The following is a 208252-nucleotide window of genomic DNA, read 5'->3' as shown; positions in this document are numbered from 1 at the left end:
CCCGGGGGGGGGGCCCACAATAAACACCCGCTCCATAACTCCCGCGGGCGGGGGGCCCCCCCCCCCCCCCCCAAACCCCCCCCCCCCCCCCACCCAAGGATCTTGACGGCTGAGGGCGTAGCAGGTGACTGCCGCCGATATGCCGAAATTTCGGGCAGCCTGGAGGCGTCGAGCCCGCTACCGGAGTGCGGACCACCCGGTTCTTCCTGGACATCGCGCCCGAATGGCGGCTCTGGGCGGGCCTGCTCCAGCCGCACGCTGGCGACACAGCCGCTGGCCAGGCGGATCCGCCGATGAACCAGCGCGAGGCGGTACGCGGCGTCCGCCAGCCCTGGTCGACCCGGCCGCACCCCAGTACGTCACCGGACTGAACCGCTGCTGGAACGCGTGCACCCCGATCACGACGGGCTCAATTTCCTTCGCGAGGCGATTATGGGGTCACGTTAAACGACTTAGTCGATTACGTCGATACCGTGACGATGACGATGGAGCGACTGCGGTACCACATCGGGGTGAACATGCCGATGATCCACGACGTACCCGACGACGTCCTTGAATCACTCCTGCGACAAGCGCGTGAGCGGGAGGAGCCACTGCAAATCTTTCTGCTGGCGATCTTCAAACGCCAAGCGGCCTTCAGCGAGAATCACGAGCTGATCGCTGAGATCCAGCAGAAGTTCGCCGCCGGCACCGGTGGCGCCGGGCCGGACGCGCCCGATGCCGCCGACGTTATCCGCGGCGAGCGCCGAAACGACGACGAATCATGATCGTCCCGGACACCTCAGCCATCACAACAGCCGTCGCCTACTCGGACGGTCGCGGCGACAAGGCGCGCATGGTCCTGCTTCAGGACGACAACTGGATCGCGCCGGAGCACTGGCACGTGGAGGTGATCGCCGCTATCCACTCGCTCGTGTTCAGGGACAGGCTCTCGGAAGCCCAGGGCCTTGAGGCGATCGCGTTGACCGTGCGGATGCGCATGGAAACCGTCCCGATTGACTCCCTGATACCGCGCATGTGGCGAATGCGGACGCATATCAGCGCTTATGACGCCGCATACGTGGCACTCGCGGAGCAGCGCGATTCGGCACTGGTCACCGCGGATGCTGAGCTGGCCCGGATAGCGCCGGCGTACTGCCGGGTGGAGGTCGTCTGAGGGTGCGGACGGCGAGGTAGAGGGTCAGGCCGATCGGCGACAAGAAGATGGTGAGGAAGAGGATCGGGGACACCACCAGCGGGTGGAGTCCCCGATCGCGGGCGTCGAGATACATCCAGCGGCCTATGAAGAGGTCGAAGGCGATCAGGTGCGCCCAGACGGCGGTGACCACGCCAGGGCTCGCGAAGAGCGCCCGGACGCCGTCCAGGTCGGGGTTGAGCATCTCGGTGGCGAACGGGCCGAAGTCCGAGCCGATCGCTACCGGCCAGATCGAGAGCGGGGCCAGCACGATCAGGGGCGAGGCGGCGATCCGGCGGGTCCAGCGCCACCGCGGGGCCAGGATCATCAGCGCCCAGAACGGCGCGGCCAGCGCGAACGCCAACCGGAAGAGCAACGCGTTCATCGGGCGCCGGCCGCGAGGCCGAAATCGGCGCGGTCGGTGCGGGTGCGGAGGGCCCAGACCGCACCGGCAAGCGTCGCCAGCAGGCCGAGGCCGGCGACGCCGAGTGTGAGCGAGTCGGGGTGGATCAGGGACTGGCCGCGGAGGGCCTGCCAGGTCACCACCGCGGTCAGCCAGGCGTAACCGAAGGCGGCGACCGCGATCAGCCGCACCCGTACCCCCGAGGGCCTGAGGCGGGACCAGCGGCGGGACAGCAGCGACAGGCCGAGCGCTAACAGTGGGAGCGCCTGGAGGCCGTGCAGGCCGATGAAGTGGCCGGCGCGCAGATCGCCGCCGACAGTGCTCCAGCCGAGCAGCGGCAGGCCGGGGCCGCCGTCCGCGACGCCGACGCTGTGCGCGCCGATCAGGGTGGGCGCGGCGCCGGACTCGAGCGCGTCGAGCTGCGCGGGGGTCGGGCCGGTCATGAAGTAGGCGATGCCCATGCCGGCCAGCGCGATCAGCACGCCGAGCCGGATCGCGAGCGCGGCGGGGCGGTCGGTCAGGCGCTGCCGGATCAGGATCACGGCCAGGCCGAGCGTGGCGACGAAGACAAGCATGATTGTGGCGGCCATGACCGCCCAGACCGCGGTGTCGAACGGCGTAGCCACGTTGAAGTGGCTTTCCGTGCCGCGCACGATCTGGCCGACGATGGCGGCCAGCTCGATCACCAGGCCGGCCGCGATGACGGTGCCGAGCCACCAGCCGGTGCGGGCGCGGCGGCCGTCGAGAAGCGAGATCAGCCAGGCCAGCGTGGTCGCGTAGATGACTGTGGAGGTGGCGAACTTGAACGCCTTGAGCCAGATCGGCGCGCCGACAAGCATGCGGTCGTCGAGCCACAGCCCGGCGAGGCAGGCCGCCGCCAGCAGCGCCATGGCACCGGCGACGACGATCAACGGACGATGCCTCGTCACCGCCCACGGCGTCCGGGTCCACCGCGGCCGGGTCCACCGCGTCAAGGTTTCAGTCATCGCTACCCTCTCGTGATGGATAGCGGCACTCTCCACTATCGGTAAGTAGACTATCCGCCAGACACCGGGAAGATCGCAAGGGGTTCTGGCGGATGCGCGTCGCGGAGTTGAGCAGGCAGACCGGGGTACCGGTGCCGACGATCAAGTACTACCTGCGGGAGGGTCTGCTGCCGGCCGGCGAGCTGACCAGCCCGAACCAGGCGAGCTACGACGACCGGCACGTACGCCGGCTACGGCTCGTGCGGGCCCTGCTTGAGGTCGGCCGACTGCCGATCGCCACGATCCGCGAGGTGCTGCGCGACGTGGACGGACACGCGGACTGGAACATGCACGAGCGCCTGGGCCGGACGCTCTACCCGCTGGCCGGCGTGCACGACACGCCGCCCGGCCCGGAGCTGGCCGCCGCGATCGCGGACATGGACGCCGCGATCGCGCGCTGGGGCTGGCAGGTCGAGCCGGACAGCCCGGGGCGGCGGAAACTGGCCGAAGTGGCGCTCACCTTCCGCGAGCTGGGCGTGGAGTACCTGCTTGACGAGATCGACAGGTACGCCGCGGCCGCCGAGATGATCGCCGAGTCCGACCTGCGCGGCATCGCCACGAAGCGCGCCCCCGACGACGTGGTCACCAGCGCGGTGATCGGCACTGTTGTCGGGGACGCGCTCCAGGCCGCACTGCGGCGGCTCGCCCACGAGCACACCTCGGTGCGGATGTTCGGCCGGCCCGGCTAGCCCTTCAGGCCGGTGTGCGCAAGCCCTTCGATGAACTGGCGCTGGGCGATCACGAAGACGATGAGCACCGGGATCGCGGTCATCGACGCGGCGGAGAGCTGCACGTCCCACATCGGCCCGCCGTACGCGTCGACGAACTGCGTCAGCGCCTGCGGCAGCGTGAACTTCGACGGGGTGGACAGGAAGACGATCGGCTCCAGATACAGGTTCCAGCTGTGCAGGAACGTGAAGATCGCGACCGCGCCGAGTGCCGGCCGGGCCAGCGGCAGCGCGATCCGCAGGAAGATGCCGAAGCGCCCGAGCCCGTCCAGGCGCCCGGCCTCCTCGAGTTCGGCGGGGAGCGCGAGGAAGAACTGCCGCATGATGAACGTGGCCAGCACGCTCGGCGCGCCGAGGATCGGCACCAGGATCAGCGGCCAGTGGGTGTCGATCAGGCCCCAGGCGTTGAACATCTGGAACAGCGGCACGATCGTCACCTCGCTCGGGATGAGCAGGCCGGTCAGCACCACAAGGAACAGGATGTTGGCGCCGGGGAACCGGATCCGGGCGAAGGCGTACCCGCTCAGCGAGGCCACTGCCATCGTCCCCACGGTCACGACAACGGCGATGTACGCGCTGTTGACGTACTGCTGCACGAACGGCTGGAGCGTGAAGACGTCCCGGTAGCCGTCCAGGGACGGCGACCCGGGCACCAGCGCGGGCGGCCAGGCGAAGATCTCGTGCACCGGCTTGAACGACGAGGTGACCATCCACCAGGTCGGGAAGACGAACGGCACGGCCAGCACACAGAGCAGGCCGTAGACGAGCACGCGCACCCTACTGCTCATGGAACACCCACCTCTTGCGCAGCTGCCACTGCACCAGGGTCAGCGCCAGCACGATCAGGAACAGCAGGACGGCAAGCGTGGACCCGTACCCGAAATGGTGGAACTGGAAGGCCTGCTGGTAGAGGTAGTAGACGAGCACAGTTGTCGACGTGCCCGGCCCGCCCTGGGTGAGCACCGCGATCTGCGCGAAGACCTGAAGCGACCCGACCACAGTGATGATCGAGGTGAGCAGGATCGTCGGGCTGATCATCGGTACCGTGATCCGGCGGAACCGGGTCCAGGCCGAGGCGCCGTCCATCCGCGCGGTCTCGTACAGGTCGCCGGGCACGCCCTGCAGCGCGGCCAGGAACAGCACCATGTTGAGCCCGGCGTTCTTCACGGTCTGCACCATGATCACCGAGATCAGCGCGGTGGTGTCGCCGCGCAGCCAGTTCGGCCCATCGGCGCCGGCCGCATCAAGCGCGCCGTTGATGCCACCGTTGTCCTGCAGCAGGAACTGCCAGACGATCGTCCAGGCGACGAGCGACACCACGACCGGCGAGAAGAAGATCGTGCGGAAGACCGCGGTGCCCCGGAGCCGCTGGTTCAGCAGCACGGCAAGCAGCAGCGCCACCGACAGGTTGAGCACCACGAGCCCGGCCGAGAAGAGTGCTGTCGCCCGCAGCACCGGGCCCAGGTTCGCGTCCTCGCCCAGCGCGCGGTAGTTCTCCGCGCCGACGTAGGTGAACGTGCCGGCAAGCACGTTCCACTCGTGCAGGCTGTAGTAGACGACCAGGACCAGCGGCACGAGGACGAACAGCACGCTCCCGGCCAGCTGGGGCGCGACGAAGAGGTACCCCGCGAGGTAGTCCCTTCGCCGCGTCGTCAGGTACGACTTCACTTGCTCAGCAGCGGGTTGATCGCGGTACACACTCCGGACAGGACGCCCCGCACGTCCGCGCCCGGCTGCCACAGCGGGTCGAGCGCGGCCCGGACGGCCTGGCTCAGCTCCGCGTTCCCGGTGTGGCTCGGCTTGACCTCGCCGTTCGCGATGCCGTCGATCACCACGTTCTGCAGCTGTTCCGGCTTGAGCTTCGGGTTCGCTGTGGCGAGCGTGTCCGCGGTGAGCAGTGCGGTGCGCGGCGGCGGGAAGAACCGGGCGAGCTTCGCCCCGTTCGCCGCGTTGGTGAAGTAGGCGAGGAAGTCGGCGGCCGCGTCCGCGTGCTTGCTCTGCTTGAGCACGCCGACACCGCCCTGCCCGATCACCGAGTACTTTCCGGACGGGCCGGACGGCAGCGGCACCAGGTCCCAGGCGAAGTCGTCGGACAGCAGCGACGCCCGGGAGATCTGGCTGATCGTCATGGCGGCCTCGCCGGCGAAGAAGTCAGCGGTCGTGCCGGGGCCGGGCAGCGCGGCGTCCGTGAAGATCGCCTTGTGCAGGAACGTCATCGCGTCGACCATCGGCTGTTGATCGAACCCGCAGGTCTTCCCGTCCTCGCTCCAGGCCTGCGCGCCCCAGCCGGTCCAGACCGTGGCCAGGTTGTCCCAGCCCTTGTAGTCGAAGTCGCGCACGACCAGGCCCGCCTTGCCGGTCCTCGCGTGCACGGCCGCGGCCGCCGCGATCGCCTGCTCCCAGGTCCAGCCGGTGGCGGGGCTCTGCTGACCGGCCGCGGCGAGCAGGTCCTTGTTGATGAAGACCCCGAAGGGCGAGTTCGAGAAGGGGTACGCGTAGGTGGTGCCGTCCGCCTGCCACAGCTTCATCACGGCCGGGTTCAGCCCGGCCGGGTCCTCGAGCGTGTCGTCGAGCGGTACGAGCGCGCCGGCCTCCACGAAGTCAAGCGCCGCGCTCTCCAGCAGCCAGGCCAGGTCCGGCCCCTTCCCGCCGGCCAGCTGGGTGGTGAGCGTGGTGGTGTAGTTCTCGAACGGCAGCGGATCGAAGGTCACCTTCGAGACCGTGCCCGGGTTCGCCGCCACGTAGGACGCGGCGATCTCGTCGAACAGCTTCAGGTGTGCCTCGTTCGCTGACCAGATGGTCATTCGCAGCTCGGCCGGGCCGGACGACGCGCCACCGCCGCCACAGGCGGTGAGTCCGAGCAGCAGCGCCGCGGCTATCGCGCGCAACCTCATAGGGGTGCCCTTTCCCATCGAAACAGATCAATAACCACTGACGTCCGGCCAGTGCAGCTCCACGCCGGCCGCGGTCAGCCGGTCCTGGAAGTCGGCGAGCAGGCCGGGGGTGTTCCGCACGGCCCGGGGTGCCACGCCCCGGGCCAGGCAGAAGTCGGCGAGGAGGCCGGCGACTTCGCCGACGTTCCACTCGACCGGGTGCAGGCGGTACGCACCGTTGGTGATGTGCGTGGTGCCGATGTTCTTCCCGGCGGGAAGCAGGTTCTCCACCCGCCGGGGCAGCAGCGCGCCGAGCGGGATCTCGAACGGGCACGCCGCCACGTCTACGTAGGTGTCGCCGCCGGTCGACGGGTGCAGATCGATCCGGTACATGCCGACGCCGACCGAGTCCGGGTAGCGCACCGCGCCCCGGTCGCCGCGCACCGACAGCGCCAGATCCTGCTCGACCACTGTGTACTCGGCCAGGATCCGCCGCGACTCGCGGATGTAGGGCGCCTGCGCCAGGCCGTCCGCGCTTCCGGTGACGTCGCCGCGCAGGCGCAGGCCGGGCCAGCCGGTGCCGCCGTCCGGGCGGGGCGCGTCGGTCTGCAGCCAGTAGAAGACCGACCGGGACAGCTCACGGGCCCGGCCGAGGTGCACCGCCGGGTCCGGCACGTCGATGATCGGCGACTCGAAGTAGTCGATGATCGGCCAGTTCACCACCGTGATGTCGCTGCCGTAGAAGCCGTCGGTGAAGTGCTTGCGCGCCGCGATCCTGCGGAACGTCCACAGGTTGCTGTCGCCCGGGTTCACCCGCTGGTCGGCGTGCACGGAGAGCGGGTCGTCGTCCGGGTTCGGCGTGAAACCGCGGACGGCCGGCTCAAGCGTGCGCGGGTTGACCATGGTCCAGGAGAGCAGCGGGCCGACCCAGAAGTCCGGGGTGTAGGCGCGCCAGAAGTCGTACCCCGGCGGCTTGTCGATCGTGTGGTCGCCGTCCACGTGGTCGACCGCGAAGCAGACCGAGACCGCCTGCATGTTGCCCGGCTGCGCGGCGGACGGGCCGGACGGTTCGCCGGTGTCGGCCGCGGACTCGAAGCCTGTGACGTATTCCGTGCCGGTGAGCGGCAGCAACTCGCCGGTCTCGGTGGCGTCCAGGATGTAGGGAGCGGTGAGCGTCAGCTCGCGGTCCGGGCCGGAGACCGTCACCGACGTGACCCGGTCGCCGTCAGTGGTCGCGGACACCGGCCGGTAGGGCTGCAGTACGCGCAGCCTGCCGGACCCGAGGTAGGGCGCCAGCATCGCGTCGATCACCGCCACCGCCACCCGCGGCTCGTGGCAGATCGGGCTCACCCAGCCGGAGCCCGGGTTCAGCTCCCGCCACGCCCGCGACCGCTCGGTAAGCGGGTAGTGCCGCCGGTAGTAGTCGCGGATGCCGTCCCGCAGCTGCCGGTAGCTCGCGGTCGCGCCGAACCGCTCGATCCAGCTGTGCTCGTCCGGCGGGACGGCCTGGCTGGTCAGCTGCCCGCCGAGCCATGCGTGCTCCTCGGTCAGGATCACCGATCGCCCGGCCCGCAGCGCGCTCAGCGCCGCGGCCACCCCGCCGAGACCGCCGCCCACCACAAGCACCTCGGACTCCATGTCGGCCACAGCCGTTCCTCTCCTCGTCCTGATCAGTTCCGCGGCGCGGCGAGGGTGACGCCCTCGACCGGCCCGCACGGCAGCAGGCGGCGCGCGTCCGCCCGGGAGACCTCGCCCGCGATCAGCGCGGTCAACACCTCGGTCGCCTGCCTGCCCATCTCCCGCCGCGGGATCCGGTAGCCGGAGAAGTCGATGTCGGTCGGGGCCGGCCGCGTCGGGTCGCCGAGCGCAAGCATCGACAGGTCGCCCGGGATGTCCAGGCCGCGCTCCCGTGCCACGGCCGCGAGCGCCACACCGTCCGCGAACTCCTCGACGAGCACTGCCGTCACACCGGCGGCGACAAGAGCATCAAGAACGTCCGCGGGGGTACGCCCGGAGGCGCGCTCCCTCCGTGGCACGAGGCCGTGGCGGCGCGCCGCGTCCCGGTAGCCCGCGAACCGGTCGGCGAACGATTCCGGGACGCTCCCACCCGTACCCCCGGATGATCCTGCGGGTTCTCCGCCGTCGCCCAGGTAGCACAGCTCGCGGTGCCCGGCCCCGGCGGCACGGTCCACCACGGCCGCGGTCGCGGTCAGGTAGTCCGCGCCCACGTAGGGCACCGGGCCTCCGGCGTCGTCGCGGCGGCCGACCGACACGAACGGCTGCCCCTCCTCGACCAGCCGGGTCAGCTCGTCCCGGTCGAGCGAGCGGCCGAGCAGGATGCAGCCGTCCGCCAGGCGCAGCCGGTTGTCCTCGTGGAAGATGCGGCGGCGGCCGTCGGTGACCGGCGCGCTCGTGAACAGCAGCAGGTCGCAGCCGAGCCGCTCCGCGCACTCCTCGATGCCGAGCAGGAACGGGTGGTAGAAGTCCGCGCTGCCGGCCGGGAAGACCGGTTCGTAGGTGAAGACGCCCAGGATGCGGTTGTGCCGGTCGGCGAGGCGGCGGGCGATCGGATCGGCCACGTAGCCGGTGCTGCGGATTGCGGCAAGCACGCGCTCGCGGGTCTCCGGCGCGATCCGGACGTCGGCGTCGCCGCGGCCGTTCAGCACGAGCGAGACCGTCGCCTGACTCACGCCGGTCATCCGCGCGATGTCCTGCTGCGTGATCCGCTTCCGCGACGCCGTCACTGTCGGTGGTCCCTTCGCCAAGTGCTAATGCGTATTAGGCGGCTAGCGTCGGCCCTCGGCGGCCCTGTCGTCAAGCCCGAGTTTTCGCGCTGATAATTCGTATTAGCTTATTGACGGCAGGGGTCCGGCGGGCCGAAGCTCATCGACCACGTCCATTGGTCACTGAGCGCTCTCAATCACCGGAGGCGAGACCATGCACCGTCGAACACTCCTGCACGGCGCGGCCCTGCTCGGCACGGCCGGCGCGCTCGGCGCCGCGACCCCGGCCCACGCGGCCGGGCCCGGTGGCTTTCCCACCTACCGCTATCTCGGCACGCCGTTCACCAAGTCCGCGCTCGCCTACAACCCGACCAACGAGCTGATCTTCCCGTGCGTCCGCGGCGTCTACGACAAGCTCAGCGCGCCCCGCGGCAGGTACTACCTCTGGTACGCGCCGCACGACGCGCCCGGCGGCATCTGCCTGGCCTACGGCGACGCGCTGTCCGGGCGGTTCACCGAGCACCCGGCGAACCCGATCATCCCGCGCAGCTGGGCGCCGCACTACTCGGTCAGCCACGTGTCCTCGCCGCACGTGCTCTGGCACACCCCCAGCCGGCGCTTCTACCTGTACTTCCACGGCGAGAACACCACGACCCGGCTGGCGACCTCGGCGAACGGGATCGACTACACGTACCAGGGCGTCGTGCTCACCACAGGCATGGTTCCGAACACCACCGAGACGTCGTACGCGCGCGTCTTCGAGCACCCGATCGCGGCGCTCGGCTCCCGGTACGTGATGGTCTTCATGGCGTACCACACGGTCACGCCCGGCGTCCGGAAGATCTTCTGGGGCTGGTCCGCGGACGGCGTGACCTGGCAGTACGACCCGACGCCGCTGGTCTCCCCCACCGCGGACGGCGAGACCGACATCAGCGGCCCGCACCTGCTCACCCGCAACGGCACCGCCTACGTCGTCTACCACGGCGGCTCCGGCCGGATGTACCTCACCGAGGTCGGCCTGGCCTTCGACCGCGAGGTGCACCTGGGCGTCTTCCACACCCCGCTCACCGGCGCGCCGGACGGCGGCCGGTCAGCCGCCCCGGCATTCGGCACCGACGGCGGCGTGTCCTACATGTTCTACGAGGCCGGCCAGCGCTCCTCGTCCACGATCGCGGTGGCCCGGGCGCTCTGATGCGCCACTCCCTGGCGCCGGGTGCCTACGCTCGGCGCCAGGGACGGGTGGCTCGTGATCGCGGTCGAGGGCCGCACCACTTCCGGGTCTCGGTCGGCCGGCAGATCTACGACGGCCCGGACACCGGCGCGTTCAGGCCGTGACCGTGCGGAACGCGCGGACCAGCGCATCGGCCAGGCCGCCGCGCCCGTCCGCAGTCGCACCGTTGATCTCCGCCCAGCCCAGGCGGGCCGAGATCGGCGTGCCCGGGACCAGGGACTCCCAGTCCTCGGCGGCAAGCGCGGTGGAGATCCGGCGGCCCACCTCGGCGGCCTGGGTCATGTCCGCACCCGGCAGCACCACCACGAACTCGTCGCCGCCGTAGCGGGCCACGAAGTCGCCGCGGCGCATCACCCGGTTTATCACGCCTGCCACCCGCTGCAGCACCAGGTCACCGGCGTGGTGGCCGTGAAGCGTGTTGACCGAGGTGAAGCCCATCAGGTCGCACACACCGAGCGCGGCCCGCTCGCCACGGCCGGCCAGGCCTGATACGTACCGCTCCAGGCGCCGGCGGTTGGGCAGGCCGGTCAGCGGGTCGGTGAGCGCCTCCCCGCCGGACTGGGCGGCGGCCCGGCGCATCTCCTCCTGGTCCAGGCGGGCCGCGATACCGTCCACGTAGACCTCGCGGAGCCGGTCACTGCGCTGCGCGGCGAGCCGGAACGCCAGCCGGTCGGCACGGTGCGCGGCCTCGTGGTCGCCGGCCCGCGCATAGCTGATGCTGCGCAGCCGGGCCGGTTCCGCCGCGCCGAGCGTCTCCGGCGCGACGGTGACGGTGCTCAGCTGGGACAGCGCGTCCGCGGTCCGGCCGTCCGCGATGAAGAGGCAGATCTCCCCGAGTTTGCGCAGGTCACGGGCGCGGGCACTATCACCGCCGTAGGCAAGCATCCGGGCCGCGTCGGCCGGGTAGCGTTCGCCGAGCGCGGCGGCCCGGGCGACTGTGTACCCGTAGGCGGCGCGGCTGCTCGGGCGGATCCGGTCCAGATGGCCGGCCTCGTCGATCCTGGTCAGGTCGTCGCTGACGTCGCGGAGCACGCGCAGGCAGCCGTCCGTGTCGCCGGCGTGGTCGAGCGCGATCGCATTCCGCAGCCGGATGCCGGGCGCGGCCAGCACCTCCTCCGGCAGGCCCGCGGTCGTGGCGATCTGCCGGGCCCGCTCTATCGCGCCGAGCGCGTAGCCGTGGAACGCCAGGTACGAGTACGCCATGGCCAGGTCGTGCCAGCCCCACGCGGTGTCCGAGTCCGGATCGGTGACAGCGGTAAGCGCGCGGGAGCTCTGCACCAGGTGCATGACGCAGCGGTCGAGTGCACCCTGGTGGTGGGCGGCGAGCGCGGCGAACGCGTGCAGCTGACCGCGCACGTACGGCTCCGGGAGGTCCGCGACCGCCTCGAACGCGCGGTCCATGGCCGGCCCGTACTCCGCGGTGCGGCCCAGGTTGATGAGCGTGCCGAGCCGCTGGACCAGCGCATCCGTACGCGCATAGGGGTCCTTGGTGTCCTCCGCGACACGCTCCAGCAGCCGGGACGCCTCCGCCGAGCGGTCGGCCTGCTGGAGTCGGCGCGCCTCCCGCAGGCGGTCGGCCTGGTCCGTGACCTGGTCGAGCCAACCCACTCGGCGCCTCCCGCGATGGTGGTGCGGCGCGCCGTGAAGCTCGCCACGATGTGCACGGCGCGCCGTGCGTCCTGCTTTCGGCCCGCCACTCTGTGCGTACCGTAATGATTATGGCGTGACCCACGCTCATGAAAAGCCCCCAGCGGGCACGGAACGGACACGAGCCTCCGCGGCCATCGCCCGGGGGACGTCCCGCCTGGCGGAGGCGGGTGTCCCGTCACCACGTGTCGACGCGGAGATTCTGGCGGCCCACGTGCTCGGCGTGCCGCGCAGCCAGCTGCTGCTCTCGGACGGTTTCACCGACGAGACGCTGCTGCCGTTCGTCAAGGCGATCGAGAAGCGGGCGACCGGCGTACCGGTCCAGCACATCACCGGGAGGGCGCCGTTCCGGCACATCGAACTGTCGGTCGGCCCGGGCGTGTTCATCCCGCGCCCGGAGACCGAGCTGGTGACGGACTGGGGCCTGGCCGCGCTGGCCGGGCACTCCCGGCCGGTCGTCGTCGACCTGTGCAGCGGCTCGGGCGCGATCGCGCTCGCGGTGGCGAACGAGCGGCGGGACGCGACTGTGTACGCGGTGGAGCGCTCGCCGGAGGCACTGACCTGGCTGCGCCGGAACGCGGCGGAGCGGGCGGACGCGGGCGACACGCACATCACTGTCGTCGAGGGCGACATCACCGACGACGCGGTGCTGGCCGAGCTGAACGGCACTGTGGACCTGGTGCTCTGCAACCCGCCCTACGTACCGGCGGGGACGAAGGTGGCGGTCGAGGTCGACCACGATCCGCCGCAGGCCGTGTTCGGCGGCGAGGAGGGCCTTGACCTGGTCCCGGCCGTGATCGCGATGGCCGGGCGACTGCTTACCGGCGGCGGGTCGTTCGCGGTGGAACACGACGAGACGCACGGCGCGGAGGTGCCGGCGCTGCTGCGCGAGGACGGCCGGTTCGCGGTGATCCGCCTCCGGTACGACCTCGCGCAGCGCGCCCGCTACACCACCGCCCACAAGGGCTAGGCCAGGGGAAACTCTTCGCCCAGAAGCGCGCGCAGCCGAGCCAGCGCCCGCATGCTCTGCATCTTCACGACGGAGGCGGAGACACCGAGGATCTCCGCCACCGACTCGACGCTGCGGTCCTCCCAGTGCCGGAGCACCACGATGGCCTGATCCCTGACCGGCAGCGTGGCAAACGCGCCCAGCAGGGCGATGTGCAGCTCCGGCGAGGCCTGGTTCTCCGCCCCGCGCTCCGGGAGGTCCGCGACCACGAGATCGCTGCGCCTCTTCCGCTGGTCGAAGATCACATTCATCAGGACCCGCCGGCTGTACGCCTCCAGGCTCGACGCCCGGCGTACACGTGACCAGGACGCGTACATCTTGGCGAGGGTGATCTGGGTGAGGTCCTGCGCCAGGTGCCAGTCCCGGGTCATCAGGTAGGCGGTGCGCCGCAACCGGGGCGCGGCCGCGGTGGCGAACTCGGTGAAGTCCACGTCCCCGCTCCGGATCCCGGCCGGCGCGGCGTCAAGCACGATCGCCCTCATCGCGGCGCCCCGGTGCAGACCTGGCTGAGCATCTGGTCGACGCCGGGCGCGCCGCCGTAGCGGGTCGCGACCTCGTCCCACCGGCCGGCGTCGGTCAGCCGGATCCGGAACGATTCCGGCATCTGCTCGGGCACCACGCTGCCGACCAGTTCGGGACTGTCCTTCCACAGCTCCGCGAACTTCTGGAACGCGGAGTCGCGCGACTCGAACTCGAACGACTCGACCAGGTCATCCCCGGACAGCCGGCGGTCCAGCTCCTGGAGCTGCGCGTCGGTGATGTCGGTGCGGAGGAACATCGCGAACTCGGTGGACGGGTCCGGCCTCGGGGCACACTGGAGACTGCCCGCCATCGCCAGCGGCAGCATCGCCGCGGGTGGCGACGTGGCCCCGGCCGGCGGCGCGTCCGGGCCGGGCACCAGGTTCACCGCGCCGAGCACCGCCACCAGCGCGACCGCGGCGGCGGACCCGCCCAGCAGTCGTCGCCGCCGGCGGATCCGTGTGCCGTGCGCCATCGCGTCGCGGGTGATGTCGCCAAGCGGCACGGGCTCGTCCGCGACCGCCATCCCGAAGATGTCCCGAAGTTCCTGATCCACGTGTCTGCTCTCCATCGACCGAAGAAACCGTCATGGAGATAGACACCTCAGCTGCCCGGTTCGGTCACCCCTTGCGGGCCAGCTCCGAATCGCCGGCGAGCCGCGCGGTCCGGTCGGCCTGGGTCAGCGCGTCAAGCACGCCGTCCACGTCACCTGCCAGCACCAGGTCCAGGTTGTACGCGGTGAAGCCGATCCGGTGGTCGGTGATCCGGTTCTGCGGGAAGTTGTAGGTGCGGATCCGCTCCGACCGGTCCACCGTGCGCACCTGCGACTTGCGCGCGTCGGACGCCTCCGCCGCGGCCGCCTCCTGGGCGTGCGCGAGCAGCCGGGAGCGCAGGATCCGCATGGCCTGCTCCCGGTTCTGCAGCTGCGACTTCTCGTTCTGGCAGGAGACGACCACGCCTGTCGGCAGGTGGGTGATCCGGACCGCGGAGTCGGTGGTGTTGACCGACTGACCGCCGGGGCCGGACGACCGGAACACGTCGATCCGCAGATCGTTCGCGTCGATCTGCACGTCGACCTCCTCGGCCTCGGGCAGCACGAGCACACCCGCGGCCGAGGTGTGGATGCGGCCCTGCGACTCGGTGACCGGCACGCGCTGCACCCGGTGCACGCCGCCCTCCCACTTGAGCCGGGACCAGACGCCGTTGCCGCCGTCCGGCACGCCCTTGGTCTTGATCGCCACCGAGACGTCCTTGACGCCGCCCATGTCCGAGCTCTGCGCCTCGATGACCTCGGTGACCCAGCCGTGGCGCTCCGCGTACCGCTGGTACATCCGCAGCAGGTCGCCGGCGAACAGCGCGGACTCCTCGCCGCCCTCGCCCGCCTTGATCTCCAGGATCACGTCCTTGGCGTCGTTGGGGTCCCGTGGCATGAGCAGCTCGGCGAGGCGCTCCTCCAGCTCGGGCAGGCGCGTGGACAGCTCCGCCGCCTCGGCCGCGAACGCCGGGTCCTCGGCGACCAGCTCGCGGGCGGCCTCCAGATCCTCGCGAACCTGCTCCAGCTCCGCGTGCGCCTTGTGGATCGGGGAGAGCTCGGCGAACCGCCGGCCGACACGGCGCGCCGTGTTCTGGTCCGCGTGGAGGGCCGGGTCGGCAAGCTGCTTCTCCACGTCCGTGTACTCGTCGAGGAGCGCCAGCAGCCGTTCGTTGCTCATCTCAAGATCTCCAAAAGGAACCGCGTGGGAGGGGCGGAAAAGACGAACGGCGCCCGTCCCCGTCATGATGACGGGAACGAGCGCCGAACGGAAAGCTACTTGGTCTTCGCGGCGGTCTTCTGGACCTTGGCGTACTTCTGCTGGAACTTCGCCACGCGACCCGCGGTGTCGAGTACGCGCTGCTTGCCGGTGTAGAACGGGTGGCAGGCGCTGCAGGTCTCGACGCTGATCTTGCCGTCCTTCGCGGTGCTCCGCGTGGTGAACGTGCTTCCGCAGGAGCACGACACCTCGGTGACGGCGTACTGCGGGTGAATGTCCTTCTTCATGAGCCTCGGTCCTCTCGTGGGTGGTCGCCGGGTCGCTCGACGGGGATCGTCGCGCGGGAACCGGAACCGCTGGCCGATGGTCCAGTCTGCCATGCCTCCGGTGCGGGTTTCGCACCGGGAGACGGTGACCGTTCCGGGTGGTGTAACCGCGTCTCAGGGCAGCACATTCCCGAGCGTGGCGAGGTGCCTGCCTAGTTTCTGGCGCACCTCCGGCGACACGTCGAGGAAGCGTAGCCGCAGGTCGTCGCCGGTGCGCTGGGCCACGGTCGCGGCGATCGGCATGGTGCTGCCACCGATCCGGAGCTCCGCGGTGACGTTCGTCCCCAGACCCAGCGCGTCCAGGCCGGGCGCGGTGCAGTGCATGCCGCCGAGGCTCACGTCGAGCAGCCGGCCGGTGTGCCGCTCGCCGTCCACGATCAGCGTGACCGGCCCGTGGTCGGCGTACCTGGGGAATTCGCGGCGTTCCAGCTTGTCGGTCAGGTCGACCATGTTGTTGATCCGGTCCAGCGTCTCCGCCACGCCCCGGTCCAGGCTCTCCACCATGTGATGCTGCTCGGCCGTGATCTGGCGCAGCTCGATCGTGGCGCTGTTCACGCTGCCGATGCCCTCGGTGACGCCGCCGATCGCGGTGAACATCTCCGCCACGTCCGCCTCAAGCGAGGCGATGGTGCTGGAGATCTGCTCGGTGGACCGCGCGGACGCGGTGGCCAGGTCCTTCACCTCGCCGGCCACGACCGCGAAGCCCTTGCCCATCTCGCCGGCCCGGGCCGCCTCGATCGTCGCGTTGAGCGCCAGCATCCGGGTCTGGTCCGCCACCCCGGCGATCACCTGGGCCATCTCGGCGACGCGGCGCAGGCTTGCGGTGAGCGCGCCGGTGACCCGGTCCGCCTCCGCCGCCTTGGTGACCACGGACTGGGTGACCTGCTCGGCGGAGGCCATCTGCCCGTCGATCCGGCTGGTGGCGCCGCGTACCCGCTCGACCTGCTTGACCACCTCTGCCAACTCCACGGCGATGGTGGCCGAGGTCTCCGAGATCGCCTCCTTCGCCCGCTCCCGCAGCAGCGCCTCGGACCGCTGCTGCTGGGCCATGCCCGCCTGCATCTGCTGCTCGCGCGCGTCCTGGCCGGCCCGCAGGCTCTCCTCCTGGGCCGCGATCTTCTCGCGCGCGGTGCCGAGCGCCCGGCCGATGTCGCCGAACTCGTCCCGCCCGGTGGGCAGCGGGCGCGGCGCGAGGTCACCGGCCGCGATCGCCCGCACGCCGTCGACCATGTGCCGCACGTGGAAGCGGGTGTGCCACCAGAGACCGATGCCCGCGTAGACCGCGAGCAGCACGCCGACCACTGTGATCGCCAGGATGGTGTCCTGCTCGCCCTCGAAGCCGCCGACCCGGGTGGCGATCAGGCCGCCGAGCGCCGCGTCGAGGTCGACCATGACGGCGCGGACTGCCTCACCGAGCGGCGCCGGGTCCGGCGTGGCAGCGGTACCGAGCCCGGCCGTGATCGCGGCGGCGACCTGCTCGGCCGCGGTCGCGACCCGCTCCACCCCGGTGAGCCGCCCGGCGAGCGTGTCGTCCGCGGTGTTCGCAAGCGAGGTCTCCGCACCGACCCGCAGGTTCCCGGCGACAGTGGTCAGCTCGGAGGCGTAGACGGCCTGGGCGGCGACCAGCGCGGTGCCGGTCTCCGCCGACGGCGCGGCGGCCCGGGCGGCGGCCAGCAGCGCGCGCGGCAGCTGCACGACCTCCATGTCCATCAGGTAGAACGAGTCGAGGTCCGGGTCCAGGATCAGGTTCGACTCGTTCGCGACGCCGGTGATGAACGCGGCCATCGCCTCGCCGAACGCGATCCGCCCCGCGCCCGAGGTCGCGTCCCCGGTCGCGGCCTCGGTGAGCGCGTCGCGCACCTCATCGAGCGTGCCGTCCTCGAACAGGCCGGCGTTCGCCTCGATCGCTGTGGTCAGCGCGGCCAGGTCGGGTCGCTCGCCGGCAAGCGTGGCGCCGAACTCCGCGAGCGCGGGCAGCAGCACGTCCGCGCCCTCGCCCTCGCGCTCGGAGAACGAGATCTGGCCCTGGGAGAAGTGGACGAAGCCGTAGACCGCGCTCATGCACGGCACGAGCAGCACCACCATGATGATCGAGAGTCGCACGGTCATCCGGGTGCGATCCCAGATCGCCAGCACCGGGAGCAGCAGCCGTGGGTACATCCGGTTACATCCCCTCGCCGACGTTCCACACCCCGGATCGGCGTTACTGACCCGAAGCTGAGGTTTTCCGCCGCATCGGGCACACCGCCCGCTCGTGCGCGTCCTCGTCCAGGTAGAACGCGGGGCGCTGATCCGCCTCGTGGTAGTAGCGGTGGAAGACCCGGGTCGCCGAACCGGAGATCGGCGGCACGATCCAGCTCCAGTCCGCCGGCACGACCCGGCCGGCGCGCTCCTCGTTGCGCAGGTGCGTGAGGAAGCGCTCCGACTCGGTGTGGTGGTCGGAGATCTTCACACCCGCCAGGTCATAGGAGTGGAGCACGGCCCGGTTCAGCTCGATCAGCGCGCGGTCCCGCCACAGCGTGGCGTCCGACGACATGTCCAGGCCCATCCGCTTCGCCGTCTCCGGCAGCACGTCGAACCGGTCCGGGTCGCCGAAGCTGCGCGCGCCGATCTCGGTGCCCATGTACCAGCCGTTGAACGGCGCCAGCGGGTAGTGCAGGCCGCCGATTGTCAGCCGCATGTTCGAGATGGCCGGGACCGCGTACCAGCGCAGGCCGAGCTCGCCGAACCAGGGCAGGTCGGGGTGGGTGATCGGCACCTGCAGCACGGTGTGCTCGGGCAGCTCGAAGAGCCGTACGCCCTCGTCCGGCGTCTCGATCGCCACCGGCAGCACGTCGTGGTCCGACCCCGCGCCGGACCAGCCGAGCGCGGACATCGCCTCGGTGAACTCGACCATCCGCGGGTCGCCGACCACGCTTCCGTCCGCGCGCCGGTACCCGGCGTACCTGATCAACTGCTCATTCCAGATCCGGGGGTACGGCCGTCCCGGCGTGGCCGGCGGGAAGATCGAGATGACCGGCCGCAGCTGCCCCGGGTTGGTGGCGCCGGTGGCCTGACGCAGGTGCCGCAGAAGCAGCGTGAAGATGTGGTCCGCGGTGGTCGCCGACCGCCGGTCAAGCACCACCAGGCTGCGCCAGTAGAGCCGGCCGATGCACTTGGAGGCGTTGCGCCAGGCCACCTTCGCGCCGTAGGCGACCTCGTCGTGCGTCTGCGTGTAGGTGCCGGTCGCGGCGATCTGCGCGCGCACCACGGCCAGCCGGGGCTCGACCGGGCCGAGGCGCTTCTCCTCGCCGTAGCAGAGGCGCAGGAACTCCTCCGCCTCGATCGCGTCCACCGGGGCGTCCGGGTCCCACGGTGCGGCCGGATTGTCCCGGTAGCCGGGCACGGTCATGTCGCCTCCCGTCAGCGTCGACGTCGAACAAGCGCGACACACCCTCATGTTCAACCACAAAGCCACCCCACGGGCCCAAACCCGAAAAAGCCTCAGGGGGTACGGATGACCCGTACCCCCTGAGGCTTCTGCTTGTGGAGCGTGTTACTCGCCCGGCGTCGACTTCGCGATCTGCATCAGGAACTCGATGTTCGTCCGCGACTCCTTCAGGCGGCCGAGCAGCAGGTCAAGCGCGGCCTGCGACTCCAGCGAGTGGAGCACCTTGCGCAGCTTGTGCGTGATGGCGAGCTCCTCCGGCGCGAGCAGGATCTCTTCCTTACGCGTGCCGGACGGGTGGATGTCGATGGCCGGGAAGGTCCGCTTGTCGGCGATCTTCCGGTCCAGCTTCAGCTCCGCGTTACCAGTGCCCTTGAACTCCTCGAAGATGACCGTGTCCATCATGGACCCGGTCTCCACAAGCGCGGTCGCGAGAATTGTGAGCGAGCCACCGTTCTCGATGTTGCGCGCGGCGCCGAGGAAGCGCTTCGGCGGGTAGAGCGCGGTCGAGTCGATACCACCGGACATGATGCGGCCGGAGGCCGGCGCGGCCAGGTTGTAGGAACGACCCAGACGCGTCACCGAGTCAAGCAGCACGACCACGTCGTGGCCCAGCTCGACCAGGCGCTTGGCCCGCTCGATCGCCAGCTCCGCGACTGTGGTGTGGTCCTGCGGCGGCCGGTCGAACGTGGCCGCGATGACCTCGCCCTTCACCGAGCGCTGCATGTCGGTGACCTCTTCGGGGCGCTCGTCCACCAGAACCACCATCAGGTGGCACTCCGGGTTGTTGTGAGTGATCGCGTTCGCGATCGCCTGGAGCACCATCGTCTTACCGGCCTTCGGCGGCGAGACGATCAGGGCGCGCTGGCCCTTGCCGATCGGCATCACCAGGTCGATGACGCGGGTGGTCAGGATGTGCGGCTCGGTCTCCAGCCGCAGACGCTCCTGCGGGTAGAGCGGCGTGAGCTTGTAGAACTCGGGGCGGCGCTTGGCCTCCTCCGGGTCCATCCCGTTGATCGTGTCCAGCCGGACCAGCGGGTTGTACTTGTCCCGCCGCGCCTCGCCCTCCCGGCTCGCCCGGACCGCACCGGTGATCGCGTCACCGCGGCGCAGGTGGTGCTTCTTCACCTGCGACATCGAGACGTAGACATCGTTCGGCCCGGAGAGGTACCCGGTGGTCCGGACAAACGCGTAGTTGTCGAGCACGTCGATGATGCCGGCCACCGGGACGAGCACGTCGTCGTCGGAGATCGCCGGCTCGTTGCTACCGCGCTCCGGACGCTCGGTGACCTCGCCGCGGTCGTTACGGCCACGGCGGCGGTCCCGGAAACGGCTCCGGCGGCCACGGCGGCCGCTGCCGTCCTCGTCGTCCTCGTCGGCCGGGCCGTTGTCGCGGTCCCGGTCGGCGCCGCGCGGCGCCCGCTCGGAACGGTCGTTCCGGTCCCGGTCGGCACGCTCGCCACGGTCCGCACGCTCGCCGCGCTCGGGCCGGTCGTTGCGCTCGGGCCGGTCGCCACGCTCGGCACGGTCGCCACGCTCGGGCCGGTCGTTACGGTCAGCCCGGTCGGTGCGCTCGGGACGGTCGGCCCGGTCGTTACGGTCGGTGCGCTCGGCCCGGTCACCGCGGTCGGTGCGCTCGGCCCGGTCACCGCGGTCGGTGCGCTCGGCCCGGTCACCGCGGTCGGTGCGCTCGCCGCGCTCGACCCGGTCGGTGCGCTCGGCACGCTCCGGACGCTCGGTGCGCTCAGCACGCTCCGGACGCTCGCCACGGTCGGAACGGTCGCTGCGCTCGCGGCGGCTGCGGCCCTCACGCTGCGGCTCCGGCTGCTCCTCGGTCTCGATGCGAGGCTCCGGGGCACCGGCCGCACGGGAAGCCCGGCGCGGCGCGCGCGTCTCCGCCGGGGCCTCGGCCACCGGGGCGTCGGCGACGGCGGGAGCGGCGGCTGCGGGGGTCTCGCGGATCTCGGCCCGCACCTCCTCGCGCACCGGCGCGGCCGCCGCGGCGACCTCCGCCCGCTGACGGGGGGCGCCACCGCCCGCACCGCCGCTCTGACGCTCGGAGATGGCGGCGGTCAGCTCGCCCTTGCGCATCCGGGCAGTGCCGGAAATGCCGAGCGACGCGGCGAGGCTCTGCAGCTCGGGCAGGAGCATCGCCGAAAGGCCGGTTCCGGAGCGCCGCCGGCGCGTGGTGCCGGCCGCGGCCTCGTCAGCGACCTTTGATGCATCCGACGTGACGTCGGTGGTGTCGCTCAATGGATTCCTTCCCTCGTAAGGCCGGGCTGCCCGGGTGTTTCGTCAGTGGTGGCCGGGCGGCCTCGTTCCCGCCTCGCATATCGCGTCACGGGAGTCTGTGAGCACGGCAGCCGGAGGGCGGTTTCCAATCGGCCGGTTTCGACAGATCGGGATCGCCGCCGACAGCGGCCGTGACATCTGCGGATCGGCATCATGCCTAGGCAGGAGGTGAGACGGGCTGACCGCCGAAAGCTTCGGGGGTGCACCGACCCGCAGGAGATCATCGCTTGCTTCGCGGTCGTGCTAAAGCGCGGTATTGCTTAATCGCGGCTCATACTAAGTCGCGAAGGTGCTAGTCGCGGCTGTGCTACGCCAAGAGCGTAGTCAACTCTTGCGACCTGCGGCAATAGTGTACCGCTCGGCGAGTCCAAGTGTACTACCGGACAGTCCGGCGCCGTCCGTGTCCACCGCAATCGGCGCGGCGGACCAGCCGGCCCCCGCCTCGAAGTCATCGGGGACCTGCGTCAATGCCAGCACGGTGGGTCCGGCGCCGCTGATCACGGCCGCCACCCCGGCCGCCCGCAGCCGTGTCACGAGCGCCGCGCTCTCCGGCATGCCGGGCGCCCGATAGTCCTGGTGCAGGCGGTCCTCGGTGGCGGGAAGCAGCAGCTCAGGGGCGGCGGTCAGCGCGTGGACAAGCAGCGCGGCCCGCCCCGCGTTGCGGGCGGCGTCCACGTGCGGCACCTCGGCCGGCAGCGCGGCGCGTGCGTGCGCGGTCAGCCCGCGCACCTCGGGGACGAAGACGGTCGGATGCACGTCAGCAGCAGGCGTCAACCGCACCGCGTGCGCGCCGTCCTCGCCGGTCCAGGCGATCGTGAACCCGCCGAGCAGGCAGGGCGCCACGTTGTCCGGGTGGCCCTCGATCTCGTTCGCCAGGCGCAGCGCGGCCGCGTCGTCCATCAGCGTGCGGCCGTTCTCCACGAGCGCGCGGGCCACCTCGATGCCGGCCACGATCGCGGCAGATGACGAGCCCAGGCCGCGGGCCTGCGGAATCCGGTTGTCGCACTCGAGCGCGAGGCCGGGCGGGCGGGCGCCGAGCACGTCGAACGCCGCGTACGCGGACCGGGCCACCAGATGATCCGCGCCGGGCGGGAGCTCGCCCGCACCCTGGCCGGACACCGTGACCACGCAGCCGTCCTCGGTGACGCGGCCGGTGACGTGGTCGTAGAGGCCGAGCGCGAGACCTAGCGCGTCGAAACCGGGGCCGAGATTGGCGCTGGTGGCGGGCACGCGCACCGTCACCGGGCCGCTGACAAAGGAGAGAGCCACCCGATCAGCCTAGGAGGTCGGCCCGGTCCCCTCCGCGCGGGCCCGTACCGGTTGCGACCTGCGGATAACCTGCCGACCATGTACTTCTTCGCGGCCGTCACCTCGTTGCCGATGCTCATCGCCTGCGTCGCCGGGCTGGTCCTGGTCCGCGCGCGGGCCCGTGCCCTGCCGCCACGGACCACCCGCCTCGCCACGGCCGGCCTCGCGGCGCTGCTGGCCTCCACCGTCGCCTCGATGGGCTGGCAGGTCGCGCTGCCGTTCCTGATCCGGAAGGACATGTCGCTCTACACGATGGCGGCAGGCGTGCAGTGGGTGCTCACGGCCGGGCTCGCGGTCGCCGGCCTCGGCCTGCTGATCGCGGCCGTGCTGACCCGGTCGGCACCGGCTGCGGGGCCCTACCCCGCCCCGCAGCCGCCGTTCATTGGGTAGCCTCGTCGTCGGCCGGCGGACCCGCCTTGGGTTTCCGCCCGGCCGACCGGAGCGCCTGGCGCAGTGCGAACTCGATCTGCGCGTTGACGCTGCGCAGGTCGTCGGCCGCCCACTTCGCGACCGCGTCGTAGACCTGCGGATCCAGGCGCAACAACAGCTTCTTGCGTTCCGGCATGGACCGGTCCCCCTAGGAGTACAGCGAGCCCGCATTCACCACGGGCTGTGCGGCCCGGTCGCCGCAGAGGACCACAAGCAGATTCGACACCATCTGGGCCTTCCGCTCCTCGTCCAGCTCCACCACGTGCTCGGCCCGCAGGCGCTCCAACGCGTTCGACACCATGCCGACCGCGCCCTCGACGATCTTGAACCGGGCGCCGACGATCGCGCTCGCCTGCTGCCGCGCCAACATCGCCTGGGCGATCTCCGGAGCGTAGGCCAGGTGCGTGGTCCGCGACTCGAGCACCTCCACGCCGGCCCGCTCGAACCGCTCCCGCAGCTCCGCGGTCAGCTCCTCGCTCACCACCGAGCTGTCGCGCAGGCTTGAGCGGCCGCTGTCGTGCGCCTCGTAGGGGTAGCTGGTGGCCAGGTGCCGCACGGCCGTCTCCGCCTGCACGGCCACGTACTGGATGTGGTCGTCCACCGCGAACACCGCGGATGCCGGGTCCACCACCCGCCACACCACGACCGCAGCGATCTCCACCGGGTTGCCGTCCGCATCCGACACCTTGAGCCGGTCGGTCTCGAAGTTGCGCACCCGCAGCGTCACCCGCCGCCGCGCCGTGAACGGCCACGTCCACTGCAGACCCTCGGCCCGGATCACCCCGAGGTAGCGCCCGAAGAACTGCACCACCTGCGCCTCGTTCGGATTCACCACCACGAACCCGGTCGCCGCGATCGTCAGCACCACCGCCAGCACCACCGCCGTGACCCCGACGACCACCTCACCCCCGTCCGCCTCGACCGCCGGACCCGCCACCGCCCCCGCAATCGCCGTCAGCACGACCAACAGCGCTATCACCAAAAACCCGTTGACCCGAAAAACTCCCCGCTCCATAACATCTCCCCCATATCAAAGTGATATCACCAAGCTACCACCCGTCCTCCACCTCAGAAACGCCAGACACCCCCAAGACCACCCTCAGTCACCACTCGCATCGCGAACCCCAAACCCATCGCACCCGCAGGCCCTTGGAAGTTCCCCCTGACCCGCGATCAGCTCGACTACGTCGTGAGACGCGGTCGACCAGAGATGATGGGCGGCATTCAGACACGCCCTTCGTCTGAATGCCGCCCGTCATCGCCGGGAGTGGCGGCGAGCCCGGAGGAGCGAAGCGACGACCATCAAGCAGAGCGAGCCCGGAGGAGCGGAGCGACGACCATAAGTACAACCCAGCCGCAGGCGTAGAGGAGCGTTACGGTGCCGCTGGCGACCATGATGTGGCGGGGGTTGACGTGGTCGACGACCGCGGCGACGCCGAGCTGGCTGATCGAGATGGCGATCGTGGTCAGCATCAGGTCGGTGGCGAAGACGCGGCCGCGCAGCATGTCCGGGACCGCCCCTTGGAGCGCGAAGTTGGAGAGCATCCAGTTGGTGCCGCCGGCGAAGTGCGCGACGAAGACCAGCGCGACCAGCAGCGGAAACCAGGGCACGAACGCGGCTGTCGCATACGCGAGCCCGTAGACGCCCATCGACACCGCCAGGCCGGGCAGCAGCCAGGTGGAGTGGTCGAGCAGCCTGCGGGTGATCAGCGGGCCGGCCAGGACTGCGGCGCCACGCACGGCGAAGAGGATTCCGACGCCTGCCGGGCCGACGCCGTAGGAGGCCACGACCAGCGGGAAGACCGCTATCACGCCGTTGCCGAGGCCGACCGCGGACTTGACCGTGATCAGCGCGCGAAGCCGGGAGCTGCCGCCGATGAAGCGCAGCGCCTCCCGGATCGCTGCGAACGGGTGCGGCGGCGGGCCGTCCGGCGCCGGGGCCTGCAGCGGGCGGCGGATGCGGGAGGTGAGCAGCGAGGCGAGGAGCAGTCCGGCGCCGGCTATCGCGAAGCAGGCGTACGGCCCGGCGAAACCGCTGACCACGCCGCCGACCGAGGCGCCGACCACGACCATGACGCCCCAGGCACCGCCGGCGAGCGCGTTGGCGGCGGGGAGGTCCGCGGCGTCGACCACGTTGGGCAGCGCGGCCTGTGCGGCAGGCGTGTAGAACGACTTGGCGATTGCCACCGCGGCCATCGCGAGAAGCGCCACCCAGGCGGTGTCCGGGCCCTGGATGAGGAAGAGCAGCAGTGACGCGGCGAGCGCGGCCAGGTTCGCGGTGATCATGACGGTGCGCCGGTTGACCCGGTCGACGACTGTGCCGGAGTAGGGCAGCAGCAGCGCGTTGAGGCCGGTGTCGACGGTCATCACAAGCGCGCCGAGCACGCCGCTGCCGGTGAGGTCGGTCAGCTGGACCAGCAGCGGGACCATGATGAACCAGTCCGCGCCGAAGACGACGAGTTCGCTGAGGTAGAGCCGCCGGAAGTCCGGGTTACGGGCCAGCAGTGACAGGGGTGAACTCACGATGGGACCTTACTCAACGATCAAGGCGCCCTCCGGACGTATCCGGAGAGCGCCTTGACCTGTGTCACCTACTCCGTCGGCGGCAGCGGGGACTGCTGGCTGCGCGGCAGGCGGAGCACCTCGAACTGGTCGGTGCCCTCACGAAGCGCACCGGACGGCTGCGGCGCCGGCGCCGGCGTGGGTGCGGGCGTCTCCTCCACCGAGTCGACCGGAGCGGACGACGGCGCCGGAGCGCCGGCCGGGACCGGGGCCGGAACGCCGGCCTCGGACGTCGCCGCCTTGCGTGCCTTCCGGTCCGCGCGACGGTCGCGCCGGCCCTCGACAAGCGTGTAGAGCGTCGGCACCAGCACCAGCGTGAGCAGCGTGGAGCTGATCAGGCCGCCGATCACCACGACCGCGAGCGGCTGCGAGATGAACCCGCCCTCGCCGGTGAGGCCGAGCGCCATCGGGGTCAGCGCGAAGATGGTGGCGATCGCGGTCATCAGGATGGGCCGCAGTCGATGCCGGCCACCCTCGATCACCGCGTCCTGCACGCTGTACCCCTGTTTGCGGTACTGGTTGATCAGGTCCATCAGCACGATCGCGTTCGTGACCACGATGCCGACAAGCATCAACACACCGATCAGCGCGGGTACGCCGAGCGCGGTGTCCGTGACCAGCAGCATCAGGATGGCGCCTGTAGCCGCGAACGGGATCGAGATCAGCAGGATCAGCGGCTGGACGATCGAGCCGAACGTCGCGACCATGATGACGAAGACGATCGCGATGGCGGCCAGGACCGCGAGGCCCAGCTGCCCGAACGCCTCGGCCTGGTCCGCGCTGACGCCACCGATCTCCCAGCTGGCGCCGGCCGGCGGGGTGAGCTCGTCAAGCTTCGTGGTGAGCGCGGTGGTCGCGGCGCCGACGTTGGAGCCGCTTACCGTGCCGGTGACGGTGACGCTGCGGTCGCCGTCGATCCGGGTGATCTCGACCGGCCCCTGGACCTCGGTGACGTCCGCGACGTCGTCGAGCGGCACGATCCCGGTCGCGGTCTGCAGCGGGTACGCCCGCAGCGCGGTCAGGTCGGCCGGCGCGGTGCCGCCAAAGTTGAGCACGACGTTGCGCTCGCCGCCGGTAAGCGTGACCCGGCCGATCGGCGCCGCCCGGAACGCGCCGGAGACAAGCTGCCCGATCTGCGCCTCGGTGAGTCCGCGCGCGGTCGCCGCCGCGCGGTCCACCGCGATGTCGATGCGCGGCACGCTCTCGGCGAGGTCGCTCGTGACGTCCGTGACGTCAGGCGTGGCGGCCATCGCGTCCGACACCTGCTTGGCCGCGGCGGCAAGCGTCTCCGCGTCCGACCCCTTGACCACGACCGCGAGCGAGTTGCCGCTGAAGCCGCTGCTGGAGTCCGCGCCGACGGTGATCTCGCCGGCCGGGTCGCCCAGGTCCTCGAACTTCGTGCGCAGTTCCTCGGTGAACGCCTCGGTGTCGACGTCCTCCTCCAGCGTGACGGAGTAGCTGGCCGAGTTGCCCCCACCGCCACCGCCGCTGAACAGCGCGGCCTGGCCGCCGCCGCCCACCGTGGCCTGATACGACTTGACCTGGTCCGACGAGGAGAGCACCGCCTCGACCCGCTTGGCCTGCGTGTTCGTCGCCTCCAGGCTGCTGCCGATCGGCAGCGTCTGGGAGATGCTCAGCGTGTCCTGGCCGGACTGGTCGATGAAGTTCGTCTTGAGCTGCGTCGCGAGCCCGCCGGTGATGGCGAGCAGCACGAGGCCGATCAGGATCGTGGTCCAGCGCCGGGTGGTGGCGAAGCGGATGACCGGCAGGTAGGTCCGCTGCAGCGGGCTGCGCAGCTCCTTCTCCTCCGCGGCCTTGCGGGCGGTCTCGGCCTCCTCGGCCGTGCCCTTCGGCGGGCGGAGGAACCAGTACGCAAGCACCGGCACGATCGTCAGCGACACGATGAGCGAGGCGACAAGCGCCACAGTCACAGTGATTGCGAACGGCGCGAAGAGCTGCCCGACGAAGCCACCGACAAGCGCGATCGGGGCGAACACCGCGACGGTGGTGAGCGTGGACGCCAGCACCGCGCCGGCGACCTCCTGCACACCTGTGGTGATGGCGTGCAGCTTCTCCTCGCCGTACCCGAGATGGCGCTTGATGTTCTCGAGCACCACGATCGAGTCGTCGACCACCCGGCCGACCGCGATGGTGAGCGCGCCGAGCGTGAGCAGGTTGAGCGAGTAGTCCTGCAGCCACAACGCGATCAGCGCGACGAGCACCGACAGCGGGATGGAGACCGCTGTGACAAGCGTGGAGCGGATGGAGAGGAGGAAGACCAGGATGACGATCACGGCCATGATCAGGCCGAGCGCACCCTCGGTGGCCAGGCTCTCGATCGACTTCTGGACGAACGGGGCCTGGTCGAAGACGACAGTGAGCGTGGCGCCGCTGGCCTGCTCCAGCTCCGCGATCCGGTCGCGGATCTCCTCGGAGATGCGCACCGCGTTGCCGTCCGGCGTGGCGGTGACCGAGATGCCGAGGCTGTCGGCGCCGTCGGTCCGGGTGTAGGACGTGGGCGCGGCCACCGTCTCCGTGACGGTCGCGACGTCGCCGAGGCGGACCGCGCGGCCGCCCGTACCCGTGAGGTAGATGTTCTGGAGGTCTTCAAGCGTGTTGATCGGCGTGCCGACCTGCACGGTGAGCGTGCGGTCGCCCTCGGTGAGCGTGCCGGCCGGGATGGAGACGCCGTTGGCCTGCAGCGCGGTGCCCAGGCCGGCCGGGCTGACGCCTGACGCGCCGAACTTCGCCAGGTCGGGCGTGATGGTGACCATTGTGGTGCGCGCGCCGCTGACCTCGGCGGTCCGCACGCCGTCGATGCCCTGGATCTCGGGGATGACGCTCTCGTTGAGCGCGGCCGCGAGCGCCTGCTCGTCGGCGCCGCCGGACGCGGCAAGCACGATGGCCGGCAGGTCCGCGGTGCTGCCCGCGAAGACTGTCGGCTCCACGTCGTCCGGCAGCTGGGCGCTGATCCGGTTGAGGTTGCTCTCGATCTTCGCCACGGTGGCGGTCAGGTCGGTGCCGAACTCGAACGCGACCTGGACCGTCGCGGTGCCCTCGGACGTCGTCGAGGTGACCTCGTCGAGTCCGGTGATCCCCTGGACGGCGTTCTCGATCGGCTCGGTGACCCGCTGCTCGACGATGTCCGGCGAGGCGCCGGGGTAGGACGCGAAGATGAAGGCAGCGGGGAACTCCAGCGAGGGCAGGAGCTGCTGCTTGAGGGACGGGATGGCGAAGGCCCCGAAACCGGTCACGATGATCGCGATCAGGGCGACAAGCCCCCGGTTCGCGAGACTCAGTCTTGCGAGCAAGGACATGAGCAGACTCTTCTCCTGCTGGGGTAAGTTAGCTCGACACAAATAGTTTGCCTTACGCTAACAAGTACCCCGCAATCGGGGACTTCACGTAGGGGTCGATACGGCGGGAGACGCGTGTGGCGGAGGAAGCCAAGGACCGGCTGATCGCGCGGATCATGGACACCCAGCGCCGCATGCAGTACCTGTTCGCACACGACCGGTCGAACCCGCTCTTCGACGCGCACCTGACCATGCCGCAACTCAAAATTTTACTCATGGTCGCTGCTGGCGGGGGGTCATCCGGTCAGGAACTGCAGCGCTTCATGGGCGTCAGCCTGGCCACCGTCACCGGCATCGTCGACCGGCTCGTCGCGCACGATCTCGTCCACCGACAAGAAGATCCACACGACCGGCGGGTACGCCGTGTGTCGCTCACCACACACGGCCGGGAGACCGTCGACCGGATCATCATGGCCGGCACCGAACGGCAGGCCCGGGTGCTGCGGCGACTGTCCTCCGACGAGCTGGACGTCATACTTCGCGCCACCGAGCTGCTTGTCACGGCCGCCGAGGAGGACGCGGCCGAGGATCAGGCCACGCAAGACGCCGGGAGCCCGCACCAGGCTCCCGGCGTGTGATGCGACATCGCTTGATGTGCCAGCGCTCGATGTGATCGCGCGGTGTGATCGCCTAAGCGAGCTCGAGCGAGCGGGCCGCGGCCAGCACGTCGTTCGGGATCGTGGTCGGGGACGGGGCGGTGGAGATCGCCCACTCCGGGTCCTTCAGGCCGTGGCCGGTGACCGTGCAGACCACTGTGGACCCGGCCGGGACGAGACCGGCCTCGGCCTGCTGCAGCAGACCCGCGACGCTTGCCGCGCTGCCCAGCTCGACGAACACACCCACGGAGCGGGCGAGCAGCCGGTACGCCGTGAGGATCTCCCGGTCGGTGACGGCCGCGATCAGGCCACCTGAGGCGTCCCGCGCGTCGACCGCCTTGGTCCAGCTGGCCGGGTTGCCGATCCGGATCGCGGTGGCGATCGTGGACGGCTCGCGCACCGCCTCGCCGTTGACGATCGGCGCGGCGCCGGACGCCTGGAAGCCGAACATCCGCGGCGTACGCGTGGCGTTGCCCGCGGCCTTGTCCTCCTGGTAGCCCATCCAGTAGGCGGAGATGTTTCCCGCGTTGCCGACCGGCAGGCAGTGGATGTCCGGCGCGTCGCCGAGCGCCTCCACGATCTCGAACGCCGCGGTCTTCTGGCCGTGCAGCCGGTCCGGGTTCACCGAGTTGACAAGCGCCACCGGGTAGTCGAGCGAGAGCTTCGAGGCGAGCGCAAGGCAGTCGTCGAAGTTGCCGGAGACCTGAAGCAGCTTGGCACCGTGCACAAGCGCCTGGCCCAGCTTGCCCAGCGCGATCTTGCCCTGCGGCACAAGCACCGCGCAGGTGATGCCGGCACGGGCCGCGTACGCCGCGGCGGACGCGCTCGTGTTCCCTGTGGACGCGCAGATGATCGCCTTCGCGCCGTCCTCGACCGCGCGGGAGACCGCCATGGTCATGCCCCGGTCCTTGAAGGAGCCGGTCGGGTTCGCGCCCTCGACCTTGAGCCAGACCTCGGCGCCCGTGCGCGTGGAGAGCTCAGGGGCCGGCACCAGGGGCGTGTTCCCCTCGTGCAGGGTGATCACCGGTGTCGACTCGGAGACCGGCAGCCGGTCCCGGTACGCCTCGATCAGGCCACGCCACATGATGCTCTCCTCGTTCGGCATTCGCCCCTAGCCTGCCCTACCTCCCGGCCACCGGTCGAGGACACTCCGCGCGGTACCCACCTGGCGGGACATCCGCGGCCCATCTGGGTGATTGGTGCGGGTCTGAGGTGAACCTCCCCGACTGTGGCACATTCCCGGGATTCGCCGGTCCGCGCGCTCTGGCAGATTTCTCTTCAGCGCCGGGGGCGCCCCGGCGACCTGCGGATGAGCAGTCGTGATCCATTTCCGGCATATCCGGTGAGCATGCGCCTCTGGCACTGTGTGCGCGTTGCTCCACACTTCCGACCCCACACCACATTCTTTGAAGGGAACCTGACATGAGCGAGGACTTCACAGGCGTCGACACCTCCGGCACCGACGTGGACACGTCGGTCGACGAGAACCCGTTCGAGGCCGTCTCGATCAACGACGAGCTGGCGGCCCCGACCGAGTTCGAGACCTCGCTTACCGACACGGACACGGCCGGTAACGAGTACACCTACATCGACACCGACGGTGACGGCGCGGTCGACTACTCCAGCCTGGACACCAACGCGGACGGCATCGCCGAGACCGTGTGGGCGGACACCGACGGCGACGGCATCAACGAGACCGTCGCGACCGACACCGACGGCGACGGCCTGCTTGACCGCGCTGAGCTGGACGAGGACGGCGACGGTGTGGCCGAGGGCGTCGCGCTTGACGCCAACGCGGACGGCCTGGTCGACGTGATCGAGATCGACGAGGACGGCGACGGCGTGGCCGACTACACGATCTCCGACGCCGACCTCAACGGCACGCTGGAGTCGGTCACCTCGGACGTGACAGTCAACCTGGAGGACGGCACCACCTCCGCCCCGGGCAGCGCCACCGCGGACCCGTTCGCCAACGCCTGATGACCACGGGAAAGGGGCAGCGGATCAGATGATCCGCTGCCCCTTTCCGTGTTTTCGGTGACCACCCACGGATCCGAGGCCCGCGGGAGCACGCGGAACCGGGCCACGACGTCAGTGGGAAAATCTGCTTCTAGGCACCGCCCTCGACCCGCAGCACGCTGGCGATACTGCGGACGATGTCCAGGCCGCGGAGTTCCTCGACGGTCGCGGCGAGCGCGGCGTCCGGCGCGGTGTGGGTGACGATCACCAGGCTGGCCTCCGCGCCGTGGCCGGACTGCCGGACCGTGGCGATCGAGACGTCGTGCTTGGCGAACACGCCCGCGACCTGCGCGAGCACGCCCGCGCGGTCGGCCACGTCGAGGCTGACGTGATAGCGCGTGATCGCGTCGCCCATCGGCCGGATGCCGAGGTTGGCGTAGGCGGACTCGCTCGGCGCCCAGGTGCCGGCCAGCCGGTTGCGGGAGACCGCGACCAGGTCACCGAGGACCGCGCTCGCGGTCGGCGTGCCGCCCGCGCCGGCGCCGTAGAACATCAGCTGACCGGCCGCCTCCGCCTCGACGAAGACCGCGTTGTAGGCGCCGCCGACGCTCGCCAGCGGGTGGCTTCGCGGGATCATCGCCGGGTGGACGCGGACGCTCACCGACTCGTTGCCGTCCGCGTCGACGCCGCGCGCCGCGATGCAGAGCAGCTTGATGGTGGCGCCCATGTCGCGGGCGCTCGCCACGTCCGCCGCGGTGACCTCGGTGATGCCCTCGCGGTAGACGTCCGCGGCGGTGACCCGGGTGTGGAACGCGAGCGAGGCCAGGATCGCGGCCTTGGCGCCGGCGTCGAAGCCCTCCACGTCCGCGGTCGGGTCGGCCTCGGCGTACCCGAGCGCGGTCGCCTCCTCGAGCGCCTCGCCGAAGCCGGCGCCTGTGGAGTCCATCGAGCTCAGGATGAAGTTCGTGGTGCCGTTGACGATGCCGGTGACCTTGGTGATCCGGTCCCCGTGCAGCGACTCGCGCAGCGGGCGGAGCAGCGGGATCGCGCCCGCCACCGCGGCCTCGTAGTAGAGGTCGGCGCCGCCCTCCGCGGCCGCGTCGTGAAGCGCGCCGCCGTCCTCGGCCAGCAGTGCCTTGTTCGCAGTGACCACGCTCTTGCCGGCCCGCAGCGCCTCGACAAGCCAGGTGCGTGCGGGCTCGATGCCGCCGACCACCTCGATGACCACGTCCACGTCGTCGCGCTTGATCAGCCCGAGCGCGTCGGTCGTGAAGATCGACGGGTCCACCGGCAGGTCACCGCGGTCGCGGGCGATGCGGCGGACCGCGATGCCGACGATCTCGAGCGGCGCGCCGATCCGGGCCGTGAGGTCCCCGGCCTGAGCGTGCAGCAGCCGGACGACCTCGGCGCCGACCGTGCCGCAACCGAGCAGAGCCACGCGTACAGCTGGTTTAGTCATCCCACATCCAATGCGAGCAGATCAGCTTCCGTCTCCCGCCGCACGATCACGCGAGCCACCCCGTCCCGGACCGCGACCACCGGGGGGCGCGGCACATGGTTGTAGTTGCTGGCCATGCTGCGGCAATACGCGCCCGTGCCCGGAACGGCGACAAGATCTCCGGGCGCGACGTCGGCGGGCAGGAATTCATCCTTCACCACGATGTCCCCGGACTCACAATGCTTTCCCACCACCCGGGCCAGAATCGGCTGTGAGTCACTTCTCCTGTTCGCGACAGTGGCGCTGTAGGAGGCGTCGTAGAGCGCGGTGCGGATGTTGTCGCTCATCCCGCCGTCGACGCTGACGTAGGTCCTCATCTGAAGTTCCTTGACCGTGCCGACCTCGTAGAGCGTGAACATCGCGGGGCCGACGATGGCGCGGCCGGGCTCGATCGAGACGTGCGGCCGGTGCAGCTGCTGCGCGGCGCACTCGTCGTCGACGATCTTGCGCATGCGCTTGGCCAGGTCATCAGGGGTGGAGGGGTCGTCCTGGGTGGTGTAGGCGATGCCGAAGCCGCCGCCCAGGTCCAGCTCCGGAAGGTCCACGCCGCGGGCCTTCTTCACCTCACCGACGAGTTCGAGAACGCGGCGCGCGGCCAGTTCGAAGCCGCTGGTGTCGAAGATCTGCGAGCCGATGTGCGAGTGGAAGCCCCTCAATTCCAGACTTTCCAGATCAAGGACCTTCACGGCGGCACGGTACGCGGCGCCGCCCGCGATGGAGAAGCCGAACTTCTGGTCCTCGTGGGCGGTCGCGATGAACTCGTGCGTGTGCGCCTCGACCCCGGCGGTGACCCGGATCAGAACCTTCTGGGTCCTGCCCCGTCGCGCGGCGATCTCGGCGAGCCGGTCGATCTCGTGCACGGAGTCGACGATGATCCGGCCCACACCGGCGTCCACCGCACGCTCCAGCTCGGTGGCCGACTTGTTGTTGCCGTGGAAGCCGATCTTCTCCGGGTCCATGCCGGCCGCGAGCGCGGTGGCCAGCTCGCCACCGGAGCAGACGTCAAGGAATAGGCCCTCCTCAGCGACGATCCGCACGACCGCCTTGCAGAGGAACGCCTTGCCGGCGTAGTAGACGTCCGCGTCGTGGAACGCGTCACGGAACTCGCGGCAGCGGGCGCGCATGTCGTCCTCGTCAAGGACGAACGCGGGCGTGCCGAAGTCCTCCTTGAGCCGCTCCACGGTCAGGCCCGCGATCTCCAGCACACCGTCCGTGTTGCGGGCGGCGTGGCGCGGCCAGAGCTGCGGGATCAGGGCGTTCACGTCCGCGGGGACGCGCAGCCACTCGGGGGCGCTCATGGGTTACATCCTCTCCGGGGCGGTGACGCCGAGCAGGGACAATCCGTTGGAGATCACCGTTCGGGTGGCATCGTTCAGCCAGAGGCGCGCTCGGTGGGTGTCGTTGATCGCCTCGTCGCCGAGTGGGAGCACCCGGCACTGGTCGTAGAAGCGGTGATAGGACGGGGCCACCTTTTCCTCCAGGTAGCGCGCGACCCGATGCGGTTCGCGCAGCTCGGCCGCGGTGGCCACCACCGCGGGGTACTCGGCCAGCGCCTTGAGCAGCTCGTGCTCCTTCTCGTGGGAGAGCAGCCCGGGCCGGAAATCACCCGCGTCGCCCCGGGTCAGGCCCACGTCGGCGGCGTTGCGGGCGACACCTGCCGTGCGGGCGGCCACGTACTGCACGTACCAGACCGGGTTCTCGTTCTTGGCGCTGGTCCACAGCTCCACGTCGATGTCGATCTGCGAGTCCGAGGAGAAGCGGGCCAGCGCGTACCGGGACGCGTCCACGCCGATCGCGTCGACCAGGTCCTCGAGCGTCACCACAGTGCCCGCGCGCTTCGACATGCGGACCGGGGCGCCGTCGCGGACCAGGTTGACCAGCTGGCCGATCAGGATCTCCAGGTTGGCCTTGGGATCGTCGCCGAAGCAGGCGGACATCGCCTTCATCCGGCCGATGTAGCCGTGGTGGTCCGCGCCCAGCATGATCACGACCTTGTCGAAGCCGCGCTCGCGCTTGTCCAGGTAGTAGGCGCAGTCCGCGGCGAAGTAGGTCCAGTCGCCGTCCGACTTGCGCAGCACCCGGTCCTTGTCGTCGCCGAAGTCGGTGCTGCGCAGCCAGGTCGCGCCGTCCCGCTCGTAGGTGTGACCCTGCGCGGTGAGCCGCTCCAGCGCGTGGTCGAGCGCGCCACGGTCGTGCAGGTCCTTCTCGTTGAAGTACGTGTCGAAGTGCACGCCGAAGTCCGCGAGCGACTGCTTGATCTCGGTGAACATCAGCTCCACGCCGTACCCGCGGAACTGTTCCTGTGGGTTGTCGCTGGTGAGGATGTCCGGGTGTTCCGCAAGGACGGTCTGCGCGATCTCGGTGATGTAGGCGCCGCCGTAGCCGTCCTCCGGCGCGGGCTCGCCCTTCGCGGCCGCGAGCAGCGAACTCGCGAACCTGTCGATCTGCGAGCCGGCGTCGTTGAAGTAGTACTCCGTGCCGACCTCGGCGCCGGCCGCGCGCAGCAGCCGGGACAGCGCGTCGCCGACCGCGGCCCACCTGACGCCGCCGATGTGCACCGGACCTGTCGGATTCGCCGAGACGAACTCCAGGTTGATCTTCTGCTTGGCGAGCGTGTCGCTCGTGCCGTAGTCCGCGCCGGCCTCGACGATCATCCTGGCCAGCTCGCCCGCCGCGGCCGCGTCCAGCCGGATGTTCAGGAAGCCGGGGCCCGCGATCTCCACAGTCTTGATGCCTGGCTGCTGTTCGAGCTCGTCGACAAGCGCCTGGGCCAGCTCGCGCGGCGGCACGCCTGCCTTCTTCGCCACCTGCATCGCGATCGTCGATGCGTAATCGCCGTGCTCCGGGTTGCGCGGGCGCTCGACCGAGATCGACGGCGGAAGAAGCGAGAAGTCGAGGTCCCTGGCCGCGAACACGGCCCGGGCTGCGGCGAGGACGACCTCGGAGAGCTTGGCGGGAGTCACCGAGCCATGCTATCGGGGGTAGACTCGGGAACTTGGTGGCGGCCCGGTTACTCATATATCTGGGACGAGCACCGTCCCCCGAGACCGAGCGACCTGACGAGGCATGATGAGCATCAGCACGCAGGGCGGCCCTGAGCGCCGACCCTCCGTCGTTAAGCCGGCTGCCGGCGCCAAGCCGAACTCCCCCGGGGGTACGCCCAAGGCGGCCACGCCCCGCCCGGGCGGCGGCAAAGGCCCGCGCAAGCCGGTCACCCCGGTGAAGGTCGCACAGCAGACCAGTTGGGGCCCGATCCTGCTCTTCGTGGCGGTCGGCGCGCTCGCGGTCGGCATCATCGGCTACGGCGCGTTCGCAGTCATCAAGGGCAGCGAGTCCTGGCAGGACCAGGCCGCCGGCATCGACGGCATCGCCAACTACCGCGAGTCCGACCCGGACATGCTCAGCGCCAACCACAAGAGCGGGCCGCAGACCTACAAGACCTCCCCGCCGGTCGGCGGCGACCACAACGCCTCCTGGCAGAACTGCATGGGCGACGTCTACGACGCCCCGATCGCCAACGAGCACGCGGTCCACAGCCTGGAGCACGGCGCGATCTGGATCACCTACAAGACCGGCCTCCCCCAGGACCAGATCGACGCGCTCGCCGCCAAGGTCAAGGGCAACGACTTCATGCTGATGAGCCCGATCGACGGCCTCAGCAACAACATCTCCCTGCAGGCCTGGGGCTACCAGCTCAAGCTGGACAGCGCGAGCGACGAGCGCATCGACACGTTCATCAAGGCGCTGCGGCTCAACGCCACCCAGGAGCCGAACGCCCCCTGCTCCTCCGGCGTGACCGCCACCGGCACCACCCCGCGCGAGATCAGCCAGCAGCAGCAGGGCGGCTGACCGTGCCCGACCCGGACCTCCCGGACGAGGCAACCCCGTCCCACGGCCGCCGCTTCGGCACCCTCGTGCTGGCGCTCACGGTCGTGGCCGGCCTCGCCCTCGGCTACGCGGGCGGCCTGCTCACCCCGATCGCCACCAGGCCAGGTGACGACTCGGTCGAGGCCGGCTTCATCCGCGACATGTCCACCCACCACGCACAGGCCGTGGAAATGGCCATGATCATGCACACCAAGGCCCAGGACGACCAGGTCGCCTCGCTCTCCGCCGACATCGCCACCACCCAGCAGGGCCAGATCGGCACGATGAGCGCCTGGCTCCGCACGTGGAAGCTGAGCCCCACCGGCAGCAAGCCGCGCATGGCCTGGATGCCCGACTCCGAGGGCAGCATCACCAACGGCCTCATGCCCGGCATGGCCACCGAAGACCAGCTCACCCAACTGCGCGCCGCCTCGGGCGTGACCGCGGAGAAGCTGTTCCTCGACCTGATGCTCGCCCACCACCTCGGCGGCATCCACATGGCCCAGGCCGCCGTCGAACTCAGCGGCGACAAGGACATCGACTGGCTGGCCGGCACCATGGTCGCCAGCCAGCAGCGCGAACTCCAGGCGATCCAGCTCATCAAGGACGAGCTGCCGCAGGGATAGATTTCTCCCACCGAGAGCGGTCCGGCCACCTGGCCGGGCCGCTCTCCGCGTTTCATCTATATGGTCGATGCCATGGCTGATGCCACCCACCGCCGTCGCCGCTTCGACCCGCGCACCCTGATCCTCGTCATACTTGTCGCCGGCGCCCTCCTCCTCACCACCCACGCCCTCCTCCGCCGCGACGACACCCCCGCCGACCTCCGCGCCACCGCCACCGGCTACCTGGACGCCGTGGTCGCCGGCGACACCACAGCGGCCTGGGACCTGGCCTGCAGCGCGGAACACGGCCGCGGCCCCAGGTCCAGCTGGTCCCCGGTGGCCGCCCGCCCCCTGGCCGCCTACGTCATCACCGCCGTCGACACCCTCAACGACAACCGCAAAACCCCCGCAACCCACCTCGTGACCGCCGCAGTCACCTACCGCGGCGCCCCCGAAGACACCCCGCCGACCGTCCGGCGGATCGAGATCATCAAAGAGAGCGGCGTGTGGAAAGCCTGCCCACAGACACCGCTGTAGTCGCCGGGATACCGATTCGCTGCGGGGTCGGTGGGTTTGCTAGGCTCTAGGAGTCGCTGAGCCCCCGTAGCTCAGGGGATAGAGCGTCGCCCTCCGGAGGCGAAAGCGCAGGTTCGAATCCTGCCGGGGGCACGTACGTTGAGCTGCAAAAACAAGCCCCGTGACCTGGGATTCCAGGCAGCGGGGCTTCGTCGTATGTCCGGCCGTGTACGGCCCTGAGCGACGTTCTACGGCCAAGTGGCGGCAAAGTTCCAGAGCGCCAACCCTGAAGATTCAGCGCTGAAGGGTTGGAGTCCACCGGGATCGCGGCGGTCTCCAACCAATTCAACTATGGGCCTGGGGAAGCTCTAGCTCGAATTCCCCAAGGCAGCCTGCCTCCGGATCTGCACGATTCGGTGGCTGGGCGAGTGGGCTGATTCGGGCTACTTGACCCATACGCGGAAAAAGTAGGTACAGATCGGAGCCGGGCAGGGCGAAAGGCCAGACCTGAGACGCGACAAGCCACACCTGGGAACCGTTACATGCTGACTCGCACCCGAGACTGGGCTCAGATACTCGCGGCCGTAGCGAGCTGACGGCGGCGGAACTCGATCACGCGGCGAAGTTTGGTGAGTCTGCCCCTGTCGAACGGCAACGAGAGCAATTCCTCCAGCCAGATGCCGGCTCGATCCGTGATGTCGGTCAGGACACGCCGGACCGCACGTTCCGGCACTCCCAGGAGTTTTCCCAGCGCGACAAAGTCGGCGGCTCTGAAGTCGCCGCCGCTGCGGCCGCCGATCGACAAGGCCATCGTCTTGTCGCCATAGAGGTAGGACGTCGGCAGGTCATAGGCCGGGGCGATCCGCCATTCGCCGTCGAGTCCTTGCAGTACAGAGAAATTCTTGGCGTGGGCGTCACCGTTGCCCGTCAGATAAGCGAAGGCCAATTGCCGGACCAGGTCACGACCAGCAACAGCACTCGCGTCGCAGAGAGCAGCCAAGCCCATGAAGGTACGGTCAGCACCGACTCGGTACTTGTCGGCGGGCGGGCGGTCGAGCACCTGGCAGCCATCCTCGACAGCGAGCGATCGTGGACGGCCGTCCACGGTAAGACGATCGAACCGGGCGATCAGCAGACCCGGAGCTCCGTCCGCGTCGAAGATCAGCTTGCTGGCTGGCACCTGCAGACCGGATTTACGGGCGGCGTCGAGAAAGAACTTCTCGTTCTCCACAAGATGCGGAAACTCGGCGGGGTTCAGCTTGAGAATATGGCGCTCACCGGCACGGGCGACCGGCAGGCTGATCATCGCAGCGCTCGTCTTGTCCTGGACACCCGGGAGTGCCACCCTCTGCGCACGAATACCCAACTCGACCAGCAGGTCGGCGAACCTGATGTCGTCCGCCTCGTCGACAGCCACCCGAGCGGGCACCTCGGCAGGTTGAGTTCCGGCCGGCACAATCTGCACGTCGCCGACCGCGTCGGCACCGACCGCCAGCAGTAACGACAGTTCGTCGTCCGCTGACGTCTTCACGGCACGGCGGAGTGCCCCCAAACGGCGCCCTTCGGGCAGCAGACCGGTGAAATAGGCAGGAAGCGCACCACCGGATCGAACGACCGGCTCTGGCACTACCGCCAGGGTGGTAGCCACTGGCGGACCGGCAGCCTCAATCCAGGCATCGAGATAGCGGAACTCGATGCCATCCCGGCCGCGGATGAGAGTGCCAGCACGCCGACCGGCCTTGAAAACGTCTGCCTTCTCGACCGAACGAAGTTCTTCGAGGCTGTCGTCCACCGGCGCACTCATCGAGCAGTCCCGTCGCCTGAGGCAATAGCGGTCGAGGCGCCTCGATGAAGCTCCAGATGTAAACCCAGCGTCGACAGCACTGCGATTACCTTGTCCAGCTGCACAGATGGCTTGCCGTGCTCCAGCGCGTACACGAAGCGCTCTGAAACCCCGGCGAGGTCTGCCAGGTCGCCTTGCCCCAGGCCGAGCTGTCGCCGGCGTAGCCTCACCGCGTCGGCGAGAGCGGCACTAGTGTCCGGGTCAGGCATTCAGGAAGCCTCCAGGGCCAGCCGCACGAACGTGCGGTTTGAGCTCGAGGTTACCGCACCTCGGTCTGCAGATCCATTAAAACCGCACGAACGCGCGGCTTTGGGTACCAGCGGTCCCCCGGCCGTTGCACAACCGCCGTAACCGCACGATCGTGCGGTTACGGCGAACTCCAGAATCGAGGCGCCCCACGAAGCGAATAGCCCACCCTTCTCCCCATAGAGAAAGAGCATCGCCCGCCGGAGGCGAAAGCTCAGGTTCGAATCCTGCCGGTGGCACAAGCTTTCGCGCTCCACGTCCGCCGAAGTGCGCGGTCCTGGAGCGCGCATTGTTTCCCTGGGGCCGAGCCCCAGACCCCACGGTCCGGGCGCTCACGTGGGGTGGTTGCACATCGGCGCACCTCATCCCCACTGTTGAATACGCCGGCGTTTCGTCAAGTACCCGGATGTGGCGTGTCTCGTGTCTGATGCCGGTGCAGCCCGCCTCAGAAAGTTCGGGCGGGCTGCTCCTTGCGTGACGGTCAGCGGGTGCCGGTGACGACCCACATGGTGAGGGTGACAAGGAACGTGTTGTCGGCGGCCGCGCGGTGGAGGTCGTCGAGCCAGGGGTCGACGGAGTCGACGTACGGGGAGTCGCCGAGGCCCTTCACCAGCAGGTCGCGGCTGAGCGGCATGATCGAGTAGGACTCGGTGAGGTCGGTGAAGACCAGCGGAATCGATTCGAACCGGATGTCTTTGAGGCCGGCCTGGACCATGCGACGGCGAAGGGTACGGCCGGAAGGGCTGTCGGCGGCGCCGAGGTGACGACGTCAGTCGGTCAGCAGGGCGATTGCGCGATCGTGGAAGTTCTCGGGGGAGCCGTCGTAGAGCAGTGAGGGCCAGTCGGTGTCGATCAGGCACATCCGGCCGCCGGGGCGAAGAACGCGGGCCAGCTCGGCCACGGCGCGGTCCGGATCGTCGAGGTGCTGGAGCACACGCTCGGTGCGTACCCCATCGAAGTGCCCGTCGGGGTAGGGAAGGCTGTAGACATCGCCGACCTGGTACGTGACGGGGGTGCCGTCGTCCAGCTTGGACGCGGCGGTGACCGCATCGGCGGAGTGGTCCAAGGCGACGACGTCCGCGCCGGGCAGCAGGGCGGCCAGTTCGCGGGCCACCTCGCCGTTGCCGCACCCGGCGTCGAGCAGCCGATCGCCGGGACCGACGCCCCACATGCGCAGCCCGGTCTCCCGCACCCGGCGGATGCCGGTGGAGGCTGCGGCGGCGGTCAGATATTCGTGGGCGGCCGCCGTCTGCACGGTGCCGCTGAAGTCCGAGATGTCACTCATGACGTGAATGACGGCCTTGCTCAACCGAGGTTCGATAAAGGTGATCCGAGTCCCTCGTGGACCGCGATCCAGAGCTGTTCGGGCCGGTGTCAGCTTCCTCCAAGAGACCGCGGGCGTCAGCGAACCAGGATCACAAACCGGGAGATACGCTCGACCGCCGTCGCGACCGCTGTTCTCCTGGCCTTCCCGATCACGAGGTCACCCTCCCAGTGGCCTGGGACCTGCCGGTCCTCGGCCTCGACGGGCCGTTCGTCGAGGTAGCGGGGCTCCCGGATCCGCGGTGCCGGCACCGGGCGAGAGCCGGATCGGCGGGCGGTTCGGCCGGTGTGCAGTGCGAACAGCTCCCGGGTCAGGGTGGAGACCAGCTGGGCGTAGACCCATTGGTAAATCGCCCCATATGACACCCGTACAGGCTGATCGTCACGGTAGCCACCCGGCAACCGGCCCGCGATCGACGTCGGTGCCGCCAATCCTCAACAACTCCGTCACGACCGTGCTCAGCGACGGTGACCGGGTACAACTGCGCCCTCGCCCGGCCCGTCGCCGTCTCGTCGGCGGTCACGGCCCGGTACCGGGCGCGGCCACCGTGCCAGGCCACGTCCCGACACACCGCCGACGCATTCCGGCCGATCAGACGGGCAACCTCCTTGTATCCCAGACCCTCGGCCAGACCATGGGATATCTCTTCACGGTTGGCCAAGGTCACATCGCGCGCACAGCGGGCTTCCTGTCCCACCGACCCACTAAGATCAAATGCTACGACCGCCTGAATCTGCCCTCAGATCAGGCTGACTACCGCTCCGGGAGAATAGGTGCCAGACATGGCGGATCATCAGAGCTTGCGATTCGCCACACTTCGCCGCCAATTCGTGCCCGCGGAACTTCTCCATCTTCGGGCACCCATTTAGCTAGTCGCACACTTATCGATTCTCCACCCTTCGGCAGTGGCAAGTTCAGCCGGGAGGCGACATCGACGTGATTTCCAAACTGGCCTAGAATAACAATCCCTTCCGGCCTTAGTTTGGAGCGCGCCCCGCCATTGAAACGCACCCGTTTCATATAATCGTCCTGCTGACCGACGGTAGCCACTACCGCCCTGCTTACGATGCGGCCTTGCGCCCGGCGGAATAACTCATTAATTCTCGACTGCCCACTCTTAGGGGCAAAAATTGCCCTAATGTCATCCGGACTCATTCTGAGAAGCGCATTTTCCGGAAGCTTTTCACCGCGGAAGAGCCACGACACCGCGGCACGACCCGACTTGTTAAGGTATCTTTTGCCATCGCGATTCTTACCGATCGACAATTCCGATTCAGATATCCGCAGAAGCCCCGCACTCCACTCGCCAAGATTGTCGTTACACCATGTCAAGAGACATAGGTGCCCAATGGCCTCGGGCGGGATCATCCACTTCCCAAAATCCTGCGAGAACTTGCAGTCAACGTCCACGTCAGCAATCTTGTAATCCATTTTATCGCCATCGGCAAAGCTGAACTCACGTTGGAAATTGATTTCGACTAGCGTACCAGCATGCGTCTTTTCGGTTTTGTGCAACTGCTCCCAGCGGAAACGGCCGGTATTTTGGCCATCCAGCAGCATGTCAATCGTTCTGCGAAAGACGGTCGCGAATCGGACACCGTGCGGGTCGGCGCTCAGAAGAACTGAGCGTACACTTTCTAGATCACGATCACCTTCCCCATAGAAGGTGTCCAATTCGAAGAGAGGGTCGCTCATAGAGGCAGCGTAGCGCGTTCACGCCATCACTCAATCGAGGGATGGCCGTGCTGCCGATTAGGGCTGCTCGCTCACCTGGGCTGATATGTGCTCACTCTGACGATGCAAGGGCGCGGAGGGATGGATCGGCCGAAGTTGGCCAGCAGGTACTTGTCAGTACGGTTGCTCGCCAGCTCTCTCCCGATTGGCGAGGATCCGGCCTCCATGCAGCTTGCAGTTCAGATGAGCTTCGGTAGCGTCGCCTAATTCGAGCTTCAAAGACAGCGGGTGCCGGCAACCCACCCATTTGCCCTAGGTGGCATCGGATCGTTCGGTCGCGAGCATGGCTGCGATTCTGTCAGCCGCCTCGTTTACCGCTTCATGTTCCCAGACACGTACCACCGACCAGCCTACTGCCTCGAGGGCAGTATTCGCGGCGCGGTCACGCTCCATCGTCCTCCGTAGCTTTGGCGCCCAATACCAGTCATTAACTGTGGGCTGGCGCCCATGAATGGGGCAGACATGCCAAAAGCACCCGTCAACGAAGACTGCTAGCCGCCTCCGGGTAAAGACGATGTCGGGACGCACTCGCACCCCTTCAAAGTCAATACGAAGATCCTTCCGAAACCTATATCCCCGTCTGTGAAGCGCGGCCCGCAGCTGGATCTCCGGCTTCGTATCAGTGCGGCGAATCGCCTGCATATTTCGCGAGCGCCCCTCGTTGATGGGTCGCGGGTGCAGGCCGGCCGCCCGAGCCTTCTCGCGGGCCTCTTCGGACATACTGTCACTCTGTCCCATCAGTTTCGGCAGATTGCTCGGGGCGCACGCAATGCGCGGCCGCGATGGCTATGGACGCGAAGAATAAGGCGACCGCGAGACCTATTCACGATCGGTAAATAACCGGGCGATGAATAGGTCCCACGTTAGCTCAGGAATCTAGCTGACCTTGGAACGCAACTTCGCTTCAGAGAAGGCCGCGTGCCGACTGTGGCTCTCCTGACCGCGGAAGGCTTTCCACTCTCCAAGCTGGTAACTCTTCCGGCCTGCACGCTCCCGTACTTCGATCTCGAAATCCTGTCCAAGGATCTCAATTCGTTCATGCACTTTCTCTACAGTCATGGAGCTACCTAGCATGCCATGAATAAGCTCGGCGGTCATTGGCTTCGCTTGATCTCGGAGCAAGCGGTACACCTCGTCGTGAACTTTCCGCGGCGCAGGAACTTTTTGCACTGATTTGTCTTTATTGAGCGCGCGCACGATAGATGCACCAACGGCGCGAGCTACAGGCGGGGGAAAAGCGTTTCCCACCTGACGATAGCGACTCGTCTTCTTTCCCTCGAAGTCCCAGCGATACTCCTCGCCGTACCATCCTTGGATGCGTGCGACCATTTCGACCGTCAGCTTGGGACCTCTCGGATGATCTTCAATATTCCATTTCCCATCGGGGGCAGCATCCGCAAGACCATGAGCGTCGGTCCAGAGCTCCTGCCAAGCCCGTTTTGCTCGGGTGGGCCCCAAGTCTGCACCCCCATGCTTTTTGCTGCCACCAACAATCGTAGGTGCGATACGATTTGCAGCCTGTCGCCATTTTTCGGCGTATTGCGGATCCCAGCCATTACCGGTAATAAGATCCCCGACTACGTCGCTAACCGTTTTAGACTCCTTGACCTTCTGCGGCCAGGCAAAATGGCTGACGTATTCGGGGCGCAATGCAACTAGAACCATACGGGGACGGAGCTGTGCCACTCCGAAATCGCGAGCCTCTAGCAACTCCCAAAATGCCGTATAACCTAACGCTTCAAATCTGTCCACGACGGCTTGCCGATAGCCCGCAAAACGCGCATCATTCAGGCCTCGTACATTTTCCAAAAGTACGGCCTCGGGTTGAATTCGTCCCGCGGCCTCTACAGCCCAAGCGAAAAGGTCTCGTTCGTCGCTACTGCCGAGCTGCTTTCCCGCTACAGAGAAAGGAGGACATGGAACCCCACCGGCAAGCAAGGCGATGCCTTTATCTTGGAATTCCTCCGGCTTCCACGTCCGATCATCGGCGACGTCTCCCACCTTTACACGATCCGTCATGTCTCGATCAGACAGGCGCTCTAAATTCCTCCGCAGTGTCGCTGCGGCAGTCGGGTCTAGCTCAATAGCAAGCTCGTGCTGGAAGCCTGCGAGGTGCAGGCCTAATGACTGACCGCCTGCGCCAGCACAAATTTCTACGACCCTCAGCTCAGTCACTGCACTCCTCGTGGAGTCTTGGCATGTTGTTTATTAGTCACGTCGCCCTCTCGCGCTGCCCCGCCCCGCGAGGCGTATATTAGACATCGATACGTCACACGCAGGGCTCATCGGGATGAACTCGACACCGCCGGCAGGGCAGAGTTTGCGCTGCAGCATTCTAGCCCATAAGTGCGTACTCTGCGTACAATTAAAACTACTTAGAGCTACCTACATTGGCACGGCGACATCGCCTGAGCTCTTACGCCGCAGAGGTGTCGTGACAGCAGTCATGTCCCTTAGTCGGGACGCCCGAACTCGGCTCGCCTAGCCCTCGCACTACTGACTAATTGCCGCTATGCGCCCTTATATGGGGTGTAGAGCACCGGCGCACTCCACGCCGGAGCAGCGTTCAAGCACGTCATCGCGGCGCTGGTGTACGACTAGGGCTACGAGCGTGTCGCACCACGGCGTCCGTCACGCCCACCGCGCCGCCGACGCTGCGGCCGAGGCGGCTGGTGATATTCGCTCGCCTCAGCGCATCGCCGCCGACCTGAAAATGGTTTAGGGATCAGGTCTCGGTGGGCGTGTTCCAGATGTCGGCGGCTTCGCGGCCGCGGGCGATCGTTGCCGCGCGGACTTGGAGTTCGGCCTGGGTGGCGCGGCTGGCGCGTTCGCGGGCGAGGCTGGCCGCGATGGTGGCGTGGCGGCGGGCGAGGTCGCGGGCGCCGCTGTGGGTGGCGTTCTGTGCGACGGCGCTGCGCTCGCGCCATTCCAGGTCGCGGGCGGCGGCGCGTTCGCGTTGGCCGGCGCCGAGGTCGGCCATGGCGCGGGAGGTGGCGGAGTAGGGGCCGCGCATGACGTCCTCGCCCTCCTCGCGTTCGGAGAAGCGCCAGCGCCGGAGCCGCTGGCGGATGCGCCAGAGCGTGCGGTCCGGATCTTCGCCGCGGATCCAGGCGGCGCCCTGGCCGGGGTGGGTGGTGCCGTCGGGCAGGTAGTTGAGGGCGTAGATCACGTCGCGGACGCACCAGCCGGCCATGAAGTACGGCCGGAGGATCTCGTAGATCAGCTCCCGGTCGATCGGCGCGAGGATCGGGACGTAGACGGAGAGCGAGTCGATGGCGGCCCAGGCCTGTTCGCGGCCGTCGGGGGCGACGCGTGGGTCGAAGGGCAGCGAGCGGCTGGTCTCGCCGTGGCAGCGGCGGCAGCGCCACACCCAGCCGGTGGGGGCGCGGACGAGCTGCTGGTCCTCGGGGGCGGCCTGGCACTGCTGGCAGGGGAAGGACGACGGCCGAAACTCCGTTACGCCACCGCTACTCTCAGTTGACACGGCTCGCCTCCCGCCTGCGTGAATTCATCGAGGCTAGCAGCGCGTGGGCCAGGACGAGCGGGACCACTCCGGCGGGATACACGAACACATCGATGAGATCGAACTGGACGCCGAGGGCGAGCCGGGCCAGCAGCGATCGTTCGGACAGTTCGGCGGGGATGCCGGTGAGCTGCGAAAACTCGACGGCCCAGCAGAAGGCGACCGCGATCGCGCCGGAGCTCCACGGGGACAGGCGCGGCCACAGGAAGACGACCGCGGCGTAGACCATCGAGGCGTAGAGCGCGGTGCCGGAGAACTGCTCGATCGCACCATCGGCGAAGAAGCGAATACTCAGAGCGACGGCCAGGGCGAGAACTGCGGTGAGTACGGCGAGCGACCGGACGAGCATCGCGAGATCGTAGCGATGGTCACGACATCGGCGGCCGGGAAGACTCGGCGGGAATTGGCCCTGCCGGTCGCGGGTGTCACCATGGGTACGGTGACGCCGGCCCGCTGACCGTGTCGCCCCCAGCACGGGCGGATCGGCGCGATGCTGTGGTGGACGGCCAGATCGTGGCAGGTCGCACGGCTGTAACGCGTGGGGGTGAGGGCCGGGGAGGAGCGGGTACGGTGCCTACCGGTACGGTGTGCGCGCGCGGAGGACCGCGCACTGCCACCACACATACACCGATCTCTTGCGACATCCGTTACGGTTCGGGGTTGCAGGTGACGGTCTGGAAAGTGGCGGTCATGGTGGCGTCGGCGTCGTCCCGTCGCCTGGATGTCGGATCTAGTAACAGGTAAGAGGGCGCAAACATGGGAGACATCTCCCCCAAGGTCACGGTCGTCGTCCCGACCTACAACGAACGGGACAACCTTCCGAAGCTGGTCGAGCTGCTCACCGCCCTCGGCCTGCCGAACCTCCACGTTCTGGTCGTGGACGACGATTCCCCGGACGGCACCGGCGAGCTCGCGGACAAGATGGCGCTCGAGACGCCGTGGATCAGCGTGCTGCACCGCACCACCAAGGACGGCCTGGGCCGCGCCTACATCGCCGGCATCAGCCGGGCGCTCGACGAGGGCGCGGACATCGTGATCCAGATGGACGCGGACCTGTCCCACCCGGCGTCCACGATCCCGGTGATGGTGGAGAAACTGGCCACCTCGGACGCGGCGGTCGTCATCGGCTCCCGCTACGTCGAGGGCGGCGCGGTCGCGGGCGAGTGGGGCATGCACCGCAAGGCGCTCTCCGCCTGGGCGAACTTCTACGTGAACACGATTCTCCGCCTCGGCGTGAAGGACGTGACCGCCGGCTTCAAGGCCTGGCGGGCGGAGACGCTGCGCAGCATCGACGTCGGGTCGATCCACAGCAACGGCTACGCGTTCCAGGTCGAGATGAACTACCGGGCGGTCCGCCAGGGCGGCAAGATCGCCGAGGTGCCGATCCGCTTCGAGGAGCGTGCCGACGGCGTCTCCAAGATGAGCCTTGGTGTGCAGGTCGAGTCCGCGCTGATGCCGTGGCGCCTGCGCTTCGGCCGCAAGGTCTGACAAGCGAAGATCAAGACCATCAGGGGGTACGGGCAGCAGCTCGTACCCCCTGAGGTGTCTTATCCGCGAAGCGGCTCCCACCAGGCGCGGTTGTCCCGGTACCAGGCCACCGTCTCGGCCAGGCCCGACGTGAAACTGCGACGCGGCGCGTACCCCAGCTCAGAACTGATCTTGGTGATGTCCACCGAGTAGCGGCGGTCGTGGCCCTTGCGGTCCTCGACGTGCTCCACCGAGTCCCAGCCCTTGCCGCATGCCTCCAGAAGCAGGCCGGTGAGTTCCTTGTTCGTCAGCTCGGTGCCGCCGCCGATGTTGTACACCTCGCCCACCCGGCCGCCGGCGAGCACCAGCGCGATGCCCCGGCAGTGGTCGTCGACGTGCAGCCAGTCGCGCACGTTGCCGCCGTCGCCGTAGAGCGGGACGCTGCGCCCGTCCAGCAGGTTCGTCACGAACAGCGGGATGACCTTCTCCGGGAACTGGTACGGCCCGTAGTTGTTCGAGCAGCGGGTGACGAGCACCGGCAGTCCGTGCGTGCGGTGGTAGGCGAGCGCAAGCAGATCCGACCCGGCCTTCGCGGCCGAGTACGGCGAGTTCGGCGCGAGCGGGAAGTCCTCGCGCCAGGAGCCGGTCTCGATCGAGCCGTAGACCTCGTCCGTGGAGACGTGCACGAATCGTCCCACTCCGTGCCGGACCGCGGCGTCAAGCAGGATCTGCGTGCCGAGCACGTTTGTGCGCACGAACGCCGCGCCGCCGTCGATCGAGCGGTCCACGTGGGTTTCCGCGGCGAAGTGCACGACCGCGTCCGTCTCGGCCATCAGCGCGTCCACGACCCCCGCGTCGCAGATGTCGCCGTGCACGAACCGCAGCCGGTCGCTTCCGGACACCGGGTCGAGGTTGGCCCGGTTTCCCGAGTAGGTGAGCGCGTCGAGCACCGTGACCGTTGCGCCCGCCAGCTCGGGGTACGCGTCCGTGAGCGCCTCACGGACGAAGTGGGAACCGATGAATCCGGCGCCGCCGGTGACCAGAATCCTCATGACGGCGAGCCTACGGTCAACGGCCCCCCGCACCTCCCCCGACCAGCCACTATCCGGGGCGATCAACCGCTTCTAGGCTCGCTACAGTGAGATTTTTACACGATCGGCAGGAGACCCGGTGAAGATCCGCCCGCTCAGCATCGAAGGCGCGTTCGAGATAACGCCGGTGGTGCACGGAGATCCGCGCGGCAGCTTCACCGAGTGGGTCCGGTTCGACAAGCTCGCCGAGGTGGTGGGCCATCCGGTCACCATGATGCAGGGCAACCTGTCCGTCTCCGCGAAGGGCGTGGTGCGCGGCATCCACTACGCGGACGTGCCCCCGGGCCAGGCGAAGTACGTGACCTGCGCGCGCGGCTCCGCGCTTGACGTGGTGGTCGACCTGCGGACCGGGTCGCCGACGTTCGGCCTGTGGGAGGGCGTGGTGCTCGACGACACCTCGCGCCGCGCGGTCTACCTCGCGGAGGGCCTCGGGCACGGGTTCTGCGCTCTCGACGACGACACGATCATGACGTACCTGGTCTCGACCACCTACAACCCGGGCGCGGAGCACGGCATCCACCCGCTTGACCCGGATCTCGCGATCGACTGGCCCACCGACACACCCCTGTTGTCCGGCAAGGACATCGCCGCGCCGTTCCTCGCCGACGCCCGGGGAAACCTTCCCGCTTAAGAGGTCGGGCCGAAACGCTCGGTTCTGACCCGGCGCGGATCGTGGCCGAGTGCGACCAGGATGTCCGCCACCGTCTCCACGAAGCCGGTCGGGCCGCACACGAAGCACGCGGGCTCCAGGTCCGGCGGCCAGCCGTGCGTGTTCACGTCCGCGACGGTGATCCGGTGTGCGTCGTCCCCGTGCCGGGTGTAGATCACCGTGACGTCCAGGCCCTGATCGTCGCGCGCCCGCCGCCGCAGTTCCGAGGCGTAGTACTCGTCGTCCGGCGTGCGGACCGAGTAGATCAGCCGGAACAGTGACCGGTTGCCGGCCGCCCGCCGCGCACGGATCATCGCCATCAGCGGCACCACGCCCGATCCGCCGCCGACGAGCAGCACCGGGTCGGTCTGCTCCGGCCGCCAGACGAACCAGCCGCCGATCGGCCCGCGCAGCTCCACCGCGTCGCCCACGGTCAGCACGTCCACCAGGTACGGCGAGACCTCGCCGTCCGCCACCGACTGCACGGTGATCTCCACCCGGGTGCCGTCTGCAGGCGCGGACATCGAATAGCTGCGCTGCGCCGTGTAGCCGTCGTCCGCGGTGAGCCGCACGTCCACGTGCTGGCCGGCCAGGTGCCCGGGCCAGTCCGGCACGTCGAAGACAAGCGTGCGCGCGGACGCACCCTCCGGCGTGACCGCGACGAGCGTGGCCTCCCGCCAGCTCAGTCGCCCTGATACCGCTGCTCGCGCCACGGGTCTCCGTAACTGTGATAGCCGGCCGCCTCCCAGAAGCCGGGCTCGTCCTCAAGCAGCAGGTCGATGCCGCGCACCCACTTGGCGGACTTCCAGAGGTAGAGGTGCGGGACCAGCAGCCGCACCGGGCCGCCGTGCTCCGGGTGCAGCGGCTCGCCGTCGTAGTCGTAGACCAGCCAGGCCTGCCCGTCGAGCAGGTCCTCAAGCGGCAGGTTCGTGGTGTAGCCGCCGTAGGAGTGGGCCATCGCGTAGTCGGCCGCGCTCTCCACCTCCTCGAAGAGCGTGTCGAGGGAGACGCCCTTCCAGCTGGTGCCGAACTTCGACCATTTCGTCACGCAGTGGATGTCCACGGTCGGCGTCTCGGCCGGGAGCGCACGCAGCTCGTCCCAGGACCAGGTGCGCTTCTCACCGGTCTCGGTGGTGATCGTGAACTCCCACCGCTCCGCGGGAACGCGGGGTGTGGGACCGGCGGTCAGCACCGGGAAGTCGTGCGCCACATACTGACCGGGGGGAAGATTCGGCTCGGCCGCGCGGGACCGCCCGCGAAAACCGGGCGAGAGAGTCGCCATCAGAGGAGTATGCCGCGTGCCACCGCCCTCATGTCACGTGTGTGGCGCACAACGCGTACCCACAGCTGGTCTTGGTCTGTGGTTTCTCCGGTTCACCCAAGGACCCGACCGCCCACGTGAGGCGCGGTCGCCCGAAGAAGTCGGTGTCAGGCAGCCGAAGAACGTGTCTGCCTGACACCGGCTTCTGAGGCCGTGGCGTCGAGCCCGGAGGAGCGAAGCGACGACCACAAGCTCAATCACCTCTTCCGGGTGTACGCCTCGTAGGCGTTGACCACCTCGTCGGTCGGCCCGTCCAGCCGGATCTCGCCGGACTCCAGCCAGATCGCCCGCTCGCAGGTGTCCCGGATCGACCGGTTCGCGTGACTGACCAGGAACACCGTGCCGGCGGCGCCGCGCAACTCTCGCACCCGGTCCTCGCTTCGCTTCTGGAACCGGGCGTCGCCTGTGGTGAGCGCCTCGTCGATGATCAGCACGTCGTGCGTCTTCGCGGCCGCGATCGCGAACCGCAGCCGGGCCGCCATGCCTGACGAGTAGGTCCGCATCGGCAGCGAGATGAAGTCGCCCCGCTCGTTGATCCCGGAGAAGTCCACGATCTCCTGATATTTCGCCCGGGTCTCGGCCGGGCTCATCCCCATCGCCAGGCAGCCGAGCACCACGTTCCGCTCGCCGGTGAGGTCGCGCATCAGCGCCGCGTTGACGCCGAGGAACGACGGCTGGCCCCGGGTGAACACGCGGCCCCGGCGCGGCGGCTGCAGGCCCGCGATCGTGCGCAGCAGCGTCGACTTGCCGGAGCCGTTCGTGCCGATCAGCCCGATCGCCTGCCCCTCGTACGCGGTGAACGTGACGTTCCGGACCGCGTGCACCTCGCGCCGGGGCGGGCGGGCGCGCCGCAGCATCATCCGCCCGAGTGCGGCGATCGGGCTGCCGGCCCCTCCGGCCGGGCCACGGATCTGGTAGACCACGTCCAGGTTCTCGACGATCACTGTCGGCTCACTCACGGCCGTACTCCTCCTCCGCCTGCCAGAAGAACAGGAACCCGCCGACGCCGACGACAAGCGCCCAGAGACCTGCGGAGAGCCACAGGTGGCCGGGCATGCGCGCGTCCGGCAGCGAGCCGATCAGCGCGTACCGCATCAGGTCGATGAACGCGACCATCGGGTTCCACCGCAGCAGCATGGCCAGCGGGCCGGGCGCGCCGTCGATGACGTTGTCAAGGCTGTAGAACACGCCGGAGCCGTACAGCCAGGTGCGCAGCACGAACGGCATCAGCTGTTTCAGGTCCGTGGTGCGCGCGGCCAGCCGGGCGAGGATCATCGCGAGCCCGGCGTTGAACACGGTCTGCAACGCGACCACAGGCGCCACAAGCAGCCAGGACCAGCTGATCGGCTCGCCGGTGACGAGCACGATCGCGGCGAGCACGGCCAGCGCGGCAAGCAGCTGCTGCAACTGCACAAGCGTGAGCGCCAGCGGCAGTGACGCGCGCGGGAAGTGCAGCGCGCGGACCAGGCTCAGGTTGTCCGCGATCGACCTGGTCCCGGCCATCGCGACCTGCTGGGTGAAGTGGAAGACGAACACGCCCGTACACAGGTAGGCGATGAAGTTGCCGACGCCGTGGTCCGTGCCGAGCAGGATGCCGAAGATCAGGTAGTAGACGCCCGCGTTGACGAGCGGCGTGATGACGGTCCAGAACGAGCCGAGCGTGGCGGACGCATAGGACGCGGTGACCTTGGCGCGGGCGAACGTGACGATGAACGCGCGCCGCTCCCAGAGTCGGCGCAGGTACTCCCCGACGCCCGGCCGCTGTCCGCTGAGGTTCAGCCCGTGCTGCCGGGCGAGCTGCACTGCCTCCATAGCCGTCCTTTCTACGGACGGGACGATACCGTCTCGTCCCGTCGGAGGTTAGGGGACGCGCACGACGAGACGCAACCGTCTCGTCCCGGCGTTACACTCCCGGGTATGGAAACGGCCCGGCCCCCCGCCACGAAGCGCCCACCCGCCGGTGCGGCGGTGCTTCGCCCGGACGTGACGGACTCGATCCGCGACGCCGTCTTCGCCGAACTCGCCGCGGCCGGCTACGGGCGGCTGTCGATCGAGGCCGTGGCACGCCGGGCCGGCGTGGGCAAAATGGCGATCTACCGGCGCTGGGGCTCCAAGCTCCCGATGGTGATCGACCTGGTCGGATCCGTCGCGGTGGACGTCTCGGTGCTGCCGGACACCGGCTCGCTGCGGGCCGACCTGGAGACGTTCCTCGGCCTGGCCGCCCGCGCACTGCGCCACCCGCTGGCCAACCAGATCGTGCCGGACCTGCTCGCCGAGGCCGCGCGCACGCCGGAGATCGCGTCGACGCTGCAGGCCGCGTTGCGCACCCATCAGCGGGAGGTGGGCGCGCTTCTCACCGCACGCGCGGTCGCCCGCGGCGAACTGCCCGCCGACGCGGACCCGGACCTGCTCGTGGACCTGACGATCGGGCCGCTCTACTGGCGGCTCGCGGTGGTCCGCACACCGCTGCCGAAGGGCTACCTCACGAAGCTCGTGGCCGCGGTCGTCCCCGGCTAGAAAGCACCATCACAAGCTGATCTTCCCGCTTCCGCGGTGGTCCGGCCCGCATGCTCCCGCGGGCCGCGGTCCCGCGGTGGCCGGGCCGAACGCACCGCTACCCCCGGGGCGTGGGATCTGCGCGCAAGGCAAGCGTGGGGCACTCCGCGACCGCGCGCCGCGCATGCGCCACCAGGTGCGGCGGCAGCGGATCACCCTTCAGGATCGGATAGCCCCACTCGTCAAGTTTCACCTGCTCCGGCAGGAGTTCCGCGCACATCCCCCGGGCCACGCAGGTGATCGGGTTGACGCGCAGGTACTGGCCGGCCTCGGCCTGCGACTCCCTCGCCATGGCTACCTCCAGGCCCCGTCGCGGTCGCGGGCGGCCGGCAGCGGGAGCAGCGGGTCCGCGGTCGCACCCCGGCAGGTCCAGCCGCCCAGATGCGTCTGCAGGTCCTCGGCGAACGCGGCGAGTGCGCTGTTGACAAGCCGCGTCGCGCCGTCCGGGTGGCTGCACGCGCCGCGGCCGTTGACCACCGCGAGCCGCCGGGTGAGGCGCCTGCGGACCGCCGGGTCGCAGCGGCCGTACGCGACCGCCTCCATGTCGTCCGCGATCGCCGGCAGGCCGAAGATGCACGGGCCGCACTGCCCGGCCGACTCCTCCGCCAGGTAGCGGGCCACCCGCGCGGTCTCCACAAGCCCGCAGCCGCCGGCCGGGAGCGCCACGATCGCGCCCGCGCCGAGCGTCACGCCGTACGGGCCGGCCGGGTCGTGCGACAGCGGCAGGCCCTCGTTGTCCGGAAGCGTCACCCAGGTGCCGAAGTAGCCGCCGACAAGCGCGGCGCCGAGCGGCTCGGAGGCACCGCCGGCCAGCTCAAGCACCGCGCCGAGGTGGGTGCCGGGCGCGATCTCGTAGACGCCCGGCCGATGCACCGCGCCGCCGACCGTGACAAGCGTCGAGCCGGGATCGCTGTCCGTGCCGACAGTGCGGAACCACTCCGGGCCGCGCAGCGCGATAAGCGCCAGGTGGGCCAGCGTCTCCACGTTGTCGACAAGCGTGGGACGGCCGCCCACGCCCCGCTCGGACGTACGCGGCGGTGCGAACGTAGGCCGGGCGTCGCCGGTGTTCAGGTACCTGACCAGGGCGGAGGACTCGCTGGCGACGTACCGGCGGGGCAGCCGCGCCACCTCCCAGCGGACCGGGTCGGTGCGGCGGCGGGCGATCTCCCGCTCCAGCCGGTCAGCAAGCCCGGCGCCGCGCTCCACGCAGACGACCACCCGGTCCGCGCCGACCGCATGCGCGGCAAGCACCGCGCCGTCAAGCACCAGGTGCGGCGCGTAGGTGAGCAGCGCCCGGTCCTTGCTGCTGGCCGGCTCCGACTCGCAGCCGTTCGCGACCACCACCGGGGTACGGCCGTGCTCCGCCACCGCGGCAAGCTTCAGCCCGGTCGGGAAGCCGCCGCCGCCCCGCCCGCGCAGGCCGGCCCGTGTCACCGCCTCGATCAGCTGCCGCTGGCCTGGCTCGCCCGCGTACCGGCGCAACGGCAGGTCACCGTAGACGCCGCGATGCTCCTCAAGCGTCCCGGCCGCGCGCAGCAGCCGGGGAGCGGGCCGGGTGGCCCGGTGCTGCGGCCGATCCGCCATGAGCGTCACGTCGGTCCTTCCCTGAGCTTCGGCAGATACGCGATTCAGCGGGTCGGTGCGGAGAACTCGCCGGGCCGCCGGACCGGCTCCGGGGCCGGGCGGGCGGCGGCGACCGGCTTCGTCGCCGGGGCGGGCTTCGGCGGCGCGAAGTCGATCGGCGGCCGGTCCCGCTTGATGATCCGCACGACCACCGCGAACAGCACCGCGGCCACGCACAGCCCGGCGATGACCAGCCCGACCGCCCCGGTCGAGTCGGTGCCCACGCCGATGCCGTGCGCCAGCGCGATCGGCCAGCTCAGGTACGCCAGCCAGTGGATGTTCTTCCAGAGCCGCAGGTTGATCCGGGACCGCAGCAGACTGGTGACGATCAGCGCCAGGATCAGGTCGAACGAGATCGCGCCGAGCCCGAGCCACATCGGCTGGTACTGCGAGACGAACGGGACGACCGCGTCCGCGAACGTGATCGGCACGTAGTCGTCGAGCGCGATCGTCACCACGTGCACAAGCAGCAACACCACTGTCAGCAACGAGATGTTCCGGTGCAGCCCGGCCAGCGCGAACCGGGGCCAGCTCGCCGAGCCGACGCGCAGCGGGCCGAGGATGCCGAGCAGGATCGTGGCGGTCATCAGCAGCAGCGAGACCATGCCGCTGGACCGCGCGGCGAACCAGAGCACCTGCCCGTCCATCTCAGGCCACCGTCGCCGTCTGCGCGTCGCCGGGCCAGCCGGCCGAGGTGGTCACCGCGGCGTCGTGCGCGACCAGGCGGGCCGGCAGCCGGCGGTTCGCGAGCCAGCGCGGGGCGCCCCGGCCGCGGATGATCGACGCGGTGGCGGCCGCGTTCGCGTCCACGCAGTTCCCGGCCGCGACCGACACCGTCTTCCAGACCGGCGCCGGCACGTCCCCGGTGCGCGGGTCCACGATGTGGTGCACCAGCCGGTCGCCGCGCCGCCACCGGCGCTGGGTGACGCTTGAGGTGGCGAGCGCGCCCGAGGTGATCGACACGACCGGGTCGGTGGCGCCGGCCGGCGTGCGGTGGCTGTCGCCCACGCTGATCAGCCAGCCGCCCTCGGGCGCCGGGCCGGCGGTGGCCAGGTCGCCGCCGAGCGAGACGAGCACGCCGCAGCCGAGCGTGGCGATGCGCGCGGCGGCCCGGTCCGCGGCGAACGCCTTGCCGGTCGCGCCCACGTCGAGCAGGATCCGGCGGGGCACCAGCACCCGGCCCGCGTCCGGGTCGAGCTGGATGCGCCACCAGCCCGGGGCCGGGCGCAGCGGCTCGCCCTCGGGGAGTTGGCGCCCGCGGATGGCGGCGTAGTCCCGGTCGTAGCCGAGGTCGATCACGGCCTGGCCCACGGTCGGGTCGACAAGCCCGTTGGTGGCGGACGCGGCCCGCAGCGCGGCCTGGAGGATCTCGGTGAGCAGCGGGCTGATCGAGGCGGCCCGGCCCGCGTACGCGGTGAGCAGGACCAGCTCGGAGTCGGGGCGGAAGCGGCTGCACGCGGCGTCGATGGCGTCCAGCTCCTCGCGCAGCATGCGCTCGGCCTCGGCAAGCGCGGTCTCCTCCGTCACCAGCAGCAGCGCGGTGGTACCCCAGACCGGGAAGGTGACGCGGGACGGCGCCACCCGGAGGCCTGTCACGAGCCACCCGACGTGGCGTCGCTCTCTTGCTGCGGTGCGGGTTCGGGCGCGGCGGGCGGCGGGGACAGCTCGGCCGTACCCTCGTCCTCGTCCTCGTCCTCGGGCTCTTCGGCCGCCTGCTGGGTATCCTCGTCCTCGGTCTTCGGCTTCTCGGAGGCCTTCTCGGAGGCCTTCTCGGAGGCCTTCTCGGAGGCCTTGCCGGCGGGTTTGCCAGCGGATTTGCCGGTGGGCGTCGCGGAGGACCCGGCGGCGGGCTTCTCCGACGACTCGACCGCTGCGGGCTCGGTGGAGCCCTTCTCCTCCGCTGACGCGCTGCTGCTCTGCGCGAAGATCCAGCCGAATGCGATGGAGAGCATCGCCGCGCCGACCGCGGCCGCCTGCGTGACCAGGCGCTGCCGGCGGAGGCCCTGATCGCGGCGGTCGACGTGGCGGGGTTCGGTGTTGTCCATGACTCCCTCTTCGCCCACTCGGATGACGGATACCTCCAGGTACGGACGACGACCACCGAAGGGTTCATTCCGTGCGCCGCCGATCCGGTTTGCGACCCGTCGGCAACCACCCGCAACTCAAAAGGACTGATCCGGGCGGCCGCACCGCCGATTGCCAAGCTGCGGGACGGAAAAGCCGCACCGCCAGCCACCCGAGGGGAGCCACCAGTGATCAACTACGTGCGCGTCATGATCCGCGAGCGCATCAAGTCGGACCGCGGCGCCAGCGCCGTGGAGTACGGCCTGCTGGCGGCCCTCATCGCGGTCGTCATCATCGGCGGGGTGACCCTGGTCGGCAGCAACCTGAGCGCCACCTTCACCAAGGTCAGCACCAAGGTCTCGCCCTCGCCGTAAGGCACGGACGCTCATCTCGCATCGGCGGTCCGCGCCGTCACCCAAGCAGACCGCCTCACCCGATCATGAGCGAAGGAGTACCACAGATGACGCTCCGCCCGTGCGTGCCTCCGCTCCCGCCTTCGGCCTCCCCCCGGCCGAAGCGGGTGCGGAGGCCGGACGGCGGGGCTGCGGCGGTCGAGTTCGCGATCATCCTTCCGCTGCTGCTCGCCATCGTGTTCGGCATCATCGACTTCGGCCGGATGATGGCCAACCAGATCACCCTGAACGAGGCCGCGCGTGAAGGCGCCCGGGCCGCCGCGTTCAACCAGCCGGTCCAGGCGCAGGTCGACCGGATCGGCCCCGGCATCACCGTGTCGTTCTCGCCCTCCCCCACCGCGTGCCCCGCGACCGCGGACCCCAGCGTCAACGTGGTCGTGACGGTCTACCAGTCGTGGTCACCGATCACCCCGCTCGGCCCGATCCTGAAGCTGATCAGCAACGACAGCTCGGGGGCCAACGGGTTCACGCAGCGGGCGAAGGGGGTCATGCAGTGTTCCGGCTGAACCGATTGTTTCCGAAAAATCGGGATAAAGGAGCGGTGACCACGCTCGTAGCGGTGCTGCTCACCACGGGCGTGCTGCTCGGCATGGGCGCGCTCGTCATCGACGTCGGCCGGATCTACGGCGAGCGCGAGGAGTTGCTCTCCGGCGCGGACGCCGCCGCCTGGGCCGTGGCCAACCAGTGCTCGGTCGCGGCCATCGCCTGCACCGCCTACGCGGCCAGCGCGCAGAGCTACGCCGCCCTGAACGCGTCCGACGCCACGGTCACGGTGTCGCGCATCTGCGGCTTCAACCCAAAGGCCTCGGCCGCCGCGAACACCGCCCAGGCCTGCCCGGCCGTGAACGGCGGTCTCACCCAGTGCCTCGGCACCCGCCCCACAGACCTCACGCTCGGCTGGGTCGAGGTGTGGACCAGCACCAAGAACCCGGACGGCTCCACGCTGCTGCCGCCGGTCTTCGCGCGCGCACTTGCCGGCGGCACGTCCAACAACGGCACAGCGGTCGGCGCCTGCTCGCGCGTGCGCTGGACGCCGATCAACCTGACGAACATCAACGTGGTCACGCTCGCGGTGGCGGCCTGCGCCTGGAACACGTCCGCGCCGGTCGGGCTGCAGTTCCGCGGCAGCGTGGCCTACACCGGCTGCGGCACCGCGGCGGGTGGCGGCGGCTCGATGGGCGGTTTCTCCACCTTCGGCCTGCTGAGCGGCCTGCTGACCTGCACGACCACGCTCAACCTGCCGATCTACAAGACCGCATTGTCGCTGCTCAACGGCTGCGGCACGGTGATCACCAACTCGGTCGGCGCCACGCTCACCATGCCGGTCTACAACGACATCGACCCGGTGCTCGGTTTCCGGCTGGTCGGATTCACCCAGTTCAAGCTGGCCAACTACTGCATCGCGGGCGTCGGCAACGGCGTACCGGCCGGATCGGGCCTGACCTGCACCGCGCTCGGCGGCCAGACCTGGATCTACGGCAGTTTCAGTCGGTCCATTCCCGGTAGCTATGGGGTTACGAACCTCAAGCGCGACGGCTAGCCACCGAAGGACAGAACGTGAAGACACGGATGCTGGCGGTGATGACCGCCCTCGTACTGGCGGCCTTCGGCGGGTTCGCGGTGGTCGCCTACGTACGCGGCGCCGAGGACCGGGCGCTGGCCCAGAGCGACCCGGTGTGGGTGCTGGTCAGCACCGGCACCATCGCGGCCGGCACCACCGGCGCGCAGATCCGGGAGAGGGGCCTGGTCCAGCGGGTCGCCATGCCGGCCGGGACGGTGCCGCAGGGCGCGCTGAGCGATCTGACCGCCGACCAGGACCAGCTCGCGGTCACCGGCGAGGTCGGCGCGAGCCAGCTGCTGCTCACCGGCATGTTCGGCGCGCGGACTGACCTGACCGGCGGCCTGCCGGTGCCGGACGGGAAGCTGGCGATCAGCGTCCAGGTCTCGGCCGCGGCGCAGGTCGCGGGCTATGTCCGGCCCGGTGCCACGGTCACGATCTTCGACACCTACGACGGTGGCGACGGGCGGGTCACCCGCGTGCTGCTCCCCCGGGTCGACGTGATCGGCGTGGGCGAGCGCGGCAGCGCGGGCGCCACAGTGACCGCGGTGCAGCAGGACGGCGCCCAGGCCGCGCCGAACTCGACGATGCTGCTCACCGTCGCGGTCGACCAGGACCAGGCCGAGCGTCTGGTGCACGCCTCGCAGACCGGATCGCTCTACCTGGCGCTGCTCGACGAGTCCGCGAAGGTCTCGATCGGCGACGGCGTCAGTGACAACACCCTCTTCGACTGAACCCGTGCTGCGCGAAAGGAGCGAGGCGACATGAGCATCAACCTGATCCACACGCTGTACCTCGAGGCGAATTCCTCGTTCCGGAGCGTCCCGGCGGACGACTACGTGACGAACGGCATCAAGCTTGTCGAGTCGTTCCCGGAGCTCGGCGCGGAGCTGGGCAAGCGGGCCGACATCAAGGTCGTCATCTTCGGCGCCGGCGTGGACCTGGGCGCGGTGCTCGAGTTCGCCGCGTACCACCGGGTGCACCGGCCGTCCGTCGGCGTGGTGCTCGTACGCGACGTCATCGACCTGGACACGCTTCAGGAGGCGCTGCGGGCCGGCGTCCGCGAGGTGGTCCCGGTCCGTGACCCGGCCGCGCTGACCTCGGCCTGCCAGCGGACGGCCGACCTGTCGAACGCGATCACCACGATCACGCCGTCGGTCGCCACCGTGCGCGAGCCCACCAATGCCAAGATCGTGACGGTGTTCGCCGGCAAGGGCGGCTGCGGCAAGAGCGTGGTCGCCACGAACCTGGCCGTGGCGCTGGCCGCGAACGGCGCCCGCCGGGTCTGCCTGATCGACCTGGACCTGCAGTTCGGCGACGTCGGCATCATGCTGCAGATGGCGCCGGAGCGGAGCATCGCGGACGCGATCCCGATGGTCGGCCGGCTCGACACGGACGGTGTGCGCTCGCTGCTCACCCACTACCGGGCCGGCGTGGACACGCTGCTGGCACCGACCACGCCGGCCGAGGGCGACCAGGTCACCCGCGAGGTGATCACGGAGCTGCTGGCGGTGGCCCGGACGATGTTCGACTACATCGTGGTCGACACGCCGTCGTTCTTCAGCTACCAGGTGCTCTCCGCGCTCGACGTGACCGACTGGTACATCCCGATCGTGGTCCCGGACCTGCCCACGCTGAAGAGCGTCCGGCTCACGCTCGACATGTTCGACATGCTGCAGTACCCGCGGGAGAAGGTCCGGACGCTGCTGAACCGCTCGGACTCCCAGGTGGGCCTGAGCCACGGCGACGTCGAGCAGGCGATCGGCACCGCGATCGACATCCGGATGCCGTCCTCCCGCGACGTACCGGTAAGCGTGAACAAGGGCATGCCGCTCGTCATCGACCACCCCGTCCACCCGGTGAGCATCGCCATCCGCAACCTGGCCGACCTGATCGCCGGCGTCGCCCCGGTGGAGGCGGCGCCCGTCACCCGCCGCCGCCGCGGCCTTCTCACGCGTAAGGGCTGATCAGCATGGGTCTCGCAGACATCATTCAGGCGCGTCAGCAGGGCATCTCCGGCGTCATCCGCAACATCGAGGGCACCGGCACGCAGGAGCGCTCGGTGGGCGAGCGCGCGCGGGCCGTCGGCCGGCAGGTCTCCGACCCGGTCAACGAGGTCCGTGCGCGGATCCAGCGCGAGCTGGGCGAGATCCTCGGCCCGAAGCTCTACAACGAGATCGACCAGGCGGACGACCTGGAGCAGCAGGTCCGGCAGACAATCGCGGAGCTGCTGGCCCGCGAGGAGACGCCGCTGACCGGTGCCGACCGGGTACGGATCACCCAGGACGCGGTGGACGAGATCCTCGGGCACGGCCCGCTGGAGGCGCTGCTTCGCGACCCGTCCGTCTCCGAGATCATGGTCAACGGCCCCCGCCGCGTGTACGTCGAGCGCGCCGGCCGACTCCAGCCCGCGGACACGCACTTCACCGACGAGACGCACCTGCGCCGGATCATCGACCGGATCGTGTCCCGGGTCGGCCGGCACGTGGACGAGGCCAGCCCGATGGTGGACGCGCGGCTCGCGGACGGCAGCCGGGTCAACGCCATCGTCTCCCCGCTCGCGCTTGACGGCTCCTCGCTGACCATCCGCAAGTTCGCCGCGGAGACGCTCACCGTGCAGGACCTGATCCGCTTCGGCACGCTCACCAAGCAGACCGCGGACGTGCTCCAGGCCTGCGTGGAGGCGCGCCTGAACGTGGTGGTCAGCGGCGGCACCGGCTCCGGCAAGACCACCACGCTCAACGTCCTGTCCGGTTTCATCCCGGACGACGAGCGGATCGTCACCGTGGAGGACGCGGCCGAACTTCAACTGCGCCAGGACCACGTGGTACGCCTGGAGTCGCGCCCGTCCAACTCCGAGGGACGCGGCGCGGTCTCCACCCGTGACCTGGTCCGCAACGCGCTGCGCATGCGCCCGGACCGGATCGTCGTCGGCGAGGTCCGGGACGGCGCCGCGCTCGACATGCTGCAGGCGATGAACACCGGCCACGACGGCTCGCTCACCACGCTTCACGCGAACACGCCGCGGGACGCGCTCTCCCGGCTGGAGACGCTTGTCCTGATGGCCGGCATGGACCTGCCGATCCGCGCCATCCGGGACCAGGTCGCGGCCGCGGTGGACCTGATCATCCAGGTCGCCCGGCTCAAGGACGGCAGCCGCCGGATCACGCACATCACCGAGGTCGTCGGCATGGAATCGGACATCGTGACGCTTCAGGACCTCTTCGTCTTCGATTACCACGCGGGCGTGGACGCGGACGGTCGTTTCCGCGGGACGCTCAACTCCACGGGTCTGCGGCCGACGTTTACGGAGAGGTTCGAGACGCACGGTGTGCAGCTGCACCCGGAGATGTTCGGAGGAGTCATTCGATGAGGCGTGCGGCCACCCTGACCGTCGCCGCGCTGGGGTTGTCGCTCGTTCTGGGCGCGGCGCCGGCGCATGCGGAACCGTCCACCGCCCCGGTCACGCTGAGCATCTCGCGGACCGCGGTGGCCCCCGGCGAGGTCTCGTTCCGGCTGACCGCGGACGGGCTCTCCGGCAGCCTGGACGCGTCCCGGCTGCGCGTGCTCGTCGGCGGCCGGGCCCTGCCGGTGACGCTTGACGGGCGCCGGGTGCGCGCGGAGGTCCCGGCCGAGCTGGCCGGCACGGACGCGACAGTGCAGGTCGTGCTCGCGGTGCCGGGCGACGGCGACTTCGCGATGGCGGCCGAGCGGGTGTCGTTCGCGGGGGCGCGGACACCCGCGGCTCCGTCCACGGGAACCTCGCCTTCCGTGGAGGCGGGCACCACCCGGACGCCGGGCACCGAAACCCCGGAGAGCACGCCGGCCTCGGAGAGCACGCCGACCTCCGAGAGCACGACGCCGGCGGCGGTGGCCACCTCCACCGTGACTCCCGCCGCGTCTCCCTCGGAGAAGACCGCGAGTGCGCCCGCGGTCGTACCCTCGGCTGCGGTTGATTCTGATTTTGACTCTGCCGGCGGTGCGGCCTGGCCGGGCCGGAACCTGCTGATCGCGGCGGGCGTGGCGTTGGCCGCGGCGGCCGGGATCGCGATCTGGCTGCTGTTCACGTCCGGCGGGCAACGCAACGAGTACCAGCGCCGGCTGGACTCGCTTCGGCAGTTCACCGACGTGCGCGGCAGCGTCCCGGACGAGGGGCGGTTCACCGCGCAGACCCGGCTGGTGCTGAGCATCCTGCGCCGGCTCGACGCGCGGCTCGGCGTGAAGCAGCGGGCCGCGATCGAGCTGTCGCTTGAGCGGGCCGGCGTCTCGCTCGACCCGGCGGAATGGCTGCTGGTCCGGATCACGATCACCGTGGTCTCGGCCGTGGCGCTCGGCGCGCTGTTCGGCTCGTGGTACGGCCTGCTGGCCGGCGCGCTGGCCGGCTGGGTCGGCCCCGGACAGTGGCTGTCGTTCCGGGCCGGCCGGCGCAGTCGCGCGTTCACCGACCAGCTGCCGGACTCGCTGCGGCTGATGGTCGGCGCGCTGCGCTCCGGCTTCACGCTGAACCAGGCGATCGACGCGGTGGTCCGCGAGGGCCAGGCGCCGGTCAGCACGGAACTCGGCCGCGCGCTGTCCGAGACCCGGCTTGGCGACGACCTGGAGAACGCGCTGGACCGGGTCGGCGAGCGCAACAACAACCCGGACGTGGGCTGGATCGTGATGGCGATCCGGATCCAGCGTGAGGTCGGCGGCAACCTCTCCGAGGTGCTGGAGACCGCTGTGCACACCATGCGGGAGCGGGCGAAGCTCGGCCGGCACGTGCGCGCGCTCTCCGCCGAGGGCCGGCTCTCCGGGATCATCCTGTTCGCGATGCCGTTCGTCATCGCGCTTGTGCTCATGGTGCTGCGGCCCGAGTACGTCCGCCCGCTCTACACCGAGCCCACCGGGCTCGTCATGATCGCCGTCGCGGCGGTCCTGCTCACCGTCGGCGCGCTCTGGCTGCGCCGCCTCGTCGAGGTGAAGGTCTGATGTTGCTGCTCGTCGCCGGTCTGTGCGCGCTCACCGCGAGCGCGGTCACCGTCGCGCTCGCCGCCGTGCCCACGCGGGAGACCGCGGGCGGCAACATGGTGCGTTCCCTGCAGGCGTTCGACCGGGCCCGGGCCCAGGCCGGCTCGCACCGCGCGGAGCCGGGCGCCCGCCGTTCCCGGGTTCCGGCGTGGCTGCGCGCGGCCGGCGACCGGATGGAGCACCTGGGCCGGGTGCTGACGCCCGGCAACGGCGTGCACCGGCTGGAGCGCCAGCTCGACTTCGCCGGCAACCCGGCGAACCTGTCGGTCGAGCAGGTGCTGCGCGGCAAGGGCATCGGCCTTGTCACCGGCGTCCTCACCTGGCTTGTCATCGGCTGGCTGCTGGACGGCGTGCAGGGCGCGCTGCTCGGTGCCGGGTTCGGCGCGGCCGCCGGCTTCTACGCGTCCGACCTGATCGTGCGCAACCGGGCCGCCGCCCGGCAGCTGGAGCTGAGCCGCAGCCTGCCCGACGTGCTTGACACGCTGGTGATCAGCGTCGAGGCGGGTCTCGGCTTCGACGCCGCGCTGGCGCAGGTGGCCCGGCACGGCAAGGGCCCGGTGGTGCGTGAGCTGTTCCGGGTGCTGCAGGAGATGCAGATCGGCAAGTCGCGGACCGAGGCGCTGCGCGCGATGGCGGACCGGACCACGGTGCTTGAGCTGAAGGGCTTCGTCTCCGCGATCATCCACTCCGGCGAGCTTGGCGTGCCGATCGCCGCGGTCCTGCGCGAGCAGGCCGGGGAGATGCGCACCAAGCGTCGTCAGCGCGCCGAGGAGCAGGCCCAGAAGGTGCCCGTGAAGATCCTCTTCCCGGTGCTGTTCTGCATCTTCCCGGCGATGTTCGTGGTCGTGCTCGGACCCGGCATCCTGTCGATGCTCAAGACGTTCTGAACCATCCGTGGGTGTCCGGAAGGTCACCTATCGGACGATCGAAGTTGCCACGCCGACGCGCGGCTACGAATACTCGGTGTATGCGAGCCGACACCTTGGGAGATCATTTTCTCCTGACCGGCGACGTCGTGCCCGGAGCCTCGGGTGCGCCGTTCGCCGACGCTCCCGGTCCGGCGTTCGCCACCCGGAGCGGGAGCACCGCGGAGATCCAGCGGCTGGCCGCCGAGGTCTTCGCGGCGCCGCGCCTGATCACCACGATCGGGGGCGGCGATCCGGCCAGGTGCCGGCTGCGCACGCTCCGGTTCGGTCCGGTGATCATGTCGGACTGGGAGGCGGACGAGGCGATCCAGGTCACGGCGCCGGAGCCGGACGACTACACGATCGGCCTGGCCCCGGCCGGACGCCTCTTCACCGAACAGCGCGGCGTCGTCACCACCGCCACCGCGCTCGAGGGCGCGGTCTACCGGCCCGGCTCACCGGCCCGCACCTGGTGGCTGCCGGACACCCGGCCGGTCTCCGTGTCGCTCACGCCGGACGCGCTCGAGGCGGAGCTGGAGGCGCTGCTCGGCCACGCGGTCCGCGGGCCGCTGCGGTTCTCCCGGCGGTTCGACCTCAGCCGCGGCATGGGGCGCAGCTGGGGCGCGCTCGCCGGGCTGGTCCACGCGGAGCTGGTCGCGGCGGACGGCATGATCTACCGGCCGATGATCGCGGAACGGCTGTGGCACTCGATGCTCGGCGGCCTGCTGCTCGCGGTCGAGCACCAGTACAGCGACGAACTCGCGGAGCCGCCCGTGCCGAGCCGGCCGCGGACGGTCAAGCGCGCGATCGACGCGATGGAGGCGGACCCGTCCCGGCCGTTCACCACGTCCACGCTGGCCCATCTGGCCGGGGTGAGCGTGCGATCGCTGCAGGACGGGTTCCGCAGGCACGTCGGCGTCACCCCGATGATCTACCTCCAGGAGGTACGCCTCGGCCGCGCCCACCTCGACCTGACCACAAGCGGGCCGGGTGGGAGCACGGTGAGCGAGGTGGCGCACCGCTGGGGCTTCGCCCACCTCGGGCGGTTCGCGGCCGCGTACCGCCGGCGTTTCGGCACGCTTCCCTCGGAGACGCTTCGCGAGCCGTGATCAGTCACTCGCCGGGGTCGCCGTGGCCCCTGCGCTGCGGTGGGATCGGTGTGCGGGTGGGCACCGCCACGCCGCGGTCGGACAGCACCGACCAGGGCGCGGTCACGCCGGCGACCACCGACCACTCGTCCCGTGGCTGGGTGCGCACGTGTGCGAGCACCCGGTCGGCCGCGTCCACCCCCTCCTCGACAAGCGCGGTCAGCGGTGAGCGGGCCGGTGGCGCACCCGGGGAGAGAGCCGCCTGCGCCGCCTCGTAGTGGGCGAGGAAGTGTGCGGCACGGCGGAGCGCGTCGAGCGCCCGCGCGGCGTCGACTTCGATGTCGGATGGCTGGCCCACGCCCTACGCCTCCGGTTCTGTGGATTTTCTCCGGATGTTCTCGGACAGTCACCGGCCGTTCCACTGAGGGCAACGGAAGGCCGCTGCCGAACCTATCCGCAAACGCTCCCCGGAGTCGATCCGATCCGCGCAGTAACAGTCCGAATTGCGCATGAAGCTCGGCATGTCGTTCGTACTCCTCTGGGATGAGGCCCGCACCACCATCGGCTGATGGACATCTCCACCCGCGGGCGGTCGCCCGGCGGCCTCACCCTCACTACCGTCAAACGAATGACCAGGACCATGCACCGGGGGTACGGCGTGCGCACGGTCGTCTGGGTGCGCTCGCCGCACGCCAGCGAGTTGCACGGCGCGCTCTCCGGCCGGGGCGGCGCGGTCACCCTCGTCGAGCCCGGCCTGCTGCGCGTCACCGGCCTCACCGCGGCGGAGATCGGCGACCTGGCGGTGGAACGGGGCGCGCCGATCCACGAGTTGCGCACGACACGGCGGTGCGCCCGCCGTGAAACCTGACCTTCGTAGGCTCGAGATCGTGATCCGGTGCCGGGAGCTCGCCGCCCGCCACCGGATGCTTGTGGACGGGGTGTTCGCCGCGGTGCTGCTGGCGGTCCAGCTCCCGCAGCGCGCGCCTGGGCTGCTCGGCTGCGTGCTGTTGGTGCTGCTGCACGTGCCGCTGCTCTGGCGCAGGTCCCGGCCGGTCGCGGCGTTCTGGGTCTCGTTAGCCATTGCGGTCGTCTGTGACCTGCAGGCCTGGCCGTACGAGCCACGCCGCCCGTTCGTGTTCGTGGTGCTGATGGCCTCGATCTACGCGATCGCGATGTACGAGCCGGACCGCCGTCACCTCTGGGCCGCCGTCGCCGGTGGGGAGCTGGCAAGCGCGGTCATGGTGTCCCAGGCCCGGTCCTGGACCGAGTACTCCGGCGCGCTGCTGTTCGCGTCCGCGCTGCTCGCCGCGTCCGCGTCGCTCGGCGTGGTCCGGCAGACCCGCCGCGCCTACCTGGCCGAGCTTGAGGAACGCGCCCGCCGGCTGGAACGGGAGAGCGACCAGCAGGCCAAGCTCGCGGTCGCGGCCGAGCGCGCCCGGATAGCGCGCGAGATGCACGACATCGTGGCGCACAACCTGACGGTCATGGTCGCGCTCGCGGACGGCGCCGCGCTGACCGCCACCCGCGCGCCGGACCGGGCCGCCGACACCATGCACAAGGTCTCCGCGACCGGGCGGCAGGCGCTCGGCGAGATGCGTCGGCTGCTCGGCCTGCTCCGCGACGACGCCCCGGCACCGCTGATCCGCGCGCCGCAGCCCGGGTTCGCGGACCTCGACCGGCTGATCGCGCAGGTCCGGGCCGCCGGTCTGCCCGTGACGGTCGCCCAGTCGGGCGCGCCGGCCGAGGCCTGGGGGCCCGGCGCCGGGTTGACGGCGTACCGGCTGGTGCAGGAGGCGCTGACGAATACGCTCAAGCACGCGGGACCGGGCGCCAGTGCCCGGGTGGACCTGCGGTACGAGCCGAACGGGATGGAGTTATCGGTGACCGACGACGGACGCGCGCCCACGCGTGGCCCGGCCGTGCTCAACGGAGGTCACGGGCTGGCCGGCATGGCCGAGCGGGTGGGCTCCTACGACGGCACGATCGACTCCGGACCGCTCGACGGCGGCGGCTGGCGGGTCCACGCCCGGCTGGCGTTCGGCGCGCTCTCGTGACCGGCCCCGCGAAGATCAGGGTCGCGCTCGTCGACGATCAGCCGCTGCTGCGCCTCGGCTACCGGATGGTGCTGGAGAGCGAGCCGGACCTGGAGGTGGTCGGCGAGGCCGGGGACGGCGCGGCAGGCGTGACGCTCGCCCGCGCGCTCACCCCGGACGTGGTGCTGATGGACGTCCGCATGCCGATCCTGGACGGCATCGAGGCGACCCGGCGGATCGTCGCGTCCGGACTGCCCTCCCGCGTGCTTGTGCTCACCACGTTCAACCTTGACGAGTACGCGTTCTCCGCGCTCCGGGCCGGCGCCAGCGGCTTCCTGCTCAAGGACGTTCCCCCGGCCGACCTGCTGACCGGCATCCGCGCGGTGGCGGCCGGCGAGGCGATGATCTCGCCAAGCGTCACCCGCCGCCTGATCGACGCGTTCGCCGCCCACCTGCCCGACCACGGCGCCGCGCGCGCCGCCGCCCCGGACGACCGGCTGGCCCGGCTCACCGACCGGGAACGCGAGGTGCTGATCGAGATCGCCCGCGGCGGCTCCAACGCGGAGATCGCCGCGAACTTCAACGTCTCCGAGGCAACTGTCAAGACGCACGTCGGCCGCATCCTGACCAAACTCGGCCTGCGCGACCGGGTGCAGGTGGTCATCTACGCCTACGAGACCGGCCTGGTCCACCCGGCCCCGGAATAACTGACGGAGGTGCCCGGTGGGCACAACCCCTGGGGCGTGTTCACGGATCCCGCCGGCCTGCGGCGAGATCCGTGCACGCGTCTAGAGCTCGAGCGGCACCTGCGCCTTGATCGGGATCGTCGGCTTCTTGGAGCCGCCTGCCGGTTCGATCGTCAACGCCAGCATGTCCGTGTCCCGCACCGACGAGATCAGCTGCGCACCAGTGGTCACCCCGGCCGGCATGACCCCCGCCGACACCGGCGTGGTGCCGTTGACCAACCAGAGTTGGTACGTCTTCCCCGCTCCCGGCGGGGCCCCTTCCGCCATCAGCACGACGCCTGCGTCCCGCGACCGCGACACGACGACAGTGACGTGCCCGCCACCTGCCACGTCCGCGGTCCGCATCAGCGCGTCCGGCGCGGTAAGCACCGCCTGGATGCGGGCGTCCTCCGCCCTGGCCGCCTCCAGCTCCGCCCTGGCCGCCTCCGCGACGACCTGCTGGTCCCGCAGCCGGTCGTCCTGGTAGGCGAAGACCGCCGCCCCGGTTCCTGCCGCAAGCGCCACGGCCGCGGCCGCCGCGAGCAACCGCCGGCCCCAGACCGGCCGACGCCGTTCCACTGGCGCGTGCCGCGGCATCACCTGCCGGGTGACCGCGATCCGGGTCAGCACGTCGTGGCGCAGGCGCGGCGGCGGGACCGACCAGGTGGCGTCCGCCAGCCGGGCCGTGGTCTCGCGGAACTCGTCCACCTCCGCCGAGCAGGCCTTGCAGGTGCCGAGGTGACGCTCGAACGCGGCGCGTTCTATGTCGTCCACCGCGTCCAGCACGTATGCGCCCACCAGCGCATGAATGTCAATTGTCATCGCGCCACCTCCACACCGAGGCAGTCGCGCAGCCGGATGAGGCCGTCGCGCATGCGGCTCTTGATTGTGGGCAGTCCGGCGTCGAGCAACCGGGCCACCTCCGGATAACTGTGCCCGCCGTAGTACGCGAGCGTGACCGCCTCACGTTGCAGATCGGTGAGCGTGTCCAGGCAGCGGCGGACCTGCTGCTGCTCCAGGCGGGTGGTGACCTCTTCGACCACCTCGTCGTAGGGGACTTCGGCCTCGGCGGCGGCGACCCGGCGTACCCGGTCGGTGCCGGCCTGCTCCGAGCGGACCCGGTCGACCGCGCGGCGGTGCGCGATCGTGAAGACCCAGGCGGTGGCGGAGCCGCGGGCCGGATCGAACCGCCCGGCCGTGCGCCACACCTCCACTAGCGCTTCCTGCGCGACCTCCTCGGCCTGTGCGGGGTCGCGGAGAACCCGCCGGATCAGCCCGTAGACGCGCGGCGACACCAGCTCGTAGAGCTTGGCGAACGCGGTCTCGTCGCCACGCGCGACCGCCCGCAGCAGCCGATCCGGTTCTGCCTGGCCGGCCGCGTGCTGCGGTGTCGGCGGCACCGCGGAGAGATGGTCCTTCATACCGTTCAGCCTGCCCTGCCTGCGCCCCTGATCACAGTAGGGAGTTCGGTGCGGCGTGCCGCGCGGATGGGTGGGAGGCTGTCCGGCATGAAGATCGGTGCGGTGCTCTTCGACATGGACGGGACGCTCGTCGACTCGCACGGGGCGATCATCCGCAGCTGGACCCGGATCAGCGAGGAGTACGGCCTCCCGCTCGACGACATCCTGGCCGTGCACGCGGGCCGCCCCGCGTGGAGCACGCTGGAGTCGGTGGCGCCGTGGCTCGGCGCGGAGAAGATCGCGCGGGCCGGCGCGCGGCAGCTGGAGTGGGAATACGACGATCTCGAGGACGTGGTCGCGATCGACGGCGCGCTGGAGCTGATCGAGGGCGTCACCGCGCGGAACCTTCCCTGGGCCGTCGTGACAAGCGCGGACGAGCGTCTGGCCCGGGCCCGGCTGGGCGCGGCCGGCATCGAACCGCCGCTGCTGATCTCCACGGACGACATCACGAATCCGAAGCCGGACCCGGAGGGCTATCTGCTTGCGGCGGAGCGGCTCGGCGTACCCCCGGCGGATTGTCTGGTTGTCGAGGACGCACCCGCGGGAGTGGCGGCCGGGCGGGCGGCGGGCATGCGAGTAGTCGGCGTGGCGGGAATCACCGGCGATTCAACCGTGACAAATCTGGTCGAAATCCTCGCACTTCTCTCCTGACGAGCCCGGATTCACTCCGACTGGTTTGTATTCGCAACGTTACCCGGCTGGACGGGGAGCATAGTGCTCCAGGAAACTGTGCCCGTACTTCCGTGGTGCTGACATTCCTCGGTGCTGTGGCTCGGGAGCGCTGTGGCTCGGGAGCGCTGTGGCAAGGACGTAGGGGTGGGAATGACCGAACCGATCCTGGCGGTCGATGTCGGCACGTCCGGCACATCGGCGGCGCTGATTGTCGGTGACCAGACGACATTGCTGAAAGAGCCCCTGACCGGCGGACTCGTCTGGCCGTCCGCCGTCTGCGTGGACGACAACGGCTTCGTCGTCGGCACCGCCGCCGAGCGCCGCAAACGATCAGTGCCCCGCCGCTACATCGACGGGCCGCGCCGCGCGGTCGACGCACAGGCCGCGATGCGCCTGGAGGACCGCGAGGTCACCGGCAACGAGGCGGTCGCGTCCTACCTGATCGAGCTCGGCCGGGAGGCGCAGCGCGTCTACGGCGGGCAGGTCTGGCGGCTCACGCTCGCGATCCCGGCGAGCTACCTGCCGGGCGACCCGCGCCGCGACGTGATGGTCGGCATCGGCGAGGCCGCGGGCTTCGTCGACGTCGAGCTGATACCCGACGCGGTCGCCGCCGCTCTCGACCCGCACACGAGCGCCGACCTCCGCCACGGGTCGCTGGTCCTGGTGTGCGACCTCGGCGCCAACTGGACCGCGTCGCTGGTCCGGGTCGCCGGCAACGACTCGATGCTGCTTGCCACCGAGAGCTCCACCGCCGGGCACGACCTGGAGGCGCTGCTCATCAAGGATCTGCGCACCGAGGGCCGCACCTGGCTGGAGCCGCTGCTCGCCGCGCCCGGCGATGGTGGACTCCGGGCCTACTACGAGGCGATCGACTTCATCCGGCGCCTCAAGCACCAGCTCGGCGACTCGCTCGAGGTGGAGGACCACCTCACGCCGCTGACGCCGCCGTACAAGTTGAGTCGTCGCTGGCTTGAGGCGTTCGCCGAGCCCGCCGTGCAAGCGCTCGTCAACAGCGCGCACTCGATCGTCAGCTCGGTCGGCGCCACCCTCGCGGACATCTCCACAGTGGTCCTGACCGGCGGCGCGTCCCGGCTCCCGATGGTCGAGCCGGCCCTGACCCAGAGCCTCGGCCACATGCTGCGCCACGCGCCCGAGCCGGAGCTGGCAGTCGTCCGCGGCGCCGCCCAGTGGTCGGCGAACGCGGACAGCCGCACCGTCGCCGCGGACGCGCCGAGCTGGCGCATCGAGCCGATCTCCTGGGACATCCCGGGCGGCGACGCGAAGCTCCTCCGCTGGAACGTCAACGAGGGCCAGACCTTCCACGAGGGTACGGTCGTCGCGGAGGTGCGCACCGGCGACGAGCGCGTCTACCAGCTCACCGCCACGCACGCGGGCGCGCTGCTCAGCCACACCGTCCCGGCCGGCGGCCAGGTCGGCACCACGCTCGTCACGGCCGCCACCCGGGACGCGGCAGCGCTCTCGGCCGACCCGCCGACCCAGAAGCTCCAGCTGCGGACCAGCGGCTCCTGGCTGCTCACCCCGGACCGCCAGGTGCTTGTCGAGTGCGACACCACAGGCCGGCACGTGCGCTCGTTCGTGATCTCCACCGGCGAGCTGATCGGCGAGTTCCGTCCCGACTTCGGCGCCGGCACCGCGCAGGGCGCCAGGATCTTCTTCGACCCCGAGGGCCGGCTCAGCCTGATCGCCTGGGACACCGAGGGCACGTTCTCCGTCTGGGACGTGGAGACCGGCAAGCTCTCCACCCGCTTCCGTGACTCGGTCGGCCCGGTCCGCGTGCTCGTCGACGAGCCCAGCTGGCGGCTCGCCGCCGAGGCCGACGGCAAGGTCCAGGTCGGGCGGTACCGGCGCGGCGTCACCACGCTCTGGGACCTGCGCACCGGCGAGCGCCTGGAGCGCACCGGCGACGAGACCTGGGAGCAGCGCAACCCCGGCTTTCGGATGCGCAGCCCCACCGACTCGTTCAGCACCGACAGCACCAGCCCGGACGGGCGGTTGCGCGCCACCGCGACGTCCGACCTGGACGGGTCCGGCGTGCTCAGCCTGCAGGACATCGAGAGCGGCCTGGAGGTGTTCCGCGTGCACGCCCCGGCCGCGCCGGAGGCCGAGGGTTTCGTGCCCCGGCTGTTGACGTCGTTCACCGCTGACGGAAAGCTGCTGCTGGCGAACTGGGACTACGCCGACCGCAGTCTGGTCGACGCATGGGAGATGTGAACAGGTGAACCCGAACCTGGGCCCGGTGCTGGCCATCGACTTCGGCACCACCACCTCCTCGGCCGCGCTTGTCGACGGCGAGCAGATCCGTCTGCTCCCGGAGCCGGTCAGCGGCGGCTACGCGTGGCCGTCCGCCGTCTACTGGGACGGCGAGCGCATGCTTGTCGGCACGCTCGCCGAGCGCCGCAAACGCGCCGATCCGAACTCGTACGCGGTCGAGTTCAAGCGCGGCCTCAAGGGCGACCGCCCGATGCCGCAGGGCGACCGCAGCTTCCGGCCGATCGAGCAGGCCGCATCAGTGCTTACCGCGCTGCGCATGGAGGCCGAGCGCATGCACGGCGGCCAGATCGCGCGCGCGCTCGTGACGGTCCCGGCCAGCTACGGGCCGGACGACATCCGGCGGCTGCAGATGATCGCGGCGGCCGAGGCGGCCGGATTCTCCACTGTCGAGCTGCTGCCGGAGCCGGTGGCGGCCGCCTACGCGCCGATTCCCGGGCCGACGTTCCTGCCTGGTGAACTCATCCTGATCTACGACCTCGGCGGGGGTACGTTCGACACCGCGCTGATGCGGGTCGGCGCGGAAGGGCCTGAGGTTCTCGGCCACGACGCCATCGACGACTGCGGCGGCCGCAACATCGACGCGCTGCTGGCCCACCGCATCCAGAACGACGGCGAGGAGTGGCTGGCACCGCTCATCGCCTCGGTGGTCACCGCGCCGGGAACACCCGCGGCGCTGCGTCTCAGCATGGCCCTCGCGGACTTCGCACAGCGGATCAAGCACCAGCTCAGCGACGTCGAGAGCGTCGAGGACTACCTGATGCCGACCACGCCTGCCTACGAGCTCGACAGGTCGCAGTTGGCGCTCCTCGCGGAGGCGGTGCTGGAACGGACCGTCAAGTGCAGCGCCGACCTGATGGCCCGGCTGAAGGTCCATCCGGACAATGTGAGCGCGATCCTGCTTGTCGGCGGCGGTTCCCGGATGCCGGCGGCCGCCGAGGCGCTGAACCGGGCCTTCAACCGGCCCCTGCGGCGGGTCGACGAGCCCGAGCTGGCGACGGTGCAGGGGGCGGCGCGATGGCTGACCCGCAGTGGGCCGCGGATCATCACGTCGACCACGGAGTCGTCGCGGACGATGCCGCTGTCGTTCACGCTGCCGGGCGGCGGCGCGCAGTTGCTGCGGTGGTTCGTCGCGCCGGGGGATGCGTACCCGGTGGGCTGGCCGCTGGCACGTGTTCGGCTGCAGTCGGGGGCGTTGTGGGATCTCACCTCGTCCGTTCCCGGGACTGTGGAGCGGCTGCTCGTGCCGGCGGGAAACGCGGTGGCCAGCCAGCAGTGGCTGGCGCTCTCCCGGCCGTGAGTCGCCGACGGTCCCGCGTTCCCGGCCTCTACTCGCGGCTGTGAGCCTCGGCCGTTCACGGGCCTCTGACTGGTTCCACACTCACGACCGTGAGCCTCCGGCCGGTTCCGCGTTCTCCGGCCGGAGGTCTTGACCGGTTCTGCTCTCGCGGTTCGTGGGGCTCGCGTGGGTCGCCAGGTCAGGAGCTCGCGTGGGTCGCCAGGTCAGAAGCGGGCCGGGGACTCACCGGGCGGGCATCATCTCCCGGACCGACTTCGCGATCTCCACCGCCGCCGTGTGCGCCGCGCCGCTCACGCCGGCCAGATTCATGAACGCGTGCACCATCCCCGCCACCCGCCAGGCCCGCACCGGGACTCCGGCCGCCCGCAGCCTCTCCGCATATGCCTCTCCCTCGTCGCGAAGCGGATCGAGCCCGGCCGTCACCACTACGGCGGGCGGCAGGCCACGCAGATCGGGCGCCCGAAGCGGCGAATGCCGAAAATCAGCCTCGGAACCGGTAAAGCCGGCCAGGTAATTCGCTCGAAAGAAGGCGAGATCCCTCGCGGTCAGCACCGGCCCGTCCGCGAACAGCGAGCGCGACGGCCACGGCCCGAAATGATCCAGGAGTGGATAGACGAGAAGCTGCAATACCGGGGCGCCGGATCCGCGTAGCAATTGACACACCACGGCGGCCAGATTCGCCCCGGCGCTGTCGCCACCGACAGCTATCCGGGCCGGGTCCGCACCGAGCGACGCCGCGTGCGAGAAAGCCCACACCACCGCAGACCTCGCGTCCTGTACGGCGGCGGGAAACGGATTCTCCGGGGCAAGCGCATAGTCGGCCGCAAGCACGTGCACGCCCGCATGCGCGCACAGCAGACGGCAGATCTCATCGTGCGTGTCGAGGTCACCGGCGACGAACCCGCCACCGTGGAAGAAGACGAGCATCGGGGCCGACGCGGCGGCCGGCACGTAATGACGGCCGGGGAGGCGGCCCGCGATCCTGACCGGCCGCACGTCGAAGACCTGTGTGGGGGCGCCCGCGGTAAGTGCGACGGAGTCCCGGGTACGGCGCCGGGTGCGGTCCGGCGTGCCGGCGGTGAGGCCGTGGAGACCGCGCCAGCGCTGCACGCGCAGCAGCATCGCCACGGTCGGGTCGAGGGCCGGGTAACGGCCGATGAGGCGCTGCACAGGCGGCGGAAGCGCGAGCAACCGGCGCAGTGCAAGCGCCTCCAGTGGGTGCACCACGCGGTGACCCCTCTCGATGCAGGTCGGACGCTTGAACGGCGCGCACAGCGTCCACATAGGATGGCCGTAACGGGGGCGCGTGGCAGGACCGGACAACCCGGCCGATCGCGTTGCGATACATGGGATTCCCGCCGTTCCAAAGTGAATGGCTTCCCGAATCGACGACCCCCATCCGGCACCCCACGGCACCCGGATCCATCGACGGTAGCTTCGGGCACCGGAGGAAGGAAGAGCATGACGACGGCGGCCGACGACGCCCGCATCCGGGTTATGCAGGGCTTCACGACGGCGGTCGCGGAGCGCGGCTACGCGGCCACCACGATCGCGGACATAGTGGCCGCGGCGCGCGTGTCCAAGCGAACGTTCTACGAGCACTTCCCGGACAAGGAGGCGTGCCTGCTGGCGACGTACCAGGCCAGCGGCGACCGGCTGGAACATGTGCTGCGCGAGGCGGCCCGCGAACCCGGCGACGGGTGGCGGGAGCGGATGTACGCGCTCGTCACCGCCTACCTGTCGGCGCTTGACGCGGCGGGGCCGGCCAGCCGGACCGTGCTGGTCGAGGTGCAGGCGGCGGGGCCGCGCGCGTTCCGGATGCGGGGCGAGATCCAGCAGCGGTTCGCGACGCTCTTCTCCGAACTCGTCGCGTCCGAGCCTGAGCTGCCGCCGCTGCCGCCACGACTGGCGATCGCGCTTGTGGGCGGCATCAACGAGCTGCTGCTGCACACGGCGGACCCGTACACCCGTGATGGTGAGCCGTTCCGGTCGCTCACGGACACGGTGATGGAGTTCGCGGCCGCGATAATCAGCCGTGCAACTCCCACCTCGGGCGCCCGGTAAACCGTACCGGCAAAAGATCTTGATCTTTGGTTGGAGCTGATCAATCGGTTCGGGAAATAATGCCGGTATGGACCGACCGGAATGGGCCCCGCCGGGCATCGACGTCGAGCGACCGAGCGCCGCGCGGCTGTATGACTACTTTCTGGGCGGTTCGCACAACTTTGCAGCCGACCGTGCGGTGGCTCAGCAGTTGCTCGCGACCGCGCCGGACATCCCGTTGATCGCCCAGGCGAACCGCGCCTGGCTCCGCCGGGCCGTCAGCATGTTGGCCCGGTCGGGGATCAGACAGTTCCTTGACATCGGCTCGGGCATTCCGACGCTCGGCAACGTGCACGAGGTGGCGCGCGAGATCATCCCGGACGCGCGGGTGGTCTACGTGGACATCGACCCGGTCGCGGTCGCGCACAGCTCCGTGCTGATCCGCGGTCAGGAGGGCGTGGTCGCGATCCAGGGTGACGTGCGCAAGCCGGCCGACATCCTGCACGACCCGGTGGTCCGCGAGCTGATCGACTTCAACCAGCCGGTGGCGTTGCTCGTCGTCGCGCTGCTCCAGTTCGTCCGGGACGAGGACGACCCGGCCGGCGTCATGCGGCAGTTGCGGGACGCGTTGCCGACCGGCAGCTACCTGGCCCTCTCACACGGCGTGGTCGACGGCTGGCGGCACGACCGCGAAGCGGTGAAGAACCTGTACAACCGCACCACCACGCCCGCGGCCAGCCGTACCCGCGCCGAGGTCGCCCCGTTCTTCGGCGACTTCGAGCTGGTCGACCCGGGCCTCGTCTGGGTCACCCAGTGGCGTCCGGACCAGCCGAGCAACATCGACGGCGTCAAGGCGGCGAAATCAGCTGTGGTCGCGGGAGTGGGGCGTAAGCCGTGATCGTCGAGCCGGCGCCGAGGGGCCTGATCGACGGCCAGCACATCACCCGCGTCGCGCGGGCCTGGGCGCGGGCCATCGCCGGCGCCAGCTACGTGCCGATGGCGCATGTGGACATCGAGCTGCGCCTGGCCGGCTTCACCACCCGGCTGCTGCGCGTGCTCACCAGCCAGCCGTTCGATCCGAGCCCGGCCACCCAGGTCGGCGTCGAGCTGGTCGAGGCGCACTTCGCGTCGCCGGAAACGCTCGGCCACACCATCGGCGTGCTCGCCGACCGGCTGCCGCCACTGGCCGGCACATCGCTCGACTCGTCCGGCCGGCGGGTGATGCGGCTGCTCAGCGCGCTCTCCGTCGGATATTCGCGCGGTCTGCGCGAGCGCACGCTCGACGAGCAGGAGAGCATCCGCCTGGCGACAGTGCTGGCCCAGCGCCAGACCGAGAGCGCGTTGCGGGAAAGCCAGGAGGCGTTCCGGCACGCAGCCGTGCACGACCAGCTCACCGGCCTGCCCAACCGGATCTTCTTCGAGAAGCAGCTCGCCGACCTGATCACCGACGGCAGCCGGGAGCGGATCGCGATCTGCTTCATCGGCATCACCAGCCTGCAGGCGATCACCGACCGGTTCGGGCACATCCTCGGCGACCGCGCGCTCGCCGTCACGGCCGACCGGCTCCGCACGCTGGCCCGGTCGCTCGGCCACCCGCTGGCCCGGTTCGCCGGCGACCAGTTCGTCATGCTGATCGAGGACCCGGCCGACACGTCGTACCTGGCCGGAATCGCCGAGCAGATCATCGCCACGCTCGCCACGCCCGTGCACACCGACCGTCACCTGCTGCCGATGTCCGCAAGCGTCGGCGTAGTCGAGCGCCAGGTCGCCGGCATGGACGCCAACGATCTGCTCCGCGCCGCCGCAATGACGTTGCAGTGGGCCAAGGCGGACGGCAGCGACCGCTGGCGGCTCTTCGACGAGGCGCGCAGCGACCGCGAGATAGCCCGGCACGCGCTCGCCGCGGACCTCGCGCTCGGCATCGACCGCGACGAGTTCTTCCTCGAATACCAGCCGCTGGTACGGCTTGAGGACCGCGCGGTGATCGGGGTGGAGGCGCTGGTCCGCTGGCAGCACCCGCGCCACGGCCGGCTCTCGCCCGGCCGCTTCATCGACCTGGCGGAGGAGAGCGGGCAGATCGTCAGGCTCGGCCGCCGCATGCTCGACAAGGCCTGCCGTCAGGCCCGCGAGTGGTCGCGGCTGACCGACAGCCCGCCCTACGTCAGCGTCAACGTCGCGGTCCAGCAACTCCGGGACGGCGACAGCCTGCTTCGTACCGTGGAGAACCTGCTCCAGGAGATCGGGCTCGCCTCCGAGCTGCTCCAGCTGGAGATCACCGAGAGCGCGTCAATCCCGGACGACCCGCAGATCCGCCGCACGCTCGACGACATCGCCGGGCTCGGCGTCCGGCTCGCGCTTGACGACTTCGGCTCCGGCTACTCCAACCTCGGCTACCTGCAGAACCTCCCGGTCAACCAGCTGAAGATCGACATGCAGTTCGTCCGGGACTGGAAGCCGTCCTCCACCAAGTCGCTGCTGCCGTCGCTTGTCGAGCTCGCCCACAACCTGCGACTCTCCGCGCTCGCCGAGGGCGTCGAGACGCTCGAACAGGCCGATTACCTGGAGTCCATCGGCTGCGACCACGTCCAGGGCTACTACTTCGGCCGGCCGCAGGCGCCCTCGGAGATCACCTCGCTGCTCCTGGAGTGGAGCAGCGAGGAGGAGGATTCCTAGAGCGTGACCGTGCGGCCCTCCTTGATGGACGTCTCGGCCGCCTCGAGCACCGCGACGATCAGCCGGCCGAAGTGCACGCCGCACGGGTGCGGGGCACGATGCCGCGCCGCCTGGACCAGCTGGCTGATCGCGGAGCCGAACGCCTCCACCGACGTGGTCTCGTGCTCCGGCACCAGCACCGCGCCCTCGGTGCCGTGGAAGACCGTCGACGTGCCGGTCAGCGCGGGCGGCGCCTCAAGCGTGAGCGTCAGCGAGCTGACCGCGCCAAGCATGTGCTTGACAAGCACGTGCGTCGTCCCGTTCGGCCCGGACAGCGCGGTCACCGAGATCGGCATGCCGAGCACCCCGAGCAGCACGGCGAGCGCGTGCGGGCCGACGTCCCAGAGACCGCCAGCCTCCTTGCGCCAGGCCGAGTCCGCGTACGGCCCGTTGTCGCCGTAGATCGAGGCGAACCGCTCGGCCCGCGCGCCCTGCCACCCCCCGGTGGTCACCGCCTCCCTGATGAACTCCTCCACCGGCTGCTGGAACCGGCTGGTGAAGAACACCACTGAGGCCACGTCGTTCTTCTCCACTGCGGCGACCACCTGGTCCGCGGCAGCGATTGTCAGCGACAGCGGCTTGTCAAGCAGCAGGTGCCGGCCCGCGGAGGCGGCTCGGGTGGCAAGCTCGGCCTGCACGTCCGGCGGCAGCGCGATCGAGACGGCGTCCACGTCGGCGATGAGCGCATCCGGGTCGTCGTAGGCCGTGATGCCGAACCGGTCAGCCACCGCCCTGGTCTTCTCCGGATCACGCCCCCAGACGCCGACCAGCTCGGCCTCCGGGTGGTCGGCCAGCGCCGTACCCTGCGTCTCCACGGCCCAGTAGCCCGTGCCGAGCAGTCCGAATCTCATCGTCGCTCCTCATCGCCGTGCCGGTGAACGACACCAACCCTAGGGGTATACGAATTCGTTACCCATCCGGGTTCACGGTGCGAAGTGGATCAGATGAATCAGTTTCCGACGCCGAGACTCGACATCATCGCCGCCGGGTATCGATCCCCGTGCGCCACACCCTTCGGGACCGCGGTCTCGATCGGCCGGGCCACACCCGCGCAGGTTTTTCCCGGCCACCCACGGGAGGGGAGCCCGCGGGAGCGTGCGGGTCGCCACCATCCGCAGAGCGGGAAGATGACCTGGCTCTTGATCTTGCGTTAGCGGCGGCGGCGTTTGCGGTCGGTGTGCTGGCGGGCCACGATCATTGCGTCGTGGGCCTCTGCCGCGGCCTCGGCCGCCTCCTCGGCGAGCGCGATGGCCGCGATCTCCGCGATCCGGGCTGCTTCGTCGGCGGCACGGGCGGTGGCGGCGGCGCGGTCGTGCAGACGGCGGGCCGCCCGCTGCTCGGTCTGGTAGCGGTAGGCGATGCGCTCGCGCTCGCTCTGTATCGGCGACTGGTCGGTGGTGGCGACGCGGAAGACGTCGCGCAGCTCCTCGACGGAGATCTCGCCGCGTTTGTAGGCGCCCAGCGCGGCTCGGGAGACGGTCCGGTCGCGCTCGTCGAGGTCCTCTTCGGACACGTCGGTCTCGGCGTTGTAGGCCTGGACGGCGGCGGCCGCGGCGATCTCGGCGGCCGCGTCCTCCACGTCCTTGCGGGCGGCGTCGTAGGCCGCGTCCGCCACCTCCTGTGCGCGCCACGCCTCGTCGCGGGTGACTTCGGCGTCGGTGGCGGCGATGCGGGCCTGCTCGGCTGCGGCGGCGGCGCGACCGGCCTTGGCGTAGGCGACTGCGGCCAGCTCGGCCAGCTCGTCGGCGGCGGCGTGCAGCAGCGCGGGGTCCGGGGCCTTGACCGTCTCACGTGTGGTCAGGCTGACGATGGCGAGGAATATCAGCGCCACGATCACCGAGCCTCCGGCGATCAGAAGGCCCCACATCGCCACCGACAAGTCGTAACCCAGCACGCCTCGACCCTCCCCGATCCCGGACGTCAACCACTCATCTTCCGGGTCTTGAATCACGTGCCGGTCACGGCCCGGCAAGCGCCCGGACAATGGCATGGAACAGGGCGTCCTTGCGGCGTTCGCGCTCGGGGAGCTGCTCGTACGGTACGAGGCAGGGGTGGGTCTTCGCGTCCGGGTCCTTGCGTTCGCCGTACCGCCAGCCGTCCTTGTATTTGAGGTCACACCAGCTCGTGTGCAGCTCTTCCGGGGTGGCGCCGGCCAGGACCCGGCGGACGCTGGCCTCGGTGGCCTCGCGCTCCCAGTCGTCCGGCCACTCGGGTGATGGGCGCGCATCGCCGACTGCCTGCTGGAACGCGCGGTTGGCGGCGTGACAGACCCAGCCGATCTGGTCGACCGCGGCCTGATCCGCTGGTCTCTCGAATGCGGTCATTCTGGTCCCTCCACCCTTGGCGGGCCCGCGCGTAGAGTGGCCCCGTGCACCATGGAGACGCCCGGTGAACGGAGCACTCGACCTCGCGATCATTATCGCCTCTCTCGCCGTGGCCGCCTGGGCCGGTTTCGCCGGTTTCCGCGACCGCGCGCCGGACCGGGTGCAGTTCATCGGCCTGATCGTGCTGCAGGTGGGCGTGCTGGCGATGGGCGTGGTGTCCGGTGTGGCGCTTCTTCAGGGCGCACGCCCGGCCGAGATCGAGACCTTCGCCGGGTACGTGGTGACCACTGTCTGCTGGCCCGCGGTGGCGTTCGTGCTCGGCCGGATGGAGCCGACCAAGTGGGGTTCGGTGACGATCGCGGTGGGCTGCCTGGTGATCCCGGTGCTTGTGCTCCGGCTGGAACAGATCTGGGGATAGACGGCGACATGACGACCGAGCTGAACGGGATGCGCCCGACCGGGCGTGGGCCCGGCCGGGTGATCCTGGTGATCTACTGCATCTTCGCGCTTGCGGCGGGTGCGCGGGCGGCACTGCAGATCGCCACGAAGTTCGACGAGGCGCCGCTGGCGTATGCGTTGTCCGCCGTCGCTGCCCTGGTCTACCTGGTCGCGGCGATCGCGCTGTCCCGCAACTCGCGCACCGGGCGCCGGGTGGCGCTGGTGTCGATCATCGTCGAGCTGATCGGCGTGATCGTGGTCGGGCTGCTCAGCGTGTTCGACGCGCGGGCGTTCCCGGACGCGACGGTCTGGTCGAACTTCGGCCAGGGCTACGGTTACGTCCCGCTGGTGTTGCCGATGGTCGGCCTGTTCTGGCTGCACCGCACCACGAAGCCGGTCACGGCTCCCGCCGGAGCCTGATCCACCGGAAGCCGTAGCCGTTCAGCGCGAGCTTCGCCAGGTCCTCGGTGATCGGGTCGTAACCCTCGTCGGACAGCACCTCGACCGGGTGGTCCGCGTCCGCGGCAAGCGACGACATGTCGACCTCGCAGGCGGTGTCGGTCAGGTTGTGCAGGAACAGCACGCTTCCGGTCCGGTCGATCGCGCGGTGGGCGAGCACGCCGCGCGGGACCTGTACGTCCACGTGCTGGCAGGAGCCGGCGCCGACCTCGGGCGCCTCCCGCAGCGTGTGGATCATCCGCTCGAACCAGGACAGCAGCGACTGCCGGTCGTTGCGTTGCACAGTGGCGTTGAGCGTCTCCCAGCCCTCGACGAGCGGGCGCACAAGCGAGTCGCCGTCGGAGAAGCCCGCGTTCTTGGCCTGGGACCACTGCATGGGGGTACGGATCGCCATCCGCCCGTCCAGGCTGAGGTCCTCGCCCATGCCGAGTTCCTCGCCGTAGCGCAGCACCGGCGTGCCGCGCAGGCTGAACTGCAGCGAGTAGGCGAGCTGGATCCGGCGCATGTCGTTGCCGAGCATCGGCGCGAGCCGCCGCCGGATGCCTCGGTCGTAGAGCCGCATGTTCTCGTCCGGGCCGAACGCCTCGAACACGTCCGCGCGCTGGTCGGCGGTGAGGCGGGACAGGTCCACCTCGTCGTGGTTGCGCAGGAACGTGGCCCACTGCGCGCCGTCCGGAAGCGCGGGCGTGTCCCGAAGCGCGTCGATGACCGGCTCCGGGTCCTGCCGGGCGAGCGCAAGCATAAGCCGCGCGTTGAGCATGAAGTCGAAGAGCATGTGCAGCCGGCCGCCGAAGTAGTCGGTGAGTTCGGCGGGCTCCACGTTCGCCTCGGCGAGCAGCAGTGCGTCACCCTGCCGCCACTGGACGTGCTGGCGCAGCTCGCTGAGGAACTCGAAGTCCTTCTCCGGGTTCGGGTTGCCGGGCTCGGTGCGCTCGATGATGAACGGCACCGCGTCCATCCGGAAGCCGGAGACGCCGAGCTGCAGCCAGAACGAGCAGATCTTCTTGATCTCCTCGCGGACCTGCGGGTTGGTGATGTTCAGGTCCGGCTGGAAGTCGTAGAACCGGTGGTAGAACCAGGCCTTCGCGGTCCGGTCGTAGGTCCAGGTCTCGTCCTGCTCGCCGGGGAACACCATCCCCTGCCTGCGGTCGGACGGCGCCTCGTCGGACCAGACGAACCAGTCACGGTACGGCGAGTCCGGCGACGACCGGGCCGACTGGAACCACGGGTGCTCGTTCGACACGTGGTTGACCACCAGGTCGATGATCACGCGGATGCCGAGGTTGCGGGCCTCGTGCACCAGCTCCGTGAAGTCGCCGAGCGTGCCGAAGCGCGGGTCGACGTTGTAGAAGTCGGTGGCGTCGTAGCCGTCGTCGCGGTTCGGCGAGGGGTGGATCGGGTGCAGCCACAGGCAGGTGATGCCCAGGCGCGCCAGGTAGTCCAGCCGGCCGATCAGTCCCCGGATGTCACCGACACCGTCGCCGTCCGAGTCCTGGAACGTGTCGATGTCGAGGCAGTAGACGACCGCCTTGGAGTACCACCGCTCATTCATGACCCCGGGTTTTTCCAGCCTGGCCCGACACCAAACCGACACGGATAGATGAGATCATGGGCGCGGGGACCGGCGCGGCGCAGGGAGAACGAGAACGAACGAGGAGCGATGGCGACCATCTACGACGTCGCACGGCGCGCGGAAGTCTCCCCGGCAACCGTTTCCCGCGTGGTCAACGGCCACGCCAATGTAGACCCCGTCCTGGTGGGACGGGTCCGGCGTGCCATGCAGGAGCTCGGCTACCGGCCGAACGCTGTCGCCCGGAACCTGCGGCGGAGCCGTACGACGCTCTGGGCTGTGATCATCCCGGACATCGGCGACCCCTTCTACACCTCGGTGGTGCGTGGCGTGGAGGACGCGGCCCGGCTCGCCGGATTCTCGCTCGTGCTCTGCAACACGGACGACGACGAGGACAAGGAGGGCGGGTACGTCGACGCCGCGCTGGCCGAGCAGATGGCCGGCGTGATCGTGGCCCCGGCCGGCCCCCGCGCACCGCACGTGCGCCGCCTGCTCGACTCCCGGGTGCCCGTGGTCGTCGTCGACCGCCAGCCGCCGGACCTGCGGGTGGACACCGTGCTCGTCGACAACGAGCTGGGTGCGCAGGTCGCCACCGCGCACCTGATCGAGGCCGGCTACCAGCGCATCGCCTGCATCACCGGCCCGCCCACGGTCTCCACGGCGAGCCGGCGTGCGGACGGCTACCGGGCAGCGCTGCACGAGCACGGCCGCCCGGTGGACGACGCGCTGATCCGGCACACCGGGTTCCAGGAGCAGGCCGGGCACGACGCGATGCGGGACCTGCTGGCGCTGGGCGAGCGGCCGGACGCGGTCTTCGCGGCCGGCAACCGGCTGGCCCTCGGCGCGCTCCGCTGCCTGCAGGATCGCGCGGTGGCCGTACCCGAGGAGATCGGCCTTGTGGGTTTCGACGACCTGCCGTGGGCCGCGCTGATCCGGCCCGCGCTGACCACCGTGGCGCAGCCCACCTACGAGCTGGGCCGGTCCGCCGCGCGCCTGCTTGCCGAGCGGATCGCGGAGCCGTCCCGGCCGCCGTCGACAGTCACGCTCGCCACGCACCTGGAGGCGCGGGCCAGCTCGGCTCGTTTCGGGAGGGTGAACGGCGGGTAGCTGGGCGGGGTGATAACCGCCGACGCGCCCTCGCAGAACCTGACCGGCCTCAGCGGATGGGTCGCCGGCGTCATCGAGTCGCTCGGCGAGCTCGGCGTCGGCCTGCTCGTCGCGCTCGAGAACCTGATCCCGCCGATCCCAAGCGAGGTGGTGCTGGCCCTGGCCGGCTACCTGGCCAACCAGGGCAGCGTCAATCTGGTGCTGGTCTGGATCGCGGCCACGCTCGGCTCGCTTGTCGGCGCGATCGCGCTCTACTGGGTCGGCCGCGGGCTCGGCGAGGACCGCATCAAGCGCTGGCTGGACAAGGTGCCGCTTGTCGAGCGGGAGGACCTGGAGAAGGCGGACCGCTGGTTCGAGCGGCGCGGCCGATGGGCCGTGCTGTTCGGCCGCTGCATCCCTGTGGTGCGCAGCCTGGTGTCCGTGCCGGCGGGAGCCGACCACATGCCGATGCCGCTGTTCCTCGCGTTCACCGCGCTCGGCAGCGGGGTGTGGAACGCGATCTTCATCGGCGCGGGCTATGCGCTCGGCTCCCGCTGGCAGGACGTGGAGCGTTACAACACCTGGTTCGATTACGCGATCTGGGCGGTCTTCGCCTGGATCGTCGGTCAGTTCATCGTCAGCCGCGTCCGGGCTCGGCGGCGGAAGAAGGCGCCGCAGTCGGCGTGAGCAGGTGCCGGTCCGCCCCGAGCACCAGCCGTTCCACAGCGGTCCAGGTCGTGGTGGTGACCAGGTAGAGCACTGCCGCGAGCGGCACGATCGCGGCGAAGAGCACGGTGCCGTACGGCAGGAACCGCATGAACCGCATGATCTGCGCCTGACCGGGCGGGGCGTCCGGCGAGACGGGCGTCGCGGCCTGCACAAGCGCCATCCGCCGGGACGACCACCAGGCCAGCACGGTGAGCATCACCAGCAGCACCACGAACAGCACCAGGCCGCCCTCGTTGGCGTGCGCGCCAAGCGGCGTGCCGAAGAACCGCTCGTCAAGCAGCGCGTTGTGCTCGCCGGCCAGCTGCGGCGTGGTGAAGAGCCGGTACATGACAGTGAAGAACGGGATCTGCAGCAGCGCGGGAAGGCAGCCGCCGAGCGGGCTCGCGCCCTCTTCCCGGTAAAGCTTCATCATCTCGGTCTGCAGCGCAGCCGGATCGCTCTTGTGCTTCGTCTGCAGTTCCCGCAGGCGGGGAGCGAGCGCGGCGGTACGCCGTTGCCCGCGGATCTGCGCCCAGGTCAGCGGCGAGATCAGCAGTCGGACGCCCATGGTGAACAGGATGATGGCGATCGCGGTCGCGGCCGTGCCGGCAAGCGGCGCGGCGACCGAGGCGATGGAGGACACGACGGTGCCGGCGATGCCGGCGGCCCCGTCGATCGGGCCGAACGCGAGCATGGGGAACCCCTCAAAGGACTTTCCGGACGAAAAGGACTAGGCGACCGAGGGGAAGGTCGCCGGGGCCCGGGGCCGAGAACGGCCGGCCGCGTCCGGATCACGTAAACGAGGGGTGCGCGTATTGAGGGCCCGCACCCGCATCGCGGCGCCACGATGAAGCGCGGGACGGCCGGGCCCGGCCAGCCGCCCGGTGGCGAGGTGCACCGCGAGCACCACTGCGACCAGACCGGCTGCCGCAACCGCAGCGGAGGCGAGCAACTCGGCCGGGCTGGCGCCGGGCGCGGTCAGCTGCGCGGCGGCCCACGCCCACAGCGACCACACGAACCCGGACAGCAGCATCAGCCCACCTTACCTACCCGCGTCGAGCGCTGTTCTTCTTGATCACGTACTCGACCAGCTCGATCAGGAGCTCCTTGCCGGACGCGCGGTCCCGGGCGTCGCAGAGCACGACCGGCACGTCGTCATCCAGGTCCAGCGCGACCCGGACAGCCGCGGGGCTGAACTTCTGCTCGCTGTCGAAACAGTTCACCCCGACCAGGAACGGCAGGCCGCGGGTCTCGAAGTAGTCGATCGACGGGAAGCAGTCCGCAAGCCGCCGGGTGTCCGCGAGCACGACCGCGCCGAGCGCGCCCTGGGCCAGCTCGTCCCAGAGGAACCAGAACCGGTCCTGCCCGGGCGTGCCGAACAGGTAGAGCACCAGGTCCCGGTCGATGGTGATCCGGCCGAAGTCCATCGCGACAGTTGTGGACGTCTTGGCCTCGACGCCGGACAGGTCGTCCGTGCCGACGCTGGCGTCGGTGAGCATCTCCTCGGTCTGCAGCACGCGGATCTCGCTCACCGCGCCGACCATCGTCGTCTTGCCCGCGCCGAAACCGCCGGCGACAAGCACCTTGAGCGCGACCGGGGCGCGCCGTTCCTCAGTGTCCATCGATGCCGCTCCGGTGTGTGACGGAGAAGTTGTCGCCGACGCGCGTGACCAGAAGTGTCATCTCATAGGAGATCAGGCCGATGTCCGCCTCGGACCCGGCCAGCACGGCGAGGCAGGAGCCCCGGCCGGCCGAGCTGATGAAGAGGAACGCGTCCTCCATCTCCAGCAGCGTCTGGCGTACCGCGCCGGCATCGAAGTGCCGGCTGGCACTTCGCGCCAGGCTTGCGAAACCGGAGGCCATGGCGGCCAGGTGCTCGCCGTCCTCCCGGGAGAGCCCTCGGGAGGCGCCGATCAACAATCCGTCCGCGGAGAGGAGCACCGCTTGCCGGGTGTGTGGCACCTTCTCGATGAGCTCGTCCAGGAGCCATCCCGGCTGGCTGAACAACGTCATGCCGCAGTCTCCCACAACGTTCCGTGACCGTCGTGCCGGTCGATGCCGTCTCCGCAGCCGACAGTGGTAACCGAGAGTGCGGCCATGCCAGCGCGGTGTGCGCATGGCGTGTTTTTCGACGAGAACATCCCGGCGGCCCTTCCCGATTCTCACGTGCGACCGGGACATCATCCCTCGTTGCACAACGGGAGATAGAGGGGGGAGGTGGTTTTCCATTGCGCGTGACGAGACCGACGCGCTCCGCATTTACTCCCTTGTGGAAGGTCTCTGGCTTGCGTCGGAATCCCGACACATCGATCGGTAGATTTGCGACTCTTCATGCATACAAGAAGGCGATCACTACTCTGAGTGATCGCCTTTACCTGCTCGTCGCGGGCCCGGCGGTGGGCGCCCCGGCCGGGGGACGCCCACCGGGCATCGGCATCAGACGTCGATCGCCTCTTCTATGCGCCGCAGCTGGTGGCGGGCCAGCGCCAGGTTCGCACGCGACTTGCTGAGCGCCAGGTAGAGGAACAGTCCCTTGCCCGAACGCGCCTTCAACGGGCGAATCAGGTGGTACTGCTCCCCAAGCGTGACCAGAATGTCCTCGATCTCGTCGCGCAGTTGCAGCATCTCCATCGCGCGAAGCTTCGCCCGGACCACATCCGTGTTCCCGGCCGCCGCGACAGTCAGATCGAAGTCCTTCGTGCCACCCGCGATCCCCAGCGCCATTCCGCTGGTGTAGTCGACGAGCGCCACCCCGATCGCCCCGTCGATCTGCATCGCGTCCTTCAGTGCGACATCCATGTCTGGCATTGCGTTGCCTCCGTGAGGGCTCCGTTGGGAAGAAGGCCGAAGAGTCCGGCAACCGCAGACGCACGTGAGCCGGGTACGGGTTACGACAATGCGCCGGAGCGACGCACACGAGTCGCACAGAATGTGCGACTGAGATTCCACGCACTGTCACAAGCTTCGGCTGTCAGAAGCCGCGAGTTGCACACTTCTGCAACTACGCAAACCCTCAAGCAGGCTCTCAAGCGAGGCGGGTACCCGCGTGTCGGTGCCGCTCTACCAGGCGAAGGCCGAGATGTTCCGGACCCTCGGCCACCCGGTCCGGATCCGTGTCCTGGAGCTCCTCCAGGACGGCCCCAAGCCCGTCCGCCACCTGCTTGCCGAAATCCACGTCGAGGCGTCAAGCCTTTCCCAGCAGCTCGCCGTCCTCCGCCGCGCCGGAATTGTCCTGACTTATCGTGATGGGCCGCTGGTCATGTACGCACTGAGCACCCCACACGTCGCGGACCTCCTGGCCGCCGGCCGCCACATCCTCCGCGCGGTCCTGGCCGACCGCGACGGCCTCCTGGTCGAACTCCGATCCGGCTCCTAGGCCCGGTTCTCACCACGCGGCGCCACCAAACCAAGATCGATCAAGGCGCTCTTCCCACTTACGCGGTGGTCCGGCCCGCACGCTCCCGCGGGCACCGGCGCCGCCGCCGGTCACCCTCACAACAAAAACCCGCTGTCCGTTACAGGTACACCGGCCCTCCCCACCCCACGAGGCCTGCGACCACGCTTACTTTCCCTTCCGCCACCGCACTGGTTCCGGATCTAACAGCCAAGGTCAAGGACGGTCACCGACGCCGAAGCTCCGCGAGCCCTCGGTCGCTCACGGCGCTCGCGCCGCGCCGTGCAGAGCCGCGCCGTGCAGGACCGCGCCGGACGGTGCCGTGCCGTGCCGGACGGTGCCGCGCCGCGCCGTTCCGTGCCGCGCCGTTCCGTGCCGTGCCGTGCCGTGCCGGATCGCACCGTGCCGTGCCGGATCGCACCGTGCAGGACCGCGCCGTGCCGCGCCGGACGGTGCCGTGCCGTGCCGTGCCCGAAATTTCGTGAAATAACGGCGTGGGGTTAAGCCCGTACTGTGGAGCGTGGGGCAACGCCGTCGCAGCTCGCAGCGATCACGCTGGGCGGGCGCAGCACTTCTTGGACTTCAGGCCGGAGCCGCAAGGGCAGGGGGCGTTGCGGGGTGGGGCCTTCGGCTCCGACAGGGAGCCGGCGTAGTGCTCTTCCTCGATCAGGTCGTCGAGCATCTGGTTCGCGTATTGCAAGCGCTCAAGCGGCGTACCCAGATATTCGGACGCCCGCTCGTCGAGCAGGTCGGGCTCGCGGCCAAGCTGGCGGCGGACCTCGCGGCGGGAGCCGAGCAGCATGGCGGCGACGGAGAAGGGCGCGTCCGGGTCGTCGACCTCGGCCAGTTCGTCGTCGGTGAGCATGGCGGCGCCTCGGTTGAGCCAGCGCTCGGCGCTGGCCAGGTCACCGCGCAGCTCGAAGCCCTCACCGGCGCTCAGGCAGTGCTCCGCGTCCAGCGCGGGGTCTCGGCGCATCCGGCCGAGCAGCGCGTCGGCCTGCTCCTGCTCGCCGCGCACGAGATGGATCTCGGCGAGACCGAGGGTCCCGTGCACGCCGAACCCACCACCTGCCGACTGCACCTGCTGGTAGATCTCGTAAGCACCGTCGAGATCTCCGTCGGAGATGAGGGACGCCCCCATGTCGAGCAGGATGTCGTTCGGATCCGGGTAGTACGCGGCCTCCTCGTCCATGCGGGCTCGGCGGGATGCGCGTGCGGACACCATGCGGCCAAACTACCCGAAAGCTACCCCGACGTGGCACACGTAGGCGCGTGCCGTTGGTCGCGCTGTGGGTGCCTGTACCTGCCCGTTGGTGGCGGCCCTGCCGATGATCTGCTCCCCGTGGGGCGGGTGGCTTGCAGACGGGCATCCAGGCGGTCACCTTGTGTGTCATGCACCCGCCACAAGATCAAACGCGGGGGTGATGGCGATCTGGATGGCATGTGGGAAGCGGTGACGGTAGAGGGCGTCAGGTGAGGCGTAAGCACGCTATTCGTCGCGAATGACGTGCACGTGCCTCACCTGGCCGTTGATCTATCGGCCATTGTCGATAGATGACAGCGGCGAGGCGCCCGCAGCAGGAGACTTGTCCGGATATTTCCGCCAGGCGTTGGGTCTGATCAAGCGACACCTGCGCCGCCCCGATCTGGGCAGCAGAGTCGCCGCTGGCTCTGCTGCCCATTCGCGTGCGGCGGTCTGGGGCCTCACGAGCGGAGGGCGGTATCGCGGCCAGGAGTGTGGCGGGTCGGTCCGGCTGGTCGGCGGTCTCACGGCGCGCAGGTCAGCACGGTCACCATCTACGTAAGCGGCGGCTGCGGTCCGGGCAGTCACGGCCCGGGCAGTCACGGTCCAGGCAGTCGCACGGCTCGGGCAGTCACGGCCCGGGCAGTCACGGTCCACGCAGTCACACGGCTCGGGCAGTCGCAGTCCAAACAGTCGCAGTCCAAACAGTCACGGTCCGGGCAGTCGCACGGGTCGGTACCGCGGAGGTAGCGGGAGGGGCGGTTGATCTCGGCCTGAGCGGTCGCACGGGCCGGCATCGAAGCCGTGAGCTTGCCGAATGGCCAGCCGATCTTGGCTCTCGCGTGTCGCCGCGCCAGGGCCACCGCGGCTCGGGCGCCCCGACCCCGGAAGTGGTTCCCCGTTCGGGATCCCGCGTCCACCTGGCGGGATGCAAGATCCTTGCGGCTCTGACGGCCCCTATCCGAGCGCGATAAGGGCCGCCAGAGCCGCAAGGATCTTGACGTAGGCCTTACTGACCCTCCGGCGTCAGGAGGAACGCGCAAGGTGGTACCTATATGATGAAATATCGGGCGCGCGGCGCTCGCACCAGGCCGCTACCGCAGCACTCCATAAGACGAGTCGTGAGCGTGGGCTGTGTCGTGACATATTCGAGTCCGATGCGGCTCTGCATTGGTGCCCGATCACGAAGCCTGCCGAAGTGCCACGACCTGCCCGCATACCCGTGGAACTCGCGGCTTGGGTGCCGGTCCTTGCACCCACCCAGGCCGCAGCCGCCTCGCCCCACAGCCCTTCGCCCCACAGCCGCCTTGCCTCGCAGCCGCCTCGCCCCACAGCCCCTCGCCCCACAGCCTCTCGCCCCGCAGCGGCCTCGCCCCGCAGCCGCCTCGCCCCACAGCCCCCTCGCCCCGAAGCTGCCAAGACGGCGGCCGTGCTGCCGTCGCGCTCCGCAAGCGCGACGATCAGCCGAAACGACTCACCACGCCCAGCCAGCTTCGATCGTGGGTCCCCCAGACCGCCGGACGAGAATGGGCAACAGAAACGCTGCCGGACCACACCGGAAGCAAAAAGCAGGCGGTTGAGCTGCTTCCGGCGCGGCCGGATCGAGGCAGCCGCGCCGGAAGCGGCAGAGATCAGGCGTCGGCGGCGTGCACCGCTTCGGCGGCTTTGCGGGCGGCGATCAGCACCGGGTCCCAGACCGGGGCGAAGGGCGGGGCGTAGCCGAGGTCGAGCGCTGTCATCTCCTCGACCGTCATGCCGGACCAGAGCGCTACCGCGAGCGCGTCGATGCGCTTGGCGGCCTCGGACCGCCCGACGATCTGGGCGCCGAGGAGGCGGCCGGTGCGGCGCTCGGCGATCAGCTTGATGTGCATGGGCTCGGCGCCGGGGAAGTAGCCGGCGCGGCTTGTCGACTCGACAGTGGCGGTGACGTAGTCGAAGCCGGCCGAGGCGGCCTCGCGTTCGCGCAGGCCGGTGCGGGCCACCTCCAGCTCGCAGACCTTGGTGACCGCGGTGCCGATCGCGCCGGGGAAGGTGGCGTATCCGCCGCCGATGTTGATGCCGGCGACCCGGCCCTGCTTGTTCGCGTGCGTGCCGAGCGGCAGGTGGACGAGGCCGCCGGTGATCAGCTGGCGGGTCTCGACGCAGTCGCCGGCGGCCCAGACGTCCTCGTGGCCGGGGACGCGCATGCGCAGGTCGGTGAGGATGCCGCCGTGGTCGCCGACCGCGATCCCGGCGGAGCGGGCCAGCAGCGTGTTGGGGCGGACGCCGAGGCCGAGCACGACGACGTCCGCCGGGATCTCGCCGGACTCGGTGGTAACGCCGGTGACCCGGCCGTCGGCGCCGGTCAGGCCGGTCACCGTGACGCCGGTGCGCACGTCGATGCCGAGCCCGGCCATCGCGTCCCGGACAAGCGTGCCCATGTCCGGGTCCACTGTCGACATCGGCTGGGCGCTGCGTTCCAGAAGTGTGACGTCGAGGCCGCGGTTGATCATCGCCTCGGCCATCTCCACACCGATGTAGCCGCCGCCGATCACGACCGCGCGCCGCACCTGCGGCGTCAGCCAGGACGCGAGCCGGTCGCCGTCGTCAAGCGTCTGCACGCCGAACACGCCGCCGAAGTCCACGTCGGCCCAGGGCGGGCTGACCGGGGTGGCGCCGGTGGCGATCATCAGCTGGTCGAAGCCGAGGTCGTAGCCGCCGGAGTCGGACCGCACCGACACGCTGCGGTGGTCCAGGTCAATCGCGACGACCTCACTTCGTACCCGCAGATCGATGTCCTGGTTCTTGCGGAACGCCTCGGGTGTGCGGACGATCAGGTCGTCGCGCGCGCTGACCTGGCCGCCGATCCAGTAGGGGATGCCGCAGGCCGAGTACGACCCGTGGTCGCCCCGCTCGAACGCGACGATCTCCAGCCGGTCCGCGGGGACGCGCTTGCGGGCCTGCGACGCGGCGGACATGCCCGCCGCGTCGCCGCCGATGACGATGAGCCGTTTCGTGGTCACCAGTCGACTATGACCCGCGGGTGGCCGTGGTCAACAACGTGAGTACGTCGTCGAGCGCGCCGTTCTTCGCGAACGCGGCGCGCTGCCGGGCCGCGCCGGTGCCGTGCGAGCGCAGCCGGCTCAGCAGCACGGTGGTGATCTCCAGGTCGCCGTGCCGTTCCAGCTGCGGCCGGACCAGGTCGACCAGGCGGCGGAGCAGGTGCCAGGCCGGGCGCGGGCGCTGGTTGACCAGGTCGACCGCGAGGCCCTCGAGCCCGTCGTGCGAGGCCCGCCAGTGCGCGGCCGCGAGCAGCTGCTGGCTCACCGCGGGTGCGGGCAGGCCGGCCTCGATGTCCACGATCGCGGTGCCGACAAGCGCGCGGACCAGCGCGGCGACGAGCATGGTGTCGTCAAGCGAGGGGCAGACGTCGCCGACCCGGATCTCCACTGTGGGATATTTCGCCGAGACGCGGGCGTACCAGTAGAGCATCGCGTCGTCGAGCACCGCGCCGGACGCGATCAGATCGTCGAGCAGGTGGCGGTAGTGCGCGTACGAGTCCAGATGCGGTGTCGGGCCGACTGACGGCCAGCGCTCCCACATCACCGACCGCCAGCTCGCATAGCCGGTGTCGATCCCCCTGTAGAACGGCGAGTTGGCGGTGACCGCGTGCAGCACCGGCAGCCACGGCCGCACGTGGTTGAGCACCTGGACGGCCAGCTCCCGGTCGGCCACGCCCACGTGCACGTGCATGCCGTTGAGCCCGTGGCCGGGCGACAGCGCGCCGAACCGCTCCGCCATCCGGTGATAGCGGGGCTGATCCACCACCGGCGAGTCGGGGCCGGTGAACGGGCAGGCGCCGATCGCCACCAGCCGCGCGCCGGCGGCCTCGGCCGCGTCCGCCACGCCCTCGCGCAGCACGCCCATCGAGCGCCGCAACTCGGCCAGATCGACGACCGGCGGCCCGGCCACCTCGATCTGGGTGCGGAAGTACTCGTGCTGGACTGACGCGCGCAGCGCCGGCGAGACCCGGTCCATCACGTCCTCGACGACCGGCGCGGCCTCGGGACGTACCGCGTCGAGAAGTAGATATTCCTCTTCGACGCCGATCGTGAGCAGGCCGGGCGGGGCCTGCGGCGGTGCGGTGTCCAGGTTGACGGTCGGCATCGCGGTCACGGGTCCGCCCTCCGCTCGCAGGTCGAGCGGTCGCCCCGCCCGGTTTCCGGGGTAACCGGGAGTCGGCGGGCGGCGGGAGCTTCCCGAACCCGCCGCACGCCGCGCTTCCCTCCCGGATCACGCTAGCGGCGCTCGGGAGCGGCTACGCCGCAAACCTCAAATCAAGGGCATCAGCTGGTACGGCGGAGGCTTCCTCCGCCGGGCCGTGCTCAGCTCTGGCAGGTCGGGCACCAGTAGGTGTTCCGGCCGGCCATCGTGCCCTTCGCGACCGCAGTCCCGCAGACCAGGCAGGGCTGGCCGGCGCGCCGGTACACGTACACCTCGCCGCCGTGCCGGTCCACGCGCGGCGCCCGGCGCATCGCCTCGGGCGTGTGCCGCACGTGCACGGTGTCGATCCGTCCCTGTGCCACACCGTCCTTCATCAGCGCGCGCAGGTCCTCCCAGATCTCGGTGAACCCGGCCGCGCTCAACGCCCGCCCGGGCGTGGTCGGCAGCAGCCCGGCCCGGAACAGCACCTCGGTGGCGTAGATCAGGCCCGGCCCGGCAAGCACCGATTGATCCATGATCAGTTGGAGTAGCGGCGCACCACTGCGGGCGATCCGCGCGTACGCGGGCGCCGGGTCCGCATCGTCGCGAAGCGGATCCGGCCCGAGCCGTGCGTGGATCAGCGCGACCTCATGCGGATTCAACACCGCACAGGCGGTCGGCCCGCGCAGTTCCAGCCAGCCGCGGTCCCCGGCGAGCCGCATGCGGATCAGCCCGGCCGGTGCCGGCACCGGGGGCGCGCCGGTCGCGAACTTGCCGTACAACCCGAGGTGCACGTGCACGATCAGGTCGCCGGCATAGTGATGGAACAGGTGCTTGCCGTACGCGGAGGTGTCCTCCAGAACACGGCCTGTGACAAGCGCCGCCCCCTCCGCGAACCGCCCCTGCGGACTGTCCACCTCGACCGGCCGGCCGGCGAGGAGCGCACGGTGAGCGAGCGCCAGGCGATGAATGCTGTGTCCCTCGGGCATGGTGGGAAAAGATACCCATTGAGCGATACGTCACTCCAGTCGATCGCACTCGCAGGTCACGCGCCAACCCTTTCGGACGGAAATCCGCGCGGGAGCAAAAAGCCTGTTCCGGTGATCAACCCGGGCCTGTACCGGCCGGTATGCTGGCCACCCTGATCGACCAGCCCGCACGAGGGGACACCGGTGGAGCTGAATCTCACGGGTGACCGGGTGGTCGGGCGCTGGGCCCACATCATCCGGCGGCGTTTCCCCTCCGCGGAGTCGCTCTCCGAGCAGGCCCGCGACGACATCGCCACCCTCGCCTCGACGCTTCGCCTCATCCCGGCGGACACGCCGTGCCCGGCGCTTGACGAGCTGTTCCGCGGTCAGCCGGGCCTGACCTCGGTCGCGGTGGAAGGGCCGGGAGGGCGGCTCGGGCTGGTCATGCGGGAGCGGTTCCTGCTCACCATGTCCGGCGCGTTCGGGTACGGCCGCCCGCTCACCAGCCGCGAGTCGGTGGCCGAGCTGACCGACTGGCATCCGCTGGTGCTGTTGGCCGGCACCAGCGTGCTGACAGCGGCGCAGCGTCTGCGCACCCGCCCGCGTGACGCCCGCTACGACGACGTGATCGTCTCGGACGGCGGCACGAAGCTCACCTCCGTCTCGGCCGCGCTGCTGCTCGACACGCTCACCGAGCGGCTCTCGGCCAAGGTCATCCGGGACGAGCTGACCGGGCTTGCGAACCGCGCGCACTTCCTGGAGCGGCTGGAGGAGGCGTGCATCGACGCCACCGACCCGGAGGATCCGGGCCCGCGCGTGGTGGTCGCGTTCATCGATCTGGACCACATGAAGAAGATCAACGACTCGTTCGGGCATCACGTGGGTGACGCGGTGCTGACCTCGCTGGCCGACCGGCTGGCCGCGGTCGCGAAGGACGACGAGCTGGTCGCGCGGCTGGGCGGCGACGAGTTCGCGGTGCTCGCCCGGCTGGCCGAGGGCGCGGAGGCGGAGCAGGTCGCCTCCGAGATCGGCGACAGGTTCCGGGGCGCGGCCGCGCGGGCCGACCCGGTCATCCCGTACCACGCGCAGACCAAGGCGAGCGTGGGCGTGGCCGTCTCCGGCGAGCGCGCGGACGCGGAGTCCGTGCTCAGCGCCGCGGACATGGCGATGTACCGGGCGAAGCAGGCCGGTGGCGACGATGTGGTCACGGTGCTCGACGTGGGCCCCGGGCTGCCGGAGGACGTGGAGCAGGTCGACCGCTCGGTCCGGCAGGCGATCCTCGGCAACGAGCTGCGCCTGGTCTACCAGCCGATCGTGCGGATCGAGGACCGCAGCGTGGTGAGTGTGGAGGCGCTGGTCCGCTGGGATCATCCGCGGCTCGGCCGGCTCTCCCCGGACCGGTTCCTGCCCGGCGCGGAACGCACCGGCCAGATGCCCGCGCTCGACCGGTGGGTGTTGCGGACCGCCTGCGCGGACCTGGTCGCACTGACCGAGCGGCTTGGCGACGCCGCGCCGCCGTCGGTGAATGTGAACGTGTCCACCCGTACGCTTACTACGCCGTTCGACGTGACAGTGCTCGACGTGCTGGCCGAGACCGGGCTGCCCCCGGAGCGGCTGCGGCTGGAGCTGCCGGAGACCGCGGACCTGACGCTGCTGTCCGGCGCGTACGCCCGGCTGGAGCGGCTGCGCGAGACCGGCGTACACCTGACGCTCGACGACATGGGCGCGGGCTCGACCACGCTGCGGCACCTGTCCACGCTCACCGTGCACGGCATGAAGATCGACCAGATGTTCGTGGCCGGGATGCTCGACAACCCGCGCGACCACACGGTCGTCAAGCTGCTCACCGATCTGGGGCACGGCCTGCAGTTGCGGGTGACCGCGGAGGGCGTGGAGACGGCCGAGCAGCTGGAGGCGCTGCGCGCGCTCGGCGTCGAGCATGCACAGGGTTACCACCTGGGCCGGCCGGCCCCGATAGAGGACCTGGTCGCCTCGTTGACGAACGTCTGACAGCGCGGGGCCCTCGATGAACGACGGCTGATGTGTGGCGATCGATGCGGGCGGGTATCGAGAGTGCAACCCCCACATCCCTTCAGGAGGTGCACCGTGCGGCTCCCCACGTTCACCCGCTCGGCCGGCACGACGACCGCGGCCGACGACGAGAAGACCGAGGTTCGCCCCGCCGTCACGCCGCGCGACACGGTCTCCGCCGCCCCGCGCGACAAGGTCGACGACCGGACCCCCTACGCGACGAGCTCCACCGACAAGACCACCGAGGTCATCGAGCGTCCCGCGCCGCCGGCCCCGCCCGTCGTGGTTCCGGCCGAGACCGGCCCGCGCCCGCGCACCAGCTTCATGGCCACGGTCGGCCTGGCACTCAGCGTCGGTGCGGCCGCGCTGGTGCTGACCGGCACGCTCGCCGGGTACGGCATCGCGGTCGCCGCGATCGCGTTCCTCGCCTCGGCCGCCGGTTTCGTGGCCACCCGCCACCGTCACGTGTCGGGCAAGTTCGACGCGCTGATCGGCATGCTTGTCGGCGCCGCCGCGCTGATCGTCGGCATCATGGCCGTCTCCGGCGAGCTGTCCTGGCTCGGCACCGACGCCAGCACCGTCGGCCCGGCGCGAGAGTGGCTTGACGCACAGTTTCCGAACTGGTTCTAACGGGCATATATAGACCAGGCACCTGGAGCGGTTCGCCCAGAGTTGTCGGGGGCAGAGGGCGGTTCGCCTGATTGCCGGGCTTGGGGGGCGGTGGTTCACCGCCCCCCACACAGCTGTTCAGGCAACGTTTCGTCGTCACCGAGCCGATAGACGCAATGAATCGCCGCCACAAGCAAGCTTTAGCGCTGGAACGGTAAACGGCCGCGGCCATAACGTTCGGGGTGAGAAACCGCCCTCGATCTGGAGCCGCACCCATGTTCTCGCACCGGCGCTACCTCATGTGCCGCCCGACCTACTTCGCGGTCGAGTACGCCATAAACCCCTGGATGGACCCGACCGCGCCGTACGACACGGAGCTCGCCGTCCGCCAGTGGACCGCGCTGCGCCAGGTGTACACGGACCTCGGGCACACGGTCGACGAGATAGACCCGATCCCCGGCCTGCCCGACATGGTCTTCGCCGCGAACGGCGCCACAGTCGTCGACGGCACCGTGCTGGCCGTGCAGTTCCTCAACCCGGAGCGCGCGGACGAGGGCCCGGCCTACGCGAATTGGTTCCGGCAGACCGGCTTCGACGTGGTCGAGGCGAAAGCGGTGAACGAGGGCGAGGGCGACATCCTGCTCGCCGGTGACCTCCTGCTGGCCGGCACCGGCTTCCGCACCTCGCACGCGGCACACCTGCAGGCGCAGGAGGCGCTGCGCCGCCCGGTCGTCTCGCTGCAGCTGGTCGACCCGAGCTTCTACCACCTGGACACCGCGCTCTGCGTGCTTGACGCGACGACCGTGGCGTACCTGCCGGATGCGTTCACGCCCGGCAGCCAGGCCGTGCTCCGACGCCTCTTCCCGAACGCGATCCTGGCCGGCGCGGACGACGCCGCGGTGCTCGGCCTCAACGCGGTAAGCGACGGCCGCAACGTCGTACTCCCGATCCAGGCCGGGAACTTCGCCCAACGGCTCGCGGACCGCGGCTTCATGCCGATCGGTGTGGACATGTCCGAGCTGCGCAAGGCGGGTGGCGGGCCCAAGTGCTGCACCCTCGAGATCCGTACCGGGAGCTGACATGATCGTCGACGACCTCACGCTGACGCCGAAGGCGCTCGCGGACGCGGAGCGGTGGACCGCGCACAACTACCACCCGCTGCCGGTCGTCGTCGCCGAGGCCGAGGGTGCCTGGGTGACAGACGTCGACGGCCGCCGCTACCTGGACTGCCTCGCCGGATACTCAGCGCTGAACTTCGGGCACCGGCACCCCACGCTGATCGCGGCCGCACACGCCCAGCTGGACCGGCTCACGCTTACCAGCCGCGCGTTCGTGCACGACCAGTTCGCCGCGTTCTGCAAAGGGCTCGCCGAACTGTGCCACGCGGACCTGGTGCTGCCGATGAACACCGGCGCGGAAGCGGTGGAGACAGCGATCAAGGTGTCCCGCGCGTGGGGCTACCGGGTCAAGGGCGTGCCGGCCGGCCGGGCGCACATCATCGTCGCGGACGGGAACTTCCACGGACGCACCACCACGATCGTCAGCTTCTCCACCGACCCGGACGCACGGGACGACTTCGGGCCGTACACGCCCGGCTTCACCGTCGTCCCCTACGGCGACCTGGCCGCGATGGCCGCGGCGATCACCGACGACACGGTCGCGGTGCTTATCGAGCCGATTCAGGGCGAGGCCGGCGTGCTGGTCCCGCCGCCCGGCTACCTCGCCGGGCTCCGCACGCTCTGCACCGAGCGCAACGTGCTCTTCGTGGCCGACGAGATCCAGTCCGGCCTGGGCCGTACCGGCACCACGTTCGCAGTCGACCACGAGGGCGTCCGCCCCGACCTCTACCTGCTCGGCAAGGCGCTCGGCGGCGGCATCGTGCCGGTCTCCGCGGTCGCCGGCCGCGCCGACGTGCTCGGCGTACTCCGGCCGGGTGAGCACGGCTCCACGTTCGGGGGAAACCCGCTTGCCTGCGCGGTCGCCACCGAGGTGGTCGCGCTGCTGGCCACCGGCGAGTTCCAGCGCCGGTCCGCCACGCTCGGCGCCCGGTTGCACGCCGGCCTGAACGCCCTGATCGGCAACGGCGTGATCGCGGTCCGCGGCCGTGGACTCTGGGCCGGCGTGGACATCGACCCCGCGCTGATGACCGGCCGCCGTGCCTGCGAACTCCTCCTTGAGCAGGGCATCCTCGCCAAGGACACGCACGGCTCCACGATCCGCCTCGCTCCCCCGCTCACCGTCACGGAGGACGAGATCGACTTTGCCCTCGGCCGGTTGGCGGCGATCCTCAGCTCCCCCTGAGGATCGCCGTCCGGGGGCTGGCCCTACTCTCGCTTCGGGGGCCAGCAGGGTTACTCGTGGTTATGCTCAAACTCCAGACTGGAGTAATCATCCAGTCCTGAAACGGGGTCTGACCATGACCATCTCCGCACCCGCGCAACGAGGCAGCGACTACTCACGGTTATCGAAGACGGTGGCCGCGGCCGGCCTGCTCGATCGCCGGCCCGGCTACTACGCCGTCAAGATCGGATCGACAGTCGCGCTGTTCGCCGCCGGATGGGTCGCGGTCGCGCTGCTCGGCGACTCGTGGTGGCAGGCGGCGCTGGCCGTACCGCTGGCGATCGTCTGCACGCAGATGTCGTTCCTCGGCCACGACGCGGGCCACCGGCAGATCGCCCGCACCCGGCGCGGTGCCGTGACGCTCGGGTTGCTGCACGGGAACCTGGCGACAGGCCTCGGCTACGGCTGGTGGATGGACAAGCACACCCGCCACCACGCGAATCCCAACCACGAGGACGAGGACCCGGACGTCGGCGCGGGCGCGCTGGTCTGGACGCACGAGCAGGCGCTGGAGACCCGGGGCGTCCAGCGGTGGATGGCGCGCCGGCAGGCGTACCTCTTCTTCCCGCTGTTGCTCCTTGAGGGCTTCAACTTGCACTGGGCGAGCATCAGGTCGATCCGGGACACGCCGATGCGGCACCGCGCGCTTGAGGCCGTGCTGCTTGCCGTGCACACCGTCGGCTACCTGACGATCGTGCTGACAAGCATGTCGCCGGTGAAGGCACTGGTCTTCGTGTTGATCCATCAAGGTCTGTGGGGGCTCTACATGGGCCTGTCGTTCGCGCCGAACCACAAGGGCATGCCGATACTCACCGCGGCCGACGACCTCGACTACCTTCGCAAGCAGGTGCTGACCTCGCGGAACGTACGCGGTGGCGTGTTCACCGACCTGGCGCTGGGCGGGCTCAACTACCAGATCGAGCACCACCTGTTCCCAAGCATGCCGCGGGCGAACCTGCGCCGCGCCCAGCCGATCGTCCGCGCGTTCTGCGAAGACCTGGGCCTGGGGTACGAGGAGACCGGCCTGGTCCGCTCCTACGGCTACGCGCTCCGGCACCTGCACGAGGTGGGCGCACCGCTGCGTTGACGCGGAAGGGGCCGTGGCCCCCTCCGCGCACGCACGTCAGTTACCGAACGGGTTGTACAGCGAGTCCGGCGCCTCGGTCACCTCGGACGGGTTCGGCGCCTGCACCGTCACCGCGGTGCCGTAGTCGGTGTAGTCGATCTTCACCGGCCCGGCCATCTCCGGCGACGCCTTCTGCACGTCGATTGTCAGGTTCGTCAGCCGGCCCTCCGCGTCAGTGGTCGCCGTGAACGGCACCATCTGCGCGGCGCCGTCGCCGATCGTCACGGTGCCCAGCCCGGTCACGCCCGCGACCTTGGTCAGGTCAACCGTGCCGGCGAACCCGGTGGTGCCGGTGCGCTGCACGTTCGCGCTCGCCGCGATGAACTTCGACGCCTTCGCCGGGTCGGTCTGCCCCGGGCTGATGCTGAAGTTGTCGGTGCCGGACGCCTTCTGCGTGTCAAGGTGCATCCAGCCGGCTGGCAGCGCCTCGCCCAGGCCGGTGACCTTGGCCCACGCGTCCGTACCGATGAGGCGGGTGTCGATCGTGATCTGCCCGCCGGCGGTCTTCAGCGTGGTCTTCGTGTCACCCGCCCCCTTCTGCGGGTCTATCGCACCGGTCACCGAGAGCGCGTCACCGATCGTCATCGAAGCCTTGTAACTGGTCGTGCCGAGCGCCTTCGTCGAGGCGGCCAGCGCGGTGTCCGCCTCGCTCGGCGGCACGGTCGTGGTGGCCGCGGTCGGCGTCACAGCGATCGACGGCAGCGAGATCGGGCTCTCGCCGTTCTCGGCACAGCCACTCAGCGCAATCGCGCTCGCCAGCGCCACACCCGGCGCCCACAGCATTCGGCGGTTCATGCAGCTCTCTCCTTCATCGTCCGGCGGCCCCCACATCGGACGGAAAGCCGTACCCCTGTCTTTCCCCGCGCGCGACTCCCAGCAAACGAACCGCAGGCCGGTTAGGGTCGAGGCATGGCGCAGTTGCTTGGAGACGCAGCGGTTGGCAAGGCACTCGCGCAGCTCACGGGCTGGATCGGCGATCAGGAGGTGATCGTGCGGACCGTCGAGCTGCCAAGCTTCCCGGCCGCGATCGTCGCCGTCGTCGATGTCGCCAAGCACGCCGAGGAGCTCGACCACCACCCGGACATCGACATCCGCTGGCGCACGGTCACCTTTCGGTTGACCACCCACTCCGCCGGAGGCGTCACTGAGCGTGACATTCAGCTCGCGACGCAGATCGACGAGATCGTGGCCCGCGTCCTCGCCCAGGACTCTTGATTTCGCCGGGCCGGGCCTTACCGGCATGATGTGAGCAGCCCGGGCGGAGGTTAAGCGTGAGATTCGAGATCAGCAAGGTGCTTGACGCCATCGAGCGGCGGTTGTGTGTCGACCCCGCGATGGCGAGGGCCGTCCTCGACCTGTCCGAGATCGTCCGATATCAGGACCTCGACCAGGGCAGACCTGCCAGCATGCTGCGCCTCGGCATGGTCGTCGACGCGCTCGGCCGCCAGCTCGCCGAGGAGGACGTGCCGGTCTACGTCATCCTCCCGCGCGCGCTGCTCTCCGACGCGGACCTCACCTCGAACGAGCGTATGGTCGCGCGGCGCTGGGCCGACGACGGACTCGTCGAGGTCGTCCCGCAGATGAACGACCGTGTCCTTGAGGTCGCGGACATCCTCGGCCTCCCGGTGCTCAGCCGCGAGCGCTACGAGGGGCACCGCGGGACGTACCCGTGGATCGGCGACCCCGGCCGCCTCGTCGCCCCGATCGTCGGGCACGGCGGCGCCGCACTCGTCGCCCGCGTCGGCAACGGCCAGGCCGCGCCCGGCGCACCGTCCCAGGCCGGCGTGCGCCTGATGAGCCGCATCTGGCACTGCCCGGAGAGCCCGTGCGCCAGCTTCGGCGGCGAGAGCGGCGGCGACAGCTTCTTCGCCGACCTCCGCCAGCCCGAGCAGGAGTCCCGGCCCGGCGCCCAGCCGCCACCCACGCTCCGCCAGGGCGCGCCCACCTGCCCCCGCCACGGCGCCCGCCTCTCCGACGGCGGCCCACGCCCCGCCGCCGAGGCGCTCGCCATCCGGGTCAGCGGCGTCGTCCGGCAGCGCTTCGTCGTCGTCGAGAACGAGCCGCTCGAGGTCGGCCGCGCCCCCGACAAGGGCGGCATCATGCTCGGCCAGTGGCTCTCCGACGAGGCCCGCAAGTGGATCAGCCGCGCCCACGTCCGCTTCGACCTCCGCGGCGGCGAACTCTCCGTCACCGACGTCAGCACCAACGGCACCGGCATCCGCCCCGGCGGCAGCATGGACGAGGACGACCGTCTCATCATCAAGCGCAAGAAGCGCGTCCTCGAACCCACAGACCTCGTCGAGCTCTACCCCGGCGTCCACGTCGGCCGCGCCCGCAACTGGAGCTCCGGCGGCGTCGTCGACCCGGTCTCCGTCCTCACCGACGCCCCCACCATGAGCCTCCGGGTCGTCCCCCGCTCCTAGCGCGGCCTCCCGACCCGGGCAGCCTCGACAAAGCGGTCCTGATCAGAGTTGTTCTGATCAGGACCGCCTCTTCGACGATCAAGATCACAGACAGGGTCAAAATCAAGACCACAGAGCGGATTTCCCGCTCTGTGGGTGGTTGCGGCCCGCACGCTCCCGCGGGCCCCGGTCGGCCGCGGGCGGCCTTCCTTCCGGTTCCGCGGTCGGCCGAAACCCCCTCGCGCTCGCAGCCGTCGATCGCTCCTTCCGCAAGGCCTCCGGTGCGGGCCCGAGCCACGGCGCGCCACGGCACAAGGCCGCACAGCGCGAAGCAGCGCGAGACACCGCGGCCCGGCGCGGCCCAGCGCGAGGCAGCGCGAAGCCCCACGGCCCAGCGCGAGACACCGCGGCCCAGCGCGAGGCAGCGCGAAGCCCCACGGCCCAGCGCGAGACACCGCGGCCCAGCGAGGCAGCGCGAGGCAGCGCGGAACCTAGAAAGCCGGCGTCCGTCTGACGGAGTCAAGATCCTTGCGACTCTGGAGGCCCTTTCGACGCCACTGAAAGGGCCTCCAGAGCCGCAAGGATCTTGAGTTCACCGCGACAACGGCCGCAGCAGGGCCCGGACCAGGACATTTCCGACGTACGGGCCCGCCCACCCTCAACAACCCGAGTCCAGCTTTTATATCGAGGCTAGGTACGGGAACTCTGTCTGACCGAGGGCCGGGCAGGACAGGATGCCGGGGTGCAGCCAGATACCGACAGCCTTCTCGCGCCGGAGTACCCGTGCCCGTGGTGCGGCGCGAACGCCACGCTCCAGAGCGGATGCCCCGGGTGCGGACGGGGCCCGAACCCTGCCGCAGCCGAGGTCATCGGCCTGGACGGGCGGATCGCGGCGCTCGTTCCGCTTGTCGAGACCGCACGCCGGGAGTTGGAGGCGGCGCGGCGCGTGCACGACGAGCGCGCGGGCATGCTGACGGGGCTCCGGCACCGGCGGAACGGGCTGCTGGCCCACATCCACGCGGAGCGGCTGGCCGCGGCCCCGCCCGCTGCGGCTCCCATTCCGGCTCCGATCGTCGATCAGGCGCCCGCGCGGCCCGAGGCCTCCACCCGTACCGTGCAGAATCTTCTGTTCATCCTGGGTGGACTGCTGCTCGGCACGGCCGCGATCGTGTTCACCACGATCGCCTGGGCCACGTTCGGCCTGGTGGGCCGGGCTGCGATCCTCGGCGTCGTCACCACGCTCGCACTGGCCGCACCGCCTGTCGCGCTGCGCCGGAGGCTGCGGGCGACCGCCGAGACGTTCGCCGCGCTCGGGCTGCTGCTGGTGCTGCTTGACGGCTATGCCGCCTGGTACGTCAACCTGCTCGGCGTCACCGCGATGGACCCCGCACGCTACGCCGGGCTGGTCGCGCTGCTGGCCACGCTGATCGCCGGCGGCTACGGGTGGGCGACCGGGCTGACCGGCCCACGGGTGGCCGCGCTGCTGCTGGCCCAGCCGGTGCTGCCGCTGCTCTTCCCCAGGCAGGGCGCCTACGGCACCGCGCTTGTGCTTGCCGGTGTCGCGGCCGTCGACCTGCTCGCGGCTCGTTTCCCGGCCGGCACCCGGACAGACAATCAGAATCCGGGGGTACGGACGGGGCTGCGCGCGCTCGCCTGGCTCCTCTTCGGCGGCTGGCTCCTCGCCGGTGCCGCGACGGCCCTGTTCGCTCTGATCCCGGACGAGCACGTGCCCGCCTTCCTCGCGCCTACCGCGTTGCTGGTCGACGGGCTGCTGCTCGTCGCGGCGTCGGTGGTCGCCCGCAATGCACGGCTGCAGACCGCCGCGTCCGGCACATTCGTGGTGCTGGTCGCGGTCGCGGCGGCACGCCCGGTGGCCGAGTACGCCGACAACCTCTGGCTGGTCACCGCGACAGTGGTGCTGAGTGCGATCGCCATGATCGTGTACGCCCTCCTCCCGCACCTGCCGGAGGCGATCCGCCCCGGGCCGCGCGCCGGAGCGCTCGTGGTGCTGCTCGGTTCGTATGCCCTGATGGCCGCGACGACGCTGCTCGGCGCGCTGGTGACGCTCGCCGACGCACCCGACCGCTACTTGATCGAGGCGTCGGTCGACTGGCAGCTGCCGCTCGCGATGGTCGTACTACCCCTGATCGTGGCCCCCCTGCTGCCGACCTACGTCCCCCGCCTGTTCCTGCCCACCGCAGTGGGCCTGCCGGGCGCAGTGGGCCTGCCGGGCGCGGTAGGAATGCCGGGCGCGGTAGGAATGCCGGGCGCGGTAGGAATGCCCGGCCCGACCGGGATGCCCGGCCCGACCGGGATGCCCGGCCCGACCGGGATGCCCGGCCCGACCGGGATGCCCGGCCCGACCGGGGCAACCGCCGGTTCTGTCACCGTCGCGACCCCGGGCGCTTTCGGCACCGTCGCGCCGGTCGTCCCCACCGGGGAGGCCCGGCACTGGGGTGGTGGATGGCGCGGGTGGCACGACCCGATCGTGGCCGCCCTGGTGTTGGGTGTGCTGGCGTTGCCGTTCGGCTTCACCATGCCTGTGGTGCTGGCCGCCGGGCTGGACCTGGCGCTCGGCGCGGTACTGCTGCTCGCCGCCACCCGTGAGCGTTCCGACCGGTCGACTGTGGTCCGCGCGGTGCCGGGCGCGGTCCTCGTGCTCTATGCGCTCACGATGACGTCTTCCCGGCCGCTCGTCCTCGCGGTGCTGCTGCCGCTGGCGGTGACGCTCGGTATCGCCGTCGCGGCCCGGGCCCACCGGCACAACTCCCGCCTCGGCGCGCTCGCCCTCGGCGCCGCGCTGCTGGGCGTGCCGCTCGCGGCGGTCACGGTGCTGGCCGCGGCCACGGCCGGCGGCGACGTGCTCAGCCACTCGTGGTGGAGCGATGTCCCGGCCGCCCCGGCCGCCCGGCTGGCCTTCGCGTCCGGCGCGGTGCTGCTGCTCGCGGTGGCGGCCGTCCGGCGCTGGTGGCCCGGCTTCCTCGGTGCGGCCGGAGTGGCATTCGGCCTGGTCATGCTGTTCGCCGGCCTGCCGTTGGACTCCGGCGCGGACGCCGGCGTGATCTACGCCGTGGCCGCGCTCCTGGTCGTGGCCGTGGCCGCCACGCTGCGAAACCTCCTCGCCTGCGCCCCGCCGGACACACTCGACACACCCTCCGCACCCGAAGCCGGTGCCCTGACGCCCAGCCCGTCAACCACCGCCGCAACCGCCGCAACCGCCACAACGCCCCGTCCCACACCGTCCAGTTCCGCAATGCCCGGCGCCGCAATGCCCGGCGCCACAACGCCCGGCGCCACGGCCGCCACCGCGGGCACGCCCGAGCCCACAGCGCCCCGTGCCACAGCACCCAGCCCTACAGCACCCAGTCCCACAGCACCCAGCCCCACAGCACCCAGCCCCACAGCACCCAGCCCCACAGCACCCAGCCCCACAGCACCCAGCCCCACAGCACCCAGCCCCACACCGCCCCACCCCACAGCCGCCACGGCAGGTGCGGCAAGTGCTGTGGCGCCCGGCGCGCAGGCTCCGGCCTACGCCGGTGCCGCCCTTCACCGGCGGGCCACCTGGGGCCAGCTGCTGTTGAGCCTCGTCGGCGGCCCGCTCGCGGTCGCGGTCCTGCTCGGTGTCGTGGACGCGGTGTGGACAGTCGTCGCGGCCCCCTACTCCTGGCTCGGCCTCGGCTGGTCGGCGCGCCCGGCCGGCGCCGGCCTCTCGCCCGGCCCGGTGACGCTGCCGGTCTGGAGCCAGGTCGCTGCCGTCGCGCTGCTGATTCCGGTCGTCGTGCTTGCCGTGCTGGTCTTCACCGGCGGGCGTCGCCGCTGGGCGGTGCTCGGCGGCGCCGCGACCGCGGCAGTCACAGTGCTCGTCGGGCTGGCCGCGGCCGGCGCACCTTGGCCCGCGATTCCCGCGGTGAGCCTGGTGCTCGGCGTGACCGCGCTGCTGGTCTCCGGCTGGGTGCCGAGGACCGGCCTGCTGCTCGTACCCGTGGGGATCGTTCTCAAGGGCGCCGGCCTGGCCGGTGCGTCGCCGCGGCCGGGCACGACGCTTGCCGCGCTGGGCCTGTCCCTGGTCGCGGGCGTGGTGATCGGCGTGACCGGCCGCTGGATGCGCTCCCGGCTGACCGGCTGGCTGGGCGCGGTGGTCGCCGCGATCGGGCTGGCCGGCACGACCGGGGCGGCGGCGGACCTTCCGTTGCGGCTGACCGCGCTGATCGTGCTGGCCGTTGCGGTGGCCGCGCTGACGCTCGGCGCGCTGCTGCGCCGGGCGCGCCCGGCCGAGGCGGGTCCGGTCGAGGTGGCGGCGCATGCCACCGCGGTGGTCGCGTTCCTGCTGGTGATCGGCGGAGACCTGCGGTACGCGGCCTCGGTCGCGCTGCTGTGGGGCATCGCGGTCGGCGTGCGCGCGATCTTCGGGCCGTGGCGCCGGCCGCTCGGGCTGGTCGCGGCCGGGTCGCTGCTGCTGGCCTGGTGGCTGCTGCTCGCGTCGGCGAGCGTGGGCGTGTGGGAGGCGTACACGCTGCCGGCCGCCCTGGTCGCGGCCGTGACCGGGCTGATCGCCGCCCGGCACCGGCCCGCGCTGAGCAGCTGGCGGGCCTATGCGGTGTCGGTCGCGGCCGCGCTGTTGCCGAGCCTGGCCGCGGTCCTGCTCGGTGACGCGTCCTGGCAGCGCCGTCTGCTGCTCGGCGTCGGCGCGGTGGTCCTGGTGATCGGCGGTGCGATCCGCCGCCGGCAGTCCCCGGTCGTGCTCGGCGGCGGCACGCTGCTGGTTCTGTCGCTGACCGAGGTGGTACGCGTCTGGGATCTGCTGCCGCGCTGGCTGCCGTTCGCGGTCGGCGGCGTCCTGCTGCTTACACTCGCGATCACCTACGAACGGCGCCGCCGCGATCTGGCCCGGTTGCGCGCGGCCGTCGGCCGGATGAGCTGAGGGGACGCCACGTGACACCTACCCGCTTCGTGCTGTGGGACATCGACGGCACGCTGCTGGAGGCGAAGGGGTACGGCTGGCGGCTGGCCGACCGCGCGTTCCGGCAGCTCTACGGCCGTCCGCTTGTGCACATGGTGCCGCTCGCGGGCCGTACCGACCGGGCCATCTGGACCGACGTCCTCGACCGGCACGGCGTGCCCGGCGCCCCGGACGAGTTGATCACCGTGATCGAGTCGCTTGCGCCCGGCTCCCACGCAGCCGATGCGGCCCTGCTGCCCGGCGCGGACGCGGCGATCCATGCGCTCACGGCACACTCGACGGTCGTGCAGTCGGTGCTCACCGGCAATCTGGGCCCGGTCGCCGCCGCCAAACTGGGCGCGGTGGGTCTCGGCGCCGGCCTGGATCTGCGCCTGGCCGCCTACGGCCGTGACCATGCGGTCCGCGCGGATCTGGTCGCTGTCGCCCGCACCGCGCTCGCCCGCCTGCACCCCGGCACCTCAGGCATCACCACGATCCTGATCGGCGACACCCCGCTCGACGTGGAGGCGGCACACGCGGCCGGCGCCCGCGCGATCGGGGTCGCGACCGGCCGTTTCTCCGCCGCCGAGCTCACCGCCGCCGGCGCCGCGCTCCTCCTGCCCGATCTGACCGACACGGACCGCCTGGTCGCGGCGGTACTAGCCGAGTCGTGAGCCGGTGCTAGCCGAGTCATGAGCCGGTGCCGGCCGAGTCATGAGCCGGTGCCAGCAGAGTCATGAGCCGCCCGGGGTGTGGGGGTGAGGCCTGCCCACCGCGGGACCGGTGCCCGCGGGAGCGTGCGGGCCGGACCACCGCGGGAGCGGGAAGATCGAATGTGTGGTCTTGAGGCCTGTGGCCAGGTCAGGGATGGGTCGAGGCGTGGACCCAGGAGAGGTAGTCGGGGTTGCCGGCGGTAACCGGCACGGCGACGATCTCCGGGACGTCGTAGGGGTGGGCCGCCCGCAGGTGCTCGATGAGAGCGTCGAGCCGGTCGGCGGTGGTCTTGAGGTGGACGACCCATTCGGAGGAGGTCTCGATCTCCCCCTCCCACCAGTAGGTGCTGGTGATCGGGCCGCCGACCTGTGCGCACGCGGCGAGGCGGGCGGTCACGGCGGTACGGGCGAGCGAGTCCGCGGCGGGGCGGCCGTCGACTGTGGTGGTCACCAGATGTGTTTGTTCCACACGGGAACGCTACCGCCGGTCGCGCTTCGGTCCCATCGGGCGCGCGGGCTGGGGCTGGTGTGCCTCGATCCAGTCGTCGATGCGCTTCCACCAGTCGAAGAGCCATTCGACGCGTTCCTGTTCGGACCGGGGGATCTCCTCCGGCGGTACGGACCAGAAGCTCATCATGATGGTCTTGTCGGTGGGCAGTTCCCGCCAGACGTCGCCGACCGTGAGCATCTTGTCCAGCCCGGTGTGCGCCACGAAGATCACGCCGGCGTCCGGGGCCGCCTCGATTGCCGCGTTGAGGCCGCCGGGCTTCGGCGCGAGCACGTGCCGCATGTTCTCGGCACGGCGGGCCATCTTCTCCAGGCCGAGCGCGCGGAGCCGGTTGATCGCCTTGATCCGGCGCTTGGGCGTGAAGTTGCCGCCCTCCGGGAAGATCACCAGCGCGTCGTTCGGGTCGAGGCCGACTGTGACGTCGAAGATCTGCTTCTCGATGTCCTGGCCGGGCGTGCGGCCGGGCGCGATGAACCGGGTGGGCAGCCGGTTGAGCAGCACGTCGATCGCCGGGTCCCACTGCAGCGCGTCCTTGAGCACGATGCGCGGCTCACGGTCGAAGCGGTTGACGAGCGAGTGGATCAGGATGAACGAGTCGCCGGGTCCGGCGTGCCGGCAGACCACGATCTCCGGGCGGCCGGGCAGCGCCACGTCCGGGTCGGTGCCGACGATCTCGATGTCCACATTGAGCGCGCCGCGGAGCAGCTGGTAGAGCGACTGAAGGAATGCGCCGCAGGCCAGGTAGTGCGCGCGCTGGAACGCCGGCGACCGCTTCTTCCAGCCGAAGCCGGACGCGAGCCACAGGCCGAAGAGCACGATCAGCGCGGTCGCGTCCCAGACCACGTAGACGATGACCGCCCAGGTGATGCGCAGCAGCCGCAGCCGGCCGGGCAGGATCGGCGACAGCACCAGCACCACCGGGAGAAGAACCGGAAGGCTCGCCAGGAGTACGGCCGCGAGCGCCACCATCAGCGGGCCTAGCACGATTCTGCGGAACCACCGTGGCGGTAACGGCATGATCTAGCCCTTCACGTTGTCCTGCAGGTAGCGACGGGACGCCGTGTAGGCACGACTGATCCGCCGGCCGACCGCGGCCATGTCCCGGTAGGCCCACGGCGTGTCGTCGCGCGGTTCCCCGCCTCCGGTCGGCAGCACGTGCACCTCCACATCATCGGGCAGCGCCGACATCTCCCGTGCGAACCGGTGCCGCCGGGCGATCTCGAACGCCACCTGCGCCACCTCCCACGGGCGGCGTGGCGGCGTCAGCGCGCGCTCGATCCGGCCCACCTGGAGCACGAAGATCAGTTTGGCGCCGCCGCGGACCGCCTCGTCGACCGGGATGGAGTTGACGATGCCGCCGTCGATGTAGTGCTCACCGTCGATCTCGGACGGCGGCAGCAGTCCTGGCACGGCCGCGGACGCCTGCACGGCCCGGACCAGCGGACCCGTGGTGAACCAGTGCTCCGCGGCCCGCTCGATGCTTGCCGCGCAGCACCGGAACGGCACCCGCAGGTCCTCGAACGTGGTGTGCTCGCCGAGCTCCCGCTCCAGCAGCCGGCGCAGCGGCAGCGGCGAGTGCAGGTGGGTGCGCGCGGCGAACCGGCGCAGCTGCCGGGCGAGCGAGTCGCCGTAGACCTCGCCTGCCTCCGGGGACGCCCAGAGCCGGACCAGCCGGTCCGTCACCGCCTCGGTCGGGTCGGCCGCGACGAGCGCGCCGTTGACCGCGCCGATCGAGGTGCCGACCACCAGGTCAGGGGTGAAGCCAGCGCGGAGCAGGGCACGCAGCATGCCCACCTCGACGGCGCCGAGCACGCCACCACCGCCGAGCACGAATGCGACCGGGCTGTTGACCATGGCAAACATCCTTACACGTCGCCGCTCGTAGGCGTGGGTCGCCCGATTAGTGAGGTACGCCGGTCCGCGTAACCTCCCGTTGACAACGCGTGCCGATTCGCGCAGCCTGATGTCTTCGGTTGTCCCCACCAGGTTGTCAGGTGTGAGAGATGCCCTCGTTGCACCCCGGCGGGCTGCTGGCCCGAAGGTACCGCCTCATCGATCGGATCGGCGCCGGCGGCATGTCAGTGATCTGGCGGGCGCACGACGAGGTTCTCGACCGGGTGGTCGCGCTCAAGGTGCTCGCCGCGTCGCTCGCCGCGGACGCCCGCTTCCGCTCGCTTGTCCGCCAGGAGGCGCGGGCCGCCGGTGCGCTGATCCACCCGCACGTCACCGCCGTGCACGACTACGGCGAGGACGTCGACCCGGACGGTACGGTCACCGCGTTCGTGGTGATGGAGCTGCTCAGCGGCGAGGTGCTGGAGTCCCGGCTGACCCAGGGGCCGCTGCGCTGGGACCACGCGGTCCGGGTCTGCGCGGAGGTGGCGGAGGCGCTTGCGGCCGCGCACCGGCTCGGGATCGTGCACCGGGACGTCACCCCGGCGAACATCATGCTCACCGCGCTCGGCGCGAAGGTGCTCGACTTCGGCATCGCCACCCACATCGGCGCGCCGGACGAGGACGAGGAGGGCGACACGTTCGGCACGCCGGCCTATGTGGCGCCGGAGCGGCTGGACGGCACGCCCGCGCAGCCCGCGACGGACGTGTACTCGCTTGGCGTGCTGCTCTACGAGACGGTGACCGGGCGGGTGCCGTACCCGGCCGAGACCTGGGACGAGCTGGCCGAGGCGCTGGCCGTGCCGGAGCCGCCGCCGATGGACGGGATGCCGGACGAGGTCACCGCCGTCTGCCTGCGCTGCCTGGACCGGGACCCGGTACGGCGGCCGACCGCCTACCAGGTGGCCGCGGAGCTGCGCGGGCTGCTTCCCCCGTCGGTGCCGGCGCGGCGGACGGCACGGGCGACGACAGTACGTGGGCGGATCGCTGCGCTCGCCACCGGCGGTGTGCTTGTCATGGCGGGCGCGCTGCTGGCCGGCGCCTATCTGCGGCCGCCCGCGGACGTCGCCGCACCCACGCACGGCCCGTCGGCGAGCACACTGCCGTCGCCACCGCCGTCACCACCGCCGTCGCCGTCGTCGTCGCTCGCACCGCGCGTCACCGGGACCGGGGCGCCGGCCGCGTCCACCACGCCGACCGCCACCGCGCCAACGGTCCGCGAGGCGATGGCCGCGCTCGGCCACATCCTTGACGACGGCGTGGCGAGCGGTGAGATCACCGCCGAGGCTGGCCGGGACCTGCGCAACCTGGTGTCCAATCTGGAGAACAACCTGGCCACCGGCGGGGTACGCGATCTGGCGCCGCAGGTGCACAACCTCCACGTCAAGGTGGGCGACCGGAAGCGCGAGGGCGAGATCTCGGCCGATTACGCGACCGAGCTCGGCGCCGCGCTGGACGCGCTCGCGACGGCAGTCTAGGTTTCCCCGCGCGGATACCCTTCGCAGTCGGACGCGGGGGCAGTGGCGACGAGGGAGTGGTCGTGGAGCGTGTGGACACCGGCTCGCACGATGGGCTGACCGAGTTCCTCGATGCGGCGTTCGACGCCGAGGTCGCGCTCAGCCCGCAGACCGCCGCGCTGCTGGGCCTCGACCACGATCCCGGCCGGCTCGACGACCGGTCCGACGCCGGGCGGCTGCGACACCTGGAGCTGCTGAGATCCCAGCGGGCGGAGCTGCTGCGGCGCTTCCCCACGGAGACGCTCGGGCCGGAGGGGCGGCTCAACGCGGCGATGTTCACCGACCGGGTGGCGCGGGCCGAGGCGGCGTTCACCTGGCGGCACCACATCGCGCCGGGCTCGGCCATCGAAGGGCCGGAGGAGAGCGCCGCCTTCCTGATCGGCAAGCACCGGATCGCCTCGGTGGAAAACGCCGAAAACTACATCTCCCGGGTACGGGACATCGCGCGCGTCCTCACGGAGCGGGCGGAGCGGCTCGACGTCCAGCGCGGCCTGGGCATCACACCGACCGCGCTGCAGATCACCCAGCTGCGGCGGACGCTCCTGCCGTACGACGACGGCGACGGCAGCCCCCTCCTGGCGGACTTCACGACCAAGCTCGCGGCCCTCGGACTGCCCGCCGCGCGCCACGCCGGCCTGGTCGCGGACGCCACCGACGCCGTGCACTCCGAGGTCCGCGCCGGACGTGAGCGTTACCAGGCCGCGATCGATGAGATCGCCGCCCACCCGCGTGCCGACGATGGTGTCTGGAGCCTCCCCGACGGCGACGCCTACTACGCTGCCGCGCTCCGGCGCTGGAACACCACTGACCTGACCGCGGACCGGATTCACGAGATCGGGCTCGCCCAGGTGGAGCAGATCCACGCCGAGATGCGCGAGGTCATGCGCGTGCTCGGCGCCACCGGGACGGTCGCGGACTTCGCCGAGAAGGTCCGGGCCGACCCACAATTCCGGTACGCCGACGACGCCGCCGGGCACGCCCGGTACCTGGCCGACGCGGAACGTTACCTCGCCGAGTCGACAGCGATCTCGTCCCGCCTCTTCCGGGCGCTGCCGAAGGCCCCGATCGAGGTCCGCGCGGTCGAGAGCTGGCGGGAGGCGAACGCGCCGATCGCCTTCTACGAGCTGCCCTCACCGGACGGGGAACGGCCCGGCTTCTTCTACCTCAACCTCGCCACAATCGCGGAGGCGCAGACCATCCAGCTGCCCGGCATGGTCTACCACGAGGGCATTCCCGGCCACCACTTCCAGATCGCGCTCGCCCAGGAACGCACTGACCTGCCCCGGTTCCGCAGGTTCGACATCGGCTACGGCGCCTACGTGGAGGGCTGGGGGCTCTACGCGGAGCGGCTTGCGGACGAGCTTGGCCTCTACGGGGACCCGTACGCCCGCTTCGGCATGCTGTCCCTCCAGCTGTGGCGCGCCTGCCGTCTGGTGCTCGACACCGGCCTGCACGCCAAGCGCTGGACCCGCGCGCGGGCCATCGCCTACTTCGCCGCGAACAGCTCCATCTCGCACGCCGACATCGAGAAGGAGGTGGACCGCTACATCGGGCTCCCCGGCCAGGCCACGTCGTACACGATCGGCCAGCTGCGCATCCAGGACCTCCGCACCCGCGCCGAGACCGCGCTCGGCCCGCACTTCGACCTCCGCGACTTCCACGACGCGATCCTTGCCGACGGCGCGCTCCCGCTGCACCTGCTCGACACCCGGGTCGACCACTGGATCGGCACCACCGCCCGGTGACGGGACGGCGGGGCCGGCACCGCGTGGGTTTCCCGCGACAAGCGACGCGACCGGCTCCGATCGGCGGCCCGAAGCGGAGCGCCAGCGGAGTCTTCGGGCCGCCGGAGGTTTGCCCGCGGGAGCATGCGGGCCGGACCACCCGCAGAGCGGGAAAATGGGTTGAGGGCTTGTCCGTGTCAGCGGATGCGGTCGCCTGCGGAGTCGAAGAGCAGCAGTCGGTCCAGGTCCACCGCGACCGTCAGATTCTCGCCGGGGCGGGGCAGGCCGTCCGCCGCCGGGACGCGCACCACCAGGTCGCCGTCGGTCTGGTCGGCGGTGGCATCGGCGGGCTCGTAGGCCGGGTAGAAGCCGTATTCGGTACGGGCGGTCGCGGGGGCGTCCGCGTGCCGGGGCAGCAGGCGGCCGATCGGGCTGCGGCGGGGCGCGGGCTCGGGCGGATCGGCGAGCAGGCCGGCGAGATGGGCCGGGTCGGGCGCGCCGAGCCTGGTCTGGGCGGGCGGGGTCGGCAGGCCGCCGGCATCGAGATAGACGATGCCCTCGTGGCCGTGATTCTCCACGTGCCGGACCCGCCCCCGCAGGCTGGCGCCGTCCGCGTCACCTGTGGCGCGCAACGCCTCCGGGCGGAGCCCTACCGTCACCCGCTCGTGCCGGAGCAACGCCGCCCCCCGCGCGTCGCCGGGCGGCAGCAGCAGCACCTGGCTGCCCAGATCGACAGTCACCCGGCCGTCCGCCGGGTAGACCGCGCCCTCGAACAGGTTCGCCCGCGGCCGGCCGAGGAACGCGGCCACGAACACTGTGGCCGGATCGTCGTAGACGTCAAGCGGCGTGCCGACCTGCTGCAACACGCCGGCGCGGAGCACCGCCACCCGGTCCGCGACGGTAAGCGCCTCGGCCTGATCATGCGTGACGTAGAGCGTGGTCACCCCGACCCGGCGCGCGGTCGCGGCCACCTCGCCGCGCAGCTCGGCACGCAGCCCCGCGTCCAGGTGCGCCAGCGGCTCGTCCAGCAGGAAGACCTGCGGCGAGCGGACAAGTGCGCGGGCCATCGCCACCCGCTGCCGTTCGCCGCCGGAGAGCTGGGCGGGCCGCCGGTCCAGCAACCCGCTCAGGCCCAGCTGGGCTGCGGTGCGCGCGACGAGCACTGACACACCCGGCGCGGACCGCAGCGGAAACCCGATGTTCTCCGCGACCGTGAGATGCGGGTAGAGCGCATAGTGCTGGAAGACCATCGCCACGTTCCGGTCCCGGGTGTGCAGGTGATCGACGACCTGCCCACCGAACCGCACCTGCCCCGAGGTGGCCGTCTCCAGCCCCGCGACAAGCCGCAGCACAGTCGACTTCCCACACCCGGTCGGCCCGAGCAGAACGAGCAGTTCCCCGTCCGGAACGTCAAGGGTCAGCCCGTCCACGGCCACGGTGCCGTCATCGAACACCTTCGTCAGGTGGTCGAGCGCCACGGCCGTCATGCCGCCATCGTGAGATGCCACCGACACGCTGCGCCACACCACATCGACGGACGGCACTCTCCCCGCGCCAAGCGGTGACCGGCACGGGTTCACCCCCGCGGGTGACGAAGAAGGTCGGAACGAACCTCCGAATGGTTGCATTGTCGCCGGAGCCGGACGTCGGCGCCGGATCGCTCAGATACCCCGTTCCTCAACATCAAGTGTGGAAGTATCCCTGATATGAGCTTGAATCACGTCGATATCCGCCGCGGTTTTCGCCGATCGCAGCGCTGCGAGACCGCCAACTGCGTCGAGGTTGACACGGACCGCGCGCTCTCCGGACGCGTCTATGTACGCGACAGCGACGAGCCCGGCGCCGTCCTCGCCTTCGCTCCCACGGACTGGTCCGCCTTCCTTCGCACGCTCAGGACCGACTGAGCCAGACGGCGCCGTCGAGCCACGACCGAGCCCGCCACGATCAGTGCGGTCACGCCGCCGGCCCCGATCATCACCGGTGCCCGGCGGCGCCACACCGGTACCGCCGACCGGACCGCCGCCACCGGAACCGCGGATTCGAAGGCCTGCTCCGCCAGGTCGAAAAAGCGCTTCTGCCGCTCGTTGTGGGCGGCCCTGGAGATGGTGTCGTGGACGAGTTCCCACCAGCGCCGGATATCGGGAACACTGAACTGATTGATCAGTTCAAGCCGAATCGCATCCTCCGGCAGATATCCGATCTCATAGCCGTGCTCCAGATACCGGTACATCAGGTTGGTGTAGATGTCCCGCCGGTGCTGCAGACGCATTTCCGGATCAAAAAGCGGTGGCTGAGGCCGAACCTCGGGATGCTCGATCAAGATCTTCATAAGCTCGATCTGCATCATCCGGACGCCTTGCGCCTGCGACATTCTGATCTGCCGGGTCTGCATGAGCAGCGCGATCACCACGCCTAGCGTCGCGCCGCCGGAGAGCAGCGCGGACAAGCCGCCGTAGGCCTGGCCAATCTGACTCATCCGGTCGACGGCCGCTCCCGACATTGCGGAATAGATGCCCATCAAGGCGATCGGGGTGGAAACGGACAGCAGTACTGCGAGACCGGAAAGCACCACGATGATCGTTATTCTGCGCACCGGACCTCACAATTGATCGCCCCGATTCTGCGACCCATGCTATCGACCGTCGCCAACGCCTCACCGGCATTGGCAACGGGTACGGTCAGCGGTGGCTGTTCAGCCAGCCGTCGCCGTCCGGGTCGGTGAGGCGTTCGTCGACGGTGCCGTCGCGGTCGACGTCGTAGTCGGCGTAATCGACAATGCCGTCGGAGTCGACGTCGTGGCCGATGAAGTCGGCGCGGCCGTCGCCGTCCCGGTCGACCAGGATCTCCACGCCGCCGCCCACCCGTCCCCGGACGGAATGCGCGTCCCAGGTGCCGTCGCCGTCCGCGTCCACGCGGGTCTCGTAGCCGGACGGTACCGGTGGCGCGTCGCCGAAACCGGAGCCGGAGCCGACCTCGGTGGTGTGGCCGCTGAGCGAGAAGCCGGCCGGCGCGTCGCCGAAGCCGCCCACCGAGGAGGGCGCCGCGCCGAAACCGTCCAGATGGAACAGTCCGAACATGCTTGACTGGTTGGTCCGCGCCTCGACCGCGCTCTGCACCCCGTCACCCGGCCCGGACGCGACCTGGCTGCGCAGCAGCTCCGCCTCGTCCGGCGACAGCGTGTAGCCGGCCAGCGCCCGGCCCGGGTCCGCGGTAAGCGCGGCCGCGAACGACGGGTCGGTGATCAGTCGTTCCAAGGCGTCATCGAAGTTCGGCATGGCACACCCCCGGACCATCGTCGAACATCGTGGTGACGGACGGCAATCGCTTGATCAGTCGAGTTCCGGCATCGGGATGGGCTGTGGCCGCGGGTGGCAGGCCCCGCAGGTGAGTGCGTCCTCGACGACCAGCCCTTCGGCCCGGCGCCGGGAGTCGGAGCGGTGCACCTCCAGCAGGTACGGCCCGAAGCGCGCGTGATCCTCGCACATGCCCCGGCCGCAGAATCGGCAGGAGCCGCGCGCGGCCTTGGCACAGAACCAGCAGAGCACGTGCTCTCCTCACGACAGGCGGATCACGGACAGGCGGATCAGGACAGGATCGTGGTCGGCGGGACCGAGGAGACCGACGGCTTCGCCGGCACCGACGACTGCTCCGCGGGCACGGACGGGAGGAACGTCCCGCTGGAGATCGTCGGCTCGCCGGGGGTGGGCGGCGACTCCTCCGTGGGCGGCGTCGGGCTGGCCGGTGGCGTCGGTGACGGGGCAGTCGTGGTCCGGCCCGGCGTCGGCGACGTGGTGGTACGCACGGGCGTGGGCGACCGGGTCACCACCGGCGGCGGCACCCCACCGTCGTCCTCGTCCTCCTCCTCGTCCGTGGCGGTCGGCGTCGGGGTCGGCGTCGGGGACGGCGAGTCCGAGGTGGAGGGCGACGGGGACGGCGAATCCGAGGGCGACGGCGACGGCGAGTCCGACGGGGTCGCGGACGGCGTCGGGAGCGGGTCCGGCAGTCCGTCGCCGCAGTCGAGCGCGTTGCCGGTCACCGGCTGGACGATCCGGTCCGCCCGTACCTCGCCGCGCGACACCGCGACCTGCCCACCGGTGACCGCGTACCACGCCGCCTCCGTGCTGGTGATCGCGACACGGGAGCTGGAGATCTCCAGCGACAGCGGGGCGAACGCGCCGGTGGTGGACGCGGTGTCGGAGAGGATCCGCCCGCCGGACAGCTCCAGGCCGGCGTACGGCGTCCGCACCCGGTCCCCGTCGCTGCGCAGGTCGCGGACGGAGGCGGTGCTGCCGGCGCAGAGCACGGAGAGCGCGCCGCCGCGGAACGTCAACGACGCCCGTGAGCTGTTCCCGACCCGGACCTCCGCGCCGACCGGCAGCTGGTAGCGGCCACCCTCGTCGAGCGTGATCGTCCGGCCCGGCACGGCGACGTCGACGGATCCGGTCTCGGCGGTGAGAAGCACCCGGTCGGACGGCATCTCGGCCCAGGCGGGCCCGGGACGCACCTGCGCGGCGGTGAGCCCCAGCGCGAGCAGCAGGAGCAGCAGGACCAACCACCAGAGCCGGCGCTCGAACCGGCCGTCCAGGCCGTAGTCGACGCCGCCGGGCGGCATGCCGGGTGGGGCCGCGAGCGGCGGATAGTCGCCGCCGGAGTGCACGCCGACCGCGGGCCGCAGCGGCGGGCGGTCCGCGCCCTCGAACGACGGGCTGCCGGAGAACGTGGCGGATGCGCCGGCCATCGCCGGGATGGTCCAGAGCCGGACGGGGGTGCGCGCGACCGCGACCGCACCCGGGAAGCCCTCGCCCACCGGGCCGATCATGGTGCCGCGTCGCAGCTCGCCGCCGTCCGGCAGCTCGATCGCGCCGGATTCGACGATCACCGCGTCGGTGGGCCCGTCGAGCCGAATCGGCTCGCCCGGGTTGATGCTCGAGGAGTGGGCGGCCGCGAGCATGCCCATCCGGCCCTCGGGGGAGAGACCTGTCAGCGCGGGTGTGTCGTCGAAGAGCGCCTCCGCGTACCTGCGGTCCGCGGGCGGCGGGCCGGGCAGCGGGCCGATCGCGTCCGCAATCAGCGTGGACGGGACGGAGAGCAGCACGGTGTCTCCGGCCACGTACCAGTCGAGCGCGGACGGTGCACCTGCCAGCGCGGCGTCAAGTCCGACCGTGTCGCCGGGCCCGGCCTGCTGGCGGAGGATGCCGCCCGGGTCGCCGGGGCGGCGGCCGACAAGCGCGCCCTGCACCACCACGTACACCGAGGTCAGCGCGCCGGACGCGAAGAGCAGCTGACGGCCGTCGCCGGGGCGCTCCCAGCGCGCCCGCTCGGCGAGCCGGGACAGCACCTCCGCGGGGAGCCGGCCGAGCATCGAGCGGTTGAGCGCGTGCAGCCTGCGGGGCGTGTCCTCGGCCCGCTTCGCCTCCTGCCGGCTGAGCCGGAACCGCAGTACACGGCGGGAGAGCCACCCCATCAGCAGGTACGCAAGCGGCGCGCACAGTCCGCCCACGATCAGGACGAGAAGCAGCCGCGGCCCGAACCCGCCGTGCCAGAGCCCGGACGCGAGCCCCTGGACCCGGTCCGCCCAGACCCGGTAGAAGATGTTCGCCGCGACCGCCATCCACAGCACGGCGAGCGTGCCGTAGAGCGCGACAAGCCGCCCTTCCCGGTCCAGCTCGGCCCAGCGCGGCGGCCTCCGGCGCAGACGCCCGCCGACGAAGGCGAGTCCCCGGGCCCGCAGGTTGGGGATCTCCAGCCAGTCCATCAGCAGGTAGTAGCCGTCCAGCGCGAGCAGCGGGTTCATGTTGAACAGCGCGTTCAGGTACCACGCGAAGGCCAGTTTGAACGCCAGCGGTGCCACGGCCGGGAAGATCAGCCCGACGATCTGCGCGGAGCCGGCCAGCACCAGGCCGGCGGCAGGTCCGGCGAGCGTGGTGCGCAGGCGCGCCCGGCGCCCGGCCATCCACACGTCGCTTGTGTCCACGAAGACGGACGGGATGCCGAAGTAGACGAGGAACCCGGCGGCCGGCACCCGGCGGCCCACGTGTTTGGCGGCGAGCGCGTGGCCGAGCTCGTGGGCGGCGAGCGCGACGAAGTTAAGCGCGAGCAGCACGATCGAGCCGAGCAGGAACGAGCCGCCGGTGATGAAGACGGACTGGTCGCCGCGCCACCAGGACCAGCCGAAGAGGCCGAAGCCGGCCAGCGCCACGATGCCGAAGAGCACTGCCGCGACCGGCGTGAAGAACAGCCGCCCGCCGAACCGGTAGAGCGCGCTGATGAGGGGGTCGACGTTGGCGACGAACATCCGGCGGCCGCGTGCGGCGGCGACCAGTCCGGCGCCGACGCGAAGCGGGAGTGGGAGCCGGCGCACCTTCTCCAGCTGCCCGAACGCGTCGACCGGCAGCTCGCCGAGCATGTGGTTGGCCGCGAGGTCGGCGACGATCCGGCGCACCTGGTCCGGCGCGAGCCGCCCGGATATGTGGGCGAACTCCGCGACCAGCCGGGCGACCGTACGCGAGCCGTCCATCAGCTGCGCGAGCTGCCACTCCTCCGGGCTGAGCCGCAGGTAGCGCACGGCCCCGCCCTCGTCCGGCGAGCGGAGCATCAGGTACGGCACGCCGCGCACGCTTGTCAGCTCCGCGGTCTCGATGCCGGGTCGCAGCTCGGGCTTGGCCCGCGCCGGGTTGATCCGGTCGACGACCGCGGACCAGACATCGGTGTCCGAGGGGCCTATCGGCTGACCGGGAGCGCGCCCGGCCAGTGCCTCCCAGACACTCAGGTGTGATTCAACGATCGACACTGCACGTTCTCCGTTTTCGCCTGGTGACCCCCCGTCACCACTCCCCCATGAGGCCCGCCGCCCTCGTCGAAGAGTATCGACCGGCCACCATCCGCCGACCGACTACATTCGTCCGAACGGGCGAGCATGCGGACCGCGAGGTCGCCTTGACCTCATCTGATCGGTCGAATGCACAGTCTGATTGCTCGACAAATCAGGCATTTCCGGAGTGTCTACATTGTCGGGAAGTTGACCCGGAAAGAAAAAGCGTGGCGGGCGACATGACCAACCCCCTCGGTCATGTCGCCCGCCACCTGGGGAGGAGGCGGAGTCTCTGCGGCAGCTGAAACCCCGCCAAGGTGCGGCTTGGTGCGGTGGATCAGGACGCCTCGGCGAGCGTGGTGCTCACCGTCTGCTCCTTGCCACTGCGGGTGTACGTCACGGTCACCTGCTGCCCGACCTTGCCGGCCTGCACCGCGGTGATCACGTCGTCCGAGCTGTTCACCGGCCGGCCGTCGATCTGGGTGATCACGTCGCCGCGCTGCATGCCGGCCTTCTGCGCCGGGCTGTTGTCGCTGACGTTGCTGACCAGCGCGCCGCCACCCTCGGCCTCGGAGAGGCTCACGCCGAGGAACGGGTGGCTGACCTTCTGCCCGGTCTTCAGCGCCTCGGAGACCTCCTTGGCCTTGTTGCTCGGGATCGCGAAGCCGAGGCCGATCGAGCCGCTGCCCTGGCCGGACGTGGCGATCGCGGTGTTGATGCCGACCACCTCGCCGTTCGTGTTGACAAGCGCGCCACCGGAGTTGCCCGGGTTGATCGGCGCGTCCGTCTGCAGCAGTCCGGCGATCGTCGACTGCCCGCCGGCCTGCTGCCCGCTCGGGTTCTCCTCACCGGCCACCTGGATGGTCCGGTCCTTGGCCGAGATGATGCCGGCCGTGACCGAGCCCTGCAGGCCCAGCGGGCTGCCGAGCGCCAGCACGGTGTCGCCGACCTTCACGGACGCGCTGTCACCGAACTTCGCCGCCGTGAGGCCGGAGACGCCCTCGGCCTTGACCACGCCGAGGTCGGTGCGGGCGTCAGTGCCCACAACCGTGGCGTTGGCCTTGGTGCCGTCAGCGAAGACCACGACCACCCGGTTGTTCGCCGCGCCGGAGACCACGTGGTTGTTCGACAGGATGTAGCCGTCCGGGGTGAGCACGACGCCCGAGCCCTCGCCGGTGTCCGTCGTGATCGAGACGACGCTGTCCTGCACGGCCGCGGCGATCGAGGCCAGTGAGGAGCGGTCGATGACCGGCGCGGGCTCGCCGGTGCCGTTCGTGTTCGCGGTGTTCACCGGCCCGCCGTCCTCGTCCAGGCTCAGCGCGGTGACCGCGCCGACCGTGCCCGCGGCAAGCGCCAGCACCACAGCCGCAGCAGAGGTGGCCGCGAACCTGCCGAACCGGCGGTCCCTCGGCGGAGGCTGGGTGGCCGGCCCGGCGGCCGTGGCCCACGGCGGTACGGGTGGCTGACCGCCCTGGTAGCCGGCCTGGGGCTGACCCGGGTAATACGCCCCCGCGGGCACGGCCGAGGCCGGCTGGGGCTGCTGCGCCCACTGCGACGGCGGGGCCTGCGGAGCGCCGGGCTGCGGGGCCGGCGTGTGCATCGGCGGTCCACCGGCCGGCGCGGCCCACGGACTCGGAGTCGGCGGGTACTGCGTGTATCCGGGACGGCCGGTCATGGCGGACGGCATCGTCTGGGTCACCGGCTCGGGCGTCTCGTCACTCGAGCCGGACGGCCCCCGCAGCCCTTCGGCCGGGTGCCGGTAGCCCTCGGCGGGGTGCCCCTGCGCCTGCTCTCCGGCGGGGGCCTGCTGCCCCTCGGGGGTGGTCTCGTGCTCGTTCATGTCTCCCACCTTCCCGCCGACATCTGCGACGGCCCTGAAATCGCCCTGAAGGTTAACTGTGAATCCAAAACGAGGGATATATCAGGGCTTATCAGCGCGGTTGCCCGCCTCTGACGAGTCAGAACCCTCATCCGACGGAAAGTCTTCCAGCTCTTCCTCAGCCTCGTCCGAGTCCGTGTCGAGCTCGGTCGGCAGCAGCGGAAGCCTTACCCGGAACGTGGCGCCGTTACCCGGCGTGCTCTCCACCTCGACCACCCCATCGTGCGAGGAGACGATGGCGGCCACGATCGCGAGACCCAGCCCGGTGCTGATCGTCCCCGCTGCGGTCCGGGTCCGTGCCGCGTCCGCCCGGTAGAACCGCTCGAACACCCGGTCGATCTGCTCCTGGCTGAGCCCTCCCCCGGTGTCCACCACCTCGACCACGCCGGCCACCGCACGCCCGCCGGCGTCCGTCTCCGCGCGCAGCCGCAACGTCACTGACGCGTCCGCCGGCGTGTGGGTCAGCGCGTTGGTCATCAGGTTGCCGAAGACCTGCCGCAGCCGGGACTCGTCGCCGGTGACCACAAGCGGCCCGGAGCCGGGCACCACCTCCAGCGTGATCTTCCGGTCCGGTGCTATCGCCCGCGCGGCCTGCACCGCGTCCGACGCCAGCACCGGCAGCTCCACCGGGCGCAGGTCAAGCGGCCGTTCCCGGTCCAGCCGGGCCAGCAGCAGCAGGTCCTCGACCAGCAGCCCCATCCGGGCCGCCTCGTCCTCGATCCGGCGTACCAGTTTCGCGGTGTCCGAGGCCGCCCCCTGCCGGTACAGCTCAGCGAAGCCGCGGATCGTGGTCAGCGGCGTGCGCAGCTCGTGCGACGCGTCCGCCACGAACTGCCGCATGCGCGCCTCGGAGTTCCGCGCCCGGGCCTCGGAGGCCTGCGCGTGAAGTGCCGAGTCCCGTGCGATGCTCTCCGCGGAACGGGCGGCCGCCTCGGACGCGGCGCGCGCGGCGAACCCGGCCTCGATCTGGGTCAGCATCGCGTTCAGCGCGCGGGAGAGCCGGCCCAGCTCGCTCTGCGGCTCCTCGATCCCGGGCTCCGGGTCGGGCACCCGGCGGCTCAGGTCACCGGCAGCGATCGCGCCGGCGGTCTGCTCGATCTGGTCCAGCGGCCGCAGGCTGGTCCGCACCACGCCCGCGCCGATCGAGGCCAGCATGATCAGGACTGCGCCGCCGACCAGGCCGTCGATCCAGACCAGCCGCTTCACCGCGAGATCAACCTGCTCCAGGTTCTCGCCGATGTGCAGCACCTCGCCGTTCGGAAGCACCGTGACCAGCATGCGCCAGCGGACCTTGCCGTTCTCCGAGGTGACCGTGTGCTGGCGGAGCGCGGCCACCGCCTCTATCTCCTCGCGGCCCCGGGCCAGCTTCGGAAGGTCCCCCTCCTCCAGGTGGCTGTCGTAGACCGGCTTCTTGCCGACGCCGCTCATCGCGGTGACCCGGCCGTAGTAGTCGGTCGGCACCGTCACCGCGCCGCCGTTCGCGAACTCGGCGGCCGCGTTCGCATCCCCGGCGATCCCGTCCAGCTGGTCGTCGACAAGCTGCACCAGGTAGGACCGCAGGAAGTAGGCGCTGCTCACGCTGATCACCACGAGCGCGGCGCCGACCAGCACCAACACGCTCGCGACCAGCTTGAGCCGCAGCGGCGTGCTGCGGAGGCGGGCTTTCACGACGCCTACTGGGCAGGCTTACGGAGCACGTAACCGACGCCGCGCAGGGTGTGGATCAGCCGGGGCTGCGTGGTGTCGACCTTGCGCCGCAGGTAGGAGATGTAGGACTCGACGATGTTGTCGTCGCCGCGGAAGTCGTAGTTCCACACGTGGTCGAGGATCTGCGCCTTGGAGAGCACCCGGTTCGCGTTCAACATCAGGTAGCGCAGCAGCTTGAACTCGGTCGGCGAGAGCTGCACCCGGTTGCCGGCCCGATAGACCTCGTGCGTCTCCTCGTCCAGCTCCAGATCGGCGAAGGTCAGCCGGGAGCTCTCCTCCGCCGTCGCGCTGGTTCGTCGCAGCACCGCCCGGATGCGCGCGGTCAGCTCCTCAAGGCTGAACGGCTTCGTCACGTAGTCGTCGCCACCGAGCGTGAGCCCGCGGATCTTGTCATCCGTCGCGTCCCGCGCGGTGAGAAAGACGACGGGCGTGCGCGTGCCGCCCTCCCGCATCAGCTTGATGACCTCGAACCCGTCCAGGTCCGGCAGCATCACATCGAGCACGACCAGGTCAGGACGCCGGTCCCGGGCCGCGGCCACCGCCGCGCTGCCGCTCACGGCCGTCGCCACGTCGAAGCCGGCGAATCGCAGGCTGGCCGACAACAGCTCCAGAATATTGGGGTCGTCCTCGACGACGAGCAGGCGTGCCTCAGTCTGTGTTGCGGCCATGCGCCAATCATGGCCCGCCGTTCTGGCAGCTTTCTGGAGGCCCGCTGAGAACAGTCTGTGAAACCCAAACCCACAATCAACCCCGCCGAGGGTACGACGAGCCCCGCGCGATCCCCCCGGCTGAGCCCTCTCCCGCCCCGTCCGGCAGCGACGCCATGCCGGTGAGCGGCGCCCGACGGTCGTGGATCTCCGGTCGCCTCGATCCCCGCCCGCGTCGTTCGGAACCCTCGGGCCTCCGGCGGCCCCGCTAACCGCGCAACAGGCGGCGGATGCGGGTCAGCGTGGCGTCAAGGACCTCGCCGGCCGCACGCACCTGGTCGTCCGTGGCCCGCACGTCCCGAATGATGCCTCGCGCGTCCTCGACGAAGACGTCAAGCGCCGACTCCAACGCGTTCCTCGGCGAAGTGGTCACCCGGCCCTCGCCGGTGGCGGTGCCCGGCGCGGACGGCTCCGCATGGCCGACGTGCCCGGCGCCGTTGTCGAAGACGATCCGGATCCCGCTCGGCGTGCTGAGCGGGGGCGAGCCGACCGGCGGCGCCCCCGCGCCGACAGGGGCGTCCCCCACAACGTCGAAGCCCGGTGCACCGAAACCGGGCGTGCCGAATCCCTGGCGCCCGGCTGTGCCAGACCCGGCTGGGTTGGACCCGGCTGGGTTGGACCCGGCTGGGTTGGACCCGGCTGCGCTAGATCCGACGGGGCCAGATCCGGCGGGGTTGGATCCGGCCGCGCCTGATTCGGCGGCGCTAGATCCAGCCGTGCCAGACGCGGCCGTGCCAGACGCAGCCGTGCCAGACGCAGCCGTGCCAGACGCGGCCGTGCCAGACCCGGCGGGGCCAGACCCGGCGGGGCTAGGGCGCTCGCTCGCGCCGGGCCACGGCGAGGGTGGCGGACCCGGCGGTCCCCAGGGTGAGGCGGACGGACGCTCGGCGCCTGCCTTGCGGGTTGCGCGGGTTGCTTCGCGCAGTTCGCGCTTGAGGTCGCGGACCGAGCCCTGCACCTGGGACTGGATCTGGCCGGCCAGGCTGCTCAGATCGCTGATCGACGCGGAGATCTCCGCCTCCAGCGCCCGCAGCTCGTCCTCCCGCTCGCGCAGCTCGGCGCGGCCCGCGTCGGTGATCTCGTAGGTCTTCCGTGATCCGGCCGCCGTGTGCGTCACCAGGCCCTCCGCCTCCAGCCGGGCCAGCCGCGGATAGATCGTGCCGGCACTTGGCGCGTAGAGACCGAGGAAACGGTTCTCCAGCAGCCGGATGAACTCGTACCCGTGCTTCGGCCCGTCGTCCAGCAACTTGAGCAGGTAGAGGCGGAGCCGGCCATGACTGAAGACGGCCGTCATGCCGCGCCCTCCGCGGTCCGGCGCGCCGGGGCTGGCTCGTCGTCCTCGCCGGGCACGGCCGGGCGGGACAGCAGCGCGATGCTGCCGGAGATCGTGCTGGCGCTGAGCCGCCCCTCGCCCCGGCCGAGCCGCCCGTGCACCCCGGCGGCGCCGCCGGTCATGCCCCGCTCCACCCGCAACTCCGGAAACGCGCTTGTCACCCGGCCGGCGGTGGCGTGCAGGTCGACCGAGAGATCGCTGTCCTCCCGTACCCGCGTAGTGATGCTGCCGGACGTGGTGTCCAGCCGGATGTCGCTGTCCGCCGCGCCCTGCAGGTCGCAGGTGATGCTGCCGGAGATCGCGGTGGCACGCACCCGGCTGGCCGGGCTGTCGGCCAGGATCAGCTCACCGGAGACGGTGTCCATGACCAGCTCGTCGGCCACGCCCAGCGCCTCGACCGGGCCGGAGACCAGGTTCGCCCGGGTGTGGCCGCTCAGGCCCATCAGCGTGACGCTGCCGGCCGTGACCTGGACGTCGGTGCGCACGCGCAGGCCGGAGGCGATCACCGTGCCGGAGAGGACGCCGAGATGGGCCTCGGTCGTGGGAGGAACCGCGATCGACACGTCGACCGTGCCCCGCTGAGCGATGTGCATGATCCACGAGAATCTCCCGGGCCAGCTGTCGAAGCCGCGCTGGCGCACCCGCAGCACGCCGTCCGCAAGCTCGACGTCGATGGGCCGGTTGCCCACCCGTGAGACCTCGACCCGGGCGGGACCCTCCGTGCCGATCACCGTCAGCCGGCCGACCACCAGGCCGACCTCGAGACGGCGTACGTCCTCCTCGCAGGTGATCCTGGTCGGCCGCTCCACCGTCCACGCTGCCATGTCGCCCCCAAAGCTCACGTCCGTGCCGCCACTATACGAGATACATCGCGATATAGCTACGGACTCAACCGCTCTCAGGCCGCCTCAAGTCGACCGCCGGATCCCCGGTAGTCCAGTCCGGCCTCCACGAACCGGAGGCTCGCAGCATCGCTGCGCCGGGCGGCCAGCGCGGCGACCCGCTCCCGATCAGCCATGTCAGTCACGCTGGTCCCTCATCTCTCGCCGTCATTCACGTCACTCGCCGTTTCGTCCAGCCAGCGGCTCAACTCGCCCGGCCGGGGTGCCGGCCCAGGCAGTGCCGCATCGTCCGGCCCACTCACCCGGGACAGGCCGTGGAGTAACAGCGCCAAGTGCCGACGGCGGAGTTGCATGGTGCGGAGGCTGTCGTCGGCCCGGATCGCGGCGCAACCTTCCAGGATCAGCCCGACGTCCTCCGGCACCACATCCGCCCGCAGCCGCCCGCTCTCGTGCGCCCGCGCGATCAGGAGCGCGACCACCTCGTCCGCACGGGCCGCTGTCGCGCGAAGCTCGGGGGTCGGCGTGAACGCGCCGGCCAGCCGGGTGGTCAGCGCGTGCACGTCCGCGTCGACGACCCGCTCCAGGAAACCGGCAAGCGCGGACCAGCCGTCCGGCTCCGCCTCGACGGTCTCGGCCTCAAGGATCATCCGTTGCAGTCCGCTGAGGCACAGCTGCCGCAGCAGATCCTCCTTCCCCGCATATCGCCGGTACAGCGCACTGATGCCGACGCCGGCCCGCCCGGCCACCGCCGCGATCGGCGCGCCCGGATCGTGCACGAACACGTCGCGCGCCGCGGTCAGGATCGCCTCATCGTTGCGTTTCGCGTGCCCACGCCGCCCGGACAGCCCGTGGCTGGACCCGCGGCCGGATTCGGGACTCGATTCGTCACTCACCACATCACATTAACACTGGAACGGATCGTTCCGCTCCGCTACAGTCAGCGGAACGAAAGATTCCGTTCCGACGATCAAATTCATCGAGCGGCGCGCCCCGGGGCGATTGCTCCAGAGGCGATTGCTCCAGCACTAACGCGACCGCGACCTGACACGGAAGGGCACGAACCATGAACAGACTCATCGACCCGCCGTTCCTCTGGCGCGACCTGCTCGCCGACGCCCACACCGCGCTGCGACTCGCGGTGAAGGGCGTCCCGGTCGGCGGCTGGGACCTGCCCACGCCGTGCGACGAATGGACCGTGACCCAGGTCCTGCAGCACGCGACCGGCGACCAGGCATCGTTCGCCGCGGTCATCGCGGGCGGCCCTTGGCCGGCCGAGGACCCGTTCGCCCCGTCCGGTCACCTGGTGGCGGACCCGCTGCGCGTGACGCTTGAGGCGATCGCGCGGTCCCGCGCCGCCTTCACGTCCGTGTCCGACTCCACGGTCGCGGTGCCGACCCCGCTCCCGCTCGGCCCGCTGGCGCCGGTGCTGGCCGGTGGCGCCTGCGCGCTCGACGCCGCGATCCACGCGTGGGACATCGCTGTCGCCACCCACCAGCCCTCACCCCTGACGCCCGAGATCGCACATTCGCTGCTGACCATCGCTACGGAGATCGTCGAGCCGCTGCGCCCGTTCGGCGCGTTCGCACCACCGTTCGATCCGCTTGTGGAGGCGATGGCCCGTGGCGGCGGCTACAGCGGAGATCTTCCGGACGACGACGCCTCCGCACTGCTGCGCTACCTGGGCCGCAACCCCGCCTGGAGCCCGTGACACCCATACAGGGCAACCAGCCTCCGGGCCCGCATCACGCGACCCCGGAGGCTGAACGGAAGGAATCGGACGGACGGAACCGGACGGACGGAATCGGACGGACGGAATCGGACGGACGGAGGAGGTGCAACGGAGTCAGGCAGCCAGGTCCAGACGGTCCTGCACCACAGTCCCCGGCGCGGCGGAAGCAGATCCCGCAAGAGCAACCCCCGCGGGAGCATCCGCCACAGGAGCAGCCGCCGCGAGGACGACCGGCTGACGCTTCGGGCGGACCACGCCCTCGGAGGCGCGGGCCAGCACCCGCCGGTCCGCCTCCAGCCCGGGGTGAAGCGCCGGCTCGATGGTGACCACCGCGGTCAGACCGCGCACCGCGATCACCCGGAAGACACAGGCGAAGAGGCTCTCCGCGGAGAGGAACGTGGCGATCGTGGAGTCCGGCCCGTCCGCGCCCTCGCGGTAGCCGAGCCGCACCGGCACCACGACCGCGCGGGCGTCCACCGCGGCTTGGAAGACGGCCGGCCGCCAGCGGCCGGTGAGCGAGTTGTCGGCGCGGTGGCCGGGCCCGTTCGCGGTGCCGCAGCCGGTGGTGCCGGCCGGGAAGACGGCGACCAGGCCGCCCTCGCGGAGCACGTCCGCGATCCGGCCCACGGTGGCGGGAAGCTGGCTGGGGTGCCGGCGGTCAATGAAGATCGTGCCGACAAGCGCGGCCAGCACCCCGATCACCGGCCAACTGCGGATGTCGTGTTTGGCGGTCATCCGGGCCGGCGAGACAGCCATCAGCGCGACGGTGTCCAGCCACGAGTTGTGGTTGGCGACGAGCAGGGCCCGGCGGCGGGGTACGGCGCCGGCACCGCGCACGACCAGCCGGACTCCGGCAGCGCCGAGCACCGCGCGGGCCCACCGCCGGCCGGCGGCCTGCCTGCCGGAGGAGGTCAGGAAGGGGAGGAATGGCAGCAGTGCGAGACCACCGGCCACCGCTCCGAGCAGTGCCACGACACGTACGGCCTGTCGTAGGCCTGAGGCGCGCCGGTGGGAACCCGGGAGGGGCAGGCAGCTACTGTCGCAGTTGGACCGGGGCTGGGCGAGCGGGGCGGGCAGCGGCGGGCGCCAGGGCGGCACGATGGCCGGTCCGGGAAGGACGCCCGAGGGGTCAACGGTGTCCATGTTCACTGTGTAAGCGGGCGATCCCTCAGCGGCGTGTCGCCTGACCCCGATCCCGATGTCAAGAACGTGAACGATGCACGCATGACGCTCCGTTACGGGCCGGGATGCCCACCGGAGAGCTGCCGGGCACAGCGCCCGAAGACCGGAGAAAACGCGTCCACCAGGGCTGTTGAGCATAGAAAACCGGCGAAGACAACCGAACGTGCACAGAGGGCCGAAAGACCCCAATCCCGTGATTCTCGACACGGGCGGATGTCGACGGCGTGACCCCGAATCACACGGCGTAGCCTGGAAACCGAAGTCTGACCGAACGTCAGCTCGCGGCAGTCAACGAATGCCTGTCACCTACCGCGACACAGACAAACCGCTCTGAAAGAGGCGATACCGGCCGTGTCGACCCAGCAAACCTCGCAGGACAATCCCCTGGCGGGCTTCGGCCCCAACGAGTGGATCGTCGAAGAGATGTACCAGCGGTATCTCGCAGATCCGACAAGCGTGGATCCCGCCTGGCACGACTTCTTCGCCGATTACAAGCCGACGGCGGAGGCTGGTTCGATCTCGACGCCGACGGAGGCCACCGCGGCCGCCGGCGCCAGCTCCGCCGCCCGCGCGGGCACCGACGCTCCCGCCGCCAAGACCGAGGCCCCGAAGGCGCCGGCTAAGCCCGCGCCTGCGAAGCCCGCCGCCGCCACCGCCAAGCCGGAGGTCAAGGCTCAGCCGAAGAAGGAGCCGGTCAAGCCGGCTCCGGGCGCCGTTCCGCTTCGCGGCATCGCCGCCAAGATCGTGCAGAACATGGAGGCGTCGCTGGCGGTCCCGACCGCCACAAGCGTCCGTGCGGTGCCGGCGAAGCTGCTTGTCGACAACCGCATCGTGATCAACAACCACCTCGCGCGCGGCCGGGGCGGCAAGGTCAGCTTCACCCACCTGATCGGCTGGGCACTGATCCGGGCGCTTGCGCTGCACCCCGAGATGAACAACAACTACGTCGAGACCAACGGCAAGCCCACGCTCGTCACGCCGGAGCACATCAACCTCGGCATCGCGATCGACCTGGCCAAGCCGGACGGTTCCCGCTCGCTTGTGGTGCCGAGCATCAAGGGCTGCGAGGCGCTCGACTTCCGTGGCTTCTGGCAGGGCTACGAGGAGATCGTCCGCCGCGCCCGCCGCAACGAGCTGACGATGGAGGACCACACCGGCGCCACCGTCTCGCTGACGAACCCGGGTGGCATCGGCACCGTCCACTCGATGCCGCGGCTCACCGTGGGGCAGGGCGCGATCATCGGCGTCGGCGCCATGGAGTACCCGGCGCCGTACGCCGGCATGTCCGACGAGACGCTCACCGACCTCGGCGTCAGCAAGGTCATCACGCTGACCAGCACCTATGACCACCGGATCATCCAGGGTGCGCAGTCCGGCGAGTTCCTGAAGGTCATGCACGAGCTGCTGCTCGGCGAGCACGGCTTCTACGACGAGATCTTCACCGCGCTGCGCGTGCCGTACGAGCCGGTCCGCTGGGTGCGCGACGTGGCCCGCACCTCCGAGGGCCAGATCGACAAGGCCGCCCGGGTGGTCGAGCTGATCCACGCGTACCGGGTCCGCGGTCACCTGATGGCGGACACCGATCCGCTTGAGTTCGAGATCCGCAGGCACCCGGACCTCGACGTGCTGGAGCACGGCCTCACCCTCTGGGACCTCGACCGGATGTTCCCGGTCGGCGGCTTCGCGGGCAAGCAGAAGATGAAGCTCCGCGACGTCCTCGGCGTGCTGCGCGACACCTACTGCCGTCGTGTCGGCATCGAGTACATGCACATCATGGACCCGGAGGAGCGCCGCTGGATCCAGGACCGCATCGAGCTCAAGTACACGAAGCCGTCGCCGGAGGAGCAGAAGCACATCCTCAACCGGCTGAACGCGGCCGAGGCGTTCGAGACGTTCCTGCAGACGAAGTTCGTCGGGCAGAAGCGCTTCTCGCTCGAGGGCGGCGAGTCGCTGATCCCGCTGCTCGATGAGATCCTGCAGGCCTCCTCCGAGAGCCAGCTGGACGAGGTCGTGATCGGCATGGCCCACCGCGGCCGGCTGAACGTGCTTGCCAACATCGTCGGCAAGCCGTACGAGAAGATCTTCTCGGAGTTCGAGGGCCACCTGGACCCGAAGTCGGCGCACGGCTCCGGCGACGTGAAGTACCACCTCGGCATGACCGGAAAGTTCACCACGCCGGACGGGGAGTACAGCACCACTGTCAGCCTCACGGCGAACCCGTCGCACCTGGAGGCGGTGGACCCGGTGCTTGAGGGCATCGTCCGCGCCAAGCAGGACCGGCTCAACCTGGGTCTCGAGGGCTACACCGTGCTGCCGCTGATGGTGCACGGCGATGCGGCGTTCGCGGGCCAGGGCGTGGTCGCGGAGACGCTCAACCTCTCCCAGCTGCGCGGTTACCGTACCGGCGGCACCGTGCACGTGGTGGTCAACAACCAGGTCGGCTTCACCACCGCCCCGGAGTACAGCCGTTCGTCGCTCTACAGCACGGACGTGGCCCGGATGATCCAGGCCCCGATCTTCCACGTGAACGGCGACGACCCCGAGGCCGTGGTCCGGGTCGCGCGGCTGGCGTTCGAGTACCGCCAGACGTTCAACAAGGACGTGGTGATCGACCTGGTCTGCTACCGGCGTCGCGGTCACAACGAGGGCGACGACCCGTCGATGACCAACCCGCTGATGTACGCGATCATCGACAACAAGCGGAGCGTCCGGAAGGCGTACACCGAGGAGCTGATCGGCCGCGGCGACATCACCGTCGCCGACGCCGAGGAGCAGCTGCGCGACTACCAGGGCCAGCTTGAGCAGGTGTTCAAGGCGACCCGCGACGCGAATTCGACGTCGTCCGGCCGCCGGGCCCGGGTGGTGTCGCAGGAGCCGGAGCCGGTGGTCGAGACCGCGATCGACGCGGAGACCGTGGCCCGGATCGGCCAGGCGCACCTCGACCTGCCGGACGGCTTCACGCCGCACAAGCGGGTCCAGCAGCTGCTCGACCGGCGCGCCAAGATGGCCCGCGAGGGCAACATCGACTGGGGCTTCGGCGAGATCATCGCGTTCGGCTCGCTGCTAACCCAGGGCGTGACGGTCCGGCTCTCCGGCCAGGACTCGCGGCGCGGCACGTTCGTGCAGCGCCACGCGGCAGTGGTCGACGGCCACACCGGCGCGGACTTCCTGCCGATCAGCCAGCTCGCGGCCGGTCAGGCGCGGTTCTTCGCGCACGACTCGCTGCTGTCCGAGTACGCGGCGATGGGCTTCGAGTACGGCTACTCGGTGGAGAACACCGAGGCGCTTGTCCTCTGGGAGGCCCAGTTCGGCGACTTCGCGAACGGCGCCCAGTCGATCGCGGACGAGTTCATCTCCTCCGGCGAGGTCAAGTGGGGTCAGCAGAACGCGCTGACGCTGCTGCTTCCGCACGGCCACGAGGGTCAGGGCCCCGACCACACCTCGGGCCGCCCGGAGCGCTGGCTGCAACTGGCCGCGGAGGACAACATCCGGGTGGCGAACCCGACCACCCCGGCGAACCACTTCCACCTGCTGCGCCGCCAGGCCCTCTCGCCGAAGCGGAAGCCGCTTGTCGTCTTCACGCCGAAGTCGCTGCTCCGGCACAAGCTGTGCGTGTCGTCCGTCGCGGACTTCACCACCGGCACGTTCCAGACCGTGATCGGTGACAACGGCATCGGCGACGCGGCGAGCGTGAAGCGCGTGCTGTTCTGCAGCGGCAAGGTCTACTACGACCTGGTCCAGGCGCGCGCGGAGCGGCAGATCACTGACACGGCCATCGTCCGGATGGAGCAGCTCTACCCGCTGCCCGTCGAGGAGCTGAAGGCCGAGCTGGCGAAGTACCCGAACGCCGAGGACTTCGCCTGGGTCCAGGAGGAGCCGGCCAACCAGGGCGCGTGGAGCTTCATCGCGCTCAACCTGCTGGAGCACCTGGACGGCCTGCGCCTGCGCCGCATCTCGCGTCCGTCCGCGGCCGCGCCTGCGGTGGGCTCGGCCAAGCTGCACGAGGCCGAGCAGGCCGCGCTGATCGAGGCGTCCCTGCCCCGCCCGTAAGGCACAGCACGATCACACCCTTTCGAGGGTACGAGTCAGCGCTCCCCGCCACCGGCACAACGGTGGCGGGGAGCACCCGTCTGAGGAGCTGAAGAACATGTACTTCACCGATCGCGGCATCGAAGAGCTGACCGAGCGCCGCGGCCAGGAACAGGTCACGCTGGAGTGGGTCGCCGAGCGCCTGCGCGATTTCGTCGACCTGAACCCCGACTTCGAGACCCCCGTCGAGCGCCTGGCCACCTGGCTCGCCCGCCTGGACGACCCCGACGACGAGGATGCGTGACGGCTGAGCGGACGTGACGTTGATCAAGGTCGTAAGACCTGGGTGTTGCGGCGTCCGCCCCGGGTAGGTTGAGGTCCGTGGGACGAAGCGTCTACATTGCCGGGCTCGGTCCCGGCGGCGGAAAATCGACAATCGCGCTCGGTCTGACCGAGCTCCTCTCCCGGCGGACGCCACGCGTCGGCGTGTTCCGGCCGCTGGTCGCCACGCGTGACCGGCCCGACGCCATCCTGTCCCTGCTCCACGAGCGGTACCGGCTCGACCGACCGTACGAGGAGCTGTTCGGCACCACGTTCGGGGAGGCGGCGGCGCTTGTCGCGGCCGGCCACCGCGAGGAGCTGATCTCCCGCGTGGTGGACCGCTACCGCGCGCTGGAACGGCACTTCGACGCGGTCGTGGTGATCGGCAGCGACTTCGACGACAACGGCGAGCCGGGCCCGGGGCTGCCCCGCGAGTTCGGCTTCAACGTGCGGCTGGCCACCGAGTTCGGAAGCGTGGTGATCCCGGTCGTGGACGGCCGGGACGCGTCCGCCGACGAGGTGGCGTCCGCGGTGCGCGGCGCGTACCACAGCGTGCAGGACCTGGGCGCCACAGTGCTTGCCGTGATCGCCAACCGGGTGCCGGAGGGGACGGCCGTGCCCGCGGACCAGACCGTCCCGACGTACCTCATTCCGGAGGTGCCGACCGTCTCCGCGCCGACAGTGGGCGAGCTGGCCGAGGCGCTTGGCGCGGAGATCCTCAGCGGCGACGCGAAGGCGCTCGACCGTGACGTGCTCGACCTGGTGGTCGGCGCGGCCCACGTACCCGTGCTGCTTGATCATTTGACTGACGGCTGCCTGATGATCACTCCCGGGGATCGGGCGGACCTGCTGGTCGCGGCCGCCGCGGCGCACGCGGCAGGCGAGGTCTCGGTGGCCGGCCTGGTGCTGACGCTCGGCGAGCGGCCGGACGAGCGGGTCGCGCGGCTGATCGACAACCTGCACAGCGGCCTCGCGGTGCTGTCCGTGAAGACGGACAGCTATCACACGATCGCGGCCGCCAGCCGGGTCGAGGCCGGGCAGCACTCCCGGAACCCGCGCAAGGTGCAGGCCGCGATCGGCGCGTTCGAGGCGACAGTGGACACCGAGGAGCTGCTCCGGCGGCTGGACGTGACGCGCAGCAGCCGGGTCACGCCGATGATGTTCGAGTACGACCTGATCGACCGCGCCCGCACGAACCGTAAACGGCTTGTGCTGCCGGAGGGCACGGAGGAGCGGATCCTGCGCGCCACCGAGATCCTGCTGCGCCGCGGCGTGGCGGACCTGACGCTTCTCGGCGACCCGGACGAGATACACCGCAAGGCGCGCGAGCTGGGCCTGGAGATCGGCGGCGCGGAGCTGCACAACCCCGCGACAAGCGAGTGGGCCGAGGACTTCGCCGAGCGGTACGCAGAGATCCGCAAGCACAAGGCGATGACGCTTGAGCTGGCCCGCGACGTGGTCCGGGACGTCAGCTACTTCGGCACGATGATGGTGCACACCGGCCGCGCGGACGGCATGGTCTCCGGCGCCACGCACACCACCGCGGCCACGATCCGCCCGGCCTTCGAGATCATCAAGACCGTGCCGGGCGTCTCGGTGGCGTCGAGCGTGTTCCTGATGCTGCTGGCCGACCGGGTGCTTGTCTACGGCGACTGCGCGGTCAACCCGGATCCGAACGCGGAGCAGCTCGCCGACATCGCGCTCTCCTCCGCGGAGACCGCGGCCCGGTTCGGCATCGAGCCGCGGGTGGCGATGCTGTCCTACTCGACAGGTACGTCCGGCGCGGGCGCGGACGTGGAGAAGGTCGCGGAGGCCACCCGCCTGGTCCGCGAGCGCCGCCCGGATCTGCCGGTGGAGGGCCCGATCCAGTACGACGCCGCGATCGACCCGGGTGTGGCCGCCACGAAGCTGCCGGACAGTGCGGTGGCGGGCAAGGCCACGGTCTTCGTCTTCCCGGACCTGAACACCGGCAACAACACCTACAAGGCCGTGCAGCGCTCCGCGAACGCGGTCGCTGTCGGCCCGGTCATGCAGGCGCTGCGCCGCCCGGTCAACGACCTCTCCCGCGGCGCCACGGTCAAGGACATCGTCAACACGGTCGCGATCACCGCGATCCAGGCCGCCGGAGACTCGCAGTGACACGTGTGCTGGTGCTGAACACCGGGTCGTCCTCGCTCAAGTACCGCCTGTTCGACGGCGAGGAGACCGTCACCAAGGGCCTGGTGGAGGAGGTCGAGGATCACGAGGAGGCGCTCCGGGAGGCCGTGGGCGGCCTGCCTCTTGACAACCTCGACGCGGTCGGCCACCGGGTCGTGCACGGTGGGGCCGACTTCACCGCGCCGACGCTAATCGACGACGACGTGGTACGCACGATCGAGCGCCTGATCCCGCTTGCCCCGCTGCACAACCCGGCGAACCTGGCCGGCATCGCCACCGCCCGCAAGCTGCTGCCGGACGTGCCGCAGGTCGCGGTCTTCGACACCGCGTTCCACAGCACGCTCCCGCTGGAGGCCTCGACCTACGCGATCGACACCGTGACCGCCCGGGAGAACCACATCCGCCGGTACGGCTTCCACGGCACCTCACACGCCTACGTCTCCCGGCGTACCGCCGCGTTGATCGGCAAGAAGCCGGAACACACGAACGTCATCACGCTGCACCTCGGCAACGGCGCCAGCGCCTGTGCGGTCGAGGGCGGCCGCAGCGTCGCCACGTCGATGGGCCTCTCCCCGCTTGAGGGCCTGGTGATGGGCACCCGCAGCGGCAGCCTGGACCCCGCGATCATCTTCCACCTGCACCGGGTCGGCGGCCTGTCGCTCGATGAGATCGACGATCTGCTGAACAAGCGCAGCGGCCTGCGCGGCCTGGCCGGCGTCAGCGACATGCGGGAGGTGGAACGCCGCCGGGGGGAGGGCGACGAGGCGGCGGCGCTCGCGTTCGCCGTCTACACGCGGCGGATCAAGGAGCTGGTCGGCTCCTACTACGCGGTGCTGGGCCGGGTCGACGCGATCACGTTCACCGCGGGCGTGGGCGAGAACGCGGCGACGGTACGCGCGGCGGCGCTCGCCGGGCTCGGCGCGCTCGGCATCGAGGTGGACGCGGACCGGAACGCCGCGCCGGAGCGCGGCGAACGGGTCGTCTCCAGCACGGACTCGCGGGTCGTGGTGTGCGTGGTGCCGACCGATGAGGAACTCGAGATCGCCACGCAGGCCCGCGCCGTACTCAACGGCTGACAGGCCTCTTCTACAGAACCAGGAACAGCAGGACGCCGAGGACGACCACCGCTGCCACCGCCGCCACGCCGATGATCAGCGGGAGGTTGCTGGACTTGGCGGGGGCCGGCGCGGCGGCCTGCTGCTCCTGCTCCTGCTCCTGCCGGTTCATGTAGGCCCGGAAAGCCATCGTGCTGCCGCTCGGGTCCTCGTACTCATCTGCCATGCCACGAACGATAGCGAAGCGCTCCGACATTCACGCACACCCGTGCGCCTAGCCGACACGTGGCCGGAAAATACACTCTTCTTCATTGACAAGCGTCATAAATCGTCACTTAAAGCATTGATCTAGACACTGAAGGTAATGTATCTGCGCGGCCTCGCCAGATCCAGCCGTTCGGCCAGGGTAGCGAGCCCGGCACGCCCCTACCGTTCCAGACATGACGATGCGGGGCTGGCGACTTCTGCTGGCCGGCGCCCTGTTGATCTCACTCTCCGCGTGCCAGGCCGCACAGGCCGCGGTCCCCGGGGCGCTGGGCCGGCCGTCGGGCGTGGCACCTGTCACACCTTATCCGGTCGGCATCCGGACGCTTGATCTGGCGCGGGGCGAGGACCGGCCGCTGCCCACCACTGTCTGGTACCCGGCCGACGCCCGCGACGCCACCGCCCCGCCGCGCGACAACGCGCGTCCCGCCGCAGGCCGCTTCCCGATCGTGCTGTTCAGCCACGGGCTGGCCAGCACGCCCCGGCTCTTCGCCGCGCTGCTCACTCGGTGGGCGTCGGCAGGCTTCGTGGTGGCGGCGCCGGCCTACCCGTACACGAACGCGGACGCGGCCGACTTCCAGCGCTGGGACGTGCGCAACCAGCCGGGCGACGCCGAGTTCGTGATCCAGGACCTGATCCGCCGGGACACGCTTGCCGGCGACCCGTTCCGGGGCCGGCTCGACGTCGCGCACATCGCGGCCGCCGGACACTCCGCGGGCGGCTTCACCACCGCCGGGCTGTTCACCACCGGCCACGATCCTCGGCTGCGCGCAGGCATCGTGATCGCGGGTGGCGGCCTGCCCGGCACGTTCGCCGGACCGGACGCGTCCCTGCTCTTCGTGCACGGCGGCGCGGACCCGATCGTCGCCCCGTACGTCGCGCAGGCCGCGTACGAGCGGGTGCCCTGGCCGAAGGCGTTCGTCACGCTCGCCGGTCAGGGGCACGGCGAATACCTGACCCCGGGGCGCCCCGGCTTCTCCGAGGCGAACAACACGATGACCGACTTTCTCCGCTGGACGCTCTACGGCGACACGTCCGCGCGCACCCGCCTGCCGGTCGACGCCACGCTGGCCGGAGTCTCCTCGATGAGCGGAAAGATCTAGCGAAGTGGTCGATGCCCGCGCCGCACGGGCACAATCGACCGCGTGCCCCGCCGCTACAGAGTGCTCGCGCTCGCCGTACCGCTGATGCTTCTCCCCGCGGGGTGTGCCGTCGGCCTCGGCGACCAGCCTGACTCGCCTCGACCGGCCGCGGCCGAGGCGCCCCCCGCGGAGCCGGACGAGCCCGCGCCGCCGGGTGCCGCCCCCGCCGAGCGCTACCCGGTCGCGAAGCGGACCATGGAGTTCGCGCGCGACGGCCGGAAGCTGCCGGCCACGATCTGGTACCCGAAGGCGACCGAGGGCGAATTTCCCGTGGTGATCTTCAGCCACGGGCTCGGCGGCAAGCCCGCCGACTACACCGACCTGCTTGTGAAGTGGGCAGCGGCCGGCTTCGTGGTGGTCGCGCCCGCCTACCCGAACACCACCGCCGGCAGTCAGCAGAACCCGCTCGACGTGCTCAACCAGCCGGCCGACGCGGCCTACGTGCTGACCGAGGTCCTCAAGCTCAACGACGTGGACGGGGACCGGTTCGCCGGGCGCCTCCGCACGGACAGGGTCGCCGCCGCCGGTCACTCCGCAGGTGGCATCACCACGATCGGCGAGTTCACCCGGGGCCGCGACAAGCGCCTGGACGCCGGCATCGTGCTGGCCGGCAGCACGCTCGGCGTCGGCACCGGCTTCTCCGGCAAGGAGACCCCGATGCTGTTCATACACGGCGAACTGGACCAGGTCGTGCCGTACTCCTCCGGCAAATCCGCATTCGACGCCGTGCCGTGGCCCAAGGCGATGCTCACGCTCCCGCAGGGCGACCACGTCGGCGCGCTCTCCGAGGGCGACTCGCTCACAGTCGTCGCCGGCACCACGATCGAGTTCCTCCGCTGGTCCCTCTACGGCGACGCCGGCGCCAAGTCCCGCATCCCGTCCGCCGCGGCCAAGGGCGATCTCGCAAAGCTCGACAACCAGCTCTGAAGATCAAGAATCAAAAGCGGATGTACCCGCTCCCGCGGCGGTCCGGCCCGCATGCTCCCGCGGGCCGCCTGACCCGCGGATGGCCGGGAAAACCCAGGCCGTGGTGGCGCGGATCGGGCACTGCGGAACCGGCTCGGAGCGACCGCGGAGCGACCGCGGAGCCCGACGCTTCGGTTTGCCCCCGGAGCGACTCTGTTGCCCATTCGCGTGCGGCGGTCTGGGCCTGACAATCGAAGGGCCGACATCGAGGCCAGGAGTCTGACGGACCGTTCCGGCCGGTAGGCGGTCTCGCGGCACGCGGGGCCGCGGGGCCGCGGGGCCGCACGGTCATCGTCTAAGCGGCGGCTGGTCAGGGCGGCTGCGGTTTGGGCGGTCGCAAGGGCCGGCACCGAGAGAGCGGGCGTGGCCGGGAGAGCCGATTGAGCTTGCCTTGGGTGGTCGCCAGGGCCGGCACCGAAGCCGCGGGCTGACGGGAGAGCGGTTGATCTCGGCCTGGCCGGTCGCAAGAACCCGCACCGAAGCCGCGAGCCGACGAGAGAACAGTTGATCTCGGCCTGGCCGGTCGCAAGAACCCACACCGAAGCCGCGAGCTGCCGAAGAGTCAGTCGATCTTGGCTCTCCCGTGTCGCCGCGCCAGAGACAACGGCAGGTCGGGCGTTCCACGCCGAGATGGGTTCGTTGTGTGGGATCTCGCGTCCATCTGGCGGGATGCAAGATCCTTGCGGCTCTGGTGGCCCTTATTGCGCTCGGATAAGGGCCACCAGAGCCGCAAGGATCTTGACGTGAGCCTTCCTGCCTCTTCGGCTTCAGGACGAACGCACAAGGCGGCATCTATATGACGAAATATCGGGCGCGCCGCGCCCGAACCTGCCTGGACACTGACCGCGGATCTCCACATGAGGCGGGTCGTGAGCGCGGACCATGTCCTGACATATGCGGATCCGGGGTGGCTCCGCGTTCGTGCCCGGCCCTGAGACCTGCCGAAGTGCCACGACAGGCCCGCATACTTGCGGAACTCGCGGCCTTGGTGCCGGCCCTTGCGCCCACCCACGCCTCAACCGCCTCAGCCGAAGCCGCTTCGACCCGCAGCCGCCGAGACGACGGCAGTGCTGCTCTCGCCCTTCGCAACCACAACGAACAGCCGAGACCACTCACCACGCCCCAGCCCCATTTGATCGGCTGTCCCCAGACGGCCAGAAGTGGCAACGGAGTTGGGAGCGTGCGGGCCCGCACCACCGCGGGAGCGGGAAAATGCCCTGCGGTGGTGGTCTTCGCCTACGGCGTCAGATGATGCTTGTGCGCTGGGTGAGCAGCGTGATCGTCGCCTTGCCGTCCACCGCGCCCGCGCTTGCCGCGGTGGTGAGCGCGGTAAGCACCTTCCACGCGAAGCTGGACTCGGACGGGAGCTTCGCACCGCGGACCGTGGGCACGCTGACCTGGACGGTGAGCGCGTCCTCGGTGACCGAGAAGCGGCACTCCAGGTCTGCCCCGCGCGGCGCGATGGCGAGCAGCATGGCGCAGGCCTCGTCGACAGCGATCCGCAGATCCTCGATCTCGTCGAGCGCGAAGTGCAGGCGGGCGGCGAGACCGGCCGTCGCGGTGCGGAGCACACTCAGGTATCCGCCATCAGCGGGCACCGTGAGCAGCACGACGTCGTCGTCAGTCGTGGGCTCAATCGTCAGATCAGTCACCGGGCCATCCCCCCGATCGGCGACTCTACCGCCTCGGCCGCCTGCGGGGCGTACCCGCGGACGACTTTGTGGTGTGGTGTTGTGGGTGTCCGGTTGTAGCAAACCGGCCGGAGCCCCGCAAATACGGGTGCACCGGCCGGTCAGGAAGCCGTTCAGGCCTGCTTGGTCTCCCAGAAGATCTTGGAGATTTCCTCGATCTTGCCCAGCAGTTCCTCGGCCTTGGCCGGGTCCGCCGAGCCCTTGGCACCTGAGGCGCCCGCGAGCTTCGTGGCCTCGTTGAAGAGGCTGTGCAGCTGCGGGTACTTCTCGAAGTGCGGCGGCTTGAAGTAGTCGGTCCAGAGCACCCACAGGTGGTGCTTGACCAGCTCGGAGCGCTGCTCCTTGATGATGAGCGCCCGAGTACGGAACTCGGGGTCCTCGTTGGCCTGGTACTTCTCGCTGATCGCCTTGACCGACTCCGCCTCGATGCGGGCCTGAGCCGGGTCGTAGATGCCGCACGGCAGGTCGCAGTGGGCGCTGGCAACGGTGCGAGGAGTAAACATGCGCGGGAGTCGCATCAGGATTCCTCCGATGAGCAGTTGCGATGATCCTCAGTGGTGACACTACTCCTGGCATCCGTGCCCCAACCGAGAGAGGTGAAACGCGTGTTCCTGCCGGTCCTGGTGCACGGCCCGTCGATGGTGCCGACGCTCCGGCACGGCGACGCGGTGCTGGTGTGGGAGCGTGCCCGCATCCGGCCCGGCGACGTGGTGGTGGGCGAGTTCCGGACCCGCCCGGGCCTGCTCGTCATCAAACGGGCGGTCCGCGCCGAAGACGGCGGCTGGTGGCTGGAGGGGGACAACCCACTTGTCACGGATGACTCCCGGGCGTTCGGCGTGGCCGACGTGCGGGGCCGTGTGACATTTCGGTACTGGCCGGCGCCCGCGTTTTTCCGCCGGTAGCCGTTATCGTCGAGGCGACCCACCCACCCGTGGGGTCCGGGCCGGGCACTATGCTCGGCCGTTACACAGGGTGACCCCCCGTGCACTCCGCCGGTCAGCGCTGACCACGGCCTGCTTGCCGGCTGAGCATGTTTCTTTCCTGCTCGGCCGCGTCGCTGTGCCGAGCGCGTTTCCGCTCGCCCCGTGATTCGACACCGAGGGCGAGACGTCACGGAGTGGAGTCCCAATGGCATCCGCTGATCCCGTCTTCGATCTGCACCGCGGCGGCAAGATGGCCGTCGCCTCGACCGTGCCGCTGACGAGTCGCGAAGACCTCTCGCTCGCCTACACACCCGGCGTGGCCCGGATCTGCGAGGCCATCGCAGAGAACCCGGACCTGGCCGCCGAATACACCTGGACCGGCAACGTGGTCGCGGTGGTCACGGACGGGTCCGCGGTGCTCGGGCTCGGCAACATCGGGCCACGCGCCGCCATGCCGGTCATGGAGGGCAAGGCCGTGCTGTTCAAGCAGTTCGGCGGCGTGGACGCGGTGCCGATCTGCCTCGACACCCAGGACCCCGACGAGATCGTCCGGGTGGTGACCGCGCTCGCCCCGTCGTTCGGCGGCATCAACCTGGAGGACATCAGCGCGCCGCGCTGCTTCGAGATCGAACGGAGGCTCGACGCGGCGCTGCCGATCCCGGTCTTCCACGACGACCAGCACGGCACCGCGATCGTCACCCTCGCCGCGCTGCGCAACGCGGCCAGGCTGCTCGGCCGCGACCTCGGCGACCTGCGCGTGGTGATCAGCGGCGCGGGCGCGGCGGGCGTCGCGGTCACCAGGATGCTGATCGCCGGCGGCGTCCGCGCCGGGAACGTCGTGGTCTGCGACTCCAAGGGCATCCTGCACCGGGACCGCGCCGGCCTCGGCGGCGCCAAGACGGAGCTGGCCCTGCTGACAAACGGCGGCCTGATCGCCGGCGGCATCGAGAACGCGCTGGACGGCGCGGACGTCCTGATCGGCGTCTCCGGCGGCACGATCGACGAGTCCGCCGTGGCCCGGATGGCGCCCGGCGGCATCGTCTTCGCACTCGCCAACCCGACCCCCGAGGTCCACCCGGACGTCGCCTCCCGCCACGCGGCCGTGGTCGCCACCGGCCGCTCCGACTTCCCCAACCAGATCAACAACGTGCTGGCGTTCCCCGGCGTCTTCCGGGGCGCGCTGCAGGTGCGCGCGCGAACCATCACCGACGCCATGAAGGTGGCCGCCGCGGACGCGATCGCGGGCGTGGTGGCGTCCTCGCTTACCGCGGACGCGATCGTGCCGTCCCCACTCGACCCGCGGGTGGCGCCCGCGGTCGCCGAGGCGGTGGCGGCAGCGGCAGTCTGATCAGTCCGGTGCGGGTCCGCGGCCCGCACCGGCTGTTAACGTGCGTTCATGCGTGCTGCGTTCGCGTCTGCTTTCGACGATGAGTCCCCGCTGAAGGCCCTGACCGTCGGCGAGCGCCCGGAGCCGGCGCCCGCCGACGACTGGGTCACCGTGGAGGTGCGGGCCAGCGCGCTCAACCACCACGACCTCTGGTCGCTGCGCGGCGTCGGCCTCGCCGAGAAGCAGCTGCCGATGATCCTCGGCTGCGACGCCGCAGGCATCGGCCCGGACGGCGCCGAGGTGGTCGTCTACCCGGTGGTCCCGACCCCGGCCGACCCGCGCGGCGTCTCCATCCTCTCCGAGCACTACCAGGGCACACTCGCGGAGCGGGTCGCCGTCCCGGCCGCGAACCTGATCCCCAAGCCCGCCGCGCTCACCTTCGCGGAGGCGGCCTGCCTGCCGACCTCCTGGCTCACCGCGTACCGCATGCTCACCTCCCGCGGCCGCGTCGCCGAGACCGACGCGGTGCTGGTCCAAGGCGCCGGCGGCGGCGTCGCCACCGCGGCCGTGGTGCTTGCGGTGGCGATGGGCAAACGCGTCTACGCGACCAGCCGCGACGCCGCCAAGCGGGAGCGGATCGCCACGCTCGGCGCGACAGCTGTCGAACCCGGTGCCCGCCTACCCGAACGCGTCGGCGTGGTGATCGAGACTGTCGGCGAGGCCACCTTCGACCACTCGCTCAAGTGCGCCGGCTTCGGCGCCCGCATCGTCGTCTCCGGCGCCACCTCAGGCCATCTCCCCCAGGTCAACCTGCGCCGTGTGTTCGCCATGAGCCTGGAGATCCTCGGCACCTCGATGGGCACCCCGGAAGAGCTGGCCGCACTGATGGACCTGTGCGTCACCGCGAACATCCGCCCGGTCATCGACACCGTCTTCAGCTTCAGCGAGGTCGAGTCCGCCTTCGCCGCCCTAGCCTCCGGGAACATCTTCGGCAAGATCGTCCTCGACCACACGCGCTGACACAGCGCCGTAGAGGCGCCGACGGCCCGGAGCGCCACGTTCCACACTCGACACTGAGCGGGACGGTTGGGCCGGCAGCGGAGGGCTCAGGCGGTTTCGTCGGGTGACGGGGCGAAGCCGAGGGCGCGGGTGGACGGCGGCGAGACGATGAGGGCGATCACGAGGACGGCGAGGGCGATCAGCGCGGCGCCGAGCCAGACGAGGCCTCCCATGATCATGTAGTAGCCGATCGCGATGACCATCAGCTGCACCACGATGCCGGGGGCGCGGGCGCCACCGCGGTGGTGGCCGAGCGCGCGGGCGATCGCGTAGATGGCAGCGGACGCCGCGATCGTGAAGATTGTGACGCCGAGCGCGACGCTCAACGCGGCGAACGTGGACGTCAGGTCCTTGAAGACCAGGAAGATGGCGAGCGCGCCGACCACCACGGCCTGCGCCTTGAGCAGCAGCACGGCCACCCGCAGCGTCGGCGGGGAGGTGACGGGCTCTACCGCGGGGGTGGTGGTCACGGTTGCCACGATACCGGGGAGGCGGCCGTCACTCACCGTGGCCGATTGTGAAGCCGTGGCGATCGCGCGAGTGGGGCATGCGCGAGTGTGTGGTCGAACGACTACTCCGGCGTTCTCCATGAGTGGCGATGATCTGCGACATCCGCACTGATCGGATCGGAGACATCACCTCTCCGCCGGAGCCGTCCGGGTAGGGCGCGCCCGAGTGGGATTGGCGCGTTGATCGTGTGCGACTGACACCCGCCGGCCCATATCGGTGATCGTCCGGTTTCAGTGAGTCCACATGAGTCATTTGATCTCGGGATAGGACGCGAGTGCGATCAGTCGGTTACGCGTCGCAGCGACCGGTGCGCACTTTGGGGCAGATTTTTCTCCAGCACGCGACCGGGACGGCTAATCGGGCGTTGAGCTTGCATGACCTGCCCGTATGCAGCCGCCGGCCGAGAAGCCGCGGCCGTACCACCTTGACGGTGAGTATCTTGGCGTTCAACAGAAAGTACAGTTTCGCGGAGTAGCTGACGCGACGCGTGTAATCTGCTAACGAGTGGGTACCCGCCCAATATCAGGTTGGCACGACGTGATCCAAGAGATCGTGGCCGTGGCGGCCAGCACAAGAAACCGGGCCGGAAATGACGGCAATGCGGCGGGGACCGTACTACATTGACTTTTGACTGTCGCGTGCCGGGTGTCGGAGGAATACCGAAATTCGGACAAAGGGGTCGTGAGCTAGCTCACCGCGCCGAACTTTTTCGCAGCGCGCCTCTTGACTTTGCCAGAGTTCGTGAAAGCATTCACAAGCGAAATGAGTTACGGGGATGTTGCCGGGACGCACACGTAGTGCGACCGCCCAGCGACAAACACGGGCTCCACAAACGCCTGCTCACGCACTGTTGACCGATGGCTGCACACCGTCGCGATCAACGCCGCGCGCGCATAAGTAATGGTATTACGCATTTACCGAAACCGATCCGAAGAACAAGGAGTGTTGCCGCCATGGACTGGCGCCACGATTCTGTCTGCCGCGACGAGGACCCTGAGCTGTTCTTCCCGATCGGGACGTCCGGCCCGGCACTCCTCCAGGTCGAGCAGGCCAAGTCGGTTTGCCGGCGCTGCCCCGTGACCGAGGAGTGCCTTGCCTGGGCGCTCGAGTCGGGTCAGGATGCGGGCGTCTGGGGCGGAATGAGTGAAGAAGAGCGGCGCGCCGTGAAGCGCCGTGGCGGCCTGCGGGTCCGCGCTCACTCCGCCTGATTCACGATCACACGCGAAACGCCCCGGGAGAACCCCTCCCGGGGCGTTCTGCTGTGCGGGCACGGAAATCCCTGGCACAGAGGTCATCGCGCGCTTCATCGCCGCCGAATTACCCAGGAGCCACACCCGCCAAACCACCAAAAACCCCAAACGACCCGAAACCCGAATATGGTACGCATCGGGCGCACACGGTCGAAGCCGAGCCCGATCCGCCCGCGTCAGGCGGCCAGCACCTCACTGCCGAAGTCCACCGCGTCCGCCCGGGAGAGCACCAGGCGCGCGATGTCCGGCGCATCGGTCAGCGGCCCGGCCACCGCCACCACCCCGCCGGCCGTCCGCGCCGACGCCACCACCGTGTCGAAAAGCAGCCCGGGGGCGAGGAAGTAACCGGCGATGGCGATCCGGCGCGCACCAGCGGCCTGCAACGCCGACACCGCCTCCGCGCCCGTGGGTGGTGCGGCCGACGCGTAGGCCACCGCGGACGGCACACCGAGCACCTCGCCGAGCGCGACCGCGGCCTGTTCCACAGTTCCGCGCGCCGCGGCGTCGTTCGTTCCGGCCGCGGCCAGCAGCACCGCGTCGAACCCTCGGTCCGGCCCGGCGCCGGTGACCTCGGCGAGGCGGCGCAGCAGCCCGGCCAGGAGCAGGTCCGGCACGACGCCGTCGAATGGGCCGATCACCTCGCTGATCTCGACGGGCATGCGCAGCCCGTCCGCGCGCGCGGTCCGTACCACCTCCGGCACGTCGATCCGCCCGTGGTACGCGGCGGTGAGCAGCAGCGGCACCAGGATCGCCCGCTCCTGCCCGGCCGCCTCCAGCCGGTGCAGGACCTCGCCCGGCCGCGGCCCGGCATGGTCCAGATAGGACGCGCGGACGTCCACGCCGGGCCGGGCGGCGGCAACCGCCCGGACCAGCGCACGGGTGGCGTTCGCGGCGCGCGGGTCCCGGCTGCCGTGGGCGACCAGGACCAGCGACGCCGCTAGAGGTGCAGCCCGCATTCGGTCTTCTCGAACATCGCCCAGCGTCCGGCGCGCGGGTCCTCCCCGGCGGTGGTGCGCCGGGTGCACGGCCAGCAGCCGACCGAGGTGTAGCCCTTGCGGAACAGCTCGTTGACAGGCACGTTCCAGCGCGCGATGTACCTGTCGACGTCGGCCTGGGACCAGGCCGCGATCGGGTTGACCTTTACCTTACCCTTCTTCGGGTCGAAGCCGACGACAGGCGTGTTCGCCCGGGTCGGCGACTCGTCGCGGCGCAGACCGGCCGCCCACGCGTCGTAGCCGGCGAGCGCACGGTTGAGCGGCTCGACCTTCCGCAGGAAGCAGCACTCGTCCGGCGCGCGGTTGAACAGGCGCGGGCCGTACTCGCCGTCCTGCTGCCCGACGGTGAGCCGTGGCCGTATCGAGCGCACGTTCACCGGAAGCGTCGCGGCAACGATGTCGCGCACCTTGAGCGTCTCCGGGAAGTGCAGGCCGGTGTCGAGGAAGACCACGTCGACGCCCGGCTTCACCCGGGAGACGATGTGCGCGAGCACCGCGTCCGCCATCGAGCTGGTGACGCAGAACCGGTCGCCGAACATCTCGGCGGCCCAGCGCGCGATCTCCTCGGCGGGCGCGCCCTCCAGGAGCCGGTTGCCCTCGGCCGCGATCGCCTTGAGCTCCTCCGGCGTGCGGCGGACCTCTTCGACCGGCGCCTCGTCGACCGGGGCGACAAGCGCGGACATGGTGGCGGACAGCGCGGGCGCCGCATCGGTCTTGATCAGGTTGAGGCCGGCCGCGGAGATGGGGCTCATCGCTCGTTCACCGCTTCTCTGAGTATTCCGATGAACTTGATGGAAAATACGCGCACGCAGGAACGGCACTCCCACGCACCGTGCGTCTCCGCATGCGGGCGAAGGTCCTCGTCGCCGCAGTACGGGCAGTACAGAGGGGCAGCACGCTCACTCATGCCGGGCTCCCCGCGACGCTGCGGAACCGCTGAGACCGGCGCCGCACGTTCCGTTCGCTCGCACGCTCATCGCAGTTCGTCCTCCTCGACTCTGATCACCCAGTCGGCGAACCGCTCGCCGTCCGTACGACCGTCCAGGTAACGCCGGGTCAGCCGCTCCACGTACTCGGGAAGCTCGTCCGCGGTGGTCTTCAGGCCCCGCAGCTTGCGGCCGAAGCCGGCCTTCTGACCCTCGGCCATGCCCAGCCCGCCGCCGAGGTGGACCTGGAAGCCCTCCACCTGCTTGCCTTCCGGGCCCATCACCAGCTGGCCCTTGAGGCCGATGTCCGCGATCTGGGTGCGGGCACACGCGTTCGGGCAGCCGTTGATGTGGATGGAGATGTCCTCACCGGCGAGATCGCCGATCCGCTGCTCCAGCCGCTCGACCAGCTGCTGGCCGCGGGCCTTGGTCTCGACGATCGCGAGCTTGCAGTACTCGATTCCGGTGCAGGCCATCGTCGAGCGCCGCCAGACCGAGGGGAACGCCTCCAGCCCGATCTCACGCAGCCCGGCGACGAGCGAGTCGACCTTCTCCGGCGCGATGTCAAGCACAAGCAGCTTCTGGTACGCGGTAAGCCGCACCCGGTCGCTGCCGTGCGCCGCCACCACGTCCGCAAGCTTCCGCAGCTGCTCGCCGGAGGTGCGCCCGACGACCGGCGCCGCGCCGACGTACCGCTTGCCGTCCGCCTGCGCGTGCACGCCGATGTGGTCGATCGGCTTCTCCGGCAGCTCCGGCGCGGGGCCGTCGATAAGCGTGCGGCCGAGGTACTCCTTCTCCAGCACCTCGCGGAACTTCTCCACGCCCCAGTCCGCGACCAGGAACTTCAGCCGGGCGCGGTGCCGCAGCCGCCGGTAGCCGTAGTCGCGGAAGATGCCGACCACGCCTTCCCACACGTCGGGCAGCTCGGCCAGCGGCACCCAGACGCCGAGGCGCTGGGCGAGCATCGGGTTTGTGGAGAGGCCGCCGCCGACCCAGAGGTCGAAGCCGGGGCCGTGCTCCGGGTGCACCACGCCGAGGAACGAGATGTCCTGCACCTCGTACGGCATGTCGGCCAGCCAGGAGATCGACGACTTGAACTTGCGCGGCAGGTTCGAGTACGCCGGGTCGCCGATGAAGCGCTCCACGATCTCGTCGATCGCCGAGGTCGGGTCGATCGCCTCGTCCGCGGAGACGCCCGCGACCGGGCTGCCCAGCACCACGCGCGGGCAGTCGCCGCACGCCTCGGTGGTGTGCAGGCCGACCTCCTCCAGCGCCTTCCAGATCGCGGGCATGTCCTCGACCCGGATCCAGTGCAGCTGGATGTTCTGCCGGTCGGTGAGGTCCGCGCTGTTCCGCCCGTACCGCTCGGAGATGTCCGCGATCACCCGCAGCTGGGCGATGCTGAGCTGGCCGCCGTCCACCCGGACGCGGAGCATGAAGAACTTGTCCTCCAGCTCCTCCGGCTCCAGCACTGCTGTGCGCCCGCCGTCGATGCCGGCCTTGCGCTGCGTGTAGAGGCCCCACCAGCGGAACCGGCCGCGCAGGTCGGCCGGGTCGATCGAGTCGAAGCCGCGGTGGGCGTAGATGTTCTCGATCCGGGCGCGGACGTTGAGCGGGTTGTCGTCCTTCTTGCTGCGCTCGTTCGGGTTCAGCGGCTCACGGTGACCCAGCGCCCATTGACCCTCGCCGCGCGGGCGACGAGGAGGGCGGGCGTTGCCGCCGGTCGTGGGAGTGGTGCTAACCGCCATCGCGGCGTCCTCCGGTGTGGCTCGTGGTGAAGGACGCACACACACGGCGGCCGCCCCGGAGAAATCAGGGCAAGCGACGACATCGTCAACGGGCCGGCGAGTGCACGCCCAGGCAGACTGGTGCGGGCGAGGTCAGCAGGCCGGACAGATGGCGCTGCGCACGCGGCCGTAATCCACATGGCGGCGGGACGTCAGTCCCAGCGTCATGGCACGGTGCGCGGCGGTAGTCACGTCCCTCATGCTGCCACATCGATCCCGGCCCGGCCAGGGTCCGCGCTCCGCGTCCCAGATGCCGGTTACGCTGTGGTTACCGTCACGCCGTAACAATGTGTTCATCCATGCCCGTGCGTGTGGAGGCCGGCCGCTAGTCTCAGGCGCGTGAGTACACCCCTGTTCCGTCGCATCGCGCGGCTCACACTGGCCGCGCTGATCATCGCGCCGGCGCCGCTCGCACTGCCCGGCGCCGCTCACGCCCGCATCGGTTGCGGCGGCCCGGCCGGCAATCCCGCACCGGCACAGCGCGGCTGGGCGCTGGACCGGCTGGCTCCGGAGACCGCCTGGCCGCTCAGCCGCGGCGCAGGCGTCACTGTCGCGGTCATCGACTCCGGCGTCAACGGCGATCACAAGGTGCTGAAGGGCCAGGTGCTCGCCGGGCGCGACTTCAGCCTGCCGGACTTCGACGGGCAGTGCGACACGCTCGGCCACGGCACAGTCATCGCCGGGATCATCGCCGGTAAGGAGGTGTCCGGCGTCGCGTTCACAGGCATCGCGCCGGATGCGAAGATCCTGCCGCTCCGGGTGCTCGATTCCGACAAGCCCAGCACGGACCCGTCCGCGCCGGGCCGCATCGCGCAGGCGATCACCTACGCGGTGGACCAGGGCGCGGACGTCATCAACCTGTCGCTGGAGACGGACCCGGTCGATTCGCTGAACGCCGCCATCGCGTACGCGGAGGAGAAGAACGTGGTCGTGGTCGCGGCCGGCGGCAATCAGGCGCCGGACGAGACCCGCAACGGCGGCGTCTTCCCCGCGGCGTACAAGACGGTGCTGGCCGTTGCCGGCGTCGACGAGCAGGGCGGGCACGTCGCCACGTCCGTCCAGGGGCCGTACGTGGACCTCTCCGCCCCGGGACTGGACCTGTTCGGGCCCGCGCCGACCGGCGACGGCTTCGTCGGTGAGGAGGCAGGCGGGACCAGCTTCGCCGCGGCCTACGTGTCAGGCGCGGCCGCGCTGGTCCGGTCGTACTTCCCGACAATGACGGCGGCGGACGTGCGGGCGCGCCTGATGGCCACCGCGGACCAGCCGCCGACCGGCCAGGACAACTCGTTCGGCACCGGCATGGTCAATCCGTACCTGGCGCTGAGCACGGTCTTCACCACGAAGTCGGAACGGCCAGCCGAGCCGATCGCACTTGCGGCGAAGCCGGCGGACCCGACCGCCACGGCCCGGCTGGTCGCCTGGTGGGCGATCGGGATCGTGCTTGTGCTGACGGTGGCGACGCTTGCCGGCGCCCCGCTGATCCGGCGGGGCCGCCGCAACGGCTGGCGCCCGAACCACGGCAACATCTGATCGACACAGCAACGATGGGGGTACGGCCGGAGCCGTACCCCCATCGTCGTTTGTGCTTTCAGCGGTAATTCGGTGGCGGCGGCGGGGGTGGCAGCGGCTGCTGGCCCTGCGGCGGCGGAGAGTACGGCTGCTGCTGCGGATAACCGGGCGCCTGCTGGTAGGGCGGCGGCTGGTAGGAGCCGGCCGGCGGGTACCCGGGCTGCTGCTGCGGATAACCCGTGTTCCCGGCCGCGACCGGGCGCTTGCGACGGCCGGCCGAGAGCGCGACGACAAGGATCAGCACGAACACGGCGAGCGCGACGAGCCCCACCCACCAGTAGTCGGCGACCAGGCGGTCGAGCATCGGCGGCTCGTCCAGGCTCGCGTCGTGACCGGCGTCCGCGCCGTCCATCGGGTTGCCGACCGGGTTCGCGGTCACGGACGGCACCTCGGCGGAGACCGCGGCCAGCGCGTCGATGGCGCCGTAGCCGTAGTGGTCGTCGCGTCCCTGCGGCCCCTTGTCCTTCGCGGTCGCGGTCAGCCGGTTGATCAGGTTCGCGGTGTCGAGGTCCGGGTGCTTCGCCTTGACCAGCGCGGCGACCGCGGAGACCACTGCGGTGGCGGCGCTGGTGCCGGTGCTGTTGCCGTAGCCGTCGGTGCCCATCGTCAGCGGGTAGGCGGAGAGCAGGTCCACGCCCGGCGCCGCGATGCCCATCTGCGCGCCGGTGGCGCCGCCGTCCCAGAACTCGCCCTTCTGGTCGAGGCCGGAGACCGCGAGGACGCCGGGGATGGCGGCCGGCGGGCCGATGATCGGGCCGGTCTCCTCCAGGTTCCCCGAGCCGGCGACCAGGACCACGCCCTTGCTGTTCGCGTACTCCACGGCGGCGCGGTCGTCCGGGCTGAGCGCGGTCATGACGCCGTTGGCGTCCTCCCGGGAGATCGACATGTTGATCACGTCCGCGCCCTGGTCGACGGCGGCTCGGATGGCCGCCGGCAGCGCGAGCCTCGGGTTGCCGTTGTCGAACTGCAGGGACAGGATCGTCGCCTCCGGCGCGATGCCCTTGACCAGGTTGTTCCGGCCGTTGCCCTGGCCGGCGATGATGCTGGTGATCGCGGTGCCGTGGAAGCGGATGTCCTTCAGGCCGCCGGTGCTCTGCTGCGTCGTGCTGTAGGAGCCGCCGTCGCGCACGTCCGCGCCCTTGAAGTCGGGAAGCGTGACGTCCACACCACTGTCGATCACCGCGATCGTGATGCCCTTGCCCTTGCTCCCGGCCGCCTTCTGCAGCTGCGGGACCTTCAGGTAGTCGTCGTAGTACCACTTCTGGTACGCCTCGGCGTCGATCGTCGGCGCGGCCGCGTACGCCGCACCGGGCGCCGCCAGGACCGCACTTCCGCCCGCTACAAGCGTGACAAGTGCTGACGCGGCGAAGCGGCGCCGCCGTCCGAGCTTCATCGGTTTCTCTACCCCGTCCGTGATTCGAAAGACCGTCCGTAATGCGAAAGACCGTGCGGAACGGCGAAGGGCCCGGTTCGGCGGAAACCGAACCGGGCCCTCACACGGAGGTCAGGTCCACAGTCTGGAGTTCGACATCTCGGTGGAGACGTAGTTCTCCTTGGCGACGCCGACGGCCTGGCCGATGTCGTTCAGGATCTTGTTGATGTCCCGGACCGCGTTGTCCCAGGAGGCCTGGTGTGCCTCGTACGCGACCCGGTCCTCACCGTCCCACTGGAGCTTCTGCAGCATCTGCCGGAGGGTGTCGAGCTTCTCGTCGATCGTCTTGGAGATCGAGTTGATCTGCTGCGTGGAGCTCTCGAGAACCGCGTAATCAACTTTCACAACGCTCATGGCGTTCTCCTTACTTCTCGCTGCTTACGGGTTCAGGGCCGAGTGGAACTTGTCGAGCATCTGCTGCTGCTCCTCGTCGTTCACCTGGTGCGTGGTGCCCGACTTGTCAAGCAGTTCAGCGATGCTGTCAAGCGCCTGCTGGAGCTTCTCGGTGTCCTGGTTCCACTGGTTCATGAGGTTCTGGAAACCGGTGGAAGCCGAACCCTGCCAGGCAATGGCAAGGTCATCGACCACATTCCAGAGCTTCTTGAGCTCCCCGTCGACCTCACTCCGCGTGGACCGCACATCGTTCGCAGCGGTGTGGAGTGTCGCGTGATCGACCTCGAACGGGCCCGCCATGGTCTTCACCCCTTCGTCATCGTCTAGTGCAGCCAGTCGCTGCGCCTCAGTGCAGCCAGTGGCTGCGCCTCCCCCGCGGCGGCGTCTGAAACCCCACCAACGGACACTTCGCAACGACGGTAACGCACCAGGTCCAGTGGTTACAGCCTCGGTCACCGCCCCGACGGCGAAATGTCCAATTCAGACGTTTTTATCGGACTTCACCGTCGGGGCAAAATGTCTTTCTATGGCTCTGTCCAGGCAGTTTGGATCAGATTCTGGCCGTCGCGCCGGCGCACCAGCATGCCGCGGCCCGGAGGCTGGATGCTCGGGCGCAGATTTCCGACGATCTGGCCCTCCTCCCGGTTGCCCGACATCAGCAGCGTCGGCGTGTCCAGCTCGCGCAGCCGCTGCAGCACCTGCTCGTAGCCGGCCCGGGCCGCGCCGCCCATCCGGCGGGTCAGGATCAGGTGCAGGCCGATGTCCCTGGCCTGCGGCAACAGCTCGATGAGCGCGCTCAGCGGGTTGTTGCCACCGGACGCCACCAGGTCGTAGTCGTCGACAAGCACGTACAGGTCCGGGCCCCGCCACCAGGACCGGTCCCGCAGCTGCTGCGGCGTCACGTCCGGGCCGGGCAGGCGGGCCTGCAACGCGCCCCGGATCTGCTTCATGTTCGTGGCGAAGACCTCACTCGACGGGGAGTAGTCGAGCAGGTGATCACCCTCGATCGCGCCCAGCAGGCCGCGCCGGTAGTCACCGACGACGATCCGGGCCTCTGCGGGTGTGAATTTCTCCATGATCTGCCGGCCGATCATGCGCAGCAGGTTCGTCTTGCCGCACTCCGCGTCGCCGAAGACCACCATGTGCGGCTCTGACGTGTCCATCAGCACCGGGGCCAGGTGCGCCTCGTTGATGCCGATCGGCAGGCCGGCCCGGGACGGGTCGACCATCCGGTTCAGCTCCGCCACCGGGAGCATGCGCGGCAGCAGGCGCACCTTCGGCGCCGGCGCGTGCGGCCAGGCCGCCTTGACCTGCTCCACCGCGGACGTGGTGGCCTCGGCCAGATCGTCGAGCAGCGGCTTGCCGTCCAGCCGGGAGATCGCGGCCAGGAAGTGCAGCTTGTCCCGGGTCAGACCACGGCCGGGGGTGCGCTCCGGCACGTTCGCCGCGCCCTTGCGGTCGATCTCCGACTCGCTCGGATCACCGAGTCGCAGCTCAAGCTTCGTACCCAGCAGGTCGCGCATCTTGATCCGGACCTCGGACCAGCGGGCCGCGGTGATCACCAGGTGAACGCCGTAGCCGAGACCGCGCTGGGCCAGCATGGTGATCGTCTGCTCCAGCTCCTCGTAGTCCTCTCGGAGCGTGCCCCAGCCGTCCACCACCAGGAACAGGTCGCCGAACAGGTCGTCCGGCACCTCGCCGTTGGCCTGGCGGCGCCGGTACGTGTTGATCGAGTCGATTCCCATCGTGGTGAACCGGGCCTCGCGCTCGTCGATCAGCGACGTCACCTCGGCCACGGTCCGGCGCACCGCCTCGCCGTCGCGGCGGCCCGCCACACCGGAGAGGTGCGGCAGCCCGTCCAGCGCCCGCAGCGCGCCACCGCCGAAGTCGAGGCACATGAACTGCACCTCGCGCGGCGTGTGGGTGACCGCGAACGACAGCAGCATCGACCGCAGGATCGTGCTCTTGCCGGACCGCGGGCCACCCACGATGACCACGTTGCCGCCCGCGCCGGACAGGTCCGCCACAAGCGGGTCGCGGCGCTGCTCGAACGGGCGGTCCACGATGCCGACCGGGACCATCAGCTTCGCCGCATTCCGCCAGGCGGCCGGCGACAGGCCGTGCACCGGGTCCGGCGTGAGCGGCGGCAGCAGCTTGTCCACAGTGGGCGGCACGCCGAGCGGCTCAAGCCACACCCGGTGCGCGGCCTTGCCCCGGCCGTGCAGCTGGTCGATGAGCACGTCGAGCATGCTCTGCTGCTTGCCCATCTCCTCGTCCTCGTCGTCGGCCATGACGACCTGCTCGTTGATCTCGGGGGCCGGGATGAACTCCGTCCCGTACTCAAGGATCTGGCGCTGCACCACGGCCTGCGAGCGGACGGCCCGGCCCGGCGCCTTGTACGGCCCGGACACGTACGCCGCCCGGAACCGCAGCATCGTGGTGGTGTCGGTCTTCAGGTAGCCGTGGCCGGGCGCGCTCGGCAGCTCGTAGGCGTCCGGCACCCCCAGCACGATCCGGGACTCCACAGCGGAGAACGTGCGCAGGCCGATCCGGTACGACAGGTGCGTGTCCAGACCGCGCAGCTTGCCCTCCTCCAGCCGCTGCGACGCGAGCAGCAGGTGCACGCCGAGCGACCGGCCCAGGCGGCCGATCATGACGAACAGGTCGATGAAGTCCGGCTTGGCGGCCAGCAGCTCGCTGAACTCGTCACAGATGATCAGGAGGCTGGGCATCGGGTCCAGCTCCTCGCCGGCCGCCCGCGCCTTCTCATAGTCGAACCGGGAGACGTAGTTGCCTGCCGCGCGCAACGCCTCCTGCCGGCGCACCATCTCACCGGCGAGCGCGTCCTTCATGCGGTCGACAAGCGGAAGCTCGTCCGACAGGTTGGTGATCACGGCGCTGGTGTGCGGCAACGCGTCGAGCGAGGCGAACGTCGCGCCACCCTTGAAGTCGACGAGCACGAAGTTCAGCTCCGCCGACGAGTGGGTCACCGCGAGCGCGCCGACGATCGTGCGCAACAGCTCCGACTTGCCGGAACCGGTCGCGCCGATGATCAGGCCGTGCGGGCCCATGCCCTCGTGCGCGGACTCCTTGAAGTCCAGCTCCACGACGTTGCCGTCCGGCCCGAGGCCCAGCGGGATGCGCAGCCGGTCCCGGTGCGGCCGGGTTCGCCACGTCTGGTTGATGTCCACGCCCGCGACGTCGCCGATGCCGAGCAGGTCGGGCAGCTCCATGCTCTTGGCGAGCGGCTCCTCCGACGTGGCAGCGCTCTGCTGGGACAGCCGGTACGGCGACAGCTGCCGCGCCAGCCCTTCGGCCTGCACCAGGCTGAGCTGGTCCGGCTTCCCGAGGTGGGTGCTCGACTTGCCGCGGAACACCTCGACCGAGTCGGCGGTGACGTCCAGGCAGAGCAGCCACCGGCCGGCGTCCCGCGGCACCGCGCCGGAGAGGTCGACGACAGTCGTGCCGAGCAGACCCTGGCCGTAGAGCTGGCAGTTCGCCGACACCTCGCCGCCGTCAAGCACGATCAGCACGTGCGGCGACGTGGTCAGCGGCTTCGCGTCCGGGCTGAACCGGGGACGGCTGGCCAGCTCGTCCGCGAGCATCTGCTCGGCCGCGAGCAGCGTGCTGAACACCATCCGCCGGCCACCGGCGGCGTCGTTGCGGCGCGGGTGCTGCGCGTGCGGCAGCCACTTCGTCCAGTCCCAGCTCGCCTGCCGGTCCGGCGCCGCGACCACGGCGATCAGCAGATCGTCAGGCGCCTGGAACGTGGTGAGCTGGCCGAGCACCGCGCGCATCAGGCCGAGCGTGGGCTCCCGGTCGCCGCGAAGCACGATCCGGCTGAACGCGCGGATGGACAGCGCGATCGGCAGGTCCGGCACGACTGAGTGCGAGCGGACGAACCGCCGCAGCGCGATCGCGGCCATCGGCTCGAGGTCCTCGACCGGCTTCGTCTCCGGCGTGACGATCTGCACCGCGAGCTGCTGCGGGCCGATCGCGATCCGGGCCTCGCCGAAGTCGTCCTCGGTGACGCGCCGCTCCCACATCCGGCGGGAGGCCGCGAACGAGTACAGCGCGTCCGCCTCCGGGTGCTTCCAGGTGGTCGCGGCCCGCTGCTGCTCCGCCGCGCGCCGGGTCCGCTTCCGGACCTGCGCGAGGTAGCGCATGTAGTCGCGCCGGTCCGCGTTCAGTTCGGCCTTGTCGTTGCCGCCGCCCATCTGGCCGACCGCCATGCCGACCATCGAGACGCCGAACAGACCGCCGGCCACCCACATCATGGCCCCGCCGCCACGGCCCGCGTAGAGGAACGCCATCGCGCCCGCGCCGCAGAGCATCGGCAGGATCATCATCAACTGCCCGAGCGACTTGGGCAGCTCCTCCGGCAGCTCGGGCGGCGACTCCAGAAGCACCTCGCCCCGGGGCAGCTGTGGCCCCTGCCGCCGCGGTGGCCGCCGGAACAGCACCGTACTCATCCGCGTCTCGCCTCCCCGTAAATCCCCCGTCGGACGCCGCTTCATCGGAGGTGGCGTCGGGTGGGCATCCTAGCGTTCGCCATCGTAGGTACTCTCCTCACGAAACGTGAGTGGCTTGGATCCACGGGGAGGCAACCATGGCCGCCACAGTGAGCGGGAGCAGCAGGGTCACGATCGTCGCGCCCAGGACGAGGCTCGACCTCGCCCTGCCGTCCGACGTGCCGTTGGCCGATCTACTGCCCACGGTCCTGAAGCATGCCGGCGAGGAAGTCGCGGACCAGGGCGCCGCGCAGGGAGGCTGGGCGCTGGCGCGACTGGGCGGCCGGCCGCTCGACAGCTCGCGCACCGCTGTCGAACTGGAGATCCGCGACGGCGAGATGCTCTATTTCACGCCACGTGCGGAGGCGCGTCCCGAGGTCGTGTTCGACGACATCGTCGACGCGGTCGCGACCGCCACCCAGAAGCGTGAGGGTCGCTGGGACACGGCGATGACCAGGCGTTTCTCGGTCGGTTTCGCGGCCGTGGCGCTGCTTGCCGGCGCGATCGGCGTGCTGTTCGCCGGCCCGCCGCAGCTGCCCGGCGGCATCGCCGGGCTGGCCTCGGCCGCGCTGCTCATGCTTACCGCCACGCTGCTGTCCCGCGCCGCAGGTGACGGCCGCAGCGGCGCGCTGGTGGCCGGCGTCAGCCTGGTCTTCGGCACGATCGGCGGCCTGCTGCTGCTCGCCGGGGACCTCGCCATCGCCGACCTCGCCGCCCCGCACGTGCTGCTCGGCGCCGCGGTGCTGCTCCTGCTCGGCGTGATCGCCACCCTCGCGGTCGGCTATGCGACACCACTGTTCCTGGGCTCGGCCGCGGGTGGCGTCGCCCTCGCACTCGGCGCCGGAATCTGCATCATCTTCGACCGGAGCGCCGCGGCCTCGGCCGCGATCGTGGCCGGCGTGGTCTTCGCGTTCCACCCGGCGCTGCCGATGCTGTCCTACCGGCTGGCCCGCGTACCGGTCCCGTCCATCCCGACCGGCCCGGAGGACCTCAAGGCCGACGAGGAGACAGTCGACGGGCGCCGCGTGCTGGACCTCAGCGAGCGCGCGGACGAGTACCTGACCGCGCTGATCTGGACCGTCTCCACGATCGTCTTCAGCGCCGAGATCGTCCTCGCCTTCGACGGCGGCCTCAGCGCGGTGCTGCTCGGCCTGGCGCTCGCGCTGCTCCTGCTACTGCGCGCCCGCCCCTACCCGAGCCGCCGCGAACGCCTCCCCTCGCTGCTCGCAGGCGGTGGAGGCCTCATCCTCGTCGCGTTCGCCGTCTTCGGCTGGGGCGGCTGGGCGGCCCGGCTCGGCCTGGTCCTCGGCGGCCTGATCATCGTCGCCGCGATCAGCCTGATCTACGGCCTCTCGGTCGCCGGCAAGCGGATCGCCCCCATCTGGGGCCGCCTGCTCGACATCTGGGAGATCATCCTCATCCTCACAGTGGTCCCGCTCGCCGCCTGGGTCTGCGGCCTCTACAGCTGGATCACCACAGTGAGCGCATAGCCCCATTTCGCCCCACCAGGGCCGGGAACCGCCACCGCGGTCCCGGCCCTGCCGCTTTCCCCCGAGCCCACGGACTCGCTTCCCCGCCGCGACCCCGGATCCACCGCAGCCAAAAAAGCAACGATCAAGCCCGTAGAAGCTCATCTCCCGCCTCCGCGGTGGTCCGGACCCGCATGCTCCCGCGGCCTCGGATCCGTGGCCGGTCACCGAAACCCCGGTGCGCCATCGACGTCCCTGACGGTGCGCAGCAGGCCGGGGCAACCCAGGACCACGGGTTGTTTCCGGCCACGGCGGAACCGGCTCCGAGCGACGAGCAGAGCGCCAGCGGAGCCCTCTCGGCATCTTCCCGGCCGTGCTTGCGAAGAACCCGGAGCTGGCGACGTGAGATTTGCCCGTGGGAGCACCTCTATTGCCCATTCGGGCCGCCTGGGGACTGACGATCGAATGGACTTGGGCGTGGTGAGTGGTTTCAGCTGTTCATTGTGGTTGCGGAGGCGAGAGCAGCACTGCCGCCGTCTCAGCGGCTGCGGGCGAAGCGGCTGCGGGCGAAGCGGCTGCGGGCGAAGCGGCTGCGGGTTGAGACAGCTTCGAGTTGAGGCAGCTTCGAGTTGAGGCGTGGGTGGGTGCAAGGGCTGGCACCGAGGCCGCGACTTCCGCAAGTATGCGGGCCTGTCGTGGCACTTCGGCAGGTCTCAGGGCCGGGCACGAACGCGGAGCCACACCGGATCCGCATATATCAGGACACACCCCAGCGCTCACGACCCGCCTCATGTGGAGATCCGCGGTCAGTGTCCAGGCAGGTTCGGGCGCTGCGCGCCCGATATTTCGTCATATAGAGGCCGCCTTGTGCGTTCGTCCTGAAGCCGAAGAGGCAGGAAGGCTCACGTCAAGATCCTTGCGGCTCTGGTGGCCCTTATCCGAGCGCAATAAGGGCCACCAGAGCCGCAAGGATCTTGCATCCCGCCAGATGGACGCGAGATCTCACACAACGAACCCATCTCGGCGTGGAACGCCCGACCTGCCGTTGTCTCTGGCGCGGCGACACGGGAGAGCCAAGATCAACTGCCCCTTCGGCAAGCTCGCGGCTTCGGTGCCGGCCCTTGCCACCACCCAGACCGAGACCAACCGCCCTCCCGCCAGCCCACGACTCCGGCGCCGGCCCTTGCCACCACCCAGACCGCAGCCGCCCTGACCAGCCACCGCTTAGACGATGACCGCGCTACCCCCGCGTGCCGCGAGACCGCCGACCAGAGCCGGAACGACCCACCACACTCCCGGCCTCGATGCCAGCCCTTCGATCGTCAGGCCCCAGACCGCCCGAATGGCAACAGAGCCGGGAGCAAGCGAGCCGTACCACCGCGGGAGCGGGAAGACGAACCAGATCTGGGTATTCCGGGTCTCTCAGGCGCGGCGGGGGGCCTCGCCGAGCGACTGCTTCTCGATGCTTGTGGGGGTGAACCAGAAGTACTGGGCCTCCGGGCCGTTGCCGAGCAGGACCGCCATGTCGACGTTGAGGCGCTGGAAGAGCTTGACGTCGCGGCCGGTGAGGCGGAGCGGGGCCGCGCCGATCGTGGCCTCGGTGGCGTTGAGGCGCTGGACCACGGCCAGGTCCGCCGAACGGAGCAGCGTGGCCACGCCCGGTACCAGTTGCTGGATCACGGTGAGGCGGGCCTGCCAGGGCTGGAGCGGATGGGTAAGCGCCGACTCGGCCGCCTCCGGGTGCACGTCGACCACGTGCAGTACCGGCTGGACTGCCGTGCCGGACGGGATGGAGCCGGGATTGGCCAGACCTTGGACCAGCATCAGCCGGTCGGGGCGCCCGGTCGCCCACTGGCCGAGGTTCTGCCACTGGTCCGGGGCGTGCGAGCTGACCACGACGCGCGCGCCGACCGCGAGCGCGCGGAAGACCACCAGGCGGGCGGCCCACCAGTTGCCGATCAGCGCGACGTCGGTGCCCTCGGGGCGGAAGACCTGCACGGGCACGGGCGCGCCGTTGCGGTCCCGGCCGAGCAGCAGGCCGCCGCGCGGCACGGGCGCTGTGAGCGGTGCGAGCGCGGCCGGCTCGGTGGTGAACCGTCCGGTGACGGCGTGCAACTGGGTCATCCGATCGCTCCTCCCGTGGGCGCGGACGCGTAGATCGCCGCGGCGTGCTGACCGTCGAGCCGGCGGAGTTGGATGCCGCTCTGGTTGAAGATGCCGACGACCGCGGAGAGCGTCTCGGCGGCGGTGGTCGCGCGCGCCGCGATGTCCACGATGGCCTGCATGCGCAGGTCGCCGTCCTGCTGGCGGTTGAGCACGACCGCGACGGTGGCGGAGAGCGCGCCGACCTCGGTCAGCCGGCGGGCCGCGACGGCCAGGCCGCCGGGCGAGAGCCGGGTGGCGAGGAAGCCGACGTGGACCGCCTCGGTGCCCTGCCAGCCCGCCCAGTTCTCCCGCTGGACCTGCTGGGCCGGGACCGGGCCGCCGCCGGTGACGGCCGCGCCGGTGAGGCCGGCCACGCTTGCGACGGCCGCGGTCAGCTCGGTCGCGGTGAGCGCGTGGGAGACGAAACCGGCGCTGTCGAGCGTCTTGCCGATCCGGCCGAGCAGCGCGGCGAGCGCCTTGTGCACGCCCTCCGGGCCGCCGCCACGACTGGCGCTGGCGGCGAGCGCGTCGGCCGGGCGCAACCGGGCCGCCACCCAGACGCGGGAATCGGCCGGGATGGGAAGACCACCGAGCAGCTCACGGTACGACTGGACGGCCGGGGCCGAATGGTCGAGGAACGAGGTCGGCGCCGGCACCAGGTGCGTCACCACCTGGAGCGCGGAGACCGGCAGCGCGGACTCGGCGAGGATGCGGCCGACCCGGTCCAGCCCGAGCCCGGCATCTGTCACCGAATCGTTACCCGCATTGACCGCGAGGGCGACGAACCAGCCCATGTCATCGCGCCCGACACCGATCGGCGTGCCGCGCTCGCGAATCTCGGTCACGGCCAGGTGCGGGCTCAACGCGGCGAGTTCCCGGTCCGGCTGCCCGGCGGCGGCCCGCGCGCGCTCCTTGAACCGGCGGTTGACCACGCGGTGCTCGAACCACCAGCGACCCTTGAGCCGAAGGAACGCCAGGACCAGCAGAATCACCGCCAGGACCGCGGCCGCGGGCAGTGCCCAGGCCGGTCCGCCGAGCGACGCGAGCACGGCCACCACGGCCACCTCGACACAGACCAGCTGTGCCACTGACAGGCCGCCCAGGTGTCCGCGCCGTCGCTCGGACGGCAGCGGTGGCGCGACCCGTCGCCCCGTATCGGTCATGGTCATCCCCGTGTGCCCTCCTCGCGCGAACGCCTTCCGGCCGGTCATCCGGGTCCTGCGGAGCACCGCAGGTCCCCCGGCCCTACCGGCGGACCCTTATCGTAGGGACGCGCGCGACACGGCGGGAACCGCTGCCATTCGCGGCACCGTTTCAGGAGGGGCCGCGACACGGGGGGACCGTGGTATTCGCGGCACCGCTTCAGGAAGGATTGTGGATGCGTACCCGGCGTGATCAGGTCCAGGCGTACCGGTTCGTCACCCGCCGCATCGTATCGGCGTTGGTCTCCGGCGAGCCCGAGTCCAACGACCTGCCGATGCGGCGTCTCGGGCTGGCGCTTGTCGGCAGCGTGATGGTGGCCGGGCTGGTGCTCGGCGGCTTCGGCGCCTACGGGTTGCTCACCGACAACAGGGCGCCGCTCGCGGACGACAGCCTGGTGATCGACAAGGACACCGGCGCGAAGTACGTCTACCTCACGAAGCGGCTGTTCCCGGTCGCCAACTACGCGTCCGCACGGCTGATCCTCGGCACCGAGAACCCGACCATCCGCCGGGTGTCCTCAGGTTCGCTGAAGGGCATGCCCCGCGGCCGCACCGTCGGCATCGTCAACGCGCCGGACGCGCTGCCCGACCCGAAGAACCTGTCCGGCAACGTCTGGCGGGTCTGCTCGAACCTGACGCTCACCGAGGGCAGCGTCCCGGTGAGCAGCCTGGTCGTCGGCCAGTCGCTGAGCGGCGCGGGGGCGCTCGGGGACGAGGCCGTACTGACCTACTTCGAGGACAATTCCGGCCAGCTCAACTACTACCTGGTGTGGAACAGCATGCGGCTGAAGGTGCCGCAGACCACGGCCGTGAACCTGGACGATCAGAAGGCGGTAAAGGTCTCCGAGCAGCTGATCAACGCGATCCAGGCCGGCCCGGACCTCAAACTGCCGCAGGTCTCGGGCATGGGCTCGCGGTTCTCCGGCACTGTGGGCGGCAGCCAGGCCGTGATCGGCAACGTGTACCGGGTCGGCGACCAGGCGTACGTACTCACCCAGTCCGGCCTCTCCCGGATCGGGAACCTGACGGCGGAGCTGCTCAAGAACAACGGGCGGGACGAGCTGGACACCACCGCGGTGGAGGCGGAGCGGCTGAAGACGGACACCCGGATCGAGCCGGAGGGCTTCCCCGGCGAGATGCCGAAGCTCAGCAAGACCGTGACGACGACAAGCAACGGCGCGATCTGCAACTTCTACGACGTGGGCACCGGCAAGAGCGTCGTCGAGGTGTACGCGACCCGCCCGGCCGAGCTGACGGCCGGGCTGGACACCAGCAACAGCCTGTCGGTGCCCGGCGCCACCGCCGCGGTCGACCGGGTGCTGCTGACCGGCGGCTCGGGCGCGCTGATCCAGTACTCGCAGAACGGCAAGGCGGCGCCGGGCAACACCGTGTTCCTGCTCACCGACAGCGGCCGCAAGTACCCGCTTGGCACCGAGGGTGGCAGCGCACTTGACGCGCTCGGCTACAAGGGGGCGACGATCTCGCCGGTGCCGGCCGCGCTGGGGGAGCTGATCGAGGTCGGACCGACGCTGCAGATCAGCACCGCGCGACAGTCCGTGACGAATACGCCGACAACCGGATAGTTCAGACACCAGCCGGGCGGCCGGTGCACCGATGTGCACCCATTGGTTACGCTGGCACTTCGGGGTAGCCGCGCGGGGTCGTCGATGTCTGTCAGTCGATGTCCGTGACTCGCCGCCGTCCCGAACAGATCCAGACGATCGGATTTCGCTTGAAGACGGGGAGGCGATAGCCATGAGTCCGGCTGATGGTGCAAACACCACTGTAGACGTCGATTCACTGCAGGAGTTCCAGGACCAGCTGAGACTGCGCCTGAGCGAGATCGACCACGTGATCAACGTGATGAGCAACCGGATGAGTTCGTCGTTGCCCATCGGGACGTTCCACCACGCGGCGCAGATCTCCAGCAACTACACGAGGCGGTGGGCGCAGCACCTTGCGAACGCGAACCGGCTGCGGACCGCGATCGTGGCCACACAGACGGCCACTGCCGAGATCCTGAAGAACTACACCACGACCGAGCAGCTCAACGAGGTCAGTGCCAACGAGATCGCCTCGACCGTGGGTGACCTCGGCACGCCGCTGCGGGAGACGAAGCATGTCTGATCTGACGTCGTACTACGAGGGCGAGAGCCACGAGACGCTCTACACGCAGCTACGGGCGGGTGACCCGGCGTCGGTCACGGCAGCGAGCGACCACTGGAGCACTGTCGAGTCCACCCTCGGCGACATCGCCACCGCGTTGACCCGCGATCTGGGGTCGCTCAACGAGAAGTGGAGCAGCGCCTCGGGTGACGAGTTCACCCAGCGGGTGCAGACGGTCGTCGACTTCGCCGCGGAGAACGCGCGGGGCGCCGGCTACGTCAAGACCTCGCTGGCGTCGTTCGCCACCGAGCTCAAGGCCGCACAGGCCAAGGTGGACGACCCGGCGGACACGAACGACAGCGACAGCGCGAAGGGTGGCGCCGTGATCGGCGCGGTGGTGGGCGGCGCGCCCGGCGCCGTGCTCGGCGGCTACCTGGGCCACGAGCGCGACGAGGAGCAGCGGGAGAAGGCGAAGGCGCGCACGGTCGAGCTGATCGCCGGCCTCGCCAGCGACTACCAGCTGGACTGGGCGTCCGGCGGCGTCACGCCGCCGCAACCGCCGGCGAAGCTGCCCGGCAGTGTCGACAACAACGGCGCCGGCGACAAGCACGGCCCGGGCGCCAGCAACGTCGGCTCCATCGGCGGCGCCGGCGGCACCAGCTCCTCCGGCTCCGGCACGAAGAGCGCGCCGGGCAGCCCGTCGCTTGTCGCGGAGCTCGGTGACGGTGACGGCACCGGCGGCACCGCGGGGACCGTACCGTCCACGTCGCTCTCCGGTGTCAACGGTGGCAGCGGCGCGGGCGGCAGCGGCGGCACGACCGGCGGCCTCACGCCCGGCAGTGGCTCCAGCGGCGGCAGCGGCCTCGGCGGCGCAGGCCTGGCGCTCGGCGGCCTGGCCGCGGGCGCGGGTGGTCTCGCGGCGGGCGCGCTCGGCCTCGGCGCCGGCCGGTCCGGTGCCGGCACCGGCGCTGCGGGGTCAGCGAGCGCCTCCTCGGGCGCGCGGCCCGGCACCGGTGGGGCCGGCGCGGGCAAGGGCGCCGGCACAGGTGGCGCCGGTTCGGGCAAGGGCGGCGCGGGCGGCCTGGGCAAGGACAAACTCGGCGTGCCGCGACAGGGCGCCGGCCTGGACGGCCAACACGGCCCGCAGAACCGCAACGCGGCCGGTGGGCGCAATGCAGCAGGTGGGCGCGGTGCGGCAGGCCGTGGCGTCAACGGCCAGGAGGACGAGACCGAGGAGCACACCACCTGGCTGACCGAGGACGACATGGTGTGGGGTCAGGACGACTCCGCTCCCCCGCCGGTCCTCGGCGGCAGGTAGGAAGCAGCGGCACGAAAAGCACGCCCGGCGGTTACACCGCCGGGCGTGTGCTGTTCAGGCCGGTTTGCCGAGCGGGACGGTCAGCACGGCCTCGGTACCGCCGCCGTCGCGGTTGCGCAGCTCGATGGTGCCGCGCAGCTCACCTGTCGCGAGCGAGCGGACGATCTGCAGGCCGAGCCGCCCGTCGCGCCCGTCCACGAAGCCCTCGGGCAGCCCCTGGCCGTTGTCCGCGACCGTGACGAGCAGCTGCTTGCGCTGCCGCTGCACGGTGACCACCACCTCGCCGACCGGCTCCACGGCCTCCTTCGGGATGGTGAGGTCCGCCGGGTCCACCGGGTCCTCGTCCCTGGCCGGGAAGCCGTGCTCGACCGCGTTGATCAGCAGCTCGTTCAGCACCATGACGAGGCTTGTCGCGGTCTCCGCGACGAGCACGCCGAAGCTGCCCTCCCGCCGGATCGCGACGGTGAAGTCGGTGGCCGCGACCTCGGTGGCAGCGGTGGCGACCCGGTCCAGGATGCCGTCGAACTCCACTGTCTCGTTGCCGTTGCCGGTCATCGAGAGCGTCTCGTGCACAAGCGCGATCGACGCGACCCGCCGCACCGACTCCTCAAGGGCGGACTTCGCCACCGCGCTGTCCACCCGGCGGGCCTGCAGGCGCAGCAGCGCGGCCACTGTCTGCAGGTTGTTCTTCACCCGGTGGTGGATCTCCCGGATCGTCGCGTCCTTGGTGACAAGCGCGCGGTCCCGGCGACGGACCTCGGTAACGTCGCGGACCAGCACCAGCGCACCGATCGGCACACCGGCCGGCATCAGCGGCAGCGCGCGCAGCAGCACTGTGGCGCCGCGCGCCTCCATCTCGCGCCGGGCCGGCGCCTCACCGCGCAGCGCGGACAGCATCTTGGCCGTGATGTCCGTGCCGTCCAACGGATCCCGGGCGAGGCGGCCGGTCAGCGCCGGCAGGTCCTCACCGACCAGATGCGAGGAGAAACCCAGCCGGCGGTACGCGGACTGCGCGTTCGGGCTGGCGTAGGTGACCCGGCCGCTGGCCGCCAGGCGGATCAGCCCGTCCCCGACGCGCGGCGCGGACGTCGTCTCCCCCGGATGCCGGGCCGGCGGGAACGTGCCGTCCGCCACCATCTGCGCCAGGTCGTCAGCGGTGGTGAGGTAGTTCAGCTCCAACTGCGAGGGCGTGCGCGCGGTGGAGAGGTTTGTGTCCCGGCCGATGATCGCGATGACCTCGCCGGGCTCTCCGTCCGCATCCCGGGTGCGGACCGGGATGGCCTCATGGCGCGCCGGGGTCTCGCCGTACCAGACCGGGTCGCCCTCGCGCCAGATGCGGCCCTGGTGGTGGGCGATGACCAGGTGAGCGACCTCGGCACCACCGATGATCCGCCCGACCTGGTCGTCCTGGTACGCCGTGGGCCCGGTCGTCGGCCGTACCTGCGCCACGCACAGGAAGGACCGCATGGTGCTCCCGTCCCCGACCGCCACCCAGAGCAGCAGGTCAGCGAACGAGAGGTCGGACAGCAACTGCCAGTCGCCGGCCAGCCGGTGCAGATGATCGATGTCGGTGGAGGAGAGCTTGGTGTGCTCCTCTACAAGATCGCGCAGCGTGGACACCCGCTTAGCTTTCCATAGAGTTTCTGGTCGTCGCTCCGCTCCTCCGGGCTCGTCGCCACTCCCGGCGATGACAGGCGCACTTTCGGACGAAGAGCATGTCCGAAAGTGCGCCTGTCATCTCTGGTCGCCCGCGCCTCACGTGGGTGGCCGGTGATCAGCGGGTCGGGGGCAACTTCCAAGGGCCCGGGTGGCTGAGCCGAGCGATGACCAAGATCAGAGCGTGGCGGTGACCTTCTTGAGGCCACGGGGGGCGTCCGGGTCCTCGCCGCGGGCCACTGCGAGCGCCAGGGCGAGCTGCTGAGCCGGGAGGATGTCGAGCAGCGGGGCGTAGCGCTCGTCCAGCTCCGGGATGAGGATCCGGGCGGTCGCGCCGGGGACCTCGCCGGAGCCGATCGCCACCACGTCAGCCTTCCGTTCGGTGAGCCGGCCGAGCACCTCGCTCATCGAGGCGCCGCCGGGGCCGGAGCCGACGACCGCGAGCACCGGCACGTCCGGGTCGGCGAGCGCGAGCGGGCCGTGCATCAGGTCGGCGCCGGAGAACGACAGCGACGGCAGGTAGCAGGTCTCCATCAGCTTCAGCGCGGCTTCGCGGGCGGTCGGGTACGCGTACCCCCGGCCGGTGGTGAGGATGCGTGCCGCGAAGCGGTAGCGCGCGGCAAGGTCGGTGGCGGTCCGGTCGGCGAGCACCAGTTCCGCATGTGCGGGCAGGGACTCGAGCACCGCGCGTTCCTCGGCCGGCAGCGCACCGTCGCCCGCCCGGATGCCCTCGATCAGCATGAGCAGCGCCTGCAGCTCCGCCACGTAGGACTTGGTGGCCGCGACCGCGCGCTCGTGCCCGGCCGCGACGTCGATCACGTGCTCGGCCGCGTGGGCCAGTGGCGAGTCCGGCACGTTGACGATCGCGACGGTGAGCGCGCCGGACGCGCGGGCCACCCGCATCACCTCGGTGAGGTCGGGCGAGCCGCCGCTCTGGCTGACGCCGATGACAAGCGCGTGCCGGAGATCCGGCCGGGCGCCGAAGACCGTGATCGCGCTTGGCGAGGAGCTGCTGGCCGGCAGCCCGAGCCGGATCTCGGTGAGGTAGGCGCCGTAGAGCGCCGCGTGGTCGGACGTGCCGCGGCCCACGAAGACGACGTGCTTCGGGTCGCGGGCGACGACCGCGGCGGCGACGCGGGCGATCGCGTCCGCGTACGGCGCCTCGAGCAGACGGGCGATGCCGGCCGGCTGCTCCGCGATGTCGGCGGCCATGCCGGCCCCGGGCTGCACCTCAGGCATTGCTGACTCCTCTTCGGTAACGCACACAGGATGATCAGTTCATGCTCAATGCTGCACGAAAACGCGCAACTTCGCAACGTTCTGCGCAACAGCGGCAGGGGTGGATACGTGCGGCCCGAAGTGCCATAGGCTGCGGTTCAGGGGTAACGATCAACGAGCGGACATACGCCTTAACAAGGGACATAAGGCTTTGAGTGAGGGGATAGGCGACCCACGCCTCTCCGCGGAGGGTGAACTCGCCCTGGCTCGGATGGCGCTCGACGAGGCCGACTTCGGGCATGCCGCGGACCACGTCGCCGGCGCGCTCGTGCACGCGCCGACCATGCCCGAGGTGCACGAGGTGCTCGCCAAGCTCGCGGCCCGGACCGGCGGCGCGCTCGACCTCTACCCGATCGGCGACCACGTGTTCATCGGCGCCGTGGTGGCGCGCGGCCATCTGCTGGCAGCGGCCGGGAAACCGGGCGAGGCGCTCGAGCTGCTGGCCGCCGCGACCGGGCACGTGCCGACCGTGGACTGGGCCGGCGTCCCCTGGGTCTCGGACCCCGAGCTGGCCACCCGGATCGACCCCGACCAGCTGGCCCGCACGGTCATGCAGGTGTGCGCGGGCGTGCCCGACCCGGTGCCGGACGAGCAGCGCGGGCCGCTGCTGCCCTACCTGCGGCTCGCGAAGCACGCGGCGCAGGCCCACCCCCGGCACGCGCTGCTGCTCGGCGCCGCGTCCGCGCTGGCCCGGCGGATGGGCGAGACCGCACTCGCGATCGACTGGGCGCAGCGCGGCGTCCGGGTCAGTCCCACCAAGCTTGGCGAGGTCTGGCTCGGGTACGCGTTCCGCAGCGCCGGCCGGACCAAGGAGTCGATCGCCGCGCTCCGCCGGGCCGTCGCGCACGACCCCGCCGACCTCTCCGTCTACGCCGACATCGCCGGCACGCTCGCGGACAGCGGCCAGCTCGACGAGGCGATCCGCTGGATAGACGACGCGCTCAGCCGGGACGCGGAGTTCGACTGCGCGGTGCACACCGCGCACCGGCTGCGCTACCGCCGCGACGGCAAGCTTGGCCACCTGGTCGCGCTTGCCGACTTCCAGCGGCACCACCCGGACGACTCGCACGAGCACACCGACCTGGCCGAGTGCTGCCAGGACCGGCCGTGGCTGGGCCGGCTCCCGGCCGCGGGCGAGGCGGTGATCAACGTGCTCCGGCAGATGCTGGAGACCGAGGGGCCGATCACCGGTGGCCGGCTGCGGCTGAGCAACCTGGAACCGCCGTCCGCGATGCGCACGGTGAGCGCCGCGCTTCCGGACATGGCGGTGGTGGTGGAGAAGGTGCCGTCGCCGGACATCCGGCACCCACGGCGTACCGGTGCGAAGTCGGTCTGGGAGTTCTTCGACACGGATGCGATGCCCGCGTTGCGCGAGCCGTCCGAGGCCGCGGCCGAGCGGATCCGGCAGATAGCGCTGCCGGCCTGGCCGCACCCGCCGGCCGCCTACGACGCCGCGGTCGCGCTCGCACTGCTGGAGACGGACGATCTGCTGGCGCTGCTTGTCCACCCGCCGGCGCCGCCCGGTACCGAGCTGGGCGCCGCGCTGGCCACCCACGACCCGTCGCTCTGGGTGCGCAGCGTGCAGGTCTGGGCCTGCCTCGGCCTGCTGCACCACCGCACGGACGAGCCCTGGGAGACCAGCACCAGGCGCCGGATCCTGGTCGAGCTGGCCTGGGGCGTGGAGGACTGGATCACCGAGGCCGCGCTGTTCGCGCTGGTCACGGCCGCGTGGGTGACACCTGAGGTGCGCGCGGACGTGGCGGTGCTGATGCGCGAGCGGCTGGCCGACATCGCCGTGGTGGTACGCCAGCGCCCGGTCACGATCGCCTGGTCGGTGGCGCAGCTCGCGCTCGGCACGCCGGAGCTTGACGCGAAGACCGAGCTGGTGGCGCGCGCGATCATCGCGGCGGAGCGCCCGGTCCAGGAGACGCCGGCCCCGCCGGTGCGCAAGGCCGGGTTCCTCAGGCGGCTGTTCAGGCGATGACGGCGATCAGGTCGCCCTCCTGGACGACGTCGCCCTCGGCCACCTTCAACGTCACCACCCCGTCGTCCTCCGCGATGACCGGGATCTCCATCTTCATCGACTCCAGGATGACCAGGGTGTCGCCGTCGCTCACGGTGTCGCCCTCCTTCGCCACGACCTTCCAGACGTTGGCCACCATCTCAGCGTGGATCTCGGACACCCGGACCTCCCTTAATCGTCGTTAACCCATCCAACCATGGCGCGGGCGCTCGCAGGCCGCGCTCGCAGGCCAACTACCATCGGGGGCGGATCCGACGATGAGAGGAGGGCTTCGGCATGGCTAAGAAGTCCCGCAAGAAGAAGGCCCGTAAGAAGAGCGCTGCGAACCACGGCAAGCGCCCCAACAGCTGAAGACACGAAAAGGCCGCCGCCCCGGTACGTACGGGGACGGCGGCTTTTTTGCTGTCTCAGTCGGGCAGGTACTCCCGGGTGCCGGCCTCCACGGACAGCTCGGACAGCCTGGTGCGGAGGCGGGAGCGCAGTTCCTCGGGCGCGGTCTCGTCACCGCAGCAGCGGGACACCAGCGCCTTCACCTCCTGCTCGATGCCGAACTCGCGGAGGCAGGGCGAGCACTCGTCCAGGTGCTCGCGGATGACCTCGCGGCGCCCGTCCGCGCACTCCAGGTCGAGGTAGAGGTACACCTCGTCGAGGACCTCGTTGCAGTCCGTCTCGTGTGGCTCGCCGCAACTCATCGCGTCACACCTCCTGCGCTGCCGGCGACTCCGGGGCCCGGTTGAAACCCCGGTCCGCAGCGTAGCGCTCCAACAGCTTGCGGAGGTTGCGCCGGCCACGGTGCAACCGGGACATCACGGTCCCGATCGGCGTCCCCATGATGTCGGCGATCTCCTTGTAGGAGAAGCCCTCCACGTCGGCGAGGTAGACCGCGAGCCGGAACTCCTCCGGGAGCTGCTGCAGCGCGTCCTTGATGTCGCTGTCAGGAAGCCGTTCCAGCGCTTCGGTCTCGGCCGACTTCAGCCCGCTTGACGTGTGTGACTCCGCCTCGGCGAGCTGCCAGTCCGTGATCTCCTCGGTCGGCGCCTGGATCGGCTGACGCTGACGGCGCCGGTACGAGTTGATGTACGTGTTGGTGAGGATGCGGTACAGCCACGCCTTGAGGTTCGTACCCTCCTCGAACTGGTGGAAGGCGGCGAACGCCTTCAGGAAGGTCTCCTGCACCAGGTCTTCGGCATCCGCCGGATTACGCGTCATGCGCAGGCCCGCGGCGTACAACTGGTCGACGAACGGCATCGCATCACGCTCGAAGCGCGCGCGCCGTTGGTCGGTCGTCTCCGCTCGGGTCACCCGGTTGTCTCCCCTCCGCTGTCCCGCAGAGGATACGTGGAGAGTCCCGGCAATGGATTCTGAAACGTCGGGTGTCGGCTGTGTCACCCGGCCGGTAGTCGTCAACACCGACAATTCACCCCGGTCACCGGCCCCTGCGGGCCACGTGGGCCCGTTCAGCAGCACCTTGATGCGGTCGGTGCCGGAAGCCGCCCGGTCTGGGTCACGCACTGCGGATCGCACAGGATCCACCCCTTCCGCTTCGTTGCATCCGGGGGCTGTAACCACGGTTCCGCCGTCGGCATTCCACGAGTGATCCGCGAGTCATTCCGCCCAGCCGCGACCGCGTAGCCAGCCGACGACCGCGGCCGCGATGCCGGGCGGATCGCGCTTCAGGTCGTGGGTCTCGCCGGGACGGACCAGCACCTCCACCGTGCCGCCGGCCTCCGGCACGCCGAACGCGTCCCGGTCGCCGTTGATCACAAGCGTGGGCAGGCCGGTCGCCAGCTCAGGCGCGCGGCTCTTCTCCGGCTTCCCGGGCGGGTGCAGCGGGAAGGCGAGCGCCACGATCGCGGCCGCGTCAAGCGCGAGGGCGGTGCGGCAGGCGACTCGGGAGCCGCTGGACCGGCCGCCGAGCAGCAGCGGGCCGGGGTGTTCCGCGCGGAGGTGGCGTACCACCTCGGTGAAGGCCTCGTCCAGGTGACCGGCGGGCGCGGGCGCGCGGCGGCCGGCCATCCGGTACGGCTGGGTGACCCGGGCCACTGTCACCCGGGCCTCGCGGGCGGCGTCGCGGAGCGCGACCAGGTCTGGCGCGTCCACCCCGCCGCCCGCGCCGTGGCCCAGCACCAGCAGGCTCACGGGCGCGGCCTCGGGAGTGTCGATGTCCACCCGGGCCGGCCCGCGAGCCGTGCCGATCGTCAACGAATGCATGGTCCGATCATCCTCCGCGCGCCCCACGCACGCGGGAAGACCGTCACCGCCCCAACGGCACCAAGGTCAGCAATCTGTCGCCGCCGACCTGCTCCTCGTCGTCGTCCCGCACCTGTTCCTGCCAGACCCGGAGCATGGCGCGGCGCTCACGTGGCGTCGTGCCGCCCCAGACCCCGTGGCAGTCCCCCACCTCCAGCGCCCACGCCAGGCACGCGCCCTGCACGTCGCAGGACCCGCACATGGCGATGGCCGTGTCCGCCGGCTCGTTCGGAGCCGGAAAGAACGTCTCCGGATCGACGCTCTGGCAGACCCCGCGGGTCCGCCACGCCTCGTCCAGCCGTCTCTCGTCGAGGGCACGTAGCAGCCGCGCATCCTTGCGAGCTGCAACGACCTCCTGCGGGCGTGGCATGCGCGCCCGTGTCATTCACCCACCTCCCCCGTGGGGCCGGCAACGCTGTCTGCAATCCGCGGCGCGACTCACCGAAACCCCAATCGCGCCAACTGTCGGCGCTGTGTTGTACCGCACTTCGCGGAGGACAGGCAAGAGTTTCTATCGAACACAGGGAAATTGCCGACAGCTTTTAACAAAGAAGTCGGCAAATCCGGGCCGGTGGACCCGCCGATCAGAAGAGTGTCAATGTCGCCGGATCGTCCGGCCGGGGTCGAAGCGCGTCCGCGTGAATTGGGGCAATGAGTTCAGGACCGTCATTCCGGACGTTACCGACGGTCGCGCCGACCGGCCGCAATTCCAGACCCGCGAGATAATCGTCGGACGGCGGCGCGAGCAGCACCTCCGGATCGGCCTCCGCGCCGTCGCCGAGCCAGGCGTCCCAGCGGTCCGGCGACATCAGCAGCGGCATGCGGTCGTGCACCGCGGTGAGCGTGGAGCGTGCGGCAGTAGTGACGATGCTGCAGGTCAGAAGCTTTTTGTCACCCTCGCCCCAGACCGACCAGAGGCCGGCGAAGGCCAGCTCGCCACCGTCCGCCGGAGTCATGTAGTACGCCTGCTTGGCACCCTTGCCCTCGGGCTTGACCCACTCAACCATCCGTCGGCCGGCACCAGACAACGGCGGCGCGCGAACGACGGCGCGAACGCGCGGGACGTCGCGACCGTCTCGGCACGCGCATTGATCATGCGAGCACCAGCGCGCGGATCCTTCGACCAGGACGGCACGAGTCCCCACCGTGCGGTGTGCAGAATCCGCAGTTCACGACGGTGTGAGACGCGCACGATCGGGACCGGATCCGTCGGCGCAACATTGAATCGCGCGGTAATCGGCATTTCGGTCTCGTCCTCCGCGCCGAATAGCGCGCTGAGGTCCACGGAACTCCGGGTCGTCGCATACCTGCCGCACATGTGCCCCACGCTACGCCCGGGGTGTGACACGTTTCCCGATGTGCGAGAGAGAGACGGTCGCCAATGGACAGACACGTCAGACTGTGACTGTGGCGAAACTGACAGTTGCACGCCCTCCGACGCCGTGGCACGCGCCCACCGCAGCCGGCCCCGTCGACGCCGTCGTCCATCTCCCCGGATCGAAGTCGGTCACCAACCGCGCGCTGGTGCTCAGCGCGCTCGCGACCGGCCCGTCCACGCTCGCCTCGCCGCTGGTGGCGCGGGACAGCGCGCTGATGGTGGCCGGGCTCCGCGCGCTCGGCGCGCACGTCTCCACCGCCGTGGACGACCGCTGGGTGGTCCGCCCCGGGCCGCTGCACGGGGCCGGCGACATCGACGTGGGCCTGGCCGGCACCGTGATGCGCTTCCTGCCCCCGGTCGCGGGCCTCGCGGACGGGCGGGCCACGTTCGACGGCGACCCGCTCGCCCGGCGGCGCCCGCTCGGGCCGTTGGTCGAGGCGCTGCACGCGATCGGCGTCCGGGTGACCGGCGGCCCGGGCGGCCTGCTGCCGCTCACCGTCCAGGGTTCCGGCGAGGTGCGCGGCGGCGAGGTGGTGATCGACGCCTCCGCCTCCAGCCAGCTCGTCTCCGGGCTGCTGCTGGCCGGCGCGCGGTTCACGGACGGCATCACGGTCCGGCACCACGGGCCGCCGGTCCCGGCCGCGCCGCACCTGCGGATGACTGTCGCGATGCTCCGCTCGGCCGGCGCCGGCGTCGACGACGCCACGCCGGACGTGTGGAGCGTGGCGCCCGGCCGGCTCTCCGGGCGCGGCTGGGAGATCGAGCCGGACCTGTCCAGCGCGCTTCCGTTCTTCGCGGCCGCACTTGTCACCGGCGGGTCGGTGACGCTGCCGGGCTGGCCGCGCAGCAGCATGCAGCCGGTCGAGCAGCTGCGCGGCCTGCTCCGGCAGATGGGCGCGGAGGTACGCCTCGGCACCGGCGGGCTGACCGTGCACGGCACCGGCCGGGTGCACGGGCTGGACGCGGACCTGTCCGGCCTGAGCGAGCTGGCCCCGGTGCTTACCGCGCTGGCCGTGCTCGCCGAGTCGCCGAGCACGCTGCGCGGGATCGGGCACTTCCGCGGGCACGAGACGGACCGGCTGGCGGTGCTGGCCCGGGCGCTCGGCACGCTCGGTGCGGAGGTCACCGAGCTGGCGGACGGGCTGCGGATCAGGCCGCGGCCGTTGCGCGGCGGCCTGGTCGACACCGACCGCGATCACCGGATGGCGCACGCGGCAGCCGTGATCGGCCTGGCGGTGCCCGGCGTGGAACTGAGCGACGTAGCGTGTACCTCGAAAACGCTTCCCGAGTTCCCGGCGCTATGGTCGTCGATGATCGGGATCAATCGATAGAGGAGATCTGCGCTGACCGGCAAGAAGCGGGAGTACGACGAGGACGACGTCCGCATCCGACCGAGCAAGTCCTCCCGCCCGCGTACCCGTACCCGCCCGAAGCATGACGACGCCGTCGAGGGGTTCGTCATCGCCGTGGACCGCGGCCGCTACACCTGCATGGTCGACGACGCGCCGCTCACCGCGATGCGCGCCCGCGAGCTGGGCCGCAAGTCCGTGGTCGTCGGCGACCGGGTCGACCTGGTCGGTGACATCACCGGCAGCGCCGGCTCGCTGGCCCGCATCGTGCGCATCCGGGAGCGCACGTCAGTGCTGCGCCGCACCGCGGACGACGACGACACCACGGCCGAGGGCCGGGTCGAGCGCGTCGTGGTGGCGAACGCGGACCAGCTGGTGATCGTGAGCGCGCTGGCCGACCCGCAGCCGCGCACCGGGTTCATCGACAGGTGCCTGGTCGCGGCGTACGACGCGGACATCGCGCCACTGCTCTGCCTCACCAAGGCGGACCTGGCCGGGCCGGAGGAGGTGCTCGGTTACTACGCGGAGCTGGACCTGCCGTACGTCCTCTCCGCGCCGGGCGACGACCTCGACGAGCTGCACGCCGCCCTGGCCGGCCGCGTCTCGGTGATGGTCGGCCACTCCGGCGTGGGCAAGTCGACGCTCGTGAACCGCCTGGTCCCGGACGCGTTCCGGGCGGTCGGCATCGTCAGCGCGATCGGCAAGGGCCGGCACACATCGACAAGTGCGGTGGCGCTGCGACTTCCCGGCGAGGAGCAGAGCTGGATCGTGGACACCCCCGGCGTCCGCAGCTTCGGCCTGGCGCTGGTCTCCGCGGAGAGCCTGCTGCACGGCTTCCAGGACCTGGTCGAGGGCACCGTCGACTGCCCGCCGAACTGCGAGCACACGGAGAGCGACCCGGAGTGCAAGCTGCCCGGCTGGGTGGCGGACGGGCACGCGGACGTGCGCCGCCTGCAGTCGTACCGGCGGCTGTTGTCGTCCCGGTCGGGCGGGGACGGGCTGGAAGGGCCCGACCGAGGTTAGGCCGCCCGCCGTGATCGGATAGTTTTTCCGCCATGGCCAGCTATGCCGACGATCTCTCGCTCGCCCACGTGCTCGCCGACACCGCGGACTCCATCTCGATGGCCCGGTTCCGCGCGCTGGACCTGCACGTGGAGGCGAAACCCGACCTGACGCCCGTCTCCGACGCCGACACCGCGGTGGAGAAGGCGATCCGGGCGACGCTTGCCCGCACCCGCTCCCGGGACGCGGTGCTCGGCGAGGAGTACGGCCAGACCGAGGCCGCGGCCGGGATCGGCACCCGGCGGTGGGTGATCGACCCAATCGACGGCACGAAGAACTTCATCCGCGGCGTCCCGGTCTGGGCCACGCTGATCTCGCTGATGGAGGGCGACAAGCCGGTGGTCGGCCTGGTCTCCGCGCCCGCGCTGGGCCGGCGCTGGTGGGCCGCGACCGGGCACGGCGCGTTCGCCGGCAAGCACACCGCGGCGGCCACGCCGATCCGGGCGTCGGGCGTCAGCCGGCTGAGTGACGCGAGCTTCTGCTACTCCGACCTGATGGGCTGGGAGGAGTCCGGCCGGCTCGCCCCGATGCTCGACATCATGCGGCAGACCTGGCGAAACCGGGCCTACGGCGACTTCTACGGATACATGCTTGTCGCCGAGGGCGCGGTCGAGGCGATGGTCGAGCCGGAGCTGTCGCTCTGGGACGTGGCGGCGCTGGTGCCGATCGTGACCGAGGCCGGCGGGCGCTTCACGGACCTGAACGGGCGGCCCGGCCCGGGCGGCGGGAGCGCGGTCGCCACGAACGGCCGGTTGCACACCGAGGTGCTGGAAAAGCTCTCCTCCTCCGGGATCAGAGCACTCTGACGGGCGACCAGTTGCACCGGTGCAACTGCGGGCACGCGGGCCAGCGGTCTATCCTCGCGGGGTGATGTCGGCTGGATGGTACTTCCTGGGCGCGATGATCATCGCGTACGGCGTCGCCAACCTGCTTCAATCCATCGCGGCGACCCGGACGACCGTGCACCACACGTTCGACCCCGGGCTGCTGCTGAAACTGGCCGGCCACCGGGCGTACCTCGTGGGGCTCGGTTGTCAGATCATCGGCTTCGTGCTTGCCTTCCTGGCCCGGCGCGACCTGCCACTGTTCCTGGTGCAGGCGAGCGTCGCGGCCGGGCTCGGCGTGACCGCGGTGCTCGGCGTCGTGCTGCTCAAGTGGCGTCTGCCGCTGGCCGAGATAGCCCTGATCACCGTGCTCTTCGGCGGGATCACCGCGCTCATCATGTCCGCCCGGCCCGCGCCCGCCCGGCCGTTGCCGCTGGCCGGCGTGATCGCGCTCGGCGTCGCCGTACTCGTGATCGGCTTTCTCGGCTTCTTCGCGGTGCGACTGCACGGGCCACCGGGCTCAGTCGCGCTCGGCTCACTCGCGGGGATAGCGTTCTCCGCCGCCGCGGTCGCCGCCCGGCCGCTCGCCTCGATGCACACCGCGGCGGAGTTCCTGGCCCACCCGCTGCTCTACCTCTTGATCATCCACTCGATCGTGGGCCAGCTGCTGCTCGGTCTCGCCATGCAGCGCGGCTCCACAACTGCCGCGGTGGCCGCGATGGACGCCGCGGGCGCGGTCCCGGCCGCAATCGTCGGGCTGCTGCTGCTCGGCGACCGGATCTGGCCGGGCCGCGAGTGGCTGGCCACGCTTGGTTTCGTGGTCACCCTGCTCGCGGTGATCGGCCTGACCCGGTTCGCCGAGCCCCAACACCACCATGAGACCGCGCCGGTACGGAAACGCGTACCGCCCCCTCAAGCGAACTACGTCCCGCTCAAGGTTGCCTCAGAGCGTTCTCAAAACTGAACCCTAGGCCGGTACGGCGTGCGGGTTCAGCAGGCCCTGGTAGACCGCCTCAAGGGCCGAGGCGGTGCGCTCCCAGGTGTAGCGGCACTGCACCCGGTCGACTGCGGCATCGCCGTACGCGGTCCGCTGCACCCTCGTGCCCAGCAGCTCGCGCAGGGCATGCCCGGCCGCGCGTACGTCACCGGGCTTCACAAGTCGCCCGGTCACCTCGTCCACCACGCTCTCCGCGATGCCGCCGAACGCGTAGCCGACCACCGGCACGCCGCACGCCATCGCCTCGACCGGGACTGACCCGCCCGGGGCGGAGCGCGGTGTGCAGGCCACCACGTCCGCGGAGCGGTACCACCTGGGCATCCGCTCGTACGGCACCGGGCCGGCGAGCCGTACCCGGTCCTCCACGCCGCACCGCCGGGCCAGCTGCCGCAGTGCACGCACCACGTCAGCGTTCCCGTCGCCGCCGACGTCCCCGATGATCACCAGTTCCGCGCCCGGCACGTGCCGGAGCGCCCGGATCAGGTGATCCTGGCCGTGTCCCGGCCCAAGCCCGACCGAGAGGATCCGGCCGAACCCGTCCGTACGCGCCTCCGCCTCGCCGTCCGGCTGGAAGAGCCCGGTGTCGACGCCCGACGGAATCATCGCCACGGACGCCCGTGCGGCGCCGAGCCGGGTGAGGTCGTCGACCTCGTCCGGCGACTGCGCCACAGTCACGTCCGCCGCGCGGGTCAGCGCCCGCTCGAGCGCTATCCGCTCGCCGAGACTGGCGTCCGCCCGTCCCAGCCGCTGCTGCGCGGTGCCCACCGAGTAGAACGTCTGGACCATCGGCAGCCCGGTCCGACGTGCCGCGGTGGCGGCCGCGAGACCGCCGAGCCAGTAGTGGCCGTGTACGACGTCCGGGACCCAGCCACTCGACCATCGGTCCGCCAAACGGCGTCCGACGCCCGCGAGCTGCGCCACGAACCGGCCGGCCGGTCCGGGTGGCGCCGGTGGCGCCACCCGATGCACCACGTAACCCGACTCGGTGAATTCCTCGTCGGCTGACGCGTTGCCCCGGCATTCGAAGACGCGCACATCGTGCCCGAGCTTGGCCAATTCGGCTGCCACCCGGGAGGTTCCCGCCTCCATGGGACGGGCATTGGCCCTGATCAGGCCCACACGCATCGCAACACCTCCGCTGTTCTCAGGGGTCGAATCGGACCAGCTGAGAGCCGGTTACTCGGTAACCGAGCGGGGCCTCCGCAAAACCTCAATATCGGTATCGGTCAGGAGGTGGGACGGCCGTACCGCAGAAAAAGCAGCTCATCGTCGGTGATCACGTGTCGCAGAGCCAGCCGGCGGGGCACCGAGGCCGGGCCCGCGATGATCCGGTCCGGTCCGGGTCCGGCAAGCGTCGGGCTGAGCGTGAGACACAGCTCGTCCACCCGGTCCGCTGCGGCGAGCGCGCCGAAGAGCGTGGGGCCGCCCTCGCACAGCACGCCGGGCAGGCCCCGATCCGCCAGCAGGCCCGGCAGCGCGGCCGCGTCAAGCGTCTCATCGCCGCAGGTCAGCACGTCGGCGACGGACTCAAGCGCGCTCCTCCCAGCGGCCGGGGCGGCGTCGACCGTGATCACCAGCGGCCGGACCGGCGCGTCCGCAAACGCGGGATGCTCCGGGCCGAGACCGTGCAGGCGGGCGGAGACGACGGCCAGGCGCGGATGATCCGGAAGCCCGTGAGCGGCGCGCCAGCGGACCGCGTCCGGCGACACCCGCAGCCCGCCGTAGCCCTCCGCCCGCAGCGTCCCCGCGCCGACCAGAAGCACGTCCGCCAACTGCCGCAGCAGACCAAGAATCCGCTGGTCGTTGGCGTTGCCGAGGCCGCCGGAGCGCCCGTCGAGCGTCGCCGCGCCGTCCGCGCTGGAGACGAAGTTGACCCGCACCGACGGGCGGTCCATCGCGTAGGCCTCGACGAGGTCGGCCGTCTCCCCGATCAGGGCCCTCACGCGTTGTGCCGGGTGTAGACCGGCTCGCGCCAGCCGAGCACCGCCTCGGTGAGCCGGACCGCCGAGACCGCGGCCGGCACGTCGTGCACGCGGACGATCCGCGCGCCCTGCACGATGCTCAGCACCAGGGACGCGAGCGTGCCGGGCAGCCGCAGCCCGGCCGGAAGGTCAAGCGTCTCGCCGATGAAGTCCTTGTTCGAGACTGCGGCAAGCGTCGGATAGCCGAGCGAGGTGATCTCGTTGAGCCGCCGGCAGAGCTCAAGCGTGTGCCGGGTGTTCTTGTTCAGGTCGTGGCCCGGATCGATGATGATTCGCTCCGCTGGCACGCCGAGCGACACCGCCCGCTCGGCCCGCTCCGCCAGAAATTTTGCGATCTCCCCGGCGACATCCTGATACGCCGGCTTGGGATGCGGGGTCCGCGGCGGCGACGCCAGACTGTGCGTGATCACCAGCGCGGCCGGGCTCGCGGCGACAAGCACGGCAAGCGCGTCATCCTGCAGCCCGCTGGTGTCGTTGATGACGTCCGCGCCCGCGTCGATCGCAGCCCGCGCCACGCCGGTCCGATACGTGTCCACCGAGATCACCACGTCGCTTGCGGCCCGCACCGCCTCCACCACCGGGATCACCCGGTCCAGCTCCTCCGCCTCGGTGACCTCCGCGCCTGGGCCGAACGGCACACCGCCGATGTCGATCCAGTCCGCGCCGTCCGCGGCCGCGGCCAGCACCGCGTCCACGGCCGCCCGCAGCGCATAGGTGCGCCCCCTGTCGAAGAACGAATCAGGCGTCCGGTTCACAATCGCCATCACCGCGACCTGCCGGGAGAAGTCGAACTCTCGCGCACCGATCCGCCGCCTCGGCGACACGATCTCCGGCTCGAAGAAACTCACAGATCCAGACCCTTTTCGATCGCGTACCGGGTCAGCTCGACCCGGTTGTGCAGCTGCAGCTTGCCGAGCGTGTTCTGCACATGGTTCTGCACGGTCCGATGCGAGAGCACCAGCCGCTCGGCGATCTGCTTATAGGACAAGCCCTTCGCCACCAGGCGCAACACCTCGGTCTCCCGCTCCGTCAGCTGCGGCGCGCCGTCGTCCTCAGCCCGCGGCGGCTCCGTCGCCAGACGACGGAACTCGCCAAGCACCAGCCCGGCCAGCCCCGGCGTGAACACCGCCTCGCCCGCACCCGCCGACTCCACCGCGGCCAGGAACTCGGCCTGCCCGGCCGACTTCAGCAGATAGCCGGTCGCGCCCGCCTTCACCGCGTCCAGCACCGACTGCTGCTCGCCGCTTGCGGACAACATCAGAATGCGCACGCCCGGCAGCGCGGCCAGCAGACCGCTGATCACCTCGACGCCGCCGATATCCGGCAACTGCAGATCCAGCACCACCAGGTCCGGACGCGCCGCGGCCGCGATCCGCACCGCCTGCCGCCCCTCACCCGTCGCCGCGACCACGTCATGCCCGGCCTCGGTCAGATCCCGTGCCACCCCGTCGCGCCACATCGGGTGGTCATCCACCACCATCACCCTCACTTGGCTATTTTAGGGGTTGCCTTCTGGTCGTCGCTTCGCTCCTCCGGGCTCGGCGCCACTCCCGGCGACGATGGGCGCGCTTCAGACGAAGAGCGTGTCTGAAACGCGCCCATCGTCTCTGGTCGCCCGCGCCTCACATGGGCGGTGCCGTTTGTGGGGGGACCGGAGAAACTGCAGTAAGGGCTCTGGGGCTGAGACTCAGGGTGGCTCGAAAGGTCAAGATCAAGGTCAGGAGATTGATTTCCCAGTCTGTGGGGGGTGCTGACCGTTGCTCCCGCGGGCACCGGGCGGCCCCGAGGGGGCCTTCCTGCCGGATTCGCCGTGGTTAGGGAGAGCCCTGTCCTAGCGGCGGGGCGGGGGGTTAGGGGCAATGCCGCGTAGTTAGCGCTGGCGGTGGTCCGTCAAGAGGTGCGTGTCGGTGCGGGTAAACAGCGGAACTCCGGCTATAGAGGGGTTGTCCTCACAAGACACCCTTCGAGCCTGGAGTTCCGCTGCCTGAGCATTCTGTCATCCGACGCACGATCAGGGTTGCTGCGGGCCGGTTCGCGCCGGGCCATCTCGGCGAGTTGACGCAGGTCATCCCGTTCGAGATGGTCGACGACGTCCTCGCCGAGACCGGCACGGTCCAGGCCCGGATCAGGGACCTGCCCTCACGAGTCGTGATCTATCTCCTGCTGGCCGCCGGGCTGTTCGCCGGCTGCGGCTATGAACAGGTCTGGGCCCGGCTCACGTGTGGTCTCGAGGGCTTGACGGTCGCGACCCCGACCAGTTCCGGGCTGGCACAGGCCCGACGCCGGATCGGGGTGAAGCCCTTGCACGCCCTGTTCACCCTGCTCGCCGGCCCGCCGTCGGCCTGCCCCCGGTGGCGGGGCCTGCTGCTCTGCGCCATGGACGGCACCACCATGTCGATGCCGGACAGCCCCGCCAACCTGGCCGTCTACGGCCGGCAGACTGGTTCCCACGGCGGGTCCGGCTACCCGTTACTGCGGCTGCTCGCCGTCGTAACATGCGGCAGCCGCACCGTCGTGGGCATGGTCTTCGGCCCGATCAGCGTCGGTGAGACCACCTACGCGCCGCAGCTGCTCAGTTGCCTGCGGCCGGGCATGCTGTTGCTGGCTGACCGCAATTTCGCCGTCAAGAACCTCGCCGAACAGGTCGCCGCTACCGGCGCTGAACTGCTCATTCGCTGTAAAAACAATCGGCACCTACCCGCCGTCCGGCACTGCCCGGACGGATCCTGGCTCGCCCTGCTCGGCGGCCTCACCGTCCGGGTCATCGACGCCGAGATCACTGTCACCACCGCCGACGGCGTCCATCACCGCGGCCACTACCGGCTGATCACCACTCTGACCGATCACCGGCAGTTCCCCGCCCTGGACGTGATCACCCTCTACCACCAGCGGTGGGAGATCGAGACCGCGTTCCTGGAACTGAAATCCACCACCCTCGCAGGCCGGGTCCTACGCGCCCAGACCCCGGCCGGGATCGCCCAAGAGGTCTACGCCCTACTCACCGGCTACCAAGCTCTACGGCTGGCCATGGCCTCAGCCACCGACAGCGATCCCGCCATCAACGCGGACCGGGCCAGCTTCACCATCGCCCTCAACACCGCCCGCGACCAGGTCATCCACGCCGCCGGCATCATCGCCGGCACCACCATCGACCTCGTCGGCAAGATCGGCCGCGCTGTCCTACACCACCCACTACCCGAACGCCGATCCCGGCCCAGCCCCCGCATCGTGAAACGCGCGATCTCCAAACACCGCGCCAAAGGCGCCATCGCCCGCGGCAACCACAAAACCACCGTCACCACCACGATCAGACCCGGCTCGACAACCAGCCCCGAACCCTAACTACGCGGCATTGGGGTTAGGGGCGGGGGATGTGGAGTTCGACTTCCGTACCGTCGCCGGGGGTTGAGAAGATTTCGACTGTGCCGCCGAGGTCGGCGATGCGGCCGCGGATGGACTGTGCGACGCCGAGGCGGCCCTGGGAGGCGGCCTCCTCCAGGCGGCCGGGCGGGAAGCCGGGGCCGTTGTCGCGGATCGAGACGGTGATCGTGGAGGTGTCGTCCTCGAGCAGGACCCAGGCGCGGGCGTGCTGGCCGGCGTGGCGGGACACGTTGTCGAGGGTGGCGTTGACGGCGGCGCGGACTGCCTCGGCGGCTCGGGACGGCAGCAGCACCGGAGTGGCGGGGCTCGCGAACGAGATCGTGTCCGAGGCGAAGCGGCCGAGCACGGCGCGCAGGTCGGCGTCGCCCTCCTCGGCCGGCGGAGGGCCGGCGGGGCCGTCCGCGATCAGCATGCGGAGCTTCGCCTCCTGCTGGCCGGCGAGGCGGGCCAGCTCACCGGCCTCGCCGTCCAGGTGGGCGCCGCGCCGCTGCACCAGCGCCAGGACCTGAAGCACCGAGTCGTGGATGTCGCGGGCCAGACGCTCCCGCTCACGGGTGGCGGCCTCCAGCTGGATCGCGCGCTGCATGCGCTCCTCCGCCTCGACCGCGAGCCGCGCCACCAGGCCGACCACGAAACCGGCCAGGAGCATCAGCGCGAGACCGTTAAGCGTGGACGGGTGCAACTGGTCGCGGACCGAGATGTCGGCCGCGCCGAGCACAAGCGCGGCGGCCACGCCCCGGCGGCGGCCACCGGAGACCGCCCAGGTCAGCACGGGTGCGCCGAGCCAGGTGACGGCGAGCGTGGGCACGCCGTCGCTGAGCGCGGTCTGGCCGATCACGAAGGGACCGGCCACCACCACGGCGAGCGCGACCGCGAGGTCCACGATCAGCAGCGGCCAGCGGCGCCACTGCGGGCGGGCGAACGCGGCGGTCGCGAACGCGGTCCAGCCGACCATCAACGCGAAGACCGGGCCGGTGGCCAGCGGGTTGGCGTACTGATCCACATTGCGCACGATCAGCACCGCCACATAGATGAGCGAGGTGATCCGGTACGCGCCGATCGCCCGCCACATGGGAGCCTGTAGACCCTGTTGCACGGTGTCACCGTGCCACACTCGGTTGCGTCCCGGAGCGACGGAACGCGTACTGTGGGCATGCCGTACGCCCTTGACCAGCAGGCGAGGGGAACTGGGCATGGCCGATCACCCCGCTTCGTACCCCGCTTCACATCCCGCTTCGCAGCCTTCGGATCCGTCCACGGGCGCTGTCGGCCTGCTCGAAAGTCGCTTCGACGCGGCCGGCGTGACAGCGCTGCGCCACCGGGTTGCGGACTGCGCCGCGGCCGCGGGCCTGAACGGCGAGCGGCTCGACGACTTCGTGCTCGCGGTCTACGAACTGCTCACCAACGCGGTCCGGCACGGCGGTGGCAGCGGCGGCCTGCGACTCTGGCACGACGGCAAGCGGGTGGCCTGCGAGGTGGTGGACCGCGGCCGCGGCTTCGACAGGACCGTCCGGGCCGAGCCCCGGCTCCTTGCGGCGGCGCCGGGCGGGTGGGGCCTGTTCCTGGCGGACAAGCTGACCGACAGCATCGAGGTGGTGAGCGGCCCGGAGGGGACGACGGTGCGGATCGCCACCGCGTTGACCTGAAGCCCGCTTCACGTCGTACGGTCCCTTCATGATCGACAGTGTCTTCGACAGGCGGCACCTGCTGACCACGGTGGGCGCGGTCAGCCTGGTCTTCCTGGCCGCGTTCGAGTCGCTTGCAGTCACCACGGTCATGCCGATCATCACGGCCGACCTGGGTGGCCGCGACCTCTACACGCTCGGTTTCGCCGCCACGCTGGCGGCGGGCGCGGTCGGCATGGTCGCCGGCGGCACGCTCGCGGACCGGCGCGGACCGGGCCGGCCGCTGCTGATCGCGATCGGCGTGTTCGCAGCCGGGCTTGCGCTGGCCGGCCTGGCCGGGCAGATGGCCGTGTTCATCGCCGGCCGGTTCCTGCAGGGCCTCGGCTACGGCGCCTACACAGTCGCGCTCAACGTGGTGGTCGCCCGCCTCTACCCGCCTTCGCTTCACCCGCGCCTCTTCGGCCTGTTCGCGGCCGCCTGGGTGGTGCCGTCGCTGATCGGGCCGTTCGCGGCCGGCATCGTCGCGGAGACGTTCTCCTGGCACTGGGTCTTCCTCGGTGTGCTGGCACTTGTCGCGCTTGTCACCACGCTGATCCTGCCCGCGCTGCGCCGCATCCCGCCGGTCACGGTCTCGCCGCTGACCGGCCGCGATCTCCGCCGGATCGGCGCCGCCACAGTGGTCGCGGCCGTCGTGGTGGTGCTCAGCCTGGTGCCGTCCTGGCTGGTGGTGGCGCCGGCGCTGCTCGCGGCCGGGCTGGCGATGAAGCAGCTGCTCCCCCGCGGCACACTGCGCGCCGTGCGCGGTCTGCCGGCCACGATCCTGCTCTGTGGTACGTCCGGGGCCGCGTTCTTCGGCACCGAGGCGTACCTGCCGTTGCTACTGCAGGACCGGTACGACTATCCGGCCTGGCAGTCCGGCGCGTTCCTCACCGCGGCCGCGCTCTCCTGGGCGCTCACCTCCGACCTCCAGGGCCGCCCGTTCGCCGCCGGCATCGGCCACCAGACCGTGATCCGCCTGGGCGCGGCGCTGCTGGCCGCCGGTGTGCTGACCGTCCTGGCCACCGCCGCACTCGGCCTGCACCCACTGGTCGCGGGCCTCGGCTGGCTGGCCGCGGGCGGCGGGATGGGCGCGATGTACCCCCGGGTCAGCACCGCGGTCCTGGCCTTCTCGTCGCCGGACTCCCAGGGCTTCAACCTCAGCGCCAAGGCCATCTCCGACGCGGCCGCCGCGAGCATCTCGCTCTCCGTGGCCGGTCTGATCTTCCACTCGCTCGGCGACGCGGGGTTCGCGGGCGCGTTGACGCTTACCGCGGCCGCGGGCCTGGTCACGCTTGCGGTGGCCGGCCGAATCGCGGTTCGGTCACCGGAAACAGATCAAGGGACCGACGTCCGAGGACGCCGATCCCTTGATCAACGGGGGGTGGAGAAAGCCTCTTAGGCGCCGAACTCCTGGGTCCAGTAGAGGGTGCCCTGGGCGTCACGGGCGACGCCGACGCCGATCGTGGTGGCCTTGCAGGTGAGGATGTTCGCGCGGTGGCCGGGGCTGTTCATCCAGCCGGTCATCACGCCGGCGGCGTCCGCGTAGCCCCAGGCGATGTTCTCGCCCACGGCCTTGGCGTAACCGGCGGCCGCCACCCGCTGGGTGAAGGTCGAACCGCTGCGGCCGGTGTGGCTGAAGTACCCGAACGTCGCCATGTCGGTGCTGTGGGCGCGGGCGGCCTCGGTCAGCGCCGGCGCCACGGTCAGCGCGGTGCAGCCGGCCTTCACACGCTCAACGTTGGTCTGTGCGACGACCTGGGTCTCCAGCGTGGTGGCCGGGGTCACGGCGGCGGTCGCGGCGGTGGCGGTGCCACCGATCACGATCACGGCGGCGACGGCGGTCAGGGCGGCGGAGCGGACCAGGTTGCGCAAGATGTGTGCCTCTCGGTTGGCGTTCGCTGTGCGGTGTCGCTCAGCGTTACGCCAATCAAGTTCGGCGGGCGGTCGCAAACCTTGATAGATCGACCAGGTGCTATGCGGTGAGCACTCGGGTCCCGGACGGGTGCCAGATCCAGCCACCGTTTCGCAACCGCCGACCGCGCACGGCACAGCGGCGGGCCACCCAGCAGGACGGGCCACCAAGCACGGGGCGGGCACCCAGCACGGGGCGGGCACCCAGCACGGGCGGGCACCCAGCACGGGCGGGCACCCAGCACGGCGGGCCACCAAGCACAGCGGGCGCGGTCTGCAGCTGTGCTGCGGACCGCGCCCGCGATCGGGTTTGTCCTGACCACCGCGGAGCCGACAGGGAGGAGCGCCAGCGACGACCGTTGCCCGCGGGAGCAAACGGGCAGCACCACGGCGGAAGCGGGCATATGCCCTGGATTTGGATTTAGTGGAACAGCGCGCTTACCGACTCGCCGTTGTGGATGCGGCGCATCGCCTCCGCGAGGGCCGGGGCGACGGAGAGCACCTGCAGCTTCGGCACCCGCTTCGGCTCGGGGATCGGGACCGTGTTCGTGCAGACGATCTCCAGTACGCCGGGCTGCTCGCTCAGCCGCTGGAGCGCGCCGCTCGAGAAGAGGCCGTGCGTGCAGGCCAGGCGGATCGAGCGGACCTTGAGTTCGCGCAGGTGGTCCATCAGCTCGATGGCCGTGCTGCCCTTCGCGATCTCGTCGTCGAGCACGATGACGTCGCGGTCCACCACGTCGCCGATCACCGCGGAGATCTTGACCTTGTCGTCGTTGAAGCGTTGCTTCGCACCGGCCGCGACAGGCGTGCCGAGCATCCGGGCGAACGCCGCGGCCTCCTTCGCGTTGCCGAGGTCCGGCGAGACCACCACGGTGTCGGTGAGGTCGTACTGCTTAAAATGGTCGGCCAGCTCGCGCAGCGCGTGCAGGTGGTCGACCGGGACGCTGAAGAAGCCGTGCACCTGCGGCGAGTGCAGCGTCATCGCCAGCACCCGGTCGGCGCCGGCCGTGACCAGCAGGTCAGCGACCAGGCGGCCGCCGATCGAGATGCGCGGGCCGTCCTTCTTGTCGGACCGGGCGTACGCGTAGTGCGGCAGCACGACAGTGGTGCGGGCGGCCGAGGCGCCACGGGCCGCATCAAGCATGAGCAGCAGCTCGACCAGGTTCTCCTGGACCGGCGGCACAAGTGGCTGGATCAGGAACACGTCGCGCTCACGGCAGTTGGCCTGTAGCTGGACCTCCAGGCAGTCGTTGGCGAATCGGGAGACACGGGTGGGGAGAAGCGGTACGCCCAAATGGCTGCAGATCTCTTCGGCGAGCTCCGGGTGGGCACTTCCGCTGAACACTGCGATGTCACGCACGGATGGCAGCTTAACCACGCGCCGATCACCGCTGAGCAGGCCCGGCCTAACTCCACCCTAAATTTGAGAGCGCTCTCTTGACCCTCTCAGGATTCGTGCGGTTCGATGCGGTCAGCCCGTTAACCACGCAGTTCGACCGGAAGGTGCAACCCACATGCACCAGATACCCGGGGCGCACCGTCCTCGTCGCGCCCGTTGGATCTACTCGAGCAAGATCGGCCGCTCGCTGCTCGCACTGTCCGTCGTCGCCACCGGCCTCGGCAGCGCGTTGTACCTGACCAACAACAAGCCCGAGGCGTCCGCCGCAAGCACGCTTGTCTGGTCTGACGAGTTCAACAGCGCGGCCGGCACCCGCCCGGACGCGGCGAAGTGGAACTACGACATCGGTGGCGGCGGCTTCGGCAACAACGAGCTGCAGTACTACACGAACAGCGCAAGCAACGCGGCTACCGACGGCAACGGCAACATGGTGATCACGGCCCGCCGGGAGAACCCGGCCGGCTACCAGTGTCACTACGGCACCTGTCAGTACACGTCCGCGCGACTGCTCACAAGCGGCAAGTTCACCCAGACGTATGGCCGGTTCGAGGCCCGCCTGAAGCTGCCGAAGGGCCAGGGCATCTGGCCGGCGTTCTGGATGCTCGGCGCGGACATCGGTTCGAACCCGTGGCCGGGCAGCGGCGAGATCGACATCATGGAGAACATCGGCAAGGAGCCGAACACGGTCTACGGCACCATCCACGGACCGGGCTACTCCGGCGCGGGCGGCCTGACCGGCTCCAAGGTGAACAACGCGCCGCTCGGCGACACCTTCCACACGTACGCGGTGGACTGGTCGCCGAACCTGATCGTCTGGTACCTGGACGGCGTCGAGTACACCCGGAAGACCCCGGCGAACCTCAACGGCAACCGGTGGGTCTTCGACAAGCCGTTCTTCATGATCCTGAACCTGGCGGTCGGCGGCAACTGGCCGGGCTACCCGGACGGCAGCACCCAGTTCCCGCAGAGCCTTGTCGCGGACTACATCCGGGTCTACTCGCTTGACGGCGGCAGCACCCCGCCGCCGAGCACAGGCGGCGTCTCGCTCAAGGGCAACGGCTCCGGGCGGTGCATCGACGTGCCGGGCAGCCAGTCGCAGGACGGCCTGCCGCTGCAGATCTGGGACTGCCTGAACAACAGCGCGCAGAAGTGGACGTTCAACAGCAACGGCTCGCTCACCGCGCTCGGCAAGTGCATGGACGTGGCCGGCGGCAACCCCGCGAGCGGCACGAACATCCAGCTGGCGAACTGCAACGGCTCCGCCTGGCAGAACTTCGTGCTGAGCGGCGCCGGTGACCTGGTCAACGTCGCCGCCAACAAGTGCGTCGACGTGCGGGGCAACGGCACCGCGGCCGGCAGCAAGCTCCAGCTGTGGGACTGCGCCGGGACCCCGAACCAGAAGTGGGTCAAGGCGTAACAGCACCGCGGAAGTGGCCGGCACAGGTGTGCCGGCCACTTTTTTCATGCCTTGAGCAGGCCGTTCACGAACGCGACGCTCTTCCCGGCGAAGTCGGCCCGGCCGCCCTCGTGGCCGTCCCACTCGTAGACCTCGACCGTCTTCTCCGTGCCGCCGTACGCGTTCACCGCGGCGAAGATGCCGGACGGCGGGCAGGTCGCGTCCATCAGCGCGGCCGACGCCAGCAGCGGCGCGGTCGCGGCCGGCGTCAGGTGAAGCAGGTCGATGTAGTCGAGCGTCCGCTGCGCCGCGGCCACCCGGTGCGGGTTGACCCGGAAGAAGCGGACCAGCTCGTGGAACGGGTCGGTGTCCACAAGCGTGACCATCCGCCGGATGTGGCAGAGGAACGGCACCTGCGACACCACCGCGTGCACGAGCGACGGGACCAGCGAGGCGGCGGCAAGCGAGAGCGCGCCGCCCTGGCTGGAGCCGGCCACGGCCAGCCGGGACGCGTCCACGCCGGGCAGGTCGGCCGCGCTCTCCACCGCGCGGGCCGCGTCGGCGAACAGGCGCCGGTAGTAGTAGGTGTACGGGTCGAGGATCCCGCGGGTCATGAAGCCGGGGTGGCTCGGGCCGGCACCGTCCGGGCCCGGGTCGGGCGTGTCACCGCCGCGCCAGGACGCGCCCTGGCCACGGGTGTCCATCACGAAGTGCGCGTAGCCGGCGGACGGCCAGAGCAGCCACTCGTGCGGGAGGCCGCGGCCGCCGCCGTACCCGATGAACTCCACGACCACCGGGAGCGGGCCGTCAGCGCCGGCCGGCACGTTGAGCCAGCCCTTGACCGGCTGACCGGCGAAACCTGTGAACGTGACGTCGTAGGTGCGCACGTTCGCGAACGGCGTCTCCAGCGGCGTGGCCACCGGGCGTGCTCCGGCGGACCGGGCCTCCGCGAGCGTCTCGGCCCAGAACGAGTCCAGGTCCCCGGGGATGTGCGGCTCGGGCCGGTACGCCCGCAGCTGGTCAAGCGGTAGGTCGAAGAGCGCCATGCCGCCGGACGCTACCAGCGGGTGCCGGTGATCCGTTCGTACACGTCCACGTAGCGGGCGCGGGTGACCTCGACCACCTCGGCCGGGACCTCCGGCGCGGGCGGCGTCTTGTCCCAGCCGGTGCTGAGCGACCAGTCGCGCACGTACTGCTTGTCGAACGAGAACTGCACGCGACCGGGCTGGTACTTGTCGCCGGGCCAGAACCGGGACGAGTCCGGCGTCAGCACCTCGTCGCCGAGGGTCAGTACGCCGTCCGCGTCCCAGCCCAGCTCCAGCTTGGTGTCCGCGATGATCAGGCCCCGCTCGGCCGCGATCTCCGCGCCCCTTTTATAGACATTCAACGTGATATCGCGGAGCTGGTCGGCAACATCCGGCCCGACCTCAGCGACCACTTCCGCGAACGTCATCGGCTCGTCGTGCGCACCCATCGGCGCCTTGGTCGACGGCGTGAAGATCGGCTCAGCCAGGCGAGACGCCTCGACCAGGCCAGGCGGCAGCGCGACGCCGGACACCACGCCGGTCGCCAGATAGTCCTTCATGCCGGAGCCGGTGAGATAGCCCCGCGCGACGCACTCCACCTTGGCCATGGTCAGGCGCTTGCACCTGATCGCGCGACCGGCCCACTCCTCCGGCACGTCGGTCGCGCTGATCACGTGGTGCGGAATCAGATCAGTGAACTGGTCGAACCACCAGAGCGAGAGCTGAGTGAGGATCTTGCCCTTGTCCGGGACCGGGGTCGGCAGAACGACGTCGTAGACCGAGATGCGGTCGGACGCGACCAGGACCAGGTCCTCGCCGTCCACGTACACGTCCCGAACCTTGCCCGAGTGCAGCAGCTCCACGCCATCAGTACATCACGCGTGTTACTTCCGCCTGCGGCCGCGCGTCACCATGAAGACGATCAGCGCGATCACGACGACGACGCCGATGCAGCAGACGGCGCCGAACAGGAAGAACCCGCCGCCTCCGCCACTGCGCCGGCGGCGCTCCTCGATCAGCGCGTCGGCCACGCCGTTCGTGCTCGCCCACGCCGCGGCGGGAATCAGGATGGTCAGGGTCAGGGTGGTGAACAGGGCGCCCAGGCGGACGGCCCAACGCTTCATCGCAGCCATACCTCCATCTTGACCTTCCCTCGCAAGGATGGCGACTTGACCCCCGATCGGGTGTCGTTTCAGGAATCGGAACACGGCGCAGACTATTTGCCGCTAATGGGACCGGGTTATTGACAGTCCCGGCGCGTGCGGTCTTAATGAGGCGTCACTCGGGTCGGGCTGGAGAGATCGTGGGCTTTTCGAGATCCACCACAATGCGGGCGATCACCGCCGCGATGCTGATATTGGGCGGCGTCACCGCGTGTGACCAGGGCGGCGCCGGCGAGGGGTCCGCCGAGACGCTGAGCTTCTTCTTCTGGGGCGGCGACAAGCGCATCCAGCTCACCCAGCAGGTGCTCGATCTCTATCACAAGCGCCACCCGAATGTGACGTTCACAGTCTCCTCGCAGCCGAACGCCGGCTATTTCGACGAGCTCGCGAAACGGATCGACGGCGGCACCGCGCCGGACCTGTTCCAGATCGACGACAACTACCTCACCGAGTTCGCCCAGCGTGACTACCTGCTCGACCTGGGGCCGTACCTCGCCGACGACCGGATCGACCTGGCCCAGGTCTCCAACGGCCTGGTCCGGTACGGCCGGGTCGACGAGAAGCAGGTCGGCATCGCCGCAGCGGAGAACACGGCCGCGCTCGTCTACGACAAGTCGCTGCTGGACCGGCTCGGCGTGGCCGCCCCCTCGTCCGGCATGAACTACCCGCAGTACCTCGCCTGGGCCGCCACGATCACCGAGAAGAGCAACGGCGCGGTGGCCGGCACGATGGACCCGTCCGCCGACTACAAGGCGTTCTGGCTCTGGCTGCGCTCGCAGAACAAGGAGTTCTACTCCGGCGCCGCGCTCGGCTTCACCGAGGCGGACGTGACCGCCTGGTTCCGGCTCTGGAAGGACGCGCGCGACGAGGGCGTCACGCCTGACGCGCCGGTCATCCACGAGGCGAACGCGGGCGACGCCACCAAGCAGCTCGTGGTCACCGGCAAGGCCGCGACCTCGTTCATGTGGTCAAACCAGCTGCCCGAGATGCAGCAGAAGACCAAGAACGAGCTGGGCATCGTGGCGTACCCGGGGGCCGCGTCCGCCGCCTGGGCACGCGCCTCGATGTACTGGAGCGTCCACAAGGGGACCGCGCACCAGGAGACGGCCGCAGACGTGATCGACTTCCTGGTCAACGACCCGGAGGCGGCCGCGATCCTCGGCACCGAGCGCGGCCTCGCGCCGAACCTGCAGAACCGGCGCGAGCTCGAGGTGTCGCTCAACGACCCGATCATGAAGGCGTCGATCGCGTACACGAACGAGATGAGCACCAGGTACGGCAACGCGCCGCTGCCGCCGCCGAAGGGGCACGGTGCGATCCGGGCCGCGCTGGTCAAGGCCGCGGAGGGCACCCAGTCCGGCGCGCTGACCCCGGAGGCGGCCGCCAAACAGTTCGTCACGGAGGCGAACGCCGCACTGAAGTAACGCCCGGAATAGGCGTGGCCGTGGGAGGGTAAGGCACGGCTTCAGCTTGTTACGGAGGGCGCTTTGGAGATCCACGTCAACCGGGACCTGGAGCCCGACCTCGTCGCGCTCGCGGAGGCGTACGGGGTCGCCACCTGGTACGAGAACTGGCGTCGCGAGCCCACGAACGTGAGCCGCGCCGCCGTCACCGGCACGCTGCGGCTGCTCGGGGTGGACACGTCCACCCCGGCCATGGTCGCGTCCGCGCTGGAGCGGATCCGTGCCGCGCACGACCCGCGCCGGCTGCCAGCGACAGTGGTGCTGCGCGCCTCGGCGAACCGCGCGCTGCCGGCGCCCGGCACCGTCACGTTCGAGGACGGCACCACCCGCGCGGTCACCGGTGAGCTGCCCGCCGGGCTGCCGCTCGGCTGGCACCGGCTGACCACCGCGAACCAGGAGGTCACCCTCGTCGTCGTGCCGGACGCGCTGCCCGAGGCACCCCGGGCCTGGGGCTGGATGCTGCAGCTCTACGCGGTGCACTCGGAGCAGTCCTGGGGCATGGGCGACTTCGGCGACCTGAAGACGCTGGCGTCCTGGTCGGGCGCGGCCGGCGCCGGGCTCACGCTGCTCAACCCGCTGCACGCGCCCGCGCCAGTGCATCCGGTGCCGTCCTCGCCGTACTCGCCGTCCAGCCGCCGCTTCTGGAACCCGCTCTACCTGCGCGTCTCCGACGTGCCCGGCTACGAGGCGCTGCGTGCGGAGATCGACGCGCTGCGCCCGCCGCTCGGCGATCTGATCGATTACGACGAGGTCTGGCGGGCCAAGCAGGCCGCGCTGGAGCTGATCTTCCCGCTCTCCGGCTTCGAGATCTCCGACGATCAAGATCTTCGGGGGTACGCGACGTACTGCGCGATCGCCGAGGTGCACGGGGCGAACTGGCGGCAGTGGCCGTCCGAGCTGCGGCACCCGGACAACGCCGAGGTGGCCGCGTTCGCAGCGGACCGGCAGGACCGGGTCGCGTTCCACTGCTGGCTGCAGGAGCTGTGCAAGACGCAGCTCGCGGCCGCGAACGCCGCGGCCGCCGAGGCAGGCATGCCGGTCGGCATCGTGCACGACCTGGCGGTCGGCATCGACCCGGGCGGCGCGGACGGCTGGATGCTTCAGGACGTGCTCGCCTCGGGTGTGCACGCGGGCGCACCGCCGGACGCGTTCAACCAGCTCGGCCAGGACTGGGGCCTCGCCGCCTGGCGCCCGGACCAGCTCGTGGCCACCGGCTACCAGGCCTACCGGGACATGCTTCGCGGCATCCTGCGGCATGCGGGCGGCCTGCGGGTCGACCACGTGGCCGGGCTGTGGCGGCTCTGGTGGGTGCTCCCCGGCGCCGGGGCGGCGGACGGCACCTACGTCACGTACGACCCGGAGGCGATGGCCGGCATCCTCGCGCTCGAGGCGCACCGGGCCGGCGCGGTGGTGATCGGCGAGGACCTGGGCACCGTGCTGCCGGTGGTGACCCGCGGCCTCCAGCGACGGAACATGCTCGGCTCGGCCGTGATGTGGTTCTCCCGCGACCCGGACGCCTGGGCGGACGGCTTCATCCCGCTGTCCCGCTGGCAGCCGAACGCGCTGGCCTCGGTCTCCACCCACGACCTGCCCACCGCGGCCGGCTTCCTCACCGAGGAGCACATCCGGGTCCGCGCCTCGCTTGCGCAGCTGGCCGGCCCGGTCGCCGAGGCCGAGGCGGAGGCGCGCCGGGACCGCGCCCAGCTGATCGAGCTGCTGCGTGCGAACGGCTTCCTGACCGCGGCCGAACCGTCGGTGGAGGAGATCATCACGGCGATGCACGAGGCGCTGGCCGCGACGCCGTGCCGGCTGGTGGTGGCGTCCCCCTACGACGTGCTCGGCGAGCTGCGGCAGCCGAACCTGCCCGGCACCGTGGACCAGTACCCGAACTGGCGGATCCCGCTGCCGGTGACGCTTGAGCAGTTCCGTGCCGATCCCCGCGTCGCAAGGATCGTGGAGATCCTGAACAAGCACTGAGCCCGGCCTCCCACCGGATCACCTGGCCAGGACCAGTCCCAGGTCATTCCCGTTGACGCCGGGAAACACCTCCGCGAGCGCGGTGGCCGAGACGCCGCAGCGCTTGCGGAGGATCTCACCGATCACGGCCCGGTAGTCGGTGGTGACCGCAAGATCACCGTTCACCAGGCGGCCGGCGCCGAGCCCTGGCCACGCGCCGTAGACAGTGCCACCGCGTACGCCGCCGCCGAGCACGAGCATGGCGTTGCCGTAGCCGTGGTCCAGCCCGCCGGAGCCGTTCTCGGCCACCCGCCGGCCGAACTCGCTGATCGTGAGCACTGTGACGTTGTGCAGCGCGGTGTCCGCGGCGAACGCGGCCAGCGCGGTCGCCAGTCCGGACAGGTTGTCGTGCATGCGACCGCCGGCCGCGGCGGCGCCGAGGCCCTCGTGCATGTCCCAGTCGCCGGAGTCCACACAGGCCGCGGTCAGCCCGACGTTGCCCTTGATCAGCCGCGCCACGTCGCGAAGCGCCCGGCCCAGCGTGCTGTCCGGGTACGTGACAGTGCTTGTCACGCCGCGCACCGCGCCGACCGCACCGAGCGCACCCACCACCGCGCGCGCCGGCGCGGCGAGCTCGGGGGCGACTCCGGAGTAGAGCGCGCTCAGCGCGGTGGACATCCGGTTGTTCGACTCGCCGCTCAGCGTGAACGAGTCGATGCCGCGCAGGCTCAGGTCCGGCGACGGTCCGGCGAACGCGCGGTGCGGCTGCGCGGACCCCACCGAGGCGCCGGACAGCGGCCCGGTGGCGCCCATCCCGCCGAGCATCCGGTCCAGCCAGCCGGTGCGCACCGAGGTGCCGGCCGCGGCGCGCTCCAGCTCCTCCATCGCCGCGAAGTGCGAGCGGTTCGGCGCGGCCTGGCCGACCGCCTGCACCGCCGCCATCCTGCCCTGGTTCCAGAGCGGGGCCAGCGGGCTCAGCGCCGGGTGCAGGCCGAACATGGCGTCGCCGGCCGCGATCTTCGCCTTCGGCACCGCGATGCCGGGCCGGGCCGCGTAGTAGTCCGGGTCGCCGACCGGCACCACCGCGGACAGCCCGTCGAAGCCGCCGCGCAGCGAGACGACAACGAGCACGTCACGGGCGATCGCTGACGGCGTGGCCGCGAACGCGAGCTGGGTGGAGAGGCCGGCGCCGGTCAGCCCCGCCATCCCCGCGGCCAGGCCACGACCGAGCAGGCCCCGGCGGGTGAGGCCGGTGTTCTCCGCGCATCCGCACTCGGTCGTCGTCTTCACTGTCAACACCAATCATTCGTGGGTACGGGAAAAGGCTTCGACATCCGCTCAGCGCACCAGGAAATAGGGCGAGTCAAGGATGAGCGCGACAAGGTAAGGAAAATTCGCGTTCAGTGCCGGGTCAGTGGATTTGAGCGCGGTTCCGGTGCTTTTCCCGAAATAGGCCGCGAGCGCCGCCGTGTGCGCCGCACTCATGGTCGTGCCGGCCAGCCGGAGCGCCAGCGCGTCCACCAGACCGCCGTAGGTGGCCGGCACCGTGGGCACCAGCGCGGCCCGCAGCGACGCCGGCCGGGTGAGCTGCTTGTACCACCAGTTCGCGGCCAGGTTGATGTGCAGGTTCCAGCGGGTCAGGTGCCCGGACGGCGACGACCAGGCCGCGGCCACGTCCGGGTAGCCGTTCGGCGGCGACCAGGCCATCGGCTGGTGCCCGCTCGGCTCGAGCGCCCAGTAGAGCGACGTCAGCCCGGCCGTACCGGACGCGTCCGGGCCGAAGCCGAGCGCCCGTACCGTGGCGGCCAGGTCCTCAAGCGGTGTGCGCTGCTTGAGCCCGGCGGACGCGGCGAACTCCGTGGACGCGAAGAGCGCCCGCAGCACCGGCGCGATCGCGGTGCCGTTCGCCAGGTAGACCGTGGCCAGCGCGGCGACAAGCGCGGCCGGCGGCTCGTCCGCGACGAAGCGCACGCACAGCTTGCGGGCGATCCGCTCGGCCGTGGCCGGGTGGGTGGCCAGGTAGTCGAGGAACGCGGTGACGGCCGGCTCGCCGTTCGGGTCCGCGTTCGGGTGGCTGAAGCCGAGCACTGTCACCGCGCCGGTGGCGTGCGCGGCCGGGGCGTACCGGTGGAGGCCGGTCTTGTCGTCGACTGTCGCGCCGGTGAGCAGCACCGCGGCCTGGCGCACGTCGGCCTCGCTGTAGACCAGGCCGACCGTGTGCAGTTCGAGCAGCTCACGGGCGTAGTTCTCGTTCGGCTTCGCCTTGGTCGAGTAGCGGTTGTCCAGGTACGTCAGCATCGCCGGGTGCCGCGCGCTCGCCTTCAGCAGGTCCGCGAACGTGCCGAGCGCGTGCCTGCGGATCACCGCGACGTCGTAGTCCGGGCGGCTGTCCCAGACGTCGCCGTTCGGGCAGGTCACGTTGAGGTGGTTGGACCAGAAGTCGGTCATCACCTCGAGGAGCTGCCGGTTGCTCCAGATCGCCCGCGCGACGGCCGCGGTGCCGAGCTGGAACATCGCCTCCCAGCCGTACTTCTTGAACGTGCCGGCGGCCGCGGCCGCGCGCACGCCCGTGATGTCGCGCCCGGCCAGCGGGAGGCGGCCGATCAGCGTCGTGCACGCGTCGTCCGCGATCGAGGCCGGGTTGAGCTGCCGCTCCAGCCAGGCGGTCGCACCGAGCGCGCGGATCTCCGCGATCGAGGCCGGCGTCGGGCCGTAGGTGGCGCGACGCAGCAGGTGCCGCAGCGGGTCCACGGCGACGAGTCCCGCACCCGAGGCTTCGGCGGCGTGAGCTGCGCCTGGCGTGCCGATCGCCAGGGCGGCGCCGGTCGCGGTGGCGGCGCCGAGCAGCGTACGCCGGGAGGTCTGTGCGGTCATGCCGTGTCTGTCGCCCGGGCGGGCGACAATCTGATGCGTGGCAACCGGACTGCGCCCGTTCGCAACCGGACCGCACCTCGGTGTTACTCATATTTGCGCGAGATCAACGGGACGCGAGAGGGTTGCCGCGTGGGCAGAGAGAAGCGGGACGGCACGGTGCGCCGGATCGTCCGTGGCGGCGGCGTGGCCGAGGTGGTCCCGGACCGTGATCGGGAGAACGCGTTCCTGCTCCTGGTGGACGGCACCCAGCAGTCACATGTGGACCTCGCCGATCCGTCCGCGCTCGAGTTCGAGTACATGCGCCGGATCGCCGCCGTGCTTGACCTGACCGCGCCGCCCGGCGAGCCGCTGCGCGTGCTGCACCTGGGCGGCGGTGCGCTGAGCCTGCCCCGCTACCTGGCCGCTACCCGCCCCGGCTCCACGCAGCGGGTGGTGGAGATCGACGGCGCGCTTGTCGAGCTGATCCGCGAGACGCTGCCGCTGCCGAAGGACGCGAAGATCCGGGTACGCATCGGGGACGCCCGCGAGGTGGTCACCGGCACACCTGACGCGTCCTACGACGTGGTGATCGGCGACGTGTTCGACGAGGCCCGCACGCCCGCCCATCTGACCTCCGTGGAGTTCGCCGCGCAGGTGGTGCGGCTGCTGCGCCCGGACGGCCGCTACATCCTGAACATCGCGGACAGCCCGCCGCTGCGGTTCGGCCGCAACGCGGTGGCGACCGTGCGGTCGGTACTGCCGGAGGTGTGCCTGATCGCGGACGCGACGGTGCTGCGCGGCCGGCGCTACGGCAACCTGGTGATCGCGGCCGGGCGTACCCCGCTGCCGTTGCCCGATCTTCGGCGCCGGATGGCCGGCGACTGGTTCCCGAGCCGGGTGGAGGCAGGCCCGGAGCTGGACCGCTTCGCCGACGGCGGCCGGGTGGTCACCGACGCGGACGCGGAACCCTCGCCGCCCCCGCCGGAGCTGCTCCGCCCGGAGCGTCCCCCGCTTTAACGGGCACAGGTCAACGGGAACGGGCGCACCCAGACATCGCAACGCTCACTTTCGATGTATTGGCTATTGTCGAAGGAGCGGATAGCCTGCCAGGGGCGTGTGTCGGAAGTAGGCATTTCCTATGCAGACCTTGCGCTGGCCAATTGATACAGAGTTCAATCATTGCGAACTTCGGTCCTTGCGGGTTGCTTCTGGGCCGGCCGGGACCGCTTCCCGATCGACGGTTGCAACCGGTAGGAGGAACCCGCGGTGGACACGCCCGTCACGGTGGCGATTGTCGACGACCACCCCGTGGTGCTCGAGGGCGTGCGATCCTGGCTCGCCGACGACCCGCGGCTGCGCGTGGTGGCCACCGGCTCGTCGATCGACGACGTCCTGGCCGCCGCCGGCGATGTGAAGGTGCTGCTGCTCGACCTGAACCTGCACGGTCGCATGGTGATCGACCGCGTCTCCGACCTCTGCGACGCCGGCCTGCGCGTGGTCGTCTACTCCGAGCACACCGACGCGGACACGGTGCTGCGCGTGGTCGAGGCCGGCGCCGTCGCGTTCCTGGCGAAGAACGAGGGCAAGGAGCACTGTGTCCAGACCGTGCTCGCCGCCGCGATGGACCAGCCGTACGTTGCTCCGTCGCTGGCCGGCGCCATGGTCGGCGACCGCCGCCCCGAGCGTCCCGCGTTGTCGGAGAAGGAGCGCGAGGCACTGCTGCTCTGGTTCCAGTCCATGTCGAAGGCGTCAGTCGCCCGCCGCATGCAGATCAGCGAGCACACGGTCAAGCAGTACGTGGACCGCGCCCGGATCAAATATGCCAAGGCGGGCCGCCCGGCGGCGTCCAAGGCGGCGTTGCTGGCGCGGGCGATCGAGGACGGTCTGATAAAACCAGACGATGTCCAGGAATATCGGTCAAATGCATCAAACGCGTCGAACCGCTACTAAACGCGGCTTGACCCCCCATCAGGTGTCATGACTGTGGAGCCTTCAACCACCAGAGTGGGGCATTGAGGAGGTTTCTTTCATGGCCGATCAATCGTCCTCCTACTTCCGTCTGACGGAAGGGGCGCGGCTGCCCGAGGGACCCCGTCTCCACGAGGGCGAACAACTGCTGTGGCATGGCCGGGCAAGCGTCGCGGAGCACCTGTACAGCGAGACAATGACCCGTTCCGCCGTTCGGTGGACACTGCCGCCGTCGACGACCGTCATGGTCACCGACCGCCGCCTGATCTTCGTCGGGCCGATGGAGCGGGAGAACGCCGCCGAGCGCGGCCGCGTCTGGAGCCACCGTGCGTGGATCCGCAGGCGCGACCATCAGACAATGGTCGGGCAGCTGCTCTACCAGTGGCCGTACCACCTGTACGTGCACTCCACCCAGGAAGTGCTTCTCGTCTGCGGCGCCGCGCTGGCCGGTGGGCGGCCCACGCTCGCCATCTCCGGCGGCGACGTCGGCGGCGGCTTCCTGGCCAACATCCTGCGGCGGGCCATCTCCGGCTTCCGCATTCAGCACTCGGACGTGCTCGGCCTCAACGAAACCAAGATCGAAACGCTGACCGGGCTGCTCAACGGGCCAAACTTCCAGCGCAAGGTCGGTTCCGTACGGCTGCCGGGTGCGCTACTCCTGGGCTTCCAGCAGGAGCGGGAGTACGCGGACGCGGCGCTCGCGGCCGTGCACCGCAGCCGCGCGACGCACTGAACTTCCTCCGGGCGGGCCGGCTGCCACTGGCCCGTTCACGAGTCTTTCTCCCCGGAGAAAGCTCACGTGTGTGGTGGGACCGGCGCAAAGAGGGTGGGGGCGCCGGTTCCACCCCCACCCGTCTGCGCTCTTCGTGACGCCTGACGCCTGACGCCTGACGCTTAGAGCAGGTGTGCGCCCGCGCCGACGTTCGCCCGGCTGATCACGTGGTCCACCAGGCCGTAGTCCTTGGCCTCCTGAGCCGTGAACCAGCGGTCACGGTCGGAGTCGCGGTTGATCTCCTCCGGCGTGTGACCGGTGTGGAACGCGATCCGCTCATTCATGACCTTCTTGACGTGAAGCATGCTCTCCGCCTGGATCGCGATGTCCGCCGCCGTGCCGCCGATGCCGCCGGACAGCTGGTGCATCATGATCCGGGCGTGCGGCAGCGCGTACCGCTTGCCCGCCGTGCCGGCACAGAGCAGGAACTGGCCCATCGAGGCCGCCATGCCGACCGCGATCGTCGCCACGTCGTTCTTGATGTACTGCATCGTGTCGTACACGGCCATGCCGGCGCTGATCGAGCCACCCGGCGAGTTGATGTAGAGCGAGATGTCCTTCTCGCTGTCCTCCGACGCCAGCAGCAGCATCTGCGCGGTGATCCGGTTCGTCACGGCGTCGTCGACCTGGCTGCCCAGGAAGATGATCCGCTCACGGAGCAGCCGCTGGAAGACCTCGTCATCGAAGCTGCCGCCACCCGCACGCATCACGAGCTCGTCCCTATCCATGCAACCACCCCTCGGTTCAACGTCAGGTCAACACTCCGCCGCGAAGGCCCCCGAACCAAGCGATTCCCCGCACAGCGAACACCCCCATTATTCGTGCTGCACGCGCCACCGGTCCTCCCCGCCACCACATTTGCCCTGATCCCGCCCTCCCATCCCCTCTGACCTGCAAAGACACGATCGATGACCAGCCGTTTTGCATTCTCGGCGCCACGCCAGCTAGTCTTTGGAAGCCGACGCGGGGTGGAGCAGCTCGGTAGCTCGCTGGGCTCATAACCCAGAGGTCGTCAGTTCAAATCTGGCCCCCGCTACGAGGGACGAGGGACTGTGTTCGCGGAAAGCGCGAACATGGTCCCTCTTCGCATTCTGCTCCGGGGCCGAGCCCCGGAAACCCCACGGGGCGGTGGGCGCCCACCGCGAGTTGGCGCGAGTTTCAGAACCTCGGAGCGGCGGGGGTACGAGGGGTCTGGGGTATTGATTCGCGGATTTGGGGCGGGCGCGCTAGTGTTCTAGATGCGACGCGGGGTGGAGCAGCTCGGTAGCTCGCTGGGCTCATAACCCAGAGGTCGTCAGTTCAAATCTGGCCCCCGCTACGAATGAAGTTGCAAGGTGTGAGGCGCGGTTCCTAGGTTCTAGGGGCCGCGTTTTGCGTTGTGGCGTGAAGCGTGCGCGTCTTGCCGCTCCGGCGGGTTTGGTGCTGGGCGCGTTCGGGTGGGGTGGTGATGCCCTCCTCCGGCGAGGAGGGCTTGGGGCTCAGGCTCGGATCGGGGCGTAGATGGTGGTGGGGGCGTCTGTCATCAGGGCCCAGTAGCGGTCGCCGTAGGACCAGTGCCACCACTCGGTGGGGTAGTTGATCAGGCCGGCCTCGAGTAGGGCGTTTCCCATGATTGTGCGATTCGTGACGGCCGCGTCGGGGATGTTGGTGGCGGCGGTGAAGCAGGCGTCGGCGCTGTCGTCTGGGGTAGCGTCGACCACGGTGCCCATGTCGAGTTCGCGGCCCTCGGCGTCGCAGAGGGTCAGGTCGACCGCGCCGCCGGTGCTGTGCGGGGCCACCTCGACCGGGGAGACGAACTTGCTGGTCTCGACGTGCAGGCGGGCGACCGGCCAGTCCGGGTACCGGCGGCGCAGCTCGTCGCGGTAGCCGGTGAAGATGGCGAGCTGCGCGTCGTAGGGCCGGTAGCCCTCGATCACCAGGAGGCTCAGGCCGTCCGGCAGCGCGGCCTGCGCCGTGACCAGGCGTTCGGCCAGGCCACGACGCATCAGCGCGTACCGCCCGGTCGGCTCCGCGGCCCGGGCGTCCACGCGAAGCAGGTCGCGCGCGTCGACCAGCTCCTCGCCGTTGTCCTGCTGCGGGACCGCGGCTATCGCGGGGTCGGACAGCAGGATCATCGATTGCTTGTCTTCCATGATCCAAGGATCCCTGATCGGAGGAGACGATCGGATATCCGGGCGAGGTCTGATCGGTGAGTTCCGGCCCGCAGGCCCGGCACGCCAGGTTCTCCGCACCGCCCCGGCGCCACCGGGGATTGCCGGTCAGGCGGTCACGGGAACCGGCTCGGCAGGTGCTACCGGTGCCGGGCGCAACACGGCGGCGGCAAGCAGGAAGGCGGCCACGATCAGGCCGGCCCCGATCGCGAACGCCAGCCGATACCCGCCAGACCGCGCCGATGGTGATCGCGGCGGGCAGCAGCGCCAGGCCGGTCTCACGTGCCGAGTAGCCGAACACGCGCTGCAGGTAGAGCGTGCCGACCACCTGGAAGCCGAACGTCGCGGCCACCACAAGCACCTGCACCGCGTTCGCACCTGACACCACGCGGGAGCGAAAGATCCGCAACGGCATCAGCGGGTACGCCGCGGCGGCCTGCCGGACCAGGAAGCCGGTCAGCAGCACGGCGGCGACCAGCCCGGTGATCAGCACGGTGGTGGAGGGGCCGCGCTCGGTGCCGGTGACCACCGCGTGCAGCGCCAGCACGAGCCCGGCGGTGACAAGCAGCGGCTCAGTGCTCGCGCTGCCGAGCCCGGCGGGCCGGCACCGACGTCTCCACCGGCCGCGCCAGATGCCCCTCCACAAGCCGGTTCATCGCCCGCAGGAACACCTCGCGCTCGTCCGGCGGCAGCGCGTCAAGCACCTCCGCGTGCACCCGGTCCGCGATCTCCTGACTGCGCACGGCCAGCTCCGCCCCCGCGTCGGTGACCGCGATGATCCGCGCGCGGCGGTCCCGGTCGGACGGGCGGCGCTCCGCCAGCCCGGCCCGCTCCAGCGCGTCCACGGTCACCACCATCGTGGTCTTGTCCATGTCGCCGATCTCGGCCAGCTCGGCCTGCGTGCGCTCGCCGTCCATCGCGTGGGTCAGCACGCAATGCATGCGCGCGGTCAGGCCGGCCTCGGCGAGCGCGGCCGCCATCCTGGTCCGCAGAACGTGGGCGGCATGGTTGAGCAGGAACGACACGTCCGGCTCGGCGCGAAGGGGCGTGCTCATCGCCCAAGCATAGCTATTGATCCCGCTCAAGATAATCTCGCGCGAAACGATTCCGCGGTCACCGTATCCGCCGGATAGAACGTCTCGATCGTCAGCTCCTCGACTGTCACGTCCGCGGCCGTCTCCACCCGCGACGCGATCGAGAACAACGCCAGCTCGCCGCCGTCCGCAAGCAGCCGCATCGGCAGCACCACCCGCCCTGCGGGCAGTTCAGGATCCAATCCGCCGGGGTACGCCCGCAGCTCCTCCCACAGCCCCACCAGGCGCGCGTCGCCGAGCTGGTCCGCCCGGCGGCGCAGCTGCCCGAGCAGATGGGACCGCCACTGCGCCAGGTTCACGATCCGCGGCGCCAGCCCTTCCGGGTGCAGGCTCAGCCGCAGCACGTTCACCGGCGGCGCGAGCAGCTCCGGCGCGCAGCCCGCGGTCAGCAGCGGCACGGCCGCGTTCGCGTCAAGCAGCTCCCACCACCTGTTCACCACCACCGCCGGGTACGGCTCGTGACCGGCCAACACCATCCGCAACGCGGCCCGCACGCTGCTCAACTCTGGTGCGTCCAGCCCGGCCCGGGGATACCGCGGCGCGTACCCGCCGGCCAGCAGCACCTCGTTGCGCTCCCGCAGCGGCATGTCCAGCTGCTCGGCCAGGCGCAGGATCATCTGCGGCGTGGGCCGGGAGCGCCCGGTCTCGATGAAGCTCAGATGCCTTGTGGAGATCCCGGCGCGGATCGACAGTTCCAGCTGGCTCAGGCGGCGGCGCTCCCGCCACCGGCGGAGCAACAGGCCGGCCGGGCGGGACTGCGCGGTGACGGTCATGCGAGCTGACGCTAGTGTTCTGTCTCGTAAATAGGTAGTCGGTTGGTACGGTGGCGGTTGTGAATCGTGCCGCCGCGCCTTTGGTGCTTGATCCGGGTCAGCGT

General features: G+C 70.5%; 194 protein-coding genes, 3 tRNA genes and 1 pseudogene. 83 read left to right on the top strand and 115 right to left on the bottom strand.

What is annotated here, in order from left to right; genetic code table 11:
- The first annotated feature begins 473 nt into the window (after window positions 1-473).
- The gene (locus ACIA8K_RS24745; RefSeq protein ID WP_396063093.1) at window positions 474-767 is read left to right on the top strand and encodes a hypothetical protein; all 294 of its coding nucleotides are present in this window, start codon (window positions 474-476) and stop codon (window positions 765-767) included.
- Window positions 764-1156 (top strand): type II toxin-antitoxin system VapC family toxin, encoded by a 393-nt coding sequence (locus tag ACIA8K_RS24740; RefSeq protein WP_396063091.1) that lies wholly within the window; start codon window positions 764-766, stop codon window positions 1154-1156. Before ACIA8K_RS24745 ends, ACIA8K_RS24740 begins: the two co-directional genes overlap by 4 nt.
- On the opposite strand, the gene ACIA8K_RS24735 is transcribed toward ACIA8K_RS24740, so the two are convergent.
- Both ACIA8K_RS24735 and ACIA8K_RS24730 read right to left on the bottom strand, forming a co-directional pair.
- Window positions 1095-1559 (bottom strand): ABA4-like family protein, encoded by a 465-nt coding sequence (locus tag ACIA8K_RS24735; RefSeq protein ID WP_396063089.1) that lies wholly within the window; start codon window positions 1557-1559, stop codon window positions 1095-1097. The two genes, ACIA8K_RS24740 and ACIA8K_RS24735, sit on opposite strands and share 62 nt — an antisense overlap.
- Complete coding sequence (locus tag ACIA8K_RS24730) at window positions 1556-2506, bottom strand: hypothetical protein (protein WP_396063087.1); 951 nt, start codon at window positions 2504-2506, stop codon at window positions 1556-1558. Before ACIA8K_RS24730 ends, ACIA8K_RS24735 begins: the two co-directional genes overlap by 4 nt.
- A 149-nt stretch (window positions 2507-2655) precedes the next feature.
- On the opposite strand from ACIA8K_RS24730, the gene ACIA8K_RS24725 reads away from it, so the two are divergent.
- On the top strand, window positions 2656-3291 hold the full coding sequence (locus ACIA8K_RS24725; protein ID WP_396063085.1) for a MerR family transcriptional regulator: 636 nt from the start codon (window positions 2656-2658) through the stop codon (window positions 3289-3291).
- Here ACIA8K_RS24725 and ACIA8K_RS24720 read toward each other — a convergent pair.
- The 5 genes from ACIA8K_RS24720 to ACIA8K_RS24700 are packed head-to-tail and all read right to left on the bottom strand — an operon-like array spanning window position 3288 to window position 8947.
- On the bottom strand, window positions 3288-4118 hold the full coding sequence (locus tag ACIA8K_RS24720; RefSeq protein ID WP_396063083.1) for a carbohydrate ABC transporter permease: 831 nt from the start codon (window positions 4116-4118) through the stop codon (window positions 3288-3290). The genes ACIA8K_RS24725 and ACIA8K_RS24720 overlap by 4 nt on opposite strands.
- The gene (locus ACIA8K_RS24715) at window positions 4108-4998 is read right to left on the bottom strand and encodes a carbohydrate ABC transporter permease (RefSeq protein ID WP_396063081.1); all 891 of its coding nucleotides are present in this window, start codon (window positions 4996-4998) and stop codon (window positions 4108-4110) included. Before ACIA8K_RS24715 ends, ACIA8K_RS24720 begins: the two co-directional genes overlap by 11 nt.
- Window positions 4995-6224 carry an ABC transporter substrate-binding protein gene (locus ACIA8K_RS24710; RefSeq protein WP_396063079.1) on the bottom strand — a complete coding sequence of 410 codons (1230 nt, stop codon included), beginning with the start codon at window positions 6222-6224 and terminating at the stop codon, window positions 4995-4997. Before ACIA8K_RS24710 ends, ACIA8K_RS24715 begins: the two co-directional genes overlap by 4 nt.
- Window positions 6225-6251: 27 nt before the next feature.
- Window positions 6252-7841: an FAD-dependent oxidoreductase gene (locus ACIA8K_RS24705; RefSeq protein ID WP_396063175.1), complete on the bottom strand. Its 1590-nt coding sequence runs from the start codon at window positions 7839-7841 to the stop codon at window positions 6252-6254.
- Window positions 7842-7873: 32 nt separating this feature from the next.
- On the bottom strand, window positions 7874-8947 hold the full coding sequence (locus ACIA8K_RS24700) for a LacI family DNA-binding transcriptional regulator (RefSeq protein WP_396063077.1): 1074 nt from the start codon (window positions 8945-8947) through the stop codon (window positions 7874-7876).
- A 193-nt stretch (window positions 8948-9140) separates the two neighbouring features.
- On the opposite strand from ACIA8K_RS24700, the gene ACIA8K_RS24695 reads away from it, so the two are divergent.
- Window positions 9141-10118: a hypothetical protein gene (locus ACIA8K_RS24695; protein ID WP_396063075.1), complete on the top strand. Its 978-nt coding sequence runs from the start codon at window positions 9141-9143 to the stop codon at window positions 10116-10118.
- A 132-nt stretch (window positions 10119-10250) separates the two neighbouring features.
- Here the strand turns inward: ACIA8K_RS24695 and ACIA8K_RS24690 are convergent, their stop codons facing one another.
- On the bottom strand, window positions 10251-11765 hold the full coding sequence (locus ACIA8K_RS24690; RefSeq protein WP_396063073.1) for a diguanylate cyclase domain-containing protein: 1515 nt from the start codon (window positions 11763-11765) through the stop codon (window positions 10251-10253).
- Between the two features lie 115 nt (window positions 11766-11880).
- Between ACIA8K_RS24690 and prmC the strand changes: the two genes are divergently transcribed.
- The gene (prmC, locus tag ACIA8K_RS24685; protein ID WP_396063071.1) at window positions 11881-12774 is read left to right on the top strand and encodes a peptide chain release factor N(5)-glutamine methyltransferase; all 894 of its coding nucleotides are present in this window, start codon (window positions 11881-11883) and stop codon (window positions 12772-12774) included.
- Here the strand turns inward: prmC and ACIA8K_RS24680 are convergent.
- The 8 genes from ACIA8K_RS24680 to thrB form a co-directional block, all read right to left on the bottom strand.
- A complete protein-coding gene (locus ACIA8K_RS24680; RefSeq protein ID WP_396063069.1) occupies window positions 12771-13295 on the bottom strand; it encodes a SigE family RNA polymerase sigma factor in 525 nt (174 codons plus the stop codon). The genes prmC and ACIA8K_RS24680 overlap by 4 nt on opposite strands.
- Complete coding sequence (locus tag ACIA8K_RS24675; RefSeq protein WP_396063067.1) at window positions 13292-13888, bottom strand: permease-like cell division protein FtsX; 597 nt, start codon at window positions 13886-13888, stop codon at window positions 13292-13294. The genes ACIA8K_RS24680 and ACIA8K_RS24675 overlap by 4 nt, the downstream gene beginning before the upstream one ends.
- A 64-nt stretch (window positions 13889-13952) precedes the next feature.
- Window positions 13953-15044, bottom strand: a complete 1092-nt coding sequence (gene prfA / locus ACIA8K_RS24670; RefSeq protein WP_396063065.1) for a peptide chain release factor 1 — start codon at window positions 15042-15044, stop codon at window positions 13953-13955.
- A gap of 95 nt (window positions 15045-15139) precedes the next feature.
- Complete coding sequence (gene rpmE, locus ACIA8K_RS24665; RefSeq protein ID WP_396063063.1) at window positions 15140-15370, bottom strand: 50S ribosomal protein L31; 231 nt, start codon at window positions 15368-15370, stop codon at window positions 15140-15142.
- Between the two features lie 153 nt (window positions 15371-15523).
- Window positions 15524-17569, bottom strand: a complete 2046-nt coding sequence (locus ACIA8K_RS24660; RefSeq protein WP_396063061.1) for a methyl-accepting chemotaxis protein — start codon at window positions 17567-17569, stop codon at window positions 15524-15526.
- A 43-nt stretch (window positions 17570-17612) separates the two neighbouring features.
- Window positions 17613-18800: a nitric oxide synthase oxygenase gene (locus tag ACIA8K_RS24655; RefSeq protein ID WP_396063059.1), complete on the bottom strand. Its 1188-nt coding sequence runs from the start codon at window positions 18798-18800 to the stop codon at window positions 17613-17615.
- Between the two features lie 144 nt (window positions 18801-18944).
- Entirely contained in the window at window positions 18945-21089 is a 2145-nt protein-coding gene (gene rho, locus ACIA8K_RS24650; protein ID WP_396063057.1) for a transcription termination factor Rho, read from the bottom strand.
- 363 nt (window positions 21090-21452) lie between these two features.
- Window positions 21453-22397 (bottom strand): homoserine kinase, encoded by a 945-nt coding sequence (gene thrB, locus ACIA8K_RS24645; RefSeq protein WP_396063055.1) that lies wholly within the window; start codon window positions 22395-22397, stop codon window positions 21453-21455.
- 78 nt (window positions 22398-22475) lie between these two features.
- On the opposite strand from thrB, the gene ACIA8K_RS24640 reads away from it, so the two are divergent.
- Window positions 22476-22826 (top strand): hypothetical protein, encoded by a 351-nt coding sequence (locus tag ACIA8K_RS24640; protein WP_396063053.1) that lies wholly within the window; start codon window positions 22476-22478, stop codon window positions 22824-22826.
- On the opposite strand, the gene ACIA8K_RS24635 is transcribed toward ACIA8K_RS24640, so the two are convergent.
- From ACIA8K_RS24635 to ACIA8K_RS24620, 4 genes are all read right to left on the bottom strand, one after another.
- Window positions 22816-23001, bottom strand: a complete 186-nt coding sequence (locus ACIA8K_RS24635) for a hypothetical protein (protein WP_396063051.1) — start codon at window positions 22999-23001, stop codon at window positions 22816-22818. The two genes, ACIA8K_RS24640 and ACIA8K_RS24635, sit on opposite strands and share 11 nt — an antisense overlap.
- Window positions 23002-23013: 12 nt before the next feature.
- Complete coding sequence (locus tag ACIA8K_RS24630) at window positions 23014-23844, bottom strand: SPFH domain-containing protein (RefSeq protein ID WP_396063049.1); 831 nt, start codon at window positions 23842-23844, stop codon at window positions 23014-23016.
- Window positions 23845-24167: 323 nt separating this feature from the next.
- Window positions 24168-25388 carry an MFS transporter gene (locus ACIA8K_RS24625; protein ID WP_396063047.1) on the bottom strand — a complete coding sequence of 407 codons (1221 nt, stop codon included), beginning with the start codon at window positions 25386-25388 and terminating at the stop codon, window positions 24168-24170.
- A 68-nt stretch (window positions 25389-25456) separates the two neighbouring features.
- Window positions 25457-28744 (bottom strand): efflux RND transporter permease subunit, encoded by a 3288-nt coding sequence (locus ACIA8K_RS24620; RefSeq protein ID WP_396063045.1) that lies wholly within the window; start codon window positions 28742-28744, stop codon window positions 25457-25459.
- Window positions 28745-28860: 116 nt separating this feature from the next.
- On the opposite strand from ACIA8K_RS24620, the gene ACIA8K_RS24615 reads away from it, so the two are divergent.
- Complete coding sequence (locus ACIA8K_RS24615) at window positions 28861-29361, top strand: MarR family winged helix-turn-helix transcriptional regulator (RefSeq protein ID WP_396063043.1); 501 nt, start codon at window positions 28861-28863, stop codon at window positions 29359-29361.
- 52 nt (window positions 29362-29413) lie between these two features.
- Here the strand turns inward: ACIA8K_RS24615 and thrC are convergent, their stop codons facing one another.
- A complete protein-coding gene (gene thrC, locus ACIA8K_RS24610) occupies window positions 29414-30463 on the bottom strand; it encodes a threonine synthase (RefSeq protein WP_396063173.1) in 1050 nt (349 codons plus the stop codon).
- Between the two features lie 338 nt (window positions 30464-30801).
- Between thrC and ACIA8K_RS24605 the strand changes: the two genes are divergently transcribed.
- The gene (locus ACIA8K_RS24605; protein ID WP_396063041.1) at window positions 30802-31359 is read left to right on the top strand and encodes a hypothetical protein; all 558 of its coding nucleotides are present in this window, start codon (window positions 30802-30804) and stop codon (window positions 31357-31359) included.
- A 130-nt stretch (window positions 31360-31489) separates the two neighbouring features.
- Here ACIA8K_RS24605 and ACIA8K_RS24600 read toward each other — a convergent pair whose 3' ends face one another.
- From ACIA8K_RS24600 to argS, 3 genes are read right to left on the bottom strand one after another with little or no spacing between them, the layout of a single operon-like run.
- The gene (locus ACIA8K_RS24600) at window positions 31490-32797 is read right to left on the bottom strand and encodes a homoserine dehydrogenase (protein ID WP_396063039.1); all 1308 of its coding nucleotides are present in this window, start codon (window positions 32795-32797) and stop codon (window positions 31490-31492) included.
- Complete coding sequence (gene lysA / locus ACIA8K_RS24595) at window positions 32794-34134, bottom strand: diaminopimelate decarboxylase (RefSeq protein ID WP_396063037.1); 1341 nt, start codon at window positions 34132-34134, stop codon at window positions 32794-32796. The genes ACIA8K_RS24600 and lysA overlap by 4 nt, the downstream gene beginning before the upstream one ends.
- Before the next feature lie 3 nt (window positions 34135-34137).
- On the bottom strand, window positions 34138-35799 hold the full coding sequence (gene argS, locus ACIA8K_RS24590; RefSeq protein ID WP_396063035.1) for an arginine--tRNA ligase: 1662 nt from the start codon (window positions 35797-35799) through the stop codon (window positions 34138-34140).
- Between the two features lie 106 nt (window positions 35800-35905).
- On the opposite strand from argS, the gene ACIA8K_RS24585 reads away from it, so the two are divergent.
- The 4 genes from ACIA8K_RS24585 (at window position 35906) to ACIA8K_RS24570 (ending at window position 37977) form a co-directional block, all read left to right on the top strand.
- Window positions 35906-36685: a DUF3105 domain-containing protein gene (locus ACIA8K_RS24585; RefSeq protein ID WP_396063033.1), complete on the top strand. Its 780-nt coding sequence runs from the start codon at window positions 35906-35908 to the stop codon at window positions 36683-36685.
- A 2-nt stretch (window positions 36686-36687) separates the two neighbouring features.
- Complete coding sequence (locus ACIA8K_RS24580; protein WP_396063031.1) at window positions 36688-37329, top strand: DUF305 domain-containing protein; 642 nt, start codon at window positions 36688-36690, stop codon at window positions 37327-37329.
- A 72-nt stretch (window positions 37330-37401) separates the two neighbouring features.
- Complete coding sequence (locus ACIA8K_RS24575) at window positions 37402-37845, top strand: hypothetical protein (protein ID WP_396063029.1); 444 nt, start codon at window positions 37402-37404, stop codon at window positions 37843-37845.
- 60 nt (window positions 37846-37905) lie between these two features.
- Window positions 37906-37977, top strand: a tRNA-Arg gene (locus ACIA8K_RS24570).
- Between the two features lie 415 nt (window positions 37978-38392).
- Here ACIA8K_RS24570 and ACIA8K_RS24565 read toward each other — a convergent pair.
- The 11 genes from ACIA8K_RS24565 to ACIA8K_RS24515 all read right to left on the bottom strand — a co-directional run bounded on the left by ACIA8K_RS24565 (window position 38393) and on the right by ACIA8K_RS24515 (window position 46843).
- Window positions 38393-39616 carry a type II toxin-antitoxin system HipA family toxin gene (locus tag ACIA8K_RS24565; protein ID WP_396063027.1) on the bottom strand — a complete coding sequence of 408 codons (1224 nt, stop codon included), beginning with the start codon at window positions 39614-39616 and terminating at the stop codon, window positions 38393-38395.
- 8 nt (window positions 39617-39624) lie between these two features.
- Window positions 39625-39876, bottom strand: coding sequence for a helix-turn-helix transcriptional regulator (locus tag ACIA8K_RS24560; protein ID WP_396063025.1), 252 nt, complete (start codon window positions 39874-39876; stop codon window positions 39625-39627).
- Between the two features lie 518 nt (window positions 39877-40394).
- Window positions 40395-40628, bottom strand: a complete 234-nt coding sequence (locus ACIA8K_RS24555) for a hypothetical protein (RefSeq protein ID WP_396063023.1) — start codon at window positions 40626-40628, stop codon at window positions 40395-40397.
- Between the two features lie 54 nt (window positions 40629-40682).
- On the bottom strand, window positions 40683-41198 hold the full coding sequence (locus tag ACIA8K_RS24550; RefSeq protein ID WP_396063021.1) for a methyltransferase domain-containing protein: 516 nt from the start codon (window positions 41196-41198) through the stop codon (window positions 40683-40685).
- 116 nt (window positions 41199-41314) lie between these two features.
- Complete coding sequence (locus ACIA8K_RS24545) at window positions 41315-41602, bottom strand: transposase (protein WP_396063183.1); 288 nt, start codon at window positions 41600-41602, stop codon at window positions 41315-41317.
- Entirely contained in the window at window positions 41548-41904 is a 357-nt protein-coding gene (locus tag ACIA8K_RS24540; protein ID WP_396063171.1) for a helix-turn-helix domain-containing protein, read from the bottom strand. Before ACIA8K_RS24540 ends, ACIA8K_RS24545 begins: the two co-directional genes overlap by 55 nt.
- Before the next feature lie 86 nt (window positions 41905-41990).
- Window positions 41991-42932, bottom strand: a complete 942-nt coding sequence (locus ACIA8K_RS24535) for a NaeI family type II restriction endonuclease (protein WP_396063019.1) — start codon at window positions 42930-42932, stop codon at window positions 41991-41993.
- Window positions 42933-43223: 291 nt separating this feature from the next.
- On the bottom strand, window positions 43224-43691 hold the full coding sequence (locus ACIA8K_RS24530) for a very short patch repair endonuclease (protein ID WP_396063017.1): 468 nt from the start codon (window positions 43689-43691) through the stop codon (window positions 43224-43226).
- Between the two features lie 156 nt (window positions 43692-43847).
- Window positions 43848-45146, bottom strand: coding sequence for a DNA cytosine methyltransferase (locus ACIA8K_RS24525; protein WP_396063015.1), 1299 nt, complete (start codon window positions 45144-45146; stop codon window positions 43848-43850).
- Between the two features lie 550 nt (window positions 45147-45696).
- Window positions 45697-46455 (bottom strand): hypothetical protein, encoded by a 759-nt coding sequence (locus ACIA8K_RS24520; RefSeq protein ID WP_396063013.1) that lies wholly within the window; start codon window positions 46453-46455, stop codon window positions 45697-45699.
- The gene (locus ACIA8K_RS24515; RefSeq protein WP_396063011.1) at window positions 46445-46843 is read right to left on the bottom strand and encodes a DUF2809 domain-containing protein; all 399 of its coding nucleotides are present in this window, start codon (window positions 46841-46843) and stop codon (window positions 46445-46447) included. Before ACIA8K_RS24515 ends, ACIA8K_RS24520 begins: the two co-directional genes overlap by 11 nt.
- 407 nt (window positions 46844-47250) lie before the next feature.
- Between ACIA8K_RS24515 and ACIA8K_RS24510 the strand changes: the two genes are divergently transcribed.
- Window positions 47251-47982, top strand: coding sequence for a polyprenol monophosphomannose synthase (locus tag ACIA8K_RS24510; protein WP_396063009.1), 732 nt, complete (start codon window positions 47251-47253; stop codon window positions 47980-47982).
- Between the two features lie 59 nt (window positions 47983-48041).
- Here ACIA8K_RS24510 and rfbB read toward each other — a convergent pair whose 3' ends face one another.
- Entirely contained in the window at window positions 48042-49013 is a 972-nt protein-coding gene (rfbB, locus tag ACIA8K_RS24505; protein WP_396063007.1) for a dTDP-glucose 4,6-dehydratase, read from the bottom strand.
- A gap of 118 nt (window positions 49014-49131) precedes the next feature.
- On the opposite strand from rfbB, the gene ACIA8K_RS24500 reads away from it, so the two are divergent.
- A complete protein-coding gene (locus ACIA8K_RS24500) occupies window positions 49132-49683 on the top strand; it encodes a dTDP-4-dehydrorhamnose 3,5-epimerase family protein (RefSeq protein WP_396063005.1) in 552 nt (183 codons plus the stop codon).
- Here ACIA8K_RS24500 and ACIA8K_RS24495 read toward each other — a convergent pair.
- From ACIA8K_RS24495 to ACIA8K_RS24480, 4 genes are all read right to left on the bottom strand, one after another.
- Window positions 49680-50414, bottom strand: a complete 735-nt coding sequence (locus ACIA8K_RS24495) for a ferredoxin reductase (RefSeq protein WP_396063003.1) — start codon at window positions 50412-50414, stop codon at window positions 49680-49682. The two genes, ACIA8K_RS24500 and ACIA8K_RS24495, sit on opposite strands and share 4 nt — an antisense overlap.
- Entirely contained in the window at window positions 50384-50983 is a 600-nt protein-coding gene (locus ACIA8K_RS24490; protein ID WP_396063001.1) for a sulfite oxidase-like oxidoreductase, read from the bottom strand. Before ACIA8K_RS24490 ends, ACIA8K_RS24495 begins: the two co-directional genes overlap by 31 nt.
- 236 nt (window positions 50984-51219) lie before the next feature.
- Window positions 51220-51981 (bottom strand): ABC transporter ATP-binding protein, encoded by a 762-nt coding sequence (locus tag ACIA8K_RS24485; RefSeq protein ID WP_396062999.1) that lies wholly within the window; start codon window positions 51979-51981, stop codon window positions 51220-51222.
- Entirely contained in the window at window positions 51974-52834 is an 861-nt protein-coding gene (locus ACIA8K_RS24480) for an ABC transporter permease (RefSeq protein ID WP_396062997.1), read from the bottom strand. The genes ACIA8K_RS24485 and ACIA8K_RS24480 overlap by 8 nt, the downstream gene beginning before the upstream one ends.
- Before the next feature lie 105 nt (window positions 52835-52939).
- Here ACIA8K_RS24480 and ACIA8K_RS24475 point away from each other — a divergent pair, with 105 nt between their 5' ends.
- A complete protein-coding gene (locus ACIA8K_RS24475; RefSeq protein WP_396062995.1) occupies window positions 52940-53539 on the top strand; it encodes a TetR/AcrR family transcriptional regulator in 600 nt (199 codons plus the stop codon).
- Between the two features lie 97 nt (window positions 53540-53636).
- Here ACIA8K_RS24475 and ACIA8K_RS24470 read toward each other — a convergent pair whose 3' ends face one another.
- The 5 genes from ACIA8K_RS24470 to ACIA8K_RS24450 are packed head-to-tail and all read right to left on the bottom strand — an operon-like array spanning window position 53637 to window position 57246.
- A complete protein-coding gene (locus ACIA8K_RS24470; RefSeq protein ID WP_396062993.1) occupies window positions 53637-53870 on the bottom strand; it encodes a ferredoxin in 234 nt (77 codons plus the stop codon).
- Between the two features lie 2 nt (window positions 53871-53872).
- Window positions 53873-55162 (bottom strand): NADH-ubiquinone oxidoreductase-F iron-sulfur binding region domain-containing protein, encoded by a 1290-nt coding sequence (locus ACIA8K_RS24465; protein ID WP_396062991.1) that lies wholly within the window; start codon window positions 55160-55162, stop codon window positions 53873-53875.
- A gap of 44 nt (window positions 55163-55206) precedes the next feature.
- Window positions 55207-55848 carry a ferric reductase-like transmembrane domain-containing protein gene (locus ACIA8K_RS24460; protein WP_396062989.1) on the bottom strand — a complete coding sequence of 214 codons (642 nt, stop codon included), beginning with the start codon at window positions 55846-55848 and terminating at the stop codon, window positions 55207-55209.
- Window position 55849: 1 nt separating this feature from the next.
- The gene (locus ACIA8K_RS24455; protein WP_396062987.1) at window positions 55850-56797 is read right to left on the bottom strand and encodes an FAD:protein FMN transferase; all 948 of its coding nucleotides are present in this window, start codon (window positions 56795-56797) and stop codon (window positions 55850-55852) included.
- On the bottom strand, window positions 56794-57246 hold the full coding sequence (locus ACIA8K_RS24450) for a hypothetical protein (RefSeq protein ID WP_396062985.1): 453 nt from the start codon (window positions 57244-57246) through the stop codon (window positions 56794-56796). Before ACIA8K_RS24450 ends, ACIA8K_RS24455 begins: the two co-directional genes overlap by 4 nt.
- Before the next feature lie 207 nt (window positions 57247-57453).
- Between ACIA8K_RS24450 and ACIA8K_RS24445 the strand changes: the two genes are divergently transcribed.
- The 9 genes from ACIA8K_RS24445 (at window position 57454) to ACIA8K_RS24405 (ending at window position 66257) form a co-directional block, all read left to right on the top strand.
- Window positions 57454-57639, top strand: coding sequence for a Flp family type IVb pilin (locus tag ACIA8K_RS24445; RefSeq protein WP_033345576.1), 186 nt, complete (start codon window positions 57454-57456; stop codon window positions 57637-57639).
- Between the two features lie 86 nt (window positions 57640-57725).
- The gene (locus ACIA8K_RS24440) at window positions 57726-58184 is read left to right on the top strand and encodes a TadE family protein (RefSeq protein WP_396062983.1); all 459 of its coding nucleotides are present in this window, start codon (window positions 57726-57728) and stop codon (window positions 58182-58184) included.
- Window positions 58185-58219: 35 nt separating this feature from the next.
- Window positions 58220-59218 carry a pilus assembly protein TadG-related protein gene (locus tag ACIA8K_RS24435; RefSeq protein WP_396062981.1) on the top strand — a complete coding sequence of 333 codons (999 nt, stop codon included), beginning with the start codon at window positions 58220-58222 and terminating at the stop codon, window positions 59216-59218.
- 17 nt (window positions 59219-59235) lie between these two features.
- Window positions 59236-59970 carry a Flp pilus assembly protein CpaB gene (locus tag ACIA8K_RS24430; protein WP_396062979.1) on the top strand — a complete coding sequence of 245 codons (735 nt, stop codon included), beginning with the start codon at window positions 59236-59238 and terminating at the stop codon, window positions 59968-59970.
- 30 nt (window positions 59971-60000) lie between these two features.
- Window positions 60001-61203 (top strand): CpaE family protein, encoded by a 1203-nt coding sequence (locus tag ACIA8K_RS24425; protein WP_396062977.1) that lies wholly within the window; start codon window positions 60001-60003, stop codon window positions 61201-61203.
- Between the two features lie 5 nt (window positions 61204-61208).
- Window positions 61209-62609, top strand: a complete 1401-nt coding sequence (locus ACIA8K_RS24420) for a CpaF family protein (protein WP_396062975.1) — start codon at window positions 61209-61211, stop codon at window positions 62607-62609.
- A complete protein-coding gene (locus tag ACIA8K_RS24415) occupies window positions 62606-64204 on the top strand; it encodes a type II secretion system F family protein (RefSeq protein WP_396062973.1) in 1599 nt (532 codons plus the stop codon). Before ACIA8K_RS24420 ends, ACIA8K_RS24415 begins: the two co-directional genes overlap by 4 nt.
- A complete protein-coding gene (locus ACIA8K_RS24410; RefSeq protein WP_396062971.1) occupies window positions 64204-65130 on the top strand; it encodes a type II secretion system F family protein in 927 nt (308 codons plus the stop codon). Before ACIA8K_RS24415 ends, ACIA8K_RS24410 begins: the two co-directional genes overlap by 1 nt.
- Before the next feature lie 80 nt (window positions 65131-65210).
- Complete coding sequence (locus ACIA8K_RS24405; RefSeq protein ID WP_396062969.1) at window positions 65211-66257, top strand: AraC family transcriptional regulator; 1047 nt, start codon at window positions 65211-65213, stop codon at window positions 66255-66257.
- Window positions 66258-66261: 4 nt separating this feature from the next.
- Here the strand turns inward: ACIA8K_RS24405 and ACIA8K_RS24400 are convergent, their stop codons facing one another.
- Entirely contained in the window at window positions 66262-66594 is a 333-nt protein-coding gene (locus ACIA8K_RS24400; RefSeq protein ID WP_396062967.1) for a hypothetical protein, read from the bottom strand.
- Between the two features lie 270 nt (window positions 66595-66864).
- On the opposite strand from ACIA8K_RS24400, the gene ACIA8K_RS24395 reads away from it, so the two are divergent.
- Genes ACIA8K_RS24395 through ACIA8K_RS24385 form a run of 3 tightly spaced genes read left to right on the top strand, consistent with a single transcriptional unit; the run spans window position 66865 to window position 68976 of the window.
- Window positions 66865-67104 carry a hypothetical protein gene (locus tag ACIA8K_RS24395; RefSeq protein WP_396062965.1) on the top strand — a complete coding sequence of 80 codons (240 nt, stop codon included), beginning with the start codon at window positions 66865-66867 and terminating at the stop codon, window positions 67102-67104.
- 19 nt (window positions 67105-67123) lie between these two features.
- Window positions 67124-68290 carry a sensor histidine kinase gene (locus ACIA8K_RS24390; RefSeq protein WP_396062963.1) on the top strand — a complete coding sequence of 389 codons (1167 nt, stop codon included), beginning with the start codon at window positions 67124-67126 and terminating at the stop codon, window positions 68288-68290.
- Window positions 68287-68976 carry a response regulator gene (locus ACIA8K_RS24385; RefSeq protein WP_396062961.1) on the top strand — a complete coding sequence of 230 codons (690 nt, stop codon included), beginning with the start codon at window positions 68287-68289 and terminating at the stop codon, window positions 68974-68976. Before ACIA8K_RS24390 ends, ACIA8K_RS24385 begins: the two co-directional genes overlap by 4 nt.
- 81 nt (window positions 68977-69057) lie before the next feature.
- Here the strand turns inward: ACIA8K_RS24385 and ACIA8K_RS24380 are convergent, their stop codons facing one another.
- Window positions 69058-69816 (bottom strand): anti-sigma factor domain-containing protein, encoded by a 759-nt coding sequence (locus ACIA8K_RS24380; protein WP_396062959.1) that lies wholly within the window; start codon window positions 69814-69816, stop codon window positions 69058-69060.
- The gene (sigK, locus tag ACIA8K_RS24375) at window positions 69813-70415 is read right to left on the bottom strand and encodes an ECF RNA polymerase sigma factor SigK (protein WP_396062957.1); all 603 of its coding nucleotides are present in this window, start codon (window positions 70413-70415) and stop codon (window positions 69813-69815) included. Before sigK ends, ACIA8K_RS24380 begins: the two co-directional genes overlap by 4 nt.
- Before the next feature lie 87 nt (window positions 70416-70502).
- Here sigK and ACIA8K_RS24370 point away from each other — a divergent pair, with 87 nt between their 5' ends.
- The 3 genes from ACIA8K_RS24370 (at window position 70503) to ACIA8K_RS24360 (ending at window position 74715) form a co-directional block, all read left to right on the top strand.
- Window positions 70503-71105 (top strand): HAD-IA family hydrolase, encoded by a 603-nt coding sequence (locus tag ACIA8K_RS24370; RefSeq protein WP_396062955.1) that lies wholly within the window; start codon window positions 70503-70505, stop codon window positions 71103-71105.
- Window positions 71106-71276: 171 nt separating this feature from the next.
- Window positions 71277-73358 (top strand): Hsp70 family protein, encoded by a 2082-nt coding sequence (locus ACIA8K_RS24365; protein ID WP_396062953.1) that lies wholly within the window; start codon window positions 71277-71279, stop codon window positions 73356-73358.
- 4 nt (window positions 73359-73362) lie between these two features.
- On the top strand, window positions 73363-74715 hold the full coding sequence (locus ACIA8K_RS24360) for an Hsp70 family protein (RefSeq protein WP_396062951.1): 1353 nt from the start codon (window positions 73363-73365) through the stop codon (window positions 74713-74715).
- A gap of 222 nt (window positions 74716-74937) precedes the next feature.
- On the opposite strand, the gene ACIA8K_RS24355 is transcribed toward ACIA8K_RS24360, so the two are convergent.
- The gene (locus ACIA8K_RS24355) at window positions 74938-75942 is read right to left on the bottom strand and encodes an alpha/beta hydrolase (RefSeq protein ID WP_396062949.1); all 1005 of its coding nucleotides are present in this window, start codon (window positions 75940-75942) and stop codon (window positions 74938-74940) included.
- Between the two features lie 234 nt (window positions 75943-76176).
- Here ACIA8K_RS24355 and ACIA8K_RS24350 point away from each other — a divergent pair, with 234 nt between their 5' ends.
- From ACIA8K_RS24350 to ACIA8K_RS24340, 3 genes are all read left to right on the top strand, one after another.
- Window positions 76177-76779 (top strand): TetR/AcrR family transcriptional regulator, encoded by a 603-nt coding sequence (locus tag ACIA8K_RS24350; protein WP_396062947.1) that lies wholly within the window; start codon window positions 76177-76179, stop codon window positions 76777-76779.
- A 67-nt stretch (window positions 76780-76846) separates the two neighbouring features.
- Complete coding sequence (locus ACIA8K_RS24345) at window positions 76847-77656, top strand: SAM-dependent methyltransferase (RefSeq protein WP_396062945.1); 810 nt, start codon at window positions 76847-76849, stop codon at window positions 77654-77656.
- The gene (locus tag ACIA8K_RS24340) at window positions 77653-79431 is read left to right on the top strand and encodes a putative bifunctional diguanylate cyclase/phosphodiesterase (RefSeq protein ID WP_396062943.1); all 1779 of its coding nucleotides are present in this window, start codon (window positions 77653-77655) and stop codon (window positions 79429-79431) included. Before ACIA8K_RS24345 ends, ACIA8K_RS24340 begins: the two co-directional genes overlap by 4 nt.
- Here the strand turns inward: ACIA8K_RS24340 and ACIA8K_RS24335 are convergent.
- The 3 genes from ACIA8K_RS24335 to ACIA8K_RS24325 form a co-directional block, all read right to left on the bottom strand.
- A complete protein-coding gene (locus ACIA8K_RS24335) occupies window positions 79428-80321 on the bottom strand; it encodes a Gfo/Idh/MocA family protein (RefSeq protein WP_396062941.1) in 894 nt (297 codons plus the stop codon). The genes ACIA8K_RS24340 and ACIA8K_RS24335 overlap by 4 nt on opposite strands.
- A 299-nt stretch (window positions 80322-80620) precedes the next feature.
- Entirely contained in the window at window positions 80621-81364 is a 744-nt protein-coding gene (locus ACIA8K_RS24330; protein WP_396062939.1) for a hypothetical protein, read from the bottom strand.
- A gap of 64 nt (window positions 81365-81428) precedes the next feature.
- Complete coding sequence (locus tag ACIA8K_RS24325) at window positions 81429-81794, bottom strand: RyR domain-containing protein (RefSeq protein WP_396062937.1); 366 nt, start codon at window positions 81792-81794, stop codon at window positions 81429-81431.
- A gap of 64 nt (window positions 81795-81858) precedes the next feature.
- On the opposite strand from ACIA8K_RS24325, the gene ACIA8K_RS24320 reads away from it, so the two are divergent.
- Window positions 81859-82212 carry a hypothetical protein gene (locus ACIA8K_RS24320; RefSeq protein WP_396062935.1) on the top strand — a complete coding sequence of 118 codons (354 nt, stop codon included), beginning with the start codon at window positions 81859-81861 and terminating at the stop codon, window positions 82210-82212.
- Window positions 82213-82220: 8 nt separating this feature from the next.
- Window positions 82221-82652, top strand: a complete 432-nt coding sequence (locus ACIA8K_RS24315; RefSeq protein ID WP_396062933.1) for a hypothetical protein — start codon at window positions 82221-82223, stop codon at window positions 82650-82652.
- Here the strand turns inward: ACIA8K_RS24315 and ACIA8K_RS24310 are convergent.
- The gene (locus tag ACIA8K_RS24310) at window positions 82630-84243 is read right to left on the bottom strand and encodes an alpha-amylase family protein (protein ID WP_396062931.1); all 1614 of its coding nucleotides are present in this window, start codon (window positions 84241-84243) and stop codon (window positions 82630-82632) included. The genes ACIA8K_RS24315 and ACIA8K_RS24310 overlap by 23 nt on opposite strands.
- Before the next feature lie 108 nt (window positions 84244-84351).
- Between ACIA8K_RS24310 and ACIA8K_RS24305 the strand changes: the two genes are divergently transcribed.
- A complete protein-coding gene (locus ACIA8K_RS24305) occupies window positions 84352-85368 on the top strand; it encodes a LacI family DNA-binding transcriptional regulator (RefSeq protein WP_396062930.1) in 1017 nt (338 codons plus the stop codon).
- Between the two features lie 9 nt (window positions 85369-85377).
- Entirely contained in the window at window positions 85378-86034 is a 657-nt protein-coding gene (locus tag ACIA8K_RS24300; protein ID WP_396062929.1) for a DedA family protein, read from the top strand.
- Here ACIA8K_RS24300 and ACIA8K_RS24295 read toward each other — a convergent pair.
- The 5 genes from ACIA8K_RS24295 to ACIA8K_RS24275 form a co-directional block, all read right to left on the bottom strand.
- Window positions 85985-86749, bottom strand: a complete 765-nt coding sequence (locus ACIA8K_RS24295) for a YidC/Oxa1 family membrane protein insertase (RefSeq protein ID WP_396062927.1) — start codon at window positions 86747-86749, stop codon at window positions 85985-85987. The two genes, ACIA8K_RS24300 and ACIA8K_RS24295, sit on opposite strands and share 50 nt — an antisense overlap.
- A 36-nt stretch (window positions 86750-86785) precedes the next feature.
- On the bottom strand, window positions 86786-87088 hold the full coding sequence (locus tag ACIA8K_RS24290; RefSeq protein ID WP_396062925.1) for a DUF6412 domain-containing protein: 303 nt from the start codon (window positions 87086-87088) through the stop codon (window positions 86786-86788).
- 13 nt (window positions 87089-87101) lie between these two features.
- A complete protein-coding gene (locus ACIA8K_RS24285) occupies window positions 87102-87677 on the bottom strand; it encodes a GTP-binding protein (RefSeq protein WP_396062923.1) in 576 nt (191 codons plus the stop codon).
- Window positions 87667-88068: a roadblock/LC7 domain-containing protein gene (locus tag ACIA8K_RS24280; protein ID WP_396062921.1), complete on the bottom strand. Its 402-nt coding sequence runs from the start codon at window positions 88066-88068 to the stop codon at window positions 87667-87669. The genes ACIA8K_RS24285 and ACIA8K_RS24280 overlap by 11 nt, the downstream gene beginning before the upstream one ends.
- A gap of 423 nt (window positions 88069-88491) precedes the next feature.
- Window positions 88492-88863: a hypothetical protein gene (locus ACIA8K_RS24275; RefSeq protein WP_396062919.1), complete on the bottom strand. Its 372-nt coding sequence runs from the start codon at window positions 88861-88863 to the stop codon at window positions 88492-88494.
- 238 nt (window positions 88864-89101) lie between these two features.
- Between ACIA8K_RS24275 and ACIA8K_RS24270 the strand changes: the two genes are divergently transcribed.
- Window positions 89102-89431, top strand: coding sequence for an ArsR/SmtB family transcription factor (locus tag ACIA8K_RS24270; protein ID WP_396062917.1), 330 nt, complete (start codon window positions 89102-89104; stop codon window positions 89429-89431).
- Window positions 89432-89999: 568 nt separating this feature from the next.
- On the opposite strand, the gene ACIA8K_RS24265 is transcribed toward ACIA8K_RS24270, so the two are convergent.
- The 4 genes from ACIA8K_RS24265 to ACIA8K_RS24250 form a co-directional block, all read right to left on the bottom strand.
- Window positions 90000-90674: an SEC-C metal-binding domain-containing protein gene (locus ACIA8K_RS24265; protein ID WP_396062915.1), complete on the bottom strand. Its 675-nt coding sequence runs from the start codon at window positions 90672-90674 to the stop codon at window positions 90000-90002.
- A gap of 1649 nt (window positions 90675-92323) precedes the next feature.
- Window positions 92324-93694, bottom strand: a complete 1371-nt coding sequence (locus ACIA8K_RS24260) for an FAD-dependent oxidoreductase (RefSeq protein WP_396062913.1) — start codon at window positions 93692-93694, stop codon at window positions 92324-92326.
- A 7-nt stretch (window positions 93695-93701) separates the two neighbouring features.
- Entirely contained in the window at window positions 93702-94838 is a 1137-nt protein-coding gene (locus ACIA8K_RS24255) for a glutamate--cysteine ligase (protein WP_396063169.1), read from the bottom strand.
- A gap of 218 nt (window positions 94839-95056) precedes the next feature.
- Window positions 95057-95863 (bottom strand): Fpg/Nei family DNA glycosylase, encoded by an 807-nt coding sequence (locus ACIA8K_RS24250; RefSeq protein ID WP_396062911.1) that lies wholly within the window; start codon window positions 95861-95863, stop codon window positions 95057-95059.
- Window positions 95864-96046: 183 nt separating this feature from the next.
- Between ACIA8K_RS24250 and ACIA8K_RS24245 the strand changes: the two genes are divergently transcribed.
- The 5 genes from ACIA8K_RS24245 (at window position 96047) to ACIA8K_RS24225 (ending at window position 101909) form a co-directional block, all read left to right on the top strand.
- The gene (locus ACIA8K_RS24245) at window positions 96047-97852 is read left to right on the top strand and encodes a putative bifunctional diguanylate cyclase/phosphodiesterase (RefSeq protein WP_396062909.1); all 1806 of its coding nucleotides are present in this window, start codon (window positions 96047-96049) and stop codon (window positions 97850-97852) included.
- Between the two features lie 96 nt (window positions 97853-97948).
- Entirely contained in the window at window positions 97949-98503 is a 555-nt protein-coding gene (locus ACIA8K_RS24240) for a hypothetical protein (RefSeq protein WP_396062907.1), read from the top strand.
- 254 nt (window positions 98504-98757) lie between these two features.
- Complete coding sequence (gene ddaH, locus ACIA8K_RS24235) at window positions 98758-99561, top strand: dimethylargininase (protein ID WP_396062905.1); 804 nt, start codon at window positions 98758-98760, stop codon at window positions 99559-99561.
- A gap of 1 nt (window position 99562) precedes the next feature.
- Window positions 99563-100783 carry an ornithine--oxo-acid transaminase gene (gene rocD / locus ACIA8K_RS24230; RefSeq protein ID WP_396062903.1) on the top strand — a complete coding sequence of 407 codons (1221 nt, stop codon included), beginning with the start codon at window positions 99563-99565 and terminating at the stop codon, window positions 100781-100783.
- A gap of 115 nt (window positions 100784-100898) precedes the next feature.
- Window positions 100899-101909, top strand: coding sequence for a fatty acid desaturase family protein (locus ACIA8K_RS24225; RefSeq protein ID WP_396062901.1), 1011 nt, complete (start codon window positions 100899-100901; stop codon window positions 101907-101909).
- A gap of 36 nt (window positions 101910-101945) precedes the next feature.
- Here the strand turns inward: ACIA8K_RS24225 and ACIA8K_RS24220 are convergent, their stop codons facing one another.
- Window positions 101946-102743, bottom strand: coding sequence for a hypothetical protein (locus ACIA8K_RS24220; protein ID WP_396062899.1), 798 nt, complete (start codon window positions 102741-102743; stop codon window positions 101946-101948).
- Between the two features lie 114 nt (window positions 102744-102857).
- On the opposite strand from ACIA8K_RS24220, the gene ACIA8K_RS24215 reads away from it, so the two are divergent.
- From ACIA8K_RS24215 to ACIA8K_RS24200, 4 genes are all read left to right on the top strand, one after another.
- Window positions 102858-103163, top strand: a complete 306-nt coding sequence (locus ACIA8K_RS24215; RefSeq protein WP_396062897.1) for a 4a-hydroxytetrahydrobiopterin dehydratase — start codon at window positions 102858-102860, stop codon at window positions 103161-103163.
- Window positions 103164-103219: 56 nt separating this feature from the next.
- A complete protein-coding gene (locus tag ACIA8K_RS24210; RefSeq protein WP_396062895.1) occupies window positions 103220-104371 on the top strand; it encodes an FHA domain-containing protein in 1152 nt (383 codons plus the stop codon).
- Window positions 104372-105092: 721 nt separating this feature from the next.
- On the top strand, window positions 105093-109274 hold the full coding sequence (locus tag ACIA8K_RS24205; protein WP_396062893.1) for an SCO7613 C-terminal domain-containing membrane protein: 4182 nt from the start codon (window positions 105093-105095) through the stop codon (window positions 109272-109274).
- 11 nt (window positions 109275-109285) lie between these two features.
- Window positions 109286-109966 (top strand): HAD hydrolase-like protein, encoded by a 681-nt coding sequence (locus tag ACIA8K_RS24200; RefSeq protein WP_396062891.1) that lies wholly within the window; start codon window positions 109286-109288, stop codon window positions 109964-109966.
- 187 nt (window positions 109967-110153) lie between these two features.
- Here the strand turns inward: ACIA8K_RS24200 and cutA are convergent, their stop codons facing one another.
- From cutA to ACIA8K_RS24185, 3 genes are read right to left on the bottom strand one after another with little or no spacing between them, the layout of a single operon-like run.
- Window positions 110154-110474: a divalent-cation tolerance protein CutA gene (gene cutA / locus ACIA8K_RS24195; RefSeq protein ID WP_396062889.1), complete on the bottom strand. Its 321-nt coding sequence runs from the start codon at window positions 110472-110474 to the stop codon at window positions 110154-110156.
- A 9-nt stretch (window positions 110475-110483) separates the two neighbouring features.
- Window positions 110484-111530 carry a 1-acyl-sn-glycerol-3-phosphate acyltransferase gene (locus tag ACIA8K_RS24190; protein ID WP_396062887.1) on the bottom strand — a complete coding sequence of 349 codons (1047 nt, stop codon included), beginning with the start codon at window positions 111528-111530 and terminating at the stop codon, window positions 110484-110486.
- A 3-nt stretch (window positions 111531-111533) separates the two neighbouring features.
- The gene (locus ACIA8K_RS24185) at window positions 111534-112367 is read right to left on the bottom strand and encodes a patatin-like phospholipase family protein (RefSeq protein WP_396062885.1); all 834 of its coding nucleotides are present in this window, start codon (window positions 112365-112367) and stop codon (window positions 111534-111536) included.
- 149 nt (window positions 112368-112516) lie between these two features.
- Here ACIA8K_RS24185 and ACIA8K_RS24180 point away from each other — a divergent pair, with 149 nt between their 5' ends.
- Both ACIA8K_RS24180 and ACIA8K_RS24175 read left to right on the top strand, forming a co-directional pair.
- Window positions 112517-113881: a serine/threonine-protein kinase gene (locus tag ACIA8K_RS24180; protein ID WP_396062883.1), complete on the top strand. Its 1365-nt coding sequence runs from the start codon at window positions 112517-112519 to the stop codon at window positions 113879-113881.
- A gap of 62 nt (window positions 113882-113943) precedes the next feature.
- Window positions 113944-115665: a DUF885 domain-containing protein gene (locus ACIA8K_RS24175; RefSeq protein WP_396062881.1), complete on the top strand. Its 1722-nt coding sequence runs from the start codon at window positions 113944-113946 to the stop codon at window positions 115663-115665.
- Window positions 115666-115841: 176 nt separating this feature from the next.
- On the opposite strand, the gene ACIA8K_RS24170 is transcribed toward ACIA8K_RS24175, so the two are convergent.
- On the bottom strand, window positions 115842-117131 hold the full coding sequence (locus ACIA8K_RS24170; RefSeq protein ID WP_396062879.1) for an ABC transporter ATP-binding protein: 1290 nt from the start codon (window positions 117129-117131) through the stop codon (window positions 115842-115844).
- A 219-nt stretch (window positions 117132-117350) separates the two neighbouring features.
- Between ACIA8K_RS24170 and ACIA8K_RS24165 the strand changes: the two genes are divergently transcribed.
- Complete coding sequence (locus tag ACIA8K_RS24165) at window positions 117351-117548, top strand: DUF397 domain-containing protein (protein ID WP_396062877.1); 198 nt, start codon at window positions 117351-117353, stop codon at window positions 117546-117548.
- Here ACIA8K_RS24165 and ACIA8K_RS24160 read toward each other — a convergent pair.
- From ACIA8K_RS24160 to ACIA8K_RS24115, 10 genes are all read right to left on the bottom strand, one after another.
- Entirely contained in the window at window positions 117458-118237 is a 780-nt protein-coding gene (locus tag ACIA8K_RS24160; RefSeq protein ID WP_396062875.1) for a DUF6082 family protein, read from the bottom strand. The two genes, ACIA8K_RS24165 and ACIA8K_RS24160, sit on opposite strands and share 91 nt — an antisense overlap.
- Before the next feature lie 85 nt (window positions 118238-118322).
- Window positions 118323-118919: an Os1348 family NHLP clan protein gene (locus tag ACIA8K_RS24155; RefSeq protein WP_396062873.1), complete on the bottom strand. Its 597-nt coding sequence runs from the start codon at window positions 118917-118919 to the stop codon at window positions 118323-118325.
- A 54-nt stretch (window positions 118920-118973) separates the two neighbouring features.
- Window positions 118974-119189 (bottom strand): hypothetical protein, encoded by a 216-nt coding sequence (locus ACIA8K_RS24150; protein WP_396062871.1) that lies wholly within the window; start codon window positions 119187-119189, stop codon window positions 118974-118976.
- A 38-nt stretch (window positions 119190-119227) separates the two neighbouring features.
- The gene (locus tag ACIA8K_RS24145; protein WP_396062869.1) at window positions 119228-122434 is read right to left on the bottom strand and encodes a cyclic nucleotide-binding protein; all 3207 of its coding nucleotides are present in this window, start codon (window positions 122432-122434) and stop codon (window positions 119228-119230) included.
- A 358-nt stretch (window positions 122435-122792) separates the two neighbouring features.
- Window positions 122793-124295 (bottom strand): trypsin-like peptidase domain-containing protein, encoded by a 1503-nt coding sequence (locus tag ACIA8K_RS24140; RefSeq protein WP_396062867.1) that lies wholly within the window; start codon window positions 124293-124295, stop codon window positions 122793-122795.
- 81 nt (window positions 124296-124376) lie between these two features.
- The gene (locus ACIA8K_RS24135; RefSeq protein WP_396062865.1) at window positions 124377-126002 is read right to left on the bottom strand and encodes a sensor histidine kinase; all 1626 of its coding nucleotides are present in this window, start codon (window positions 126000-126002) and stop codon (window positions 124377-124379) included.
- A gap of 5 nt (window positions 126003-126007) precedes the next feature.
- Window positions 126008-126709: a response regulator transcription factor gene (locus tag ACIA8K_RS24130; RefSeq protein ID WP_033345541.1), complete on the bottom strand. Its 702-nt coding sequence runs from the start codon at window positions 126707-126709 to the stop codon at window positions 126008-126010.
- 247 nt (window positions 126710-126956) lie between these two features.
- Window positions 126957-128042, bottom strand: a complete 1086-nt coding sequence (locus tag ACIA8K_RS24125) for a helix-turn-helix transcriptional regulator (RefSeq protein WP_396062863.1) — start codon at window positions 128040-128042, stop codon at window positions 126957-126959.
- The gene (locus ACIA8K_RS24120) at window positions 128039-128905 is read right to left on the bottom strand and encodes a DUF4097 family beta strand repeat-containing protein (protein WP_396062861.1); all 867 of its coding nucleotides are present in this window, start codon (window positions 128903-128905) and stop codon (window positions 128039-128041) included. The genes ACIA8K_RS24125 and ACIA8K_RS24120 overlap by 4 nt, the downstream gene beginning before the upstream one ends.
- Before the next feature lie 212 nt (window positions 128906-129117).
- Window positions 129118-129816, bottom strand: coding sequence for a TetR/AcrR family transcriptional regulator (locus ACIA8K_RS24115; protein ID WP_396062859.1), 699 nt, complete (start codon window positions 129814-129816; stop codon window positions 129118-129120).
- A gap of 170 nt (window positions 129817-129986) precedes the next feature.
- Between ACIA8K_RS24115 and ACIA8K_RS24110 the strand changes: the two genes are divergently transcribed.
- Window positions 129987-130631: a TIGR03086 family metal-binding protein gene (locus ACIA8K_RS24110; protein ID WP_396062857.1), complete on the top strand. Its 645-nt coding sequence runs from the start codon at window positions 129987-129989 to the stop codon at window positions 130629-130631.
- A 135-nt stretch (window positions 130632-130766) separates the two neighbouring features.
- Here the strand turns inward: ACIA8K_RS24110 and ACIA8K_RS24105 are convergent, their stop codons facing one another.
- A complete protein-coding gene (locus ACIA8K_RS24105) occupies window positions 130767-131795 on the bottom strand; it encodes a lysophospholipid acyltransferase family protein (protein ID WP_396062855.1) in 1029 nt (342 codons plus the stop codon).
- Between the two features lie 390 nt (window positions 131796-132185).
- Here ACIA8K_RS24105 and ACIA8K_RS24100 point away from each other — a divergent pair, with 390 nt between their 5' ends.
- The 4 genes from ACIA8K_RS24100 (at window position 132186) to ACIA8K_RS24085 (ending at window position 139417) form a co-directional block, all read left to right on the top strand.
- The gene (locus ACIA8K_RS24100; protein WP_396062853.1) at window positions 132186-135884 is read left to right on the top strand and encodes a multifunctional oxoglutarate decarboxylase/oxoglutarate dehydrogenase thiamine pyrophosphate-binding subunit/dihydrolipoyllysine-residue succinyltransferase subunit; all 3699 of its coding nucleotides are present in this window, start codon (window positions 132186-132188) and stop codon (window positions 135882-135884) included.
- Between the two features lie 97 nt (window positions 135885-135981).
- Window positions 135982-136167: a DUF6104 family protein gene (locus ACIA8K_RS24095; protein ID WP_396062851.1), complete on the top strand. Its 186-nt coding sequence runs from the start codon at window positions 135982-135984 to the stop codon at window positions 136165-136167.
- Window positions 136168-136244: 77 nt separating this feature from the next.
- Window positions 136245-138323 (top strand): phosphate acetyltransferase, encoded by a 2079-nt coding sequence (pta, locus tag ACIA8K_RS24090; RefSeq protein WP_396062849.1) that lies wholly within the window; start codon window positions 136245-136247, stop codon window positions 138321-138323.
- Window positions 138320-139417: an acetate kinase gene (locus ACIA8K_RS24085; RefSeq protein WP_396062847.1), complete on the top strand. Its 1098-nt coding sequence runs from the start codon at window positions 138320-138322 to the stop codon at window positions 139415-139417. Before pta ends, ACIA8K_RS24085 begins: the two co-directional genes overlap by 4 nt.
- Before the next feature lie 10 nt (window positions 139418-139427).
- On the opposite strand, the gene ACIA8K_RS24080 is transcribed toward ACIA8K_RS24085, so the two are convergent.
- Window positions 139428-139622 (bottom strand): hypothetical protein, encoded by a 195-nt coding sequence (locus tag ACIA8K_RS24080; RefSeq protein WP_396062845.1) that lies wholly within the window; start codon window positions 139620-139622, stop codon window positions 139428-139430.
- A gap of 214 nt (window positions 139623-139836) precedes the next feature.
- On the opposite strand from ACIA8K_RS24080, the gene ACIA8K_RS24075 reads away from it, so the two are divergent.
- A complete protein-coding gene (locus tag ACIA8K_RS24075) occupies window positions 139837-140763 on the top strand; it encodes an alpha/beta hydrolase family protein (RefSeq protein ID WP_396062843.1) in 927 nt (308 codons plus the stop codon).
- A 42-nt stretch (window positions 140764-140805) separates the two neighbouring features.
- On the top strand, window positions 140806-141729 hold the full coding sequence (locus ACIA8K_RS24070; protein ID WP_396062841.1) for an alpha/beta hydrolase family protein: 924 nt from the start codon (window positions 140806-140808) through the stop codon (window positions 141727-141729).
- Window positions 141730-143012: 1283 nt separating this feature from the next.
- On the opposite strand, the gene ACIA8K_RS24065 is transcribed toward ACIA8K_RS24070, so the two are convergent.
- A complete protein-coding gene (locus ACIA8K_RS24065) occupies window positions 143013-143420 on the bottom strand; it encodes an anti-sigma regulatory factor (RefSeq protein ID WP_396062839.1) in 408 nt (135 codons plus the stop codon).
- Between the two features lie 152 nt (window positions 143421-143572).
- Window positions 143573-143977, bottom strand: coding sequence for a superoxide dismutase, Ni (sodN, locus tag ACIA8K_RS24060; RefSeq protein WP_396062837.1), 405 nt, complete (start codon window positions 143975-143977; stop codon window positions 143573-143575).
- Window positions 143978-144064: 87 nt separating this feature from the next.
- On the opposite strand from sodN, the gene ACIA8K_RS24055 reads away from it, so the two are divergent.
- The 3 genes from ACIA8K_RS24055 to ACIA8K_RS24045 all read left to right on the top strand — a co-directional run bounded on the left by ACIA8K_RS24055 (window position 144065) and on the right by ACIA8K_RS24045 (window position 146729).
- Window positions 144065-144361 (top strand): S26 family signal peptidase, encoded by a 297-nt coding sequence (locus ACIA8K_RS24055; RefSeq protein ID WP_396062835.1) that lies wholly within the window; start codon window positions 144065-144067, stop codon window positions 144359-144361.
- Window positions 144362-144587: 226 nt separating this feature from the next.
- The gene (locus ACIA8K_RS24050; RefSeq protein ID WP_396062833.1) at window positions 144588-145730 is read left to right on the top strand and encodes an NADP-dependent malic enzyme; all 1143 of its coding nucleotides are present in this window, start codon (window positions 144588-144590) and stop codon (window positions 145728-145730) included.
- A 48-nt stretch (window positions 145731-145778) separates the two neighbouring features.
- Entirely contained in the window at window positions 145779-146729 is a 951-nt protein-coding gene (locus tag ACIA8K_RS24045; protein ID WP_396062831.1) for a zinc-binding dehydrogenase, read from the top strand.
- 86 nt (window positions 146730-146815) lie between these two features.
- On the opposite strand, the gene ACIA8K_RS24040 is transcribed toward ACIA8K_RS24045, so the two are convergent.
- A complete protein-coding gene (locus tag ACIA8K_RS24040) occupies window positions 146816-147238 on the bottom strand; it encodes a hypothetical protein (protein ID WP_396062829.1) in 423 nt (140 codons plus the stop codon).
- A gap of 993 nt (window positions 147239-148231) precedes the next feature.
- Here ACIA8K_RS24040 and ACIA8K_RS24035 point away from each other — a divergent pair.
- Window positions 148232-148486 carry a WhiB family transcriptional regulator gene (locus ACIA8K_RS24035; RefSeq protein WP_033345527.1) on the top strand — a complete coding sequence of 85 codons (255 nt, stop codon included), beginning with the start codon at window positions 148232-148234 and terminating at the stop codon, window positions 148484-148486.
- A 218-nt stretch (window positions 148487-148704) separates the two neighbouring features.
- Here the strand turns inward: ACIA8K_RS24035 and ACIA8K_RS24030 are convergent, their stop codons facing one another.
- The 3 genes from ACIA8K_RS24030 to ACIA8K_RS24020 form a co-directional block, all read right to left on the bottom strand.
- Window positions 148705-149484: a sirohydrochlorin chelatase gene (locus tag ACIA8K_RS24030; protein WP_396062827.1), complete on the bottom strand. Its 780-nt coding sequence runs from the start codon at window positions 149482-149484 to the stop codon at window positions 148705-148707.
- Window positions 149466-150275, bottom strand: coding sequence for a phosphoadenylyl-sulfate reductase (locus ACIA8K_RS24025; RefSeq protein WP_396062825.1), 810 nt, complete (start codon window positions 150273-150275; stop codon window positions 149466-149468). Before ACIA8K_RS24025 ends, ACIA8K_RS24030 begins: the two co-directional genes overlap by 19 nt.
- Before the next feature lie 221 nt (window positions 150276-150496).
- Complete coding sequence (locus tag ACIA8K_RS24020) at window positions 150497-152197, bottom strand: nitrite/sulfite reductase (RefSeq protein ID WP_396062823.1); 1701 nt, start codon at window positions 152195-152197, stop codon at window positions 150497-150499.
- A 378-nt stretch (window positions 152198-152575) separates the two neighbouring features.
- Here ACIA8K_RS24020 and mycP point away from each other — a divergent pair, with 378 nt between their 5' ends.
- The gene (gene mycP / locus ACIA8K_RS24015) at window positions 152576-153766 is read left to right on the top strand and encodes a type VII secretion-associated serine protease mycosin (RefSeq protein WP_396062821.1); all 1191 of its coding nucleotides are present in this window, start codon (window positions 152576-152578) and stop codon (window positions 153764-153766) included.
- A gap of 58 nt (window positions 153767-153824) precedes the next feature.
- Here the strand turns inward: mycP and ACIA8K_RS24010 are convergent, their stop codons facing one another.
- The 4 genes from ACIA8K_RS24010 to eccCa all read right to left on the bottom strand — a co-directional run bounded on the left by ACIA8K_RS24010 (window position 153825) and on the right by eccCa (window position 160102).
- Window positions 153825-155198 carry a S8 family serine peptidase gene (locus ACIA8K_RS24010; RefSeq protein ID WP_396062819.1) on the bottom strand — a complete coding sequence of 458 codons (1374 nt, stop codon included), beginning with the start codon at window positions 155196-155198 and terminating at the stop codon, window positions 153825-153827.
- 111 nt (window positions 155199-155309) lie between these two features.
- Window positions 155310-155591, bottom strand: a complete 282-nt coding sequence (locus ACIA8K_RS24005) for a WXG100 family type VII secretion target (protein ID WP_396062817.1) — start codon at window positions 155589-155591, stop codon at window positions 155310-155312.
- 24 nt (window positions 155592-155615) lie between these two features.
- A complete protein-coding gene (locus ACIA8K_RS24000) occupies window positions 155616-155930 on the bottom strand; it encodes a WXG100 family type VII secretion target (RefSeq protein WP_396062815.1) in 315 nt (104 codons plus the stop codon).
- 224 nt (window positions 155931-156154) lie between these two features.
- Window positions 156155-160102 carry a type VII secretion protein EccCa gene (gene eccCa, locus ACIA8K_RS23995; protein WP_396062813.1) on the bottom strand — a complete coding sequence of 1316 codons (3948 nt, stop codon included), beginning with the start codon at window positions 160100-160102 and terminating at the stop codon, window positions 156155-156157.
- A 137-nt stretch (window positions 160103-160239) separates the two neighbouring features.
- On the opposite strand from eccCa, the gene eccD reads away from it, so the two are divergent.
- Window positions 160240-161631 (top strand): type VII secretion integral membrane protein EccD, encoded by a 1392-nt coding sequence (gene eccD, locus ACIA8K_RS23990; protein ID WP_396062811.1) that lies wholly within the window; start codon window positions 160240-160242, stop codon window positions 161629-161631.
- A 1401-nt stretch (window positions 161632-163032) separates the two neighbouring features.
- Here eccD and ACIA8K_RS23985 read toward each other — a convergent pair.
- Both ACIA8K_RS23985 and ACIA8K_RS23980 read right to left on the bottom strand, forming a co-directional pair.
- Complete coding sequence (locus tag ACIA8K_RS23985; RefSeq protein ID WP_396062809.1) at window positions 163033-163734, bottom strand: hypothetical protein; 702 nt, start codon at window positions 163732-163734, stop codon at window positions 163033-163035.
- A complete protein-coding gene (locus tag ACIA8K_RS23980; protein WP_396062807.1) occupies window positions 163731-164924 on the bottom strand; it encodes a type VII secretion protein EccE in 1194 nt (397 codons plus the stop codon). The genes ACIA8K_RS23985 and ACIA8K_RS23980 overlap by 4 nt, the downstream gene beginning before the upstream one ends.
- 209 nt (window positions 164925-165133) lie before the next feature.
- Between ACIA8K_RS23980 and eccB the strand changes: the two genes are divergently transcribed.
- The 3 genes from eccB to ACIA8K_RS23965 all read left to right on the top strand — a co-directional run bounded on the left by eccB (window position 165134) and on the right by ACIA8K_RS23965 (window position 168381).
- Window positions 165134-166540: a type VII secretion protein EccB gene (eccB, locus tag ACIA8K_RS23975; protein ID WP_396062805.1), complete on the top strand. Its 1407-nt coding sequence runs from the start codon at window positions 165134-165136 to the stop codon at window positions 166538-166540.
- Between the two features lie 172 nt (window positions 166541-166712).
- Window positions 166713-167084 carry a hypothetical protein gene (locus ACIA8K_RS23970; RefSeq protein ID WP_396062803.1) on the top strand — a complete coding sequence of 124 codons (372 nt, stop codon included), beginning with the start codon at window positions 166713-166715 and terminating at the stop codon, window positions 167082-167084.
- Window positions 167077-168381: a hypothetical protein gene (locus tag ACIA8K_RS23965; protein WP_396062801.1), complete on the top strand. Its 1305-nt coding sequence runs from the start codon at window positions 167077-167079 to the stop codon at window positions 168379-168381. Before ACIA8K_RS23970 ends, ACIA8K_RS23965 begins: the two co-directional genes overlap by 8 nt.
- A gap of 54 nt (window positions 168382-168435) precedes the next feature.
- Here the strand turns inward: ACIA8K_RS23965 and ACIA8K_RS23960 are convergent, their stop codons facing one another.
- Both ACIA8K_RS23960 and ACIA8K_RS23955 read right to left on the bottom strand, forming a co-directional pair.
- Window positions 168436-170001 (bottom strand): sensor histidine kinase, encoded by a 1566-nt coding sequence (locus tag ACIA8K_RS23960; protein ID WP_396062799.1) that lies wholly within the window; start codon window positions 169999-170001, stop codon window positions 168436-168438.
- 213 nt (window positions 170002-170214) lie between these two features.
- Window positions 170215-171249, bottom strand: coding sequence for an SIS domain-containing protein (locus tag ACIA8K_RS23955; RefSeq protein WP_396063167.1), 1035 nt, complete (start codon window positions 171247-171249; stop codon window positions 170215-170217).
- Window positions 171250-171526: 277 nt separating this feature from the next.
- On the opposite strand from ACIA8K_RS23955, the gene ACIA8K_RS23950 reads away from it, so the two are divergent.
- Complete coding sequence (locus ACIA8K_RS23950) at window positions 171527-173299, top strand: tetratricopeptide repeat protein (protein ID WP_396063165.1); 1773 nt, start codon at window positions 171527-171529, stop codon at window positions 173297-173299.
- Here the strand turns inward: ACIA8K_RS23950 and ACIA8K_RS23945 are convergent.
- Window positions 173289-173477 (bottom strand): biotin/lipoyl-binding carrier protein, encoded by a 189-nt coding sequence (locus ACIA8K_RS23945; RefSeq protein ID WP_396063163.1) that lies wholly within the window; start codon window positions 173475-173477, stop codon window positions 173289-173291. The two genes, ACIA8K_RS23950 and ACIA8K_RS23945, sit on opposite strands and share 11 nt — an antisense overlap.
- 137 nt (window positions 173478-173614) lie before the next feature.
- Here ACIA8K_RS23945 and ACIA8K_RS23940 point away from each other — a divergent pair, with 137 nt between their 5' ends.
- Window positions 173615-173689 carry a 50S ribosomal protein bL37 gene (locus ACIA8K_RS23940; protein WP_369814844.1) on the top strand — a complete coding sequence of 25 codons (75 nt, stop codon included), beginning with the start codon at window positions 173615-173617 and terminating at the stop codon, window positions 173687-173689.
- Window positions 173690-173745: 56 nt separating this feature from the next.
- On the opposite strand, the gene rsrA is transcribed toward ACIA8K_RS23940, so the two are convergent.
- The 5 genes and pseudogenes from rsrA to ACIA8K_RS23915 all read right to left on the bottom strand — a co-directional run bounded on the left by rsrA (window position 173746) and on the right by ACIA8K_RS23915 (window position 176906).
- A complete protein-coding gene (rsrA, locus tag ACIA8K_RS23935; RefSeq protein WP_396062797.1) occupies window positions 173746-174030 on the bottom strand; it encodes a mycothiol system anti-sigma-R factor in 285 nt (94 codons plus the stop codon).
- 4 nt (window positions 174031-174034) lie between these two features.
- The gene (locus tag ACIA8K_RS23930; RefSeq protein ID WP_396062795.1) at window positions 174035-174862 is read right to left on the bottom strand and encodes a sigma-70 family RNA polymerase sigma factor; all 828 of its coding nucleotides are present in this window, start codon (window positions 174860-174862) and stop codon (window positions 174035-174037) included.
- 81 nt (window positions 174863-174943) lie between these two features.
- Window positions 174944-175549: an alpha/beta family hydrolase gene (locus tag ACIA8K_RS23925; protein ID WP_396062793.1), complete on the bottom strand. Its 606-nt coding sequence runs from the start codon at window positions 175547-175549 to the stop codon at window positions 174944-174946.
- Window positions 175550-175592: 43 nt separating this feature from the next.
- Complete coding sequence (locus ACIA8K_RS23920) at window positions 175593-175973, bottom strand: WhiB family transcriptional regulator (protein WP_396062791.1); 381 nt, start codon at window positions 175971-175973, stop codon at window positions 175593-175595.
- A 199-nt stretch (window positions 175974-176172) separates the two neighbouring features.
- Window positions 176173-176906: pseudogene (locus ACIA8K_RS23915) on the bottom strand (SOS response-associated peptidase).
- Between the two features lie 89 nt (window positions 176907-176995).
- On the opposite strand from ACIA8K_RS23915, the gene aroA reads away from it, so the two are divergent.
- From aroA to ACIA8K_RS23895, 4 genes are all read left to right on the top strand, one after another.
- Window positions 176996-178297 carry a 3-phosphoshikimate 1-carboxyvinyltransferase gene (gene aroA, locus ACIA8K_RS23910; RefSeq protein WP_396062789.1) on the top strand — a complete coding sequence of 434 codons (1302 nt, stop codon included), beginning with the start codon at window positions 176996-176998 and terminating at the stop codon, window positions 178295-178297.
- A 54-nt stretch (window positions 178298-178351) separates the two neighbouring features.
- Window positions 178352-179338: a ribosome small subunit-dependent GTPase A gene (rsgA, locus tag ACIA8K_RS23905; protein ID WP_396063161.1), complete on the top strand. Its 987-nt coding sequence runs from the start codon at window positions 178352-178354 to the stop codon at window positions 179336-179338.
- Window positions 179339-179370: 32 nt separating this feature from the next.
- Window positions 179371-180183, top strand: a complete 813-nt coding sequence (hisN, locus tag ACIA8K_RS23900) for a histidinol-phosphatase (RefSeq protein WP_396062787.1) — start codon at window positions 179371-179373, stop codon at window positions 180181-180183.
- 94 nt (window positions 180184-180277) lie between these two features.
- Window positions 180278-181165, top strand: coding sequence for a hypothetical protein (locus tag ACIA8K_RS23895; protein ID WP_396063159.1), 888 nt, complete (start codon window positions 180278-180280; stop codon window positions 181163-181165).
- Between the two features lie 3 nt (window positions 181166-181168).
- Here the strand turns inward: ACIA8K_RS23895 and ACIA8K_RS23890 are convergent, their stop codons facing one another.
- The 4 genes from ACIA8K_RS23890 to ACIA8K_RS23875 all read right to left on the bottom strand — a co-directional run bounded on the left by ACIA8K_RS23890 (window position 181169) and on the right by ACIA8K_RS23875 (window position 184660).
- A complete protein-coding gene (locus ACIA8K_RS23890; protein WP_396062785.1) occupies window positions 181169-182323 on the bottom strand; it encodes a glycosyltransferase in 1155 nt (384 codons plus the stop codon).
- A 101-nt stretch (window positions 182324-182424) separates the two neighbouring features.
- Window positions 182425-183141 carry a pyrimidine reductase family protein gene (locus ACIA8K_RS23885; RefSeq protein ID WP_396062783.1) on the bottom strand — a complete coding sequence of 239 codons (717 nt, stop codon included), beginning with the start codon at window positions 183139-183141 and terminating at the stop codon, window positions 182425-182427.
- Window positions 183138-184004 carry a dihydropteroate synthase gene (gene folP / locus ACIA8K_RS23880; RefSeq protein ID WP_396063157.1) on the bottom strand — a complete coding sequence of 289 codons (867 nt, stop codon included), beginning with the start codon at window positions 184002-184004 and terminating at the stop codon, window positions 183138-183140. Before folP ends, ACIA8K_RS23885 begins: the two co-directional genes overlap by 4 nt.
- A gap of 20 nt (window positions 184005-184024) precedes the next feature.
- Window positions 184025-184660, bottom strand: a complete 636-nt coding sequence (locus tag ACIA8K_RS23875) for a response regulator (RefSeq protein WP_396063155.1) — start codon at window positions 184658-184660, stop codon at window positions 184025-184027.
- 500 nt (window positions 184661-185160) lie between these two features.
- On the opposite strand from ACIA8K_RS23875, the gene ACIA8K_RS23870 reads away from it, so the two are divergent.
- Window positions 185161-186522, top strand: a complete 1362-nt coding sequence (locus ACIA8K_RS23870) for an IS4 family transposase (protein WP_396063153.1) — start codon at window positions 185161-185163, stop codon at window positions 186520-186522.
- Between the two features lie 16 nt (window positions 186523-186538).
- Here the strand turns inward: ACIA8K_RS23870 and macS are convergent, their stop codons facing one another.
- Window positions 186539-187657 carry a MacS family sensor histidine kinase gene (gene macS / locus ACIA8K_RS23865; protein WP_396062781.1) on the bottom strand — a complete coding sequence of 373 codons (1119 nt, stop codon included), beginning with the start codon at window positions 187655-187657 and terminating at the stop codon, window positions 186539-186541.
- 97 nt (window positions 187658-187754) lie between these two features.
- Between macS and ACIA8K_RS23860 the strand changes: the two genes are divergently transcribed.
- Both ACIA8K_RS23860 and ACIA8K_RS23855 read left to right on the top strand, forming a co-directional pair.
- Window positions 187755-188207 (top strand): ATP-binding protein, encoded by a 453-nt coding sequence (locus tag ACIA8K_RS23860; RefSeq protein ID WP_396062779.1) that lies wholly within the window; start codon window positions 187755-187757, stop codon window positions 188205-188207.
- Between the two features lie 28 nt (window positions 188208-188235).
- On the top strand, window positions 188236-189624 hold the full coding sequence (locus tag ACIA8K_RS23855; RefSeq protein WP_396062777.1) for an MFS transporter: 1389 nt from the start codon (window positions 188236-188238) through the stop codon (window positions 189622-189624).
- On the opposite strand, the gene ACIA8K_RS23850 is transcribed toward ACIA8K_RS23855, so the two are convergent.
- Window positions 189621-190097 carry a CAP domain-containing protein gene (locus ACIA8K_RS23850; protein WP_396062775.1) on the bottom strand — a complete coding sequence of 159 codons (477 nt, stop codon included), beginning with the start codon at window positions 190095-190097 and terminating at the stop codon, window positions 189621-189623. The genes ACIA8K_RS23855 and ACIA8K_RS23850 overlap by 4 nt on opposite strands.
- 460 nt (window positions 190098-190557) lie before the next feature.
- Complete coding sequence (locus ACIA8K_RS23845; RefSeq protein ID WP_396062773.1) at window positions 190558-191496, bottom strand: ribose-phosphate diphosphokinase; 939 nt, start codon at window positions 191494-191496, stop codon at window positions 190558-190560.
- Between the two features lie 154 nt (window positions 191497-191650).
- Here ACIA8K_RS23845 and ACIA8K_RS23840 point away from each other — a divergent pair, with 154 nt between their 5' ends.
- Window positions 191651-192952, top strand: a complete 1302-nt coding sequence (locus ACIA8K_RS23840; protein WP_396062771.1) for a family 16 glycosylhydrolase — start codon at window positions 191651-191653, stop codon at window positions 192950-192952.
- A 44-nt stretch (window positions 192953-192996) separates the two neighbouring features.
- Here the strand turns inward: ACIA8K_RS23840 and ACIA8K_RS23835 are convergent, their stop codons facing one another.
- The 3 genes from ACIA8K_RS23835 to ACIA8K_RS23825 are packed head-to-tail and all read right to left on the bottom strand — an operon-like array spanning window position 192997 to window position 195089.
- Window positions 192997-193977 carry an acetylxylan esterase gene (locus ACIA8K_RS23835; protein ID WP_396062769.1) on the bottom strand — a complete coding sequence of 327 codons (981 nt, stop codon included), beginning with the start codon at window positions 193975-193977 and terminating at the stop codon, window positions 192997-192999.
- Between the two features lie 11 nt (window positions 193978-193988).
- A complete protein-coding gene (locus tag ACIA8K_RS23830) occupies window positions 193989-194819 on the bottom strand; it encodes a phosphoribosylaminoimidazolesuccinocarboxamide synthase (RefSeq protein WP_396062767.1) in 831 nt (276 codons plus the stop codon).
- A gap of 21 nt (window positions 194820-194840) precedes the next feature.
- Entirely contained in the window at window positions 194841-195089 is a 249-nt protein-coding gene (locus tag ACIA8K_RS23825; RefSeq protein WP_396062765.1) for a hypothetical protein, read from the bottom strand.
- A 170-nt stretch (window positions 195090-195259) separates the two neighbouring features.
- On the opposite strand from ACIA8K_RS23825, the gene ACIA8K_RS23820 reads away from it, so the two are divergent.
- Complete coding sequence (locus ACIA8K_RS23820; RefSeq protein ID WP_396062763.1) at window positions 195260-196543, top strand: ABC transporter substrate-binding protein; 1284 nt, start codon at window positions 195260-195262, stop codon at window positions 196541-196543.
- Between the two features lie 63 nt (window positions 196544-196606).
- Window positions 196607-198559: a 4-alpha-glucanotransferase gene (malQ, locus tag ACIA8K_RS23815; protein ID WP_396062761.1), complete on the top strand. Its 1953-nt coding sequence runs from the start codon at window positions 196607-196609 to the stop codon at window positions 198557-198559.
- Between the two features lie 18 nt (window positions 198560-198577).
- Here malQ and ACIA8K_RS23810 read toward each other — a convergent pair whose 3' ends face one another.
- Both ACIA8K_RS23810 and ACIA8K_RS23805 read right to left on the bottom strand, forming a co-directional pair.
- The gene (locus ACIA8K_RS23810) at window positions 198578-199828 is read right to left on the bottom strand and encodes a DUF1501 domain-containing protein (RefSeq protein ID WP_396062759.1); all 1251 of its coding nucleotides are present in this window, start codon (window positions 199826-199828) and stop codon (window positions 198578-198580) included.
- A 48-nt stretch (window positions 199829-199876) separates the two neighbouring features.
- Complete coding sequence (locus ACIA8K_RS23805) at window positions 199877-201412, bottom strand: DUF1800 domain-containing protein (protein WP_396062757.1); 1536 nt, start codon at window positions 201410-201412, stop codon at window positions 199877-199879.
- 129 nt (window positions 201413-201541) lie between these two features.
- Between ACIA8K_RS23805 and ACIA8K_RS23800 the strand changes: the two genes are divergently transcribed.
- The 3 genes from ACIA8K_RS23800 to ACIA8K_RS23790 all read left to right on the top strand — a co-directional run bounded on the left by ACIA8K_RS23800 (window position 201542) and on the right by ACIA8K_RS23790 (window position 204092).
- Window positions 201542-202408: a spermidine synthase gene (locus tag ACIA8K_RS23800; RefSeq protein ID WP_396062755.1), complete on the top strand. Its 867-nt coding sequence runs from the start codon at window positions 201542-201544 to the stop codon at window positions 202406-202408.
- A gap of 249 nt (window positions 202409-202657) precedes the next feature.
- Complete coding sequence (locus ACIA8K_RS23795) at window positions 202658-203341, top strand: response regulator (RefSeq protein ID WP_396062753.1); 684 nt, start codon at window positions 202658-202660, stop codon at window positions 203339-203341.
- A 79-nt stretch (window positions 203342-203420) separates the two neighbouring features.
- A complete protein-coding gene (locus tag ACIA8K_RS23790; protein ID WP_396062751.1) occupies window positions 203421-204092 on the top strand; it encodes a hypothetical protein in 672 nt (223 codons plus the stop codon).
- Between the two features lie 161 nt (window positions 204093-204253).
- Here ACIA8K_RS23790 and ACIA8K_RS23785 read toward each other — a convergent pair whose 3' ends face one another.
- A complete protein-coding gene (locus ACIA8K_RS23785) occupies window positions 204254-204859 on the bottom strand; it encodes an ATP-dependent Clp protease proteolytic subunit (RefSeq protein ID WP_396062749.1) in 606 nt (201 codons plus the stop codon).
- A 234-nt stretch (window positions 204860-205093) separates the two neighbouring features.
- Here ACIA8K_RS23785 and ACIA8K_RS23780 point away from each other — a divergent pair.
- Both ACIA8K_RS23780 and ACIA8K_RS23775 read left to right on the top strand, forming a co-directional pair.
- Window positions 205094-205167: transfer RNA gene (locus tag ACIA8K_RS23780), tRNA-Met, on the top strand.
- Between the two features lie 208 nt (window positions 205168-205375).
- Window positions 205376-205449 (top strand) — tRNA-Met (locus ACIA8K_RS23775).
- 160 nt (window positions 205450-205609) lie between these two features.
- Here ACIA8K_RS23775 and ACIA8K_RS23770 read toward each other — a convergent pair.
- From ACIA8K_RS23770 to ACIA8K_RS23760, 3 genes are all read right to left on the bottom strand, one after another.
- Entirely contained in the window at window positions 205610-206263 is a 654-nt protein-coding gene (locus ACIA8K_RS23770; RefSeq protein ID WP_396062747.1) for a M15 family metallopeptidase, read from the bottom strand.
- A 590-nt stretch (window positions 206264-206853) separates the two neighbouring features.
- The gene (locus tag ACIA8K_RS23765) at window positions 206854-207336 is read right to left on the bottom strand and encodes a MarR family winged helix-turn-helix transcriptional regulator (RefSeq protein WP_396062745.1); all 483 of its coding nucleotides are present in this window, start codon (window positions 207334-207336) and stop codon (window positions 206854-206856) included.
- A 26-nt stretch (window positions 207337-207362) separates the two neighbouring features.
- Complete coding sequence (locus tag ACIA8K_RS23760) at window positions 207363-208148, bottom strand: helix-turn-helix domain-containing protein (RefSeq protein ID WP_396062743.1); 786 nt, start codon at window positions 208146-208148, stop codon at window positions 207363-207365.
- Window positions 208149-208252: the final 104 nt, after the last annotated feature.

The organism is Catenuloplanes sp. NPDC051500 (genome assembly GCF_044454585.1).
Classification (GTDB): domain Bacteria; phylum Actinomycetota; class Actinomycetes; order Mycobacteriales; family Micromonosporaceae; genus Catenuloplanes.
This window is presented reverse-complemented; position numbering and strand designations above follow the sequence as displayed.

Coding starts and splice junctions, on each gene's coding strand:
- ACIA8K_RS24740 (WP_396063091.1), top strand. CDS start 764: ATGATCGTCCCGGACACCTCAGCCATCACAACAGCCGTCGCCTACTCG.
- ACIA8K_RS24735 (WP_396063089.1), bottom strand. CDS start 1,559: ATGAACGCGTTGCTCTTCCGGTTGGCGTTCGCGCTGGCCGCGCCGTTC.
- ACIA8K_RS24725 (WP_396063085.1), top strand. CDS start 2,656: ATGCGCGTCGCGGAGTTGAGCAGGCAGACCGGGGTACCGGTGCCGACG.
- ACIA8K_RS24720 (WP_396063083.1), bottom strand. CDS start 4,118: ATGAGCAGTAGGGTGCGCGTGCTCGTCTACGGCCTGCTCTGTGTGCTG.
- ACIA8K_RS24710 (WP_396063079.1), bottom strand. CDS start 6,224: ATGAGGTTGCGCGCGATAGCCGCGGCGCTGCTGCTCGGACTCACCGCC.
- ACIA8K_RS24705 (WP_396063175.1), bottom strand. CDS start 7,841: ATGGAGTCCGAGGTGCTTGTGGTGGGCGGCGGTCTCGGCGGGGTGGCC.
- ACIA8K_RS24695 (WP_396063075.1), top strand. CDS start 9,141: ATGCACCGTCGAACACTCCTGCACGGCGCGGCCCTGCTCGGCACGGCC.
- ACIA8K_RS24680 (WP_396063069.1), bottom strand. CDS start 13,295: ATGAGGGCGATCGTGCTTGACGCCGCGCCGGCCGGGATCCGGAGCGGG.
- prfA (WP_396063065.1), bottom strand. CDS start 15,044: ATGAGCAACGAACGGCTGCTGGCGCTCCTCGACGAGTACACGGACGTG.
- rpmE (WP_396063063.1), bottom strand. CDS start 15,370: ATGAAGAAGGACATTCACCCGCAGTACGCCGTCACCGAGGTGTCGTGC.
- ACIA8K_RS24660 (WP_396063061.1), bottom strand. CDS start 17,569: ATGTACCCACGGCTGCTGCTCCCGGTGCTGGCGATCTGGGATCGCACC.
- ACIA8K_RS24655 (WP_396063059.1), bottom strand. CDS start 18,800: ATGACCGTGCCCGGCTACCGGGACAATCCGGCCGCACCGTGGGACCCG.
- ACIA8K_RS24640 (WP_396063053.1), top strand. CDS start 22,476: ATGTACTTCTTCGCGGCCGTCACCTCGTTGCCGATGCTCATCGCCTGC.
- ACIA8K_RS24635 (WP_396063051.1), bottom strand. CDS start 23,001: ATGCCGGAACGCAAGAAGCTGTTGTTGCGCCTGGATCCGCAGGTCTAC.
- ACIA8K_RS24620 (WP_396063045.1), bottom strand. CDS start 28,744: ATGTCCTTGCTCGCAAGACTGAGTCTCGCGAACCGGGGGCTTGTCGCC.
- thrC (WP_396063173.1), bottom strand. CDS start 30,463: ATGTGGCGTGGCCTGATCGAGGCGTACCGGGACCGGCTGCCGGTCTCC.
- ACIA8K_RS24605 (WP_396063041.1), top strand. CDS start 30,802: ATGAGCGAGGACTTCACAGGCGTCGACACCTCCGGCACCGACGTGGAC.
- ACIA8K_RS24600 (WP_396063039.1), bottom strand. CDS start 32,797: ATGACTAAACCAGCTGTACGCGTGGCTCTGCTCGGTTGCGGCACGGTC.
- lysA (WP_396063037.1), bottom strand. CDS start 34,134: ATGAGCGCCCCCGAGTGGCTGCGCGTCCCCGCGGACGTGAACGCCCTG.
- ACIA8K_RS24585 (WP_396063033.1), top strand. CDS start 35,906: ATGAGCATCAGCACGCAGGGCGGCCCTGAGCGCCGACCCTCCGTCGTT.
- ACIA8K_RS24575 (WP_396063029.1), top strand. CDS start 37,402: ATGGCTGATGCCACCCACCGCCGTCGCCGCTTCGACCCGCGCACCCTG.
- ACIA8K_RS24560 (WP_396063025.1), bottom strand. CDS start 39,876: ATGCCTGACCCGGACACTAGTGCCGCTCTCGCCGACGCGGTGAGGCTA.
- ACIA8K_RS24555 (WP_396063023.1), bottom strand. CDS start 40,628: ATGGTCCAGGCCGGCCTCAAAGACATCCGGTTCGAATCGATTCCGCTG.
- ACIA8K_RS24550 (WP_396063021.1), bottom strand. CDS start 41,198: ATGAGTGACATCTCGGACTTCAGCGGCACCGTGCAGACGGCGGCCGCC.
- ACIA8K_RS24535 (WP_396063019.1), bottom strand. CDS start 42,932: ATGAGCGACCCTCTCTTCGAATTGGACACCTTCTATGGGGAAGGTGAT.
- ACIA8K_RS24530 (WP_396063017.1), bottom strand. CDS start 43,691: ATGTCCGAAGAGGCCCGCGAGAAGGCTCGGGCGGCCGGCCTGCACCCG.
- ACIA8K_RS24515 (WP_396063011.1), bottom strand. CDS start 46,843: ATGCTCGTCCGGTCGCTCGCCGTACTCACCGCAGTTCTCGCCCTGGCC.
- ACIA8K_RS24510 (WP_396063009.1), top strand. CDS start 47,251: ATGGGAGACATCTCCCCCAAGGTCACGGTCGTCGTCCCGACCTACAAC.
- rfbB (WP_396063007.1), bottom strand. CDS start 49,013: ATGAGGATTCTGGTCACCGGCGGCGCCGGATTCATCGGTTCCCACTTC.
- ACIA8K_RS24490 (WP_396063001.1), bottom strand. CDS start 50,983: ATGGCGACTCTCTCGCCCGGTTTTCGCGGGCGGTCCCGCGCGGCCGAG.
- ACIA8K_RS24480 (WP_396062997.1), bottom strand. CDS start 52,834: ATGGAGGCAGTGCAGCTCGCCCGGCAGCACGGGCTGAACCTCAGCGGA.
- ACIA8K_RS24475 (WP_396062995.1), top strand. CDS start 52,940: ATGGAAACGGCCCGGCCCCCCGCCACGAAGCGCCCACCCGCCGGTGCG.
- ACIA8K_RS24470 (WP_396062993.1), bottom strand. CDS start 53,870: ATGGCGAGGGAGTCGCAGGCCGAGGCCGGCCAGTACCTGCGCGTCAAC.
- ACIA8K_RS24465 (WP_396062991.1), bottom strand. CDS start 55,162: ATGGCGGATCGGCCGCAGCACCGGGCCACCCGGCCCGCTCCCCGGCTG.
- ACIA8K_RS24460 (WP_396062989.1), bottom strand. CDS start 55,848: ATGGACGGGCAGGTGCTCTGGTTCGCCGCGCGGTCCAGCGGCATGGTC.
- ACIA8K_RS24450 (WP_396062985.1), bottom strand. CDS start 57,246: ATGGACAACACCGAACCCCGCCACGTCGACCGCCGCGATCAGGGCCTC.
- ACIA8K_RS24440 (WP_396062983.1), top strand. CDS start 57,726: ATGACGCTCCGCCCGTGCGTGCCTCCGCTCCCGCCTTCGGCCTCCCCC.
- ACIA8K_RS24425 (WP_396062977.1), top strand. CDS start 60,001: ATGAGCATCAACCTGATCCACACGCTGTACCTCGAGGCGAATTCCTCG.
- ACIA8K_RS24420 (WP_396062975.1), top strand. CDS start 61,209: ATGGGTCTCGCAGACATCATTCAGGCGCGTCAGCAGGGCATCTCCGGC.
- ACIA8K_RS24415 (WP_396062973.1), top strand. CDS start 62,606: ATGAGGCGTGCGGCCACCCTGACCGTCGCCGCGCTGGGGTTGTCGCTC.
- ACIA8K_RS24410 (WP_396062971.1), top strand. CDS start 64,204: ATGTTGCTGCTCGTCGCCGGTCTGTGCGCGCTCACCGCGAGCGCGGTC.
- ACIA8K_RS24405 (WP_396062969.1), top strand. CDS start 65,211: ATGCGAGCCGACACCTTGGGAGATCATTTTCTCCTGACCGGCGACGTC.
- ACIA8K_RS24395 (WP_396062965.1), top strand. CDS start 66,865: ATGACCAGGACCATGCACCGGGGGTACGGCGTGCGCACGGTCGTCTGG.
- ACIA8K_RS24380 (WP_396062959.1), bottom strand. CDS start 69,816: ATGACAATTGACATTCATGCGCTGGTGGGCGCATACGTGCTGGACGCG.
- sigK (WP_396062957.1), bottom strand. CDS start 70,415: ATGAAGGACCATCTCTCCGCGGTGCCGCCGACACCGCAGCACGCGGCC.
- ACIA8K_RS24370 (WP_396062955.1), top strand. CDS start 70,503: ATGAAGATCGGTGCGGTGCTCTTCGACATGGACGGGACGCTCGTCGAC.
- ACIA8K_RS24365 (WP_396062953.1), top strand. CDS start 71,277: ATGACCGAACCGATCCTGGCGGTCGATGTCGGCACGTCCGGCACATCG.
- ACIA8K_RS24350 (WP_396062947.1), top strand. CDS start 76,177: ATGACGACGGCGGCCGACGACGCCCGCATCCGGGTTATGCAGGGCTTC.
- ACIA8K_RS24345 (WP_396062945.1), top strand. CDS start 76,847: ATGGACCGACCGGAATGGGCCCCGCCGGGCATCGACGTCGAGCGACCG.
- ACIA8K_RS24335 (WP_396062941.1), bottom strand. CDS start 80,321: ATGAGATTCGGACTGCTCGGCACGGGCTACTGGGCCGTGGAGACGCAG.
- ACIA8K_RS24325 (WP_396062937.1), bottom strand. CDS start 81,794: ATGACCGCATTCGAGAGACCAGCGGATCAGGCCGCGGTCGACCAGATC.
- ACIA8K_RS24315 (WP_396062933.1), top strand. CDS start 82,221: ATGACGACCGAGCTGAACGGGATGCGCCCGACCGGGCGTGGGCCCGGC.
- ACIA8K_RS24310 (WP_396062931.1), bottom strand. CDS start 84,243: ATGAATGAGCGGTGGTACTCCAAGGCGGTCGTCTACTGCCTCGACATC.
- ACIA8K_RS24305 (WP_396062930.1), top strand. CDS start 84,352: ATGGCGACCATCTACGACGTCGCACGGCGCGCGGAAGTCTCCCCGGCA.
- ACIA8K_RS24295 (WP_396062927.1), bottom strand. CDS start 86,749: ATGCTCGCGTTCGGCCCGATCGACGGGGCCGCCGGCATCGCCGGCACC.
- ACIA8K_RS24290 (WP_396062925.1), bottom strand. CDS start 87,088: ATGCTGCTGTCCGGGTTCGTGTGGTCGCTGTGGGCGTGGGCCGCCGCG.
- ACIA8K_RS24285 (WP_396062923.1), bottom strand. CDS start 87,677: ATGGACACTGAGGAACGGCGCGCCCCGGTCGCGCTCAAGGTGCTTGTC.
- ACIA8K_RS24280 (WP_396062921.1), bottom strand. CDS start 88,068: ATGACGTTGTTCAGCCAGCCGGGATGGCTCCTGGACGAGCTCATCGAG.
- ACIA8K_RS24275 (WP_396062919.1), bottom strand. CDS start 88,863: ATGCCAGACATGGATGTCGCACTGAAGGACGCGATGCAGATCGACGGG.
- ACIA8K_RS24265 (WP_396062915.1), bottom strand. CDS start 90,674: ATGGTGTCCGCACGCGCATCCCGCCGAGCCCGCATGGACGAGGAGGCC.
- ACIA8K_RS24255 (WP_396063169.1), bottom strand. CDS start 94,838: ATGCCGACCGTCAACCTGGACACCGCACCGCCGCAGGCCCCGCCCGGC.
- ACIA8K_RS24250 (WP_396062911.1), bottom strand. CDS start 95,863: ATGCCCGAGGGACACAGCATTCATCGCCTGGCGCTCGCTCACCGTGCG.
- ddaH (WP_396062905.1), top strand. CDS start 98,758: ATGTTCTCGCACCGGCGCTACCTCATGTGCCGCCCGACCTACTTCGCG.
- rocD (WP_396062903.1), top strand. CDS start 99,563: ATGATCGTCGACGACCTCACGCTGACGCCGAAGGCGCTCGCGGACGCG.
- ACIA8K_RS24225 (WP_396062901.1), top strand. CDS start 100,899: ATGACCATCTCCGCACCCGCGCAACGAGGCAGCGACTACTCACGGTTA.
- ACIA8K_RS24220 (WP_396062899.1), bottom strand. CDS start 102,743: ATGAACCGCCGAATGCTGTGGGCGCCGGGTGTGGCGCTGGCGAGCGCG.
- ACIA8K_RS24215 (WP_396062897.1), top strand. CDS start 102,858: ATGGCGCAGTTGCTTGGAGACGCAGCGGTTGGCAAGGCACTCGCGCAG.
- ACIA8K_RS24190 (WP_396062887.1), bottom strand. CDS start 111,530: ATGCCGTTACCGCCACGGTGGTTCCGCAGAATCGTGCTAGGCCCGCTG.
- ACIA8K_RS24185 (WP_396062885.1), bottom strand. CDS start 112,367: ATGGTCAACAGCCCGGTCGCATTCGTGCTCGGCGGTGGTGGCGTGCTC.
- ACIA8K_RS24180 (WP_396062883.1), top strand. CDS start 112,517: ATGCCCTCGTTGCACCCCGGCGGGCTGCTGGCCCGAAGGTACCGCCTC.
- ACIA8K_RS24170 (WP_396062879.1), bottom strand. CDS start 117,131: ATGACGGCCGTGGCGCTCGACCACCTGACGAAGGTGTTCGATGACGGC.
- ACIA8K_RS24165 (WP_396062877.1), top strand. CDS start 117,351: ATGAGCTTGAATCACGTCGATATCCGCCGCGGTTTTCGCCGATCGCAG.
- ACIA8K_RS24155 (WP_396062873.1), bottom strand. CDS start 118,919: ATGCCGAACTTCGATGACGCCTTGGAACGACTGATCACCGACCCGTCG.
- ACIA8K_RS24140 (WP_396062867.1), bottom strand. CDS start 124,295: ATGAACGAGCACGAGACCACCCCCGAGGGGCAGCAGGCCCCCGCCGGA.
- ACIA8K_RS24130 (WP_033345541.1), bottom strand. CDS start 126,709: ATGGCCGCAACACAGACTGAGGCACGCCTGCTCGTCGTCGAGGACGAC.
- ACIA8K_RS24125 (WP_396062863.1), bottom strand. CDS start 128,042: ATGACGGCCGTCTTCAGTCATGGCCGGCTCCGCCTCTACCTGCTCAAG.
- ACIA8K_RS24120 (WP_396062861.1), bottom strand. CDS start 128,905: ATGGCAGCGTGGACGGTGGAGCGGCCGACCAGGATCACCTGCGAGGAG.
- ACIA8K_RS24110 (WP_396062857.1), top strand. CDS start 129,987: ATGAACAGACTCATCGACCCGCCGTTCCTCTGGCGCGACCTGCTCGCC.
- ACIA8K_RS24105 (WP_396062855.1), bottom strand. CDS start 131,795: ATGGACACCGTTGACCCCTCGGGCGTCCTTCCCGGACCGGCCATCGTG.
- ACIA8K_RS24095 (WP_396062851.1), top strand. CDS start 135,982: ATGTACTTCACCGATCGCGGCATCGAAGAGCTGACCGAGCGCCGCGGC.
- ACIA8K_RS24080 (WP_396062845.1), bottom strand. CDS start 139,622: ATGGCAGATGAGTACGAGGACCCGAGCGGCAGCACGATGGCTTTCCGG.
- ACIA8K_RS24075 (WP_396062843.1), top strand. CDS start 139,837: ATGACGATGCGGGGCTGGCGACTTCTGCTGGCCGGCGCCCTGTTGATC.
- sodN (WP_396062837.1), bottom strand. CDS start 143,977: ATGCGACTCCCGCGCATGTTTACTCCTCGCACCGTTGCCAGCGCCCAC.
- ACIA8K_RS24050 (WP_396062833.1), top strand. CDS start 144,588: ATGGCATCCGCTGATCCCGTCTTCGATCTGCACCGCGGCGGCAAGATG.
- ACIA8K_RS24045 (WP_396062831.1), top strand. CDS start 145,779: ATGCGTGCTGCGTTCGCGTCTGCTTTCGACGATGAGTCCCCGCTGAAG.
- ACIA8K_RS24035 (WP_033345527.1), top strand. CDS start 148,232: ATGGACTGGCGCCACGATTCTGTCTGCCGCGACGAGGACCCTGAGCTG.
- ACIA8K_RS24030 (WP_396062827.1), bottom strand. CDS start 149,484: ATGCGGGCTGCACCTCTAGCGGCGTCGCTGGTCCTGGTCGCCCACGGC.
- ACIA8K_RS24025 (WP_396062825.1), bottom strand. CDS start 150,275: ATGAGCCCCATCTCCGCGGCCGGCCTCAACCTGATCAAGACCGATGCG.
- ACIA8K_RS24020 (WP_396062823.1), bottom strand. CDS start 152,197: ATGGCGGTTAGCACCACTCCCACGACCGGCGGCAACGCCCGCCCTCCT.
- ACIA8K_RS24010 (WP_396062819.1), bottom strand. CDS start 155,198: ATGAAGCTCGGACGGCGGCGCCGCTTCGCCGCGTCAGCACTTGTCACG.
- ACIA8K_RS24005 (WP_396062817.1), bottom strand. CDS start 155,591: ATGAGCGTTGTGAAAGTTGATTACGCGGTTCTCGAGAGCTCCACGCAG.
- ACIA8K_RS24000 (WP_396062815.1), bottom strand. CDS start 155,930: ATGGCGGGCCCGTTCGAGGTCGATCACGCGACACTCCACACCGCTGCG.
- eccCa (WP_396062813.1), bottom strand. CDS start 160,102: ATGAGTACGGTGCTGTTCCGGCGGCCACCGCGGCGGCAGGGGCCACAG.
- eccD (WP_396062811.1), top strand. CDS start 160,240: ATGGCCGCCACAGTGAGCGGGAGCAGCAGGGTCACGATCGTCGCGCCC.
- ACIA8K_RS23985 (WP_396062809.1), bottom strand. CDS start 163,734: ATGACCCAGTTGCACGCCGTCACCGGACGGTTCACCACCGAGCCGGCC.
- ACIA8K_RS23980 (WP_396062807.1), bottom strand. CDS start 164,924: ATGACCATGACCGATACGGGGCGACGGGTCGCGCCACCGCTGCCGTCC.
- eccB (WP_396062805.1), top strand. CDS start 165,134: ATGCGTACCCGGCGTGATCAGGTCCAGGCGTACCGGTTCGTCACCCGC.
- ACIA8K_RS23970 (WP_396062803.1), top strand. CDS start 166,713: ATGAGTCCGGCTGATGGTGCAAACACCACTGTAGACGTCGATTCACTG.
- ACIA8K_RS23965 (WP_396062801.1), top strand. CDS start 167,077: ATGTCTGATCTGACGTCGTACTACGAGGGCGAGAGCCACGAGACGCTC.
- ACIA8K_RS23955 (WP_396063167.1), bottom strand. CDS start 171,249: ATGGCCGCCGACATCGCGGAGCAGCCGGCCGGCATCGCCCGTCTGCTC.
- ACIA8K_RS23950 (WP_396063165.1), top strand. CDS start 171,527: ATGGCGCTCGACGAGGCCGACTTCGGGCATGCCGCGGACCACGTCGCC.
- ACIA8K_RS23945 (WP_396063163.1), bottom strand. CDS start 173,477: ATGGTGGCCAACGTCTGGAAGGTCGTGGCGAAGGAGGGCGACACCGTG.
- rsrA (WP_396062797.1), bottom strand. CDS start 174,030: ATGAGTTGCGGCGAGCCACACGAGACGGACTGCAACGAGGTCCTCGAC.
- ACIA8K_RS23925 (WP_396062793.1), bottom strand. CDS start 175,549: ATGCATTCGTTGACGATCGGCACGGCTCGCGGGCCGGCCCGGGTGGAC.
- ACIA8K_RS23920 (WP_396062791.1), bottom strand. CDS start 175,973: ATGACACGGGCGCGCATGCCACGCCCGCAGGAGGTCGTTGCAGCTCGC.
- hisN (WP_396062787.1), top strand. CDS start 179,371: ATGGCCAGCTATGCCGACGATCTCTCGCTCGCCCACGTGCTCGCCGAC.
- ACIA8K_RS23895 (WP_396063159.1), top strand. CDS start 180,278: ATGATCATCGCGTACGGCGTCGCCAACCTGCTTCAATCCATCGCGGCG.
- ACIA8K_RS23890 (WP_396062785.1), bottom strand. CDS start 182,323: ATGCGTGTGGGCCTGATCAGGGCCAATGCCCGTCCCATGGAGGCGGGA.
- ACIA8K_RS23875 (WP_396063155.1), bottom strand. CDS start 184,660: ATGGTGGTGGATGACCACCCGATGTGGCGCGACGGGGTGGCACGGGAT.
- ACIA8K_RS23860 (WP_396062779.1), top strand. CDS start 187,755: ATGGCCGATCACCCCGCTTCGTACCCCGCTTCACATCCCGCTTCGCAG.
- ACIA8K_RS23855 (WP_396062777.1), top strand. CDS start 188,236: ATGATCGACAGTGTCTTCGACAGGCGGCACCTGCTGACCACGGTGGGC.
- ACIA8K_RS23840 (WP_396062771.1), top strand. CDS start 191,651: ATGCACCAGATACCCGGGGCGCACCGTCCTCGTCGCGCCCGTTGGATC.
- ACIA8K_RS23835 (WP_396062769.1), bottom strand. CDS start 193,977: ATGGCGCTCTTCGACCTACCGCTTGACCAGCTGCGGGCGTACCGGCCC.
- ACIA8K_RS23825 (WP_396062765.1), bottom strand. CDS start 195,089: ATGGCTGCGATGAAGCGTTGGGCCGTCCGCCTGGGCGCCCTGTTCACC.
- ACIA8K_RS23805 (WP_396062757.1), bottom strand. CDS start 201,412: ATGACCGCACAGACCTCCCGGCGTACGCTGCTCGGCGCCGCCACCGCG.
- ACIA8K_RS23790 (WP_396062751.1), top strand. CDS start 203,421: ATGGCCGATCAATCGTCCTCCTACTTCCGTCTGACGGAAGGGGCGCGG.
- ACIA8K_RS23785 (WP_396062749.1), bottom strand. CDS start 204,859: ATGGATAGGGACGAGCTCGTGATGCGTGCGGGTGGCGGCAGCTTCGAT.
- ACIA8K_RS23770 (WP_396062747.1), bottom strand. CDS start 206,263: ATGGAAGACAAGCAATCGATGATCCTGCTGTCCGACCCCGCGATAGCC.
- ACIA8K_RS23765 (WP_396062745.1), bottom strand. CDS start 207,336: ATGAGCACGCCCCTTCGCGCCGAGCCGGACGTGTCGTTCCTGCTCAAC.
- ACIA8K_RS23760 (WP_396062743.1), bottom strand. CDS start 208,148: ATGACCGTCACCGCGCAGTCCCGCCCGGCCGGCCTGTTGCTCCGCCGG.